This is a genomic window from Falsiroseomonas algicola, from assembly GCF_011040385.1.
GTDB lineage: Bacteria > Pseudomonadota > Alphaproteobacteria > Acetobacterales > Acetobacteraceae > Falsiroseomonas > Falsiroseomonas algicola.
Genome location: NZ_JAAIKB010000011.1, coordinates 1 through 184,832, shown reverse-complemented (window position 1 = coordinate 184,832; position 184,832 = coordinate 1). Strand labels below are relative to the sequence as shown.

Genomic DNA, 184,832 nt, shown 5'->3' with positions numbered 1-184,832 from the left:
GCGGCTGGACCGGCTACTACGGCAAGCCAGGTCCTATCGTCATGCTCGACGGATGGACCCACTTCCAGGCCGGCAAAACCGCTCTCAAAACCCTCCAGACCTATGCAGATGTGTGAATCTACTAGCGCGCTTGCGGGGGAGGGCTGGGGTGGGGGTGATGGGCGCCCGGCATGAGAGCCGGTCTTGCCTGGACCGTCGCCATCGCCGCCCCGGTCGCCGCCGTGCTCGGCGCGCTGTCGGTCGGGCGCTTCCCGATCTCGGCCGCGGAGTTCTGGCTGCTGGTCACGGGCCGCGGGGATGCGGTGGATCCGGCCGCCGCGGCGGTCTTCTGGAACATCCGGGGGCCGCGCGTGCTGGCGGCCATGCTGGTCGGCGCGGCGCTGGCTGGGGCGGGGGCGGCGTTCCAGGCGATGTTCCGCAATCCGCTCGCCTCGCCGGATTTGCTGGGCGTCTCGGCGGGGGCGTCGCTCGGGGCTGTCGCGGGGATCTTTCTCGGCCTGCCCATCGCGGGGGTGCAGGGCGCGGCCTTCGCCGGCGGCATCGCGGCCGTCGCGGGCGTCGGCGCGCTGGCGCGGGCGGTGCGGGATGAGGGCGGCGACCCGCTGCTGGTGCTGGTGCTGGCGGGGGTGGCGCTGGGGGCGCTGGTGGGGGCCGTGATCTCGCTGCTCAAGGTCTTCGCCGATCCCTACAACCAGTTGCCGGCCATCACCTTCTGGCTGCTCGGCACGCTGTCCGGCGTGAACCGGGGCGACCTGCTGGCCGCCGCGCCCCCTGCCCTGCTGGGGCTTCTCGTGCTGGTGCTGCTGCGCTGGCGGATCAACCTGCTCACCCTCGGGGAGGATGAGGCGCGGGCGCTCGGCGTGCCCACCGCGCGGCTGCGGGCTGCCGCCATCGCGGGGGCGACGCTGGCGACCGCCGCCGTGACCGCGCTGGCGGGGGCGGTCGGGTGGATCGGGCTGGTGGTGCCGCATGCCGCGCGGCTGCTGGGCGGGCCGGAGACGGCGCGGCTGATCCCGCTCTCCATGCTGCTCGGCGCGGCCTTCCTGCTGGGCGTCGATACGCTGGCGCGGGGCGCGGGGCGGACGGAGGTGCCGCTCGGCATCCTGACGGCGGCGCTGGGCACGCCGCTGTTCCTGTATCTGCTGGCGCGGCGGCGGGCGGCATGAGCCTGCTGGCCTGCGAGGGGCTGTCCATCGGCCACGGGTCGCGCGTGGTGGCGGCGGGCATCGGCTTCGCGCTGGAAGCCGGCACGGTGACCGTGCTGCTGGGGCCGAATGGCGGGGGCAAGACGACGCTGCTGCGCACGCTGCTCGGCCTGATCCCGCCGCTGGCGGGGCGGGTGCTGGTGGCGGGCGAGGATCTGCGCGGCATGGCGCGGCAGGCGGTGGCGCGGAAGATCGCCTATGTGCCGCAGGCCGCGCCGGGGGGCTTTGCCTATCGCGTGCTGGATGTCGTCGCCATGGGGCGGGCGGCGCATCTGCCCTTGCTGGCGCAGCCCGGGGCCAGGGATGTCGCGGCGGCGCGGGCGGCGCTGGCCCGGCTCGGCATGGAGGGGTTCGCGGAGCGGCGGGTGACCGAGCTGTCGGGGGGCGAGCGGCAGAAGGTGCTGATCGCCCGGGCGCTGGCGCAGGAGGCGGCCGTGGTGGTGATGGACGAGCCGGCGGCGAGCCTCGATTTCGGCAACCAGGCGCTGCTGCTGCGCGAGGCGCGGCGGTTGGCGGCGGAGGGTCATGCCGTGCTGATGACGACGCATCATCCCGACCATGCCTTCCTGGTCGCGGACCGCGTGGCGCTGCTGCATGGCGGCGCGCTGGAGGGCCCGGGGGCGCCGGCCGCCATGGTCACGCCGGAGCGCCTGGCCGCCGTCTATGGCGTGCCCGCCGTCATCGGTGAGTTGGGCGGCCGCATGGTCTGCGCGCCTCTGCTCGGCGGCCCCGATTGACGACGGTCCAGGGGCGGTTCGCCCCTGGTGGATGGGGTGTGGCGAAGGCAACGCCTTCCCCACGGTTGACCGAACCCCCGCACGCGCCGAACCATGCGCCGCATGGACACCCTCGATTTCGACGTCGTCATCATCGGGGCCGGCATGGCCGGCGCCACGGCTGCCGCGCATTGCGCCTGGCGCGGCCTGAAGGTCGCGCTGCTGGAGGCGGAGGAGAGTGCCGGCTATCACAGCACCGGTCGTTCCGCCGCGCTCTGGATCCTCAACTACGGCCCGCCCGATGTGCGGCGGCTGTCGGGCGCGTCACGCGGCTTCTTCGACCATCCGCCGGAGGGTTTCGCGCCCGGTCCGCTGATCAGCACGCGCCCCGTCGTGAACCTGGCCCCGCCCGACCAGGTGGCGCATCTGCGGCAGATGATCGCGGAGGGGGCGGAGATCGAGGAGATCGACGTCGCGGAGGTGGCGGCGATGGTCCCCGCGCTGCGCCCCGGCTATGCCGCCATGGCGAGCATCGAGCGCGATGCCTTCGATATCGATGTCGCTTCCCTGCACAACGGATTTCTCAAGTCTGCCCGCGCCGCAGGCGGCGTGCTGGCGCTGCGGCATCGCGCGGGGCGCATCTGGCATGAGGCGGGCCGCTGGCATGCGCAGGCGAGCGACGGCGCGGTGCATCGGGCGAAGGTTTTGGTGAATGCGGCCGGCGCCTGGGGGGATGAGGTCGCGGTGATCGCGGGCGTGGCGCGCATCGGGCTGCAGCCCAAGCGGCGCACGGCGCTGATCATCGATCCCGGCGACCATGATTGCCGAGGCTGGCCGCTGCTCGGCGATGCCGACCACAGCTGGTATGCGCGGCCGGAGGCGCGGCGGAAGCTCATGGTCTCCCCGGCCGATGAGACGGACATGGACCCGCATGATGTGCAGCCGGATGAGATCGACGTGGCGATCGCGGTGGACCGGATGCAGCAGGCGCTCGACATCCCGGTGAACCGGGTGGAGCATCGCTGGGCCGGCTTGCGCAGCTTCACGCCGGACCGGAGCCTGGCGATCGGGTTCGAGCGTGCGGCGCCGGGCTTCCTGTGGCTGGTCGGCCAGGGCGGCTATGGCATCCAGACGGCGCCGGCCGCGGGGCGGCTGGTGGCGGGCATCATCGCCGGCGACGTGGACGCCGATGTGCTGCCGGTGGCGGCGCTGGCGGATCCGGACCGGTTCAGGAGGAATGCGTCATGAGTGCGAGCCTTCCCACGGCCCAGGATGTGCGCGATGCCGCCGCGCGAATCGCGCCGCATATCGTGCGCACGCCGATGCTGCGGCACCGCCTGCTGGATCAGATGACGGGCGGCACCATCCTGGTGAAGCCGGAAGTCCTGCAGCGCACCGGCAGCTTCAAGCTGCGCGGCGCGACCAACGCCGCGATGCGCCTGCCGGACGCGGCGCGGGGCGCGGGGGTGGTGACGCATTCCTCCGGCAATCACGGGCAGGCGGTGGCCTGTGCCTCCGCCATGCTCGGCATGCCCGCGCTGATCGCCATGCCGATGGATGCGCCAGCGATCAAGGTGGAGAGCACGAAGCGCTGGGGCGCGGAGGTGACCTTCTTCGACCGCAGGACCACGGACCGGGAGACGCTGGCGAGCCGCCTGGCGGCGGAGCGCGGCGGCACGGTGTTGCCGCCCTTCGACCATCCCGACGTCATCGCGGGCCAGGGCACGCTGGCGCTGGAACTCTTCGAGGATGCGAAGGCGGCGGGCCTCACGCTGGATGGCCTCGCGGTCTGCACGGGCGGCGGGGGCCTGGTCGCGGGCTGCGCGCTGGCGGCGGAGGGCGCATCGCCGGGCACCGCCATCTGGGCGGTGGAGCCGGAGGGGTGGGACGACACGAAGCGGAGCCTGGAGGCGGGTGCCCGCATCGCCAATGACGGCCAGGGGGAGACGATCTGCGATGCGCTGCTGTCCATGCGCCCGGGCGAGATCACCTTCGCGGTCAATCAGCCGCGGCTTGCCGGCGCCGTGGTGGTGACGCGGGCGGAGGTGTTCCGCGCCATGCGCTTCGCCTTCGAGCATCTGAAGATCGTGGTCGAGCCCGGCGGCGCCGTCGCCCTGGCCGCCGTGCTGGCGAGCAAGGTCGATGCGCGGGGCAAGGTCGTGGGCGTCGTCATCAGCGGGGGCAATGTCGATCCCGCCGTCTTCGCGGAGGCACTCGCCGCTTGAAGCGGGCTGGCCCGGTGCGTGCATAGTGGCGGTGGAACCGCCGGAGAACCCCATGCATCGCCGTGCCCTGCTCGCCGCGCCCGCGATCCTCGCCTTGCCCTGCCCGCTTCGCGCGCAGGCGCCCTGGCCCGAGAGGCCCGTCCGCATCCTGGTGCCCTTCGCCCCCGGCGGGAATACGGACGGCCTGGCGCGGCTTTCCGCCGAGCTGTTGCAGGAGGCGCTGCCCGGCTCCTCCTTCGTCGTGGAGAACCGCACCGGCGCGGGCGGGCTGCTGGCCGCGGAGGCGCTGGTGCGATCGCCGCCCGATGGGCATGTGCTGATGATGGTGGCGGTGGCCGTGCTGGCCGTGGCGCCCGTCGCGATGGCGCAGCCGCCGCGGTTCGATCCGGTGGCGGATGTGACGCCGATCGTGAACCTCGGCACCAACCCCTTCGTGCTGATGAGCCACCGCAGCGTGGAGGCGACGGACCTCCCCTCCATGATCGCCTGGATGCGGGCGCGCAGCGGGCGCTTCGCCTATGCGTCGGGGGGCGTCGGCAGCTTCCAGCACCTGTCCATGGAATTGCTGCTGCAGCGCATCGGCGTGCAGGCGGAACACGTGCCCTATCGCGGCGGCGCGCCGGCGCTGGCGGATGTCATCGCGGGCAATGCGCCGGTGATGTTCGCGAATTTGTCGGAAGCGGTGCCGCATGCGCAGAGCGGTGCGGTGCGTCTGCACGGCGTCTCCAGCCTGGAAGCCAGCGCGCAGCTGCCTGGCGTGCCGCCCATCGCGAGCCTCGTGCCGGGCTACGAGACCATCACCTGGAACGGGCTGATGGGGCCGAAGGGCATGGCGCCGGCGCTGGCCGCGCGCATCCACGGGCTGATCGCGGGGGCGCTGCAACGGCCGGCGGTGCAGGAGCGGATGCAGCGCATTGGCGCAGACCCGCTGGGGGAAGGGCCGGAGGCCTTCGCGGCGCGGCTGCGCGCGGATGTGGCGCGATGGAACGAGGTGGTGCGGGTGGCGGGGATCAGGTTGCAGTAGGCAGACTCTGGGGAAGGCGCTGCCTTCCCCAGGCCCCATCCGCCAGGCCCGAGACGGGCCTGGACCGTCGTCAGGGGATGGCGGCGGCGGCGCGGACGCCTTCGATCATGCTGGTCTTCAGCAGATGCGCGCGGGCCTTGCCGGGGTCGGCGGCCGTCGCGCGCAGCTCCGCGAGGCGTGCGCCGCGCGCCACCGGGTCCTTCTCCTCCAGGTTCTTCTTGTTGGCGATGGTCATGGCCTGGAGGAAGGCCTCCGCCACATGGCGCCGCTGGCGGGAATAGCGGTCGAGCAGGTCGTCGTCGCCGCCCGCGAGAACCGCGGCGATGCGCTGCGCGGCGAGAATGGCGTCATGCACGCCGAAATTCATGCCCATGCCGCCAAGCGGGTTGTTGACGTGGGCCGCATCGCCGGCCAGCAGCACGCGACCCTTCCGGAAGGTGGCGGCGACACGCTGGTGCACGGCATAGAGGTTGGTGTGCACGACGGGGAAATCGCCGTCCTGTGGGATCAGCGCGCGCACCCGGTCGCGCGCCGCGGCGAAATCCAGCAGCGCCGCTTCCTCGGCCGCCGGATCGGTCGGGAAGACGATGCGCCAGAGGCCCGGCGGCGCCTTGCCCGGCACCTTGAACATGGCGCACCAGGTGACGGGGTCCGAGATGTAGGAGGAGATGGCATAGCCCTTGGCGCCCATGTCCTCCGTCGTGGTGACGACGAGGAAGCGCTCGGGATAGGTGAAGCCCTCGAAGCCGATCGCCTGCGACTTGCGGACGACGCTGCGGCCGCCATCGGCGCCGATCACATAGGCCGCGCGATGCGTGGTGCCGTCCGCCGTGAAGACGCTGACGCCATCTTCATCCTGCGTGACGTTCGTGACCGCCACGCCCCAGACGATCTCCGCATGGCTGTGGCGGGCGAGGTGGGAGAGGAGGATGCGGCAGAGCTTGTGCTGTTCGCATTGCAGGCGGAAGGGGAAGGGCGTGACGTCGGCTAGCAGGCCGAGGTCGAATTCGGCGACAACGCCCTCCGCCCTGCCGCGGAACTGCCAGACCGGCGCGCGGATGCCCTGGGCGAGCAGGTCGGCGGTGACGCCGGATTCCGCATACATCTCCATCGTCGGGGGATGGATGGTGGCGGCGCGGGGATCCTCGAAGGGTTCGGTGTGGCGTTCCAGCACGCGCACGGCGATGCCGGCGCGCGCCAGGAACAGCGCCGCCGTCAGCCCCGCGGGGCCGGCGCCGGCGATGATGACCTGGGGATCGGCCATCGGCGTCAATGTTCCTCCAGCACGCGGCCATGGCCGAAGACGCGGTCCTCGATGCCGACGGCGCGCATGGCGTGCCAGGTCAGCACGGTGTTGATGGCGAGCACGGGCTTGCCGAGCCAGCGCTCCCCCTCCGCCGCCACGGCGCCGCTGGCGAGGTTGGTGCCGACCGCGACGAGGGCCTCGACATCCGGGCCATCGAGTTCGCGCAAGGATTCGCGGATGGTCGCGGGCTGCACATGCGCGATCTCCCGCGGCGAGGGGCATTTCAGGCCCTTGAGGCGCACCACCTCGAACCCCGATTCGACGAACCAGGCGCGCACCATCTCGTCGCCCCGGGGCTGATGCGGCGTCAGGATCGCGATCCGCTTCGCCCCGAAGGCGCGCAGCGCGGCGGCGGTCGCGGTGGAGCCCATGGAGATGCCCACGCCGGCCTTCTCCGCCAGCTCCGCCTCCAGCTTCGTGGACGCCGCGACGCCACCCCAGAAGGCCTCCAGCGCCACGCCCATCACCAGGTGATCGGGCGCGCAGGTCATCACCTGCTCGATCGCCGAACCGAGGCCATCGCGCATCGCCTGGACGTGCTCGAGAAAAGCCTGTTCGGAGGTCAGCGGGCGTTCCTTGATGGAGACGCGGGCGAGGTGGAAGGTGACGCCGCGGGGGCGAAGGTCATCGACCTCCGGCTGCACCGTGGTGTTGGTGGAGGGCACCACGAAGCCGATCCGCTTCCGCCATCCCAGCGCATCCGCCATGCATCATCCCCTGCGATCGTGTCGGCGTCAGGCTAGCACCGCCTTCGCGCGGGCCGGAAGCCGGTGCCTTGCGCGGGCGCGCCCTGGCCCCGACAATCGCATCGACAGGAAGGAGACAACGTCATGGCCATCACGCTCTATGGCTGCGCGCGGTCGCGCGCGTCGCGGAACCTCTGGCTGCTGGAGGAGATGGGCGTGGAATACCGCCATGTCGCGGTGATCCAGGCCTATCGGCTGAAGGACCCGGACGCGGCCGATGCGCCGATGCACACGCGTTCCCCCGCCTTCCTCGCCATCAACCCGAACGGGCATATCCCGTCGCTGCAGGATGACGGGCTGGTGCTGCATGAGAGCCTGGCGATCAACCTCTACCTCGCGAAGAAGCATGGCGGCACGCTGGGCCCGGCCTCGATCGCGGAGGATGGGCTGATGGGGATGTGGGCGCTGTGGGCGGCGACCGAGATCGAGCCGCACAGCATCGAGATCCTCTACAACATGGCGGCGAAGCCGCCGGCGGAACGCGACGCGGCCAAGGCGGAGGCGGCGGTCGCGGCGCTGCGCGCGCCCTTCGCGGTGCTGGACACGGTGCTGGCCGCGACGGGCTTCCTGGTCGGTGGGCGATTCACGGTGGCCGACATCAACCTGGCGGAGGTGGTGCGCTACGCCATGCCCGCGCGAAGCCTGTTCGAGGCATCGCCCCGCGTCGCCGCCTGGCTGGCTTCCTGCCAGGCGCGGCCGGCCTGCCAGCGCATGATGGCGATGCGGGAGCGGGAGCCGGCCTGAGCCCTCAGGCGGCCTTGGCAGTCTCCGCGGCTTCGGGGGCGGGCTTCTCGGCCTCCGCGGCGGGCGGGGCCGGCGCCGCGCCTTCCGGCGCCTCCGCCGGCAGGGGCCGCGGGTCGCGCCGGGAGGCCCGGCCGAACAGGTGATCGCTACGCATCAGGACGCACTCCGAAGGCTCCCGTGATTCCGTGCACGGGTTTCGTCAATTATTCCCTGCCGACCGGAAGGTTTGAAGCCGGTCGGCACGGATTTCCCTCGGCGTGCGACGCGGGTCAGGCCTGCGCCATGCGGCCGCGTTCGCCGCAGGCCCAGCCATGGCCGTGGACCAGGCCATCATCATGGTCGCTGTCCTGCTTCACCGCCATGGCGGCGGCGATGTCGGGCGCGTGGACGCGGCCGAAATGCCGGTCCTGGCGGAGCAGTTCGCCGACCGGGGGCGGCGCCTCCCGCGCCCAGCCATGGGAGTGGACGAGGCCGTCGTCATGAAACTCGTCGTTCATCGTGTCGCTCCTTCGTGCAGGCGTTGGGGTCAGGCGTGGTGGAACTGCGCGGCCTCGGTGGAGGTCGCGAGCGCCGTGGTGCTGGCGGTGCCGCCGCTGGCGGCGGTGGCGACGGCGTCGAAGTAGCCGACGCCGACTTCACGCTGGTGGCGGATGGCGGTGAAGCCCTCGGCCTCCGCCGCGAACTCCGCCTGCTGCAATTCGCTGTAGGCGCCCATGCCGCGCTCCGCATAGCCGCGCGCCAGGTTGAACATGGAGAGGTTCAGGCTGTGGAAGCCGGCGAGCGTCACGAACTGGAAGCGGTAGCCCATGGCCGCGATCTCCCGCTGGAAGCGACCAGCGGCATCGACGCCCATCTTGCGCTGCCAGTTGAAGGAGGGTGAGCAGTTGTAGGCCAGCATCTTGCCGGGGAAGTCGCGGTGGATCGCCTCCGCGAAGTCGCGCGCATCCTGCAGGTCGGGGTCGGAGGTCTCCCACCACAGCAGGTCGGCATAGGGGGCATAGGCCAGGCCGCGGGCGATGGCGTAGGCCTTGCCGACGCCCTTCCTGATGCGGTGGAAGCCCTCCGGCGTGCGCTCCCGCTCGATGAAGGGATGGTCGCGTTCATCGATGTCGCTGGTCAGGAGCTGCGCGCTCTCGGCGTCCGTCCGGCAGAGCAGGACGGTCGGCACGCCTTCCACATCGGCGGCGAGGCGCGCGGCGTTCAGCGTGCGGATGTGCTGGCTGATCGGCACCAGCACCTTGCCGCCGAGATGCCCACACTTCTTCTCCGACGCCAGCTGGTCCTCGAAATGCACGCCCGCGGCGCCGGCCTCGATCATCGCGCGCATCAGTTCATAGGCATTGAGCGCGCCGCCGAAGCCGGCTTCGGCATCGGCGATGATCGGGGCCATGTAGTCCGTCGCATCGCCCTTCCCTTCCTGCACCGCGATCTGGTCGCAGCGGCGCAGCGCGTTGTTGATGCGGCGGATCACGGCGGGGACGCTGTCCACGGGATAGAGCGACTGGTCGGGGTACATCTGCCCCGCGCTGTTGGCATCCGCCGCCACCTGCCAGCCGGAGAGGTAGATGGCCTTCAGCCCCGCCTTCACCTGCTGCACCGCCTGCATGCCCGTCATGGCGCCGAGCGTGTTCACGAAGGGCTCGTCCCGCAGCAGCTGCCAGAGGCGGCGCGCGCCGCGATCGGCCAGCGTGTGCTGCACGCGGAAACTGCCGGCGAGCTTCGCGACATCGGCCAGCGTGTAGTCGCGCCGGATGCCGTCGAAGCGGCCGGGCTGGGGGGCGCCCTGGCCGAAGCCGCCATCGGGGGCGAGGACCGGGGAGGGGGTGGGACGCATGCCGGGTGACCTTCCTGTTGACCCGCCGCTCTCGTCGCGGCGCCTGTCAATAATTCACCTTGCGCGGGCGGATTGCAGGGGGAATCCTGGGGTCTCCGCGGCAAGCACGTGGCCGGCTTCACCGTCCGGGGCCGAAAATCTGTAAAGGATCCACAGAATGGCCCGGCCGATGATCGGCCGCACCATCCGGCGGCTGCGGATGGAAAAGGGGCTGACGCAGCAGGCGCTGGCCGTGCGGCTCGGCATCTCCGCCAGCTACCTGAACCTGATCGAGCACGACCAGCGCGCCGTCACGGCCAGCCTGCTCATCAAGCTCGGCGAGACGCTGGCGGTGGACCTCCCTTCCCTCTCGGGATCGCGCGAACGGCAGATGGAGGCGGGGCTCAGGGAGGTGCTGTCCGATCCGCTGCTGGGCATGGAGGAGCTGCCGGAAGGCGAGATCGCGACACTGGCCGCCAGCGCGCCGAACGCCGCGCGCGCCATGCTGGCGCTGTACCGCGCCTGGCGCGTGGCGCGGGAGGATGCGTCGGGCATCGCGCTGCCGACGGGGCGGCGCATCCTGCTGCCGACGGAGGAGGCGCGGGACTTCTTCCATGACCGCGCCAACCATTTCCATCAGCTGGAGAGCATCGCCGAACAGATCGGTGGCGAGCTGCGCGCCGCGCCCGCCGAGATGAACCACGCCATCGCGGAGCGGCTGCGGCGCACGCATGGGCTGACGGTGCATGTGGGGCCGCTCGGGACCAGCCTGCGGCGCTACGACCCGGCGTCGCGGCGGCTCGACCTCTCGGAGGCGCTGCCGCGGGAGAGCCGCGGCTTCCAGATGGCGTTTCAGCTGATGCTGTTGGAGGCAAGGGATGTCGTCGAATCCGTCGTCGCGCCCGCCGAGCCATCGAGCCAGGAAGCGGCCTCGCTGATCCGGCTCGGCCTGCTGAACTATGCGGCGGCGGCGCTGCTGATGCCCTACCTGCCCTTCCTCGAGGCCGCGCAGGAATTGCGGCATGAGGTGGAGGCGCTGGCGGCGCGGTTCGGCGTGTCCTTCGAACAGGCGGCGCACCGGCTTTCGACGCTGCAGCGGCCGGATGCGCGGGGCGTGCCCTTCTTCTTCCTGCGCGTCGATCCCGCGGGAAACGTGGACAAGCGATTCTCGGCGGCCGGCTTCCCCTTCGCGCGCTTCGGCGGTTCCTGCCCGAAATGGATCGTGCACCAGGCCTTCGCCACGCCGGCGATGACGCGGGTGCAGGTGGCGCAGCTGCCGGATGGCGCCACCTTCCTGACCTTCGCCCGCGCCATCGCCAGCCCGACGACGCATTGGGGGGAGCCCGCGCCGGTGCATGTGGTGGCGATGGGCTGTGACATTGGTCGCGCGCAGGAGGTGGTCTATGCCGATGGCATCGACCTCGGCGCCGCCGCGGTCGGCATCGGGCTGTCCTGCCGGCTCTGCGAACGCGCGGAATGCCGCAGCCGCGCCTTCCCGCCGCTGGAACATCGCCTGGCGCTGGACCCCAACGAGGATGGGGCGAGCCCGTGGCGGTTCGAGCCGAACCGCCGCTTAGTGCGCCCTTAACCGCCATTGCCGTAACGCTGTCCCCGAACGGGAATATCCTGGACGGGCATGGCGAAGGGCAAGGGTGGCGGCACGATCGTCATCAAGCGGATCGAGGAAGGCGGCCACGGGCACCATGGCGGTGCCTGGAAGGTCGCCTATGCCGATTTCGTCACGGCGATGATGGCCTTCTTCCTGCTGATGTGGCTGCTGAACGCGACGACGGAGGAGCAGCGGAGGGGCCTGGCCGACTACTTCTCCCCCACCAACGTCATGGGCGCGCAGCAGACCGGGTCGGGCCAGCCCTTCGGCGGCCGCACGCCGCATGAGAGCATGCCCATGGCGCAGGATGCCGGCGCCGTCACGGCGCAGCGCGGCCGCGTGCCGGTGCTGTCCGACGTGGATGTGGAGGATGAGTCGGAGCAGGTCGCGCGGCCGACGCCGATGCGCGAAGGCCCCGATGGGGATGACGAGGACGCGACGCCGCGCCGCGTGCGCCAGGCCCGCGCCGATGCGGAAGCCGGCGACGCCGATCCGCGCCGCCTCGGCGAGGGCACGGAGAGCGATGCGCGCGCGCTGAGCGATGCGGCGCTGCGCGCGGAAGCGGCGCGGCGTGAGCGGGAAGCCTTCGAACGCGCGGCGGAGGAGATCCGCCAGATGGTGGCGCAGGACCCCGCGCTGGCGGAGCTCGGCCAGCAGCTGATGGTGGAACAGACGCCGCAGGGCCTGCGCATCCAGCTGGTGGATGCGGAACGCACGCCGATGTTCGCGCTGGGCGGTGCCGCCCCCAATGAGCGCGCGCGGGTGCTGCTGGCGCGCGTCGCGCAGGTGGCGAACCGGCTGCCCAACCCGATCGCCATCGCGGGCCATACCGATGCCACGCCCTTCCGCGGCGGCACGGAGCGGTCGAACTGGGACCTCTCCGCGGACCGGGCCAATGTGACGCGGCGGCTGCTGTCGGAGGCGGGGCTGCCCGAGGCGCGGATCCGCAGCGTGACCGGCAATGCGGAGCGCGACCTGCTGCTGCCGGACAATCCCAACGCGGCGGCGAACCGCCGCGTCTCCATCACCCTGCTGCGGCAGAACGAACCGGTGATCGTGACCCAATGACGACGATCGGTGGCCTCGTCTTCCTGCTGGCGATGGTGTTCGGCGGCTACACCATTGCCGGCGGCAAGTTCGGCATCATCCTGAAGTCTCTGCCCTATGAGATGATGATGATCGGCGGCGCCGCGATCGGCGCGCTCGTCATGGGCAACAGCATGCATGGCGTGAAGCACACGCTCGGCGGCTTCGGCAAGATCATCAAGGGCGAACGCTTCCACAAGCATGACTATGTGGACCTGCTGTCCATGCTCTACTGGTTCGTGCGGCTGGCGCAGCAGAAGGGCGCGATGGCGCTGGAGCCGCATATCGAGAAGCCGGCGGAAAGCCCGGCCTTCCAGAAATTCCCGAAGATCATGGCCGACAAGGTCGCCGTGACGATGATCTGCGACTACCTCCGCATGGTGGGCATGAACGCCGACGATCCCCACCAGATCGAGGACATCATGGCGAAGGAGCTGAAGAAGATCCGGGAGGAGGAGCTGCATGTCGCGCATGTCTTCCAGAACACGGCGGATGCGCTGCCGGCGCTCGGCATCGTCGCCGCCGTGCTCGGCGTCATCAAGACCATGGCCTCGATCGACAGCCCACCCGCGGTGCTGGGCGGCATGATCGGCGGCGCGCTGGTCGGCACCTTCCTCGGCATCCTGCTGGCCTATGGCGTGATGGGGCCGATGGCGACGCGGCTGAACGGCGTGATCTCGGAGGACTGCATGTTCTACGAGGTGATCCGTGCGGTGCTGGTGGCCCATCTGCATGGCAATGCGCCGCAGGTGGCGGTGGAGGCCGGGCGCAAGACGGCACCGAGCCATTCCATGCCGAGCTTCCAGGAGCTGGAGGAAGCGCTGCAGAATTTGCAGATCGCGTAGCTATTCAGCCGCGGCGCGGGGTTCCGTGGACGGCAGCGCGCCCTGGCCGCGGGTGCGGACGTGCAGGACCTCGACACCGACGACGTCTCCCTGCGCGTCGAAGTCGATCATCACGCCAGGGGCCACTTCCTCCGTCGCCTCGATCGCGACAGTGTCGGGTGCGAAGCGGGCGTAGAAGGCATCGGCCTCGGGGTCGTAGCTGGTGCGCATCATCGGCTGGCTCCTCGATCGAGATGGGCCGTCACCACCAGGATATCACCACCCCGCACGCGATGGACAACCTTCAGCACGCGCCCGCCCGCCGCGTCGATGGCGCGGAAGGCGTGCAACAGCGTGGGGTCGGACGCGTCAGGCGATGTGCGGTCGGGCTCGGTGATCGTCACCTCGATCCAGGCCAGCGGAATACCCCGCTCGCGCAGGCGTTGCTCGGCATGAATGCTGAGGCGGATCATCCCCCTGGCTCCGCGCCGATCACCCGCCCCGTCGCGGCTTCCACCACCAGGCGGCGTTCGGCGCCGCGGCGGCGAAGCGTGAGGCGGAGCGTGCCGGCATCCGCGCCCTCGCCCCGCTCCACCACGGAATAGACGATCCCGGCGCGGAGGTCGGCCAGGAAGGCGGGCAGCGCCACGCCGAGCAGGGAAGCGGCCTGGTCGGCCGACAGCACGGCATCGCCCGCCGCGTCGATCTCCACCCTGTCCGGTACGGTCATGCGTGCGATCCTCCGACCCGCATCATGGCACGGCTTGACCGCCGCCGCGCGGGGCGGCACGGGGGGCGCATGAACGCACAGACCCCCTCCCCCGCCGCCCTCGACCTCGATGAGAAGGGCGCGCCCTACCACGACCTGCTGGGGCTTCGCCTGGAGCACTGGGCCGATGGCCATGCGCGACTGGTCTGCGAGGCGGGTGACCAGCACCGGAACCGGTCTGGCATCATCCATGGCGGGCTCGTGCTGTCGATGATCGACCAGGCCGCGGGCTATTCGGGGCTGTGGTGCAGCGTGCCGGGCAATGTCCGCAAGGCCGTGACGCTCGACCTCGACTGCAAGTTCACCGGCCAGGTGAAGGGCGGGCGGCTGGTGGCAGAAGCCAAGGTCGCGACGCGCGGGCGGAACATCTTCTTTGTCCGCACGGAGGTCTTCGACGCGGAGGGCAAGCTGGTGGCCTTCGGCTCCTCCACCCATCGCTGGCGGGCGGGCAGCGAGACGCATGAGGGCCAGCCGGCCAACGCGCCGGATCGCGGCTGAAGGGGAAGGCTACTCCTCCAGCAGCGGCAGGGCGGCCTGCGGGCCGGCCAGCATCTCCACCAGGCGCGCCACCTCCACGCGCGTCAGGCCGCCGCGCCGGGCGGCGACGGGCAGAAGACGCGCGACGGTGCTGCCCAGCATGCGGTCGAAGGACGCCTCGGCGCCGAAGCGGCGGCCGGCGAGTTCCAGCCGCCGCAAATCCCGCGCCATGCGTTCCAGCGCCACCACCTCCGCATCCCCGGCGGGCGGGCCGGCGGCCAGGCGTTCGGCTTCCGCCAGCAGGCCGTCGGCAAGGGCCTGGGCGTAGAGGGTGTAGCAGGCGCCGCCGACATCGCGACGAAGCGCGGCGGCCAGGTTGCGCCGGCCTTCCCGCGACGCGACGCTGGCACTGGCTTCCAGCCCGTCCAGCCGCAGCACCAGGCGCTGGGCGGCGCTGGCCATCTCCCCGGGGCTGGTGGCATTGGTGACCAGGCCGCCATCGCGCGTCAGCGCCGCGACCAGTTCCTCCTCCGCCGTCCGCTGCACGGCGGGCATCAGGCTGGCGGCGACGCTGACGGCCACGCCGGGTTGCAGCGAGTCCCTGAGCAGCAGCGCAAGCCCGCCCAGCAGCGCGGCGCGGCCTTCCATGGCGAGCGGCGCGAGGGCGGCGCGGATCTGCGCCTCGCCAGCGCCTTCGCGGGATGGCGGATAGGCGGCGGCCCAGAGGCCCGGCGCGTGGCGCCAGATGGCGGTGCAGAGCGCCAGCATGGGCGCGGCCGATTCGGCGGGCAGCCCCGCTTCCAGCCATCCCTGGGGCAGCGGCGGCAGGGTGGCCCGGCCGGCGGCGGGCCAGAGCCGGTCGCCCAGCGCCTGGACCAGCGCCTCATCCGACAGGGTGCCGCCGGCGGCGAGCACATCCAGCTCCGCCGCCAGGTCGCCCAGCGCCACGGCGACGGCGGCGGCGATGGGGCGGATGGCGTGGCGCGGCACGAGAAGGGGCGACTGCTTCCAGGTCGCCGGGTTCGCCAGCACGCCTTCCAGCGGCAGGCAGAGCAGGCGGGACAGGCGCACGGGCCGCTGCGGGCGCAGGCGGCGCAGCCTGGGGCGGATGCCGTCCAGCAGGATATCGACCTCGCTGCGGTCGCGCAGCGAATCGAGCATGGCGACGACGCGGCCGAGCGCATGGTCCGGCGCTTCCACCAGCGCGGCACGGAGGCCCTTGGCCTGGGCACCGGGCTCGGTCATGCCGTCATCGCCCGGAGGCCTTCGTTGCGGGCGGCCACTTCCACGAGCCGCGTGCCGGCGAGGACGGGGAGCGCGGCCAGCAGGCGGCGGCCGCGCAGCACCGTGTCCCAGTCCAGCGCGCCCCCCGGCCAGCGATCGGCTTCCTGGGCGGGGACGGGGAAGATGGCCGCGACCTCCGCCGCCAGCGCGCTGCGTTCCTGGATGGCGGCGGAGGTCCAGAGGGCGACGATGGGCGGCCAGCCATCCAGCAGCCAGTCCGGCCGCTCCGCCAGTTCGGCCATCAGGCGCAGACCGGCGGGCCCGCGCGCCAGCAGGCCGGCCAGATCCTCCAGCGGAGGCCAGAGGGCGGCCTGGCAGGCGCGGATGGCAGCCAGGGAATAGCGGGCGGCGGCCAGCACCACGAGGGCGGCATTCTGGCCGGAGGGTGGCGGGATGCGGCGGGTCCAGGTGGAAAGGTCGGCGCAGAAGGCCTCCAGCGCCGCCACCTGGCGGATATGGGGGCCGGGGGCGCCGGGGGCGACGCCGGTATCGGCCAGCGCTTCCGCCAGCCCGCCAAGCAGCGCCGCGTGGGCCGCATCGGGCGGGGTGGCGAGGCGGGCCTGCAGGGCGGCCTTCACCCGGGCAGCGGAGGCGCGCTGTTCCTCCAGCGCCGCTTCCGCCGCGGCCTGGGCGGGGCGGCCGGCATGGCCCATCAGCGCCACCTTGCGCACCACGCCGCGCACGCCGGCGGGGGTGGGGTGCTGGAGGAGGGAGAGGCGCGCCCAGAGCTGGCGGTCATGCAGCGTCGGCGAGCAGGCGGCGACGGCGGAGCGCCAGTCCAGCACATAGGTGCCGCGGCCGGAGAGGCTGGGCAGCAGCAATTCGGGCGGCGTGCCGGGGATGCGGCGGATGCGCGCCCCCCACAGCATGGGCGCGGTGAAGGGCACGAAGACGCCACGTTCCGCGCGGGTGGCGGGACGCTCCTGCGAAGCCGAGGCGGAGGAGGTCAGGTCGCGATCGGACATGGGCACCGCACCCTGCGCCATGGCCGGTAAAGAAAGTGTGCGGGGTGCCTGCCCCGCATCCCCTCAGCGGGCGCGGAAGACGGGCTTGCGCTTCTCGAGGAAGGCGCGCGTCGCTTCCTTGAAGTCCTCGGTATAGGCGAAGTCGCCGTTCTTCCGGCGATCCTCCTCCGACACCGGCAGGGGGCCGCGCAGCTTCTGCAGCGCCTGCTTGTGGAAGCGGTTGGAGAGGGGCGCGCCGGCGGCGATGCGGTGCGCCAGCGCCAGCGATTCGGCCTTCACCGCCTCATCCGGCACGAGGCGGGAGAGCAGGCCCTTCTCATAGGCTTCCTGCCCCGTGAGCACGCGGCCCTCGATCAGCAATTCCATGGCCACCGCATAGCCGGTGATCTGCAGCAGCGCGTCGAGGTCCGAATAGGCGTACCAGATGCCGAGGTTGCGGGCGGGAATGCCGATGCGGGTGGCGGGACCGCCCACGCGGAAATCCGCCTTGATGGCGATGCCGGCGCCGCCGCCCATGGTCCAGCCCCGGCACGCCGCGACGACGGGGTGGCGGCAGCGCTGGATGGAGGCCATGGAGCGGTCGAAGCCCTCCCCATACGCCGCCTCCCGCTCCGGCGTGCCGCGTTCCTGCTGGAAGGCGGCGATGTCGGCGCCCGCGCAGAAGGCTTCCTCGCCCTCGCCCTGGATGACGACGCAGCGGAGGTCGTCATCGGCCGAGGCTTCTTCCATCGCCTCCGCCAGCGCCACCCACATGGGCAGGTCCATCGCGTTGCGCTTGGCGGCGCGGTCGATGGTGACGATGGCGACGGCGCCGTCGCGGGCGGTGAGGATGTGGGGATGCGGCATGGCGGAAGCGTAACCCTCCCCTGGCCGCACGGCCAGGGGGGCTACCGCGGCGCGCGGGCGGCCAGGATGCGGTAGTGGACATGGCCCTCGGTCTGGAGGGATTCGAGCAGGAGGCCGCCGATCTCGGCCTCCGCCCGCACGCCGAAGCCGAGCAGGCGGGGGAGGAAGGCCTGGCGTTCCAGCTGGCGCAGCCTTGGCGTGACGGCGGCGAGGCCGCGCACCTGCAGCAGCGGGTTGAGGTCACGCTCCGCCACCAGGTCGAGCCCGGCCCCGCGCAGCGCCTCGATCCAGCCCTGGCGGGTGGGCGCGACGGGGCAGCGCCAGAAGCGGCGGAAGCGGGCCAGGCGGCGCGCGGCCTCTGCCGGCATCGCCTCCTCCGGCATGTCGTCCACCACGACCAGGTGCCCGCCGGGATTCAGGCTGGCGGCAAGGTTGCGGAGGGTCGCGGCAGGGTCGGCGGCATGGATCAGGCTCTCGATGCCGTAGATCAGGTCGAAGCGGCCGGGCGGTGGCGCGTCATAGGAGGCGACCTCGATCCGCACGCGGTCGGCCAGGCCACGTTCCGCCACCACCGCCATGCCGCGCGCGGCCTGGACGGCGGAGAGGGTCAGGCCGACCCAGTCGCCGCCGAGCTGCGGCGCCAGGTGCAGCATGCTGGCACCATAGCCGCAGCCGGCATCCAGCACGCGCGGCGAAGGCGGCAGGGTGAGGCCTTCCAGCATCAGGCGATGGATGACGTCGGTCGAAGGCGGGCCGCCATCGGGGTCCGCCAGCGCGCGATGCACGGGCTGCGCGCCATGACCCGCCTCCGCCCGCTTCTCGTCGAACCAGGAAAGCCGGTCGAGCCAGCGGTAGTAGCGGGCGACGCGGCGCGCCTGGCGCAGGGCCGCGGGCGGAATGCTCGTGACATGGGACATTCCGGCCATGTGGCGGTGGCGCGGGGGCGCGCAACCCGGGCGCCCCTGCATCGTTCCCCCGGCTGGAACCAGCACGGGAGCATGACATGGCTGAGACGCGGACCGACCAGGAAGCGCGCGACAAGGTCTGGGACATGATCAAGGACGTCGCGACCGCGATCATGGTGACGGTGGACGAGCAGGGCCGCCTGCGCGGACGGCCCATGCAGGCCGTGAAGATGAAGGAATTCGAGGGCGTGCTCTGGTTCTTCACGAGCCAGCCCAGCCCGAAGACGGACGAGATCAGCCATGACGGCCGCGTGCTGCTGGCCTATTCCGATCCGTCCTCGCAGGATTACGTCAGCGTCTCCGGCAACGCCGAGGTCGTGCGCGATCCCGCGAAGCAGAAGGAGTTCTGGTCCGAATACCTCCGGACCTGGTTCCCGGACGGGCCGGAAGATCCCCGCGCGGCGCTGCTGAAGGTGGAGGTCGAGGGCGCGGAATACTGGGACGCACCGTCCTCCACGCTGATCCACGCCTATGGCTACGTGAAGGCGCGGCTGACCGGGGAGCCGCCGGAGGCGGGCGCGAACGACAAGGTGGCGTTCAAGCGGGGCGCGTGAGGATCGCGGGGGAGCGCCGCTCCCCCGCACCCGAGCCTGCATCGCAGGGGAACTCCGTTCCCCCGCGCCAACCGGAGTCGCAGGGGAACTCCGTTCCCCCGCACCCCCTGGCCAGGGTCCAGCGGGACCCTGGACCGCGAGGTTTTCAGCCGCGGCGGCGCAGCGCTTCCTCGATCAGGCGTCGGTCGCGCGCCTCGCTGCGGCTGTTGTAGACGACGACGATCGCCCAGATCACCGCCAGCAGCCAGGCGCCCTGCCCGACCACGAAGGGAAGCAGGATGAACAGCAGGCCGCCGATCCAGAGCAGGCCGTTGAACACGGCCTGGAAGGGCTTGCCCTGGAACAGGATGGCGAGCGGCGGGACGAGGATGGCGAGCAGGTAGGACATGCGCCGCAAATGGCCCCGCGCCGGGGCCGGTTCAATCGGCCGGCGCGGGCACTGGCGCGGTCGTTACGCGCGGCTCGGCTTGCCGCGGCTACGCCGCGAGGCGCACCACGCGGCCTTCCATCGCCTCCACCCGCCGCACGCCGATGATCTGGCCGAGATTGCCGGCGACGAGGTGCACCATGCCAAGCGGCATGGCGTGCAGCGCGACCTCCGCCCGCATCCCATCGCCTTCCCGCGTCGCGCGGACGAGGTCGGGGATCAGGTCGCGCTTGGCGAAGGGTTCCAGCACGCGGGACAAGAGGCCGGGGAAGGCGTCGGCGGAGACGGTGAAGCGCGCGGCGACCAGCGCCTCGGCATCAAGGAAATCGGACATCGGGAAACAGGCTCCGGAAGGGCGACGAAGGGACCAGGCACCCGGCAACGCGCGACCACGCCCCCCATCGGGGGCGCGGGTCAGGCGGCCGGGCCGGTAATTCGGCCCTTCAGGGTCCGGAGCGTCGTCACGCGGCCACGCTAGCAGCCGCGTGAGCGCCTGTCACCTACGCCTTTGCCGGCGGGGCGTCGGCCAGGTCCTCCGCCGGATGCTTGTTGTCCCCGCGGTCGATGACGAGCTTCTGGTGGGGATACGGGATCTCGATGCCGAGCTTGTCGAAGCGCTGCTTGATGCGGCGGTTGAACTCGCGGCCGATCGACCAGCGCGCCGTGGGCTCCCCCTTGATGCGGGCGCGGATGAGCACGCCGCTGTCGGCCAGGCGCTCCACGCCAAGGACCTCCATCTCGTCCCGGATGATCGGGGCGAATTTCGGGTCGGTGCGGATCTCGGCCGCCACCTCCTTCATCACACCCACCACGCGGTCCGTATCCTCCCCATAGGCGACGGAGACGTCGAGCACGGCGAAGCTGAAGTCGCGCGTCATGTTCGTCACCGTGGTGACGGCGCTGAAGGGGATGATGTGGATGCTGCCATCCTGCGCGCGCAGCCGGATGGAGCGGATGGAGAGCTGTTCGACCACGCCCGAGAGGCCGCCCACCTGCACCACGTCGCCGACCGCCACCGCATCCTCGAACAGCAGGAAGATGCCGGTGATGACGTCGCGGACCAGCGTCTGCGACCCGAAGCCGATGGCGAGGCCGACGACGCCGGCACCGGCGATCAGGGGGGCCACGTTGACGCCGATCTCGGTCAGCACGTTCAGCGCGATGAAGACCAGGATGGCGACGGAGAGCACGGTGCGCAGCATGGGCAGCAGCGTGCGGACGCGGGCGCTGCGGGCCGCCTTGGCGTCCCGCGACAGCTTCGTCAGGTAGCGCTCGATCGCGGCGTTGGCGAGTTCCCAGACCGTGATGGCCGTGATGATGGTCAGGCCGACCGAGACCAGCGAGGAGAGGAGGCGCGCGCCGAGCTGGCCACGGCGGAACCAGGCGAAGGATTCGATCCCCCAGCTTTCCAGCAGGAAGAGCAGCGCCAGCGCGCCGATGATCAGCGTGACCAGGCCCTTCAGCACGGGCAGGTAGCGGTTCGCCCGTGCCTCCAGCCCCGGGTAGCGGCGGGCCATGTCGGGGCCGATGGCGAAGCCGCGGACGATGGCGCGGCGGACCAGCTCATCGGCCAGCTTGGCCAGAGCCAGGATCAGGATGGTGGTGGCGGAGACGCGGATCAGCCGTTCGAACCCGTCCCGGATCTCCAGCGCCCAGACGCCCCAGAGCGCCATGAGCCAGAGGATGGCCAGCAGGTGCCAGATATCCGCCAGCCGGTCGCGCAGCCCGCGCATCATGCGGCGCATGCGGTCGGGCTTCTCGCCCTCGGCCAGTTCGGGCGCCCGCAGCGCCTGCGCCGCGGCTTCCCGGTTCTGCAGGATGACGATGATCAGCAGCAGGGAGACGATCAGCAGGTCGAGCCGCAGCACCGCGTCATAGGCCGCCCAGGGCATGCCGAAGAGCAGGCCGGATTCCGCGATGGCGTAGCCCACCAGCCCCACCACGACGATGCGGCGGACCCAGATGGTGACATAGGCCGCCGTCTCGTCGCTGGCGGGCACCAGGCGGAGATGCGCGGAGTTGGGGGAGAAGAGGACGCGCGACATCGCCATGACGGCGCGCAGCGCCATGTAGCTGTTGTTCGCGGTCAGCAGCACGAGTTCGGTCGTCGGCAGCGGCCGGACGAAGCCGATCATGCCGTAGGAGATGACGGCGAAGGCCGCGACCGGGACCAGGTCGAGCAGGAAGCGGGCGAGCACCAGCGGCACGCGGCGCACCCAGGTCCAGCGCGCATCGCCGGCGGGCGCCATGGCGTCCAGCCTGTCGGACCAGCGGCGGAGCCCCCGCCGCGTCGCCCATTCCGCCAGCAGGCCGGCACCGAAGAGAAGCGCGAGCTTCCAGGCCGCGTCGATCACGCGGGTCTGCGTGACCGGGTCCCGCGCCAGGCCGCCGAGCCAGGTGAAGAGGGCGGGCAGGTCCGTCGCCGCCTGGGCAGCCGCGACCACGCTGTCCGAGATTCCCTGCAGGCGCTGCTGCGCGCCCATCAGCAGCTGCGCGCCGAGCGTGTTGGGGGCCAGCAGCGCGGGCTCCGCCGCGGCCGGCGTGGCCTCCGCGGCCGGAGCGGCGCCGGGGGTGGCGGCAGGAGCGGCCGCGGGGGCGGCGCCGCTGCGCTGGGCGGCGGCAAGCGCTTCCAGCGTGCGCATCAACTCCGCCCGCCGCGCATCGTCCCGCAGCAGGCCGAGCAGGCGGTCGATCTCCGCCGGGCTGCTGGCCTGGGGGGCGGCGGCCGGCGTGGCGGGGGCCTGGGCGGCCGGGACCTGCGCCAGCGCCGGGAGGGCGATGAGCAGGAGGAGGAGCGGGAAGGCACGAAGGAGGGCGCGCATGGCGCAGGGGTACACCCTGCCGGGGGGGGCGCGGTCAACCCTGGCTTGCGTCACGCCATGTTGCAGTGCAGCGCGACACAGGGGAGGATGGGAGCGTGCCCGTCCCCTCCCCCTCCCTCTGGACCATCATGGTCGCGCTGCTGGCGGCGCATCTGGCGGGGATGGGGGCCTTCCTGACCGTTCCCGTCCTGGCGCCCGCCATGGCCGCCGAAACCGGGGTGCCGGCCAGCCTGGCGGGCTTCCATACCGCGCTGGTTTATCTGGGCGCGCTGTTCTCCGGCCCCTTCACCGGGCCGCTGATCCGCCGCTGGGGCGGGGTGCGGATGCTGCAGGTCTGCATGCTGGCGGTGGGGGTGGGCATCGCCATCGCGGCGCTGGGGCACCCCGTGGCGCTGGTCGCCTCCGCCCTGGTGGCGGGGCTGGGGCATGGGCCGCTGACGCCGGGGGGCAGCCACCTGATCGCCGCCCATACGCCGCCGCGCCGGCGGGCCCTGGTGTTCAGCCTGAAGCAGGCGGGGGTGCCGCTCGGCGCCATGGTGGTGGCGGCGCTGGCGCCGGCCATCGCGCTGCTGGCGGGATGGCGGATCAGCATCCTCTGCATGGCGGCCATCGCCTTCGTGGTGGCCATCGCGATCCAGCCGCTGCGCGCGGGGCTGGACCAGGGGCGGGACCCTGCGGCCGGCGGCGGGACGGGCTTCGGGGGGCTGCTGCGGGAATCCGGCGCCTCCATCGCCATGCTGCGGCGGGACGGGGAGTTGGCGCGGCTGTCGGCCATGGCCTGCGGCTACGGGGTGGCGCAGTTCTGCTTCTCCACCTTCTTCGTGGCCTTCCAGGTGGCCTCGCTCGGCGTGCCGCTCGGCCAGGCGGGGCTGCACCTGGCGCTGGCGCAGGCGGCGGGGGTGGCCGGGCGGATCGGCTGGGCGCTGCTGGCGGATCGCTGGGGGGCGCGGCCGGTGTTGGTGGCCTGCGGCATCGGCGCGGGGGTGGCCGGCACGGTGCTGGCGGCGGCCGGGATCGGCTGGCCGATCCTGGTCGTCACGCTGGCGGGGGTTCTGATGGGGGCGACCGCCATCGGCTGGAACGGCATCATGCTGGCGGAGGCCGCGCGGCTGGCGCCGCCGGGCCAGGTGGGGGCCGCGACCTCCGCCCTGTCCTTCACCTTCTCCGTCACCATGCTGGTGGCGCCGCCGGCCTTCTCCCTGCTCGTGGCCGCGACGGGGGGGTATGAGGCGGGCTTCGCGATGTGCGTGGCGGCGGTGCTGGCCGGGGCCTGGGCCATCAAGGGCGCGCGGCGGTAGCTTGCCCTCCGGCCCAGCCGTGCCATGTTGCGGGCATGGTCACGTTCCTGATGGTTCTCGTCGTCATTTCCATGCTGGCCACCCTCGGCATCATGTTCGCGGGCATGCTGGGGCTGGTGCGCAGCGAGGATGGCGGGGGCGCGCGGTCCAACAAGCTCATGCGCTTGCGGGTCGTCATGCAGGGTGTGACGCTCGTCCTGTTCCTGCTGCTGGTGCTTCTGAAGGCCTGAGCAGGCGCAGCATCGGGCCGGGCCGCCGCGCCTTGCCCGGCCGGGACCACCGCCCTATGGTCCGGCCCGTTTTTGCGGCAGCGATTTGCGCCCGGCACAGACTCTGCGCCGGCGCCGACCAGGGATCCGACAACCGATGAAAATCCTCGTCCCCGTCAAGCGGGTGGTCGACTACAACGTGAAGGTCCGCGTGAAGGCGGATGGCACGGGGGTCGAGACGGCCAACGTGAAGATGTCCATGAACCCCTTCGACGAGATCGCGGTCGAGGAAGCGGTCCGGCTGAAGGAGAAGGGCATGGCGACGGAGATCGTCGCCGTCTCCGTCGGCCCGACGGCCGCGCAGGAGCAGATCCGCACCGCGCTCGCCATGGGCGCCGACCGCGGCATCCTGGTGGAGGCCGAGGGCACGGAGCCGCTGGCGGTCGCCAAGATCCTGAAGGCGCTGGTCGAGAAGGAAGGCCCGCAGATCGTCATCCTGGGCAAGCAGGCGATCGATGACGACATGAACGCCACCGGCCAGATGCTGGCGGCGCTGCTGGGCTGGGGCCAGGGCACCTTCGCCAGCAAGGTCGAGATCGCCGACGGCTCGGCCCGCGTGACGCGCGAGATCGATGGCGGGCTGGAGACGGTGGCGCTGAAGCTGCCGGCCATCGTGACCGCCGACCTCCGCCTGAACGAGCCGCGCTACGCGTCCCTGCCGAACATCATGAAGGCCCGCAAGAAGCCGATCGAGACGGTGAAGCCGGGGGACCTCGGCGTCGATGTCACGCCGCGGCTGACGGTGCTGAAGGTGGAGGAGCCGCCGAAGCGCCAGGCGGGCAAGAAGGTCGGCAGCGTCGCCGAACTCGTGGACAAGCTGCGCAACGAAGCGAAGGTGATCTGAACCATGGCCGTCCTGGTCCTCGCCGATCGCGGCGAAACGGTCTCCCAGCCCACCCGCAGCGCGGTCGCGGCCGCGCAGAAGCTGGGCGGCGAGGTGCATGTGCTGGTGCTGGGCGCGGAAGGCGCGGCCGCCGCGGCGAAGCTGCCGGGCGTGGCGAAGGTGCTGGTCGCCAAGGGCGACAGCATGGCGCTGGCGGAGCCGGTGGCGGCGCTGCTGGTCAGCCTCGCCCCTGGCTATGATGCGCTGCTGGCGCCGGGCTCGGCCGCCGGCAAGAACGTGCTGCCGCGCGTGGCCGCGCTGCTCGACGTGCAGATCATCAGCGACGTCGCGGGCGTGGAGGGTCCGGACACCTTCCGCCGCTTCATCTATGCCGGCAATGCGCTGGCGACGGTGAAGACCAGCGACGCGAAGAAGGTGATGACCATCCGCGCCGCCAGCTTCGACCCGGTGCCCGCCGAGGGCGGCAATGCCGCGATCGAGGATGCGGCGGCGGCGGCCGATCCTGGCGTCTCCACCTTCGTGGGCGCGGAGATCGTGAAGCTGGAGCGGCCGGAACTGACGGCGGCGCGCGTCGTCGTCTCCGGCGGCCGCGCGCTCGGCTCGCTCGAGAACTTCAAGATCCTGGACGGCGTCGCCGACCGGCTCGGCGCGGCCATCGGTGCGTCGCGCGCCGCGGTCGATGCGGGCTATGCGCCGAACGACATGCAGGTGGGCCAGACCGGCAAGATCGTGGCGCCGGAGCTCTACATCGCCTTCGGCATCTCGGGCGCGATCCAGCACCTCGCGGGCATGAAGGACAGCAAGGTCATCGTGGCCGTCAACAAGGATGAGGAAGCGCCGATCTTCCAGGTGGCCGATTACGGCCTGGTGGGCGACGTCTTCAAGATCATCCCGGAACTCGAGACCGAGCTCGACAAGAAGTAGGACGATCCGCTTCGGCGGTGTGACGGACACGCCGGTGGCAGCCCCTTCGCGGGCGGCCCCGGCGTTTTTCATGTAAAGGGGGATTGAGGGATGGCGACGATCCAGAAGCTGGGCGTCATCGGCGCGGGCCAGATGGGCAACGGCATCGCCCATGTCGCGGCGCAGGCGGGCATCGAGGTGGTGATGCTGGACGTGGCGGAGGCCGCGCTTGCCAAGGCCGTGGCCACCATCACGAAGAACATGGACCGCCAGGTGCAGAAGGGCACGCTGGCCGCCGCCGACAAGGACGCCGCGCTGGCGCGGATCGCGACGACGACGGACTACGCCCGCTTCGCCGAGTGCGACCTGGTGATCGAGGCGGCGACGGAGCGGGAGGACCTCAAGCTCAAGATCTTCGCGACGCTGACGCCGCATCTGCGCGCCGATGCGCTGGTCGCCTCCAACACCTCCTCCATCCCCATCACGCGGCTGGCGGCGGCGACGGACCGGCCGGGCCGCTTCGTCGGCATGCATTTCTTCAACCCCGTGCCGATGATGAAGCTGGTCGAGGTGATCCGCGGCCTAGCGACGGAGGAGGCAACCGTGCAGGCCGTGGCGGCGCTGGCGGAGCGGATGGGCAAGACCGTTGCCTATGCCGCCGACTACCCGGCCTTCATCGTCAACCGCATCCTGCTGCCGATGATCAACGAGGCCTGCGTCGCGCTGCAGGAAGGCGTGGGCGACATCGTCTCCATCGACACGGGCATGAAGCTCGGCTGCAACCACCCGATGGGGCCGCTGGAGCTGGCGGATTTCATCGGGCTGGATACGTGCCTCGCGGTCATGGAGGTGCTGCATGCCGGCATGGGCGACAGCAAGTATCGGCCGAGCCCGCTGCTGCGGAAGTATGTCGAGGCCGGCTGGCTCGGCCGGAAATCCGGCAAGGGCTTTTATGATTACAGCGTGACGCCGCCGAAGCCGACTCGCTGATGCGAATCACGGGCCTCCTCGCCGCCGCCGAGCATCTGAAGCCCGCCAGGGCGGCGGATGCCTATGCGGGACGGGAGAGCCTGAGCTTCGTCCGGCTGCGCGTCGACACCGACGCCGGCGTGTTCGGCGAGGGACTGACCGGCCGCTTCCTGTCGGCGCAGGTCGTCGCCCTGCTGAACGGGGAGATGGCGGCGGCCGTCACCGGGCAGGACCCGCTGGCGATCGAGGCGCTGCGGGGGATGCTGGCGAAGCGGTTGAACCCGCGCGGCGCCACCGGGCCCTTCGTCTCGGCGCTCTCCGCGCTCGACCTCGCGCTGTGGGACATCAAGGGCAAGGCGCTGGGGCTGCCCGTGGCGCGGCTGCTGGGCGGCGCGCGGGACTCCGTGCCGGCCTATGCCACGGCCGGCATGCCGGCCTTCACGGTAGCGGAGCTGGTCGCGGCCTGCGAGGCCGCGCTGGCCGATGGGTTCGCGGGGGTGAAGGTGCTGGTCGGCACCGGGCGGCCCCTGGCGGAGGACGCGGCGCGCATCCGTGCGGTGCGGGGCGCGATCGGCGACGCGCCGCTCATGCTCGACGCCAATTGCGGCTTCACCGTCGCGGAGGCGAAGCGGCTGGCGGCGATGGTCGCCGACTGCGACATCGCCTTCTTCGAGGAGCCGGTGCGGGACAACGACATCGCCTCCCTGCTCGACCTGCGGCGCGCGACCTCCATCCCGCTCGCCTCCGGCCAGATGATGCAGTCGATGGCGTGGTTCCGGGACGTGCTGGCGGCGGGCGCGCTCGATATCCTGCAGCCCAACGCCGCCTTCTGCGGGGGGCTGACCGCCATGCTGCGGATCCTGGCGATGGCGGAAGCGCATGGCGTGCCCGTGACCGGCGCCGGCGGGTTCGAGGCGGCGAGCCTGCCCGCCATGGCCGGCCACGCCCATGGCGGCATGCTGGAAGTCCATGGCGCCCATGCCGCGCTGCGCGACCGCTTCGCGCACCATCCCCCCGTCGAGCACGGGCGCATCCGGGTGCCGGAGACCCCCGGCCTCGGCTTCGGGCTGCGGCCCTGACCACCCTGCACCACTTCCAGGGCCTGGGTGGCCGCCCGGGGGCACTGGCGGCCTATGGGCTGCTGGCGCTGGACCTGGCGGCACTCGGCTGGGTGATCCTGGAATCCTTCCTGCCCGCGACCACCACCGTGCTGGCGATCGACATCGCGGTCGGCCTCGTGCTGGTAGGGGAGATGGCGCTGCGGCTCCGCTCCTCCCGCGCCGCAAGGCGGGAATTGCTGCACCCCGCGGGGATCGCGGACGTGCTGGCCGTCATCTCCTTCCTGCTGGCGCCCTTCTTCGCGGGGTGGGGGTTCCTGCGCAGCCTGCGGACGCTCCGGCTGCTGCGCTCCGCGCGCCTGGTGCTGCACCTCCGCCAGGACCTGCCCGTGTTCCGGCGCAACGAGGAAGCAGTCGTGGCGGCGGCGGACCTTCTGGTCTTCATCGTGGTGATGACCGGCGTGGTGCATGCGACCCAGCACCACAACAACCCCAACATCACCAACTGGGCCGACGCGCTCTACTTCACCGTCACGGCACTCACCACGACAGGGTTCGGCGACATCACCCTGCCCGGCACCTCCGGCCGGCTCATCACCGTCGTCATCATGCTGGCCGGCGTCACGCTGTTCCTGCGGCTCGCCCAGGCACTGTTCCGGCCCACCAAGGTGCGCTTCCGCTGCGAGGATTGCGGCCTGATGCGCCACGACCCGGACGCGGTGCACTGCAAGGCCTGCGGGGCGCTGCTGAACATCCCGGACGAGGGCGATTGAAGGCCGGGCCGGTCGCCGCCATGCTCCCCCGGTCCGCCCCGCAGAGGGCGCGCCCCTGGGAGAAACATCCGATGCGCCTGACGCGCCGCCACCTGCTGGCTGCCCCCCTCATCCTGCCCGTCTCCGCCCGCGCCCAGACGGCCTGGCAGCCGACGCGGCCGATGCAACTCATCGTCGGCTTCGCCCCCGGCGGCGGCACGGACATCATCGCCCGCACCATCGTCGAAGCCGTGACGCCGAACTTCCCCGTGCCGCTCGTCGTGGTGAACCGCCCGGGCGCCGGCGGGGCCATCGCCGCGGAACAGGTCGCCCGCACCGCGCCGGACGGCCACACGCTGCTGATGGCGGGAGGCTCCGAAAGCACCTCCCTCCCCGCCCATCGCGACCTGCCCTACGACCCGAAGCGCGGCTTCACCGCCGTCATCCGGCTGACGAAGAACGCCCACTTCATCTGCACGCGCGGGCGCGGCGGCAAATACACGACCCTCGCCCAGGTCATCGAGGCCGCGAAAGCCAACCGCGGCGGGATCACCCACGGCAGCTCCGGCGTCGGCACCCTGTCGCACTCCATCTTCATCATGTTCGAACGCGCCACCGGCACGGAACTGCTGCACGTCCCCTACACCGGCGGCGGGCCGCAGCAGCAGGCCCTTCTCGCCGGGCAGATCGACCTGGCGGTGCAGGCCTCCGACGAACTCGGCGGCCTCGTCGCCTCGGGCGACATGCTCCCCCTCGCCGTCACCACCGCCGAACGACACCCCGCCTACCCGAACGTCCCCACCATGCGCGAACTCGGCAGCGACCTGGTGGCGGAGAACATGAAAGGCTGGGTCGGGCCCGCCGGCATGACGGAAGAGATGACGGGCTACCTCCACGACCGCTTCCGCCAAGGCATGGCCACCCCCACCTGGCGCCGCTTCATGGAACGCGCCGGCGACCCCGACGGCTACGCCAACGGCCCCACCTTCCAACGCGACATGGACACGCTGCTGGACGCGATCCGCGGGGCCCTGCGGCGGGGGTGAGACGCGGGGTAGTGTTGCGCGGGTGGCCCTGGAGAGGGGCTGCTCGCCCCTCTTCAGACCTCTCCCCCGCCAGGGGGCAACGGCCCCCTGGACCGCGAGGTTTTGAAAGGTGATGGGAGGGGCACGAAAGGCGCGCCGGGCACGAACGCCCGCAGTGCCCCTCCCATCACCTTTCAAGTCACATGGGTTCCCAAGGGCCCGCTGGCCCTTGGCAGGGTTGGGGTATCGGGGAAGGGACGGCGTCCCTTCCCCGGGCCATTGGCGCCACGCCACCCCGCGCGCACGCCCCGCTACAGGAACCCCACCGGGTCCACGTCCACCTGCACGCGCACGCTGTTGGGCAGGCGGATGCGGGAGAGCCAGTCGCGCAGGATGGGTTGGATCTGGACGTCCTTGCGGGCCTTGAGGAGCAGGCGGCGGCGGTGGCGGCCGCGCAGCAGGGCCAGGGGGGCGGGGGCGGGGCCGAGGATCTCGACGCCGTCGGCGCGGGGGGCGGCGAGGCCGAGGTCGCGGGCGGCGCGGTCGGCTTCGCGTTCGTCTTCCGCGCTGACGATGAGGGCGGCGAGGCGGCCGTAGGGGGGCCAGTGGCCGGGGCGGCGGCCGGCGGCTTCCTCGGCCATGAAGGCTTCGAGGTCGCCGGAGACCAGGGCGCGCATCACCGGGTGGTCGGGGTTGAAGGTCTGCAGCAGCACGCGGCCGGGGGCTTCGGCGCGGCCGGCGCGGCCTGAGACCTGGTGGAGGAGTTGCAGGGTGCGTTCGGCGGCGCGGAGGTCACCCCCGGCCAGGCCGAGGTCCGCGTCCACCACGCCGACGAGGGTGAGGTGCGGGAAGTGCCAGCCCTTGGCAACGATCTGCGTGCCGATGATGAGATCCACCTGGCGGGTGGCGATGGCGTCCGCGGCGGCGGTGGCCGCGGCGGGGCCGGGGATGGTGTCGCTGGCCATGACGATGCGGCGGGCATCGGGGAAGAGCTCGGTCGCCTCCTCCACCACGCGTTCGACACCGGGGCCGACGGGGGTCAGGGTGCCGGGCGCGTTGCATTCGGGGCAGGTGGGCGGGATGGGTTCCGCGTGGCCGCAATGGTGGCATTGCAGCCGGCGCTGGGCGCGGTGTTCCACCAGCCAGGCGGTGCAGTTCGGGCAGCGCATGCGGTGGCCGCAGGCGCGGCAGAGCGTCAGCGGCGCGTAGCCGCGGCGGTTCAGGAACAGCATGGCCTGTTCGCCGCGGGCCAGCGTATCCCGGATCGCCTCGATCAGCGGGGGGGCGATGAAGCGGCCGCGTTCGGGGGCGTGCTTGCGGAGGTCGATCGCCTCCACGCCGGGCATCCCCGCGGCGCCGTGGCGCTGGGGCAGGTCGAGGTGGTCGTAGCGCCCGGCCTCGACGTTGTTGAGGGTTTCGAGGGAGGGCGTGGCGGAGACGAGGATGCAGCTGGCCTGGGCCAGTCGGGCGCGGACCACGGCCATGTCGCGGGCGTGGTAGACGACGCCGTCCTCCTGCTTGAAGGCGGTCTCGTGTTCCTCGTCCACGATGATGAGGCCGAGGTCCGGGAAGGGAAGGAAGAGAGCGGAGCGCGCGCCGACGAGGACCTGCACGCGGCCTTCCGCCACCGCGCGCCAGGTGCGGGCGCGGGTGCGGCTGCCGAGTTCGGAGTGCCAGAGCGCGGGGGGGACGCCGAAGCGGGCGCGGAAGCGGTCCAGCCACTGGGCGGAAAGCGCGATTTCCGGCAGCAGGACCAGCGCCTGGCGGCCTCGGCGGAGGCATTCGGCGACGGCGTCGAGGTAGACTTCCGTCTTGCCGGAGCCCGTGACGCCGGTCAGCAGCGTGACGCCGAAGCGGCGTTCGGCGACCTTCTCCCGCAGGCGGGCCGCGGCGGCGGCCTGGTCGGGCAGCAGGGTCGGGCCGGGGTGTTCGGGATCGGGCGCCGGGAAGAGGTCGTCTTCCGGCAGCAGGGCCGGCACCAGCAGGCCGGCATCGGCCAGGCCGCGCACCACGGCGGGTGAGACGCCGGCGGCTTCCGCCAGCGCGGTGCCGGACATCACCTCGCCAGGCGGCAGGGCTTCGAGGACGCGGAGCCGCGCGGGGGTCATGCGCGGGTCGGGGGCGTTCCGGCCCTGGGCGGGGGCGCGCTGCCAGCCGGCCTTGGCGGCGGGGGGCGTGAAGGCGCCCGGGCTCGACATGGCCATGCGCAGCACGGCGCCGGGCGGACTCAGCGTATAGGCGGCGACCCACTCCACGAAGCGGCGGAGCGTTTCCCCCATGGGTGGAACATCCAGCACCGCCATGACATCGCGCAGTCGTGACGGAGAAAGGTCCGGATCGGTCTCTCCGTCCCAAACCACCCCCAGGGTTTCGCGTCCATTGAGAGGAACAACCACGAATGATCCGAGGGGGGCCTCGAGCCCGTGAGGCAGGCGGTAATCATAGGCTCCCGCGGCCAGGGGGAGCGGCAGCAGCACGCGCAGGCGTGGCGCGGAAGCCACGCCGGCAGGTTGGTTCGGGGCCGGAGACTTCCGCCCGGAGGGGCGCATGCTATAAGCTCCGCAGTGAACGAAAGCGAAACGATTTTCGCTTTTGCGCCGGTGCATCCTCAGATGGGGATTCGCCAGCCGATTGGCCAAAGGGACCAAGCCTGATGAAGTTCTTCGTTGATACCGCCGATGTGGCCGATATCCGCAGCCTGGCGGAAGCGGGCCTGGTCGATGGCGTGACCACCAACCCCAGCCTGATCGCCAAGTCCGGGCGGAAGATGGCGGAGGTGATCGCCGAGATCTGCGCCATCACGGAAGGTCCCGTCAGCGCCGAGGTCACGGCGACCGACTTCCAGGGCATGCTGGCGGAGGGCCGGTTCCTCCGCAACATCGCGTCCAATGTCTGCGTGAAGGTGCCGTTGACGGAAGCCGGGCTGCGCACCTGCCGGGCTTTGTCGCAGGAAGGCACGCCGGTCAATGTCACGCTCTGCTTCTCCCCGGCGCAGGCGCTGCTGGCGGCGAAGGCGGGGGCGACCTTCATCTCCCCCTTCGTCGGCCGGCTGGACGACATCTCGACCGACGGCATGTCGCTGATCGCCGACATCGTCCAGATCTACCGCAACTACCCGAATTTGAAGACGGAGGTTCTGGTGGCCTCCGTCCGGCACCCGATCCATCTGGTGCAGTCGGCCAAGCTCGGCGCCCATGTGGCGACGCTGCCGCCTTCCGTGATCCGCCAGCTTCTCAAGCATCCCCTCACCGAGGCCGGGCTTTCCGCCTTCCTCGCGGACTGGGCCAAGACCGGGCAGAGCATCCTGTGACATCACGCGCCGCGAACCTCCTCGATCCCCTGGCCGATGGCCAGGGTCCTGTGGCCGCTTGCGGCCCGGCCCTCACGGCTGAGGAGGTCGCGGCGTATCTGCGCGACCATCCGGACTTCCTGACGAAGAATCCGGATCTGTATCGATCCCTGTCCGCGCCGCGGCGCGTGCATGGGGAGAACATGGCGGACCACATGGTGGCCATGGTGGCCGCGGAGCGGGCCCGCACCCGGCAGCTGGAGGCCGAGGTGCAGGCCGCGATCGCCGATGGAAGGGCGGGGGCGGCGCTGGTGCTGCGCGTCAGGCTCGCCGTGCTGGCCCTGATGCGGTCGCGCGACATTCCCGAGACGGTCAGCCAGGAATTGCCGGCGCTGCTGCGGGTGGAAAGCTGCGCGATCTTCGCGGAGCCGGCGGGCGGGCCTTCCTTCCTGCCGGGGCGCCGGGCGCCGGCCGAGACCTCCCTGCCCCGCCATGGCGTGCGGATGCTGCCGCCCGGTTCCGTCGCGCGGCTGGTCGGGCGCGGACGGGATGCGCGGGTGCGGAGCGAGATCACGGATGCCGAACTGCTGCATGCGGAGGCGGCGCCATTGGTGACGCGCGATGCCGTGGCGCGGGTGCCGCTGTGGTGCGGCACGCCCTGCCTGCTGGCTCTCGGCGCGCGGGATGCGGCGTCGCTGCCGGCGCGGCAGGCGGTGACGACGATCGCCTTCCTGGGCCGGGCCGTGGCGGCCGCCCTCTCTCGCTGATGGAGGCCCCGGAAGCGGTCGCTTCCTGGCTTGCCATGCTGGCGCGCGAACGCCGCGCCAGCGCCCATACGGTGGAGGCCTATGGCGCGGACCTCGCGCTGTTCATCGATTTCCTGACGCGGCACCTGGGCGAGGTGCCGGACGGCACGGCGCTGGCCACGCTGCGGCCGGCTGACATCCGTGGCTTCCTGGCGGAGCGGGCGCGGGCGGGCGATGCCAATGCCACGCGGGCGCGGCGGCTGGCGGCGATCAGGGGCTTCCTGCGCGACCTGGCGAGGCGGCAGGGCCATCCCGTCGCGGCGCTGGCGGGGATGCGGGGGCCGCGGGCGGGGGCGCCGGTGCCGCGCGCGCTCTCCGCCGCCGATGCCAAGGACATCGCGGCCAATATCGGCGGCGTGCATGACCCCGACCGGTCGGAGCAGCCGCGGCTGCAGGCGGCGCGGGACGTGGCGCTGTTCACGCTGCTCTATGGCTGCGGGCTCCGCATCGCGGAGGCGCTGGCGCTGGATGTGAAGGACGCGCCACGGGCGGGGTCGGAGGCCGCGCTGCGCGTGACCGGCAAGGGCAACAAGCAGCGCCTGGTGCCGGTGCTGCCGGCGGTGCGGCAGGCGATGGAGGCGTGGCTGGTCGAACACCCCGACCGGCATCCGGAGAGTCCCTTGTTCGTGGGCGCGCGCGGCGCGCGGCTCGATCCCGCGGTGGCGCAGCGGTCCTTGCGACACTGGCGGCGGCTGGCGGGGCTGCCGGAGCATGCGACGCCGCATGCGCTGCGGCATTCCTTCGCGACGCATCTGCTGGGCGGCGGCGCGGACCTCCGCGCCATCCAGGAGCTGCTCGGCCATGCCAGCCTGTCCACCACGCAGCGCTATACCCGCGTCGATGCCGCGGCGCTGCTGGAGACGTGGCAGAAGGCGCATCCTCGGGCGGATTGAGGGGGGCGGCGCGGACCCCCACCCCGACCCTCCCCCGCAAGCGCGGGGGAGGGAGTATCGTGCGCGCCCTCCCCCGCGCTTGCGGGGGAGGGTTGGGGTGGGGGCAGCGCGGTGGCAGTGTTCCGGTCACCAGCGGAGGGAACCACCATGAACGAGACGGCGCGCGCGGCGCATGCGCGGCAATTCGACCTGACGGGGCGCGTCGCGCTCATCACCGGGGCGTCGCGGGGGCTGGGTGCCGCCATGGCGCGGGGCCTGGCGCAGGCCGGCGCGGAGGTGATCCTGAACGGGCGCGACGCGGCGACGCTGGAGGCGCAGGCGGCGGGGCTGCGGGCGGATGGGCTGGCCGCGCGGACCAGCGCCTTCGACGTCACGGACGGCCCGGCGGTGGAGACGGCGGTGAAGGCGCTCGGCCCCATCGACATCCTGGTCCACAACGCCGGCAACCAGCATCGCGCGCCGGTGGAGGAGACGACGGAGGAGGGCTGGTACAGCGTGATGGACACGCATCTGACCGCGCTGTGGCGCCTCTCCCGCCTGGTGGTGCCGGGGATGAAGGAGCGCCGGCGGGGCAAGGTGATCGCGACGGGGTCGCTCGCCTCCGACCTCGGGCGGGCGACCATCACGCCCTATGCCTCCGCCAAGGGCGGGCTGAAGATGTTCATCCGGGCGCTGGCGGTGGAACTCGGGCCGTTCAACATCCAGGCCAATGCGATCGGGCCCGGCTGGTTCGACACGGAGTTGAACCGGCCGCTGCTGACCAACCCGGAATGGCTGGCCATGGTGACGCGGCGCTGCCCCGCGGGGCGCTACGCGAATGCGGAGGAGATCGCGGGCACGGCGGTCTTCCTCGCCTCCCCGGCCAGCGACTTCGTCTCCGGCCAGCTGATCTTCGTGGATGGCGGCGTTACCGCCAGCATGACGTAAATCACGAATCCCCGCCGCGCAGCTTCGTCTTGGCCTTGCGGTAGGATCGCTGCTGCTTCGCGGCGCGGATGCGGTCGGCATCCTGCGCCGCCCGGTCCTTCACCTGCGCGGCGGCAGCGAGTTCGTCGCTCAGCTTCCGGAAGGCTGCCCAGCGATCGGGGTCGAGCGTGCCCGTCTCCAGCGCCTCCCGCACCGCGCAGCCGGGTTCGTTGGTGTGGCCGCAATCCTTGAAGCGGCAATGCGTCGCCAGTTCCTCGATGTCCTCGAAGACCGTGACGACGCCTTCATCGGCGTCGACCAGCCCGACCTCCCGGATCCCTGGCGTGTCCAGGATCATGCCGCCGCCGGGCAGCAGGACGAGTTGGCGGTGGCTGGTGGTGTGGCGGCCCTTGGCATCATCCTCCCGGATCGCCTGGGTGGCCATCCGCGCCTCCCCCAGCAGGGTGTTCACCAGCGTCGACTTGCCGACGCCGGAGGAGCCGATGAGGACGCAGGTCTCGCCTGGCGCGATATGGGCACGGAGGTCGTCCAGCCCCTGCTCCTTGCGGGCGGAGACGATGACGACGGGGCAGCCTGCAGCGAGGGCCGCGACCTCCGCCCGCCGGGCCTCGGGCTGGTCGGCCAGGTCCGACTTGGTCAGCACGACGACGGGGCGTGCGCCGCTCTGCCAGGCCGCGGCGAGGAAGCGTTCCATGCGGCGCGGGTTCAGGTCGGCGTTCAGCGAGGTGACGACGAAGACGACATCGATGTTGGCGGCGATGACCTGGAGCGTGCGGACACTGTCGGCCGCGCGGCGGATGAAGGCGGTGCGGCGGGGCAGCACGGCGTGGATGGTGGCCGTGCCCTCCGCGGGCTTGGCGGCCAGCGCCACCCAGTCGCCGGCGGCGGGATGCCCGGCCTCCCGCGCCTCATGCCGCAGGCGGCCGGAGAGGCGGGCATTGAGGATGCCGGACTCCGTGATGACGAGGTTGTATTCCCGCTGCTGGACCACGATGCGTCCCGGGATGTGGCCGGCATGGGCGTGCGGCGCGAAGGCCGCACGCCATGCATCGGACCAGCCATGTTCCTCGATCGACAGTGCCGTTCTCCCCGGGTTGGCGGGGAGCGTAGCACCTACACAGGCGTCGCGTCGTCCAGCAGGATCAGGCGGTGCAGACGGCGCTTGTGGCGGCCCTCATCCCATTCGGTGGCGCGGTGCAGGCTGCAGCGATTGTCGCTCATCAGCACGTCGCCGGGCTGCCAGTGGTGCTCATGCACGAAGTCGGGCTTCGTCATATGCGCCAGGAGTTCGGCGAAGAGGTCCTTCGCCTCGTCCTCCGGCATCCCCTCGATGATCGAGCCCCATTCGCCGCCCATGTAAAGGCCGCGGCGACCGGATTCCGGATGGGTGCGGACCAGGGGGTGGGAGACGTCGGGGAAGCGCGCGGCCTCGGCCTGCGCCTGTTCCTCCGTCGCGTCGGGGAAGAGTTCGCGGTAGAGCCGCGCGCGGCTGTGCAGGACGCGAAGGCCGCTGATGCGCGAACGCATCGCCTCCGGCAGCGCCTCCCACGCCGCGATGCCGTTGGCGTAGCGGGTCTCGCCGGCCTCGGGCGGGACCTCGATGGCGTGGAGGAAGGTGAAGAGGGCGGGATGGGCCAGGTGGTAGTGGTCCGTGTGCCAGTTCAGCCCGACCTTGGCGGCGCCGGCGGCGCGACCGTTCTCCACGACATTGCCGACCACGAAGATCTCGTGGTGGTCGCGATGGCAGAGGTCGCGGCGGCTGTGCAGGTCGAGTTCATCCCCGAAGCGGCGGGCGAAGCCCACGAAGCCGCCGGGGGTCAGCGCCTGCTGGTTGCGCAGCAGCAGCAGCGTGCGCTCCACGCAGGCGGCGCGGAGGATGGCGGTGATCTCCGCGTCTTCGGGTTGCGTGAGATCGACGCCGGTGATCTCGACCCCGATGGCGGGGCCGAGGTCGCGGATGCCGAGGCCGCGGCGGGCGGCGGCGGCGCGCCAGGCAGCGAGGGTGGAGGCCATGGCGTCATGCCCCCGCCGTGTCCATCACCAGGCGAAGCCGGCGCTTGTCGGCCTCGCTGGTGAGGAAGCGGTCATAGAGGGGACGCGCCGCGGCGACGAAGGGCGCGCGGTCGGGCTGGGTGATGGTGACGCCGTGGCCGACCACCTGCTGGTGCAGCGCGGCCTCGCCCTCCACGACCAGATTGCGTTCCCAGACGGCGGATTCCTCGGCGGCCTGCTGGATGGCCGCCTTGATGTCGGCGGGCAGGGTCGCGAATTTCCGCTCGCTCATGATCACCGGCGCGGTCAAAGCGAGCCATCCGATCGGCGCCCAGTTCTTCGCGACCTCGTAGAACTTCTGGCCGACATAGTTGGTGTAGGCGGCTTCCGCGCCATCGACGACGCCGACCTGCAGCGCGCCGTAGAGTTCGCCATAGGCGAGCGGCGTGGCATTGGCGCCGAAGGCCTGCCAGGCGGCGACATGGGCGGGGTTCTGCTGCACGCGCACCTTGCGGCCGCGCAGCGCCTCCATGCTCGCGACCGGATCGCGCGTCATCAAATGGCGGATGCCGGAGGAGTAGAGGCCGAGCAGGCGGAAGTTGCGGCGCGCGGAAGCCTCCGCCAGTTCGGGCATGACGGGGCCGGTCGCGACGCGGGCGAGATGCGCGTAGTCCTTCACGAGGAAGGGCATGTCGAAGAGCTGGAACTCGCGCACGAAATTCGCCAGCGCGGCGTGGGAGGGCACGGCGAGGTCGATGGTGCCGAGCGCCACGCCCTCGATCATCGGCAGTTCGTTGCCGAGCTGGCCGTTGGGGAAGATCTGCAGCCCGGCGCGGCCGCCGGTGATCTCCCTCAGGCGGCGGTCCATGACCTTCAGGCCCTCATCCTGCACCTCGCCGACCGCATTGGTGTGGGCGGCGCGGAGGATCAGCGGCGCCTGGCCGAGCGGGCTGCGGGGGAGCGCAGGCAGCGCGAGGGCCGCGAGCGGCAGCAGCGCGCGGCGGCGGAGCGTGAAGGCCATGGGCTTCGATTCCTTCGTTGTCACAGCAGGGTCCGGGGAAGCCACAGCACCACGGCGGGGACATAGGTGCTGAGCAGCAGCATGAGGATCAGCGGGATCAGCGGGATCCAGATGACGCGGGAGATCTGCATCACCGACCGCTTGGCGACGGTGGAGGCGACGAAGAGGCAGATGCCGTAGGGCGGCGTGATCAGGCCGATGGAGAGGTTGATGGCGACGACGACGCCGAAATGCAGCGGATCGATCCCCATCGCGATGGCAATGGGCATCAGCACCGGCATCAGGATCAGCAGGGCCGAGATGCTTTCGAGGAACATGCCGACGATCAGCAGCAGAACGTTGACCGAGAGCAGGAAGGCCCAGGGGGAGCCGATATTCGCCTGGAACCAGGCGCTGATCATCCGCGGCACGTCCTGCACGGCGATGAGCCAGGAGAAGATGGAAGCGGTGCCGATGATGATCATGACGGCGGAGGAGATGCCGGCCGTGCGCAGCATCATCTGCGGCAGTTGCGAGAGCTTCAGTTCCTTGTAGGCGAAGAGCCCGACGAGGATGCCGACCACGACAGCCAGCACCGCCGCTTCCGTCGGCGTGACGACGCCGCAGATGATGCCGCCGGCGACGATGATGGGCATGGACAGCGCCGGCAGCGCGCCGAGGAAGGCAGTCCAGAGCCGGGGCGCGCTGAAGGGCTCGGCATCCGCATAGCGTTCGGGCTCGCGCCTGGCGTAGAGCCAGTGGCCGACCAGCATCCCGGCGGCGCCGATCAGCCCGGGGATGATGCCGCCGAGGAACATCGCACCCACCGAGAGGTCGCTGATCATCGCCAGCACCACCATGATGATGGAGGGCGGGATGATGGGGCCGAGCGAACCGGCGGAGGCAACGACGGCCGCGGCGTAGTCGATGTCGTAGCCGCGCTTGCGCATCTCCGGCAGCAGGATGGAGGAGATGGCGGCGGTATCCGCGCTGCCGGAGCCGGAGATGGCGGAAAGCCCCGTGGCGGTGACGGTCGCGACCATGAAGAGGCTGCCGCGCACCCAGCCCACCAGCGCGGTGGCCAGCGCCACCATGGCGCGGGCGATGCCGCCCTGTTCCATGATGAGGCCGGCCAGCACGAAGAAGGGGATGGCCAGCAGCGGGAAGCTGTCGAGCCCGTTGTAGAGGCGCTGCGCCACGACGACGAGCGGCGTCTGCCCCGTGATGGCGAGCGTCAGCGCGCCCGCCACGCCGAGCACGAAAACCATCGGCGCGCCGGCGGCGAGAAGGGCGAGGAAGGAGCCGAAGGTGAGGATCATCTCAATCCACCCTCACGCCGCCGCCGGTGGCGACGGGCTTCAGGCCGAGCAGCACGGCGCCGAAGGCCAGCGCGGCTTCCAGTGCGAAATAGGCGGCGCTGACGGGCAGCGCGATATAGGGGATCTCCATGCTGATCTGCAGCGCGGCGCTGGTCTGGATGGCGCCGATCTCCAGCAGCTGCAGCCCGCCCTCGAAGACCACCCAGAGGAACCAGAGGCAGAGCGCGGCCACGGGCAGCATCAGCAGCCGCGCGACGATGGGCGGCAGCATCTCCACCAGCGTCTCGATCGAGACGTGCAGGCGTTCGCGCATGGCGTAGCCGGCGCCGAGCAGCACCATCCAGATCTGCGCGAAGGTGGCGAGTTCCGTCGCCTCGCCGATCGAGAAGTTGAAGACGTAGCGGCCAAGCACCTGCGCCAGCACGGCCAGGACCATGACGGCCAGCAGCAGGATCAGGACGCCATCGACCAGGCGGCGCAGCAGGCGCAGTGCGGATTGCGCGAGGCGGAGTGGCCAGGCGGTCGCCGCCCTCCCAGCCATGGTCGCGCCCAAGCCATCCATCCCGTGCTCCCCACGAAGCGGCACGGGAGTGGAAGGAGCAAAGGTGAAGCCAGTGCAATGAACGCGCAAACCGGGCGCGGCCGGAGGCACCCATTTCGCATACGCCCGATGGCGGCGCAGTCACGCCCGCAGCTGCGCAGCCCTTGGGCAGAAGGAACTCACGTCGAGGGGCGCGGCGCCACCAGCATCAGGCAGCCCAGCGCCACCACCGCCATCAGGCCGGCAAGTCCGAAGACGGCGAGGGCTGGCAGGCCCTCCACCAGCGGGGTCGCCAGCGTCGGCGCCAGCGCCTGCGACACCAGCACGGGCATCGCCATGCGGCCCATCAGCACGGCGTAGCCCTCCGCGCCAAAGAGCGCGAGCGGCACGGTGCCGCGGCTGATGGTGAGGATGCCGTTGGAGGCGCCATAGGCCAGCGCGAAGGGCAGCGCGGCGACGGGGCCCAAAAGCAGCAGGGCCAGCACGCCGGCCGGCAGCAGCGTGGCGCCGAGTTTCGCGACGGTTAGCGGATGGGTCCCGCCGCCAAGCGTGAATTCCATCAGCCGCCCGCCGACCTGCGCGGCGCCGACCGCGGCGGCGATGCCGACGGCGACCGCGAGCGCCAGCCCCAGCGCTTCCAGCAGCACGATCAGGTGCACGCCGAAGACGGCGGAGATGGTGGAGCGCAGGATGAAGAAGGCGGCCAGCAGCAGGAAGGCCCGCCGAGCCCAGGCCAGCGCCGCGGCATCCGGGCGCGGCTTCGCGCCGGTCGTCGCGGCTGGCACGGCGGGCGGCACCATGAACCAGTAGATCGGCAGTACCACCAGCACATGCACGGCGGCGTAGAGCAGGCAGAGGTTGCGCCAGCCCATGCCGGGCATCAGCGCGGCGCCGATCGGGAAGCCGATGGTGCTGGCGAAGCCCGCGAAGAGGGTGATGGTGGTGATGCCGCGCCTGGCCTGCTGGCCGAAGATCCGCCCCATGGTGGCGAAGGCGGCCTCGTAGAGACCCATCGCCATGCCGATGCCGAGCACCAGCCAGCCCAGCGTCCAGCCCCAGAGCCCCGGCAGCAGCCCGAGCAGCGCCAGGCCGAACGCGATGGTCAGGGCGGAAATGGAAAGGATGCGGCGGCCATGCCCGGCCTCGATCAGGCGGCCGACGCGCGGCGAGCAGAAGCCGGCGACGAGCAGCGCCGCGGAGAAGGCGCCGACGACGAGGGTGCGGGAGACTCCGTGCTCCTCCGCCACCGCGACCGCGATGACGGCGGGCAGGTAGTAGGTGCAGGCCCAGGCAATCGTCTGGGCAATCCCGAGGCCGATGGCGACGCGCAGCATCCAGGAAGGGTGCTACGCGCCGCCGTCCCGGCCAAGCGGGGCCGGGCGGATTATTGCGGCGGGCGCGGCGCCTGCAGGGCCTCGGCCGCGGCCAGGTGGGCGCGCATGGAGGGCAGGTGGCGCTGCGCGAATTCCTTCAGGCGCGGCACCTCGCCGTTGGCGGCATAGGCCTCGAAGATCTCCACCGTTTCCTTGTGGCCATCGACCTGCATCTGGACGTACCAGCGGTTGAGCTCGTCGCCCTCGAAGCTCCGCAGACGGATCAGCTTCTCCTGCGCCCGCTCATCCAGCGCGGCGGGCTGGCGCGTCGCGGCGTCCGGCAGGGCACGCAGTTCGGCGAGGATCGCGGTGTGGTCGGCGATCATGCGGTTGGCGTAGTCGCGGATCTGCGGATGGGTGCTCTTCTCCAGCAGCGTCCTGCTGGAATCGATCTCGAAGTTGCTCGCGATGGTCACGCGCTCCACGAAGGCGTTCGCGCCCGCGCCGGTGCCGGCGAAGAGGTTGAGCAGGCCCGAGGAGGATTGCGCCAGGGCGGGCATGGCCGGCAGGGCGAGCGCGGTGGCGAGGATGAGGCGGCGACGGTTCATGGCGTTGTCTCCGGTTCGGTAGCGTCGAGCCGTAGCAACGAGGAAATCAGGCGGAGGTTTCGCCGCCCGCGTTCAACCCCGGCGCCACAGGCGGCGCAGCCCGTCCCGCCGGCGATCGCCCCAGGCGATCAGGCGGCCCTCCATCTCCTCCACCTTGGCGACGGCATTGGGCCAGCGTTCGCCAGCCCAGCCGAGGCCGCGATGGGCCCAGAGATACTGGTGCCGCAGAACGAAGAGGCCGAGCGCCGTGAACAGCGCCCCCTGCAGCACCGGCAGCACGAAGCCGAGGGCGCCCAGGACAAGAAGGGACCAGCCCGCGATCTTGCGGGAGAGGGAAGGCCGGAACTCCATCATGGGAAGGTAGATGGGGTTCCGGGGGGCCTATCGGTAGAGGTCGGCCCGGGTGGCTGGCAGGCCGGCCGGGCCGCGGGCGCGGCGCGTCGCCAGCGTCTGGAAGATACCCACCGTGCCGCGTTCGAAGGCCAGCGCGCAGCCCGCGAGGTAGAGCAGCCAGAGATCGGTCTTGGCCGCGCCCACCTCCGCGATGGCAGCGTCGCGGTTGGCGTGCAGCCTCTCGGTCCAGGCGCGGCAGGTGCGGCCGTAATGCTCCCGCAGCCCCTCCACGTCATGGATCTCGAAGCCGTTGCGCTCCATGGCGTCATGCGTGCCGCCGAGGTGGTCCAGCTCGCCCCCCGGGAAGATGTATTTTACCAGCGCCTCGAACTCGGGGCGCTTTTTCCTGAACTCCTTCTCGTTCTTCTTCATGGGCCGGGCGATGGCGTGGTGGAGGTAGGCGCCGCGCGGGCGGAGCCGGTCCTTCACGCCCTTGAAGTAGCCCTCGCGATTATCCAGCCCGACGGCCTCGTACATGCCGATCGACGACACCTTGTCGAAGGGGGGCGTGTCCAGCTCCCGGAAATCCTTCAGCAGGATCGTCACGCGGTCCTGGAGGCCGAGGCGCTTCACCTTCTCGACGGCGTAGGCGTATTGCTCCTCCGCCAGGGTCACGCCGGTGGCGTGCACGCCCCAATGCGTGGCCGCATGGATCACCATGCCGCCCCAGCCGCAGCCGATATCGAGCAGGCGTTCCCCGGGCTGGAGGCGGAGCTTGCGGCAGACCAGGTCGAGCTTGGCGAATTGCGCCTCCGCCAGCGTCGTCTCCGGCGTCGGCCAATAGGCGCAGGTATAGACCATCTCCGGATCGAGGAAGAGCGCGTAGAAGGCGTTGGAGAGGTCGTAGTGGAAATGCATCAGGGCCTTGTCGTCGCGCCCCTTGCCGTATTCCGCGGCATCGCCGGGGCCCCGCCAGCCATGGTCCGTGACAGCCGGTCCTGACCCGAACAGGAAGGGCAGCAGGGTGCGGGCGGCCAGGCCCTTGTCCACCTTCTTCAGCAGGCCGCGCCGGCCGCCTTCCGCCCGGGCGGCCAGGTCCAGCAGCGTGCCGCCCTCGATCCCGATGGCGCCGGTGGCGAAACCCTCGATCAGCGTGCCGAGCTTCGGGCGTCGCACCAGCCGCGTCAGCACCGCGGGATCCCGGATGGCGATGGCGAGGTCGTCGCGGGCGTCGGGCCCCAGCTTCACCGTCGATCCGTCCCAGAGCCGCAGCACCAGGTCGGCCTTCAGCATCCCGCCGATATGCCCGGCCAGGCGGCGGATGCCCTCGGCGCGGCGGTCAGTCGGGGTCTCGGGCATGGCAGGGCTCCTCGCCTGGGACGGCATCGGCCCAGGGCTGGTCGGCGGGCAGGTCGAGGTGACGGTCGCTGACGACGTAGAGGCGTTCGGTGGTGGTGTCCGCGCCGGGGGTGCCGACGCGTTCGCCACGACCGTTATGGATGCCAAGCCGGGTGCCGGCATAGCGGCGATGCGGGATCTCCAGCACACGGAGATAGCCCCCGCCGCCAGCATCCGCTCCAGCTCCGCGCGCTGGAGGAAACCCTCCGCGCCGAAGGAGACGACGAGGGTGCGGGCGCGCAGCGCGCCGACCAGGCGGGCGAAGGCGGGGCCGATGTCCCGCCGGTTGTTGAAGGCACTGCGGCGGGTGCGGCAGTCCAGCCGCTTGGCGGCGCGGCCATAGACCGTGGGATTGTCCCAGCGCACCAGCGTCTCCCACAGGTGATAGTTGGAGAGATAGGCGTGCTGGTCATAAGGCGGGTCGAGATAGGCGACGTCGCAGTCGATCTCGGCGGCCAGTTCCACCGCATCCCGCTGCAGCGCCAGGCAGGGGCCGGCGGCGGGGCGGGGCAGCAGCTCCGGCAGGCGGAGTTCCAGCGGCTTCAGCGCGCGCGGCGCCCATTCCCGCATGAAGGCCATCTGGTGGCCCGCGGTGCTGTCCACGCGGTCCGCGGCCTGGAGCAGCGCGGTCAGCAGCACGGCGCGGAGCTCGGGTTCGGGGTCGAGGCGCTGGATGGCGTTGCGTACCGCTTCCAGCCGCGCGGCATTGGCGGGGTGGAGGTAGCGGGCGGTCTCCGCATAGGTCGCGGTGAACCAGCCCGGCGCGGGCGGCAGATGGGCGAATTTCGCCAGGATGCCGCGGGCCTGGAGGGACCAGTGCTCCGCATCGGCCTGCACGGTGCCGACCGCCAGGGCATGGGCAAAGGCGAGGTGGTCATTCGCCACCACGCGCCAGCCCGCGGCCTTCAACGCATGGGCGACGCGGGCGGAGCCGGAGAAGAGGTCGGCGACCACCGCGCCCTCCCCGGCCGCGGCGCCGACGGCGCGCAGCACCTGGCCGAGCAGGGCGCGCTTGGAGCCGAGATACTTGATCAGGTGCGGGTGGCTCGCAGGGGGGCGCCGCCCCCCTGCACCCCCCGCCAGGGTCCAGCCGGACCCTGGACCGGGGGCAATTGACGATGGTCCAGGAGGCTCTGCCTCCTGGCGGATGGGGTCTGGGGAAGGCAGCGCCTTCCCCAGCACGCCCGCATCATCAGCCCCTCAGATATGCAGCGCGCGGCCATCCACGGCCAGCGCCGCTTCCTTCACCGCCTCGCTCAGCGTGGGGTGGGCGTGGCAGGTCCGGGCGACGTCCTCGGAGGAGGCGCCGAACTCCATCGCCACCGCGATCTCCGCGATCAGCGTGCCGGCATCGGGGCCGAGGATATGGGCGCCGAGGACGCGGTCCGTCTCCTTGTCCGCCAGGATCTTCACGAAGCCATCGACGGAGGCCATGGCGCGGGCGCGGCCATTCGCGGTGAAGGGGAATTTGCCGACCTTGTAGGCCACGCCGGCGGCCTTCAGCTCCTCCTCCGTCTTGCCGATATTGGCGACCTCGGGCCAGGTGTAGATGACGCCCGGGATGGCATCGTAGTTGATGTGGGGCTTCTGGCCGGCGAGTTGCTCGGCCAGGGCCACGCCCTCATCCTCCGCCTTGTGGGCCAGCATGGGGCCGACGATCACGTCGCCGATCGCCCAGATGCCGGGGACATTGGTGGCGAAATGGCCATCCGTCTTCACCCGCCCGCGCTCATCCAGCGCGACGCCGGCCTCGGCCAGGCCGAGGCCCTCCACATGCGGGCGGCGGCCGATGGCCAGCAGCACGACATCCGCTGCAAGCGTCTCCGCCGCGCCACCGCCGACGGGCTCCGTCGTCAGGGTCACGCCGGCATCGGTGACGCTCGCGCCGGTCACCTTGGTCTTGAGCTTGAACTTGATGCCCTGCTTCGACAGCGTGCGCTCGAAGGCCTTGCCGATCTCGCTGTCCATGCCGGGGACGATGCGGTCCAGGAACTCCACCACCGTCACCTGCGCGCCGAGGCGGCGCCACACGCTGCCGAGTTCGAGGCCGATGACGCCGCCGCCGATGACGACGAGATGGCCGGGCACGGAGTCCAGTTCCAGCGCGCCGGTGGAGGTGACGATGCGCTTCTCATCCACCGTGACGCCGGGCAGCGGCGTGCTCTCGGAGCCCGTGGCGATGACGATGTGCTTCGTGGCGTAGGTGGTGCCCGCGACCTCCACCTGGCCCGCGGAGACGATGCGGCCCGCGCCCTTCAGCCAGGTGACCTTGTTCTTCTTGAACAGGAATTCCACGCCCTTGACGTTGGCGCCGACCACCTCGCCCTTGCGGGCCTGCATCTTCGCGAGGTCGAGGGAGACCTGGCCGACATTGACGCCATGCTCGGCCAGCTTGTGGGTCGCTTCCTCGAAATGCTCGGAGGATTGCAGCAGGGCCTTGGAGGGGATGCAGCCGACATTGAGGCAGGTGCCGCCGAGCGTCGCCCGCTTCTCGACGCAGGCGACCTTCATGCCGAGCTGCGCCGCGCGGATCGCGCAGACATAGCCGCCGGGGCCGGCGCCGATCACGATGACGTCGAAACTGTCTGCCATGGGAAGTGGTCCTGATGCCTTGCCTTCTGCGGCCGGACCATACGCGCCGGGCGCCAGGGTTCAAGGCCCCAGCGCTTTGGGGACAAGCCATCTTCGCAAGCGCGATCAAGCGGGGCTGGGGCATGATGGGCCCATGCCGAAGACCCTGACCCGACTGGATTACGGACGGCGCATCGCCCGCGCCATGGCGCTGATCGCCGCCGACCCGGCCCGGCCGCCGAGCCTGGAGGCGATGGCGGAGGCCGCCGCCTTCAGCCCCTTCCACTTCCACCGCCTCTACCGGGAGATGACCGGGGAGACCCCGGCCGAGACGCTGGCGCGGGAGCGCCTGTCCCGCGCCGCGGCGATGCTGGTGCGGGAGGGGCTACCGGTGGCGCAGGTCGCGAAGCGCTGCGGCTATGGCAGCGCGGCGGCCTTCACCCGCGCCTTCCGCACCGCCTATGGCGTGCCGCCCGCCGCCTATCGCGACGCCGGCGGCATCGGCACGCCCCTGCTACCACGCACCCCCGAGGAGACCGGCATGTTCGAGGTGACCATCCGCGAGGAGCCGGCGCTGCGCCTGGCCTGCCTGCCGCATCGCGGGAAGTACGAGGCGATCGGCACCGTCTATGACCGGCTGCTCGCCTGGGCCGGCGCGCGGGGGCTGGTGACGCCGGAGGCGCGCTGCATCGCGCTCTATCACGACGATCCGGTTTCGGTGGCGGAAAAGGACCTGCGGTCCGATGCCGGGATCACGGTCCCGCCGGGGACGGTGGGCAGCGAGGACGTGCGGATCGTCGAGCTGCCGCCGACCCGCGCCGCCTCGCTACTCTTCAAGGGTCCCTATGCCGAGCTGGAAGGCGCCTACACCTGGCTCTACCGTGAATGGCTGCCGGGCAGCGGGGAGGAGCCGGCGGACCAGCCGGCGCGGGAGGACTACCTCAATGACCCGCGCAGCCTGCCGCCCAGCGAGTGGCTGACGGCGGTGATGATCCCGCTGAAGGAACGGACGGCATGATCGGGCGCCGCGCGGTGATCGCCGGCGCCGCCACCGCCCCTTTCGAGGCCGCTGCCTTCGAACGCGGGGCGCCCGAGGAAGCCGGTTTTCCCGCGGATCTGGCGGAACGGTTGGAGGCGGGCTTCCGGTCCGGCCTGCTGCGGCCGCTTCATGGCGTCCTGCTGAGGCGAAACGGGCGCGTCCTGCTGGAGCGCTACGCATCCGGCCCCGATCAGGCCTGGGGCCGCCCGCTGGGGGAGGTTTCCTTCGGGCCGGAGACGCTGCACGATTTGCGATCAGTCACGAAGAGCGTGACGTCGCTGCTCTATGGCATCGCCCTGGCGCGCGGGCAGGTGCCGGCGCCGGAGGCCACGCTCTCCGCCGCCTTTCCCGGCTTCCCGGACCTGGCTGCCGATCCGGCGCGGGCAGGCATCACGGTGCGGCACGCCCTGACCATGACGCTCGGCCTGCGATGGGATGAAAGCCTGCCCTACACCGATCCACGCAACAGCGAGATCGCGATGGAGCAGGCCCCGGACCGGCTGCGCTTCATCCTCGAACAGCCGGTGGTCGCGCCGCCCGGCACGCGGTGGACCTATGGCGGCAACGCGACGACGCTGCTGGGCGCGCTGATCACCCGGGGCACGGGTCTGTCCCTGCCGGAATTTGCGCGGGAGGTCCTGTTCACGCCGCTCGGCATCACGCGCTTCGAATGGCATGGGCGGGGGCCTGGCGCGGAATCCGCCGCCTCCGGCCTGCGGCTGACGCTGCCGGACCTCGCGAGGATCGGGGAATTGCTGTGGAACGGTGGCGCCTGGGAAGGGCGGCAGGTGGTGCCGGGGGACTGGCTGGCGGCCAGCGTGGCGCCAGCGATCGGCATCGAGGATGGGCTGCGCTACGGGCTGCACTGGTATCTCGGCGCCCATCGCGCCGGCGGCACGGCCCATCCCTGGATCGGCGCCTTCGGCAATGGGGGTCAGAGGCTCTGGTGCCTGCCTGCCGCCGGGCTGACGCTGGCGATCTTCTCCGGTCACTACGACCAGCCGGATGCCTGGATGACGCCGACGCGGATCTGGCGGGAGATCGTGCTGGCGAATCTGCGGCTGTAGGGCGCGGGGCGGCTCAGACCGCGTAGATCCGGATCAGCACGGAATCGGGTCGGCGTTCGCCGTAGCCCACGAAAAGGCTGCGGGTGAGCCAGAGATGCGGCTCGGCCGCGGCCTCGAAGACCGGCGTGGTGCGGAAATAGACGCGCTCCGGCGGCACGGGCTCGCCGCGCAGCAGGCGGGCCATGTCCTCCGGCGCGGCATGGCGGAGGCCGCGATTGGTGACCTGCACCAGGGCGCCGTCCGCCAGCCGCAGCGTGTAGCGCGCCTCGATCTCGGCGACGCCATCCGGGCGGATCAGCTGGAAATCGGCGCCGCCGGGCAGGACCTCTCCCGTGAGGTCGGGCCCCTCGATGGTGCCGCCGAGGATGGCGATGACGCGGCGTTCGCCATTGGGGCCGCGGCCGAGGCTGACGGGGACGCCGACCGCGGCCTTCACCTCCGCCACGAAGCGCATCGTCGGAGCCGCTTTTTCCATCTTCAAATCCTCCCTCGGGTCAGAGCATTATACATCATAACAATCCCAGGGAGTGACGACCATGAACGCCTCGCGCCGTTCCGTGCTGGCTGCCGCCGGGCTGATCCTGCCTTTTTCCGCCGCACGCGCGGCCCTGCCCGACCGGCCGGTGCGGCTGGTGCTGGGCTTCCCGCCGGGCAGCGGGCCGGACCTGGTGGGCCGCATGCTGGCGGATGGGCTGAAGGAGGCCTGGCCGGCCGGCGTGGTGGTGGACAACAAGCCGGGCGCCGCGGGCGCCATCGCCGCGCAGGAAGTGGCCCGCGCCGCGCCGGATGGCACCACCCTGCTGTTCGGGGAGGTCGGGCAGCTGGCCATGGCGCCCAGCACCTATGCCCGCCTGCCCTATGACCCCGCGCGGGACTTCGCGGCGGTGGCGGAGGTGGCGGCGATCGACTTCGCCTTCGTCGTGCCAGCGAACCTGCCGGTGAATGACCTCGCGGGCTACATCGCCTGGGGCCGGGCGCGGCCGCAGGTCTTCATGGGCACCTTCGGTGCCGGCACGCCGGGCCATTTCGGCGCCGCCATGCTGGCGAACGAGGCCGGGCTGCGGCACGAGGCCGTGCATTTCCGCGCCACCGGCGATGCGATGACGGCGATCCTGGGCGGCGACGTGCAGGGGATGTTCGGCAGCCTGGCGCTGGTGGCGCCCCATGTGCAGGCCGGGCGCCTGAAGGCGCTGGCGGTCAGCGGGCCGGAACGCGCGGCGCTGCTGCCGGGCGTGCCGACCCTGGCGGAATCGGGCTATCCGCGGCTGTCCTTCCATTCCTGGTTCGGCCTGGTGGCGCCGGCGGCGACCCCGGCCGCCACGGTGGCGTCCCTCGAAGCCGGCGTCCTCTCCGCCATGGCGGCCGCGCCGCTCCGGACCCGCATGGCGGAGGCCGGGTTCCGGCCGGCCGGGCGGGGGCGGGAGGCCTTCGCGACCCTGATGCGGGAGGAGACGCGGCGCTGGGCGGAGGTGGTGCGCGCCACCGGGTTCCGCGCCATCGAATAGGCGATCATCATCGCCCGTAAATCAATCACAGGTTTACGATGCGGATGACCGCGGCCTATCGTTGCGCCCTCGGCGCAGCGAGGACTCATGGCCATCATCAGCGGAACACTCTTCGCCGATCGGCTCCGCGGCACGGCGGCGGCAGACACCATCGCGGGCTCGGACGGGGCGGACACGCTGTCGGGCCTGGCCGGCGATGACCTGCTGGAAGGCGGTTCGGGCGACGATCTGCTGAACGGCGATAGCGGCGCCGATACGCTGCGGGGCGGCATCGGCAATGACTACTACAGCCTGGCCGCCGGTGACGTGGTGGAGGAGCGGGATGGGGAGGGCGTGGATACCGTCCGGGTCTCCGGCCTGGCCGCCTATACGCTGACCGCCTTCGTGGAGCGGCTGGTCCTGGCCAGCGCCATCGCCTTCACCGGCACGGGCAATGCCCAGGACAACGCCATCACCGGCCATGCCCTGGCGGACCATCTGCTGGGGCTCGGCGGCGCCGATACGCTGCTGGGGGGCGCCGGCGCCGATACGCTGGATGGCGGCAGCGGCGCGGATTGGCTGAACGGCCAAGGCGGGGCCGATTCCATGGCCGGCGGCGCCGGGAACGACACCTACGCGGTCGATGATGCCGGCGATGCGGTGCTGGAAGCGCCCGGCGAGGGCATCGATACCGTTCGCGTCACCGGCCTCGCCGCCTACACCCTGCCCGCGGGCGTCGAGGTCCTGGTCTTCGACGCCGCCACGGCCTTCGCCGGCACGGGCAATGGCCTGGCCAATGCCCTGCGCGCGGGGGGCGGCGGAGACACCCTGTCGGGGCTGGAGGGTGCCGATACGCTGCGCGGCGAAGGCGGCGCGGATACGCTTTCCGGCGGTGCCGGCGGCGATGCGCTGCATGGCGGCGCGGGCGACGATTCCCTGGATGGCGACGCGGATGCCGATGGGCTGTTCGGCGGCGACGGCGCGGACCTGCTGCGCGGCGGCACGGGGCAGGACACGCTGCAGGGCGGCACGGGCAACGACACGCTGCTGGGCGGGCAGCAGCGCGATTCGCTGTTCGGGGAGGGCGGCGCCGACAGCCTGGATGGCGGGGAGGATGCCGACTGGCTGCGCGGTGGCGACGGCAACGACACCATCGCGGGTGGCGACGGCGATGACGGGCTGCGCGGAGAGGGTGGGAACGACAGCCTGGCCGGCGATGCGGGGCGGGATGTGCTGAAGGGCGGCGCCGGCGCCAATACGATGGCCGGCGGCGCGGGCGACGACAGCTACTATGTCGAGGGCGACGACCTGATCCTGGAAGCGCCCGGTGGCGGCTACGATACCGTCTTCATCAGCGGCACCACAGGCTTCGAACTGCCGGATGAGGTGGAGGCGCTGCGCGCGCTGGGCAGCGGCGCCATCGTCGGCGCGGGCAACGGGCTGGCGAACCGGGTCTTCGGCGGCGCGGGCGGGGACAGCCTGGAAGGCCGCGGCGGCTTCGACCTGCTGGAAGGCGATGCGGGCAACGACACCCTGGATGGCGGGGGCGAGGCGGATCGCCTCTTCGGGCGGGAGGGGAATGACTGGCTGATCGGCGGCGGCGGGAATGACCACCTGGAAGGTGGTGCCGGCGCCGACACGCTGCAGGGTGGCGCCGGGACCGACCTGATGAAGGGCGAGGCCGGCGCGGATACCTTCCTGTTCCTCGCCGTCTCCGACGGCCCCGATTCGATCTTCCGCTATGACGGCGCGGAGGACCGGATCCTGGTCTCAGCATCCGGCTTCGGCGGCGGGCTGACCGATGGCATCGACCTGGTCGCGACCGGCCGCATCCGGACCGCCTGGGGCCATGTCGCGACGACCGCCGACGGCATCGGGCAGTTCATGCTGGATACGCGCAACGCGACGCTGTGGTGGGATGCGGACGGCGTCGGCGCCGGCGCGGCGGTCCGGATCGTCACGCTCAACAGCATGACGGGCTGGGCCGATACCGAGATCGTCGTGGTGGCGTAGGACCGGCTACCGGAACAACGCGCCGACGAGCAGGCCGAGGCCGAAGACGCCGGCGGCCGGCGAGATCATCGGCCAGAGGCGATGGGGCGTGAAGGCACCGGCGAAGGCGAAGGCCGCGCCGGCAGCATAGGCGCCAGCCCCCTGCCCCACGCCGATCCGCGCCATCACCACCAGCGGCCCGATCCCCGCCACCACGCCGCAGATCGTCGCCAGGATGCGCCAGGCGCGGTCGGAGCGCGGATCCATTCGCAGCAGCTGCGCCTCCCGCGCCCGGTATTCGAGGGCGGCGGCAAGCGCGAGGAAACCGAAGGCGAGGATCAGCATGCAAGGCGCTCGGGCAGGGCGCCGCATCATGGCAGAGCGATGACGGGGCGAAAGCAACGCCCGGTTGTTTCTCAGCCGCCGCGCCAGGCGGTTCGCAGCACGACCAGCGTCCAGACCGGCGCAGCCAGCAGCAGCGCCGTCACCAGCGCGCCGCCGGCGCCGGCCAGCGCATCCGCCACCGCGAAGGGCCAGGCGGGCAGGAAGGGCAGCGCGGCCGCGGCGGCCGCGCCGAAGGGCCAGCGCCGCGCCAGCAGCCAGCCCAGTGGCGGCAGCGCCAGGACGAGCGCGGGCAAGGGCAGCAGCACGGCAAAGGGCGTGTGCAGGATGAAGTCGAGATCGCCGGGATCGAGCGATTGCAGGAAGGGGATGGCGAGCCAGGCCGGGTTCAGCAGCAGGCCCAGCAGCGCAGGCACGAAAAAGGGCCGGCGGTTCCGCTGCATGCGGCGCCACCGGCCCCCGTTCAGCCCGCCAGGATCAGAGGTCCAGCATCAGCCGGCGCGGATCCTCGATGCTTTCCTTCACGCGCACCAGGAAGCTGACGGCTTCCTTGCCGTCCACGATCCGGTGGTCGTAGCTGAGTGCGATGTACATCATCGGGCGGATCTCGATCTTGCCGCCGACGACCATCGGGCGGTCCTGGATCTTGTGCATGCCGAGGATGCCGGATTGCGGCGGATTCAGGATCGGCGTCGACATCAGCGACCCGTAGATGCCGCCATTGGTGATGGTGAAGCTGCCGCCCGTCAGTTCATCCAGCTTCAGCGCGCCGTCGCGGGCCTTCTTGCCATAGGCGCCGATCGTCTTCTCGATCTGGGCGAAGGACATCTGGTCCGCGTCCCGCACCACGGGAACGACGAGGCCCGAGGGGCCGCCAACCGCGATGCCCATATGGACGAAGTGCTTGTAGACGATCTCGTCGCCATCGATCTCGGCGTTCACCGCCGGGAATTCCTTCAGCGCGGCGACGCAGGCCTTCACGAAGAAGGACATGAAGCCGAGCTTGACGCCGTGCTTCTTCTCGAAGACGTCCTTGTATTCGGCGCGCAGCGCCATCGCGGCGCCCATGTCCACCTCGTTGAAGGTGGTGAGCATGGCGGCGGTGTTCTGCGCTTCCTTGAGGCGCCGCGCGATGGTCTGGCGCAGGCGCGTCATCTTCACGCGCTCCTCACCCTGCTCCGCGGCGCGCGGCGCCTTGGGGGCGGCGGCGGCCGGGGCCGGGGCGGCGGCGGGCTTGGAGAGGAAGGCGAGGACGTCGCCCTTGGTCACGCGGCCATCCTTGCCGGAGGCTTCCGTGATGGCGCCGGGCGCCACGTTGTTCTCCGCCATCAGCTTGGAGGCGGCGGGGCCGGGCGGCAGCGTGGAGGCGGCGACGGCGGCGGGCGCCGGCGCGGGGGTGGCGACGGGGCCCGGGGCCGGCTTCGGCGCCTCGGCCTGGGGTGCCGGGGCGGCGGCGGGCTTGGCGGCGGCGCCACCGGCGCTGATGGTGCCGAGCACGGCACCGGGGCCGACCTCGGCGCCTTCCTCGGCGGCGATGCTTTCCAGCACGCCGGCGGCGGCGGCATTGACCTCGACCGTGACCTTGTCGGTCTCCAGCTCGACCAGCGGCTCATCCGCCGCCACGGCCTCGCCGACCTTCTTCATCCAGCGCGCGATGGTTGCGCTGGAAACGCTCTCCCCGAGCGGGGGCACCACGATATCGGTCATCTGTCCTTGCCTTCTGCCTGGTGCGCGCTCAGCCGAGGCCGAGCGCGTCGCGCACCAGGGCTTCCTGCTGCTGCTGGTGAACCTTGGCGAGACCCGTCGCGGGGCTCGCGGCCTCGATGCGGCCGGCATAGGCGGGCCGCTTCGCCTTGATCTCGATCTCCCGGAGCACGCCTTCGATCTTGCGGTCGAGGAAGGTCCAGGCGCCCATGTTCTCGGGCTCCTCCTGGCACCAGACCACCTGCGCGTTGACATAGGGCGCGAGGGTCTTGGCCAGGCTGGTGCGCGGGAAGGGGTAGAGCTGTTCGAGGCGGATGATCGCCACGTCCTTCACGCCCTTGTCGCGGCGTTCCTGCAGCAGGTCGTAATAGACCTTGCCGGTGCAGAGCACGACGCGCTTGACCTGCTCCGGGGCCGCGATCGCGTCGATCTCCGGGATCACGTACTGGAAGCCGCTGCCCGGCGCGAAATCGGCCAGGCTGCTGACCGCCAGCTTGTGGCGCAGCAGCGACTTCGGCGTCATCAGAACCAGCGGCTTGCGGTAGTTCGCCTTCAGCTGGCGGCGCAGCGCGTGGAAGTAGTTGGCCGGCGTGGTCAGGTTGCCGACGCGCATGTTCCGCTCCGCGCAGAGCTGCAGGTAGCGCTCCAGGCGGGCGGAGGAGTGTTCCGGCCCCTGCCCTTCATAGCCATGCGGCAGCAGCATCACGAGGCCCGACATGCGGAGCCACTTGGTCTCCGCGCTGGCGATGAACTGGTCGATGATGACCTGCGCGCCATTGGCGAAGTCGCCGAACTGCGCTTCCCAGAGCACCAGCGTGCGCGGGTCCGCCAGGCTGTAGCCGTATTCGAAGCCGAGCACGCCGAATTCGGAGAGCAGGCTGTTGAAGGCCTCGAACTTCGGCTGGCCGGCGCGGATGTTGTTCAGCGGGACGTATTCGGCCTGAGTCTTCTGGTCGATCAGGTAGGCATGGCGGTGGCTGAAGGTGCCGCGCTGCACATCCTCACCGGACAGGCGCACGCGATGGCCTTCCAGCAGCAGCGTGCCGAAGGCCAGCGCCTCGCCGGTCGCCCAGTCGATGCCCTCGCCCGTCTCGATCGCCTGCTTCTTGGCCTCCAGCTGGCGCATGATCTTGGGGTTGGCGCCGAAATCGGACGGCACGCGGGCGAGCGCGGCGCCCACCTCCCGCAGCGTGTCGAGGCCGACCGCCGTCTCGTGCAGGCGCTCCACCTCCTCGCCCACCGTGACGGCCTTGAGGCCGGACCAGTGGCCTTCGAGCCAATCGGCCTTGTTGGGCTTGAAGCTCTGCGCGGCCTGGAAGGCATCCTCCAGCGTCGCGTTGAAGGCATCCAGCATCGCCTTGGACTGGTCGGCGGGGATGCTGCCTTCCTTGGCGAGCTTTTCCGCGTAGAGCGTCCGCGTCGTGCGCATTTCCTTGATGCGGCTGTACATCAGGGGCTGCGTGAAGGCCGGCTCATCCGTCTCGTTGTGGCCGTGGCGGCGGTAGCAGACGATGTCGAGCACGAAGTCGGCGCCGAACTGCATGCGGAACTCCGCCGCCATGCGGGCGCAGAAGACCACCGCTTCCGGATCGTCGCCGTTCACATGCAGGATCGGCACCTGGATGCTCTTCGCCACGTCGGTGCAGTAGAGGCCGGAATAGGCATGCGCCGCGACGGTGGTGAAGCCGATCTGGTTGTTGGTCACGACATGGATCGTGCCGCCGGTGCGGTAGCCGATGAGCTGGCTCATCGCCAGCGTCTCATAGACCACGCCCTGGCCGGCGAAGGCGGCATCGCCATGCAGGGTGATGCCCATGACGCTGCGGCGCGCCTTGGTGTCGCCCGCCATGTCCTGCCGCGCGCGCACCTTGCCGATGACGACGGGATCGACGGCTTCGAGGTGGGAGGGGTTGGGCTGGAGCGAGAGGTGCACCATCCGGCCGCCGATCTCGACATCGGTCGAGGTGCCGAGGTGGTACTTCACGTCGCCGGAGCCCTGCACATCCTCGGGATGCGCGGAGACGCCCTTGAACTCCGAGAAGACGGCCGAGTAGGGCTTCTTCACGACGTTGACGAGGACGTTGAGGCGGCCGCGATGGGCCATGCCGATCGCGATCTCGTTCACGCCGCCGGCGGCCGCGGTCTCGATGATCGCCTGGATGGCGGGGATGGTGCTCTCGCCGCCCTCAAGCCCGAAGCGCTTGGTGGTGGCGTATTTCTTCGCGCAGAAGGCCTCGAAGCCCTCGGCCTCGATCAGGTCCTGCAGGATCTCCTTCTTCGCGTTGGCGTCGAAGGCCTTGAGCCAGGGGGCGCCTTCGATCCGGCGCTGGATCCAGGACTTCTGCTCGGGGTCCTGGATGTGCATGAACTCGACGCCGATCGAGCCGCAGTAGCTGGCGCGGCAGATCGCGAGGATTTCCCGGAGAGTCGCGTATTCCTTGCCCAGCACCATGTCGAGGAAGATCGGCCGGTCCATGTCGGCTTCGGTGAAGCCGTAGGTCGCGGGCGTCAGTTCCGGATGGGGCTTCGGCACCTGCAGGCCGAGCGGGTCGAGCTTGGCTTCCAGATGGCCGCGGACGCGGTAGCTGCGGATCAGCATCAGCGCGCGGATGCTGTCGAGCACCGCGCGCTGGGCGGCGGCCTTGTCCATCTGGGGCGCGGCGGGCGCGGCGGCCGGGGCGGGCTTCTCGCCCTTCTTCGGCGCGGGCGGCGGCTCCGGATCCGGGCCGAAGGCGCCGCGGAGGCGGGGCGCCCAGGAGGCGCCGGTCGCGTCCGTCAGCACCGCGCGGGCCTCGTCGTTCAGCGCCGCGAAAAGCTCTGCGAAGGAGGCATCCACGCTGTCGGGTTTCTCCGCCCAGCGGGCGTAGAGGTCGGCGAGGTAGGCGGCATTCGCGCCCGACATCGCACTCGCGAGGATATCCACTCCGGCCATCTTCTTCTCCGTCGCGCCCGGTGCCCATCCTGGGGTCCGGGCGTCGCAGTTTCCTCAGCCGGGCGGAACTCCGCCCGGTGGGCTTTCCTCAACCCGGGCGGAAATCCGCCCGGCAGGCGTCACGCTATCATAGGCCCACCGCCCCCATGGCGGCAGACCCCCATGCATATGGTGATCTGCACCCGGAACGGTGACTGGGGTGTTACTTCTTCAGCGCCTTCACCATGGTGGAGCCCAGCGCCGAGGGGCTGTCCGCCACATGGATGCCGGCCGCCTTCATGGCCGCCATCTTGGCTTCCGCCGTGTCCTTGCCGCCGGAGATCACGGCGCCGGCATGGCCCATGCGGCGGCCCGGGGGGGCCGTGGCGCCGGCGATGAAGCCGACCACCGGCTTGTTGGGCTTGCCGGGTCCGAAATTGTGTTCCTTGAGGTATTCGGCGCCGATGACCTCGGACTGGCCGCCGATCTCGCCGATCATGATGATCGACTGGGTCTCGTCGTCCTTCAGGAACATCTCCAGCACGTCGATGAAGTCCATGCCCTTCACCGGGTCGCCGCCGATGCCGACGCAGGTGGACTGGCCGAGGCCGGCCGCCGTGGTCTGGGCCACCGCCTCATAGGTCAGGGTGCCGGAGCGGGAGACGATGCCGACGGAGCCGCGGCGGTGGATGTGGCCCGGCATGATGCCGATCTTGCAGGCATCCGGCGTGATCACGCCCGGGCAGTTCGGGCCGACCAGCTTCGACTTGGAGCCATCGAGCGCGCGCTTCACCTTCACCATGTCGAGCACCGGAATGCCCTCCGTGATGCAGATGATGAGCGGCACCTCGGCGTCGATCGCCTCCAGGATCGCGTCCGCCGCGAAGGGGGCGGGGACGTAGATCACGCTGGCATTGGCGCCCGTCGCGGCCACGCATTCCTTGACCGTGTTGAACACGGGCAGGTTCAGCTCGGGGTGCATCGTGCCGCCCTTGCCGGGGGTCGTGCCGCCGACATAGGTGCTGCCATAGGCGATGCCCTGGCTGGCATGGAAGGTGCCCTGGGCGCCGGTGAAGCCCTGGGTCATGACGCGGGTGCTGGCGTCGATCAGAACGGCCATGGATCAGGCCCCCTTCTTGACCGCCGCCACGACCTTCTGGGCCGCGTCGGCAAGGTTGTCGGCCGCGATGATGGCGAGCCCGCTTTCGGCCAGGATCTTCTTGCCGAGGTCCACATTCGTGCCCTCGAGCCGCACGACCAGCGGCACGGAGAGCTTGAGGTTCTTCGAGGCCTCGACGATGCCGGTCGCGATCATGTCGCACTTGGCGATGCCGCCGAAGATGTTGACCAGGATCGCCTTGACGTTGGCGTCGGAGGTGATGATCCGGAACGCCTCCGTCACCCGCGCCGCATTGGCCGTGCCGCCGACATCGAGGAAGTTGGCGGGGCTGCTGCCGTAGAGCTTGATGATGTCCATGGTGGCCATCGCCAGGCCGGCGCCGTTCACCATGCAGCCGATCTCGCCATCGAGCGCGACGTAGTTCAGGTCGTTCTTGACCGCGTCGAGTTCCTTCGGGTCCATCTCCGTGTCGTCACGGAGCGCCTCGAGGTCCTTGTGGCGGAACAGCGCGCTGTCGTCGAAGGAGACCTTGGCGTCGAGCGCCACGATCTCGCCCTTGCCGGTCACGACCAGCGGGTTGATCTCGACGATCGCGCAGTCGAGTTCGAGGAAGGCGCCGTAGAGGCTGGTCACGAACTTGGTGAAGCTCGCGACCTGCTTGCCCTCGAGGCCCAGCGCGAAGGCGAGCTTCCGGGCATGGAAGCCGGAAATGCCGGAGGCCGGGTCCACCGCGACCTTCAGGATCTTCTCGGGGTGGTTCGCGGCCACCTCCTCGATCTCCATGCCGCCTTCGGTGGAGGCCATGATCGTCACGCGGGAGGTCTCGCGGTCCACCAGCAGGCCCAGATAGAGCTCCCGCTTGATGTCGCAGCCATCTTCCACATAGACGCGGGAGACGAGCTTGCCGGCCTCACCGGTCTGCTTGGTGACGAGCACCTTGCCGATCATCGCATCGGCCGCCGCCTTCACGTCGTCCAGCGACTTGACGACGCGGACGCCGCCCTTGCCGTTCGGGTCATTGGCGAAGCGGCCGGCGCCGCGGCCGCCGGCATGGATCTGCGACTTCACGACATAGACGGGGCCGGGCAGCTTCTTCGCCCCTTCCACCGCCTCATCCGCCGTCCAGGCGACATGGCCATCGAGCACGGCGACGCCGTAGCGGCGCAGCAGCTCCTTGGCCTGGTACTCGTGGATATTCATCCGGTCAGCTCCCGGCAGGGGTTTCGGCAGGCAGAAGCCGGGGGTTACGCGCCCCCGGCCGGCATTCTGGCGTGATCAGACGCCGAGCTTCTTGAAGTCCTCGATCAGCTTCTTCACGGCGTCGCAGGACTTGTCGAAGGCGGCCTTCTCCTCCGCGGTGAACTGCACCTCGAGGATCCGCTCCACGCCCTTCTCGCCGATCACGACGGGGACGCCGACATAGAAGTCCTTCTGGCCGTATTCGCCGTTCAGCAGCACGGCGCAGGGCAGCACGCGCTTCTTGTCCAGCAGGTAGCTCTCCGCCATCGCGATGGCGGAGGCCGCCGGGGCGTAGAAGGCGGAGCCCTTCTCCAGCAGCTTCACGATCTCGCCGCCGCCATTGGCGGTGCGGTTCACGATCGCGTCGATCTTCTCCTGCGTCGTCCAGCCCATCTTCACGAGGTCGGGCACCGGCACGCCGGCGACGGTGGAGTAGCGGGTCAGCGGCACCATCGTGTCGCCATGGCCGCCGAGCACGAAGGCGGTCACGTCCTCGACGCTGACGTTGAATTCCTGGGCGAGGAAGAGGCGGAAGCGGGCGCTGTCCAGCACGCCGGCCATGCCGACGACCTTCTCCGGCGGCAGGCCGGACTTCTGCTGCAGCACCCACACCATGACGTCGAGCGGGTTGGTGATGCAGATGACGAAGGCGTTCGGCGCGTAGGTCTTGATGCCCTCGGCCACCTGGCCGATGACGCCGGCGTTCTTGGTCAGCAGGTCGTCGCGCGTCATGCCCGGCATGCGCGGGAAGCCGGCGGTGACGATGACGACATCGGCGCCCGCGATGGCGCTGTAGTCGCCCGTGCCGGACATGGCGCTGTCGAAGCCATCGACGGGGCCGGACTGCATGATGTCCAGCGCCTTGCCGGCGGCGACGCCCGGGAAGACGTCGAACATCACGACGTCGCCGAGTTCCTTCAGGCCGATCAGGTGGGCGAGCGTGCCACCGATGTTGCCGGCGCCGATGAGCGCAATCTTCTTGCGGGCCATGAAGCGGTCCTCGACCTTGCCCCAAGGGGGGCCTTGATGTGTTTCCAGGGACCGGCGTTGCGGATTCCCGGGGGGCACATCAGCCGCAGGCAGGCCCACGCAAAAGCAGGCTCGCCGGCCGCTTGACGCGCCCGCGCCGTTACCTACTCCCGCAGTGCAGCGCGGGCAAGGCGGCGTCTGGCCGCCAAACCGGGGTCCGCAAGCCCGAAACGGGGGGCCTGGAACGCAAAACGGCCCGCCTTTCGGGCGGGCCGCTTCGGCAGGCTGTCAGGATGCCCTTCAGATGGGCATGCAGCGCACGACGTTCTCATGCCCGCGCGCCAGCGTCGCGAAGGTGCCGGCGGGGCAGTCGGTCTGCGCATAGTCCACCGCGGGCAGGCCCGCCTGCCAGCCGGCGACGCCGCTGCGGGACGGGCCGCAGACGGTGCGGCCGTTGCGGCGCGTGCAGCTGGCGGCGGCTTCGCGGGAGACGGTGGCGGCGGAGGCGCCGCGCACCACGATGCCGGTGCGCTGGGTGCGGACATCGCCGGCGCGGGCGGTCTGCTGCGGGCGGGCAGCCGGGCGCGCCGCCGGGCGGGCGGCCTGGCGCGTAGCGGGGCGGGCGGTGGTTGCGCTGCTGCGCGGTGCCGCGGCGGCGGCAGGGCGGGTGGTGGGCGCCTTGGGGCCGGCCTGCGGCCTGCTCGCCTGGGTCCTGGGTTCTTCCCGCCTGGCGGCGTCGGCCGCCTGCGGTGCCACGAGGACGAGCGAGAACAGGGCGAGCAGGACCAACCGCATGCGTATACTATCCCCCGATTGCGTCATCGGATGCAGGGCTTCGCGCCCCGTCACCCAACGCGGATCCCCCTTGGATCCGAAGCCACTTCCCGCGCCCAATAGACGGACGCCGGCGTGGCCTGTCAACGCATTATGTCCGTATGTTTCACGGGACTTCGGCTACTGCAGGTGGGCAAGCCCCAGCCAATCCTGGCTCTGCATCTCGTTCAGGCGCGACGCGGTGCGCGCGAACATCGCGGCGTTGTCGCCCTGTTCGTAGAGCCGGTCAGGCACCGCTTCCGCGCTGGCGACGAGCTTCACGCGATGTTCGTAGAGCGCGTCCACCAGCGTGATGAAGCGCCGCGCACGGTCGAAATTCTCCGGCCCCAGGCGCGGAATGCCGTCCAGCAGCACGGTGTGGTAATGCGTCGCGACCGCGAGGTAGTCCGCGGGACCGAGCGGCTTGCCGCAGAGCGACTCGAAATCGAATCGCGCCACGCCCCGCGCGGCCTGCGGGACTTCCAGGCTGCGGCCGAGCAGCGTGAGGCGTTCGGGTGCGCCATGCGGCTCCCCTGTCAGCTCCGCGAAGGCGGCATCGAGCGCGCGTTCGGCACGGTGGTCCACCGGGGTGTGCCAGGTCGGCATGGCGCGGATGCGGTCGCGCCGGTAGTCGCGCGCGGCTTCCAGCGTCAGCACCTCCAGCCGTCGCGAGATCAGCGCGATGAAGGGCAGGAAGGCGTCGCGGCCGGGGCGGCCCTTGAACAGGTCGGCGGGCGCGGTGTTGGAGGTGGCGACGACGACGGTGCCGCGCGCGAAGAGCGCCTGGAACAGCCGGCCGAGGATCATCGCATCGGCGATGTCATGCACCTGGAATTCGTCGAAGCAGAGCAGTGCGGCTTCCGCCGTGATGCTGTCGGCCAGCGGCGGGATCGGGTCCGTCGTGTCGCCATGCTGCTTCTTCCAGGCATGGATGCGCTGGTGGGCATCCTGCATGAACTGGTGGAAGTGGATGCGGCGCTTGCGGGGGACCTCCGCGCAGTCGAAGAACAGGTCCATCAGCATGGACTTGCCGCGCCCGACCTCCCCCACGAGGTAGAGGCCCATCGGCGTGCCGGCCGGCGCTTCCTCCGCCGCCACGGGCTTGCGTCGCATGAAGCGGGCGAAGAAGCCGCCCTGTTCCGGCTCCTCCGGGTGGGGGTCATAGCCGCGGGTGCGGCGCCAGAGGTCCTGCAGCACCTCCGCCGCGCGGGCCTGGGCGGGGTCCGCGGCCAGGGTGCCCGCCGCGATGCGGGCGCGGTAGGCGGGCAGCGGGCCTTCCCCACTCCCGGGGGTGATCTTCGCATCCATGGCCCCGGGACTAACCCGCGCCTTCCCATCGGGCAACGGGGCGGTACCGGCGAAGCCGGTCGTTCCGGCCGGTTGACGGGGGGGCATGCCGCCCGCAGCCTGCGGCGCCATGTCCCCGCCGCGCGCCACGATCCTCTATGCCAAGGATGGCTACGACACCTCCCGCCCCCGGCTGATGGGGCGGCATGCGGCGGGGGAGGGCTTCCTGCGCGGCATGGTGCGGCATTCCGGCTTCGACCGGCTGGTGGCGCTGGTGCCCCGCCCCGCGGATGCGGCGGCCTTCCAGGCGCAGGCCCGCGACCTCAGCGCCACCATGGCGCTGGAGGCTGTGCCGGAGGCGGAGCTGCACCGGGTGGCGGAGACGGGCTGCCTGATGCTGCCGGGGCCGGAGATGGTGCCCTTCGCCTGGCGGCGGCAGCGGACCGGCGCGGCGGGCTACTCGCTGGTCGGCATCACCCATACCACCGCCTCCCACGGCGCGATGGACAGCATCGCGGATCTGCTCACGGGCCCGTTGCAGCCCTGGGACGCGCTGATCTGCACCTCGGCCGCCGTCCGCGCTTCCGTGAGGCGGCTGCTGGAAGGCGAGGCCGCGTGGCTGAAGCAGCGGCTGGGCGCCACGCGCTTCGTGCCCCCTGCCCTGCCGGTCATCCCGCTGGGTGTGGACGTGCCCGCCCTGGCGCGGGACGAGGCGGCGCGGGCGCTCTGGCGGGGGCGGCTGGGCGTCGGGCCGCGGGACGTGGTGGTGCTGCATCACGGGCGGCTGTCCTTCCACGCCAAGGCGCATCCGCTGCCCATGTTTCTCGGGCTCGGGCGCGCTGCCGCCGCGGCGCCGGCGGGCGCGCGGGTACACCTGCTGCTCTCCGGCTGGTTCGCGGATGAGGTGCAGCGCGGCGCCTTCCAGGCGATGGCGCAGGCGCTGTGCCCGCAACTCGCGATCCATCACGTGGATGGCCGGAAGCCGGAGGTGCGCCAGGCCATCTGGTCGGCGGCCGATGCCTTCACCCTGCTGTCCGACAACGTCCAGGAGACCTTCGGCCTGGCGCCGGTGGAGGCGATGGCGGCGGGGCTGCCGGTGGTGGCGACGGATTGGGACGGGCTGCGCGACACGGTGGAGCACGGCGTCACCGGCTTCCGCGTACCGACCCTGATGGGCGGGCCGATGGGCGACCTGGCGGCGCGGCACGAAGCCACGCTCGACAGCTATGACAGCTACATCGCCGGCGCGGCGCAGTTCACCGCCGTCGATGTCGGCGCGACGGAGGAGGCCTTCCGCGCGCTGGTCGCCGATGCCGGGCTGCGGGCGCGGATGGGGGAGGCCGGGCGGCAGCGGGCGGCGGCGCTGTTCGACTGGTCCGTGGTCATCGGGCAGTACCGCGCGCTCTGGGCGGAACTGGGCGCGATCCGCGGCAAGGCGAAGCCGGGCACCGGCGACTCGCCGCGGCGGGCGGACCCGGCGGTGCTCTTCGCGGATTATCCGACGCGGCGGCTCGGCGGGCAGACGCGGCTCCGCCTGGCACCCGGCATCCCCGATGCGGCGGCGGCGGTGGCGCGGCTCACCGCGCTGGCGGCCATCCCCGGGGTGGCACCGCGACGCGAATTGCTGCCGGCGGAGGCGGGTTTCCAGGCTGCGCTGGCCGTGCTGGAAGGCGGGCCGGCGACGGTGGCCGCGATGGCGGCGGCCGTGCCGCCCGCGCGCGCGGCGCGGCTGGCGCGCGCGCTGGCCTGGCTGGTGAAGGTGGATGTTCTGCGCATGGCGGAGGATGGGTCGTGAGGGCTGCGCGGGGCGTCATCTTCGATTGCGACGGCACGCTGGTGGACAGCGAGCCGCTGTCGGCCCTGGTCTTCGCCGAGGCGCTGGTGGCGGAGGGCCTGTCCATCACGCCGGAGGCGGCGCTGGCGGCCTTCCGCGGGCGGCGCTTCGCGCTCTGCGTGCAGATGGCGGAGCAGATGCTGGGCCGCGCCCTGCCCGCGGATTTCGAGCCGGTGCTGCGGGAGCGCACGGCGCAGGCCTTCCGGGAGAGGCTGCAGGTGATCGAGGGCGCGGCGACGCTGCTGGAAGGGCTGCACCTGCCGTTCTGCGTCGCCTCCAATGCGCCGCGCGCGAAGACGGAACTCAGCCTGACCCTGACGGGGCTTCGCCACCACTTCGGGGAGCGCATCTTCAGCGCCTATGACGTGGGGTCCTGGAAGCCCGATCCCGGGCTGTTCCTGCATGCCGCCGGGGCGATGGGTCTCGACCCCGCCGATTGCCTGGTCGTGGAGGATAGCGAGGCGGGGGTGATGGCGGGCGTCGCCGCGGGGATGCGGGTGGTGGCGGTGCTACCGGAGGGACGGCCGGACTGGCTGCCGGCGGGGGTGCCCGCGCTGGACGGGCTGGCGGCGGTACGGGCGCATCTGTAGCCGCCGGACGGCACAACCACGCGTTGCATTCACCATGGTAGGGTTCGCGGCACCACCGAGAGGACGCCGCCATGATCCCCTGGGACTCCGCCTTTCCCGGCCTCATCATCGATCCGCGCACAGTGGACCGGGAGACGCTGGAACCCCGCCCCGTCAAGTTCGGCATCCGGGCAGACTTCCTCTGGGCCACCCGGTTGGCACTGACGCGCATCGCCTCGAAGCCGGTGGGGCACGATCTGCTGGGGCTGATCAGCAAGCGCTGCCGCGGCATCGGGGCGACGGGCCCGATGACCTGCCGCGTCATGCTGGGTGAAGACACCGTGCTGGAGAAGAACGGCGTCCCGGACATGACGCGCTACGCCCAAGGGGCGATCGAGAACAGCTATGCCTCGCTCAGCCTCGACATCAACGAGCCCTACGAGGTGCTGGAAGCGCAGACGCGGCGGAAATTCCAGCGCAGCCGGATGGTCGCCGGGGTGCCGATGCGGATGTCGGGGGGCGGCTTCTCCGCCTTCGCCTGCTGGAACCCCTTCATCAACTACGACCTCCACAGCGTCGTGACGCTGGGCGTGCCGACACCGGGCTTCGTGGCGCTGGCGCATGAACCGGTGCATGCGCTGCACATCCTGAGCGGGGACCATCCCCGCCATGACGACCCGATGCGGGAAGTCCTGCTGGAGGAGGCCCGGACGATCGGATGCGGGCGATTCGCGGGCGCGCGAGTCTGCGAGAACGCCATCCGGCGGGAGCACGGCATCCCCCTGCGCGGCTTCTACGCCACGCCGGGGGACTGCGCCGCGTCGGTGCTGGCCTGACGACCGGCGCCACGGCAAGGCGATCAGAATACGTATGCACAATCCATGCGTGTCATCGACCGTAACGACTCACGCAATTAGCGATCACCCCCCTTACGGCGGGTCTTGTTGTTCGTATATTGGATACTATGAGTGACGGCACGCGATCGGGAAGTGCTGGGGGGATCGAAGGCCAGGGGGCATTGCCGCCGCGCCCCCGCTACCCCGCGTGGGGCCTTTCCCGCGCCTCCCGGCTTTCGCTGCGCAGCCGCATGGCGGCGCTGGTCCTGGCAGGGACGCTGCCGCTGATCGGCTTCAACCTCGCTGGCATCTACAACGACTTCAGGCATGAGCAGGATCGCGCGGGGCGCCAGGCGCTCGACCTCGCGCGCGGTCTGGCGCTGGCGGTGGAAGGGGAGTTGCGGACGCGCGTCGCGTCGCTGGAGGTGCTGGCGCTGTCGCGCGCGGCACGGCGCGGCGACCTGCCTGACCTGCGCGCCATGGCGGAGGCGGTGGTCGCGCAGCATTCGCCCGATGCCGCGATCCTGATGCTGGCGGAGGATGGGCAGCAGCTGCTGAACACGGCGCTGCCACCGGAGGCCGAGCTGCCGATGCGCGGCACGCTCGACAACCAGCGGCGCGTCTTCGCGACAGGCCGCGCTGCCGTCTCCGACCTCTATGAGGGCTTCGTGCCCGGGCGGCTGGTCGTGGCGATCGACGTGCCGGTGCGCGACGCGGCGGGCCGGCTGCGCGCGGTGCTGGCCATGAACCCGTCGCTCGCCACCTTCGACGAGGTGCTGCGCCGGCAGCATCCCTCGAATGGCTGGATCATCACGCTGCTCGACCGCGCCGGCCGCCGGATCGCGCGGTCGCCGGAGCGGGAGGAGATGCGCGGGGCGCCGATGCCGCGGGATTTCATGCCGGCCTGGGCGATGGGCGGCGACGGGATCGTCACCGCCACCACGCCGGATGGCGCGGCGCTGCTGGCGGCGCATGCGCGGCTGCCGGCATCGGGCTGGGGCGTCGTGGTCGCGGTGCCGATGGCGGAGCTGACGCGGCCGGCATTGCTCTCCGCGCTGACCTCCACGGCCATTGGCGGCGCGCTGCTGCTGCTGGGCCTGGTGCTCGCGCATCGCGTCTCGCTCAGCGTGACCCGCCCGATCGGCGCGCTGCGCCGGCTGGCGGCGGCGCCGGATGGCGATCTCGGGCGGCTTCCCCCGTCGACGGGGCTGGCCGAGACGGATGAGGTGGCGGGCGCTCTGCGGGCCGAGGCGCGGCGGCGGAGTGAGGCGATCGCGGGGCTGAAGGACAGCGAGCGTCGGCTGCGGCTGGTGGTGGCGGAGCTGAACCACCGCGCCAAGAACGCGCTGGCGACGGTGCAGGCGCTGGCGCTGCAGACCGCGCGGGGGGAGGCCGGGTCCGACCCCGCCCGCTTCGCCAGCGAATTCGGCGCGCGGCTGCAGACGCTGTCCCGTGCGCATGACCTGCTGACGGCGATGTCCTGGGAACCGGCGGCGCTGCATGCGGTGGTGCGGGCGGGGCTGGCGCCCTGGCTGGAGCCGGCGGATCCCCGCGTCTCCTTCCGCTGCGGCTGTTCGCCGATGCCGCCCCCGGCCTCCCCGGGCCAGGCGCAGGCCATCGTGCTGGCGCTGCATGAGCTGGCGACGAATGCGGTGAAGCATGGCGCGCTGTCCCGTCCGGAAGGCCGGGTGGAGGTGACCTGCTGGGCGGAGGAGGAGGGCGGCGTCGGCCTGATCACCTGGCAGGAGATCGGCGGGCCGCCCGTGCCGGGACCGCCCGCGCGGCGGGGCTTCGGGACGCGGCTGCTGGAACGGGCTTTGGCCAAGGACCTCGGCCCCGGATCGGCAGTGACCCTGGCCTTCGAGCCGGAGGGGGTGCGCGCCACGATGCGGTTCCTGCCGCGGCGCAACGCGGCGGCGGCGGAGGCGATGGCGGCGGCGGTCTGATCGCCACGATCAGCCCCTACGTCGGAAACGCTCCACCGCGCTGACCAGCGCCGTCCGCACGCCGGGCTCCAGCGCGGAGTGTCCGGCATCGGGGATGATGGTCAGCCGCGCCCGCGGCCAGGCGGCGGCGAGGTCGAAGGCGGTGTCGCAGGGGCAGACCATGTCGTAGCGGCCCTGCACGATCTCCGCTGGGATATGCGCGATGCGGTCCATGCCGCCCAACAGCCCGCCGGGCGGCAGGAAGAGGTCATGCTTGAAGTAATGCGCCTCGATCCGTGCGAGGCCGAGCGCGGTGCGATCCTGCGCGAAGCTCGCCACCGTCTCCGGGCTCGGCAGCAGGGTGGAGCAGGAGCCTTCGTAGAGGCTCCAGGCCCGGGCGGCGGGCTGGTGGACCATGGGGTCGGGATCGCAGAGCCGCCGGAGATAGGCGTTCAGCAGGTCACCCCGCTCCGCCGGCGTGACGTGCTCGGCGAAGGCGTTCCAGGCATCGGGGAAGATGCGGCGGAGGCCGTAGAGGAACCACTCCACCTCCGACTGCCGGCCGAGGAAGACGCCGCGCAGCACGCAGCCCGTCACGCGGTCCGGATGCGCCTGGGCATAGGCGAGCGCGAGGGTGCTGCCCCAGCTGCCGCCGAAGAGCAGCCAGCGTTCGATGCCGAGGAAGCGGCGAAGCGATTCGATGTCCGCGACCAGGTGCGGCGTCGTGTTCTCCCGCAAATCGCCGAGCGGGCGGGACCGGCCGGCGCCGCGCTGGTCGAAGATCACGACGCGGAAATGGGCGGGATCGAAGAAGCGGCGATGGATGGCCCCCGCCCCGGCGCCTGGGCCCCCATGCAGGAAGAGCACGGGCTGGCCGCGGGGATTGCCCACCTGTTCCCAATACATGACGTGGCCCGCGGAGAGCGGCAGCAGGCCGGTCTCATAGGGAGCGATGTCGGGAAACAGGTCGCCGCGCGGCATGGAAGCCCTTTAAGGGCGCGCGGGGCGCCGAGTCCATGGGTCCGTTGCGCGCGCGACAGCGGATTTGTGGCTTTTCGCCCTTCGCCCCGGCGCCGTTCGTGCCTAGTTTGGGAAGATGGCCGAGACACCCTCCGCCGGGTCCAGGCCCGCCCCCGCCGGCGCGCTGCGCTGCGGGGTCTGCGGCACGGAAAGCCGGCATGCGCCCTTTCGCCCCGCGCCACCCGAACAGGCGCCGGACCTCGATCTGCGTCCCGGGGAGCCGGTGCGCTCCTCCATGGCGCGATGGCTGCAGCAATGCCCGGCCTGCGGCTATGCGGCGCCCGACATCACCCGCGCCCATCCGGCGGCGGCGGAAGCGGTGCGCGCGGCGCCCTTCCGGGCCCTGCTGCAGGACAGCACCACCCCGCCGCTGGCCCGCCGCTTCCTGGCCTGGGCGCTGGTGCTGGAGGAGACGGGCGCGCTGCATGCGGCCGCGGAGTCGACGCTGCACGCCGCCTGGGTGGCGGATGACCTCGGCCGGCCGGACCTGGCGCGGGCCTGGCGGCTGGATGCGGTGGCGCTGTGGCGCGGCGGCCCGCCGCTGGATGCGGAGCAGACCGTCCGCGTGATCGACGCGCTGCGCCGGGCGGAAGCCTGGGACGATGCGGCAAGCACGGCGGAGAGCCTCGGGCTGAGCGATCCGGCGGAGGCGGTGGCGCAGGTCGTCGCGCTGGAACGCCGGTTGATCGAGGCGCAGGATGCCGGGCGCCATACCGTGGCGAGCGCCCTGCCCCCACCCTCCCGCCGCCCGCATGTCAGCCACCAGCGCATCGCGGCCCGGGGCGACGGGATCTGGGCACGCATCAAGCGGCTGTTCGGCGGCGGCTGAGCACGGAGCGCGCACCTTGCGCGCCGTGTTGCGACGGGCTAGCGTTATAATATAACGTTACTCTGGAGACTTCCCCATGCGACGGCGTTCCCTCCTTGCCCTGCCCGGGGCCTTGCCGGCGCTGCTGCTGCCCGGCCTCGCGCGGGCGCAGGAAGCGCCGCTGGTCGTTGCCTCCTTCTCCATCCTCGGTGACCTGGTGCGGGAAGTGGCGGGCGGCGCGGTGCGGCTGCGGACGATCGCGGGGCCCAATGTGGATGCGCACAGCTTCCAGCCCCGACCAAGCGATGCGGAGGCACTGCGCGGCGCGGCGCTGGTGGTGCGCAACGGGCTCGGCTTCGATGGATGGATGGACCGGATGGTCCGCGCGGCCGGCTATCGCGGCCCGGTGGCGACGGCGACCGATGGCATCACGCCCCGCATGATGGCGGGGCATGCCCACAACCACAGCCATGGCGGCGGCGCGGAGCGGCGACACAGCCACTCGGTGGGCCCCCGCCAGGTGCCGGACCCCCATGCCTGGCAGGATCTGCGGCACGGCATCCACTACGTGCGCGGCATCGCCACGGCGCTGGCCGCCGCCGTGCCGGCGCAGGCGGGGGCGATCCAGGATGCCGCCGGCCGCTACGCCGCGCGGCTGGAAGCGCTGGATGGCTGGGTGCGCGCACAGATCGCCGCCGTCCCGGAAGCCCGCCGCAAGGTGATCACCAGCCACGACGCCTTCGGCTATTTCGGCGCGGCCTATGGCATCAACTTCCTCGCGCCCCAGGGTGTCTCCACCGAGGCCGAGCCCAGCGCCGGCGATGTGGCGCGGCTGATCCGCCAGATCCGGGCGGAGAGCATCACGGCGGTCTTCATGGAGAACATGGGCAACCCCGCCACGCTGCAACGTCTGGCGCGGGAGGCCGGGGTCGCGGTGCAGGGACGGCTCTACGCCGATGCGCTGAGCGAGGCCGGCGGGCCGGCGGCGAGCTACGAAGCGATGTTCAGGCACAATGTCGGGCTGCTGGTGCCCGCGATGCGGGGCCAGGCGGCATGAGGCGCTTCCTGCTGGCGGCGGCGGCCGCGATCATCCCGGGCATGGCTTTGGCCCAGGGACACACGGCGCCTGGCTTCACGCCACATGTCTCGACCGAGATCGACCTCGGCCTCTACGGCGTCGGCACCACCAGCGCGACGGATCGCGCGCGGGGCGGCACCAGCCTGTTCCTCTATGGCGAGGTCGCGGCGGGGCTGCACCTGACGCCGAACTTCTCCCTGCAAGGCGTCCTGGCCTTCGAGCCGATCGGCGAAGGCGATGCGCTGGGCGGCTTCCCCGATGGCGGCACCACCGGCTTCCGCCGGCAATCCGCCTTCATCGAGGCGCTCTACGCGGAATGGAAGCCGGATGCCGACACGACGCTGCAGGCCGGCCGCTTCGTCGCGCCCTTCGCGCGCGGGCACCACGACTTCCCCGGCATCCTCACGAAGATCCGGGCGCATGAGGTCTCCGCCATCACCGACAGCCTGGGTGTCGCGGCGACGCATACCGCCTTCGTCGATCCGTGGTGGGGCGAGCACGACATTTCCGCCGCCGTCTTCACGCTGGACCGGACGTTCCTCTCCTCCACGCTGATGACGCGGCGATCCTGCTGCGACGAACGATATGAGCGCTTCAACCGCAACACGCGCCAGCAGGGCGGCCCCGCGAATACGGGGCAGTTCGACAACGCCACCATCGCGCTGGATGGCGACCGCTTCGGCCTGCTGCCGGGCTTCTCCTACCACCTGGCGGTGCTGACCCGCGGCGCGGGGGATGACGGGACGGCGCGGGAATGGGGCTATGCCGCCGCCGCCCGCTACCAGGTGGATTGGAGCGCCGAGCAGTCCACCCTGTTCTTCGCGGAGGGCGTGCAGTTCCGCAACGCCGCGGCGCGGCCGCGCACCGAGATCACGCTGCTCGGCATCGATCCCGATACGGGCGACGAGATCGAGACGGCGCTGGAGACGAGCATCCGCGAGCGGCGGACCTTCACGACACTCGGCCTGCGCCACCGCATCGGCGAATGGCACGGCACGGTGGCCTGGCAGCGCGACCAGCGGAAGCGGAGCGTCGAGGCGCTGCCGACCGAGAACTACGTGGAGGCCTCCGTCGGGCGGGACATCCTGCCCAACGTCTCGCTGGATGTGGGCTACCAGTATGCCCGCTACGCGCGGGAGGAGACGGGCGGGCTCGGCACCGCGCATGCCGTGCTGTTCCGGCTGGGCTGGCGCGGGTTCTGAACCCGCCGGGCGGAAACGATCCGTTCGCCCGGCCCTGCGATCCTGACGCCTTGTGACGTGTTCGGCTATCCTGCGCGTCACGAGGCGGAAAGGTGGACGGGATGCGGTGGATCATGAATGGGGCGGCGGCGGCGATGCTGGCCGCCGGCAGCGCCCCGGCCGGCGCGCAGGAGGTGCGCCCCCAGGCCGGCTTCGTGCCGCATGTCAGCGGGGAGCTGGCGATCGACCTCTACGGCGTCTCCACCTATCGCGCGCCGTCGCGGACCGACCGGTTCCGCGACCTCTATACCAAGACGGAGCTGACCGCCGGGCTGCACCTGGCGGAGAGCGTCACCATCCAGGGCGTGCTGAAGTTCGAGCCCGTGGCGGGCGGCCCGACCGACGGCCAGGACCGCGCCTTCCAGGACCAGGGCGCCTGGGTGGAGTCGCTCTACGCGGAATGGCGGGCCGATCCGCGACTGACGCTCACGGCCGGCAAGTTCACCGCGCCCTTCGGGCGGGGCTGGGACAACCTGCCGGGCATCCGGCTGACCGACCAGGTCTCGATCTACGAAGTCTCGGAAAGCCTGGGTTTCGGGGCACGGGCAACGGTGCTGGATGACGCGGATGGGTGGGGGGAGCATCGGCTGTCCGCCGCCGTCTTCACCTTCGACACCACCTCCCTCTCCTCCACCGCGATCACGCGCAAGCGCTTCGGGCGGGACGAGGCCGATCGCTACCGCCGCAACAGCCGCGGGCTGGGCGGTGCGGGCAATACCGGGGAGCTCGACAACGTCGCGGTGGCGCTGGAGGGGGAGCGGATGGGCGCCCTGCCCGGCTTCACCTACCAGGTCGCGGTGCTGTCGCGCGGTGCCGGCACGGATGGGCGGGCGCGGGAATGGGGCACCGCCCTCGGCGCGAGCTGGGAGATCCCCTGGACGGAGGAGGTGTCCACGACGCTGTTCGCGGAGGCGGTGCGCTTCCGCAACGCCGGCGGGCGGCCGGTGGAGGAGGTGGACGGCACGCCGCTGCCGATCAGCGAACGCCGCACCATCACGACGCTGGCGGCGCAGACCACCTATGGCCCCTGGCGCGCCTCGCTGGGCTGGCAGGTGGAGAACCGCGACCGCAGCGCCAATGGCGTGGCGCGCGCCACCTATCTGGAAGCGAGCCTGGGGCGGGAGCTGGGGCTCGGCTTCACCGCCGATATCGGCTGGTCCCGCACCCGGGCGGGCACGGAGGAAGGCGGGCGCGGCAGCACCGATGCGGGGCTGGTGCTGGTGGGGTGGCGCCAGGGTTTCTGAGGATGGCTGGCGCGCGCATGGGGAAGGAATAGGCTGGCGGCGACGTCCCGGAAGGAATCGCTGGCATGCCGCGCCGGATCATCGACCTGTCCCTCGCGCTCGAGAACGATGTCGCGGCGGACCCGCCGGGCCTCGGCCCGCATATCGAGTATCGCGCGCACAAGGAGACGGTGGGCCAGCTGCTGGGCTTCTTCCCCGGCATCCGCCCCGACCAGCTGCCGGATGGGGAGGGCTGGGCGATCGAGATGATCCAGCTCACCACCCATAACGGCACGCATCTCGACGCGCCCTGGCACTATGCCAGCACCATGGATGGCGGCGCGCCGGCGCTGACGATCGACCAGGTGCCGCTGGACTGGTGCATCGGGCCGGGCGTGAAGCTGGATTTCCGGGACATGGCCGATGGCCATGTGGTGAGTGCCGCGGAGGTGCAGGCGGCGCTGGCCGCGATCGGCCATGTGCTGCGCCCCGGCGACATCGTGCTGGCCAATACCGCCGCCGGCGCCTGCTATGGCCGGCCCGACTACGTCGCGCGCGGCTGCGGCTTCGGGCGGGAGGCGACGCTGTGGCTGACGGGCCAGGGCGTGCGCGTGGTGGGCACCGATGGCTGGTCCTGGGACGCGCCCTTCATCCACACCAAGGCGCGGGTGGCGGAGACCGGCGATGCCAGCCTGATCTGGGAAGGCCACAAGGCCGGGCGGGAAGCGGGCTACTGCCAGATCGAGAAGCTGACCAACCTCGACCAGCTTCCCCCCACCGGCTTCACCGTTTCCTGCCTGCCGGTGAAGATCAAGGCGGCGTCGGGCGGCTGGTGCCGGGCCGTCGCGATCCTCGATGATTAGGGCGTGATCAGCCCGAGCCGCCGCGCCGCGACCACGCGGTAGAGGCGATCGCCGCGGAACTCCTCCTCGCAGCGGCAGGAATAGGCGAGCGAAACATCGTGCTCGTCGTCGCTGGCGCAGGCCGCGGCGGCGATCTCCGACCAGTCGGGGGCCGGCAGCGCGCGCATGGCTTCCGCTTCCTCCGCGGTCAAAGGCCGGGGGAAGCCCATCTTCGGATAGACGGAGGCGATGGCCTGCCAGAAGAAGCGGATGGCGCGCTTCTGGTCCTCCGCCTTCAGCAGCGGCAGCACCAGGCGCAGCCAATGCGTGCCGGTGACGGCGTGGATGGCGCAGAATTCCATGGTGTGCGCCAGCACCAGGAGCGAATCGCGGGCGATGCGGTCCAGCGTGTCGTCGCGCACCTCCAGCCAGTCATGCACCGGAGAGAAGGCGGGCATCCGCGCGACCTTGCGCATGGCGTGCCAGAGCAGGCCGTCATCGAAGGTGAGTGCGGCCAGCGTCGGTTCCGCCGCCACGCGCGCCAGCACGGCCAGCGGTTCGGCGGTGACGGGCTTCGCGCCCACGCCTTCGCCGAGCGGCAGGTAGGTGGCGGCCCAGTAGCCGAGGCTTTCCGCGACCTCGTTCGCATCGCCGGCGTCCCGCGCATAGGCCAGGCGCATCAGCGCGTGCAGCGCGCTGGCGGCGAGGCCGGGCAGCAACCGGGGCAGGTAGCGGCTGGCGAGCGCCTCCGCGGTGCCAAGGCGGGCGAGTTCGGCGCGGAAGAAGCTGCGGTAGGCCGCCTGGGCGGGGCGTTCGCCGAGGCGGAGCGTCCAGTTGAGCTGGGTGATGGTGACGTCGGAGGGCGGCGTGGGGGCGAGGTGGTTGTCGCGGAGGTAGGCGTCGAGGAAGCGCCGCGCATCGGCTTCCGTGCCGCCCAGGCGCTTCTGGGCGTGCAGGACCATGGGGGTGTGGTTGGCGAAGGCCTCCCCGTATTCCGCGCTGAGGGATCGGGCCTCGGTCAGCGCGTCGGTCATGGGTGGGCCTGAACGATCGTCATGAAGCGATCATAGACTACCGGCGCGTGTGATGGGAGGCGGGTGCCACTGATGACGGTCCAGGGGCGTCTCGCCCCTGGCGGGTGGGGTGTGGGGAGGGCGGAGCCCTCACCACGGGCGTTCAATGAGGACCAGCGCTTCGCGCCGGGACTCCCATGCCTCCGGCGGATTTTCCGCTCGCGGGGCAGTGCCCCGCGCCGCTACGCGGCCGCAAAAAGAGAAAGGACCGGCGCTGCGCGCCGGGATTCTCATGCCTCCGGCGGATTTTCCGCTCGCGGGGCAGTGCCCCGCGCCGCTACGCGGCCGCGGAAAATGGGCCCGGCAGGACTCGAACCTGCAACCAAGCCGTTATGAGCGGCCCGCTCTGACCATTGAGCTACGGGCCCGTGCCAGCGGGCCTCCCCTGCATCGCAAGGGCCGCGCGCTCATGCAAGCCCGGCGAGCACCTTGGCCGTGGCGCCGCTGATGTCGCCGAGCTTCTCGCCCGCCGCGCAGCGCGCCTGGACGCCGAGGCCGCGTTCCTGGCGGGCAATGGCCTGGCGCGCCTCGGCCTCGGCTTCCCCGGGCGGCAGGATCAGGACGCCGGATTCATCGGCCAGCACCGCGTCGCCGGGCATGACGACGACGCCGCCGATCGCGACGGGGACGTTCATCCGCCCGCCGAGGTCGTAGATGCGGGTCGTGATCGGGGCCAGGCCGCGACACCACAGCGGGAAGTCGCTGGCCTCCACCTCCTCGATATCGGTGCAGGCGCCGTCCACGATGCCGGCCTTGGCGCCGGCGGCCTTGGCGGCGACGGTGACGCCGCCGCCCCAGCAGGCGTGGCGGTCATCACCGAGGCGATCCACCACCAGCACGTCGCCCGGCCGCAGCAGGCCGAGGGCGTGGTGCAGCAGCGTCGAGTCGGGGCCGGGAATCTGCACCGTGACGGCCGTGCCGGCGACGCGGCGGCGCAGCAGGCCCTGGATCTTCCGGTCGCAGAAGCCCCAGTGGCGCCAATGGCCGACGGTCGCGGTCTCCGTCTTCTCCAGCAATTCGATGACTTCCGCGCTGATCTGCCCCGGCATGGGCTCGACGACGTAGCGGGCCATGGATTCAGTTCCTTCCAACGGCGCGGGTGAAGCCGACCAGGCGCTCCACCAGCAGGACAACGGCAAGGGCGACGATGATCAGCGTCATCGCCAGCGCGGCGACGAGGGGATCGGTGCGGTTCTCGGCATAGCGGAACATCTCGACCGGCAGGGTGGAGAGGCGGGGGCCGACGAGGAACAGGCTGATGACGGTCTCGTCGAAGGAGACGAGGAAGCAGAGTGCGCCGGCCGCGATGGCACCGGGCGCCGCGATGGGCAGAGTGACGCGGAGCGCCGCCTGCAGGGGTGTCGCGCCCAGCGTCCAGGCCGCTTCCTCCAGGTCCTTCGGCACGGCTCCGAAGGCGGTGGTCATGATGCGGACGGCGAAGGGGATGGCGACCATGGCGTGCGCCAGCACCAGGCCCGGCCAGGTGGCGGCGAGCTTCACGGGCTGCAGCGCCAGCAGCAAAGCGAGGCCCAGCACCAGAGTCGGCAGCAGCAGCGGTGCGGCCAGGAAACCGGCCAGGAAGCCACGCCCGGGAAAGTCCAGCCGCGCGATGGCATAGGCCGCGGGCCCGCCCGCCAGCAGCGCGATCACCGCGACGACGGCCGCCAGCACCGCGGAATTGCGCAGCGCCGCCATCAGCTCCGCATTGGAGACCAGCGCCGCATACCAGCGGAGCGAGAGCCCTGGCGGCGGAAAGGTCAGGAAGTCGCCGGCCGAGAAGGAGATGGCGCAGACCAGCAGGGCCGGCGCCAGCAGCAGCGCATAGCCGCAGATCGCGGCCAGGCGCAGCACCCAGCCCGGCCTCATCGCGCCACCTTCGCGACCAGGCCGCGCAGCGCCATGGCCAAGCCGAGCGACCCCAGCAGCAGCATCGCCATGGCGGCGGCGGCGGGCCAGTCCACCGTCTCCAGCGCCAGGTCGAAGATCTCGGTCGCCACGACGAAGACGCGCCCGCCGCCCATCAGCCGCGGCGTGACGAAGGCGGAGACGCCGAGCACGAAGACCAGCAGGAAGGCGGCGGCCAGTGCTGGTGCCGCCAGCGGCAGGGTGACGCGCAGGAAGGTCTTCGTGCGCGTCGCGCCAAGCGTGGCGGCCGCTTCCTCCAGCCGCGAGTCGAGGCGCCCGAGCCCCGCGATCAGCACGAGGCAGGCATAGGGCATCAGGCTCTCCGTCAGCCCGATGCGCACGCCGGTCCAGTTGTTGATGAGCCTGACGGGATCATCGACAACGCCGATCCAGGCCAGCACCGCATTGATCATGCCGCGGTCGCCGAGGATCGCCATCCAGCCGACGATACGGGCGGTGGAGGAGACGAGCAGGGGTGCCACGGCCATGAGGGAGAGCAGGCCGCGCCATTGCGGCGGCGCGCTCCGGATCAGCAGCGCGACGGGCAGCGCGAGCGCCACGGCGATGGCGCCGCAGGTGGCGGACAGCGTCGCGGTGTTCCAGGCGAGTTCCCAGGTGAAGTCATCCTCCACCAGCTTCGCCATGGTCTCGAGGCTGAAGGCCTCCTCCATCGCGCCCATGTCGGTGGTGCGGTTCAGGCTGATCCGCGCCAGCAGCGCCACCGGCCAGACGAAGCCCAGGCCGAGGATCAGCGCGGCGGGCAGGCAGAGGAGCAGGCCGATCACGCCGGGAAGACCCGGAGGTCGGCGGCGCGGAAGCCGAGGCGAAGCGTGTCGCCCACCCGAAGATCGGCGCCCGGCGATCCGCCGGGGAGGTCCGCGATCAGGCGGCCCGCGGGGGTCGCGCAGTCGAGCGTCACCAGGTCGCCGGTATAGGTGCGGCGGGAGAGCGTCGCGGGCAGGGTGTTCTCCGCGCCCTCATCATCCCGCAGCGGGCGGACATGGTGGGGGCGGATGAAGATCTCCGCGGCGCCGCTGGCGGGCGTTTCCGTCGCGCGAAGCTCGGCATCGCCCACGCGCAGCAGGCCGGGCTGCGTGACGGTCGCAGCCAGGCGCGCGGCGCGGCCGACGAAGGTGGCGACGAAGCGGGTGGCGGGCCGTTCGAAGATCTCCTCCGGCGTCGCCAGTTGCTCGATCCGGCCTTCGTTCATCACGGCGACGAGGTCCGCCATGGCCAGCGCCTCCGTCTGGTCATGCGTCACGAAGACGGCGGTGGTGCCGAGGCGCTGCTGGAGCGCGCGGATCTCGTCCCGCACCTCCTCCCGCAGCTTGGCGTCGAGCGCGCTGAGCGGTTCGTCCAGCAGCAGCAGGTCCGGTTGCGGCGCCAGCGCGCGGGCGAGTGCCACGCGCTGCTGCTGGCCGCCGGAGAGCTGGCGCGGCTTGCGCGCGGCGAGGGCGCCGAGGCCGACGAGGTTCAGCGCCTCCTGCACCCGCGGCGCACGATCGGCGCGGGGGTGGCCCCGCATCTCCAGCCCGAAGGCCACGTTCTGCGCCGCCGTCATGTGCGGGAACAGCGCGTAGGATTGGAACACCACGCCCATGTTGCGCTTGTGCGGCGGCAGGGCGGTGACGTCCCTGCCCTGCACCAGGATACGGCCGCTGTCCGGCACCTCCAGCCCCGCGATCATGCGGAGCGTCGTGGTCTTGCCGCAGCCGGAGGGGCCCAGCAGCGCCAGCAGCGCGCCCTGCCCCAGTTCCAGCGAGACGCCATCCACGGCGGGATGCGGCGCGCCGGGGAAGCGCCTGGTCAGCGCCTCCAGCCTCAAGTGGCTCATCAGCGCCCCGAGGCCGAGATCACCTCGCGCCGCCAGCGCTGGTTCCAGCCATCGCGCAGACGCACCATCTCGGTCCAGTCGAGCGGGATGACGCGGCTGCGGAATTCGGGCGCCAGCGCCGTGCGGGCCATCGCCTCCGGCGAGACCTGCGCGCGCGCATTGGTCGGGCCGTAGAACATGCGCTCCGTGAAGGCCTTCTGCGCATCGGCGGACAGGGCATGGGCGGCGAGCGCGAGCGCCTGCGCCCGGTTCTTGCTGTTGGCGACGATGTTGATGGTGTTGATCTGGAACACCGTCCCTTCCTCCGGCAGCACGACGCCGATGCGGCCCTGGGACTGATCGCGATAGAGTTGCGCGCGGGCGTTCCAGCCGGTGGCGAAGCGGACCTGGTCGTTCAGGATCAGCGTGTAGCCATCGGGATTGGGATCGAAGGTCTGCACCGCCGGCGCGATCTCCCGCAGCCGCGGCATGGCGGCGTTCAGGTTCTGCCAGGACCCGCCATTGGCATGCGCCAGGATCGCCGTCATCGCCAGGCCCTGGATGTTGGGCGGCGCGGAGAGCGCGATGCGGCCGCGATGCGCGGGGTCCCACATCGCCGCCCAGCGCGTCGGCGCCGGCGTGACCGCGCGGGTGTCATAGACCATGACCAGGTGGTCATAGGTGACGGCCGGACCGCAGGCGCCACCCGATGCCCGCGCCTGGTCGTCGAGTTCCGCGATCACCGGCAGGGTCGCGGCGTCGATGCGCTCCACCAGCCCCTCGGCGCAGGCGATGGCGGCGGTGGTGACGTCCATGATGACGACGTCGATCTGCGGATCGGCGCGCTGGGCGCGCAGCGTGCCGAGCATCTGCGCGCTGGTGCCGCCCTCATGGTACTGCACCGCCGTGCCGCTGCGCGCCGTGAAGGGCGCCAGCACGGTCTGGGTGTAGTTGTCCTTGAAGATGCCGGCATAGGCCTGGAGCGTGACGCGCCCGCCCGTCTGGGCCAGGGCAGGACCGGCGGCGAAAAGCGCGGCGGCGGCATAGGCGAGGATGCGCATGTGAAGACTCCCGGCAGGTGAGTGCCCGGAGCATCGCCCCGGAATGCGGGGCCTGCCAAGGGATAAGGCGGAATGCCCGCCCCCCGGAACTTCCGCCATCCCGAAGCCCCGACCCTTCCGCCTGGCGGAAGAATCGGGGCGGTCCGGCCGGCTGCCGGAAAATCAGTGGCCGAGGAACGCCCTGATGCGATCGCCAAGCGGCGCCATGCCGACGACGCCGTTGAGGTGGCCGAGCGGGCCCGTCACCTCCGCGAAATCGACCGGGCGGCCGAGGCGCCGGAGCAGCGCCACCATCTCCATGTTGTAGTCCAGCATGAAGACGCGGTCGGTCGGGCTGGCCACCACGAACCAGCGCGCCTGGCTGCGGGACAGCGCGGCCTCGGTGCTGGCGTATTCGTGCAGGAAGAGCTGGTTGGCGCGCACGAGGTAGAGGAAGTGGTTGGCATCCGAGATCCGGGCGCGGGCCATCGCGGCCTCATCCAGGAAGCGCTCCACCTCGAACCGGTCGCCGATGCGGCGCAGAGGGTCCTGCCCCTCCGCCACGCGGCGGCCGAAGCGGGCCAGGCCGGGGCGGTCCTGCGCCTGCACCGTCACGATCTTCAGCGCCTCCGCCAGGCCGCGCGTCGGGGGTTCGCGGCCTTGCGCGTAGTAGTCGCCATTGTTGAAGTTGGGGTCGAGCCGGATCGGGCTTTCCCAGATGTCGAGCCAGGCGATGGTCCAGGGATCGAATTCGGCGGCGCCGATCACGGGCATCACGCGGTCGATCATCTCCGGATAGGCGGCCGCCCATTCGATGGCCTGCAGCGCGCCCATGGAGGCGCCCGTCACCAGCGCCAGGCGCCGGACGCCGAGGCTGTCCAGCAGGCGCTTCTGCACCTCGATGAAGTCGCGCATGGCGATGACGGGGAATTCCAGCGCCCAGGGGCGGCCGGTGGCGGGGTTCATGGAGACCGGGCCGGTGGTGACCGTGCGGCCATCCCGGACGTTGAGGTTCACCAGCGTGTCGGAGGAGATGACGAAGTAGCGGTTGGTGTCGATCGCCTTGCCCGGGCCGATGATGGCGTCCCAGTAGCCGGCGGGCTGGCCTTCGGCGTAGCGGCCGAAGGCGTGGCTGTTGCCGGAGAAGAAATGCGTGACGATGACGGCATTGTCGCCGGCGGCGTTCAGCGTGCCCGCGGTCTGGTAGCCGATGCGGATGGCGGGGATGGTGGCGCCGCCGCGCGTCACGTAGTTCGTGGTCTCGAAGACCTTCTTCTCCACGATCTCCGTGCCCCCAGGGGCAGGCGCAGGGGCAGGCGCCTGGGCCATGGCCGGGGCCTGCGACAGGGCGGCCAGGGCCAGGGTGGCGGCAATCAGAAGGCGGCGTTTCATCGGACGGATCCCTCCCCAAGGGTTGCGGGCATGGTGATCCCGCCCCGCTGCGTCGCGCAAGGGTCGGCTGCCGCGCGCCAGGGGTTAAGGGTGCGCTACCGCGCGCCGGGGCCATGCGCTACAAGGCCGCCACCAACAGCTCCCCGAAGGTCCAAGCCCCATGAACCTGGCCAAGATCCCGACCGGCAAGGCCCCGCCGCACGACGTCAATGTGGTGGTGGAGATCCCCCAGGGCAGCCAGGTGAAGTACGAGCTGGACAAGGACAGCGGCGCGGTGGTGGTGGACCGCTTCCTGTTCACGCCGATGGCCTACCCCGCCGCCTATGGCTTCATCCCCGGCACCCTGGCCGATGACGGCGACCCCGCCGACGCCCTGGTGCTGACCCCCGCCCCCGTCGTGCCGGGCTGCGTCATCCGCGCCCGCCCGATCGGCGTGCTGCACATGGAGGATGAGGCGGGCTCTGACGAGAAGCTGGTCTGCGTGCCGCATGACAAGGTGCACCCGATGTATTCGGGCATCACCAGCGCCGAGGAACTGCCCCAGATCACGCGGGCGACGATCGAGCACTTCTTCGCCACCTACAAGGACCTCGAATCCGACAAGTGGGTGAAGGTCCGCGGCTGGGGCCCGGCCAGCGAGGCGGCAGAGATCATCCTGAAGTCCATGGCCGCCTACAAGGACGATTCGAAGGAATAGTCCCTGCCCGCCCCCGCCGGGGCGGCCTTTCCCGATAACCATGACGCCGTGACCGGGTCGCGCGACTTTTTCCGTCGCGCGGCAACCATGCGGCGTTGCCAGGGCCCTGCGCCCCCGGCAAGCTTTCCCCAGCCCGGCTACCGGGCCACGGCAAGGGCCCCGCGCCCGCGCCCCGGCCCCCGGCCCGGCATGACAGCAAACCCAGGAAACCTGGGAGCAGAGGGGGAGAGGCTGCCTTGATGACGTTATCGTTGTTGCTGATCATCGCGCTGGGCGGGCTTGCCATCGCCTACAGCGTGGTGACGGCAAAGGATATCCTGGGCCGGGATGCCGGCAATGCGCGGATGCAGGAGATCGCGGCGGCGATCAGCGAAGGCGCATCCGCCTACCTCAAGCGGCAATACACCACCATCGGCATCGTCGGCGTGGTGCTGTTCTTCGTCATCCTGGTGGCCTTCGGCTTCGGCGGGCATGCCTTCGCGGTCGCGATCGGCTTCCTGATCGGCGCCGTGCTGTCCGGCGCGGCGGGCTTCATCGGCATGAACGTCTCCGTCCGTGCCAATGTCCGCACGGCGCAGGCGGCGACGCAGTCCCTCGCCTCCGGCCTCGATGTCGCGTTCAAGTCGGGCGCCATCACGGGCATGCTGGTGGCGGGCCTCGCCCTGCTGGGTGTCGCGGTCTACTTCATGATCCTGGTGCCGATCGGCGGCCTGGCCGCCAATTCCCGCGTCGTCATCGACGCGCTGGTGGCACTCGGCTTCGGTGCCTCCCTCATCTCCATCTTCGCCCGCCTCGGCGGCGGCATCTTCACCAAGGGCGCCGATGTGGGTGGCGACATGGTCGGCAAGGTGGAAGCCGGCATTCCCGAGGATGACCCCCGCAACCCCGCCACCATCGCGGACAATGTCGGCGACAATGTCGGCGACTGCGCCGGCATGGCGGCCGATTTGTTCGAGACCTATGCGGTGACGATGGTCGCGACCATGGTGCTGGCCGCGATCTCCTTCGGCGCGGATGGGCGCATCGCGGGCATGGTCTTCCCGCTGGCCATCGGCGCGGTCTGCGTCGTGACCTCCATCATCGGCACCTATTTCGTGAAGCTGCCGGCCAGCAACAACATCATGGGCGCGATGTACCGGGGCTTCATCGTCACCGGCGTCCTGTCGCTGATCGTGCTGCTGCCGCTCTGCTACATCGCCTTCGGCACCGGCACCGTGACGGCAGGCGGCGCCACCTTCGGCGCCTTCAGCCTGTTCCTGTGTGGCGCCGTCGGCCTGGCGGTGACGGCGGCGATCGTGGTGGTGACGGAATACTACACCGGCACGGATTTCCGCCCCGTGCGGTCCATCGCGGAAGCCAGCCAGACCGGCCACGGCACCAACGTGATCCGCGGCCTCGCGGTCTCGATGGAAAGCACGGCGCTGCCGGCGCTGATCATCATCGCGGGCGTGCTCTCGGCCTATGGGCTGGCAGGCCTCTATGGCATCGCCATCGCGACGACGACGATGCTGGCGCTGGCGGGCATGGTCGTGGCCCTCGATGCCTTCGGCCCGGTCACGGACAATGCCGGCGGCATCGCGGAGATGGCGGGCCTGCCGAAGGAGGTCCGCGTCTCCACCGATGCGCTGGACGCGGTCGGCAACACCACCAAGGCGGTGACCAAGGGCTATGCGATCGGCTCCGCGGGCCTCGGCGCGCTGGTGCTCTTCGCGGCCTATACGCAGGACCTGAACTACTTCATCGCCAACCCCGCGACCTATCCCTACTTCGCGGGCATCGGGGCGATGACCTTCAGCCTGTCCGACCCCTATGTCGTGGTCGGGCTGCTCTTCGGCGGCCTGCTGCCGTACCTGTTCGGCGGCATGTCCATGACCGCCGTCGGCCGCGCCGCAACCGCGGTGGTGGAGGAAGTGCGCCGGCAGTTCCGCGAGCACCCCGGCATCATGACGGGGGCGGAGAAGCCGGATTACGGCCGCGCCGTCGACATGCTCACCAAGGCCGCGATCAAGGAGATGATCATCCCCTCCCTGCTGCCGGTGCTGAGCCCGATCTTCGTCTTCGTGGTGATCCTGCTGATCGGCGGCAAGGCGGCGGCGTTCAGCGCGCTCGGCGCCATGCTGCTCGGCGTCATCGTCACGGGCTTCTTCGTGGCCGTCAGCATGACGACCGGCGGCGGCGCCTGGGACAACGCCAAGAAGTACATCGAGGAAGGCCATTTCGGCGGCAAGGGCTCGGACGCCCACAAGGCCGCCGTGACGGGCGACACGGTCGGCGACCCGTACAAGGATACGTCGGGCCCGGCGGTGAACCCGATGATCAAGATCACCAACATCGTGGCGCTGCTGTTGCTGGCGATCCTGGCGCATAGCTGAGGCGCCACAACGAGAAAGGCCGGCGGAGCGATCCGCCGGCCTTTTTCATGCCCCGGTCAGACCTTCAGCCGCTCCGGGATCGCAAGCCCCAGGCGCAGCGGCACGGGCCATACCTCCCGCACCGTGCGCATCACGCGGAAGCCGGCGGCCTTGTAGTTGGGCAGCGCTCGTGGATGGTCGGCGGTGCAGGTATTCACCGTCAGCCCCCGCGGGTGTTCGCCCCAGGCCTCGTCCACGGCGTGGCGGAGCAGGGCGCGGCCGGCGCCGAAGCCGATAGCGTGCGGCATCAGGCCGAAATAGGCCAGGTTGGTGCCGTGGTCGCCGCGGCGCTCCAGCTCGTAGAAGCCCGCCGGTTCGCCCCCGTGGTAGAGGACGTGGATGGTGATCTCCGGCCGCGCCAGCAGGGCCGCGATCTCGCTGTCCGGCACCGTGCGGCGCAGCCACCAGACATAGTCGCGCCCGACCGTGTCGTAGAGGTAGCGGTAGAAGGGCACGGAGCATTGCGCCACGCGCTGCACGACGCTGCCGCGCGGCAGCGCCGCGGGCGCGTCATCGGGCGGCGCGTCCATGCGCAGGAAAGTGACATCCACCGCGATCCGCTGCACCGGCTCCCGGGCCACGGCGATGGTCGCCACCTCAATTGTCCAGGAAGCTGCGCAGCTTGCGGCTGCGGCTGGGGTGCTTGAGCTTGCGCAGCGCCTTGGCCTCGATCTGGCGGATGCGCTCGCGCGTCACGTTGAACTGCTGGCCCACTTCCTCCAGCGTGTGGTCGGTGTTCATGCCGATGCCGAAGCGCATGCGCAGCACGCGTTCCTCGCGCGGCGTGAGCGAGGACAGCACGCGGGTCGTGGCTTCGCGGAGGTTGGACTGGATCGCGGCATCCAGCGGGATGATGGCGTTCTTGTCCTCGATGAAGTCGCCGAGGTGGCTGTCCTCCTCGTCGCCGATCGGCGTCTCGAGGCTGATCGGCTCCTTCGCGATCTTCAGGACCTTGCGGACCTTCTCCAGCGGCATGCCGAGCTTCTCGGCCAGTTCCTCGGGCGTCGGCTCGCGGCCGATCTCGTGGAGCATCTGGCGGCTGGTGCGGACCAGCTTGTTGATCGTCTCGATCATGTGGACCGGGATGCGGATGGTCCGCGCCTGGTCGGCGATGGAACGCGTGATGGCCTGGCGGATCCACCAGGTCGCGTAGGTCGAGAATTTGTAGCCGCGGCGGTATTCGAACTTATCGACCGCCTTCATCAGGCCGATATTGCCTTCCTGGATCAGGTCCAGGAACTGCAGGCCGCGGTTGGTGTATTTCTTGGCGATGGAGATGACGAGGCGGAGGTTGGCCTCGATCATCTCCTTCTTCGCCTGGGTCATGTCGCGTTCGCCGCGCGACACGGTGGCGTAGACGCGCTTGAAGTCCGGCACCGGCAGGCCGGTATCGGCGGCGACCTTGGCTATCTCCGCCCGGATCGCTTCCGCATCGTCCTTCGATCGCGCGACGAAGGCCTTCCAGCCCTTGCCCGGCAGCTTGGAGATCCGGTCAAACCAGGCGGGATCGAGTTCGCTGCCGCGCCACTGTTCGATGAACTCGTCGCGCTTGACCTTTTGCGCCTCCGCCAGGCGAAGGACCTGGCCTTCCAGCATGGTCTGGCGGCGGTTCAGGCCCTTGAGCTGGTCGACCAGCTCCTCGATGCGGTTGTTGTGGAGGTGGACCTTCTCCACCAGCGCCACCAGCTCCTGGCGCTGCTTCTCATAGGTCTTCTCGCTGCGCGCGGACTGCTCGCCGCCGGACGTATAGGCGTCCATGCGCTTGGAGGTGAGCTTGTTCAGCTTGCTGTAGGCGGCCTCGATCTCCTCGAAGGCCTTCAGCGCTTCCGGCTTCAGCTTTTCCTCGAGCGCGGAGAGGGAGAGGCCCACGCCTTCAGCGGCCTCGTCGCCTTCCTCGTATTCCTCCTCCGGCGGCGGCGTGCCTTCGGGGGTGTTGGCGCCGGCGGTGGCTTCCAGGTCGATGACGTCGCGCAGCAGCATGCGGCCATTGTTGACGGCGTCATGCCAGGCGACGATGGCCTTGAAGGTCAGTGGGCTTTCGCAGAGCCCGCCGATCATCATGTCGCGGCCGGCCTCGATCCGCTTGGCGATGGCGATCTCGCCCTCGCGCGACAGCAGCTCGACCGAGCCCATCTCCCGGAGGTACATGCGGACCGGGTCGTCGGTGCGGCCGAGATTGGCCTCATCGACATTGCCGCCGCCTTCCTCGTCATCCTTCTCGTCGTCATCGGCCTTGGCGACGGGCTTGTCGGCGGCGGCCTCGCCGTCCTCGCTTTCCTCGCTCTCCACCACGTTGATGCCGATCTCGCTCAGCATCGCCATGGTGTCCTCGATCATCTCGGAGGAGACCTGTTCGGAGGGCAGCGCGGCGTTCAGCTCGTCATAGGTGACGTAGCCTCGTTCCTTGCCGCGGGCGACCAGCTTCTTGACCGCGGCGGTCAGGGTATCGAGCAGCACGCCCTCAACCGCCTCGTCACGGCCTTCTGCCGTTTCGGCGCCACCTGCGACCTTGCTCGCCATGCCTGTATCCGCTCCGTCAACGGCGCGACGACGGGCCGCGGGGTTTTGCCCGTGGCACGCGGAAGCGCGTTAAGACCTTCACTTCAATGCCCACTGCCGATGGCCGCGTCGCCCGCGGCCCCGGCCCCATCCGTTTCCGTCCACTCGCCGCGGCGCAGCGCGGCCAGGGTCAAGGTCAGGCGGATCAGGCGCTGTTGCGCCCGGGTCTGCGCTGCCGGATCGCGCGCCGCGTCCCAGTCGCGCTTCGCCGCCATCCGGTCTTCCTCCAGCTCCGCCTCGCCCCGCAGCAATCCGAAGAAGTGCCACCAGCCATCCAGCGCGTCCTTCGGCTGGGCCTCGGCGCTGGCTTCCGCCGGCAGGCCCGGATCCCGCAGCAAGGCTGATACCAGTTCCCCCCACCCGTCCCGGGCGAGTTGGTCCATCAGGCCGGAGGAGTCAAGTTCATGGCCATCCGCCAGCCAGCGGAGGGCTGAGGCGCGGCAATCCGCCAGCTGCGGGTCGCCCAGGTCGAGCCCGGCGAAGACCTCCTCCACCTCCGGCAGCAACCAGGGATGGCGGAGCGTGATCGCCATCAGGGCGCGGGCCTGGGCCACGCGCACACGGCCCGGCGTGATGGCGGGGCGCTGGCGTGGGACAACGACCTTGCGCGCCCCGGGCCGCCCGGGCGCGCCGCCGAAGGCGGGTTTCTGCGGGCGGGTGCTCTCGAAGAACCGGTCGAGCAGGGCGCGACGGTATTCGGCGGCCAGCGACTTGTCGGCGATCAGGCCGGTCGCCTCCACCAGCCGGTTGCGCAGGCTGGCCTTCTGTTCCGGCGTCGCGGCGGGGCGGCCTTCCGTCAGCAGGCCGTAGAGCGCCTCCGACAGCGGCCGCGCGCCATCCAGCACGGCCTGGAAGCCGGCGGTGCCGCGACGGGAGACGAGCGTATCCGGGTCCTCCCCCGCCGGCAGCGTGGCCATGCGCAGGCTGCGTTCGGTGGTCAGCAGCGGCAGCGCCGCCTCCGCCGCCCGCGCCGCCGCCCGCGCGCCCGCGCCATCGCCATCGAAGCAGAGCACGGGTTCGGGGCTCAGGCGCCACAGCTCCTCCATCTGTTCGGGCGTGAGCGCGGTGCCGAGCGGGGCCACGGCGCCGCCGAAGCCGGCCTGGTGGAGCGCGATGACATCCATGTAGCCCTCCACCGCCACCACCGCCGCGCCCCGGAAGGCGGCTTCCCGCGCCATGTCCACGCCGTAGAGGTTGCGGCGCTTCGAGAAGACGGCGGTTTCCGGCCCGTTCACGTATTTCGGCTGGCCATCCCCCAGGATGCGCCCGCCGAATGAGACGACGCGGCCGCGCCGGTCCCGGATGGGGAAGATCACACGGTTGAAGTAAAGGTCCGAATAACCCTCGCCGCTTTCGCGTTCCCGGATCAGCCCGGCTTCCGCCAGTTGTTCGGGGGTGATGCCATCGGTCTTCAGGTCGGCGGCGATGGCGCCGCGGCCGCCGCCGGACCAGCCGAGGCCGAAGCGCGCGATCGTCTCCTCGCTCAGGCCCCGGCGGCGGAGATAGGCCAGCCCCTCCGCGCCTTCCGGCAGGCGGAGCCGGCGCTGGAAGGCCTGGGCCGCGGCTTCGAGCACGCCATAGAGGTCCCGCGCCGCGCGTTCCCGCGCCGCGGCTTCCGGCGTGGGCTTCGGAACCTCGAGCCCCGCTTCCTGCGCCAGGCGCTCCACCGCTTCCGGGAAGCCCTGGCCCTCCGCCTTCATGACGAAGGTGATGGCATCCCCATGCGCGCCGCAGCCGAAGCAGTGGAAGTGGTCGTCATAGACATAGAAGGAGGGAGTCTTCTCCCCATGGAAGGGGCAGCAGCCCTTCCAGTTCCGGCCTGACTTGGTCAGCCGGGTCTTGCGCTGGATGAGGGGCGCGAGCGGCGTGCGGGCGCGCAACTCGTCCAGGAATTGCGGGGGAAGGGCCATCCTGCCCGTGCTTTAGCACGCCCGCGCGCACGCCAAGGCCCGGGGTCATGAATTCTTCAGGCCTTCCGGCCCAAGCATGGCGGGTGCAGCGCCGAGTCCCCGCCCCTGCCCGTGCCGCCAGTTGGCGGGATGCGCTGGCCATCGACTACCACCCCGTGCCGCCCGCCGCGCTGGCGGAGGCGTTGGCCCTGCATGCCCGCCACATACGGGGCGAGCGCGGCGGCAAGCGGGCCAGCTTCAAATTCGCCGATCTCGCCCATGTCGAGCTGCGCGGCGCGCTGCTGGCCGGCGCGGACCTGACCGGCGCGCGGCTGGAAGGCGCCGACCTGTCGGAGGCCGACCTCAGCGATGCCTGCCTGTTCGGCGCCAATCTCCGCCGCGCGGAGCTGACGCGGGCGCGGCTGCAGAAGGCGGATCTGCGCGGGGCCTCCCTGCTGGGCGCGAAGCTGATGCGCGCCAACCTGACGGGCGCTGACCTGCGCGACGGGCATCTGGTGCGCAGCAAGGGGGGAGAGCTGGTGCCGGCCACCGCGGCGGAGGGCCGCGGCGAATTGTCGGAAGCCTCCGCCGCCAATGCCAACCTGACGCGGGCCAAGCTCTCCAACGCCTTCATCGTGCAGACCGACCTGCGCGATTCCAACCTGCGGGAGGCCGTCTTCGTCCGCGCCGACCTCAGCAAGGCCGATCTCAGCGGCTGCAACCTGGAAGGGGCCGACCTGTCGGAGGCCAATCTGGAAGGCGCGGTGCTGGAGGGGGCGATCCTGAGCCGCGCCACCTTCCGGTCCACCAACCTCGCCGGCGCCAATCTGCTGGGCGCCCTGCTGGACGAGGTGGACCTGGGCTCCGCCATCCTGGACGGGGCGGAGATGACACGGCGGCTGGAGAACCTGGCGGATGCGGTGAGCGAGGCCATCGCGCTGCACCAGGCCTGGATCCGCAGCAATGGGCGGGACGGCCAGCGGGCGGATTTCACGGCCTGCGACCTGGCGGGGGTGGATCTGTCCGGCGTCAACCTGGCGGCGGCGGTGCTGAAGCATGCGGTGATGCGCGGCTGCGACCTGACCGGCACGGTGCTGGCCATGGCGGACCTCGCCACCGCCGACCTCCGCGGGGCGAAGATGGCGCGGGCGAACCTCCGGGGGGCGAGCCTGGTCCGCGCCTCATTGAACGAGGCCGAGCTGACTCGGGCGGAGGCCGGGCCGATGACGCTGAAGCATGGCCAGAGCTGGCCCACCAACCTGACCAGCGCGCGGCTGGTGCGGGCGAAGCTGGTGGGGGCGGATCTGAGCGAGGCCCGGCTGCCCGATGCCGACCTGACCCAGGCCGATCTGCGGGAGGCCCTGCTGGCCGGCGCCGACCTGACGGATGCGACGATGACCATGGCCGACCTCCGCCGCGCCGACCTTCGCGGCGCGGTGCTGGTCGGCGCGGAGGGGCTGGTCCTGCCCGGCCGCGAGGGCTCCTAGCCCCCGAGCTTCGCCTTCACCAGCGGCCCGGCCTTGGCCATGTCCAGCACCGCGCCGTGCTTGGCCTTCAGCACGGCCATGACCTTGCCCATCTCCTTGATGGAGGTGGCGCCGGATTCCGCGACCGCCTCGGCGACGGCGGCCTCCATGGCGGCGCCGTCCATCTGCTGGGGCAGGAAGCTCTCGATCGTCGCGATCTCGAACTCCTCCTTCTCCGCCAGTTCCGGGCGGCCGCCCTGGCGATACATGGCGGCGCTCTCGGCGCGGGACTTCACCATGCCGCGCAGCATGGCGACGATCTGGTCATCCGGCACCTTGTCCACGCCCGAGGGGCGGGCGGCGATGTCCACATCCTTGAGCTTGGCCGTGATCATGCGGATGGCGGAGGTCTTCGGCGCATCCTTGGCGATCATGGCGGCCTTGAGGGCCTCGGTGAAACGGGCGCGGAGATCGTCGGCCATGGGAAATCCTCCTGGGATGGGCGCGCTGTAGCACGGGCGGCGGAATGGGAAAAATCTTCCCGGAGCGCGACTCTGGTTGCGGCCGGAAGTTTTTTCCCACATATGAGCCGGCATGCGCACGGTCGATGACATCATCACCCTGCTGGGCGGCGCGGAAGCGGCAGCCCAGCGCCTCGGCATCGGGACGGAGGCCGTGCGCAAGTGGCGCCAGGCCCGCGCCATCCCGGCCAAGCACTGGCCCGCCATCCTTGGTGTCACGGGCCTGACCCTGGCCGACCTCCCTCAACCCGCCGATACCGCCCCCCGCAAGCCCCGCATGGAGACCGCCCCGGTGACCGAGACGACCCCGACCGCCCCCGAAGGTGCCACCGCGGCGCTGGTGCTGGCCGATGGGTCCGTCTTCTGGGGCCGCGGCTTCGGCGCGCACAACACGACGGTCGCCGAGATCTGCTTCAACACCTCCATGACCGGGTACCAGGAGGTGCTGACCGATCCCTCCTATGCCGGGCAGACCATCTGTTTCACCTTCCCCCATATCGGCAATGTCGGCGCCAACCCCGAGGATATCGAGGCGGTGACACCCGCCGCGCGGGGGCTGATCGTCAAGCAGGACGTCACCGATCCCTCCAACTACCGCGCGACCCGGCACCTCGATGACTGGCTGAAGTCGCATGGCGTGCCGGGCATCGCGGGCATCGACACGCGGGCGCTGACGGCCCGCATCCGCGACGGCGGCGCGCCGAATGGCGTGCTGGCCCACCCGGCGGATGGCGTCTTCGACATCCCGGCGCTGATCGCGCAGGCGAAGGAATGGCCGGGGCTGGAGGGGATGGACCTGGCGAAGCAGGTCTCCACCCGCCAGACCTATGGCTGGGACGAGTCCGAATGGGCCTGGGGCCAGGGCTATGCCACTCAGACGGCGCCCAAGGTGAAGGTCGTGGCCGTGGATTACGGCGCCAAGCGCAACATCCTGCGCTGCCTGGCCGCCGCCGGCTGCGCGGTCACGGTGGTGCCCGCGACGGCGACGGCGGAGGACATCCTGAGCCACGGCCCGGATGGCGTCTTTCTCTCGAACGGCCCCGGCGACCCCGCGGCGACGGGCGCATACGCCGTGCCGGCGATCCAGGGCGTGCTGGAGAAGGGCGTGCCGGTGTTCGGGATCTGCCTCGGCCACCAGCTGCTGGCGCTGTCGCTGGGGGCGAAGACCTTCAAGCTGGACCGCGGCCATCGCGGCGCGAACCAGCCGGTGAAGGACCTGGTGACGGGCAAGGTCGAGATCACCTCCCAGAACCACGGCTTCGCGGTGGATGAGAAGACGCTGCCCGAGGGCGTGACGGTGACGCATCGCAGCCTCTTCGACGGCACCAATGAGGGCATCGCGAGCAGCAAGTACCCGGCCTTCTCCGTGCAGTACCACCCGGAGGCGTCGCCGGGGCCGACCGACAGCCACCATCTGTTCAAGCGCTTCGTGGGCATGATCGAGACGCGCAAGGCGGGCTGAGCATGGTGGAGCCCGGCGCCCTGCTGGCCTTCGCGGCGATCGCACTCGGCATGGTGCTGACGCCCGGGCCGAACATGATCTACCTGGTCAGCCGCACCATCCTGCAGGGGCGTGCGGCCGGCTTCGTCTCCCTGGCCGGGGTCGCGCTGGGCTTCGTCTTCTACCTGCTCTGCGCGGCGCTCGGCATCACCGCCATCGTGATGGCCGTGCCCTTCGCCTATGACGCGCTGCGCATCGCGGGCGCGGCTTACCTGCTGTGGCTGGCTTGGCAGGCCGTGCGCGCGCCCGGCACGCCCTTCGCGCCGCGCGCGCTGGCCCATGACAGCCCCGCGCGGCTCTTCGCCATGGGCTTTCTCACCAATCTGCTGAATCCGAAGATCGCGGTGCTCTACCTGTCCCTGCTGCCGCAATTCATCGACCCGGCGGCGGGCCATGTCTTCCTGCAATCCTTGATGCTGGGCGCAACGCAGATCGCGGTCAGCGTCGCGGTGAATGCGGGGATCGTGATGGCGGCGGGATCGGTGGCCGTGTTCCTCGGCACGCGGCCGAGCTGGCAGCGCGTGCAGCGCTGGCTGATGGCGACGGTCCTGGCGGGGCTGGCGGTGCGGCTGGCCTTCGACGGACGGCGCTGACATGCCCTCCGCCGACACGCTGCTCGTCTTCGCGCTGCTGTCGCTCGGCCTGGCGGTCACGCCGGGGCCGAACATGCTCTACCTCGTCTCGCGTTCGCTGGCGCAGGGAACGGGCGCGGGGATGGTGTCGCTGGCGGGGTGCCAGTTCGGCTCCTTGACCATCATGGTCTGCGCGGCGGCGGGCATCACGGCGGCGCTGCTGGCCATTCCCTATGCCTGGGACGTGCTGCGGCTGGGTGGCGCGGCCTATCTGCTGTTCCTCGCCTGGCAATGCGTGCGGCCGGGCGGGCAGCCGATCTTCGCCCCTAGAGCCATGCCGCGGGAGCCGGCGCCGCGGCTCTTCATCGTGGGCTTCGCCACGGCGGCGCTGAACCCGAAGGTGGCGCTGTTCTACATGGCGGTGCTGCCGCCCTTCCTCGACCCCGATCGCGGCAGCCTGTTCCTGCAGGCGGCCATCCTCGGCTTCGTGCAGATCGCGGTCTGCACGCTGTGGGACGCGGTGCTGGTCTGGGGTGCCGCAGGCACGGCGCGGTTCCTGTCCACCAAGCCGCTCTGGATGGCGGTGCAGCGCTGGGTACTGGGCGGCGCGCTGGCGCTGCTGGCCGTGAAGCTCGCCGCGGAGAGTCGCGCATGATGGACATCGCCCTCGGGCTTTTCGCGCTGGCCTATTCGGGCCTGGTGCTCTTCACCGTCGCCTCCTCGCTCCGGCGCCTCTATCCGCCCGTGCGGTCCGCCGTGATGGCCTTCGTGCTGTCCGTGGTCGTGCATGGCGCCACCACGCTGATGGCCGGCGAACTCGCGAAAATCGCCTTCTTCTTCTGGGCCGTGCCGCACGCCCTGATCCTGCCGCTGCTGCTCTACAGCGCGCGGCGCCAAGCCAGATCGACCGGAGCCTGACATGCCGAAGCGCACCGACATCAAGTCCATCCTCATCATCGGCGCGGGCCCGATCGTCATCGGCCAGGCCTGCGAGTTCGACTATTCCGGCGCGCAGGCCTGCAAGGCGCTGCGGGCGGAGGGCTATCGCGTCATCCTGGTCAACTCCAACCCGGCCACGATCATGACCGATCCGGGCCTGGCGGATGCGACCTATATCGAGCCGATCACGCCCGAGATCGTCGAGAAGATCATCGCCAAGGAACGCCCTGACGCGCTGCTGCCGACCATGGGCGGGCAGACCGCGCTGAACACGGCGCTGAAGCTCGATGCGGCTGGCGTGCTGAAGCAGTATGGCTGCGAGCTGATCGGCGCCAAGGCCGACGTCATCGACAAGGCGGAGGACCGCCTCAAGTTCCGTGATGCCATGAGCAAGATCGGCATCGAGAGCCCGCGCAGCGCCATCGCCCATTCGATGGAAGAGGCCCGCGCAGGCCTCGACATCGTCGGCCTGCCCTGCGTCATCCGTCCCTCCTTCACGCTCGGCGGCACGGGCGGCGGCATCGCCTACAACCGGGAGGAGTTCGAGCAGATCGTCTCCGCCGGCCTCGCGGCCTCCATGACCACGGAAGTGCTGGTCGAGGAGAGCGTGCTGGGCTGGAAGGAGTATGAGATGGAGGTGGTCCGCGACAGCGCGGACAACTGCATCATCGTCTGCTCCATCGAGAACCTGGATCCGATGGGCGTCCATACCGGGGACAGCGTGACCATCGCGCCGGCGCTGACGCTGACGGACAAGGAATACCAGCGCATGCGCGATGCCAGCATCGCCTGCCTCAGGGAGATCGGCGTCGATACCGGCGGCTCCAACGTCCAGTTCGGCATCAACCCCGTCGATGGCCGGATGGTGGTCATCGAGATGAATCCGCGCGTGTCGCGCTCCTCCGCGCTGGCGTCGAAGGCAACGGGCTTCCCCATCGCCAAGGTCGCCGCCAAGCTCGCCGTCGGCTACACGCTGGACGAGCTCGCCAACGACATCACCAAGGTCACCCCGGCGTCCTTCGAGCCCACCATCGACTATGTCGTGGTGAAGATCCCCCGCTTCACGTTCGAGAAGTTCCCGGGCACGCCGGCGACGCTGACGACCTCCATGAAGTCGGTCGGCGAGACGATGGCGATCGGCCGCAGCTTCGCGGAGGCGCTGCAGAAGGGCCTGCGCGGGCTGGAGACGGGGCTCAGCGGGCTCGATGAGATCGAGCTGCCGGGCGATGGCAGCCACGCCGCCATCCGCACCTCGCTGGCCACGCCGAAGCCCGACCGCGCGCTGGTCGTGGCGCAGGCGCTGCGCGCGGGGATGAGCGTGGAGGAGATCCACCAGGCCTGCCGCTTCGACCCCTGGTTCATCCGCGAAATCGCGCGGATCGTGGACGCCGAGAACGTCGTGAAGGCGGAGGGGCTGCCGAAGTCGGCGCAGGCCTTCCGCGCGCTGAAGGCGCTCGGCTTCAGCGACAAGCGCCTGGCCAAGCTGGCGGGCACGACGGAAGCGGCGGTGTTCGGCGCGCGCGACGCGCTCGGCGTGCATGCCGTGTTCAAGCGCATCGACACCTGCGCGGCGGAATTCGCCTCCGACACCCCCTACATGTATTCGACCTATGAGGGCGGCTTCGGCACGCCGGATTGCGAAAGCCGGCCGACGACGCGCCAGAAGGTGATCATCCTGGGCGGTGGCCCGAACCGGATCGGCCAGGGCATCGAGTTCGACTATTGCTGCGTCCATGCCTGCTACGCGCTGCGCGACGCGGGCTATGAGACCATCATGGTCAACTGCAACCCGGAGACGGTCAGCACGGACTACGACACGAGCGACCGCCTGTATTTCGAGCCGCTGACCGGCGAGGACGTCATCGCCATCATCCGCAAGGAGCAGGAGCAGGGCGAGCTGCTGGGGTGCATCGTGCAGTATGGCGGGCAGACGCCGCTCAAGCTGTCCCAGGCGCTGCACAAGGCGGGGATTCCGATCCTGGGAACTTCCGCGGAGGCGATCGACATCGCGGAAGATCGCGAGCGCTTCCAGCAGCTTCTCAAGCAGTTGGGCCTGAAGCAGCCGCAGAACGGCATCGCGCGCGACCTGGATGAGGCGATCGTGGAGGCCGAGCGCATCGGCTACCCCGTCGTGGTGCGCCCGTCCTATGTGCTTGGCGGCCGCGCGATGGAGATCGCCTACAACAAGGAACAGCTGCGCCGCTTCGGCGCGGAGGCCGTGAAGGTCTCCGGCGAGAACCCGATCCTGATCGACCAGTACCTGGTCGATGCGATCGAGGTCGATGTGGACTGCATCTGCGACGAGGTGGGCGAGGTCTATGTCGCCGGCGTCATGGAGCACATCGAGGAAGCCGGCATCCATTCCGGCGACAGCGCCTGCTCCCTGCCCCCCTATTCCCTGCCGCCCGCCATCGTGACGGAGCTGAAGGCGGAGACCGAGGCGATGGCCAAGGCCCTCAAGGTCAAGGGCCTGATGAACGTCCAGTACGCCGTGAAGGATGGCGAGATCTTCGTGCTGGAGGTCAATCCCCGCGCCAGCCGCACCGTGCCCTTCGTGGCCAAGGCGACGGGCGTCGCGGTGGCCAAGATCGGCGCGCTGGTCATGGCGGGCGCGCGGCTCAAGGCCTTCGGGCTGGATGACACCGCCGTGTCGCGCCATGTCGCGGTGAAGGAAGCGGTCTTCCCCTTCAACCGCTTCCCGAATGTGGACGTGATCCTGGGCCCGGAGATGAAGTCCACGGGCGAAGTGATGGGCCTCGACCTCAGCTTCGAACGCGCCTTCCTGAAGTCCCAGCTCGGCGCCGGCGTGAAGCTGCCGGAAGCGGGCACGGCCTTCCTCTCCGTCAAGGACAGCGACAAGGCGGGTGCCGTGACGCTGGCGCGGCGGCTGACGGAGATGGGCTTCAAGGTGATGGCGACGCGGGGCACGGCGGCCCGGCTGCGGGATGTCGGAATCGAGTGCTCCGTGGTCAACAAGGTGGCGGAAGGCCGCCCCCATTGCGTGGATGCGATGAAGTCGGACGCCATCCAGCTGGTGATCAACACCGCGAGCGGCGGTCAGTCGGTCGCCGACAGCTTCGACATCCGCCGCAGCGCGCTGACGCATGGGATTCCGCACTACACCACCCTCGCCGGCGCCCGGGCGGCGGTGCACGCCATCGCGGCGCTGAAGGGCGGAACCCTTGATGTGGCGCCCCTCCAGTCCTACTTTGCGGGCTCATTCTGAGCGGGCGGGGTGGGGGCGGAAGCTTCCGCCCCGCTTGCCTGTTCCAGCCCCGGCCAGAACATGCTTGCATGCTGCCAGCCCGCTCCGCCGGGCCTGGCACCGCTGGCGGATCGGTGCAGGGCCAGGCAGGGCCCGCTGGTCTGTCACCGCTGTCAGTTGCCTGGAGGATAGACGCGACGTGCAGAAGTTCCCCATGACCGCCGAAGGTCTCGCCCGGCTGGAGGAGGAACTCCGTCAGCTCAAGGCCGAGGAACGCCCCGCCGTCATCCGCGCCATCGCGGAGGCCCGGGCCCATGGCGACCTGTCCGAGAATGCGGAGTACCACGCGGCGCGGGAGAAGCAGTCCTTCATCGAAGGCCGCATCGCCGAGCTCGAATCCGTCATCCCCTCCGCGGAGGTCATCGACACCTCCAAGCTCTCCGGCAACCAGGTCCGCTTCGGCGCGCATGTGACCGTGGTGGATGAGGAGACGGAGGACGAGAAGACCTACCGCATTGTCGGCCAGCACGAGGCCGACATGAAGAAGGGCTCCATCTCCATCTCCTCGCCGCTCGCCAAGGCGCTGATCGGCAAGAAGGTCGGCGACAGCGTGGAAGTCCCGGCGCCCGGCGGCGCCCGGGTCTATGAGATCGCGGGCGTGCGCTTCGTCTGATACCGGCGGGCCGGTCAGCTGACCGGCCCGAGCGCCCGGCTGGGCGCGGCCGAGCGTGAGTCGCGCCGCCGGCACGAACTCTGAGGGGCCTTGAGCGGTCACGCGACAAGGCCGTTGGGATAAGGTTACGACCATGTCGCCCGTCCGCGCGATCGCTCCGGTGATGGAGCATCCGGCTCCCGCCTCCCTCACGCTGGCGGATGTGCGCGCGGCGGCGGCGCGGATTGCGGGCGCCGTCATCCGCACGCCGACCATCCGCTGCGACGCGCTGTCGCGCGCGACGGGTGCGACCATCCATCTGAAGCTCGACAACCTGCAGGCCACCGGCGCCTTCAAGGAACGGGGTGCCGCCAACCGCATCGCGCTGCTGACGGCGCGGGAGAAGGCGGCCGGCGTCATCGCCATGTCGGCCGGCAACCATGCCCAGGCGGTGGCGCGCCACGCCTCGCTCGCCGGGATCAGCGCCACCATCGTCATGCCGCGCTTCACCCCCGCCACCAAGGTGACGCGGACGGAAGGCTGGGGCGCCAAGGTGGTGCTGCATGGGGAGACGCTGGCGGAGGCCGCGGCCCATGCGCATGAGCTGGCGCTGCGCGATGGCCTGACCTTCGTCCACCCGTATGACGATCCCGGTGTCATTGCCGGCCAGGGCACCGCGGCGCTGGAGATGCTGGAGGACTTTCCTCAGCTTGACGCGCTGGCGATCCCGGTGGGCGGCGGCGGGCTGCTGGCGGGCTGTGCCACGGCGGCGCTGGAACTTCGCCCCGGCATCCAGGTCTTCGGCGTGGAGGTCGAGGGATATCCTGCCATGGCGCAGCGCCTGGCCGGTGAACCCGTGGCCGTGGGCGGTCCGACCGTCGCCGAGGGCATCGCGGTACGCGACGTCGGCGAGGTTCCCTACGCCATGCTGAAGCGCCTGGGCACGGAGGTCCTCGTCGTGCCGGAACGCGCGGTGGAACAGGCGATCGCCATGCTGGCCGAGGGCGCCAAGCTGGTGGCGGAAGGCGCCGGCGCCGCGGGGCTCGCGGCCGTGCTGGCCTATCCCGAGCGCTTCGCGGGCAAGGCCGTCGGCATCCCCGTCTGTGGCGGCAACATCGATGCGCGGGCACTGTCCAACGTGCTGCTGCGCCAGCTGCTGCGGGATGGCCGCATCCTGCGCCTGCATTTCGACATCCCCGACCGCCCCGGCATGCTGGCCGACATCGCGGCGCGCATCTCCGCCCTTGGCGGCAACGTCATCGAGGTGAACCACCAGCAGCTCTTCGGTGCGCCGACGGTGCAGTCCACGGAGCTCTACCTGATGGTGGAGGTGCGCGACGGCGCGCAGGGCAACGCCATCATCGCGGCCTTGCAGGCGGCGTCCTACGTGGTGCGGCGGGGCTGATGGCCATGCGGGGGCACTGCACCTGTCGCCGCATCCGCTACGAGGTCACGTCGAAGCCCCTCTTCGTCCATGGCTGCCACTGCCGCTGGTGCCAGCGGGAGACGGGATCGGCCTTCGCCATCAACGCGATGATCGAGACCGACCGCATCGTCCTGACCGCCGATGCGCCGGAGATGGTCGATACGCCATCGAACAGCGGCCGCGGCCAGAAGATCATGCGTTGCCCGAGTTGCCGCGTGGCGCTGTGGAGCCACTATCCCGGCGCCGGCCCCCGCTTCGCCTTCCTCCGCGTGGGCACGCTGGAGGATCCGGATTCCTGCCCGCCCGACATCCACATCTTCACCAGTTCGAAGCAGCCCTGGGTGGTGCTGCCGCCGGGCGTTCCGGCGATGGCGGAATACTACGACCGGGAAGAATACTGGCCGGCGGAAAGCCTGGCGCGGCGGCAGGCGGTGCTCAGCGGGGATTGACCCGCGACTCCCAACTCGGCGGCGTGTAGCCGGACAGTACGCGGCATTCGCCGGCATAGCGCGCGCGCAGCGCCTCGCAGCGGCCGCGCACCTCGCCCGGCGTGGGGCGACGGCGCGTCTCCGCCCAGTCGGCCAGGGCGGCCAGCGCGGCGGGGTAGAGCGCGGCGGAGAGCTTGTTGTGCTCCCCGTCATCGACGAAGACCTGCGCCAGCAGATGCGCGGTGCCGGCGGCCTCCAGCGTGGCGCGGTAGGCGGCCTCATGCTCCACGAAGACGGTGCTGTCGGCGATGCCGTGGAGCGTCAGCACCGGGATGGCGATGGCGCCGGTCGGGTCGCCATCGGCGGCGAGTTTCGCCCGCGCATCGGGATCGGCCGTGATGCGCGGTACGCGGGCGTTGAAGGCGGCGTCGTCGCTGGTGCCGCTGTAGCGCACCCCCGCATTCCCGAAGGCGCTGCGCCCCTCCAACATCCGCCAGGCGATGTCGGCGAAGACGGTCGTCGCCCACATCAGATGGCCGGGGATTGCCCATTCGGTGATGCGGCTGGCGGCCGAGAGGTCCGAAAGCGCCTGGCGCTGCGCCGGCGTCCGCGCCTCCGGCGCCAGATCGGCGCCGGTGCAGGCGAGGTAGCGGTCCATCAGCGCCTCCCGCGTCATCGCCTGGCCCTGCGGCAGGCCGAGCGTCACGGGGTATTGCGGCTCCTCCGGCCTTGGATGGGTGCCGCAGACCGCCTGGAAGGCGGCGCGGAGGTCGACGCGCATGTCATAGGCGCGGGTCGGGCCGGCCAGCACGGCGGAGGTCAGCAGCGCCGCCTGCCAGGGGCGGCGCCCCTCCCCGTCCGGCTCGTTCAGCGTCTCGATCGCCTTGGCGGCGACGGCGCCGCCCCAGGACTGGCCGTGCAGGACGCTCAGACGCGGGCGACCGAAGGCGGCCTCCGCGGCGCGGGTCGCGGCCAGCGTATCCTCGCCGGCGCGGCGCAGGCCGAAGCCTTCGCGCCGGCGGCTGGAGGAGGCCCAGGCCCAGCCCTCCGCCAGGAATTCCTGGTAGCGGATCAGGTCCTCGTCGGTCGTCTCGCGCCCAGGCGGCGCCATGCGGGGGCCGCCGAAGATGTGGGTGACGAGGCCGCCATGCCAGTTGGCGGGGCGCGCCAGCAGCAGCCAGGCGCCGTTCGCATCCTGGCCGCGGAGGCAGGTGGTGCCGGCTGGCAGGCCGGGGGGGCAATCGGCCGGCGCGACCTCCGCCCCCGCCGCCGCGGGCAGCAGCAGCGCGAGCGCCAGCAAGGCACGGCGCAGCCAGGTCACCCCGCGGCGCCTTCCCGGTCGATCGGCACGCCGGTCTGGTCCTTGGCGGTATGGATGGTCTGCAAGGTCTGGACGCGCAGCACGTTGGGCGCGCCGGTCAGCCGGGCGGTCAGCTGGTTCTCATGCGCGGTGTCGCGGGCGACGAGTCGCAGCATGAAGTCGCCGCCGCCGCGGATCATGTGGCATTCGCGCACCTCCGGCCATTCGCAGACCATGGCTTCGAAGGCGGCCAGCACGGCCTGCTTCTGCGTCTCCAGCCCCACCAGGGCGAAGAAGGTGATCTCCCAGCCCAGCACATGGGGGTCGAGGTCCGCATGGTAGCCGCGGATCACCCCCTGCTCCTCCAGCCGCCGCACGCGGCGCAGGCAGGGCGGCGCGGAAAGGCCGACGCGGCGCGCCAGTTCCACATTGGTCATCCGGCCATCGCCCTGCAGCTCCGCCAGGATGTGGCGGTCGACCTGGTCGATGTCCTGGGCAGCGGCGTCCGTCATGGCGCGGTGAAATGTCCCGGTCAGCGTTATGCGCGCAATATCCTTGCGTTGAACCGTGTCCGCAAGATGGCCAAACGGGGGGAGGTTGAGCATTCGCGCCCGGGCGCCGATATCCTTGCCCCAAGACCCCGACCGCAACGGATTCCCCGCCCGTGTCCCAGACCATTGCCACCCGCCTGCTGATCCTCGGCGCCGGCCCCGCCGGCTACACCGCCGCGATCTACGCCGCCCGCGCGGGGCTGGAGCCGCTGGTGGTGGCCGGCATGCAGCCGGGCGGACAGCTCACCATCACGACGGATGTCGAGAATTTTCCCGGCTTTGCCGGCCCGATCCAGGGGCCCTGGCTGATGGAGCAGATGCAGGCGCAGGCGCTGCATGTGGGCGCGCGGATTGAGCAGGACGTGATCACCTCCGTCGATCTCTCCCGCCGGCCCTTCCGCTGCCTGGGCGACAGCGGCGTGACCTATGTGGCGGAAGCGCTGGTCATCGCGACCGGCGCGCAGGCGCGGTGGCTCGGCATTCCCGGGGAGAAGGAGTTGTCGGGCTTCGGCGTCTCCGCCTGCGCGACCTGCGACGGCTTCTTCTATCGCGGCAAGGACGTGGCCGTGGTCGGCGGCGGAAACTCCGCGACGGAGGAGGCGCTCTACCTCTCGAACCTGGCGCGGCACGTCACGCTGATTCACCGGCGCGACTCGTTGCGGAGCGAGAAGATCCTGCAGCAGCGCCTCTTCGCCAAGGCGAACATCACCTGCCTCTGGGACACGGCGGTGGAGAGCGTGCTGGCCGATCCCTCCGGCCGCGTGCCTGTGGCGCGCGGCGTGGCGCTCCGGAACCTGAAGACCGGGGAGCGGTCGGAGCTGGCGGTGCATGGGCTCTTCGTGGCCATCGGGCATGACCCGGCGACGGCGCTGTTCAAGGGCCAGGTCTGCATGGACGGGGACGGCTACATCGTGACGAAGCCCGGCACGACCCAGACCAGCATCGCCGGCGTCTTCGCCGCCGGGGATGTGCAGGACCGGATCTACCGCCAGGCGGTGACGGCGGCCGGCACGGGCTGCATGGCGGCGCTGGAGGCGGAGAAGTTCCTGGCCCATGTGCCAGCCGATGCGCCGGCCCTGGCCGCCTGGGATTGATCGTTTAGCCCCCGCCTGACGGGGGTATGGAAAAAACCTGTCGCCGATGTCAGGCTAAGCCTACTCAAGCGCCATCATTGCATGGCAGCCTGCGCGCCGAATCGAGAGCTGGGAGAGCGCGCGGGCATGCCGCTGGACTGGGACAAGCTGCGGGTCTTCCACGCCGTCGCCGAGGCCGGGTCCTTCACCCATGCCGGGGAGACGCTCAACCTCTCCCAATCCGCCGTCTCGCGCCAGATCCAGGCGCTGGAGGAGGCGCTGCAGGTTCCGCTGTTCCATCGCCATGCGCGGGGCCTCATCCTCACCGAGCAGGGGGAGACGCTGAACCGCGCGGTCAGGGAGGTCTTCGCCAAGCTGGCGATGACCGAGGCCCTGCTGACGGAAAGCCGGGAAAGACCGACCGGGCGGCTCAAGGTCACCACCACCACCGGCTTCGGCAGCGTCTGGCTGGCGCCACGCCTTCGCCGCTTCATGGCGATGCACCCCGATGTCACGCTGACGGTGCTGCTGGACGATGCTGACCTGGATCTCGCGATGCGGGAGGCCGATGTGGCCATCCGCATGCACCCGCCGCGGCAGCCCGACCTCATCCAGCGCAACCTCGGCACCTTCGGCTGGCGGGTCTGCGGCGCGCCGGACTACCTGAAGACGGCGGGCATGCCGCAGCGGGCCGAGGACCTCGATGCCCATCGCATGATCGTCTATGGCGACTATCGCCCGCCGGTGGAGAGCGTGAACTGGCTGAGCGAGGCCGGGCGCCGCCCTGGCTCCTCCCGCCGCGCGGTGCTGGAGATGAACTCCCTGCCCGGCATCCTGGCCGCGGTGCGCAGCGGGCTCGGGCTGGCCGCCCTGCCGGACTACATGGGCGAGGAGCTGGACGGGCTGGTGCAGGTGCTGCCGGAGCTGAAGGCGCCGCGGATCGAGGCCTATTTCGTCTATCCGGAGGAGCTGCGCCATTCGAAGCGCGTGGCGGTGTTCCGGGACTTCCTGGTGGCGGAGCTGGCGGCGCCGCTGCGGGCCAGCGCGGCGAGCTGAGGGCTCGCCGACGCCTCATGGCGTGGGATGTCGGCGTTTTCCAGCATCAAAATACCACATCCCGAGAAAACTCACTGGTATTTTTCCAAACACGCAGGCCTCCCGCTTACCCATGCGTTGCATGCATGTCGGATACCGCCAATTCACCAATCCTCCATGCCGCAGCGCAGCACTATGTTGGGGGTGTGACGGCGGCGACGCTGTCTCAGGGTCACTCGGGACACTCTCCCGAACCCCTTCGTCTCCCAGACGTGAAGCCTCCCTGTTTGACTAGGCCGCCGCCCCCACGGGCAGGCGGCCTTCTTTTTTTCCGGGCTCCTGCCTCGTCCCGGCCTCCCATCACCCCCGCGAGAGCCGCCGCCGCCGACAGCCAGGATTCACAAAGGGTCAATGTCGCTGCCGTCCTCATGACGTGAACATCGGATGGGGACACCAGTGCTGCGCATCTACAACTGCGTAGTCGATCAGCATGACATTGCACTCGTCGCGGCTGCGGCGACGATCTGTGTCCTCGGCTGCTACGCGACCTTCGTGCTGCTGCAACAGGCGTCGGGCCGTAGTGGCAGGGAAAGGCGAAGGTGGCTGGCCGGCACCGCGGTCGCCGCCGGCATCTCGGCCTGGGCGACGCATTTCCTGGCCATGCTGGCCTTCGAGCCCGGCGTGCCGGCCGGCTATGAGCCACTGCGGACCGTCGCCTCCTTCGTCCTGGTCATCGCCATCGCCTACCCCGCCTTCGCCCTGGCAGCCGGGAGCCGCGGGCTGCGGGCGGCCGTCGCGGGCGGGTTGGCAGGGCTCGGCATCGCGGCGATGCACTATCTCGGCATGTCCGCCTATCGCCTGGCCGGCGACATGGTGTGGGACTGGCCGGCCGTCGTCGCCTCCGTCGTGCTGGGCGCGGCGCTGCCCATGGCGGCGCTCTGGGCCGCCGCCCTGCATCCCGGCCGGGCCGGCCGGCTGGCCGGAACGGGTCTGCTCACGGCCGGCATCTGCGCGCTCCACTTCACCGGCATGTCGGCCGTGCTGGTGCTGCCCGACGCGGCCGCCGCGCTGCCCGATGGCGCGCTCAGCGCGGGGTGGCTGGCACCGTTCGTCGGCCTTGGCGCCCTCGCCATCCTGCTGATCGGGCTCGCCGCCGCCGGACTCGCCGTGCGCGAGGGGCAGCGCGAGCTGGCGGAGGCAGCGCGCACGCGCAGCCTGGTGGATGCGGCGGTGGAAGGGCTGCTGCTCTGCGACGGCGATGCCGTGGTGACGGCCAATCGCAGCGTGCAGCTGCTGACGGGCCACGACATGCCCTGGTTCACCGGACGCCCCCTGCGGGAGATCATTCGTCCGGAAGCGGCGATCGCGGCCTTGCTGCGGGGCGATGGTGGCACCGAGGAGCTCGAGCTGCTGGCCAATGGTGGCGAAGCCATCCCGGTCGAGGTCGTCTCCCGCCCCTTCCAGCATGCCGGGTCCACGCGCCGCGTCATCGCGATCCGCGACCTGCGCGACCGGCGCCGCGCCGAGGAGCGGATCCGCTTCCTCGCGCATCATGACCCGCTCACCCGCCTGCCGAACCGCGCGGGCCTCGCCACGGAACTGACCCGCGCCCTGGACCTGCGGGGACGGCATGGTGGCCCCTTCGCCATGCTCGCGCTCGACCTCGACCGCTTCAAGGCGGTCAACGACACCCTCGGCCATGCGGTGGGCGACGTCCTTCTCAGCAAGACGGCCGCAAGGCTGCGCAACGCGCTGCGGGCCGGCGACCTGGTCAGCCGGCAGGGCGGCGACGAGTTCATGGTGGTGCAGTTCGAGCCGACGCAGCCTGAAGCCGCCACGCGCCTCGCCGAGCGCCTGGTGGAGCTGCTGGCCCGGCCCTTCGTGGTGGACGGCCATGTCCTGAACATCGGCACGAGCATCGGCATCGCGCTCTTCCCGCAGGATGGCGCCGACCCGGCCACGCTCATGCGCAACGCCGACCTCGCACTCTACCGCGCCAAGTCGGATGGCCGCGGCGCCTATCGCTTCTTCGAGGAGGAGATGGATACGCGCATGCAGCGCCGGCGCCTGCTGGAGGTCGAGCTGCGGACGGCGATGACGATGCGACAGTTCCACCTGCTGTATCAGCCGCAGCTCTCGCTCGACAGCGAGACCATCAATGGCTTCGAGGCGCTGATCCGCTGGCGGCATCCGCAGGGCGGCATCGTCTCCCCGGCGGACTTCATCCCGCTCGCGGAGGAAACCGGGCTGATCGTGCCCATCGGGGAATGGGTGCTGCGGGAAGCCTGCCGGGAAGCGGCGGGCTGGGCGACGCCGGCCACGATCTCGGTCAATCTCTCGCCGGTGCAGGTCCGCAGCCCGGGGCTCGTCGAGGTCGTCCGCTCCGCCTGCATGAGCGCGGGCCTCGATCCGAAGCGGCTCGAGCTCGAGATCACGGAGAGCGTGCTGCTCACGGGCAGCGATGCCACGCTGGAGACGCTGCGGCAGCTGAAGGCGCTCGGCGCGCGCATCTCCATGGATGATTTCGGCACCGGCTACTCGTCGCTGAGCTACCTCCGCAGCTTCCCCTTCGACAAGATCAAGATCGACCGCTCCTTCGTCGGCGACATCACCAGCAACGGCGATTCCGCGGCGATCATCCGCGCCATCATCGGCCTCGGCCGCAGCCTGCGCATGGAGACGACCGTGGAGGGGGTGGAGACGGCGGAGCAGCTTGCGCATATCCGCGCGGAAGGGTGCGACCAGGCACAGGGCTACCTGATCGGCCGCCCGCTGCCGGCCGAGGCCGCGCAGGCCATGCTCGCCCAACCCCGCGCCGCATGAGCCAGGAGGCCCCCATGACGCAGATCGCCCTGTTCCGCCTGATCTACCGCAGCACGGTCGCCATCCCGGGCACGCCCGACCAGGTCGACCAGGAACTCGCCCGCATCGTCGAGAGGTCGCGCCGGCGCAATGCCGAGGCGACCCTGACCGGCGCGCTGGTGCGAAGCGGCGGAACCTTCATCCAGGTGCTCGAGGGACCGCTCGCGGGGCTCGAGGAGACCTACGACCGGATCAGCGGCGACCTCAGACACTCGGAGTTCGAGCTGATCGAATTCGTGCCGGTGGCGGAGCGTTGCTTCGGATCCTGGGAACTGGCCTATCTGGCGGAAGATCCCATCGAGCGGTCGCGGCATCCCGCGGCGCCGGACCCGGCGCTGGAGAGCATCGCGGCGCAGATCCGGCGCCTGATCGCCAACGGCCCACGGGGACCGCGCAGGGCGGAGCATGAGGCGGCCGACGCGCTGGCTGTGTGATCGGGGCGGCGCCGCAGCCGTCGTGTTTTCCGCGCTGGCGCGCTTGGACCCATGGCGGCCCGGCGCTAGCCTCCTGGCAACGACCCAGGAGGAAGCGCCATGACCCCGCCCGATCGCCTGCGTGCCCTGCTGGCCAAGCCCGGCCTCGTCACCATGCCGGCGGTGTGGGACGGGCTTTCGGCGCGCCTCGCCGCGCAAGCCGGGTTCGAGACGGCCTTCCTCTCGGGCTCCTGTGTCGCCGCCAGCCGGCTCGGCGGGCCGGACCTCGACCTGATCTCCTTCGGGGAGATGTTCGACAGCTTCACCATGGTGCGCAACGCCGCGCCAAACACGCTCATCCTCGCCGATGGCGACCATGGCTATGGCAACGCCATGAACGTGCAGCGCACCGTCGCCGCCTATGGCCGCGCCGGCGCCGCCGCCGTGCTGATCGAGGACAAGGTGACGCCCCGTGCCCTGACCGCCGCCGGCAAGCCCTGCATCCCGCGGGAGGAGGCGCGGATGAAGATCCGCGCCGCCGTGCAGGCCGCGAAGGAAAGCGGCATCCTGGTGCTGGCCCGCACGGATTGCCGCCCGACACGCGGCATCGACGAGGCCGTGGCGCGGATCGAGATGTATGTGGAGGAAGGCGCCGACATCCTCTTCCTCGACAGCCCGGCGGACGAGGCCGAGTTCCGCCGCGCCGTCGAGGCCTCCAGGGGCCGGCCGCATTTCGCCGTGCTCTCGCCCGGTGGCAACCGCCTGATCCCCGACCGGACGCTGGCGGAGCAGATCGGCATCAGGATCGGCACCTATCCGACGGCCATGCTCTCCCCGGTCATCGCCGGCATCCAGTCCGGGCTGGCCGCGCTGCAGGCCGGCAAGGCGGCAAGCGAGCTCGCGCTGCCGCCGGCGGTCCACCAGGCGACGCTGGGCTACGGCGCCTATGACGAGGCGGCGAAGCCCTTCATCGTCAGCGCGTAGGGTCAAGCAGCGGCAGCGCCGGCGGCGGCTTGTCCCGCCTCCGGGGTGCCGCGCGGCGGGCGGCGGCGGCGCGCAGCCGCAGCAATTCGTCCAGCAGCCGGTCCATGGTGCGCCACAGCGGCTCGTCGCCGCGGCGCTCCGCCATCACCAGGCGATGCGCATCCAGCGTGACGTTGAGCGTGCCGCGCGTGGTCTCCGGCCGCGGCGACCGCATCTGCACCAGCGCCTTCTCCACCTCCTCCACCGCCACGCCGAAGCGGGCGGCGATGGCCTCGGCCTCCATCCCCTGGCGACGGAGCGACCGGGCGCGGGTGGCGGCGGCGGGATCGAGCGCGATGGCGGGGCGCAGCGCCGCGGTGCGGCGCGACATCTCCCCTGATCCGGACCCCGGCGGCTTCCCCCTGAACGGCATGATGGCGCCTCACGCGGTGTTGTGAGGCAAGACGCAAGGCGAAGCGCCGGGTTCCCCTCAGCCCCCGCGAATCGCCACCCTGCCATCGGGATTGCGCACGCGACGCCAGAGGCCCCGCAGCGCGACGCCGAGGCGCCCGGCACGCGCGACATTGTCGGGGGCGCGGGAGAAGAGCGCGGCGATGAGGCGCCGCCGCGTGGCGGCATCGACGCGCCAGGCGACGCCGACCACGCCGGGCGCGCCCTGGCGCACCACCTCCCCCCTCACCGCCCCCGCCTCCGGCAGCACCAGGTCGATCATCGTCCCCGTGGCGGGCGCGGCGGCGGGATCGTCGAAGCGGAGCTTGGCGCCGGTGACGGAGCAATCCTCCACGAGGAGGCCCGGCAGGCGCCACTTCACCTCGAACCGCTCCTCCCCCCGCGGCCGCGGCAATTCGCAGCAGACGAGCAGGCAGACCAGCGCCAGCACGATGGCGATGGAGGCCCAGACGATGTTCATCACATCCTCCGCCGCAACCTCCACCGGATTGTCGGGGCCGATCAGCGACCAGGCGATGCCGGCGAGATTGGCGGCGAGGATGGCGCCGAAGCCCAGCGCGAAGCCGCGGTTGAAGGTCATGGCGGTGCGCGACCGCCCCTTGGCCGTCACCTTGAAGGGCCGGCCGAAGGGACGGATGGCGGCGGCGATGAGGGACATCGTCACCGGCAGCGCGGCGACGGCGTGCGACACCTCTGTGAAGAGCGGCAGCGACCTTCCGCCCGAGATCCAGGCGCTGTGGATCCAGAAGCAGGCCAGCGCGGGGACGCCGTAGGTCACGAAATCCACATGGTCCGCCTGGAAGGCGGGCACGCCGAAGACCCAGTAGATGGCGGGGCCGAGCAGCAGCAGCAGCAGGAAGGGCTTGGACAGCCAGTGCAGCATGCCGTGCAGGTAGTGCAGGCGCTGGCCGATGCTGTAGCCGCGCCCGACGAAGGGGCCATCGCGCAGCAGCGCCACCTGGATGGTGCCAAGGCACCAGCGCGCGCGCTGGGTGCAGTATTCCGCCATGTCCTCCGCCGAGAGGCCGATGGAGAGGCGTTCGTTCAGCCAGCGCGTCTCGTAGCCACGGCGGAGCAGCGAGTAGGTGAGGTAGATGTCCTCGCTGACCGCGCCTTCGGGAAAGCCGCCCATGCGGTCCAGCAGGTCGCGGCGCACGATGAAGCCGGTGCCGACGCAGAAGGCGCAGCCCCAGGCATCCTTGGCGGGCTGGAACAGGTCGAAGAAGACGCGCTGGTCATCCACCCAGGACCCGGTGATGCCGAGGTTGTGCTGGATGGGATCGGGGTTGAAGTAGAATTGCGGCGTCTGCACCACGCCGACCTTGGGATCCAGGAACAGCCCCACCATGCGCTTCAGCATCTGCCGCTGCGGCGCGAAATCCGCATCCAGCACCAGGATCAGCGGCGCGCCCGTGATCGAAGCGGTCTGGCGGTAGCCGCTGTTGAGGTTGCCCGCCTTGGCGCCCTTGTTGTCGGGGCGCGTGAGGTAGCGGGCGCCGACCTCCTCGCAATAGTCCCGCAGCCAGGCGCGGCGCGTGTCGTCCAGCACCCAGACGGTGAAGCGATCCTTCGGGTAGTCGAGCGCCAGGGCGGAGACGATGGATTTCTCCAGCACCTCCAGCTTCTCGTTGTAGGTGCAGATGAAGATGTCGACGGAAGGCCAGTCGCCGCTCCGGGCCAGCAGCGCCTCCGCCGCATCGGCCTGCGCCCGCACCCGCGCCGCCGAACAGCGCGTCATGATCAGCGCGGCGCCGAGCGTATAGGCGATGGAGATGCTCTCGAAGACCAGGAAGAAGCGCGCCCAGAGCGGTTCGAAGGCGATGTCGAAGGCGGGCAGCGTCTGGGTGATGCGCCAGTGCAGGTAGACCAGGATGGGCAGCATGGCGCAGCCCGTGAACAGCACGCGGTCGAAGGGCCGGGCGCGGTCCAGCAGCAGCGCCAGCAGCACCGCGGCGAGCGCGAAGCCCGCCCCCCAGGACAGCGCCGCCTGCAGGTCCCAGGGCGCGCCGGTGATCAACGGGAGGCGGTTTCCCGCGCGGTGGAGGCTTCCGCCCGACCGAACAGGGTCGCCATCAGCCCGCGCGTCCAGCGCCAGGCGGTGGTGGTGACGTCGCCGAAGAAGCTGCCATCCACCTCCACGCTGACCCAGCGGCCGATGTCGCAGGGGACGGAGGGGGCGAGCCGGCTTTCATAGCCGCGCGACCAGCGCCGCGGCGACCGGTCGTCGAATTCGACCAGGACGTACATTTCCCGCCGCTCCATCGGCGGGAAGGGCACGGCGTAGCCGGTATCCACGCGGTCCGTGGTGCGCGGCAGCACCTGCACCACCACGCCCTGGCGCGTGTCCGGCCAGCCATCCGCCTCGATCCGCACCGGCGTGCCGAGGCCCAGCCGATGCGCCTGGCGGACGGAGAAGATGGCAACGACGAAGGCGCGGCCGCATTCGACCGTGCCCGCGATGGTGTCGCCGGCCGCGAGCCGCTGGCCGGGACTCGCGAAGGCACGCAGCACATGGCCGCCATTGGTGGAGACGGCCTGGGCGGCGCGCTGCTGGTTGAAGCGCTCCTCCTCCACCCGCGTCTGCGCCTCCAGGCTGGCCAGGCTGGTCATGAGCTGCTGGCGTTCGACGCGCATGCGGTTGATCTCGAGGATCGTGTCCCGGCGCCGTTCCACCAGCGCGCCCAGCGCGCCCTGGCCATCACCGACATAGCTGCCGGTCTCGACGGCGATTCGCTCCGCGATGCGCCGCGCCAGCGTCGCCTCGGCGGCGATCAGTTCCTCCCGCGCGCCACGCTCCCGCATCTGGGCGATGCGGTGGACGGTCTCCGTGACCACGCCGCGTTCGAGGAGGATGCGCTGGCGGTTGGCGAGCGCCGCCTGCTCCGCGACCGCCGATGCCGCGGCGGCGGCCTTGGCGCGGGCCTCGCGCTCGCCTTCCTCCGCCATGCGCATGGCATGCGCGCGGTGGGTGGAAAGCGCGGCCTCCAGCGTCACGACCCAGGATTCGGCGATGGCGAGGCGCTGTTCGAGCCCGGTGAGCGCGACGCGGGTGCCGGCCGTCTGGTTCTGCAGCCCGATCAGCGTGGACCGGTCGAGTCGTTCGTTGCGCAGATGCGCCAGCACCTGGCCGGGGCCCACCGCCTCCCCGGGCTGGGCCAGCAGGCGGTCGAGTTCGCCATCGATCGGCGCCGTGACCAGCGCGATCGGAGCATTCACCACGGCCCGGGTGGAGGTGTCGGACAGAAGGGGCGGCAGCGTCGCCAGCAGCAGGCTGCCCGCCAGCAGGATGGCGCCGGAATAGGTGACGGCGCGGAGCGTCCAGGCCGGCCAATGGGCGCGCAGCTCCGCGAGGCTCGGCGGGTCAAGCCGGTGGATGAGCCGTTCCGCCGCATCCCGCCAGGGGCGGGCGTGCGGGGCGGGCGCTTGCGGAACCGGGGGTTCAGGCGGCGCCGCGGCGGCGGGCGGCGGCACATCGGTAAAGGCGGGGGCGGCTGCGTCTTGCACCGCGACCAGCGCGGGTGCGGCAGGGCGGGCGCGGGGCGCCACCGGCTCCGCCCGGCGCGTCACCGCGCCGGCCGGCTGCCAGGGGAATCGCGAGGCGCGCGCGGGACCGACGCCCGGCGCGGCGTCATCCGCCGCCGAGCCCGGTTCCGCTTGCGGCGTCCGCACGCTGCCGTGCGGCTTGCCCCACAACCTCATCCGGGGTGGCACCCCTCATGCCTCGGGTGGCGCTACGGCGTCCCGCCCCGCCGGCGCAACCTCAAAATTGAGATAGGACCAAGCGATTTGGCCCGACCTTCAATCTAAATTCACAAAATCGTGCATGCAAGCAATTGCCGGTTGCAGGCTTCCGGGATCAATCCCCGCGAAGCGCGGCCCCGGCGGCGAGGGGCGCCAGCGGCGCGGCCAGGGCCAGCAACGCGCCCAGCAGCAGCAGGTAGGGCCGCGCCTCCATGCCGCCGGCCGCGGCCTCGATGGCGGCGGCGCCGAAGATGACGGCGGGGATGGACAGCGGCAGGACCAGGAGGGGCAGCAGCACGCCGCCGCGCCGGGCGCCCAGCGTCAGCGCCGCGCCCGCCGTGCCGAACAGCGACAGGATGGCGGTGGCAAGGCCGAGTGCCGCCATGGCCGCGCCCCAGGCCTCGACCGGCAGGTTCAGCATCGCGGCGGCGACCGGCGTCGCCGCCAGCAGCGGCAGCCCCGTCACCACCCAGTGGCCGGCCGCCTTGGCGGTGGCCAGCAGGGCCGGCGGCAGGCCGGAGAGCAGGAGTTGGTCGAGCGACCCGTCCTCCGCTTCCGCCCCGAAGAGCCGGTCGAGCGGCAGCAGCGCGGCCAGCAGGGCGGCGGCCAGCAGCGCGCCCGGCGCAATGCGCGCCAGGGTCTGCGGTTCCGGCCCGATGCCGAAGGGGAAGAGCGCGCAGACCAGGATGAAGAACAGCACCGCCGCCAGCGCATCGCCGGGGTGGCGGAGCGCCAGCCGCACCTCCCGCCCCAGCACGGCCGTGAAGCCCTTCACAGGCGCAGCTCCTGCGCGCCCGGCAGGGGAAGCGGCAGGTGTGTCGCCGCCATCACCGCGCCGCCCGCCGCGCGATGCTTGGCCAGGAGAACCCCCAGCCGGTCCACCGAGGCCGCGTCCAGCCCGACCGTCGGCTCATCCAGCAGCCAGAGCGGCGCCGGCGCCAGCGCCAGCCTGGCCAGCGCGAGCCGGCGCTTCTGGCCGGAAGACAGCACCCGCGCCGGCAGCTCCGCGAGGTCCGACAGCCCGACGGAATCCAGCGCCGCCTCCGTATCCCCGCCCCAGAGCCGGGCGAAGAAGGAGAGGTTCTCCCGCGCACTCAGGGACGGCTTCAGCGCATCCTGGTGGCTGAGGTAGCGAAGCCTGGCGGCATGGGCCACGCGGTCCGCCAGCGCATCCTGCCCCTGCCAGAGCAGCTCGCCCTCCGCGAGAGGCACGAGACCCGCGAGCAACCGGAGGAGGGATGACTTGCCCGCACCATTCGCGCCCACGAGAAGCAGCGCGCCGCCCGGCGGCAGCGTGAAGGACAGGCCGGCGAAGACCGCGCGTTCCCCCCGCCAGCAGGCGAGGTCCCGACCTTCCAGCATCAGCGCCCCTTCAACCCCGCCGCACCGGATGGACCGGCCCCCTTCCCTGTGGTTTAAGCCCAATGCTGCGGTCGCGAAAGCGCCGCGGGCGAAACCGCGCCTGGGTCGGCGGAAGGCGCCCCGTTTCCGGGGTCGCACCGGTCCCGGTGCCACGACGGGGATAACCGGACCATGCGGATGATCGGGCAGGACAGCCTGAAGACCCGCCGTACCCTCACGGTGGACGGCAAGGACTACAACTACTTCAGCCTGCCCGAGGCGGCGGCCAAGATCGGCGACATCTCTCGCCTGCCCTACAGCCTGAAGGTGCTGCTGGAGAACGTGCTGCGCTTCGAGGACGGGCGCAGCTACACGGTGGACGACGCCAAGGCGATCGCCGGCTGGCTCGAGAAGGGCAGCTCCACCAAGGAAGTCCCCTTCCGCCCCGCCCGCATCCTGCTGCAGGACTTCACCGGCGTGCCGGCCGTGGTGGACCTGGCCGCGATGCGCGATGCGCTGGACAAGCTCGGCGGCGATCCGCGCAAGGTGAACCCGCTGGTTCCCGTGGACCTGGTCATCGACCACTCCGTCATGGTCGACGTCTCCGGCAGCAAGGACGCGCTGCAGAAGAACGTGGACATCGAGTTCGAGCGCAACGGCGAACGCTATGAGTTCCTGCGCTGGGGCCAGTCCGCCTTCGCGAATTTCCGCGTCGTGCCGCCGGGCACGGGCATCTGCCACCAGGTGAACCTGGAATACCTGGCGCAGGTGGTCTGGACGTCGCAGGACGGCCCCGACACCTACGCCTTCCCGGACAGCTGCTACGGCACCGACAGCCACACGACGATGGTCAACGGCCTCGGCGTGCTGGGCTGGGGCGTGGGTGGCATCGAGGCCGAGGCCGCGATGCTCGGCCAGCCCATCGCCATGCTCATCCCCGACGTCATCGGCTTCAAGCTGACGGGCAAGCTGCGTGAGGGCATCACCGCCACCGACCTGGTGCTGACGGTGACGCAGATGCTCCGCAAGAAGGGCGTCGTCGGGAAGTTCGTGGAGTTCTACGGCGCCGGCCTCGATGAACTGCCGCTGGCCGACCGCGCCACGATCGGCAACATGGCCCCGGAATACGGCGCCACCTGCGGCTTCTTCCCGGTGGACAAGACCACCATCGACTACCTGCGCATCTCCGGCCGCGACGAGCACCGCATTGCGCTGACGGAAGCCTTCGCGAAGGCGCAGGGCATGTGGCGCGATGCCACGACGCCCGACCCCGTCTTCACGGACACGATGGAGCTCGACCTCTCGACGGTCGAGCCCTCCATGGCCGGGCCGAAGCGGCCGCAGGACCGCGTGGCGCTGTCCAACGTCGCCACCTCCTTCGCCAAGGATCTGGCGGCGGGGACGATGGGCGTGCCGGGCGACAAGGCCGATCTCCGCGTCGGCGTCGATGGCGCCAACTACGACCTCGGCCACGGCGATGTCGTGATCGCGGCGATCACGAGCTGCACCAACACCTCCAACCCCTATGTCCTCGTGGCCGCCGGCCTCGTCGCCCGCAAGGCGCGGGCCAAGGGGCTGAAGCCGAAGCCCTGGGTGAAGACCTCGCTGGCGCCCGGCTCCCAGGTGGTGACCGAGTATCTCGACAAGGCCGGCCTCTCCGCCGACCTCGATGCGCTCGGCTTCCAGACGGTCGGCTATGGCTGCACGACCTGCATCGGCAATTCCGGCCCGCTGCCGGATGCGATCGTGGATGCGGTGGAGAACAACAAGCTGGTCGTCGCCAGCGTGCTGTCCGGCAACCGCAACTTCGAAGGCCGCGTGCACGCCAATGTCCGCGCCAACTACCTGGCCTCGCCGCCGCTGGTCGTCGCCTACGCGCTGGCCGGCACGGTGAAGCTGAACCTGTCCACCGATCCGATCGGCACGGGCAGCGACGGCCAGCCGGTGTACCTGAAGGACATCTGGCCGACGACGCAGGAGGTGAACGACACCGTCCACGCCGTCGTCACCCGCAAGATGTTCATGGAACGCTACGGCGACGTCTTCAAGGGACCGGCGCAGTGGCAGGCCATCCGCGTCGATGCGGACAGCGACACCTATCGTTGGAATTCCGGCTCCACCTACGTCCAGAACCCGCCCTACTTCACGGGCATGACGATGGATGTGGCCGCGATCCAGAACGTCACCGGCGCGCGCATCCTGGCGAGCCTCGGCGACAGCATCACGACCGACCACATCTCCCCGGCCGGCTCCATCAAGAAGACCTCCCCCGCGGGCGACTACCTGCTGGAACACCAGGTCCGTCAGGCCGACTTCAACAGCTACGGCGCCCGCCGCGGCAACCATGAAGTCATGATGCGCGGCACCTTCGCCAACATCCGCATCAAGAACGAGCTGGCGCCGGGCACCGAGGGTGGTGTCACCAAGCACCACCCCTCGGGCGAGGTGATGCCGATCTACGACGCCGCGATGAAGTACAAGAACGAGGGCGTGCCCCTCGTGATCTTCGGCGGCAAGGAATACGGCACCGGCTCGTCGCGCGACTGGGCGGCCAAGGGCACCTTCCTGCTGGGCGCCAAGGCCGTGATCGCGGAGAGCTTCGAGCGCATCCACCGCTCCAACCTGGTCGGCATGGGCGTGCTGCCGCTGGTCTTCAAGAATGGCGAGGACCGCAAGAGCCTCGGCATCACCGGCGCGGAGACGATCGACCTGCTGGGCGTGGAGAACCTGTCGCCGCGCATGGACGTGACGATGGTGATCCATCGCCCGGACGGCACGACGCACACGACGACGCTGATGTGCCGCGTCGATACGGCGGATGAGGTCGAGTACTACAAGAACGGCGGCATCCTGCACTACGTGCTGCGGGGCATGGCCAAGGCGGCCTGATTCCCCATGCCGACGCCTCCGGCGTCGCCATGGGGGCCCCGGATGGGCACCGATCCTGTGGGGTCGGCACCGCCTGCCGCGGCGAAGCCGCGGCAGGGCATCGGGGGGCAGCCAGGGGGTGGGGCACGGACGGGTTTCGTCGGTGCCGCGAGTTGGAAGGGGCGCGGTCCGCAGGGGCCGCGCCCCTTTCGCATGCGGGGGCGGCGCGCCATCTGCGTTGACACCGCCCGCCCGGCTTCGGGACACTGGCGGCGGAGGAGGGCGCGATGCCGAGCCTGACCGTGGAACTCACCGAACCCCTGGCCCGCTTCGTCGAGGAAGCGGTGGCGCGGGGCGACTACCCCGACGCCAGCGCCGCACTGCGCGACGCGCTTTTCGTCCTGCGCCAGGAAAACCAGGTGCATGGCGAGAAGCTGGCAACCCTCCGCCGCGAGGTCCGCCGCGGCGCGATCGAGGCCGATGCAGGGCAGTTCTCGGACTTCAGCGTCCTGGACATCGCCCGCCAGGTGCGCGCCGAGGCCGAACGCATCGCGTGACGACCGCTGGATACCGGCTTGCCGCGCCGGCGGCGGAGGACCTCGGCGCCATCCTGCGCCACACGTTGCGCCAGTTCGGCACCATCCAGCACGACAGCTACGCCGCCCTGATCCACCGCGCCGCCCTGCAGATCGCGCGAGAGCCCGAGCGCATCGGCACCATCGACCGCCGCGACATCGCCGAGGGCTTCCGGGCCTTCCCGGTCTGGATCGCCGCCCGCAGGCGGGGCGCCTCCCCCCACATCCTCTTCTACGTCAGGGAAGGCGACGGCATCGCCATCCTCCGCATCCTCCACGCCGCCATGGACCCCACGCAGCACCTCACCCCCTGAGGCGATCGAACCCGACGCACCCGCGGCCGTTACGGCCGCCATGCGCATCGCCGTCGTCATCAACTCCGCCTCCGGCACCGCCCTCGGCCGCGACCAGATCGCGGAGGAAGTGGCACGGCACCTCGCCGCCGCGGGGCTCGAGGCCGAGCTCATCCCGGACATGCCGGAAGGCCTGCTCGCGCGGCTCGACGCCGCCGTCGCCCATGGCGCCGATGCGGTGGTCGTGGGCGGCGGCGACGGCACCATCGCCGCCGCCGCGGCGCGGCTCATGGGCGGCCCCACCGCGCTCGGCATCCTGCCGCTCGGCACCATGAACATGCTGGCCAAGGATCTCGGCATCCCGCTGGAGCTCGACCAGGCGGCGGAGGCGCTGGCCCATGGCGCCATCCGCGAGATCGACGTGGCGGAGGTGAATGGCCACTACTTCCTCTGCTCCTCCGTCATCGGCTCCCCCTCCTGGCTCGGCCGGCATCGGGAGAAGCACCGCGGCCGTGCCTCGCTGCGCACCCGCATCGCCTTCGCGCTTGCCGCGCTGCGGTCGGAATGGAAGCACCGGCCGATGCGGCTCAGCGTCTCGCTCGATGGCGGGCGGGCCGTGCGGCTCTGGACCCGCGCGCTCTCAGTCGCGAACAACCGCTATGCGGAGGGCTTCGGCCAGGTCATGGCGAAGCCGCGGCTGGATGCCGGGGAACTCGGGCTCTATGTCGCGCGGCGCTACGGCGCATGGTGGTGGGTGCGGCTCATGGTCGGCATGTTCCTCGGCACCTGGCGCGGCGCGCGGCTGGTGCATGAACGCGCCGCCGGCACCGTGACCATCCATGCGCCGCGCACGGCGCTGCGGGTGATGAATGACGGGGAGGCGGTGCTGCTGCCCCCTCCCCTCGTCTATCGCAGCCATCCCGGCGCGCTGCGGGTCATCGCGCCGCGCGCGGCACCGGTGACGGTGGATGCGCCGGTGGAAGAGGCCCTGCCGCCCGGCGCCGCCATCGCCTGAGCATGGCCCGCTGCATCGCCCATCTCTCCGACCTGCATTTCGGGGCGGAGGATCCCTCCGTCGTCGCCGCGCTGGCGGCCGACCTGGCGCTGAACCCGCCGGACCTGCTGGCGGTCTCCGGCGACCTGACGCAGCAGGCGCGGCACCGGGAGTTCATCGCCGCCATGACCTTCCTGCGCACCATCCCCGTCCCGATGCTGGCGGTGCCGGGCAACCACGACATGACGCCCTATGACGTGATCGAGCGCTTCACCGATCCCTATGGCCGCTGGCGCCGGCATGTGGGGCCGGAGACGGAGCCCGTCTTCATCGATGAGGAGATCGCGGTGGTGGGCCTCAACACCGCCCGGCGGGGCGGGCTCTATCTCAACTGGGCGCGGGGCCGCGTCTCCCGCTCCCGCCTCGCCAGGGCGGAGGCGAAGCTGACGGCGCTGCCGGAAGGCCGTTTCCGCATCGTCGTTGCCCACCACCCCTTCGTGGCACCGGCACTCGCCCCCGCGGCGCGGCTGGTCGGCAATGCGGCGCCGGCGCTGGAAGCCTTCGCGCGGCATGGCGTGGGGCTGGTGCTGACGGGGCACCTCCACCTCGGCGACATCCGCCCGGTGGGGGAGCGTGGGATGCTGCTGGTGCAGGCCGCGACCGCGACCTCGGTCCGGCTGCGCGGCACGCCGAACGCCTATAACCGCATCACCGTGCAGGATGGCCAGGCACGCGTCACGACGCGGGTCTGGGACGGCACCGCCTGGCAGGACGCACCCGCCCCCGTCACGGCGTCCTGAGGCTGCGCCCCAGCGCCAGCGCGGCCGGCACCGCGGCCAGGCACAGCGCCGCCATCCCCCAGAAGCCTGCCCCACCCAGCGCCGCATAGGCCGGGCCGCAGGCCAGCGTCACCAGCATCATCCAGAGCCCGACGCCGAGTGCCGCGTGCAGGGTCTGCGCCGTCGCGGCCTCCGATGGCGGGACGATGCGGGCCAGCACGGCCATGGCGGCCAGGTGCTGCATGCCGAAGGTGGCGGCGTGCAGCACCTGCGCCGGGAAGAGCCACAGCGGATCGACCGTGACGGCCGTGATGCCCCAGCGCAGCACGCCCGCCGCCGCGGCCGCCACCGAAAGCCCCGTGGGGCCGAGCCGCGCGACGATGCCGCGGCCCCAGAGGAACAGCGCGACCTCCGCCACCACCCCCGTGGCCCAGAGGGCGCCGATCAGTCCCGCCCCCAGCCCCGCCGCCTGCCAGTGCAGCGTGCCGAAGGCGTAGTAGAGCGCATGGCTCGCCTGGATGAGCGCGGAGACCGCCAGCAGGCGCCGGAAGGCGGGGGTGCGCAGCGGCGCGAGGAAGCCCGCCCAGCCCGGCGCCGCGCGGGCGGCCACGGGCGCGCGCGGCAGCAGCAGGGCGGCACCGGCCGTCCCGGCCAGGCACAGCACCAGCAGCACCACCGCGCCCTGGGTGCCCGCCATGGCCACCGCCTGGCCGCCCGCCAGCGCCGCGGCGATGAAGGCAATGCTCCCGGCCGCTCGCACCCGCGCATAGTCGAAGCCCGGGCGGCCACGGGCCGCCGTCACGGCGACGGCATCCGTCAACGGCACGATCGGCGCGATGGCGGCGCTGTGCACGGCCTGCACCACCAGCAACCCGAGAAAACCTGCCGGCAGCAGAAAGCCGCAGGCCGCCAGCGCCGCGATGGCCGCCGAGGCCGAGAGCACCGCCGGCGCATGGCCCAGCGCATCGGCGATCCGCCCACCCAGCGGTCCGGCCACCAGGCGGACGGCCGATCCCACCGCCAGCACCACCGCCACCTCCTCGGCGGAGAGCCCGTGCCCGGCGAGCACGGCCGGCAGGAAGGGCAGGATGACGCCGACCGCGGCGAATTGCGTCGCGAAGATCAGGGCATGGCGGGCAGCGAGGGTCACGGGCCGCAACCTGACGGCTGCGGGCCGGGGGCGGAAGGGGCTCAGGCCGCCTTTCGGAGCGCTTCGATCCGGGCGCGCGGCAGGGGGTCGGTCCGCGCGGGAGAGATCGCGAGCCCCCCGCGGCTGTCCGGCGGCGCCTCCAGGCTGCGGTCCAGGGCCAGGGCGGCGATGCCGGCCAGGATGGCCAGTGCGGCGACGCCGCAGGCCAGCATCGTCAAGGCAAGGCGTTCGGCCTGTTCCACGCCGGCCGTCGCCTCGTCCACCACCTCGCCGGGCACGGCGCCAACCGCCAGCACCAGCAGCATCACGCCAAGCATGGCCAGCGCCAGCCCGGCCAGCAGGGTAGCCCGCCCGGGCGGCGTGGCCCGGCCTCGCGGATCGGTCATGCAGGGCCTCCTGCCCCGGGTGGCGCGGCGGGGGGACCGGCCAGGAGCCCAGGCTGGCGCAGGAAGATTGACGCTTCGTTGCCGGGGCGCCGATCGCGCCAGGGGGAGGCGGCGATGCCTCCTTACCGGGCCAAAGGTTGCCAAGCCCGCGGCGGCGTGCCACCCGTCTTCTCCCCCACGGACCATGCCGACCAACACGATGTCCGATACGATAAGGTCACACGGCCAGATGTTCGCACCCCGGGTCCGCGCTGTGCTCGGCCCCACCAATACCGGCAAGACCCACCTCGCCATCACGCGGCTGCTGGCGCATGCCTCCGGCATCATCGGCTTCCCGCTGCGCCTGCTGGCGCGCGAGAACTACGATCGCATGGTGGCCGCCAAGGGCGAGAAGTACGTCGCCCTCATCACCGGGGAGGAGAAGATCGTCCCCCCGGAGGCGCGCTGGTTCGCCTGCACGGTGGAGGCCATGCCGCTCGACCGCCGCGCGGAATTCGTGGCGGTGGACGAGATCCAGCTCTGCGCCGATGCGGATCGCGGCCACATCTTCACCGACCGCCTGCTGCATGCCCGCGGCCTGGTCGAGACGATGTTCCTGGGCGCCGAGACCATCCGGCCGCTGCTGCAGCGCCTGGTCCCCCAGGCCGAGATCGAGACGCGCCCGCGCCTCTCCCAGTTGACCCATGCCGGCCAGGCCAAGCTGACCAAGCTGCCGCCGCGCTCCGCCATCGTCGCCTTCAGCGCGACCGAGGTCTATGCGATCGCGGAGGCCGTGCGCCGGCGTCGTGGGGGCTGCGCCGTGGTGATGGGTCGCCTCAGCCCCCGGACGCGCAACGCGCAGGTGGCGCTGTACCAGAACCGGGAAGTGGACTTCCTGGTGGCGACGGACGCCATCGGCATGGGCCTGAACATGGATGTCGACCATGTCGCCTTCGCCGATTTGAGAAAATTCGATGGCCACAACCTGCGCGCGCTGAATGCGCAGGAGGCCGCGCAGATCGCCGGCCGCGCCGGCCGCGGCATGCGCGATGGCAGCTTCGGCACCACGGCCGATTGCCCGCCTCTGCCCGATGAACTGGCGCATCAGATCGAGGGCCATCACTTCGAGGCGCTGTCGCAGATCGCCTGGCGGAACAGCGACCTCGACTTCGCCAGCATCGACGGGCTGCTGGACAGCCTGGCCGCGCCGCCGCCCCAGCCGGGCCTGGCCAAGGGCAACGACGCGGTGGACCACATCACGCTCAACGCCCTGTCGCGGGAGGCCGATATCCGGGGCCTCGCCCAGGGCCGTGCCCGCGTGCGGCTGCTGTGGGAAGCCTGCCAGGTGCCCGACTTCCGCAAGATGTCGGATGACAGCCACACCAGGCTCTGCGGCAAGATCTTCGGCCACCTGGCGCAGGAAGGCCGGCTGCCGACCGACTGGGTCGCGGGCAACATCGCGGCACTCGGCAATGTGGAGGGCGACCTCGACACGCTGATGGCGCGCCTCGCGCATATCCGCATCTGGTCCTACATCGCCGCCCGCGCCGACTGGATCGCCGATGCGGAGACGCAGCAGGCGGAGGCCCGTCGGGCCGAGGAGGCCGTGAGCGACGCGCTGCATGAGCGGCTGATCGCCCGCTTCGTCGATCGCCGCGCCGCGCATTTGATCCGCAGCCTGGACGACACGGAGAAGGAGCTGCTCTCCGCCGTCACCCGCCAGGGCGACGTGCTGGTCGAGGGCCATACCGTCGGCAAGGTGCAGGGCTTCCACTTCCATCCCGACCCGGATGCGACGAAGGAGGAGGAGAAGCGCCTCGTGCTCCGCGCCGCCCGCCGCGCGCTGCGGGAGGAGATGCCGCGCCGCCTGGCCGCGCTGGAAATGGCGAAGGACGAGGCCTTCACCCTGACGCCGCAGCACCGGATCATGTGGGATGGCGCGGAGGTGGCGCGGCTGCGCCCGGGGCCGGAGCCGCTGAAGCCGCATGTGGACGTGCTGGCGACCGAATTCCTGGACAACACGCAGCGGGAACGGGTGCGCGCCAAGCTGGCGCTCTGGCTCGAAGGGCTGGTGAAGAAGGAGCTCGGCGGGCTGGAGGCCATGGAGGCCAAGGCCGCCGAGGACAACACGCTGCGCGGCCCCGCCTTCCGGCTGCGGGAGAATATGGGCCTCGCCCCCGGGGCGACCGACCGGGAAGTGCCGGCGGAGCTGCGGACGCGGCTCAAGGCCATCGGCATCCGGGCGGGGCGCTACGCGCTGTATCTGCCGGATGTGCTCAAGCCGCGGGCCATGCAGCTGCGCGCCCAGCTCTGGGCGCTGCGCCGCAACATCCCGACGCCGCTGCTGCCCAATCCCGGCCTGGTGGCGGTGACGCTGCCGGAAGTGCCGCTGCCGGCGCCGGCCGACCCGAACACCCCGCGCGGGCCGGAAGGCTGGCCGCCGGGCTTCGCGATCATGGCGGGCTGGCTGCCGGCGGGGCGCGTGCTGCTGCGCCTCGACGTGGCGGAGCGCATCGCGGGGGAACTCGGCTACCTCACGCGCCGCGCCCCGGCGCCGGTGCCGGAGGGCCTGGCGTCCCGCCTCGGCGTGAAGGGCGACACGCTGCCCATGGCGCTGGAGGCGATGGGCTTCCGCCTGATTCCGGGCGGCGAGCTGGAGGAGGGGCAGTTCGGCCCGCCGGCACCGCCCCGCATCAGCGTCCATCGGCCGGAACGCCAGGGCCCGCGCGGCCCGCGCCGGCCCGACCAGGCGCGGCCGGAGGGCCGCCCCGACCAGGCGCGCGGCCCCCGCCGCGACGACCGCCCGCGCGGGCCACGGCCCGAGGGCGCGCCGGACGGCGCCCCGCGTCCCGTCTATTTCGGCCCGCCCATCCCGCCGGAGCTGCGCCAGCCTCGCCCGGACCGCGGCCCCCGCCGCGATGGTCCGCCGCGTGACGGCCAGCGCCGGGATGGTCCGCCTCGGGATGGCCAGCGCCGCGACTTCGGCCCGCGCCGGGACGGCGGCAACCGTCCGCCACGCGACGGCGCGCCGGCTGCCGATCAGGCCCCCCAGGCGGACCGGCCCGCAGCGGACCGGCCGCAAGGAGATCGTCCGCGGGGTGACCGTCCCCAGGGCGATCGCCCGCGCGGCGACCGGCCGCGCTTCGATGGCCCGCGGCCCGACCGCCGTCCGGATGGCCCGCGGCCACAGGGCGATCGCCCACGCTTCGACGGGCCGCGCCCGGATCGGGGCGGCGACCGGGGTGGCGACCGGGGCCGTTTCAGTCGCGACGAGCGGCCGCGGGAGGTGATCGCGGCGCCGAAGCCCGATTCGCCCTTCGCGGTCCTCGCCCAGCTGAAGCTGAAGAAGGACTGAGGCGCGCATGGAGGCAGGGGAAGGGCGCGAATTCCAGCGTCTCGACCTCTGGCTCTGGTGTGCCCGGCTGGCCAAGACGCGGGCCGAATGCGCCCGCCAGGTCTCGGGCGGCAGCGTCCGCATCAACCGCCTGCCGACGGACAAGCCGCATGCGAAGCTGCGCGTCGGCGATGTGCTGACGCTGGCACTCGGTGGGCGTGTCCGCGTCTGGCGCGTGCTGGCGCTGGCGGACCGCCGCGGCCCGGCCAGCGAGGCGCGCGGCCTCTATGAGGATCTCTCCGATCCCGCGTGACGCGAGGCCGCTTGCCTTGCGTCGCGCGCCGGGCCATGTCGTCATCTCCGCGCCGCTGGCATGGCGCGGACGAAAGCCGCCGCAGGGGCCGCGGCACGCATCTCCGCCGGAGGCGCAGTTGACCTACGTCGTCACCGAGAACTGCATCAAGTGCAAGTACATGGACTGCGTGGAAGTCTGTCCGGTGGACTGCTTCTACGTCGGCGAGAACATGCTCGTCATCCATCCCGATGAATGCATCGATTGCGGCGTCTGCGAACCGGAATGCCCCGCGGAGGCGATCCTGCCCGACAGCGACGACAAGGCGACGCCCTGGGTCGAGCTGAACCGCACCTATTCGACGCAATGGCCCAACATCACCCGCAAGGGCCAGGCGCCCGACGATGCGGATGAGTGGAAGGACAAGCCGGGCAAGAAGGACCTCTTCGACCCCGCCCCCGGCAAGCCCTAGACGAATCAAAGGGCCTGCCCGACGCGCCATCCCGCCCCTGTCCGGGCGGGGGTGGAAAGCCGCGCCTGTTTGTGTTATGTTATCAATGGGATCGGGAAAACGACACGGATCGCCGCGCGTTTCCTTCTCATCGGGTTCATGACAAGCCCGCGACCGGGCCCTGCCCGCGGTGCCGCCCAGGGGCGGTGACTGCCGTGTGGCGGGCCGACCGTGGCGCGGCATGGGAAACGGGTGGCGTGATGAAGCAAACCGCCCCATCGGCGGCCCGCTCGAAGGCCCCGTCGAAGGCAGGGGCCAAGGCCGCGGCGAAACCCGCCGCCAAGGCGCCGCCGGCCGCCGCACGCCCCAGCGCCAAGCCGGCGGCCCAGGCCAAGCCGCCCATGAAGGCCGCGCCTGCCCCGAAGCCCGCCGCCAGGCCCGCGCCGCCGGCGAAGAATCCCCCCGCCGCAACGGCCAGCAGCAAGGCCAGCGGTGCCAAGCCCCCTGAAAGCAAGGCCATCCCCATCAAGACCCCTGCCCCCAAGACTGCCGAGGCGCCGAAGGCTGCCGAGGCGAAGCCGCAGGCGACCAAGTCGCCGGCCCCGAAGCCCGCGATGACCAAGCCCGCCGCGGCCAAGCCAGCCGCCGAGCCGCCGCCCGCGCCACCGCCCACCTCGCGCCCGGCGCCCCCCATGCAGAACCGCAACGCCCCGCCCCGCCCCGCCGCCGCGGCCGCCGCTTCCGCGCGCCCGCCGGTCTTCCCGCCCCGGCCCGCCCAGCGCCCGCCGGTGGATGAGGATGACGATGCCGCGCCGCCCCCGCCGCCCAAGCCCAAGGGCCCGCCGGTGGAGTTCAAGGCCGGCGACCACGTCGTCTACCCCACCCATGGCGTCGGCCAGGTGCAGGGAATCGAGGAGATGCCGGTGGCCGGCATGTCCCTCAAGGTCATCATCGTGACCTTCGAGGAGAACCGGATGACGCTGCGCGTCCCGGTCAACAAGGCCGCCTCCTCCGGCCTGCGCAAGCTCGCCAGCCAGGAGATGATGAACGAAGCGCTGGAAGTGCTGCGCGGCCGCGCCCGCATCAAGCGCACCATGTGGTCCCGCCGCGCCCAGGAATACGAGGCGAAGATCAACTCCGGCGACCCGCTGGCCATCGCGGAAGTTGTCCGCGACCTGCACCGCAATGCCGGCCAGCCCGACCAGTCCTTCTCCGAACGCCAGATCTATGAACAGGCGCTGGACCGGCTGGCGGCGGAACTGGCCGCCATCGACCGGACGGACAAGGCCGCCGCGGCCGACAAGCTGCAGACCTTCCTGAAGACCGTCACCTGACGGTGACAACCCGGGGGTGCCACCCGCGCCCCCGGGCTTTTCCAGCGCGCCCGGCCATGCGATGGGGCCCGGATGCCCCGGAGCCTCGCCTGATGACGCAACGACCGAGCCGGCTCTCCCCCCATCTGCGACGCCTGGAAGCCGAGGGCATCGCCATCATCCGGGAGACGGCGGCGAGCTTCCGCAATCCCGTCCTGCTCTACTCCATCGGCAAGGACAGCAGCGTGGTGCTGCACATGGCGATGAAGGCCTTCGCCCCCGGCAAGCCGCCCTTCCCGCTGCTGCACATCGCGACAGGCTGGGATTTCCGCGCCATGCTGGAGTTCCGCGACCGGCGCGTGGCCGAACTCGGGCTGGACTGCATCGTCCACACCAACCCGGATGGCTTGGCGCGCGGCATCGGGCCCCTCACCCACGGCTCCCAGCTGCACATGAACGTCATGGGGACGGAGGCGCTGAAGCAGGCGCTGGACCAGCACGGCTTCGACGCCGCACTCGGCGGCGCGCGGCGGGACGAGGAGAAGGCGCGGGCCAAGGAACGCGTCTTCAGCCACCGCACCGCGGGCCATGTCTGGGAACCGCGCAACCAGCGGCCGGAGCTCTGGGGCCTCTACAACACGCGGCTCAATGCCGGGGAAGGCATGCGCGTCTTCCCCCTCTCCAACTGGACCGAGTTCGACGTCTGGGACTACATCGCCGCCGAATCCATCCCCGTCGTGCCGCTCTATTTCGCGGCCGAGCGCCCCATGGTCCGCCGATCCGGCGCCCTCATCATGCGCGACGACGACCGCATGCCGCTCGAGCCCGGCGAGAGCGTCGAGATGATGTGGGTCCGCTTCCGCACCATGGGCGACTGGCCGCTGACCGGTGCGCATGAAAGCCGGGCGGAGACGATCGAGCAGGTGCTCGAGGAAATCCGCGACAGCCGGAAGAGCGAACGCGAGGGCCGCCTGATCGACAGCGACCAGGAAGCGTCGATGGAGCGAAAGAAGCGGGAAGGCTACTTCTGACGCTGAGGCCCCCACCCCCGCCCGCTTTCAGCCCCTTACGCCAGTTCGTACTCCACCTCCGGCACGTAATGCGCGGCCTCCTTGCCCAGGAAGGAGGAGAAGAGCGTGAAATGCTCCACCATCACCGGGGGCGTGCGGAACAGGCTGTGGGCCTGCACGAAGCCGATCAGCTTGTGGGTCTCCGCCCGGTCCGTCCGCGCCAGCGTCACATGGGGGGCGAAGCGCTTGCGCTCCGGCTCCAGCCCGATCCGTTGCATCGCGGTTTCCACCTTGGCCTGGAGCCGGGTCAGGGCGTCGGACCGCTCCGCCGTCACATGCAGGGACTGGATGCGACCGGCTTTCTCGAAGGTGCCGACGCCGGCCAGTGCCAGCTCGAAGCGGGGACAGCGGATGGCGGCCAGCGCCGCGTCCACCTCCTCCGCCTGCCAGCCCTGGACCTCGCCGATGAAGCGCAGCGTGAGGTGGTAGTTCTCCGGCGGCACCCAGCGGGCGCCGGGAATACCCCCGGACAGGGCCGAGATCTGGGCCTTGACCAGGGAGGGGAGGGAGAGGGCGACGAAGAGACGCGGCATCGGCAGGCGCTCCGAATCCGGGGCGACGAAGTGACCGCCCAAGAACACCGCCGGGTCGGCTTCGCTGGGCTTTTCCGCCCCTGGTTCGTCAGCGGACTTGCCGATGCAACCAGCATCGGCGGCGCCCGCTTCCTGCCAGGGACAAAAAATCCCTCGCGAATCCTCAGCCGCCGGCGTTCTCGGGCGGTCACCTACCCTGCGGGTAAAGGCCGCACCCGGTCCAGTAGCGTTTCGATGGCAGGAAGGATGCGCTCCGCCAGCAATTGGGCGCCGCGGGGGTTGGGGTGGATGCGGTCGGGCTGGTTGAGCGCGGGCTCGCCGGCGATGCCATCCAGCAGGAAGGGGTAGAACACGATGTCGGGACGATCCCGCGCCAGGTCGCTGAACACGGCGGCGAATTCGCGCCCGTAATCGGCGCCGAGGTTGGGCGGCGCCAGCATGCCCGCCAGCAGCACGGGCAGGTTCCGCCGCGCCAGGGTATCGAGGATCGCGACCAGGTTTCCCCGCATCTGTGTGGGCGTCAGCCCGCGCAGCCCGTCATTGCCACCCAGCGCCACGATCACGGCATGCGGCCGGTCCGCCAGCGCCCATTCCAGCCGCGCCCTGCCGCCCGCCGTGGTGTCGCCGGAGACGCCGGCATCCAGCACGCGGACGTTGCGGCCCTTCGCCCGCAGCAGGGCCTCGATCCGCGCCGGCGGGCCCTCCCCCCGCGCCAGGCCGTAGCCGGCGGTGATGCTGTCCCCCAGCATCAGCAGGCGGATTTCCTGGCCCTGTGCTAGCGCAGGCGCACCGGACAGCAACACTCCGCAACCCAGAATGGCCTTTTGCAGCGCAGCGCGGCGCCCATATCCGGCCAAACCTTGCGAGGACTTCATGTCAGACCCCCAGAAGCTGGTCGCCGCCACCGGACTCGTCTTCACCGCGGCCGCCGCTTCCGGCCCCGTGCCCGTGCTGCGCGGCGTCGACCTCAGCGTCGGCGCGGGAGAGGCGGTGGGCATCGTCGGTCCCTCGGGGTCAGGCAAGACATCGCTCCTCATGCTGCTGGCGGGGCTGGAGCGCCCCACCGCGGGGTCCCTCTCGGTCGCCGGGCACGACCTGAAGGGCATGGACGAGGACTCCCTCGCCCGCTTCCGTCGCGACGAGGTGGGGATCGTCTTCCAGGCCTTCCACCTCATCCCCACCATGTCGGCGCTGGAGAATGTGGCGGTGCCGCTGGAATTTGCCGGCAGGCGGGATGCCTTCGACCGCGCGGCGGCCGCGCTGAAGGATGTGGGGCTCGGCCATCGGCTGGACCACTACCCCGGCCAGATGTCGGGCGGCGAGCAGCAGCGCGTGGCGCTGGCCCGCGCCGTGGTGGCGGAGCCGCGCCTGATCCTGGCCGATGAGCCGACCGGGAACCTCGACCGCGCCACCGGCTCCGTCGTGATGGATCTCCTCTTCGGGCTGCGGGAGCGGCTCGGCACCACCCTCATCCTCATCACCCATGACCCGGCGCTGGCGGAGCGCTGCGGCCGGCAGGTGCGGATGGAGGATGGCCGCATCACCGATGACAGCGGCAATGGCCTGCGCATGGCGGCGGAGTAGCGCGCCGTGCTGACCCATCTCCGCCAGGGTTTCCGCCTGGCGCGCCGTGAGTTGCGGGGCGGCTTCTCCTCCCTGCGCATCGTCCTCGCCTGCCTTGCGTTGGGTGTCGCTGCGATCACCGCCGTCGGCACGCTGCAATCCGCCACGAAGGCCGGCCTCGCCGCTGATGGCGCCCGGCTGCTGGGCGGCGATGTCGAGGTGCGCGTCGCCTATCGCCCGCTCTCGCCCGAAGCCCTGGCCTGGGCCACCGGCCGCGGCGCCCGCGTGTCGGAAGTGGTGGAGATGCGCGCCATGGCCGTCGCGCCCAACGGGGAGCGCAGCCTGGTCGAGCTCAAGGCCGTGGATGCCGCCTGGCCGCTGATCGGGGAATTCTCCACCGTCACCGGCGCGACGCTCGCCGCGCGTGATGGCCGCCCGGCGGTGGCGCTGGAGGCCTCGGTCGTCGATCGCCTCGGCATCCAGCCCGGCGAGGCCGTGCGGATCGGCGAGGCCAGCTTCACCTTCGTGGGCACCATCGCGCAGGAACCGGACCGCGTGGCGAGCCCCGCCGTGCTCGGCCCGCGCGCGCTGATCCTGGCGGATTCCCTGCCCGCCACCGCCCTGGTACAGCCGGGGTCGCTGGTGAACTACGACACCCGCGCTTTGCTGCCGCCCGGCACCGATGCCCGCGCCTTCGGCCGCGCCTGGCAGGCGGCGGTGGGGGATGGCGGCTGGCGCGTCCGCTATTCGGACCAGGCTGAGCCCGGGGTGAACCGCTTCCTCGACCGCGCCGCGGCCTTCCTGACGCTGGCGGGCCTGACCGCCCTGCTGGTGGGCGGCATCGGCGTCGCGACCGGCGTGCGCGCCTGGCTGGAGGCGCGCGGCCGCACCATCGCGACGCTCCGCTGCCTCGGTGCGCCGTCGGGCACCATCCTCGCGACCTACCTGATCCAGGTGCTGGTTCTGGCGGCGATCGGCATCGCGATCGGGCTGGCGGCCGGCACGGCCGTGACCTGGCTGGCGGCGCAGGCCCTCGCCGGCGCGCTGCCGGTGCCGCCGCGACTCGGCTTCTACCCGGGCGCGCTCGGCCTCGCCGCGCTCTACGGCCTGCTGACGGCGCTGGCCTTCGCGCTCTGGCCGCTCGGGCGCGCGCAGCGCATCCCGGGCGCCGCGCTTTTCCGGGATCTCGTCACCGCCAATCCCGGCTGGCCGTCGCGCCCCATCCTGCTGGCCAATCTGCTGGCCGCCATCGCGCTGGTGGCGCTGGTGGTGGGCACGGCGGAGCAGCCGAAATTCGCGCTCGGCTTCTGCGGCGGCGCCGCCGTGACGCTGCTGCTCTTCCGTCTCGGCGCCACCGGCCTCATGCGCTTCGCGCGCTCGCTGCGGCACATCCGCCGCCCGGCCTGGCGACTCGGCCTCGCCAACCTCCACCGCCCCGGTGCGCCGACGCCGACCATGCTGGTGGCGCTCGGCATCGGGCTCACGACTCTCGCCGCCATCGCGACGATCGAGGGCAATCTCCGCGCCCAGCTGGCCGAGCAGCTGCCGCGCTCCGCGCCGAGCTTCTTCTTCATCGACATCCAGAACGACCAGGCGGAGGAATTCGACCGCCTGGCCCGCGCCCAGCAGGGCGTGGACGATGTCCAGCGCGTGCCCTCGCTGCGGGCAAGGGTCGTTGCCGTGAACGGTACGCCGGCCGAGCAGGTGAACGCCACGGAGGAGACGCGCTGGGCGCTGCGGGGCGATCGCGGCCTGACCTATGCCGCGACGCCGCCGGAGGGCACGCGCCTGGTGGAAGGCCAGTGGTGGCCCGCCGACTACAGCGGCCCGCCCCTGGTCAGCTTCGACGCCAATATCGCCCGCGGCTGGGGCATCGGCATCGGCGCCACCCTGACCGTGAACGTGCTGGGCCGCGACATCGACCTGCGCATCGCGAGCCTCAGGGAGATCCAGTGGCGCGGGCTTGGCATCAACTACGTCATGGTCACCTCCCCCGGCCTGCTCTCCGCCGCGCCGCACACGCATATCGCAACGGTACGGGCGGCGGAGGCGCAGGAGGTCGCGGTGCTGCGCGCCATCACCGATGCGCTGCCCAACGTCTCCGGCATCCGCGTGCGGGATGCGCTGGAGGCCGTGACGGCGCTGCTGTCCCGCGTCGGGGTCGCGCTGCAGGCCACCTCCTCCGTCACGCTGCTGGCGGGGATGCTGGTGCTGGCGGGGGCGGTCGCGGCCGGGCAGCGGGCGCGGGTGCGCGATGCGGTGATCCTGAAGACCATCGGCGCGACCCGGCGGCAGATCCGCGGCGCCTGGCTGGTGGAATTCGGGCTGCTCGGCCTGGTGGCGGGTCTGCTGGCGGCGGCGGCGGGCTCCGCCGCGTCCTGGGCCGTCATGCGCTTCGTGATGAACGCGCCCTGGACCTTCCTGCCGGGCACGCTGGCGGTGACCGTCGCGGGCTGCATCCTGCTGACGCTGGCGCTGGGCTATATCGGCACGGCGCTGGCGCTGCGGGCGCGGCCGGCGCCGCTGTTGCGGAACGAGTAGCGCTCGGGCTTCATCGGGGAATGGACACGCCACTCTCCGACACCGACGCCGCCCGCCTCCGTCACGCCTTCGCCCTCGCCGGAAAGGCGCGGGCGCGGGGCGACCGCCCCTTCTCCGCCGTGGTGGTCGCCGCCGACGGCACCATCCTGGCGGAAGGGCTCTCCACCCAGGGCACGGGGGGCGGCGGCACCCTGGCCCACAGCGAGATGAACGCCTGCCAGGCCGTCATCGCCGCCGGCATCCCGCGCGCGACGCTCCGGGCGGCCACCATCTATTCCTCGGGCGAGCCCTGCTCCATGTGCGCCTCCGCCATCTTCTACACCGGCATCGGGCGCGTGGTGTACGGCCTCTCCGCCGCCGCCATCCTGCATTTGAGAAATGCCCAGCCGCATACGGCGGGCCTCAACCTCTCCTGCCGGGCGGTGCTGGCGACGGCGGCGGAATCGGTCGAGGTGGTGGGCCCGGCGCTGGAGGCGGAGGGTGCGGTGCCGCACCAGGGCTACTGGGTCCAGGGCGCCGCGTGACGGGCGCTTGAACCCACCGTAAGCGGGCTGTAAGCCGGCTCCGTTACCAGATTTTACAGCGGAAGGGCGCCGAGGCTGCGGCAGGCGGCGTCTCCCCGGTTGATCTGGATTACGAAAACTCCATATGATGGCGCATGCCGGGGCGGCTCTCACCCTCGTCCCGCAGGAGATATGGCAACCATGGCTTTCGGTCCCGACAACCGCTTCCAGACGGGCGCGTCGGCCTGGACCCAGCCCTTCGGGCGGTCCGCGGCCGTCGACCAGGCGCAGCTCGATGAAGGGCTGCGGAGCTACATGCTGCGCGTCTACAACTGGATGGCCTCCGGCCTCCTGGTGACGGGCATCGTGGCCTACCTGATCGCCTCGAACCCCGATGTGGCCGCGCTGTTCTACCAGGTCGTCCGCACGCCGCGTGGCATCGCCACCGTGCCGACGATGCTGGGCTGGATCGCGATGTTCGCGCCCCTCGCCTTCATCCTGGTGCTGAGCTTCGGCATCAACCGGATGAGTAAGACGACGGCGCAGGCGCTGTTCTGGGTCTTCTGCGCCGTGATGGGCGCGTCGATGTCCAACATCTTCGCGATCTACACGGGCGCCTCCATCGCCTCGACCTTCTTCATCACGGCGGCGATGTTCGGCGCGGTCAGCCTCTACGGCTACACGACCAAGGCGGACCTGACCCGCATGGGCAGCTTCATGATGATGGGCCTGATCGGCATCATCATCGCGGGCCTCGTGAACATGTTCCTGCAGAGCTCCGCCCTGCACTTCGCGATCAGCGTGATCGGCGTGGTGGTCTTCGTCGGCCTCACCGCCTACGACACGCAGCGGATCAAGGCGGACTACCTGGAATACGCCTATGCCGAAGGCACGGAAGAAGCCGGCAAGCGCAGCGTCTTCGACGCGCTCGGCCTCTACCTGAACTTCGTCAACATCTTCCAGCTGCTGCTGCAGTTCGTCGGCGTCCGCCGCGAATAGCCCGGCAGCCCTGGAAGGGGCCTGAGAGGGCGGCGCGCATCCCCCGGGGGTGCGCGCCGCTTCCGTTTTGGGGGCCCGCGATGTATGGGACCAGCGTGCGCCTGCGCCCCGCCCTGATCCGCCTGCTGACCATCCTGCTGCTGCTGCAGTGGGGCACGGCGTTCGGCCATTGCCTGCGCATGGCCTCGCCCGAGGCGCTGCTGCACCTCGAGATCTGCACGCCGGACGGCATCCAACGGATCGCGATGCCGGCGGCCGAGGAGGGCGCGGATCCGGCCCAGCCGAGCCCCGCGCATCCGCCCGCCGTCATCTGCCCGGCCTGCGCCGGCCCGGCCGCGGTGGCCCTGCCGCCGCCGCCGGTCAGCCTGGTGGCGCCGATGCTGCTGGTGCAGGCCAGCCCGCCCGCACCGCCTTCCACGCCCAGCCCGGCGCCCCCGCCGCGCTGCCAGCCGCCGCCACGGGCACCGCCGACCTCCTGAACCCGTCATCGCGCGCCGCTCCCCCTGGGGACGGCCTGTCACCACGGCTCCAGGAAACACCCATCATGTCCCGTTCGATCATCGCGGCCGCCGCGCTCGGCCTGCTCGCGACCCTGCCCGCCCCGGCCAAGGCCCATGTCACGCTGGAAGTCCAGCAGGCCGCGCCGAACTCCACCTATCGCGGCGTCTTCCGCGTGCCGCATGGCTGCGAAGGCGCCCCCACCATCCGCGTCACCGTCCGCCTGCCCGAAGGCGTGACGGAAGCGCGCCCCATGCCCAAGGCGGGCTGGACGCTGCGCACCGTGCCCCGCGCCGGCGCCGCTGCGCCCTCCGCCCATGGCGCCGCGGTCCCGATCGCCGAAGTGATCTGGGAGGGTGGCAGGCTCGAGGATGCCCATTACGATGAGTTCATCGTGCGCATGCGCCTGCCGGACCGCGCGGGCGAACTGCTCTACATTCCCGTCGTGCAGGATTGCCCCGATGGCAAGCAGGCGGCCTGGACCGAGATTCCCGAACCCGGCCGCCGCGTGACCGACTACCGCATGCCCGCCCCGGCCGTCCGCCTGACGCCGCGCTGAAGGGATCGATGACCATGGACCAGACCCGCCGCCTGCTGCCGCTGGCCGCCCTTGCCGCCGGTGCCGCCAGCCTCGTCGCCCGCCCCGCTTCCGCCTGCGATGCGGAAGCGATGGAAGCCCACCTGACCGCCGTCTGCGACGGCGCGCTGGAGCCCGCCCGCCAGGCGCTGGAAGCCGCGATGGTGCACGCCACGCCGGAGGAACGCATGGCCATGCAGCGCGCGCTGACCATCGCCAATTCCACCTGCACCACCGGCGACCCCGTCGCGGGTGCGCGCATCGCCGCCAACCTGGCGCGACTCGCGGGCCGTATCGAGGGAAGGGCCGGCGTGAACTCCCTCACGCTCGACCTGCTGGGCTGAGGAGCACGCCATGAGCATCCTGACCCGCCGCGCCGTGATCGGCGCGGTGACCCTGCTCGTCCCCGGCATGGCCGCGGCGCAGCAGCAGTCCGGCGTGACGGTGAACGCCCCCTGGACCCGCGCCGCGGGCCAGGGCGGCACCGGCGCCGGCTTCATGACGCTGCGCAACGCCGGCGCCACCGCCGACCGGCTGGTGGCGGCGCGGGCCGGCATCGCCCGCACGGTGGAGCTGCACACCCACATCAACGACAACGGCGTGATGCGCATGCGCCCCGTGCCGGGCATCGAGGTGCCGGCCGGCGGCGAGGTGCAACTGCGCCCGGGCGGCTTCCACCTCATGCTGATCGGCCTGACCGCGCCGCTGCGGCAGGGGGAACGCGTTCCCGTGACGCTGGTCTTCGAAAGGGCGGGCGAGGTGCAGGTGCAGCTGGCCGTCGAATCCGCCGGCGCCCGCGGCCCGGCAGGCGGCGGCCACCACCACTGACAAAAACGCTCCGGGCCATGCTGTGATGCTCCCCCAATCAGGAGGAGCCCTCGGCATGGCCCGGCGCATCGACCCCGCCACCCTTCCCGCGGTGGCGGGCACCTTCTACCCCCCGCCCTACCACACCCCCTGCCTGGCGCGGTCGCGCACGAAGCTGGGCGACGCCGCGGGGCTGACGCAGTTCGGCGTCAACCTGCTCCGCCTGCCGCCCGGCGCCTGGTCCAGCCAGCGCCACTGGCAGACGCTGTCCGACGAATTCGTCTTCGTCCTGTCCGGCGAGGTCACGCTGGCGACCGATGCGGGGGAGGAGGTGCTGCGCGCCGGGGAAGCCGCCGGCTTCAAGGCCGGCGACCCGGATGGCCACCACCTCCGCAACCACACGGACCAGGATGTTCTGGTGCTGGAGATCGGCACGCGGATCGAGGGCGATGGCGCCGTCTATCCCGACATCGACATGCTCTCCCCCGCGCATGGGCAGCCCGCCATGTACACGCGCAAGGATGGCACGCCCTATCCCGGGCTGCGCCGCCGCGGGCCCGGGGAGGAATAGCCGCCCCGGTTGTCGCGACGCGCGAAGCGGAGCAAACCCTTCCCCAACCCCACGGGGAGAGGAGAGCGATCATGCTGAAGATCCATGGCATCGCGCGCAGCCGCGCCTTCCGCTGCATCTGGGCCGCCGAGGAAGCCGGCCTGCCCTATGAGGTCATCCCGGTCGGCTTCGGCCCCGGGCTGAAGGACGCCATCTCGGCGGTGAACCCGAACGGCAAGATTCCCGCGCTCACCGATGGCGACCTCACGCTGTTCGAGAGCCTGGCCATCAACCTGCACATCGCCGCCAAGGCCGGCGCGCCGCTGATGCCGGCCGGCGACGATGCCGCCCGCGTCCTGCAATGGAGCTTCTGGGCGGCGACGGAGGTCGAGCCCTCGGCCGGGCAATGGGCCTACAACACCTATCTGAAGCCGGCCGACCAGCGCGACCCGGCCGCCGCCAAGGCCGGCGCCGAGGGCGTGGCCGCGCGACTCGCGGTGCTGGAGGGGCATCTTGCCAAGGGCGGCCCCTGGCTGCTGGGCGGCACCTACACCATCGCCGACTGCAACCTGGCGGCGGTCCTCTACGGCGCCTGGTCGAACGGCTTCGATTTCGGCCCCTTCCCGAGGGTCAAGGCCTGGCTCGATGCCTGCGTCAGCCGCCCGGCGGCGCTGGCGGCGCGGAAGCAGCGGGAGGGTTGAACCCCTCCGCCGCCGCGCCCCGCCTCAGCGCGGGCCGCGGCGGCGGTTCTGCGCCAGCTGGTCGGGCGTCAGCTGGAAGCTGATGCGCACCACATAGTTGGCGGCGGAGACGCCGTCGCCGATCGGCAGGCGCAGCCGCGCCGCCTGGCCGGTCGTGTTCACGCGGGTCTGGTTGGACGCCGGGGTCGCGCGCGCGACATAGACGTTGCGCTCCAACACATCGGTGTCGGCGGCATCGGACAGGGCGATGAACCACGGCATCTCGAGGCTGCCGCCCCGGGCTGCCGGGCCGCGTTCGACCTGGAAGCGCGGGGTGACCCGCACATCCAGCTCACGCCGGTTGCGTGACGCATAGTCGCAGACCGCATCAAAGCCGCTGATGCGTGCATCCAGCACCATGGTCGTCAGGTCCGGCACCGAGCCCGGCAGGTACTGGGTCAGGTCCGCGCCATCGGCCAGGATCGTGATCCGCGGGCAGGGTGCCTGGCTGGTGGTCAGCACGTCACCGGCCGTTGCGCCGCTGCCGCCGCTGCAGGCCGCCAGCGCCACCGGCAGCGCCAGCGCCGCCGCACACACCGCCCCCCTGTGGGCCACCCTGGACCGGAACCCTGGCTTCGACATGCCGGAGCACTCCCCCTTTGAACCCGTCCCCGCGGCCGGTAAGGTGGCGCCGCGCCACCCGCTGCGTCTATCGCATCGCGGGCGGCGCCAGACCACCCCCGCGGGCCCATCCCGCCACACCGCCAGCAGCCGAGACGCCGAAGCCCCGATGCCCGATGAGACGAAGCCCCGGCTGAACGTATTGCTGGCCGGCCCGCGCGGCTTCTGCGCCGGCGTGGACCGCGCCATCAAGATCGTCGAGGAGGCGCTGCGCCGCCATGGCGCGCCCGTCTATGTCCGGCATGAGATCGTCCACAACCGCTTCGTGGTGGAAAGCCTGGAACGCCAGGGCGCGGTCTTCGTGGAGGAGCTGGACGAGATCCCCGATGACGGCCGCCCCGTCGTCTTCTCCGCCCATGGCGTGCCGAAGGCGGTGCCGGAAGCGGCGGCGAAGCGGAACCTCTTCGCCCTCGACGCCACCTGCCCGCTCGTCTCCAAGGTGCACCGGGAGGCCGAACGACATTTCGCCCGCGGCCGCCACATCCTGCTGATCGGCCATGCCGGTCATCCGGAGGTGATCGGCACCATGGGCCAGCTCCCCCCCGGCGCGGTGACGCTGGTGGAGGATGCCGCGCATGCGGAGACGGTGCAGCCGCCGGGCGACCTGCCGCTGGCCTACACCACGCAGACCACGCTCTCCGTCGATGACACGGCGGGGATCGTCGCCATCCTCCAGCGCCGCTTCCCCGATATCGCGGGCCCGGCGAAGGAGGACATCTGCTACGCCACCACCAACCGCCAGGCGGCCGTGAAGGCGATCGCGGCCAAGGGGGCGGAGCTGGTGATCGTCGTCGGCGCGCCGAACAGCAGCAATTCCGTCCGCCTCGCGGAAGTCGCCAAGCGGGCCGGCGCGGCGCGGTCCGTGCTGGTGCAGCGCGGTGCGGCACTCGACCCCGCCATCGCCGATGGCTGCACCACCATCGGCCTCACGGCCGGCGCCAGCGCGCCGGAGGTTCTGGTGGAGGAAGTGCTGGCCAAGCTCGCCACCCGCTTCACGCTGGCGGTGGAGGAGGTGGTGGTGGCGGAGGAGAAGGTGGTGTTCCGCCTGCCCGCCGGGCTGGCGGCGGAATAGTCCCCTTCGATGGCTGTCTATACCGAGGTCTCGGACGAGGCGCTGCGCGCCTTCCTGGCGGATTATGACATCGGCGGATTGGTCGCCTTCCGTGGCATCGCCGAGGGGGTGGAGAACTCCAACTACGCGTTGCGCACCGAGCGCGGCGACTATGTGCTGACGCTCTACGAGAAGCGCGTCGACCCGACGGAACTGCCCTATTTCCTCGGCCTGATGGACCATCTGGCGGCGCGCGGCCTCGCCTGCCCCGTGCCGGTGCGTGGGCGGGACGGCGAATCGCTGCGGGAACTGGCGGGGCGCCCCGCCGCCATCTGCACCTTCCTGGAAGGCGTCTGGCCGCGCCGCGTGCGGCCGGACCATCTGGCGCCGCTCGGCCAGGCGCTGGCGCAGCTGCATGATGCCAGCGGGGATTTCCCGCAGGTCCGGCCGAATGCGCTCGGGCCCAAGGGCTGGGCGCCGCTGCTGGAAGGCTGCCGCGACCGCGGCGACGAGGTCTCGCCGGGGCTGGTGGCGGAACTGGACGGCCACCTCGCCGGCATCCTGGCCGCCTGGCCGGCGCCGGGCGCGCTGCCGGTCGGCCAAATCCATGCGGACCTGTTCCCCGACAACGTCTTCTTCCTCGACGATGCCGCGGGGCGGCCGCGCGTCTCCGGCCTGATCGACTTCTACTTCGCCTGCACGGACCTGCTGGCCTATGACGTCGCCGTCTGCCTGAACGCCTGGTGCTTCGAGGCCGATGGCATGTTCAACGTCACCAAGGCCCGCGCCCTGCTGACGGCCTATGAAGGCGTGCGGCCGCTATCCGCCGCCGAACGCGGCGCGCTGCCGGTGCTCTGCCGGGGTGCTGCCATCCGCTTCCTGCTGACCCGCCTCTATGACTGGACGCATACGCCGGCCGATGCGCTGGTGACCCGGAAGGATCCCTTGGAATACCTCAAGAAACTGCGCTTCTTCGCGCAGGCCGAGACCGCCGGTGCCCTCGGACTCTGACGACCGGCCGCTGGTCGAGATCTGGACCGATGGCGGCTGCAAGCCGAATCCGGGCCCGGGCGGCTGGGCCGCCATCCTGAAATTCGGGGAGACGGAGAAGGAGCTGACCGGCCACGATCCCGCCACCACCAACAACCGGATGGAGCTGACCGCCGCCTGCGCGGCGCTGGAGGCGCTGAAGCGTCCCTGCCGCGTGGTGCTGCACACCGACAGCGAATATGTCCGCAACGGCATGGAGCGCTGGATCAAGGGCTGGATCCGCAACAACTGGAAGAATGCGGCGAAGGAGCCGGTGGCGAACTACCCGCTCTGGCAGCGCCTGCTGGCCGCGGCCAAGCCGCATGACATCGAGTGGAAATGGGTCCGCGGCCACGCCGGCGACGTGATGAACGAACGCGCCGATGTGCTGGCGACCCGGGCGCGGGTGGAGGCGGGTTAGGCCCTCGCCGCCGCCGCCACGGCCCCGCGCGCCGCGCGGGTGATGCCGGCCAGGGTGGCGGAGGCCATGCCCGTCCAGTCGCCATAGCCCAGCAGCCAGAGCCGGGGTTCCCCGGGCGCCTGGCCCTCCGCGCCGACCGCGATCCGGCCCTCCGCATCCGCCAGCCCGAGCGGTGCCAGGTGGTCCAGCGCCGGGCGGAAGCCGGTGCACCAGATGATCGCGTCGGCCGCCACGCGCCGGCCATCCGCCCAGACCGCGCCACCGGCCTCGAGCCGCGCGAAGGGTGGCAGGCTTCGCAGCACGCCGCGTGCGCGGGCCTCCCTGACCGGCGGCACCATCACGATGCTGCCAAGCCCGCCCCGTTGCGCCGGCGGCGGCAGGCCGGCGCGCTCTGCCTCCCACCGCGCGGTGGCGCGTTCGAACAGCACGCGGCCATCGACGTCGTCGGGCAGGAAGCTCGGTTCGCGCTCCGTCACCCAGGTCGCGCGGGCGGCGTGGCGGGAGACCTCCGCCAGGATCTGCGCGCCGGAATTGCCGCCGCCGACGACCAGCACGGAAAGCCCCGCGAATGCTTCCGGCCGCCGGTACTGCGCGGAATGGATCTGCGTGCCGGCAAAGGCATCCCACCCCGGGATGGCGGGGATGACGGCGTGGCTCCATGTGCCCGTCGCGCTGATCACCGCGCGGGCGGGGAGGCTCTCGCCCTCGTCCGTCTCGGCCACCAGGCAATCCGCGCCGCGCCGCAGCGCGGTGATGCGGACGGGGCGGCGCACGGGCAGCGCGTAGCGGGCCTCATAGGCGGAGAGGTAGTCGATGACCGCATCGCGGGCGGGATAGCCCCCGCCCGGCGGCACCGGCATGGGCCAGCCCGGCAGGGAGGAATGCTGCGCGGGGGAGAAGAGCGTCAGCGAGTCCCAGCCATGCCGCCAGGCGCCGCCCGGCGCCGCCCCCGCATCGAGGATGACGAAGGCCAAGCCGGTGCGGCGCAGGAAGTAGCCGGCGGCGAGCCCGGCCTGGCCGCCGCCGATGACCAGGACGTCGATCATGCCGGCAGGCTGCCGGGAAACCACCGCCGCCCGAGTCGCAGCGCCACGCCGACCAGCAGGATCAGCACCGGCACCTCCACCAGCGGCCCGATCACGGTCGCGAAGGCAACCGGCGAGGCCAGGCCGAAGGCGGCGATCGCCACCGCGATGGCCAGTTCGAAATTGTTCGACGCGGCGGTGAAGGCGATGGCGGTGGTGCGCGGGTAGTCGGTCTCGATCAGCTTCCCCATCCAGAAGGAGACGAGGAACATCACGAGAAAGTAGATCGCCAGCGGCACCGCGATGCGCAGCGCATCCAGCGGCAGGCGCAGCACCTCGCCCCCCTTCAGCACGAACATCGCGACGATGGTGAAGAGCAGCGCCGCCAGCGTGACGGGCGCGATGCGCGGCAGGAACCGCTCGCGATACCAATCCTCGCCATGCCGGGCGACGAGGCTGCGCCGCGTGAGGAACCCCGCCGCGAAGGGCAGGCCGAGATAGAGCAGCACGGCGCCGGCGATGGTGGCGAAGGGCACCTGCACGACGCGCCCTTCCAGCCCCAGCCAGGGGGGCAGGACCGACAGGAAGAACCAGGCATAGGCGCCGAAGAAGACCAGCTGGAAGATGCTGTTGAAGGCGACGAGACCCGCGACATACTGGCTGTCGCCCCGCGCCAGCTGGTTCCAGACCAGCACCATGGCGATGCAGCGGGCGAGCCCGATCAGGATCAGCCCCGTCATGTATTCCGGCTGGTCGCGCAGGAAGATGACGGCCAGGGCGAACATCAGCACCGGCCCGATCACCCAGTTCTGCACCAGCGACAGCAGCAGCACGCGGCGATCGGCGAAGACCCGCGGCAGCGCCTCGTAGCGCACGCGCGCCAGCGGCGGGAACATCATCAGCACCAGCCCGATCGCGATCGGGATGTTGGTGCCGCCGACGGAGAGCGACTCCAGCGCCGCCGGCAGGCCCGGCACGACGGTCCCCAGGACCACGCCGAGCGCCATCGCCGCGAAGATCCAGAAGGTGAGCCAGCGATCAAGGAAGGACAGGCGGCGCGGCGAGGCAGGTGCGACGGTCATTCAGTTGGTCCTGTGGTTGCGGCTCCGGCCATGCGCGGCCCCTCCACGACCCGCCGGTGCAGAAGCCCGAGCGGCAGCAGCGCCGCCAGGCCCACCAGCAGCGCCGCGACCAGTGCCGTGGTGGCGCCGAAGGCCTCGAGCCCGGCGGCGAACAGGAACGGGGCGCCGGCTCCGAGCATGGTGCGGATGGCAGCGAGCTGCCCGAGCCGCGCGCCATAGCCCGCCGCGCCGAAGAGGGCGAGCGGCACGCTGCCGCGCACGATGCTCGACAGGCCCGCCCCGAGCCCGAACAGGACCGCGAAGGCGGCGCCGGCGGCGACAGGGTCGACCGGCAGGACCAGCACCAGGATGGCGGCCGGCAAAGCGGCAGCGGAGACCAGCGCGACCGTCAGCGGATGCAGGCCGCGCCAGAACAGCGCATCCACCAGCCTGATCAGCACCTGCGCCGGCCCCATCAGCATGGCGACCAGATAGGCGGCGGCACCGAGTTCGAGCGCCTGCAGAACCGGCACGAGATGGACCGTCAGCGCGGCGGTAAGGACGCCCGTCAAGGCGAAGCTCGCCGCCACCGACCAGAACGCCTCGCGGGCGGCCCTGCCCGTCAGCGGCGCCCCGGCCTGCAGGCGCGTCGCTTCCGCCGGGCCGTCGGCGCCGGGATGGCGCGGGCGCGTCGCGATCCAGCCATGCAGCGGCAGCGCGACCAGCAGGTGCAGCGCGGCGAAGATGCCGTAGGTGGCGCGCCAGCCCACCGCCTCCACCGCCCAGCCGGTGAGCGGCCAGAACAGCGTGGAGGCGAAGCCCGCGATCAGCGTCAGATGGGTGATGGCGCGACGCGCCCCTGCCCGGCCGAGGAAGGCGAGTGTCGCGAAGGCAGCGTCGTAGAGCACGGCGACGCCGACCACCTCGATGGCGATGACGAGGGCGGCGAAGACGGGAAGGCTGGGCGCGGCGGCCAGCCCGGCGACGAGCATGGCCGTCACCAGGCTGCCTGCCGCCATGATCCGCGGCGCACCGTGGCGGTCCATCCAGGCGCCGAGTTGCGGCGCGGCCAGCCCGCCGGCCAGGAGGCCGACCGAGAAGACGGCGTAGAGCGTCGTGGTCGAGGCCGCGAACTCCCTTGCCACCGCGGGGACGAGGATCGCGAAGGCGTAGTAGAGCGTCCCGTAGCCGATCACCTGCGTCGCGCCGAGCGCCAGGATGACGGGCAGCAGCCGCGGCTCGACCTGCCGCGCCGCCGATACGGCGTATTGGTCGGACGGCAAGGGATGACCTCAGCGGCCGCAGGCGCCGCGCGAAGCTGGCACCGCCGGCCCGCAGCAGGGCGCCGTCGCGGCCAGCGCCGGCTTCGCATCGCAGCAGACGCCCTGCGGCGTCTCCGGCGTGCAGCAGGCGGCGGCCGCGGGCGCGCGATCCGTGGAACACACGCCGGTCTCGGGCAGGACGAGTTCGACGCGGCGCGCTCCCTCCGCATCGCCGGCGAGGTGCGCGGCGATGGAGCGCACCTGCTCATGCCCCGTCGCCAGCAGGAAGGTCGGCGCGCGGCCATAGCTCTTCATGCCTGCGATCCAGAAGCCGGCTTCGGGGTGGCGCAACTCCGCCTCCCCATGCGGGCGCACGGTGCCGCAGCTATGCAGGTTGGGGTCGATCAGCGGCGCCAGCGCGGGCGTCGCCTCCACGGCCGGGTCGAGGCCGAGGCGGATCTCCCGCAGGAAGGACAGGTCCGGCCGGAAGCCGGTGGCGACGATCATCCGGTCCGCGCGGATGGTGGTGGCGCGGCCATCCTGCCGCCCGGTGACGGCCAGCGCGCCGTCGCTTTCCGCGATGCGGTCGATCAGGAAAGGGGCGAGCGCCGTCACCGCGCCGGATTCGACCAGCGCCTGCGCCCGCGCGCCCAGCGCGCCGCGTTGCGACAGCCCATCCCGCGCGCCGCCGCCGAAGCTGACGGCGCCGAGCGGTCGGCGGAAGGCCCAGAGGATGCGCGTGCCCGGCGCCTCGCGCGCCAGCGCCACCAAATCCAGCACCGCATTCATCGCGGAATGGCCGGCGCCCACGACCAGCGTGGTCGCGCCGGCATGCGCCGCCCGCGCCGCGCCCAAGGCATCGGGGATCCCGTAGGCGATGCGCCCGGCCTGCGCGACCTCCCCCGGCGCGGCCATGCCGTGGCTGCCGGCGGGGTTCGGGGCGTGCCAGGTGCCGGAGCAGTCGATGACGGCCGCGGCCTCGACCGGCTCGATGCCTTCCGCGGTCTCCACATGCAGCACGAAGGGCACGGCATCCCGCCCGGCGCCGTCATGCAGCTTCCCGAGGTCGCGCCTGGCGATGCCGACGACCCGCGCGCCGGTCCGGATGTGGCCGCGCAGCGCGGCGGTGGCGGCCAGCGGTTCGAGGTAGCGGGCGACCAGCTCCGCCCCGGTCGGGAAGGTCTCCGGATCCGGCGCGGACCAGCCCTCGGCTTCGAGCAGGGCGCGGGCGGTGGGGTCCGTGTTGAAGCGCCAGGGCGAGAACATCCGCACATGGCCCCAGGCGCGGACGGCATGGCCCACATCCGGGCCCGCTTCCAGCACCAGCGGCGTGAGCCCACGGGCCAGCAGTTGCGCGGCGGCCGCCAGGCCGACCGGGCCGGCCCCGATGATCGCGGCGGGAAGGGTCATGGCAGGGCACCCCTGATGCATAGAGGGTTGATGTATGAGGCCAAGGAAAAGGACGTCATTCGCAGCACCCGTCCCGGGCGGCCCGGGCGCGATCCGCGGCGGCGAAGGCGCGGCCCGTATCCTGCAGCGCGGCCGTCGCTTCCATCCAGGCATCCAGCGCCACGCGGAAGGCGCCGCGGCCGGCATCCGTCAGGGCATAGACGCGGCGCTGCCGGCCACCCACCACCTCCTCCACCGCGGTGACGAAGCCACCGGCCTCGAACTCCCGCAGCACCGGGTAGATCGTGCCCTCGGTGGGGGAGCAGCAACCGCCCGTGGTCCGTTCCACGGCCCGGGCGACGTCGTAGCCATGCATCGGCCCGTCATGCAGGACGCGCAGGATGAAGAACTTGGACAGACCCATCTTGATGGTGCCGGCCCAGTAGTCGCGGGCGGCATAGTCCACGCGGGGCGTCGGCAAGGGGCGGGCGGTATTCATGCCCCATTCTTATACCTTACCCCTCGATGCATCAAGCCCCCAGAACGGGGATGCGTTGCCGCATCCCCTCCCCGGCTTCTCAGCGCAGCGGCAGCGCGTACATCAGCCCGCCGCGGGTCCAGAGGTCATTGAGCCCGCGCGGCAGGCCGATCGGGCTGCCGGAGCCGAGGTGCCTCTCGAAGCTCTCCCCGTAATTGCCGACCGCCTTGATGGCGTTGAACAGCCAGCGCTCCTCCAGCCCCAGCGCCCGGCCGAAGCCCGCGGTCACGCCCAGCATGCGCTGCACGCCCGGGTTCGGGTCGCGCAGCCGTGCCTCCACATTCGCCTGGGTGATGTCCTGCTCCTCCGCCTCGATCAGCCCGGCCAGCACCCACTTCACCACGTCGAACCACTGGTCGTCGCCATGCCGGACCATCGGGCCGAGCGGTTCCTTGCTGATGCGCTCCGGCAGCAGGACATGGTCCTGCGGGTTCTGCAGCGCGGTGGCGCGGTAGGAGGCGAGCTGGCTCGCATCCTGCGTCATGGCGTCGCAGCGCCCCGCGGCATAGGCGGCGACGAATTCGTCCGGCCGCTCGATCAGCACGGGCGTGAAGCGGATGTTGTTGGCGCGGAAATAGTCCGCGATGTTCAGCTCGCTCGTCGTGCCGGGCTGGATGCAGACCGTTGCGCCATCCAGCTGCCGCGCGGCGGTGACGCCGGAGGAGCGCCGCACCAGGAAGCCCTGGCCGTCATAGAAATTCACCCCCGCCATATTGAGGCCGAGCGAGGTGTCGCGCACCAGCGTCTGCGTGGCGTTGCGCGCCAGCACGTCGATCTCGCCCGATTGCAGCATGGTGAAGCGGTTCTGGGAGGAGGTGGCGACGAAGCGTACCTTGGTGGGATCACCGAAGATCGCCGCCGCCAGCGCGCGGCAGAAATCGGCGTCGAGGCCGCGATACTCGCCCCGGCTGTCGGGAGCGGAGAAGCCGGCGACGCCCTGGTTCACGCCGCAGACCACGCTGCCGCGCGCCTTCACCGCATCGAAGCTCGGGCCCGCGGCAGCCGCGCCGATTCCCGTCAGGGCCAGGCAGGCGCCCAGCAGCAAGTTGCGCAGCATCGGGTCATTCCTCTCGAGATTGGTGCCGCACCATGCAGCGGCAGGCGCCACGCCGCCATACCCGGCCGCGGAAGCGTCTGGACGGCTGCCCCGCCCCCGCGCGATGCTCCGCCCGAGTGAACCGATGGGGGCTTGGCATGGCTGGCATTTCCTTCACCCGACGCGCGGGCCTGGCGGCGGGCTCCGCCATCGCGACGGCGGCGCTGATCGGCGCGAGGGGCAGCGCGGCGCAGGGCGCGCCGGTGAAGGTCGGGGAACTCAACTCCTACGCCCGCATGGCCGCCTTCTCCGTCCCCTACCGCAACGCCATCCAGCTGGCGGTGGACGGCATCAATCGCGCCGGCGGCGTCATGGGCGGACGCCCCCTCGAATTCGTCTTCCGCGATGATGGATCGACGCCCGGCGACGCGGTGCGCGTGGCGGAGGATCTGCTGACGCGGGAGGGCTGCGCCTTCCTGGCCGGCACCTTCCTCTCCAATGTCGGGCTGGCCGTCTCGGACCTCGCGAACCAGCGGAAGAAGCTGTTCCTGGCGACGGAGCCGCTGACGGACGCGCTGACCATGGCGCAGGGCAACCGCTACACCTGGCGGCTCCGGCCCAGCACCTACATGCAGACGCGCATGCTGACGGAAGCCGCGCGCGGCCGCACCACGCGCCGCTGGGCGATCGTCGCGCCGAACTACGAATACGGGCAATCCGCCGCCGCCAACTTCAAGCGCCTGATCACCGCCAGCATCCCGGGCGCGGAGATCGTGGCGGAGCAGTATCCGGCCCTCGGCCGCGTGGATGCAGGTGCCACGGTCGGCGCGCTGGCGCAGGCGCGGCCCGATGGCATCTTCAACGTGCTGTTCGGACCGGACCTGACCGCCTTCGTGCGAGAGGGCAACACGCGTGGCCTGTTCGAGCGCCGCTTCGTTCTCAGCATGCTGACCGGGGAGCCCGAATACCTGATCCCGCTGGGCGACGAGACGCCGGAGGGATGGATCGTCACCGGCTATCCCTGGGAACAGATCACCGATGGCCCCCACAAGGCCTATATCGACGCCTATCGCGCCCGCTTCAACGACACGCCGCGCAAGGGATCGCTGCTGGGCTACGTCACCGCCCAGGTGGTGGCGAATTTGCTGAACAAGGCCAATTCGCTCGACAGCGAAGTGCTCGTGGAAGCCTTCAAAGATCTCCGCACGGACACCGTCGTGGGCAACGTCACCATGCGCGCGCTCGACCAGCAGGGCACCATGGGCACCTGGGTGGGGGAGACGGTGCTGCGCGGCCGCCAGGGCGCGATGCGCAATGCGCGATACGCCGATGGCGCGGACTACCTGTTCCCGGAAGCCGAGGTTCGCGCCGCAAGGCGCGGCTGACGGCGCATGGATGTCGGCTTCATCGTGGTCCAGTCCCTGTCGGGACTGGCCAGCGCCTCCGCGCTGTTCATCATCGCCTCGGGGCTGACCCTCGTCTTCGGCGTCACGCGCATCGTCAACTTCGCGCATGGCAGCTTCTACATGCTGGGCGCCTATATCGCCGTCACGGTCGTTCCCTGGCTGCTGGAGATCGACCGATCGCCCACGCTGTTCTTCACCGGCGTCCTGATATCCGCCATCGCGGTCGGCGTGCTCGGCGTGCTCATGGAATTGCTGCTGCTGCGCCGGCTCTACAAGGTGCCGGAACTGTTCCAGCTGCTGGCCACCTTCGGCGTCGTGCTGATGGTGCAGGATGCCGTGCTGAAGATCTGGGGGCCGGTCGACATCCCCGGGCCGCGCGCGCCGGGGCTGCGGCATGGCGTGGAGATATTGGGCCAGCGCTTCCCGGCCTATGAGCTGTTCCTGATCGTCATCGGTCCCGCAGTGCTCGGCCTGCTCTGGCTGCTGATGCACCGCACGCGCTTCGGCATCCTGATCCGCGCCGCGACACGGGACCGGGAGATGGTGGGCGCGCTCGGCGTCAACCAGGCGATGCTCTTCACCGGCACGCTCTTCCTCGGCGCCGCGCTGGCCGGGCTTGGCGGCGCGCTGCAGATTCCCCGCGTCTCCGCTTCATCCCAGATGGACCTCTCCATCATCACAGAGGCCTTCGTGGTGACGGTGATCGGCGGCATGGGCAGCGTGCCGGGCGCCTTCCTCGCCGCCGTGCTGATCGGGCAGTTGCAGGCCTTCGGCGTGCTGGTCTTCCCGAAGATCACGCTGGTGCTGGTCTTCCTGCTGATGGCGGCGGTGCTGGTGGTGAAGCCCTGGGGGCTGCTTGGCCGCCCGGAAGCCGCCGCCGGCCGCGCCGCGCTGCCGGAAGGCATCCTTGCGGTTCGCGGCTTCGGGCGCGTGGAGAAACTGATCGCGGGCCTCGCCATCGCCGCCATGCTTGCCGTACCGGTCTTCGGCGACGCCTATACCGTGAAGGTGGCGACGGAGGTGCTGATCTTCGCCCTCGCCGCCTTCTCGCTCAACTTCCTCGTCGGCAATGGCGGCATCGTCAGCTTCGGCCATGCCGCCTATTTCGGGTTGGGCGCCTATGCGGCGGGGCTGCTGGTGACGAAGGGCGGGCTGCCCATGGAGCCGGCGCTGCTGGCAGCGCCCATCGCGGGCGGCCTCTTCGCCGCACTCTTCGGCTTCTTCGTCGTGCGCCTGTCCGGCATCTACCTGGCGATGCTGACGCTGGCCTTCGCGCAGATCGCCTATGCCGTCTGCTTCCAATGGGTGGAGGTGACGGGCGGCGACAATGGCGTGGTCGGCGTCTGGCCCAGCGCCTGGGCGGCATCGCGGCAGGTCTACCACTACGTCGTCGCGGCCTGCGCCATCCTCGCCATCATCGCGCTGCGGCGCGTCGTCTATGCCCCCTTCGGCGCGACGCTGCGGGCGGCGCGGGATTCGGAACAGCGCGCGGATGCGATCGGCATCGATGTCCGCACCCATCGCTGGCTGGCCTTCACGCTCGCCGGCGGCGCGGCCGGTCTCGCGGGCGGGCTCTACGCCTTCTCCAAGGGCTCCATCGACCCGACGCTGCTGGCCATCCCGCTCTCCGTCGATTTCCTGGCGATGATCCTGCTGGGCGGCATCCAGACGGTGATGGGGGCGGTCGCGGGGGCCGCGGCCTTCCACACCATCAAGGACATCTTCATGCCGCTGACGGATTTCTGGCGGTTCCTTCTGGGCGCTTCCATCATCGCGCTGGTGCTGGTCTTCCCACGCGGCCTGGCCGGCGCCTTCGCGGGCTGGCGCGCATGACGCTGCTGGCGGTGGAAGGGCTGAACAAGGCCTTCGGCGGGGTCGTCGCCGCGCGCGACGTGACCTTCGCGCTCTCGGCCGGGGAGATGCTGGCCATCATCGGCCCCAACGGCGCCGGCAAATCCACCACCTTCAACATGGTGGGCGGCCAGTTGCGACCCGATACCGGGCGCGTCGTCCTCGCGGGCCAGGACATCACCGGCCAGCCGCCGCGCCAGGTCTGCCGCATGGGCGTGGGGCGCACCTTCCAGGTCGCGCAGACCTTCCTCTCCATGTCCGTCGTCGGTAATGTCCAGATGGCGCTGATCGCGCATCACGGCCGCACGCGGGACATGGTGGCGGACGCCGCGCGACTCTATCGGGACGACGCCCTCGCGCTGCTGGCGCGCGTCGGCATGGAAGGCGAGGCGGATCGCCCGATCGGCGAACTCGCCTATGGCGACGTGAAGCGCGTGGAGCTTGCCATCGCGCTCGCCGCAGCGCCGCGGCTGCTGCTGATGGATGAGCCGACCGCCGGGATGGCGCCCCGCGAAAGGGCGGCGCTCATGCAACTGACAGCCGACATCGCCCGCGGTGGCGGCATCGGCGTGCTGTTCACGGAACACGACATGGACGCCGTCTTCGCCCATGCCGACCGCATCCTGGTGCTGGTGCGGGGCGAGGTGATTGCGGAAGGCACGCCGGAGGAGGTGCGCGCCAATCCGGAAGTGCAGCGCGTCTATCTCGGCACCAGCGGCCACAAGGCTGCGCTCCGCGCCAGGCGGGCCGCCCATGGCTGAGGCGGTGCTGGAGGTTTCGGGCCTCAAGGCGGGCTATGGGCCTGCCGAGGTGCTGTTCGGCGTCGATCTCACGCTGATGCGCGGCGAGGTCGCGGCGCTGATGGGGCGCAACGGTGCGGGCAAGTCCACGACGATGAAGGCCATCATGGGCCTGTTGCCAGCCCGCGCCGGGCGCCTTCGCTTCGCGGGGCAGGACATCACGGGATGGGCGCCCTACCAGGTCGCGCGGCTCGGCCTCGGCTATGTGCCGGAGGATCGGCGCATCTTCACGGACCTGACCGTGGCGGAGAACCTGGAAGTGGGGCGCCGCCCCGCGCGCGGCGGCCGTGCGCCCTGGACGCCGGAACGCCTGTGGTCCTTCTTCCCGAACCTCGCGGAGATGCGCGGCCGCCGTGCCAGCGCCATGTCGGGCGGCGAACAGCAGATGCTGACCATCGCCCGCACGCTGATGGGCAACCCCGATGCCGTGCTGCTCGACGAACCCAGCGAGGGCCTGGCGCCCGTCATCGTCGAGCAGATGGCCGAAGCCGTGCTGCGCATGAAGGATGAGGGCATCGCGGTGCTGCTCTCCGAACAGAGCCTCGACTTCGCCGCCGCCGTCGCCGACCGCGCGCTGGTGATCGAGCGCGGCGAGATCCGCTGGACCGGCACGATGGACGCGTTGGAGAATGACGAGCAGGTGCGGGCGACATGGCTGACGGTGTAGTCGCGGGCATCGATGTGGGCGGCACCTTCACCGACCTGCTGCTGCGCGGCGCCGATGGCCGCATCCATCTCGCCAAGGTGCCGACCACCATCGCCAACCAGGCCGATGGCGTGCTCGCCGCGATCGAGGCCGGCGGCGCCACCCCTGCCATGCTCGACCTCATCATCCACGGCACCACGGCCACGACGAATGCCGTGCTGGAACGGAAACTCGCCAAGGTCGGGCTGGTGACGACGCAGGGCTTCCGGGACGTGCTGGAACTGGGCCGCCGCACGCGGCCGAACCCCTATGGGTTGAAGGGGACCTTCGAACCCCTTGTGCCGCGGGAGCTGCGGCGGGAGGTGGCGGAGCGCATGGATGCGCGCGGCGCCGTCGTCACGCCGCTGGATGAAGCGGCGGTCGAACGGGAGGTGCGCGCGCTGCTCGCGGCGGGCTGTGAATCCCTGGTGATCCACTTCCTCCACGCCTACGCCAACCCCGCGCATGAACGCCGCGCGGGGGAGATTGCGCGCGCGATCTGGCCCAACGGGCATGTCACGCTGGGACATGAGCTGCTCTCGGAGTTCCGCGAATATGAGCGCGGCACCACGGCCTCCGTGAATGCCGCGGTGCAGCCGGTGCTGGACCGCTACGTCACGCGGCTGCAGGAACAGCTGGCGGCCCGCGGCCACCGGCGCGACCTGCTAGTCATGAACGGCAATGGCGGCACCGTCTCCGCCCGCCTGGTGTCGCGCGACGCGGCCAAGACCGTGATGTCCGGCCCCGCTTCCGGCGTGATGGCGGCCGCGGCGACGCTGGCGCAGACGGGGCTGCGCAACGCCATCACCTACGACATGGGCGGCACCTCCACCGATGTGGCGCTGATCGCGGGCGGCGTGCCGGAGGTTTCGGCCGAGCTCTCCATCGCCTATGGCCTGCCGATCCACCTGCCGATGGTGGATGTGCGCACGGTCGGCGCCGGTGGTGGCTCCATCGCGAGCCTCGATCGCGCGGGCATGCTGCGCGTCGGGCCGGAAAGCGCGGGCAGCACGCCGGGGCCGATCTGCTACGGCCGGGGCGGCACGCGCCCCACCATTACGGATGCCAACATCATCCTGGGGAGGCTCGATCCCGCGCGGCTGCTGGCGGTGAAGGATGCGGTGTCCCTCGACAGCATCAGGGAAATCTTCGACCGCGACCTGGCGCGGCCGCTCGGCATGAGTGTGGAGCAGGCGGCGGAGGCGGTGATCCGGCTCGGCAATGTCCATATGACGGGCGCGATCCGCCTGGTCTCGCTCTCCAAGGGGCATGATCCCCGCGATTTCTGCCTCTTCGCCTTCGGTGGCGCAGGGCCGTTGCATGCGGTGGCGCTGGCGCGGGAGATCGGCATCCCGGAGGTGCTGGTCCCGGCCCGCCCCGGCCTGACCAATGCGCTGGGCTGCCTGGTCGCCGATCTCCGCCAGGATTTCGTCAACACCATCAATCGCGGGCTGTTCGAGGTTCCCGAAGCCGAGATCGCCGCGACGCTGGCCGCGCAGCGCGATCGCGGCGTCGCGATGGTCCAGGCCGATGCGCCGGCGCTCGAGGACATCATCGTGCTGCACAGCGCGGAGATGCAGTTCCGCGGGCAGACCCACCTGATCCGCGTCGCGCTGCCGCGCGCCGACATGGCACTGACGGACATCCAGAAGGCCTTCGAGGCCGCCTACTTCGCCCGCTTCCGCGTGGAGCTGCCGGAGATCCGCGCCGTGCTGGTCAACCTGCTGACGACGGTCATCGGAAGGCGGCCGTCCTTCCCGCTTTCCGCGCTGCTCGATCCCGGGGCGCGGAACGGTGGCGTCGAGGCGGCGCGTGTGGGTGAGCGCGATCTCTACGCCGAGGGCGCCTGGCATCGCGCCACGGTCTGGCAGCGGGAACGCCTGCCGGAGGGCGCGGTGCTGCACGGCCCCGCCATCATCCAGCAGGCCGATGCGACCACGGTGCTGGAACCGGGATCGCGCGCCATCGTCGATGCCATCGGCAATCTCCGGGTGACGCCATGATGGATGCCCTCACCCTCGCCGTCATCCAGGCAGGCCTGCAGCAGGTCTGCAACGAGATGGACATCGCCTTCTCGCGCGCGGCCTTCTCCCCGGTCATCGCGGAGGCCGATGACCGGTCGGACGGCATCTACGCGGCCGAGGATGGCGCGCTGATCGCGCAGGGCGAACTGGGCCTGCCCGTCTTCGTCGGCACCATGGCGCATTCCGCGGCGCACCTCGTGCGGCTGATCCGGGAAGGCGCCGTCGCGCCACCCGAGCCTGGCGACATCTACATCGTCAACGATCCCTATCTCGGCGGCACGCATCTCATGGATGTGCGCTTCGCCCTGCCCTTCTTCGTCGACGGCGAGCTGTTCTGCTGGCTGCAGAACACCGGCCATTGGCCGGACATCGGCGGCATGGTGCCCGGTGGCTTCTCCGCCCATGCGACGGAGGTTGAGCAGGAAGGCCTGCGCCTGCCCCCCGTGAAACTCTTCAAGCGCGGCGTGCTGGACCGGGAGATCCTCTCCATCATCCAGTCCAACATCCGCGTCGCCGAACAGCGCATCGGCGACATCAAGGCGCAGGCGGCCGCGCTGCTGGTCGGCGAGCAGCGGCTGCGGGAGATGATGGCGCGCTACGGCCTCGCCACGCTGCGCGACGCCATCGCCGGCATCCGCGACCGCGCGGCGGATCGCATGCGCGCCGAGATCCGGCGCATCCCGGAGGGCACCTACAGCGCCGAGGCCTTCGTCGATTCCGACGGCGTGGTAAACGAGCCGCTGCGCATCGCGCTGACCGTGACGCGCACGGGCGACGAGTTGCACTTCGACCTCTCGGAGAGCTCGCCACCCTGCCAGGGCCCGATGAATTCCGTCTGGGCCACGACCTGTTCCGCCGTCTATCTCGCGATGAAGCACATCTTCCCCGATGTGCCGATCAATGCCGGCACCTTCGAGCCCATCCGCGTGCAGCGGCCGGAGGGCACCTTCCTCGATGCGCGCTATCCACGCCCCGTCTCCGGCTGCGCGGCGGAGGTCTCGCAGCGCGTGGCGGAAGCGGTGTTCCTGGCGCTCGCCCCCGCGCTCGACATCTGGGCCGCGCCCGCCGGGACCTCCGGCAACTTCGCGCTCGGCGGCTTCGATCCCGCGCGCAACGCCGGCTATGTCATGTACCAGATCACCGGCGGCGGCTATGGCGGCACGGCGGAGGCGGATGGCCTGACCAATGGCTGCTCCACCATCGGCATCAGCAAGACCGCGCCGGTCGAGGTGATGGAACAGTACTACCCCATCCTCTTCCGCCGCTTCGCGATCCACGAAGGCTCGGGCGGCGCCGGCGCGCATCGTGGCGGCTTCGGCGTGCATTACGAGGTGGAATTGCTGCGTGGCGAAGCCCGCGCGAGCTTCGTGATGGACCATGGCCGCTTCGGCCCGCCCGGCGTGCGCGGCGGCCAGGCTGGCGCGCCGAATGTCGTGCGCCTGCATCGCGACGGCACCACCACCATCCCGCCGCATCTCTCGAAGGACCAGGGATTGCTGCTGCGCGAAGGCGACCGCGTGGAGGTGATGACACCAGGCGGCGGCGGCCATGGCGATCCCTTCACGCGCGACCCCGCGCTGGTCGCGCGCGACGTGTTGCGCGGCACCTACAGCGCGGCGCAGGCCGAGGCGCTGTGGGGCGTCGTGCTGCGCGACGGCGCCGTGGACGAGGCCGCCACCGAGGCAAGGCGCACGGCGCGATGATCCGCTACCACCGCCCGACCACGCTGACCGAGGCGCTGTCCATCCGCGCTGGCGAGGATGTCGCGATCCTGGCCGGTGCCACGGACATCTATCCCGCCGCCGCCAACCGCCGCGCCTGGGGCGACCCGACGCACAAGGATGTGCTCGACATCACCGCCATCCCCGGCCTGCGCGGCGTCACCGAATCCGCGCATGGCTGGCGCCTCGGCTGCCTCGTCACCTGGTCCGACATCGCCCGCGCCGACCTGCCCAGGCAGTTCGACGGGCTGCGCCAGGCGGCGCGGCAGGTCGGCGGCCAGCAGGTGCAGAACCGCGGCACCCTCCTCGGCAACCTCGTCACCGCCTCCCCCGCCGGCGACGGCATCCCCAACCTTCTCGCGCTCAACGCGCATGTCGAGGTTGCGGGGCGGGACGGCACGCGCATGCTGCCCGTGGCGGACTTCCTCACGGGCTATCGCGCCACGGCGCTGGCACCGGACGAGATCGCGGTCGCGCTGCACATCCCGAAGCTGCCCCGCGCCGTCAGCGGCTTCCGCAAGCTCGGCGCGCGGCACTACCTCGTCATCTCCATCGCCATGGTCGCCGCCGTCATCGACATCGACGAGAATGGCCGCATCCTGATGGCGCGGCTCGCCATCGGCGCCTGTTCCGCCACCGCACAGCGCCTGCCGGGGCTGGAGGCGGAGCTGCGTGGCACCTCGCTCTATCACGCGGACAAGGTGCCGGAAGCGCGGCATCTCGATCACCTCTCGCCCATCGACGACATCCGCGCCTCCGGCGCCTATCGCCGCGAGGCCGCGCTGCGGCTGCTGCGCGACCTGCTCTGGGATCTCGGCGAATGATCGCCTTCACGCTGAACGGCGCGCCCGCCAGCACCGATGCGGCGCCTTTCGCGCCGCTCTCGGATACGCTGCGTGAATCCCTCGGCCTGACCGGCACCAAGGTCGGCTGCGAGGCCGGGGATTGCGGCGCCTGCACCGTGCTGATCGACGGCGCCCAGGCCTGCGCCTGCCTGGTGCCGACCGCGCAGGCGGAAGGGGCGGCGATCACGACGATCGAGGCTGACCACCCTGTGCTGGCACGCCTGCGCGCCGCCTTCCTCGCCCATGCTGCCGCGCAATGCGGCATCTGCACCCCCGGCATGATCATGGCCGCGGCCGATCTGCTGCTGCGCGACGCCGTGCCCGATGCGCAGGCGGTGCGGGACGCCATCGGCGGCGTCCTCTGCCGCTGCACGGGCTACCAGAAGATCGTGGAGGCCGTCCTGGCCGCCGCGCAGGGCTTCACGCCGGTCGAGCAGGAAGCGCCGGCGGGCGAGGCCGTGGGAGCCTCCCTCGCGCGGCTGGATGGCTGGCCCAAGGTGCTCGGCACGGAACGCTACGGCGCCGATGCCACGCCGGCTGACGCGCTGTGGCTGCGCGTCGTGCGGTCGCCCCATGCCAGCGCGCGATTCACGCTGGGCGACATCGACGCCGCCCGTGCGCGCCACGGCCTGCACGCGATCCTCACCGCCGCCGATGTCCCCGGCCTCAACGGCTTCGGCATCATGCCCGCGCTGAAGGACCAGCCCGTGCTGGCCGACGGTTTCGTGCGCTATCGCGGCGAGGCCGTGCTGGCCCTGGTCGGCGAACGCAGCGCGGTGGAGGCGGTGCGCGATGCCGACCTGCCGATCACCTGGCAGCCGCTTCCCGCGCTGATTGGCGTCGAGGCCGCGCGGGCCGAGGGTGCGCCCCTGCTGCACGACCATGCCCCCGGCAACATCCTGGTGCAGGGCCGCCTCGCCCGCGGCAATCCGGATGCCGTGCATGCAACGGCCGCCGCCACCGCCGAGGGCGCCTTCACCACCAGCTTCGTCGAGCACGCCTATATCGAACCCGAGGCCGGCCACGCCATCCCGCGCGAGGACGGCATGGACATCATCGCCTGCACCCAGGCGCCCTATATGGACCGGGAGGAGGTGGCGCGCGTGCTCGGCATCGCCGAGGACGCCGTGCGCATCATCCCCTCCGCCTGCGGTGGCGGCTTCGGCGGCAAGCTCGATGTCTCCGTGCAGCCCTTGCTCGCGGTGGCGGCGCGACGCGTGAACCGGCCTGTGCGCGTGACCTACAGCCGCACGGAGAGCATGGCGAGTTCGACGAAGCGCCACCCCGCGCAAATGCACGCGACGATGTCCGCCGATGCCGACGGCAACTTCCTTGCCTATACGCTGGAGGGCGATTTCAACACCGGCGCCTATGCCAGCTGGGGCCCGACCGTCGCCAACCGCGTGCCCGTCCATGCCGCGGGCCCCTATCGCGTGCCGCATGTCCGCGCGCAGGCGCGGGCGGTGCACACCAACGAACCGCCCTCCGGCGCCTTCCGCGGCTTCGGCGTGCCGCAGGCCGCCATCGCGACGGAGGCGCTGGTCGATGACCTGGCCCTGCAACTGGGCCACGACCGCTGGGCGATCCGGCGGCGCAACGCGCTCGGCCGCGGGGACGTCACGCATTCCGGCCAGGTGCTGCAGGCCTCGGCCGGCCTGCCCGACTGCCTGGATGCGCTGAAGCCCGAATGGGATGCGATGCTGGCAAAGGTCGAGGCGCACAACGCCGACAATCCGCGCCACCGCCTCGGCGCCGGCATCGCCTGCATGTGGTATGGCTGCGGCAATACCTCCATGTCCAACCCGTCCCGCATGCGGGCCGTGCTGGCGCGCGACGGGCGCCTCACGCTGTTCAACGGCGCGGTCGATATCGGCCAGGGCAGCACCACCGTCATCGCGCAGATCTTTGCCGATGCGCTGGGCCTGCCCGTTCACAGCATCGACTTCGTGCTGGGCGACACGGCGCTGACGCATGACGCCGGCAAGACCAGCGCATCCCGCCAGACCTTCGTCAGTGGTCGCGCCGCGATGGAAACCGGCCGCGCGCTGCGCGCCCGCATCCTGGCGCTGGCCAATGCCGGGGAGGATGCGCGCCTGTCGCTGACCGGCACCACGCTCACCGTCACCGATGGCGTCGGCGCCGCGCGGACCATCGACCTCGCCGCCCTGCCCGCCGACCTGGACGCGGAGGGCCGCTACGACCCGCCGACGACGGCGCTCGACGCCGATGGCCAGGGCATCCCCTACGCCACCTATGGCTTCGCCGCGCAGATCGCGCTGGTGCGCGTCGACACGCAGCTCGGCACCGTCAAGGTTGAGGAGATCGTCGCCGCGCAGGATGTCGGCCGCGCGATCAATCCGGACCTCGTGCTCGGCCAGATCCATGGCGGCATCGCGCAGGGCCTCGGCCTGGCGCTGATGGAGGAATACATCCCCGGCCGCACGGAGAACCTGCACGACTACCTGATCCCGACCGCGGGCGACGTGCCGCCCATCCGCGTGCACCTGATCGAGGATCCGGAACCCGAGGGCCCCTATGGCGCCAAGGGCGTCGGCGAGCCGGCCCTGGTGCCGACCGCGCCCGCCATCCTCGGCGCCATCCGCCATGCGACGGGCGTGCGGATCGACCGCGTGCCCGTCCTGCCCCACCGCCTGTGGGAGGCGATGCGATGAGCGACGACCACATCTCCGCCGAGGCGCGCTCCCGCAAGTTCGGGGCGGCGGAAGACGGCGGCATCATCCGCTGCGATGCCTGCCCCGTTCTCTGCCGCATCCGCCCCGGCCGCAGCGGCGCCTGTTCGCGCTACGCCAACCAGGATGGCATGCTGGTCCGCACCGATCCCGCGCTCGCCCTGGCGCAGGTCGTGGATGCCGGCGGCCCCGTCGTCGCCTTCGCGGAGGCCGAATGGGACGGCAAGCTGCTCGATCCCGCGCGCGCCTTCATCACCGGCGTCGGCAGCGGCACCACCTATCCCGACTACAAGCCCGCCCCCTTCATCGTGGGCGCGACCCATGCGGGCGTCGATACCGTCACCGTCGTGACGGAGGGCATGTTCAGCTATTGCGGCGTGAAGGTGAAGATCGACACGGACCGGCATCTCGGCCCCGAGGCCGCGGCCGTGCGCGTGAAGGGCGAGCAGGTCGGCCACGTCACCACCGCCGAATACGGCTCCCAGATGCTTTCGCTCGGCGGCGTCCGGCACCTGACCGGCGGCAGCAAGAAGGAAGGCGTCGTCACCTGCGAGACGCTGCTGACACTCTGCGAGGCGGAGGCGGTCGAACTCACCATCGATGGCGGCCACAGCGTCATCGTGCAGGCCGGCCAGGCGCCGATCGTGGACGGCGTGGCAGAGCGCCGCATGCGCGTGGGATGCGGGAGCGCCGCGGTCGGCATCTTCGCGCAGCAATGGCTCGGGCATGTGGATGAGGTGATCGTGGTCGATGACCACATCACCGGCGTGCTGACCGAACACCAGGCGGGCAAGGTGCTCGGCATGCGCGCCGCCGGCATCCGCGTGCGCGGCCGCCGTTCCACCCCCGGGCGCTACTTCCAGGTGGCGCAGCCCGGCATGGGCTGGGGCGGCACCGACATCACCGATCCGCTCGCCATCATCGAGAGCATCGACCCGAAGATCGCCTGGCCCGGCCTGCGCCTGCTGATGACCTCCACCACCGGCGAGGATGCTATCTGGTGCGTGCTCGACGACGAGTTGAATCCGCAACCGGCGGAGATGCCGCCGGCGGTGCGCCAGGTGGTGGAGCGCATCGGGGAGAATTGCGAGCCCTCGCTCTGCTCCGTCATCTTCATGGCGGGCGCCGGTGGATCCTTGCGCGCCGGCGTCACGGCGAATCCCGTGCTGCTGACGCGCGCCGTGGCCGCCGGCGAGGTGCGCGTCACCATGGGCGGCGCGCCCGTCTATCTCTGGCCGGGCGGCGGCATCACCATCATGGCGGATGTGCTGCGCATGCCGCGCGGCAGCTTCGGCCATGTGCCCACACCTGCTCTGGTCGCGCCGATCGAGTTCACCCTGAAGCGCGACCTCTATGCGCGGCTCGGCGGGCATATGGGCGATGTCGTGCCGGTGGAGACGCTGCTGCGCGGGCTCGGCGATGGGCTGCGCGTGCAGGGCTGGGACGCGGCCAATCCCTGGCCCTTCCCGCGCTGAGCATGCAGGCCGCGCGGCTTGCCGATGGGCGGCTGCACCTGAACCACGGGCCGATCGATGTCGTCCTGCGCGCCTGGGGCAGCGGTGCCGCGGCGGCGGAGCAGGCGGCGTTGGCGCGCTTTCCCTCGATCCTGCCGGCGCTGGTCGGCGAACTCCCGCTTCTGCGCCAGCCCGTCGGTGCCGTGCCGGCGGGCCCCGTCGCGCGCCGCATGCACGCGGCCTGCGCGCCCTATGGCGCGCGCGGCCTCTTCATCACCCCCATGGCGGCGGTGGCGGGGTCGGTCGCGGATGAACTCCTCGCCGCCATGCGCGCGGCGGCACCAGGCCTGGCGCGCGCCTTCGTCAACAATGGCGGCGACATCGCGGTCTTCGCGGCGGCAGGCGAGAGCCTGGCCATCGGCCTCGCCCTCGATCCGCGCCTTGCCAGTTTCGACGGCGCGCTGCGGCTGCACGGTGGCGATGGCGTGGGCGGCATCGCCACCTCCGGCCGACACGGCCGCTCCTTCTCGCTCGGCATCGCGGATGCCGTCACGGTGCTGGCGCGGGATGCCGCGGCGGCGGATGCGGCGGCGACGCTCATCGCCAATGCGGTGGATTGCGACAGCCCCGCCGTCACGCGCGCGCCGGCCGATTCCCTCGACCCCGACAGCGATCTCGGCACCCACCTCGTCACCACCGATGTCGGCTCGCTGGCGGAGGAGGAGGTCGCGCGCGCCCTCGATTCCGGCGCCGCCACGGCCGCCGCCTTCCTGCGCGACGGCCTCATCATCGCCGCCGCGTTGCGCCTCGCGGGCCGCAGCCGCATCCTGGGCCGGCCTTTCGCGCTGGAGACGCCCGCATGAGCAGCCAGGACCTCGTCATCCGCAAGACCGTGCTCTGCGTGGAGGAGGTGCGCCATGATGGCGGGCCGGTGCTGGAGATGCCGATCCTCAAGGGCTGGTGCGCCGTCGTGCTGCGCAACCCCTTCGCCGGCCGCTTCGAGCCCGAGTTGATGTGGATGATGGAGGCGATGAAGCCGATCGGCCTCATGGTGGCGGAGAAGCTGCTGGCCGGGCTCGGCGGCGATCCCTCACGAGTGGAGGCCTATGGCAAGGGCGGCATCGTCGGCAGCGCGGGAGAACTCGAACACGGCGCGCTGTGGCATGTCGCCGGCGGCTATGCGATGCGCGGGCTGCTCGGCCAGGCGCTGTCCATCGTGCCGTCCATGACCAAGGTGGGGCCGATGGGCGCCATGCTCGACCTGCCCATCCACCACCGCAACGCCGCCTATGTGCGCAGCCATTTCGACGGCATCACCTGCCTGGTGCCGGACGCGCCTCGGGCGGATGAGATCCTCTTCGCGCTGGCCATGACGACGGGCGGGCGGCCGCATGCGCGGGTCGGCGGCCTCAGGCAGGAGGAGATTGCGAAGTGGGACGGGCAGCGCTGAAAGGGGTGGCGCCGGGATCTGCGTTTCCGCTATGTTCTGCAGATCACCGGTTGCTCCGCGCCCGGACCACGGCGAAATCGGTGCTAAACGCGCATAAGCGGCATAATCGGCTAAAACGGGTTAGTTGCTAAAAAGCAACACATATCCGCAGCAGCGGCGCCAGCCGCGCCGCCCAGGCCTCGGCGCCGGCCTCGTCGGCCAGCAGATCCTGCCGCACCTCCAGCAGCACGGCGGGGATGCCGTTGGCGTCGCCATGGATGGGGACGGTGAAATCCTCCTCTGGCTCGATGCGATAGGGCTCATTGTCGCCGACCACCAGCGCGGGGTCGGCGCGCAGCCCGGCCACCAGCCGCGCCCCCAGCGCCGTCGCATCGGCGTAGAGCACGCCCGCATGCCAGGGCCGCGCCACGCCGCGGAAGACCGGCGTGAAGCTGTGCACGCCGACCAGCAGGGACGGCCGCCGCGCGGCGATCGCACCGGCCACCAGCGCGCGGAAGGGTTCGACGTATTCGCGCTGGCGGAAGGCGATCTCCGCCGCCGTCAGCCCGGCATTGCCGGGGATCTCGGTATCCTCGCTCCGCCGCGGGATGGAGGAGGGCGCGCCAAGTGGCCGGTTGCAGTCGATGACCAGGCGCGACACGCCCGACAGCACCAGCCGCGCATCCAGGCGCCGCGCCAGGCCGCGCGCCAGCGAAGCGGCGCCGATATCCCAGGCGATGTGGCGCTGGCGGTCGGCCGCCGACACGCCGAGGTCACCATGGCGTGGCGGGATCCAGTTGCTGGCATGCTCGCAGACCAGCAGCACCGCGCCGGCGCCGGCCGCGTTCTCCATCCAGGCGACGGGGTTCACGTCACCTCATCGGTGAAGACGCGGAAGCCCGTCAGCGTGCAGGGCCCGAAGCTCGTCACCATCGCGACATCCGTCGCATCCCGGCCGCGCGCCATCAGGATGCGGCCGATGCGCGGCGTGTTGTTGCGGGCGTCGAAGGTGTGCCAGCTGTCGTCCAGATAGACCTCGAACCAGGCGGCGAAATCCATCGGGCCATAGGGCGGCGGCGTGCCCATGTCGCCGAGGAAGCCCGTGCAGTAGCGCGCCGGGATGTTCACCGCCCGGCACAGCGCGACGGCGAGATGCGCATAGTCCCGGCAGACGCCGCGGCCCGCCGCATGCGCCTCGCTCGCGGATCGGGTCGCATCGGCATGCTCGTAGCCGAAGGCGATGTGGCGGTGGACGTAGTCGCAGATCGCCTGCACCCGCCCCCAGCCCGTCGGCCCCTGGCCGAACAGCGTCCAGGCCAGGGCGGAGAGCCTGTCCGTGTCGCAATAGCGGCTGCCCAGCAGCCAGAGCAGCATCTCATCCGGCAGCTGTTCCGGCGGCCATTGGCGCGCCGCCGGCAGGGTCGGCTCGACCAGGCCGCTATCCTGGATCAGCAGGCTGGTGCTAATGGTGATGCGCCCGGCCGGCGCCACGATGCGCGTGCAGAAATTGCCGAAGCTGTCGTGATAGGTGCGGGACGGCACCGGCGGGTCGAAGCGCATCTCCTGCGGCCCGATCAAATCCTGCACGCGGGAGGGATGGGCATGCAGCATCAGCGCCATCGGCGTCGGCTGCGGGCAGTCATAGGCGATCTCGCAGCCGGCGCTGATGCGCAAGGCGGGCACTCCTCGATGGGCCGATGGCACGGAAGGCACGGGTGATCGGCCGGCGGGGTGCCGGGGCTGCGCCGTGGCGCAGAAAGCCAGTCGTCAGCCGGGGTTCTTGAGCGCCCGCATATTGGCGGCGACCCGGCGCTGGGCCGGGCGCAGCGCGGCGGCGGCGACCAGATCGGGCCGCGCGCCCTGCATCATGGCGGCGCCGGCGGCGATGGCGCCGTCGGCGAAGGCCTTCTGCTTCTCCGCCACCATGGCGGTCAGGGTGGAGGCCGCCTGCACGGGGTCCGTCGCCAGCTGCAGGCTGCGGAGGGTGAAGACCCACCCCGCCTGCCAGGCGAACAACGCATAGGCGGCCGGCGGCATCAGAGGACCGCCAGGATGGCTTCCGCCTTGGAAACCTCGAAGGCGCCGGCGGCTTCGACGCCGATATGCGTCACCTTGCCGTCCTTCGCGACCAGCGCGAAGCGCTGGCTGCGCACGCCGAGGCCCCGCGCCGTCAGGTCCAGCTCCAGCCCCATCGCCTTGGTCAGCGCGGCCGAGCCATCGGCCAGCAGCGTCACCTCGTCCACGATCCCCTGGTCCTTCCCCCAGGCGCGCATCACGAAGGCGTCGTTGACGGACATGCAGGCGATCATGTCGACGCCCTTGGCCTTCAGCGCCGCCGCCTGGGTCACGAAGCCCGGCAGGTGCTTGGCGGAGCAGGTGGGGGTGAAGGCGCCGGGGACGCCGAACAGCACCACCGTCTTGCCGGCGAACAGCTCCTCGGTGGAGACCTCCTTCGGTCCCTCCGCAGTCGCCTGCATGATCTTCACGGCGGGAATGCTGTCGCCAACCTGGATCGTCATGTCGAACTCTCCCTCTGTCGGTTGAGACATAGGGCGGATGGGGGGGCGGCGTCCATGGACGGCGCATGAACCAGGTGGCGCTTGCGGGCCGGGCTGGCCGGCGCCATGTTTTCCGCATCATGGCACGCCGCGCACCCACCCGCCCGACCATCGCCCTCGGCCCGATCGAGGAGGAAGGCTACCTGGCCGGCCAGCTGCTGATCGCGATGCCGTCGATGGAGGATCCGCGCTTCGCCCGCACGGTGATCTGCCTCTGCGCCCATTCGGCGGAGGGCGCGATGGGCATCGTGCTGAACAAGCCGCTGGAGGGCCTGTCCTTCGACGATCTCCTGGGGCAGCTGGGTCTCGACCCGATCCCGCCGCAGCGCAGGATCCGCCTGGTCTCGGGCGGGCCGGTGGAGGGTGGTCGCGGCTTCGTGCTGCACAGCGCCGATTGGGAGACGGAGGGCAGCCTTCGCGTCAGCGACGACGTGGCGCTGACCGCCAGCGTCGACATCCTGAAGGCGATCGCTGGCGGCGGCGGGCCGAAGCAGGGGTTTCTCGCGCTGGGCTATGCCGGCTGGGGGCCGGGGCAGCTGGAATCCGAGATCCAGCAGAATGCCTGGCTGAACGTCCCGGCCGACCAGGCGCTGCTGTTCGGCGAACAGCCCGACCAGCTCTGGCGCCAGGCGCTGGGCAAGCTGCATGTGGACCCGGCGGCCCTTTCCGGCTTTGCCGGAAGGGCTTGATTTTTTCTGCCCTCAGACGGCGGGCGCCGGCTCCGCCGGCTTGCCTTCGCGCCCTGCACGGCTTCGCCAAGCCGCGCTGATGGTCTGGGCGCGGCGCGCCTTCGCGCGCTCGGCCCGCTAGAGGGCGCGGGCCGCCCGTAGCGGTTGGCCTTGCCCGCAATGACGGCCCGGCGCATCTCTCTGCCATGGCCCTCGCGCCCCGGATTCGCCTGCTGCCGGAGACCACCGCCAACCGCATCGCCGCCGGCGAGGTGGTGGAGCGGCCGGCTGCGGCGGTGAAGGAGCTGGTGGAGAATGCGCTGGATGCCGGCGCCACCCGCATCGCCGTCAGCCTGGAGGAAGGCGGCATCGGCCGCATCCTGGTGGAGGATGACGGCGGCGGCATGGGGCCGGATGACCTGGAGCTCGCGGTCGAGCGCCACGCCACCTCCAAGCTGCCGGAGGAAGCGACGCTCTTCCGCATCGCGACGCTGGGCTTCCGCGGCGAGGCCCTTCCCTCCATCGGCGCGGTGGCGCGGCTCACGCTCACCTCGCGCAGCGGCAGCGGCGCCGCCCATGCCATCACGGTGGAGGGCGGTCGCAAATCCGCCGTGGCGCCGGCCGCCGGCCCGCCCGGCACGCGGGTGGAGGTGCGGGACCTGTTCTACGCCACCCCCGCCCGGCGCGCCTTCCTGAAATCGCCCCGCAGCGAGGCCGAGGCCGCCGTCTCCGCCGTGGAGCGCCTGGCCATGGCCTGGCCGCAGGTCGGCTTCCGCGTGACCGTGGATGGCCGCACGGCGCTGAACCTCGCGCCGTCGGACCGCGCGGGCCGCATCGCCGCCCTGCTCGGCGCCGATTTCGCCGCCGCCGCCGTGGGGGTGGAGGCGGAACGGGACGGCATCACGCTTTCCGGCCTCGCCAGCCTGCCGACGCATCACCGCGCGACCGGGGAGGCGCAGCACCTCGTCGTCAACAACCGCCCGGTGCGCGACCCCCAGCTCAAGACCGCGCTGCGCGTCGCCTACCGCGACCTGGTGCCGGCGCGGCGCTTCCCGGTGGCGGCGCTGTTCCTCGACGTGCCGCCGGAGGCGGTGGATGTGAACGTCCACCCCATGAAGACGGAACTCCGCTTCCGCGATTCGGACGGGGTGCGCGGGCTGATGATCTCGGCGCTGCGCCGCGCGCTGGCGGTCGGTGCGCAGGGCGCGGCGCCGGACGGGCTCGCCGATGCCTCGCGGGTGGAGCCGGTCGCCGTGCCCTCCTACGACCCGACGCCGGTCTACGCCCCGGCCGCCGGCTTCGCGGAGGCGCCCGTCCCCGTCTTCCCGGGCTGGCGCCCGCCGCCCGGTCCGGTGGCAAGGCCGCCCCGTCCGCCCTCCCTCCCCATCGCCTTCGCGCCGCCGCCGCCGCCCGCGCCTCTCCCGGACTTCCCGGAGGACGGGCCGCTCGGCCGGCCGGTGGCGCAGATCCTCGACACCTACATCCTGGCGGAGGCGCCGGACGGGTCGCTGGTGCTGGTGGACCAGCACGCCGCGCATGAACGCCTGACGCATGAGGCACTGCGCGCCCAGCTGGTGGAAGGCGGCGTCCGCGCCCAGCCGCTGCTGCTGCCGGCCGTGGTCGAACTGCCGGCGCGGGATGTGGCGCGGCTGCTGGACCGCGCGGCGGAGCTCGGGCGGCTCGGGCTGGAGATCGAGGGCTTCGGCCCCGGCGCCATCCTGGTCCGCGCCCTGCCCGCCTTGCTTGGCAATCCCGAACCCGCGCCCCTGTTGCGCGACATCGCGGCCGAACTGGCGGAGATGGATGAGGCGCTGGCGCTGGAAGCGAGGCTCGATGCCGCGGTCGCACGGCTCGCCTGCCACGGCTCCATCCGCGCGGGGCGGCGCATGAAGGGGGCGGAGATGGCGGCGCTGCTCCGGCAGATGGAGGCGACGCCGCGGGCCGCCACCTGCAGCCATGGCCGCCCCACCGTGTTGCGGCTGGGCAAGGCGGAGCTGGAGAAGCTGTTCGGGCGCCGCTGATTGCGATGTCGGCGTTCGGGAACGGCTGGCCGCCCGCGCCGCTTCATGGTGACAATGGTGACGAATGTCCGGACCACTTGGCCATGCGCCTGATGCAGCTGATCTACGCCTCCCGCCCCTTCGGTTTCAGCGGCGACACGCTGGACGACATCCTGATGTCGGCGCGGCGCCGCAACCGGCAGGATGGCGTCACCGGCGCGCTGATCTGCCGCAACGACCTTTTCATGCAGATGCTGGAAGGCCCGCGCACCAAGGTGACCGCCACCTTCGGCCGCATCCTGCGCGATGACCGCCACATCGACGTGACGCTGCTCTGGTGCGGCGATGCGCCGTTCCGCAGCTTCCCCGACTGGGACATGCTGGAGGACCCCGCCCGGTCCTGGATGTGGAACCGGGACGAGGTGCGCGCCGGCGCGCCGGGCGCGGCCTCCGCCGAGGAAGCGCGGCGCGTCTTCGCCCGCATCGCCAGCGAACCCCGCGACCCCGTGCATCACGGTTGACGGCGTGCGCCGGGCACGGCACGCCTGACTTCATGCCCAAGCTGCAAGCCGCCCAGATCCAGGTCACCCCCTTCCAGCAGAACTGCGCCCTGATCTGGGATGCGGAGAGCGCGACCGGCACGGTGATCGACCCCGGCGGCGATGTCCCCCGCATCCTGGCCGCGATCGATCGTGCGGGCTGCGCCATCGACCGCATCCTGATCACCCATGGCCATCTCGACCACGCCGGCGGCGCGGCCGCGCTCAAGACAGCGCTGGAGGCGAAGCAGGGCAGCCCGGTGCCGGTGGAAGGCCCGCACCGCGACGATGCGCCGCTGCTGGCCAATATCCCCGCCCAGGGCGCGCAATACGGCATCCCGGACCTCGATACCGTGACGCCCGATCGCTGGCTGACGGAAGGGGAGACCGTCTCCATCGCCGGCCAGCCCTTCGATGTCTGGCACTGCCCGGGCCATGCGCCGGGGCATGTGGTCTTCACCTCGACCGCGCTGGGCTTTGCGGTGGTGGGCGACGTGCTGTTCCGCGGCTCCATCGGCCGGACCGACTTCGCCTATGGCGACCATGAGGCGCTGATCCGCTCCATCGTCACCAAGCTGCTGCCGCTGGGCGACGAGATGCGCTTCCTCTGCGGCCATGGGCCGGGATCGAGTTTCGGCGAGGAACGGCGGACCAACCCCTTCCTGCCGCGCTGATTTGTCATCGGGCGGCGCTTGCGGCCGGCGGGCCGGCGGGTGTCCGATGCGCCCATGCAGCGCATCCTCCGCCTCGCCTTGATGGCCCTCTCCCTCGCCGGCCCCGCCGCCGCGCAGGAACGCGGCATCCCCGACAGGCTCGCGGCGCTCAGCCGCGGCGCCGCCTGGCAGCCGGCGGGGGTCATCCCGCTGGCCTTCCCGACCCACCACCCCCAGGGCATGGCGCGGATCGGCGACCGCTTCTACCTCTCCTCGGTCGAGATCATCACGCGGACGGAGCGCTTCCCGGAACCGCGCGACGGGCTGGACCGCACGCCTGGCGAGGGACGCGGCCACCTCTTCGAGGTGGATGCGGAGGGCAGGCTGCTGCGCTCGGTCACGCTCGGCGAGGGCAGCATCTACCACCCCGGCGGCATCGATTTCGACGGCACCCATCTCTGGGTACCGGTCGCGGAGTACCGGCCGAACAGCCGGTCCATCATCTACCGCGTCGATCCCGCGACGATGCAGGCGGAGGCCGTCTTCCGCTTCGGCGACCATGTGGGCGGGCTGGTCATGGACCGTGCCTCCGCCACGCTGCACGGCGTCTCCTGGGGGTCGCGCCGCTTCTATGCCTGGCCGCTGGATGGCGCCGGCCGACCGACCAACCTGGCCACGGCGCCGGAGGCGCTGCGGCGGGCGAACCCCAGCCACTACATCGACTACCAGGATTGCCACTCGGTCGGGCCGGGCCTCGCGCTCTGCAGCGGCCTCAACGCCTATCGCCCGCGCGGGCCGCAAGGCCCGGTCTTCGCGCTGGGAGGCGTTGAGCTGGTGGATCTGGCGCGCGGCGCCCCGGTCTTCCAGCTGCCGGTGGAGCACTGGACCGAGAGCGGCCTGCCGATGACGCAGAACCCCTTCGCGGTCGCCGCGCAGGGCGCGAACGGGCTGCGCTTCTGGTTCGCGCCGGAGGATGACCGCACCCGCATCTTCGTCTTCGACGTGATGCCGCGATAGGGCTACCCCCGCGCCGCCCGCTCGCTCATCACGCAGGCCAGCACCACCAGCCCCGCGCCGGCCAGCGTGACCAGCGCCGGCGCATGGCCCCAGAACAGCGCATCGAAGGCGATGGACCAGATCATGCCGGTGTAGCTGATGGGGGCGAGCCGCGCGGCCGGGGCGTGGCGGAAGGCTTCCGCCACCATCACCGTCGCCGCCGCCACCGCCACCCCCGCGCCCAGCATCTGCGCCAGCGCCAGCGCGGTGGGCGGCTGCCATTCGGCGATGCCGAAGGGCGTCATGACCAGGAAGCCGAGCAGGGCCGGCCAGAACAGCACGCGGCCGATGCCGGCCTCGTTCCGCAGCTGCCGGTTGAGGATGAAGACGGCCGAATAGCAGGCGGTGCCGAGCAGGGCATAGACATACCCCATCACCGGTCCCCGCCCCACGCCACCGGAAAAACCCGGCGCCAGCGCCAGCGCCACGCCGCCGAAGCCGACCGCGCACCAGGCCCAGGCGAGCGCCGACACCCTCTCCCGCAGCAGGATGGCGGAGGCCAGCAGCACGATCAGCGGCGCGGTGAAGAAGACGAGGTAGCCCTCCACCAGCGGCAGGTCGCGGAAGGCCAGGAAGAAGAAGCAGGCACTGCCCAGCATCACAACGGCCCGCGCCGCGTTCAGCCGGGGGTGGCGGGTGGCAAGGCTGCCCATGAGCCCCGGCGCCAGGCGCCGCAGCAGCAGCACGATCAGCAGCAGCACGGCGAAGCGCACCGTCAGCACCTGCGCCAGCGGATGCGCGCCGGAGAGCAGCTTGCTGTTCGCGTCGAGCACGCCGAACAGCAGGATCGCGCCGAACATCAGCGCGGGACCGCGCACGTCTTCCCCCCCCAGGGCTCCGGAAGCCGCCCTTCTGGCCGCCCGGCGCGGCGCTGTCCATGACGCGGGGCGCAGCGCAGCCCCGCGCGCGCTTGCCGCTTCCCAATCCGGGCAGGACGGGGCACAAGCCGCCGCAATGACCCCCCGCATCGCCTCCACGCTGATGCCGCTGATGCGCGGCATCGATCCTGAACGCGCGCATGACCTGGCGCTGCGCGCGCTCCGCTTCGGCCTCGCCGGCGCCGACCGCTCGCCCGACGATCCGATCCTGGCGACGGAGGCGCTCGGCCTGCGCTTCCGCAACCCGATCGGCCTGGCCGCCGGCTTCGACAAGTCGGCTGTCGCCATCGCGCCGCTCATGCGCCTCGGCTTCGGCTTCGTGGAGGCGGGGTCCGTCACGCCCAAGCCGCAATTCGGCAACCCGAAGCCGCGGCTGTTCCGCCTGGTGGAGGACCGGGCGGTGATCAACCGCATGGGCATGAACAATGCGGGCATCGCGCCCTTCCTGGCGCGGCTCGCCCACCTGCCGAACCCACGCCCGGCCGTGCTCGGCTGCAACATCGCCATCAACAAGGAAGGCGCGGCGCCGCTCCGCGACTATCCCGCGCTCTACACCGCCGTCGCCCCCCATGCCGGCTATGTCGCGATCAACGTCTCCTCCCCCAACACGCCAGGGCTGCGCGACCTGCAGGGGGAGCAGCAGTTGCGGGAGATCCTGGCCGCGGTCGCGGCGGCCCGCGCCGCGGCGCCCGGCCCCCGCCCGCCTATCCTGGTGAAGATCGCGCCCGACCTCTCCGCCGGCGCGGTGGAGCCGATCGTGGAGGCCGCGCTGGCGCATGGGATCGACGGGCTCATCGTCTCCAACACCACCATCGCCCGCCCGGCGCCGCTGCGATCCGCGCTGAAGTCTCAGGCGGGGGGGCTTTCCGGCCCGCCGCTGCGCGAGGCCGCGACCGCGCTGCTGAAGCGCGTGGCGAAGGTCACGCAGGGGCGCCTCACGCTGATCGGCTGCGGCGGAGTCGGCTCCGGCGCCGATGCGCTGGAGAAGATCAAGGCCGGCGCCAGCCTGGTCCAGCTCTACGCCGCCTTCGCCTATGACGGGCCGGCGCTGATCCCCCGCATCAAGCGCGAACTGGCTGCCGCCCTGCGGCGCGAAGGATTTTCCTCGGTCGCCGAGGCCGTGGGCGTGGACGCACGATGAACATCCTCGATGGCGTGCGGAGCCTCGCTTCGCGCTATGACGGCTTCATCCTCGATATCTGGGGCGTGGTGCATGATGGCCGCCGCCCCTATCCCGGCGTGGCCGATGCGCTGGCGCGGCTGACGGCCGAGGGCAAGCGGATCGTCTTCCTCTCCAACGCACCGCGGCGGTCCTTCGTGGTGCATGACCTGCTCACCGGCATGGGTCTCGATCCCGCCAGCTGGACCGCCATCGTCACCTCCGGCGAGATCGCCTGGCGGCATCTGGCACGGCGCGACACGCCCGCCTTCGCCGCGCTCGGCACGCGAGCCATCCATATTGGGCCGGAGCGCGACCTCTCCGTGGTGCGGGACAGCGGCGTCACCATCGTGGATGACCTGGCGCAGGCCGATTTCGTGCTGAACACCGGCCCCGACCCGGATCGCGGGGCGGAGGATGCGCAGGCCTATGCCGCGCAGCTCGCCCCCTGCGCCGCGCGCGGCCTGCCGATGGTCTGCGTGAACCCGGACCGCCATGTGATGGTGGGCGACCGCCACATCATCTGCGCCGGCGCGCTGGCCGACCTCTATGTCACGCTGGGCGGGCCCAAGGCGATCGAGATCGGCAAGCCAGACCCCGCCGTCTACGACCCCGTGATCGAGGCGCTGGGCATCGCCGACCGCGCCCGCCTGGTCGCCATCGGCGACAGCCCGCATACCGACCTCGCCGGCGCGCAGGCCGCGGGGATCGATGCGGTCTGGGCGCTGACGGGCCTCGCGGCCCATGCGCATGGCGATACGCCGGAGGCCGACCGCCTGGCCGCCGTGGCCGCGGCGGAGGGTGTCACGCCGGTCGCGGCGCTGACGGGGTTGCGCTGGTAGCGCACGGACCGGGTTGCGCTGGTAGCGCACGGACCGGGTTGCGCTGGTAGCGCACGGGCCGGGTTGCGCTGGTAGCGCACGGGCCGGGTTGCGCTGGTAGCGCACGGGCCGGGTTGCGCTGGTAGCGGGCTCACGATTCCGCGCCTCCCGCCTCGCGCGGGGGCGACCTGCAAGGAATGGCCCTGTGCAGGGTGGCGGGCACGCCTAGTCTTGGGCGTGTGAACCAGCACGCCCCCTCCCCGCCGCCGGTCGCGGCGCCCGGCCTGATACCAACCGCCGCTTGCAGCGCCTCGTTGGTATTCTTTTTCATGCCTCAATCGCCGGCGCCCGCTCCGCGGGCTTGGCTTCGCGGCACTGGCCGCGGTCCGCATCCCGGGACCCCCTGCACGTTGCGCAGCAACGCGCATGGGCACCCGTCGCGGCCTCGTCCGGCTTCGCCGGCCGCAGGTCACTCCGTCGTGCCGCTGGTATGACCACGGCCGCGAAGAAGCCCCGTCCGCCGATCTGGCTGCTGGTCGCCATGATCGCGATCGGCCCCTTCACCATGCAGATCCTGGTGCCCTCGCTGCCCTCCATGGGGCGGGATTTCGGCGCCTCCACCTCCGCGGTGCAGCTGACCGTCACGCTCTACCTGCTCTCGGTCGGCGTCGGGCAGCTGATCTACGGGCCGCTGTCGGACCGCTTCGGGCGGCGACCGCTGCTGATGGGGGGGCTCGCGCTCTATGCCGTCGCCTCGCTGGGCGCGGCCATGGCGGGGGGCATCGGGTCGCTGGTGGTGGCGCGCGCCTTCCAGGCGATGGGCGCCTGCGCCGGCGTCGTGCTGGCCCGCGCCGTCATCCGCGACGTCTGGACGCGGGACGAGGCCGCCTCCGTCCTCGGCTACGTCACCATGGGCATGACCATCGCCCCCATGCTGGCGCCGCTCCTCGGCAGCTTCCTCGACCAGACGGTGGGCTGGCGCGCCAGCATGTGGGCCTGCCTGGCCTTCGGCCTGCCGCTGGCGCTGATCAGCTGGAAGCGCCTGCCGGAGACCCTGCCGGCGCCGCAGCCGCTGCCGGGGCTCTTCGCCATCCTCGCGGCCTATCGCAGCCTGTGGTCCATTCCCGTCTTCCGCGCCTATGCCGCGCTGACGGCCTGCGCGACGGGCGTCTTCTTCGCCTTCCTCGGCGGCGCGCCCTATGTGGTGGTCCAGGGCATGGGCTACACGCCGGTGCAGTTCGCCATCGGCTTCGCCGCCATTTCCGTCTTCTTCGCCACCGGCAACTGGCTGGCGGGGGTGCTGTCCAAGCGGCTCGGCATCCTCCGCATGCTCAGCGTCGGCACGCTGATCACCGTCGCGGGGTCCGTCGGCGCGGTGGTGGGGCAGCTGGCCTTCCCGCCGCATATCCTGGTCTTCTTCGTGCCCATGGCGATCGTCGGAGTCGGCAACGGCATGACGCAGCCCAACGCCATCGCCGGCGCGCTGAGCGCCCGGCCGCAGCTGGCGGGCACCGCCTCCTCCCTGGTCGGCGCGCTGCAGATGGGCTTCGGCGCGCTGATGACCTTCATCGTCGGGCTGGTCGAATACGGCGCGGGCATCGGAACGGCGCTGACCATGGCGGCGACGGGCAGCGCCTGCTGGCTGGCGCTGCGGGGAGCGCGTCGGGGCTGAGAGACCATTTGAGAACACCGGACGGGTCGGCTCCGCGGGTCTTTTCCGCCGCTGCGGCGTCAGCGAACTTGCCGATGCAACCAGCATCGGCTGCGTCCGCTTCCTGGCAGCGACGAAAAATCCCCTGCGGATCCTCAGCCGCCGGCATTCTCAAACGGTCTCTGACGCCTCACGCAACCGTTCCCGCCATGCGGTGAATTTTCTGCCTTGCAGCCAGCGCCATAGCTGCGAACCTTCCCGGCAACGAAACGGGAGGGACTTCGGATGGTCAGGACCGCATGGCGCGGCGTCATCGGGCTGCTGCTGGCCGCCGGCACCGCCGCCGCCCAGCCCGCCTATCCCACGCGTCCCATCTCCATGGTGGTGGGCTTCGCGCCGGGCGGTCCCGCGGATGTGGTGGCGCGGCTGATCGCCCCCTCCCTCGGCGCCGATCTCGGCCAGACCATCGTGGTGGAGAATGCCTCCGGCGCCGGCGGCTCCATCGGCCAGGCCCGCGTGGCGCAGGCGCGGCCCGATGGCCACACCATCCTCTTCGGCAGCCTCGCCCAGGCCACCATCCCGACGCTCTACAAGCAGCTCAGCTTCGACCCGCTGGCGCTGGAAGCCATCGGCCTGGTGAACGAGGTTCCGATGGCCATCATCGCCCGCCCCAACTTCCCCGCCGCCAACCTGGCGGAGATGGTGGCGGCGGTGCGGCGGGAGGGACGGCGCCTCAACCTCGGCAATGCCGGCGTCGGTTCCACCAGCCATCTCTGCAGCCTGCTGCTCATGGCCTCCATCGGCACCCCCGTCACGCTGGTGCCCTATCGCGGCAATGCGCTGGTGATGAACGACCTGGTCGGCGGCACGCTCGACATGGGCTGCGACCAGACCACCAACAATGCGGAGCAGATCCGCGCCGGCTCCATCCGCGCCTTCGCCATCAGCACGCCGGAGCGTGCGGCGGCCCTGCCCGGCGTGCCCACCACGGCAGAGGCCGGGCTGCCCGCCATGCGCATGTCCGGCTGGAACATGCTCTTCGCCACCGCCGGCACGCCGCGCCCGGTGATCGAGCGGCTGAACCGCGCGCTGCATGCGGCGCTGCGGGACGAGACGGTGATCCGCCGCATGGGCGACCTCGGCAGCGGGCCCGCGAGCGGGGAGCGCACGACGCCGGAGGGGGCGCAGGCCTTCTGGCGGGCGGAGATCGCGCGCTGGAAGCCGCTGATCGAGGCAGCGGACGGGATGGCGAACTGACCTTCGCCATCGGGATGGCGAAGTGAAGGACATCTACAGCTTCAGCCTGCAATACCCCCACCCCGCCCAGCCTTTGGCGTTGCGGCAGCGCCACAACCCCCCGCAAGCGCGGGGGAGGGAGCGCCCATTACTCCCTCCCCCGCGCTTGCGGGGGAGGGCTGGGGTGGGGGAACCCGCTACCCCTCGAACCGCGCCAGCCTCACCGCGGTATGCCCCCGCATCACGCGCGGGCTCGGCATTACCAGCAGGCAGTCGTCATGCGGCGTGCGGATCTCCGCCTCCCCGTCCAGCGCGATCAACGTGTTGCGGCGGGGGATCACCTCGCCGCCGCGATACTCCCGCAGGAAGGCGAAGCTGCCGGTCGCCGCGGTCACGGTCCGGGTCACCCGCGCCACGCGGCCCGGCGCGGGCCAGTCCTCCGGCGCGATCGGCGCGCCCTCCTCCACCATGCCGAGCAGCCGCAGCAGCCGCGCCGCCGCGACCTCCATCTGCGCCAGGGTCTCCGGCTGCCAATGCGGGCCTGCTTCCAGCAGCAGGCCGCGGGCGCCCTCCTGCGCGAAGCGGGGGTGGTCGATCATGCGCAGCCCGGCCGCATGCCCGTCATCACCCACCACCAGCGGCGGCGTGCCGATCAGCCGGCCGAGCGCCCGTGCCTCCAGCCCGGTGCCCGCCAGGAACAGCGGGTCCGACGGCCAGAGCATGGAATGCAGGTCCAGCAGCACATCCGCCTGGCACACTACCGGCAGCAGTGCCCGCACGCGCTCCAGCTCCACGGACCGGCGCCCGGCCGCCAGCGCGCTCGGCGACCAGAGGCGGTTCATGTCCTCATCCACGAAGCGGCTGGCCGTGGGGTCGGCGGGATCGAACAGGTCGAAGGCCGCGAGGTTGGCGAAAAGGAAGGTCAGCCGCCCGCGCCGCGGCCGCACCCCCTCCCGCAGCCAGCGGCTGGCCAGCAGCGCGCCCGAGATCTCATTGCCATGCACCAGCGCGCTGACCAGCAGATGCGGGCCCGGCTCCGCGGAGGCCAGCGTCCAGACCCCGGGGATGCCGGCATTGCCGTCCCGCCAGGGCGCGATGTCCGGCACCGGCAGGCGGACGGCCAGGTTCGGCAGGTCGAAGCGGGGCAGCCCCTGGCCGATGTCGCCGGTCATCATGCTCATGATGCCAGCCGATCGCCGAGCCGGTCGATGAAGGCGCAGCAGGCGGCCATCTCCGCCTCTGCGATCCATTCATCGGGCTGGTGCGCCTGCGCCACCTGGCCGGGACCGCAGACGATGGAATCGATCCCCGCGCGCTGGAAGACGCCGGCCTCCGTGCCATAGGGCACGCGCACGGCGCCGCCCCGCGCGCCGCAATCCTGCGCCAGGCCGAGCAGCGCCGACCCCGCCGGCAATTCGAAGGGCGGCGCGTAGCAGCGCGTGGCGAAGGTGAAGCCGGCATCCGGCGCGGCGGCGCGCAGCCCCGGCAGCACCTCGGCCTCCAGCCAGGCCTCCAGCGCGCCGCGCACCAGGCGGCCATCCTCGCCCGGGATGCTGCGCACCTCGAAGACGAATTCCGCAAGGTCCGGGACGATGTTGAGGATGGTGCCGGCGTGGAAGGTGCCGGTGTGGATGGTGCTCCAGGGCGGCTCGAAGCCCTCCCCCCGCCTGCCCTCCGCCGCGATGCGGCGCGCCTCCCGCTTCAGCCAGGCCACCGCCTCCGCCGCCGCTTCCAGCGCGTTGGCGGTGCGATGCGTCAGGCTGGAATGCCCCGTGCGGCCGGTGACGCGCACATCCCAGGAGGCATAGCCCTTATGCGCCACCACCGGCGTCATCCCCGTGGGCTCCCCCACCACGCAGAAGGCGGGCGGCGGCGCGGCATGGCCGAGGCTGTCCACCAGCAGCGGCGCGCCGGCGAAGGTCGTCTCCTCATCGAAGGAGAGGCACAGATGCACCGGCCGCTTCAGCCCCTTGGCCAGCAGCCCCGGCACGCTGGCCATGGCGCAGGCCCAGAAGCCCTTCATGTCCACCGATCCGCGCGCCACCAGCCGGCCATCCCGGCGCCGCAGCGCGAAGGGGTCGCCCGTCCAGGCCTGGCCGCCGACCGGCACGCAGTCGCTATGGGCGGAAAGTGCCACGCCCCCCGGCACGGCGGGGCCGAGGATGGCATGCAGCGCCGCCTTGTCCTGCACCGGGTCGAAGACGAGGCGGCTCTCCACGCCCTGCGCGGCGAGTTCGGCCTGCACCCACTGCACCAGCTCCAGGTTGCTGCGCGCGCTGGTGGTATCGAAGGCCACCAGCCGCGCCAGAACCTCGACCGCCTGCGGTCCCGCCCCCATCGGAATCCCCCTTGGGAGGGCAGTCTATACGGCGCCCCGGGCCGGGCAATCCGGCCCGCGGGCGCTTAACGAAAGTCCATGTTCTACTGTTGATTGATGGTCAGCGGGCGGCACGCGCCTCGGCCACCAGCCGCTCCAGCGCCGGCAGCTCGATCGCGCCGGGCACCAGCGTCGTGCCGATCACCAGCGCGGGCGTGCCCTCAATCCCCAGCCGCTGGGCCAGGCCGAGATTGCGCTCGATCCGCGCGGCGATGGCGGGATCGTCCATGTCCCGTCGCAGCCGGGCCCAGTCGAGCCCCGCGCGCTCCGCCTGCTGGCGCAGCACCGCCTCGGTCGGCTCGCCCCGCAGCGACAGCAGCGCGTCATAGAGCGGCACGTAGCGCCCCTGCCGCTGCGCCGCGAGCAGGGCGCGGGAGGCGAGGACGCTGTTCGGCCCCAGGATCGGCAGGTCCTTCAGCACCACGCGGATGTTGGGGTCGCGCCGCAGCAACGCATCCATGGCCGGCTGCATCTGCTTGCAGTAGCCGCAGCGGGCATCGAAGAACTCGACGATGGTGACATCGCCGCGGGCATTGCCCTTGCTGGGGTCGGCGGCGTCGCGGAACAGGGCCTCCGCATTCTCCGCGATGGCGGCGCGCTGCGCCTCGCTGCGGTCGCGGCGGTCCGCCTCCTCCAGCCCGGCCAGGGCCTCCCGCATCAGGGTCGGATCCTCCCGCAGCGCTTGGCGCAGGATGGAGAGGATCTCCGCGCGCTGGGCCGCGGTGAAGCCGGGCGGCGCCTCCTGCGCCGGTGCTCCGCCGGCAAGAAGGACAAGGCCGGCGGTGAGGAGGGCACGCAGGGTGGATCGGGTCATGCCTGTCCTTATCGCAGCCGGCCTGCCCGTGTCACCGACGCCCCCACCGGCGCCCGGCCTATCGCCGCCGCGGCGGCAGGTTCTCCGGCTGCGCGGCGTTGCGCAGGTCGGACGCCCGCAGCCGCATGGGTCCCGGCGGCAGAGCCGCTTCCGCCCTGGCGGCCAGCGTCCGCGCCGCCAGCGCATCTCCCAGCAGCATCGCCTCCTCCGCAAGCGCCAGGTCGGCCATCGGCATCTCCCCCAGTCGGCCATGCGCCACCGCCATCTGGCGCCAGAGAAAGGCGCTCTCGCGCTCCGTCCGCATCGCCGCATCCAGTTCGGACAGGGCCTGGCGCAGCTGGGCGGGCTGGCCGAGCTCCATCAGCACACGCGCATGGCTGAGCCGGATCAGGCCTTCTTCCGGCGCCAGCCGGGCGGCGGTGGCATAGGGCGCCAGCGAATCGGCCAGGCGATGGCCCTCGAACAGGATCTGGCCCTTCAGTTCATGCAGCCAGGGGTTATGGGGCTGCTCGGCGATCAACGCATCCACCATCGCCACCGCCGGGGCGATGCGCCCGGATCGGAACTGGGCGATGGCGCGGGCGTAGCGGGCGGGGGCGCCCGTATCGCTCTCGGGATAGCGGCGCAGGGTCATCAGCGGCGAATCGATGAAGCCGTCCAGCTTGGCCCGGACCATGGCGAAGGCGGCTTCGAGGTCGGCCGGAAAGGGCGCCTCCGCGAAGCGGGACCGCGCCAGATGCTCGCGGATGAAATCCAGCCGGTCGCGCGACAGCGGGTGGGTGCGGAAATAGGGGTCCTGCCGGCCGACCGCGAGGAGTTCCTGGTCCAGCAGCCGCTCCAGCAGCCTCTCCAGCCCGCGGGAAGACCAGCCCAGGCGATCAAGGTAGTTGACCCCCGCCTGGTCCGCCGCCTGTTCCTGGCTGCGGGTGAAGGCGTAGAATTCACCCATGGCGCTCGCCTGGCCGCCCAGCATGCCGGCCGCCAGCGCCCCTGACTGCCCGCTGGCCGCGGCCGCCGCGCCGCCCAGCAGCATGGCGCCGATGCTCCGCAGCATGGCGTTGCGCATTTCCTCCGGCAGCCTGGCCAGGTGCCCGCCGGCGATGTGCCCGGTCTCATGCGCCAGCACACCCACCAGTTCCAGCGCGCCGGTGGATTGCTGGATCAGGCCGGTATGGATGAACAGCCGGTTGCCGGTGCTGACGAAGGCGTTTATGGCGCGGTTCTGGATCAGCGTGGTCCGAACCAGGCCGGGATCCACCCCCGCGGTGCGAAGCAGGGGCTGGACCAGGCGCCGGACGAGGTGTTCCGTCTCGGCGTCGCGGATGGTGACGATGCGCGACGCCGCCGACTGCGCCGAGGCGGATCCAGGCCAGGCCACCAAGGCGAGAAGGGCGAGGAAGACCAGCATGACGACCAGCTTCGGGACGGCACCCATGGCGGCGAAGACCATGGCGGAAGCCGGTGTCTCGGAAGCCGGGGGCCTGGCGAGGAAGGAAGGTCGCGGCATGCGCCGGACCCTAGCGCGCCCTGCTGCCGCTTCCCACCCCGCGCTGGCCCTGCTGGCTGGGCTGGCGCTCTCGGGCTGCAGTGCCCTGGAGCCGGACCCCAACGCCCCACAGCCCGGCCAGGCCGGCTTCGTCCGTGGCTTCCTCGGCGGCGCCGTGGCGGATGACCCGCGCGCCGCGCTGGTCGCGCGCAACACCCTCTCCGCCGGCGGGTCCGCCGCCGATGCGGCGGTGGCGGGCGGCCTCATGCTCGCCGTCACCCAGCCCTCCCGCGCCGCGCTCGGCGGCGGCGGCGCCTGCCTGCTCTTCGCCCCCCGCCGGGCGGAGGCCGAGGCCATCCTCTTCCTGCCCGGCGCGCGGGAGGCGACGCCGCCCGGCGCCGACCGTCCCGCCGCCGTGCCCATGCTGGCCCGCGGCCTCTTCGCGCTGCATGCCCGGGGCGGCGTCCGGCCCTTCGAGGAATTGATCGCCCCCGCCGAGCAGGCCGCGCGATTCGGCGTGGAGGTCAGCCGCGGCCTGGCGGCGGACCTCGCCGCCGTGGCCGGCCCGCTGCTGGCGGACCCCGGCGCCGCTGCCGTCTTCTCGGCCGGCGGCCAGCCGCTGACGGCCGGCGCCACACTGACCCAGCCGGACCTCGGCACCACGCTGGGCGCGCTGCGCACGGCGGGGGTGGGCGATCTGCACCAGGGCGCGCTGGCGCGGCGCGTGGCCGATGCCTCCATGGCAGCGGGCGGCGGGCTGACGGTGGCGGAGATGCGCGCCTCCGTCCCCCGCGTCGCCGCGCCCATGATCCTGCGATCGGGCAATGACAGCGTCGCCTTCCTGCCGCCGCCCGCCGATGGCGGGCTGGCCGCCGCGGCGGCCTTCACGGCGCTGAATGCCGGCGCCGCGCCGGATGCGGCGGCGCTGCGCGGCGTGGCCGTGGCCCGCGCCTGGCGGGAACGGGGCGGCGACCCGATGGCGCTGGTGACGGCGGAACTGCCGGCCGACCAGGGCTGGCCGGTGCTGCCCGCCTCCTCCAGCCTGATCGTGGTGGATCGGGACGGCATGGCGGTCAGCTGCGCCTTCACCATGAACAACCTCTTCGGCACGGGCCGCGTGGCGCCGGGCACGGGGATCCTGCTGGCCGCGGCGCCGGGCATCGGCCAGGTGCAGCCGCCGCTGCTCTCCGCGGCGCTGGCCTTCAACGCGCCGCTGCGCACCTTCCGCGCGGCCAGCGCCGGCAGCGGGCAGCATGCCGCGCCGATCGCCGCCGCCGCGCCTCTGGCGGCCGCGCTGCGGAACGCCCCCGCCGAGGCGATCTTCGCCGGCGTGCCCAATCCGGGCCGGGGCAACCTCATGTCCTGCCCCCGCTACCTCCCGGGCGATGCCAATGCCTGCTTCTCCCTGACCGATCCGCGCGGCACCGGCCTCGCGATCGGCGCCGTGGACCGCTGATGGCGCTGAAGACCGGGCGGGGCGCGGAAGCGCCCCCCTTCATGGTGATGGACGTGATCGCGGCGGCGAATGCCCGCGCCGCGACGCTGCCGCCTGGGGCGCCCGGGATTCTCCGCATGGAGGTCGGCCAGCCCGGCAGCGGTGCGCCGCGCGGGGCGGCGGAGGCCGCGATCCGCGCGCTCCAGGCCGGCAACCCGATGGGCTACACGGAGGCCTTCGGCCTGGCGTCGCTGCGCGCCCGCATCGCCGGCCACTACCGCGACAAATACGGGGTGGAGGTCGCGCCCGCGCGCATCGCCGTCACGGTCGGCGCCTCCGGCGCCTTCCCCCTCGCCTTCCTGGCGGCCTTCGACGTAGGCGACCGCGTCGCCATGGCCGCGCCCTTCTACCCGCCCTATGCCAATATCCTGACCGCGCTCGGCATGGTGCCGCAGCTGCTGCCCTGCGATGCCTCCACCCGCTTCCAGCCGACGCTCGCGATGCTGGAGAAGCTGGACCCGCTGCCGGCCGGGCTGATCGTCGCCAGCCCCTGCAACCCCGCCGGCACCATGCTGCCGCCGGAAGAATTGTCGGCGATTGCCCGCTGGTGCCACGCGCATGGCGTACGGCTCGTCTCCGACGAGATCTATCACGGCCTGTCCTACGGCACGGTGGCGGAGAGCACCGCCGCCGCCTTCAGCGACAGCGCCGTGGTCGTGAACAGCTTCTCCAAGTATTTCTCCATGACGGGCTGGCGGATCGGCTGGCTGGTGCTGCCGGAGGATCTGGTCCGCCCGGTGGAGTGCCTGGCGCAGAACCTGTTCATCAGCGCCCCCCATGTCGCGCAGGTCGCCGCCGAGGCCGCCTTCGACTGCACGGAGGAGCTGGAAGCCAACAAGGCCGGCTATGCCCGCGCCCGGAGCGCGCTGCTGGAGGGGCTGCCGGCGGCGGGCTTCGACCGCATCGCGCAGGCCGATGGCGCCTTCTACCTCTGGTGCGATGTCGGGCACCTCACGAATGACAGCCTCGATTTCTGCGCCCGGATGCTGGAGGGCGCGGGCATCGCGGCCTCCTCCGGCGTCGATTTCGACCGCGACCGCGGCAGCCGCTTTCTCCGCTTCAGCTATTGCGGGCCGGAAGCGGCGATGGTGCAGGCGCCGGCGCGGCTCAAGGGCTGGCTGGGGCGGTAGCGCCGCCCCAGCGCCACCAGGACGCGGGCAGGGCCGCCGCGGCGGCCTCGGCCGCCGCCGGCGTCCCGAAGAGGCCGAAGCAGGTCGCGCCGCTGCCGCTCATCCGCGCCAGAAGGCAGCCGGGCTGCGCTGCGATGGCCGCCAGCACATCGGCGATCGGCGGGCAGAGCGCGATGGCGGCGTCCTGCAGATCATTGCCCAGCGGCCGCAGCCACTCCGCCAGCGCCGCGGCATCAGCCCAGCGATCGGGATAATCCGCTTCCGCCGAGAAGCCCGGCGCGCGCGCCTTGAAGACGGCGGGCGTGGCCAGCGCCAGCCGGGGATTGGCCAGCAGCAGGCCGAAGGGCGGCAGCGGCGGCACCGCATCCAGCACCTCCCCCACGCCCCGCATGCGCATCGGCCGGCTCTCCACGCAGACCGGCACATCGGCGCCCAGCCCAGCCGCGATCGCCCGCAGCCGCGCCGGGCCGAGCCCCGTGCCCCACAGCCCATCCAGCACCCGCAGCGCCGCCGCCGCATCGGCCGAACCGCCGCCGATGCCGGAAGCCACCGGCAGATGCTTTTCGAGGCTGATCGCCGCCCGCGCCGGCACGCCGGCCGCTGCCGCCAGGGCACGGGCCGCGCGCAGCACCAGGTTGTCGGGCTCCGCTGCCAGGGCGCCCGCGCCGGGCCCGGCCAGGGACAGGGTCAGCCCCTCCGCCGGCTCCGCGCGGACCACGTCGCCCACCCCTGCGAAGACGGCGAGGCTGTCCAACAGATGATAGCCATCGGCGCGGCTGCCGGTGACGCGCAGCGTCAAATTGACCTTGGCCGGGGCGAAGCCGCTCATGCGAAAGCGGTAACCCGCCTCAGTCCGCGCGCTGCGCCGTCGGGGCCGCCGCGGCGGGCAGCCCGTCCCGCAGCTTGGCCTCGATCTTCACGAGGTCACCGGGCTCCGGCTCCAGCCCCAGCGCGCGGCGCCACTGGAACCGCGCCTCCCGCTCCCGCCCCGCCGCCCAATAGGCATCGCCGAGGTGGTCGTTGATGACGCTGTTGCGCGGCTCCAGCTCCACCGCGCGTTCCAGCCAGCGGATGGCGCCCGGCAGGTCGCCCATCTTGAACAGCGCCCAGCCGAGGCTGTCGACGATGTTGCCGTCATTCGGGCGGAGTTCGACCGCGCGTTCCAGCATCCGCCGGGCCTCGGGCAGGTCCTTGCCCTGCTCCACCCAGGTATAGGCCAGGTAGTTCATGACGTAGGGCTGTTCGGGCGAAAGCTCGAGCGCCCGCTTGAAATCGGCCTCCGCGCTCGGCCAGGCGCCTGCGCGTTCATGGGCGATGCCGCGGGCATAGAGCAGCGGCCATTCGGCCGCGGTCGGCGTGCCGACCCGTTCCAGCGCCCCGTCATAGGCGGCGATCGCCTCGCCGAAGCGGTTGCGCGCGCGCAGCAGGTCGCCAAGTCGTGCCAGCGGCTGCGGCGCGTTGGGCACCTCCGCCGCGATCGCGCGCAGCGCCGCCTCCGCCTCCGGCACGCGGTCCATCCGGTCCAGCGCCGAGGCGCGGCGCAAGGCAGCCACGCGCGCCAGCGGATCGTTCGCCGGGACCTGTTCCAGCACGGCAAAGGCGGTGTCGGGGTGCCGCTCCTCGCCATAGGATTCCGCGATCAGCAGCAGGGCGGCGGCGAAGTTCGGGCGCAGCCGCAACGACAGACGCGCCAGGATCAGCGCACCATCCCCCGCCCCCTGCTGGCGCAGCGCGGCGGCGAGGGCGAGATGCGCTTCCGAGATGCCCTCGACGGCCGAGGCGACGCCCCGCTGCGCGATGACGGCGCGGCGCGCCTGCTCCGTCCCGGCGGCAATGGCGAAGTCACCGAGCCCCCGGCCCAGCGCCTCCATCAGCCGCATCGCCTCCGCCTCCCGCCCGCTGCGCGCGAGGATACCGGCGGCGAGTTGCAGCAGGCGGAGGGAGGGTTCGGGCGTTTCGGCGAGCGCGGTGCGGATGGCGCGCTCGGCCTCCCGCGGCCGGCCGGCGACATCGGCGATGAGCGCGAGGTGAAGGGCGTGGATGCCGCGCAGCCGCCCGCCTTCGGCCAGCGGCCGCAGCGTGGCGATGGCGGCATCCGTCTGCCCCTTGCCCTGCTGGACCCAGGCGAGCAGCAGGGGCTGCAGGATCTGCGCCGGCCCCTGGCGCGGCAGGTTGCGCACCCGCTGCTCGGCGCGGTCCCAGCGACCGGCCACGGCCTCGGACCCCACCAGCAGCAGGGCGGCGGCCTGGTTCTCGGGCAGGCGGCGCGCCAGGCGCAGCGCATCGGGCCTTCCATCCAGCAGCGCGGCGGCGAAGGCGCGGTTGACGAGTTCCGCCTGGTCCGGCTCCCGCCGCAGCGCATCCAGCAGATTGTCGGCTGCGGTGCGGGTATCGGTCTCGGATTGCGCGAAGCGGCCGGCCAGATAGGTGCCGAAGACGCCACCGGGCTCGGTGGGCTGGGCATGGGCGGGCGCGGTGGCGGGGACGGGCGTGCCCGCCGCCGCGCAGGCCGAAAGCAGGGCTGCCGCGAGGAGGACGGCACGGCGGGGGGGCACGAGCCTGATCATTGGCCGAAGCCTAGCCGGGGAAGGCCGGGGCACGCCACCATGGCGTGGCCATGTTGCAACATGTGGCGGATCGGCGATGCCGATTTGCCACAATCGCGACCGCGACGCTGCCGACAGCCGAGGAGGTTCAATACTGTTCGGAACGCCGGCGCGTGACGATGTGGCTGCCCGGCGGGAGCGCGTGCAGGATGCCCTCGGCCCAGTCGGTGATCCGCCGCATCGGATGGGGCGGCGTGCTCACCGGATCGACATCCGCGCCCGGCGCGGCCGAATTCGTAGCCGAAGGATCGGCAAAGCCGACCAGCCGGCTCGCGGATTCCGCGAGTTCGGCAAGGGGTGCCGGCAGGCCCGTGGCGGCAGCGCCGTCATCCGCCATCACGGCCCGCAGGGCGGCGCGCGTCGCCGTCACCTCAGCCCGCATCTCGTGGATGGCGGCGGAAAGTCGACGGGCAGCGGGCGACTCGGTCGTGTCCTGCGACATGCGTGACCCCAGGCGCGTACATCCGCGCGCCACGGTATCGAACGCAAATCTGATCTCAAGGACAATCCATTGCAACTTTAAAGTGCATCACGCCTCCGCGAGGAGGGGTGATCCTGACTGTTGCCAGAACCGTTCCGATACCTTTCGATACGTCCAGCTTTCCGGGAGATCGCCACATGCGTCGCCACCTGATCGCCCTGCTCGCCCTCCTCGCCGGCCTGGTTGGCGCGGGGGCGGCGCAGGCGCAGAACCGCTTCTGGCTCGTCAATGATACGGGCCGGGTGATTGAGCGGGCCTATGTCTCCTCCTCCCGCGTCTCCGACTGGGGGCCGGACATCCTCGGCACCTCCGTGCTGCCGCCCGGCCAGCGGGTCTGGGTCACGCCGAATTTCGGCGACTGCATCCTCGACCTGCGCGTCACCTATCAGGGCGGCGGCGAGGAGAGCCGCATGCAGGTGAATGCCTGCAGCCTGAGCCAGATCGTCTTCGGGCGATCCGGCGCGGGCGCCGGGGCCAGCATCGGCGGCGGCGGGGCGGGCGCCTCGATCGCCGGCAATCCCAGCTTCTACTTCGTCAACGGCACGGGCCTGACGATCCGGGAGGTCTATGTGTCGCTGTCCACCGACAGCAACTGGGGCGGCGACCGGCTCGGCCAGAACGTGCTCCAGCCCGGCCAGCGCCTGCAGGTCAGCCTGCCCGCCGGCCGCGTCTGCACGGTGGATATGCGCGTGGTCTATGCCGATGGCCGGTCCTTCGAGCGGCGGCGCGTCGAGACCTGCAGCGTCAACGACTTCGTCTGGCGCTGATCTGTGACCGCTTGAGAATGCCGGCGGCTGAGGATCCGCAGGGGATTTTTCGTCGTTGCAAGGCGCCGGGCGCCGCCGATGCTGGTTGCATCGGCAAGTCCGGCAACACGGCAGGGGCGGAAAAGACCCGCGGAGCCGACCCGCCCGGTGTTCTCAAACTGATGCGGTGGACGGCCCCTGAGCGGCATCGATGTGCCAGGCTCGCGGCTGTTGAGGTCAGCGAGCAA

At 71.5% G+C, this 184,832-nt stretch carries 176 protein-coding genes, 1 tRNA gene and 1 pseudogene; 99 read left to right on the top strand and 79 right to left on the bottom strand.

Annotated features, from left to right (window positions below):
• The first annotated feature begins 170 nt into the window (after positions 1-170).
• The 5 genes from G3576_RS23155 (at position 171) to G3576_RS23135 (ending at position 5,170) form a co-directional block, all read left to right on the top strand.
• Complete coding sequence (locus tag G3576_RS23155; protein WP_164696839.1) at positions 171-1,166, top strand: FecCD family ABC transporter permease; 996 nt, start codon at positions 171-173, stop codon at positions 1,164-1,166.
• Positions 1,163-1,942, top strand: a complete 780-nt coding sequence (locus G3576_RS23150; protein WP_164696838.1) for an ABC transporter ATP-binding protein — start codon at positions 1,163-1,165, stop codon at positions 1,940-1,942. The genes G3576_RS23155 and G3576_RS23150 overlap by 4 nt, the downstream gene beginning before the upstream one ends.
• 102 nt (positions 1,943-2,044) lie before the next feature.
• The gene (locus tag G3576_RS23145; protein WP_235952366.1) at positions 2,045-3,169 is read left to right on the top strand and encodes an NAD(P)/FAD-dependent oxidoreductase; all 1,125 of its coding nucleotides are present in this window, start codon (positions 2,045-2,047) and stop codon (positions 3,167-3,169) included.
• A complete protein-coding gene (locus G3576_RS23140; protein ID WP_164696836.1) occupies positions 3,166-4,146 on the top strand; it encodes a threonine ammonia-lyase in 981 nt (326 codons plus the stop codon). Before G3576_RS23145 ends, G3576_RS23140 begins: the two co-directional genes overlap by 4 nt.
• A 52-nt stretch (positions 4,147-4,198) precedes the next feature.
• Positions 4,199-5,170 carry a Bug family tripartite tricarboxylate transporter substrate binding protein gene (locus G3576_RS23135; RefSeq protein ID WP_164696835.1) on the top strand — a complete coding sequence of 324 codons (972 nt, stop codon included), beginning with the start codon at positions 4,199-4,201 and terminating at the stop codon, positions 5,168-5,170.
• Between the two features lie 70 nt (positions 5,171-5,240).
• On the opposite strand, the gene G3576_RS23130 is transcribed toward G3576_RS23135, so the two are convergent.
• Both G3576_RS23130 and G3576_RS23125 read right to left on the bottom strand, forming a co-directional pair.
• Positions 5,241-6,434, bottom strand: a complete 1,194-nt coding sequence (locus G3576_RS23130; RefSeq protein WP_164696834.1) for an FAD-dependent oxidoreductase — start codon at positions 6,432-6,434, stop codon at positions 5,241-5,243.
• A gap of 5 nt (positions 6,435-6,439) precedes the next feature.
• Complete coding sequence (locus G3576_RS23125; protein WP_164696833.1) at positions 6,440-7,183, bottom strand: maleate cis-trans isomerase family protein; 744 nt, start codon at positions 7,181-7,183, stop codon at positions 6,440-6,442.
• Between the two features lie 123 nt (positions 7,184-7,306).
• On the opposite strand from G3576_RS23125, the gene G3576_RS23120 reads away from it, so the two are divergent.
• Positions 7,307-7,966 (top strand): glutathione S-transferase family protein, encoded by a 660-nt coding sequence (locus G3576_RS23120; protein ID WP_164696832.1) that lies wholly within the window; start codon positions 7,307-7,309, stop codon positions 7,964-7,966.
• Positions 7,967-7,970: 4 nt separating this feature from the next.
• On the opposite strand, the gene G3576_RS23115 is transcribed toward G3576_RS23120, so the two are convergent.
• From G3576_RS23115 to aceA, 3 genes are all read right to left on the bottom strand, one after another.
• Positions 7,971-8,120, bottom strand: a complete 150-nt coding sequence (locus G3576_RS23115) for a hypothetical protein (protein WP_164696831.1) — start codon at positions 8,118-8,120, stop codon at positions 7,971-7,973.
• A 115-nt stretch (positions 8,121-8,235) separates the two neighbouring features.
• Positions 8,236-8,463, bottom strand: a complete 228-nt coding sequence (locus G3576_RS23110) for a hypothetical protein (protein WP_164696830.1) — start codon at positions 8,461-8,463, stop codon at positions 8,236-8,238.
• A gap of 29 nt (positions 8,464-8,492) precedes the next feature.
• Positions 8,493-9,800, bottom strand: a complete 1,308-nt coding sequence (gene aceA / locus G3576_RS23105; protein WP_164696829.1) for an isocitrate lyase — start codon at positions 9,798-9,800, stop codon at positions 8,493-8,495.
• A 157-nt stretch (positions 9,801-9,957) separates the two neighbouring features.
• Here aceA and G3576_RS23100 point away from each other — a divergent pair, with 157 nt between their 5' ends.
• From G3576_RS23100 to motA, 3 genes are read left to right on the top strand one after another with little or no spacing between them, the layout of a single operon-like run.
• The gene (locus tag G3576_RS23100; RefSeq protein ID WP_164696828.1) at positions 9,958-11,367 is read left to right on the top strand and encodes a helix-turn-helix domain-containing protein; all 1,410 of its coding nucleotides are present in this window, start codon (positions 9,958-9,960) and stop codon (positions 11,365-11,367) included.
• A gap of 48 nt (positions 11,368-11,415) precedes the next feature.
• Positions 11,416-12,456, top strand: a complete 1,041-nt coding sequence (locus G3576_RS23095) for a flagellar motor protein MotB (RefSeq protein ID WP_164696827.1) — start codon at positions 11,416-11,418, stop codon at positions 12,454-12,456.
• Positions 12,453-13,319 (top strand): flagellar motor stator protein MotA, encoded by an 867-nt coding sequence (gene motA / locus G3576_RS23090; RefSeq protein ID WP_164696826.1) that lies wholly within the window; start codon positions 12,453-12,455, stop codon positions 13,317-13,319. The genes G3576_RS23095 and motA overlap by 4 nt, the downstream gene beginning before the upstream one ends.
• On the opposite strand, the gene G3576_RS23085 is transcribed toward motA, so the two are convergent.
• The 3 genes from G3576_RS23085 to G3576_RS23075 are packed head-to-tail and all read right to left on the bottom strand — an operon-like array spanning position 13,320 to position 14,028.
• Positions 13,320-13,532, bottom strand: coding sequence for a DUF2283 domain-containing protein (locus G3576_RS23085; RefSeq protein WP_164696825.1), 213 nt, complete (start codon positions 13,530-13,532; stop codon positions 13,320-13,322). It lies immediately after the preceding gene.
• The gene (locus tag G3576_RS23080; RefSeq protein WP_164696824.1) at positions 13,529-13,771 is read right to left on the bottom strand and encodes a DUF4258 domain-containing protein; all 243 of its coding nucleotides are present in this window, start codon (positions 13,769-13,771) and stop codon (positions 13,529-13,531) included. Before G3576_RS23080 ends, G3576_RS23085 begins: the two co-directional genes overlap by 4 nt.
• Positions 13,768-14,028 (bottom strand): DUF6522 family protein, encoded by a 261-nt coding sequence (locus tag G3576_RS23075; protein ID WP_164696823.1) that lies wholly within the window; start codon positions 14,026-14,028, stop codon positions 13,768-13,770. The genes G3576_RS23080 and G3576_RS23075 overlap by 4 nt, the downstream gene beginning before the upstream one ends.
• 69 nt (positions 14,029-14,097) lie before the next feature.
• Here G3576_RS23075 and G3576_RS23070 point away from each other — a divergent pair, with 69 nt between their 5' ends.
• Positions 14,098-14,565 carry a PaaI family thioesterase gene (locus G3576_RS23070; RefSeq protein ID WP_164696822.1) on the top strand — a complete coding sequence of 156 codons (468 nt, stop codon included), beginning with the start codon at positions 14,098-14,100 and terminating at the stop codon, positions 14,563-14,565.
• A gap of 9 nt (positions 14,566-14,574) precedes the next feature.
• Here G3576_RS23070 and G3576_RS23065 read toward each other — a convergent pair whose 3' ends face one another.
• From G3576_RS23065 to G3576_RS23050, 4 genes are all read right to left on the bottom strand, one after another.
• Positions 14,575-15,789, bottom strand: coding sequence for a hypothetical protein (locus G3576_RS23065; protein ID WP_164696821.1), 1,215 nt, complete (start codon positions 15,787-15,789; stop codon positions 14,575-14,577).
• Positions 15,786-16,793, bottom strand: coding sequence for a hypothetical protein (locus tag G3576_RS23060; RefSeq protein WP_164696820.1), 1,008 nt, complete (start codon positions 16,791-16,793; stop codon positions 15,786-15,788). Before G3576_RS23060 ends, G3576_RS23065 begins: the two co-directional genes overlap by 4 nt.
• Before the next feature lie 63 nt (positions 16,794-16,856).
• Positions 16,857-17,639 carry an enoyl-CoA hydratase/isomerase family protein gene (locus tag G3576_RS23055; protein WP_164696819.1) on the bottom strand — a complete coding sequence of 261 codons (783 nt, stop codon included), beginning with the start codon at positions 17,637-17,639 and terminating at the stop codon, positions 16,857-16,859.
• Positions 17,640-17,680: 41 nt separating this feature from the next.
• The gene (locus G3576_RS23050) at positions 17,681-18,556 is read right to left on the bottom strand and encodes an SAM-dependent methyltransferase (protein ID WP_164696818.1); all 876 of its coding nucleotides are present in this window, start codon (positions 18,554-18,556) and stop codon (positions 17,681-17,683) included.
• Between the two features lie 86 nt (positions 18,557-18,642).
• Between G3576_RS23050 and G3576_RS23045 the strand changes: the two genes are divergently transcribed.
• Positions 18,643-19,158 (top strand): pyridoxamine 5'-phosphate oxidase family protein, encoded by a 516-nt coding sequence (locus tag G3576_RS23045; protein WP_164696817.1) that lies wholly within the window; start codon positions 18,643-18,645, stop codon positions 19,156-19,158.
• Positions 19,159-19,303: 145 nt separating this feature from the next.
• On the opposite strand, the gene G3576_RS23040 is transcribed toward G3576_RS23045, so the two are convergent.
• The 3 genes from G3576_RS23040 to G3576_RS23030 form a co-directional block, all read right to left on the bottom strand.
• Positions 19,304-19,546 carry a YqaE/Pmp3 family membrane protein gene (locus G3576_RS23040; protein ID WP_164696816.1) on the bottom strand — a complete coding sequence of 81 codons (243 nt, stop codon included), beginning with the start codon at positions 19,544-19,546 and terminating at the stop codon, positions 19,304-19,306.
• Between the two features lie 88 nt (positions 19,547-19,634).
• Positions 19,635-19,919, bottom strand: a complete 285-nt coding sequence (locus tag G3576_RS23035; protein ID WP_164696815.1) for a hypothetical protein — start codon at positions 19,917-19,919, stop codon at positions 19,635-19,637.
• A gap of 166 nt (positions 19,920-20,085) precedes the next feature.
• A complete protein-coding gene (locus tag G3576_RS23030) occupies positions 20,086-22,407 on the bottom strand; it encodes a mechanosensitive ion channel family protein (RefSeq protein ID WP_164696814.1) in 2,322 nt (773 codons plus the stop codon).
• Between the two features lie 95 nt (positions 22,408-22,502).
• On the opposite strand from G3576_RS23030, the gene G3576_RS23025 reads away from it, so the two are divergent.
• The 8 genes from G3576_RS23025 (at position 22,503) to G3576_RS22990 (ending at position 29,546) form a co-directional block, all read left to right on the top strand.
• Positions 22,503-23,705 (top strand): MFS transporter, encoded by a 1,203-nt coding sequence (locus tag G3576_RS23025; protein WP_164696813.1) that lies wholly within the window; start codon positions 22,503-22,505, stop codon positions 23,703-23,705.
• A gap of 35 nt (positions 23,706-23,740) precedes the next feature.
• On the top strand, positions 23,741-23,935 hold the full coding sequence (locus G3576_RS23020; RefSeq protein ID WP_164696812.1) for a twin transmembrane helix small protein: 195 nt from the start codon (positions 23,741-23,743) through the stop codon (positions 23,933-23,935).
• Between the two features lie 136 nt (positions 23,936-24,071).
• The gene (locus G3576_RS23015) at positions 24,072-24,818 is read left to right on the top strand and encodes an electron transfer flavoprotein subunit beta/FixA family protein (RefSeq protein WP_164696811.1); all 747 of its coding nucleotides are present in this window, start codon (positions 24,072-24,074) and stop codon (positions 24,816-24,818) included.
• A gap of 3 nt (positions 24,819-24,821) precedes the next feature.
• The gene (locus G3576_RS23010; RefSeq protein WP_164696810.1) at positions 24,822-25,742 is read left to right on the top strand and encodes an electron transfer flavoprotein subunit alpha/FixB family protein; all 921 of its coding nucleotides are present in this window, start codon (positions 24,822-24,824) and stop codon (positions 25,740-25,742) included.
• A gap of 90 nt (positions 25,743-25,832) precedes the next feature.
• Positions 25,833-26,711, top strand: coding sequence for a 3-hydroxybutyryl-CoA dehydrogenase (locus tag G3576_RS23005; protein ID WP_164696809.1), 879 nt, complete (start codon positions 25,833-25,835; stop codon positions 26,709-26,711).
• Positions 26,711-27,769, top strand: a complete 1,059-nt coding sequence (locus tag G3576_RS23000; protein WP_164696808.1) for a mandelate racemase/muconate lactonizing enzyme family protein — start codon at positions 26,711-26,713, stop codon at positions 27,767-27,769. The genes G3576_RS23005 and G3576_RS23000 overlap by 1 nt, the downstream gene beginning before the upstream one ends.
• Positions 27,770-27,861: 92 nt before the next feature.
• Complete coding sequence (locus tag G3576_RS22995) at positions 27,862-28,521, top strand: potassium channel family protein (RefSeq protein ID WP_207622996.1); 660 nt, start codon at positions 27,862-27,864, stop codon at positions 28,519-28,521.
• A gap of 71 nt (positions 28,522-28,592) precedes the next feature.
• Entirely contained in the window at positions 28,593-29,546 is a 954-nt protein-coding gene (locus tag G3576_RS22990; RefSeq protein WP_164696807.1) for a Bug family tripartite tricarboxylate transporter substrate binding protein, read from the top strand.
• Positions 29,547-29,836: 290 nt separating this feature from the next.
• On the opposite strand, the gene G3576_RS22985 is transcribed toward G3576_RS22990, so the two are convergent.
• Positions 29,837-32,074, bottom strand: coding sequence for a primosomal protein N' (locus G3576_RS22985; protein WP_164696806.1), 2,238 nt, complete (start codon positions 32,072-32,074; stop codon positions 29,837-29,839).
• A gap of 104 nt (positions 32,075-32,178) precedes the next feature.
• Between G3576_RS22985 and fsa the strand changes: the two genes are divergently transcribed.
• From fsa to G3576_RS22965, 4 genes are all read left to right on the top strand, one after another.
• Positions 32,179-32,835, top strand: coding sequence for a fructose-6-phosphate aldolase (gene fsa / locus G3576_RS22980; protein ID WP_164696805.1), 657 nt, complete (start codon positions 32,179-32,181; stop codon positions 32,833-32,835).
• The gene (locus G3576_RS22975) at positions 32,832-33,581 is read left to right on the top strand and encodes a DUF484 family protein (protein ID WP_164696804.1); all 750 of its coding nucleotides are present in this window, start codon (positions 32,832-32,834) and stop codon (positions 33,579-33,581) included. The genes fsa and G3576_RS22975 overlap by 4 nt, the downstream gene beginning before the upstream one ends.
• Positions 33,581-34,513 (top strand): tyrosine recombinase XerC, encoded by a 933-nt coding sequence (locus G3576_RS22970; RefSeq protein WP_164696803.1) that lies wholly within the window; start codon positions 33,581-33,583, stop codon positions 34,511-34,513. The genes G3576_RS22975 and G3576_RS22970 overlap by 1 nt, the downstream gene beginning before the upstream one ends.
• 147 nt (positions 34,514-34,660) lie before the next feature.
• Positions 34,661-35,440 carry an SDR family oxidoreductase gene (locus tag G3576_RS22965; RefSeq protein WP_164696802.1) on the top strand — a complete coding sequence of 260 codons (780 nt, stop codon included), beginning with the start codon at positions 34,661-34,663 and terminating at the stop codon, positions 35,438-35,440.
• A 1-nt stretch (position 35,441) separates the two neighbouring features.
• Here G3576_RS22965 and rsgA read toward each other — a convergent pair whose 3' ends face one another.
• From rsgA to lpdA, 10 genes are all read right to left on the bottom strand, one after another.
• A complete protein-coding gene (gene rsgA / locus G3576_RS22960) occupies positions 35,442-36,431 on the bottom strand; it encodes a ribosome small subunit-dependent GTPase A (protein WP_207622995.1) in 990 nt (329 codons plus the stop codon).
• Positions 36,432-36,553: 122 nt separating this feature from the next.
• The gene (locus G3576_RS22955) at positions 36,554-37,453 is read right to left on the bottom strand and encodes a TauD/TfdA dioxygenase family protein (protein ID WP_164696801.1); all 900 of its coding nucleotides are present in this window, start codon (positions 37,451-37,453) and stop codon (positions 36,554-36,556) included.
• A gap of 4 nt (positions 37,454-37,457) precedes the next feature.
• Entirely contained in the window at positions 37,458-38,453 is a 996-nt protein-coding gene (locus tag G3576_RS22950) for a TRAP transporter substrate-binding protein (RefSeq protein WP_164696800.1), read from the bottom strand.
• A 20-nt stretch (positions 38,454-38,473) separates the two neighbouring features.
• Complete coding sequence (locus tag G3576_RS22945) at positions 38,474-39,751, bottom strand: TRAP transporter large permease (protein WP_164696799.1); 1,278 nt, start codon at positions 39,749-39,751, stop codon at positions 38,474-38,476.
• Position 39,752: 1 nt separating this feature from the next.
• Entirely contained in the window at positions 39,753-40,292 is a 540-nt protein-coding gene (locus G3576_RS22940) for a TRAP transporter small permease (RefSeq protein WP_164696798.1), read from the bottom strand.
• Between the two features lie 179 nt (positions 40,293-40,471).
• Positions 40,472-41,626, bottom strand: a complete 1,155-nt coding sequence (locus tag G3576_RS22935; RefSeq protein WP_164696797.1) for an MFS transporter — start codon at positions 41,624-41,626, stop codon at positions 40,472-40,474.
• A 50-nt stretch (positions 41,627-41,676) separates the two neighbouring features.
• On the bottom strand, positions 41,677-42,213 hold the full coding sequence (locus tag G3576_RS22930) for a DUF4142 domain-containing protein (protein WP_164696796.1): 537 nt from the start codon (positions 42,211-42,213) through the stop codon (positions 41,677-41,679).
• 72 nt (positions 42,214-42,285) lie between these two features.
• Positions 42,286-42,567, bottom strand: coding sequence for a PGPGW domain-containing protein (locus tag G3576_RS22925; RefSeq protein ID WP_164696795.1), 282 nt, complete (start codon positions 42,565-42,567; stop codon positions 42,286-42,288).
• Between the two features lie 27 nt (positions 42,568-42,594).
• Positions 42,595-45,126 carry a class I SAM-dependent methyltransferase gene (locus G3576_RS31325; protein WP_328729634.1) on the bottom strand — a complete coding sequence of 844 codons (2,532 nt, stop codon included), beginning with the start codon at positions 45,124-45,126 and terminating at the stop codon, positions 42,595-42,597.
• Positions 45,127-45,144: 18 nt separating this feature from the next.
• A complete protein-coding gene (lpdA, locus tag G3576_RS22910) occupies positions 45,145-46,536 on the bottom strand; it encodes a dihydrolipoyl dehydrogenase (protein ID WP_164696793.1) in 1,392 nt (463 codons plus the stop codon).
• 133 nt (positions 46,537-46,669) lie between these two features.
• On the opposite strand from lpdA, the gene G3576_RS22905 reads away from it, so the two are divergent.
• The gene (locus tag G3576_RS22905) at positions 46,670-47,533 is read left to right on the top strand and encodes an AraC family transcriptional regulator (protein ID WP_164696792.1); all 864 of its coding nucleotides are present in this window, start codon (positions 46,670-46,672) and stop codon (positions 47,531-47,533) included.
• The gene (locus tag G3576_RS22900) at positions 47,530-48,621 is read left to right on the top strand and encodes a serine hydrolase domain-containing protein (RefSeq protein ID WP_164696791.1); all 1,092 of its coding nucleotides are present in this window, start codon (positions 47,530-47,532) and stop codon (positions 48,619-48,621) included. The genes G3576_RS22905 and G3576_RS22900 overlap by 4 nt, the downstream gene beginning before the upstream one ends.
• Positions 48,622-48,634: 13 nt before the next feature.
• On the opposite strand, the gene G3576_RS22895 is transcribed toward G3576_RS22900, so the two are convergent.
• Positions 48,635-49,096, bottom strand: a complete 462-nt coding sequence (locus G3576_RS22895) for a DUF3237 domain-containing protein (protein ID WP_235952364.1) — start codon at positions 49,094-49,096, stop codon at positions 48,635-48,637.
• A gap of 61 nt (positions 49,097-49,157) precedes the next feature.
• On the opposite strand from G3576_RS22895, the gene G3576_RS22890 reads away from it, so the two are divergent.
• Both G3576_RS22890 and G3576_RS32390 read left to right on the top strand, forming a co-directional pair.
• Positions 49,158-50,126, top strand: a complete 969-nt coding sequence (locus G3576_RS22890; RefSeq protein WP_164696790.1) for a Bug family tripartite tricarboxylate transporter substrate binding protein — start codon at positions 49,158-49,160, stop codon at positions 50,124-50,126.
• Positions 50,127-50,213: 87 nt separating this feature from the next.
• Complete coding sequence (locus G3576_RS32390; RefSeq protein ID WP_164696789.1) at positions 50,214-52,118, top strand: calcium-binding protein; 1,905 nt, start codon at positions 50,214-50,216, stop codon at positions 52,116-52,118.
• 6 nt (positions 52,119-52,124) lie between these two features.
• Here G3576_RS32390 and G3576_RS22880 read toward each other — a convergent pair whose 3' ends face one another.
• The 9 genes from G3576_RS22880 to zapE form a co-directional block, all read right to left on the bottom strand.
• Complete coding sequence (locus G3576_RS22880; protein ID WP_164696788.1) at positions 52,125-52,442, bottom strand: hypothetical protein; 318 nt, start codon at positions 52,440-52,442, stop codon at positions 52,125-52,127.
• Positions 52,443-52,513: 71 nt separating this feature from the next.
• Positions 52,514-52,882 carry a hypothetical protein gene (locus G3576_RS22875; protein ID WP_164696787.1) on the bottom strand — a complete coding sequence of 123 codons (369 nt, stop codon included), beginning with the start codon at positions 52,880-52,882 and terminating at the stop codon, positions 52,514-52,516.
• A 34-nt stretch (positions 52,883-52,916) separates the two neighbouring features.
• Entirely contained in the window at positions 52,917-54,146 is a 1,230-nt protein-coding gene (gene odhB / locus G3576_RS22870) for a 2-oxoglutarate dehydrogenase complex dihydrolipoyllysine-residue succinyltransferase (protein ID WP_164696786.1), read from the bottom strand.
• Positions 54,147-54,174: 28 nt separating this feature from the next.
• Positions 54,175-57,075, bottom strand: a complete 2,901-nt coding sequence (locus G3576_RS22865) for a 2-oxoglutarate dehydrogenase E1 component (protein WP_164696785.1) — start codon at positions 57,073-57,075, stop codon at positions 54,175-54,177.
• Between the two features lie 202 nt (positions 57,076-57,277).
• Positions 57,278-58,174 carry a succinate--CoA ligase subunit alpha gene (gene sucD, locus G3576_RS22860; protein ID WP_164696784.1) on the bottom strand — a complete coding sequence of 299 codons (897 nt, stop codon included), beginning with the start codon at positions 58,172-58,174 and terminating at the stop codon, positions 57,278-57,280.
• A 3-nt stretch (positions 58,175-58,177) separates the two neighbouring features.
• Positions 58,178-59,374: an ADP-forming succinate--CoA ligase subunit beta gene (gene sucC / locus G3576_RS22855; protein WP_164696783.1), complete on the bottom strand. Its 1,197-nt coding sequence runs from the start codon at positions 59,372-59,374 to the stop codon at positions 58,178-58,180.
• Positions 59,375-59,449: 75 nt separating this feature from the next.
• Positions 59,450-60,403, bottom strand: a complete 954-nt coding sequence (mdh, locus tag G3576_RS22850; RefSeq protein ID WP_164696782.1) for a malate dehydrogenase — start codon at positions 60,401-60,403, stop codon at positions 59,450-59,452.
• A gap of 279 nt (positions 60,404-60,682) precedes the next feature.
• Positions 60,683-61,177, bottom strand: coding sequence for a hypothetical protein (locus G3576_RS22845; RefSeq protein WP_164696781.1), 495 nt, complete (start codon positions 61,175-61,177; stop codon positions 60,683-60,685).
• Between the two features lie 159 nt (positions 61,178-61,336).
• Entirely contained in the window at positions 61,337-62,503 is a 1,167-nt protein-coding gene (zapE, locus tag G3576_RS22840) for a cell division protein ZapE (protein WP_164696780.1), read from the bottom strand.
• A gap of 109 nt (positions 62,504-62,612) precedes the next feature.
• On the opposite strand from zapE, the gene G3576_RS22835 reads away from it, so the two are divergent.
• The 4 genes from G3576_RS22835 (at position 62,613) to G3576_RS22820 (ending at position 67,667) form a co-directional block, all read left to right on the top strand.
• On the top strand, positions 62,613-64,277 hold the full coding sequence (locus tag G3576_RS22835; protein WP_164696779.1) for a glycosyltransferase family 4 protein: 1,665 nt from the start codon (positions 62,613-62,615) through the stop codon (positions 64,275-64,277).
• A complete protein-coding gene (locus G3576_RS22830; protein ID WP_164696778.1) occupies positions 64,274-64,906 on the top strand; it encodes an HAD family hydrolase in 633 nt (210 codons plus the stop codon). The genes G3576_RS22835 and G3576_RS22830 overlap by 4 nt, the downstream gene beginning before the upstream one ends.
• Positions 64,907-64,977: 71 nt before the next feature.
• Positions 64,978-65,721, top strand: coding sequence for a type III secretion system effector protein (locus tag G3576_RS22825; RefSeq protein WP_164696777.1), 744 nt, complete (start codon positions 64,978-64,980; stop codon positions 65,719-65,721).
• Between the two features lie 182 nt (positions 65,722-65,903).
• On the top strand, positions 65,904-67,667 hold the full coding sequence (locus G3576_RS22820) for a sensor histidine kinase (protein WP_164696776.1): 1,764 nt from the start codon (positions 65,904-65,906) through the stop codon (positions 67,665-67,667).
• A 9-nt stretch (positions 67,668-67,676) separates the two neighbouring features.
• Here the strand turns inward: G3576_RS22820 and pip are convergent, their stop codons facing one another.
• Positions 67,677-68,627, bottom strand: coding sequence for a prolyl aminopeptidase (pip, locus tag G3576_RS22815; protein ID WP_164696775.1), 951 nt, complete (start codon positions 68,625-68,627; stop codon positions 67,677-67,679).
• Positions 68,628-68,742: 115 nt separating this feature from the next.
• Between pip and G3576_RS32385 the strand changes: the two genes are divergently transcribed.
• The 5 genes from G3576_RS32385 to G3576_RS22790 all read left to right on the top strand — a co-directional run bounded on the left by G3576_RS32385 (position 68,743) and on the right by G3576_RS22790 (position 73,879).
• A complete protein-coding gene (locus tag G3576_RS32385; protein ID WP_164696774.1) occupies positions 68,743-69,495 on the top strand; it encodes a hypothetical protein in 753 nt (250 codons plus the stop codon).
• A gap of 76 nt (positions 69,496-69,571) precedes the next feature.
• Positions 69,572-70,531, top strand: coding sequence for a metal ABC transporter solute-binding protein, Zn/Mn family (locus G3576_RS22805; RefSeq protein WP_164696773.1), 960 nt, complete (start codon positions 69,572-69,574; stop codon positions 70,529-70,531).
• Complete coding sequence (locus G3576_RS22800; protein ID WP_164696772.1) at positions 70,528-71,754, top strand: hypothetical protein; 1,227 nt, start codon at positions 70,528-70,530, stop codon at positions 71,752-71,754. Before G3576_RS22805 ends, G3576_RS22800 begins: the two co-directional genes overlap by 4 nt.
• A 101-nt stretch (positions 71,755-71,855) precedes the next feature.
• Positions 71,856-73,037, top strand: a complete 1,182-nt coding sequence (locus G3576_RS22795) for a hypothetical protein (protein WP_164696771.1) — start codon at positions 71,856-71,858, stop codon at positions 73,035-73,037.
• 65 nt (positions 73,038-73,102) lie between these two features.
• Positions 73,103-73,879 (top strand): cyclase family protein, encoded by a 777-nt coding sequence (locus G3576_RS22790; RefSeq protein ID WP_164696770.1) that lies wholly within the window; start codon positions 73,103-73,105, stop codon positions 73,877-73,879.
• Here G3576_RS22790 and G3576_RS22785 read toward each other — a convergent pair.
• The 8 genes from G3576_RS22785 to G3576_RS22750 all read right to left on the bottom strand — a co-directional run bounded on the left by G3576_RS22785 (position 73,876) and on the right by G3576_RS22750 (position 81,081).
• Positions 73,876-74,892 (bottom strand): questin oxidase family protein, encoded by a 1,017-nt coding sequence (locus tag G3576_RS22785; protein ID WP_164696769.1) that lies wholly within the window; start codon positions 74,890-74,892, stop codon positions 73,876-73,878. The genes G3576_RS22790 and G3576_RS22785 overlap by 4 nt on opposite strands.
• Before the next feature lie 334 nt (positions 74,893-75,226).
• Positions 75,227-75,299: transfer RNA gene (locus G3576_RS22780), tRNA-Ile, on the bottom strand.
• A gap of 39 nt (positions 75,300-75,338) precedes the next feature.
• Positions 75,339-76,004 (bottom strand): RraA family protein, encoded by a 666-nt coding sequence (locus G3576_RS22775; RefSeq protein WP_164696768.1) that lies wholly within the window; start codon positions 76,002-76,004, stop codon positions 75,339-75,341.
• Positions 76,005-76,008: 4 nt separating this feature from the next.
• Positions 76,009-76,797, bottom strand: coding sequence for an ABC transporter permease (locus tag G3576_RS22770; RefSeq protein ID WP_164696767.1), 789 nt, complete (start codon positions 76,795-76,797; stop codon positions 76,009-76,011).
• Complete coding sequence (locus tag G3576_RS22765; protein ID WP_164696766.1) at positions 76,794-77,621, bottom strand: ABC transporter permease; 828 nt, start codon at positions 77,619-77,621, stop codon at positions 76,794-76,796. The genes G3576_RS22770 and G3576_RS22765 overlap by 4 nt, the downstream gene beginning before the upstream one ends.
• Complete coding sequence (locus G3576_RS22760) at positions 77,618-78,670, bottom strand: ABC transporter ATP-binding protein (RefSeq protein ID WP_164696765.1); 1,053 nt, start codon at positions 78,668-78,670, stop codon at positions 77,618-77,620. The genes G3576_RS22765 and G3576_RS22760 overlap by 4 nt, the downstream gene beginning before the upstream one ends.
• A complete protein-coding gene (locus G3576_RS22755) occupies positions 78,670-79,710 on the bottom strand; it encodes an extracellular solute-binding protein (protein ID WP_164696764.1) in 1,041 nt (346 codons plus the stop codon). Before G3576_RS22755 ends, G3576_RS22760 begins: the two co-directional genes overlap by 1 nt.
• 162 nt (positions 79,711-79,872) lie before the next feature.
• Positions 79,873-81,081 carry an E22 family MetX-like putative esterase gene (locus G3576_RS22750; RefSeq protein ID WP_164696763.1) on the bottom strand — a complete coding sequence of 403 codons (1,209 nt, stop codon included), beginning with the start codon at positions 81,079-81,081 and terminating at the stop codon, positions 79,873-79,875.
• Positions 81,082-81,241: 160 nt separating this feature from the next.
• On the opposite strand from G3576_RS22750, the gene ppa reads away from it, so the two are divergent.
• Positions 81,242-81,778, top strand: coding sequence for an inorganic diphosphatase (gene ppa, locus G3576_RS22745; RefSeq protein ID WP_092956289.1), 537 nt, complete (start codon positions 81,242-81,244; stop codon positions 81,776-81,778).
• A gap of 239 nt (positions 81,779-82,017) precedes the next feature.
• Positions 82,018-84,150, top strand: coding sequence for a sodium-translocating pyrophosphatase (locus G3576_RS22740; protein ID WP_164696762.1), 2,133 nt, complete (start codon positions 82,018-82,020; stop codon positions 84,148-84,150).
• 56 nt (positions 84,151-84,206) lie between these two features.
• On the opposite strand, the gene G3576_RS22735 is transcribed toward G3576_RS22740, so the two are convergent.
• The 3 genes from G3576_RS22735 to dnaG all read right to left on the bottom strand — a co-directional run bounded on the left by G3576_RS22735 (position 84,207) and on the right by dnaG (position 88,658).
• Entirely contained in the window at positions 84,207-84,785 is a 579-nt protein-coding gene (locus G3576_RS22735; RefSeq protein ID WP_407926132.1) for a GNAT family N-acetyltransferase, read from the bottom strand.
• A gap of 1 nt (position 84,786) precedes the next feature.
• Entirely contained in the window at positions 84,787-86,709 is a 1,923-nt protein-coding gene (gene rpoD, locus G3576_RS22730) for an RNA polymerase sigma factor RpoD (protein WP_164696761.1), read from the bottom strand.
• Between the two features lie 83 nt (positions 86,710-86,792).
• On the bottom strand, positions 86,793-88,658 hold the full coding sequence (dnaG, locus tag G3576_RS22725) for a DNA primase (protein WP_164696760.1): 1,866 nt from the start codon (positions 88,656-88,658) through the stop codon (positions 86,793-86,795).
• A gap of 83 nt (positions 88,659-88,741) precedes the next feature.
• On the opposite strand from dnaG, the gene G3576_RS22720 reads away from it, so the two are divergent.
• Positions 88,742-90,124 carry a pentapeptide repeat-containing protein gene (locus tag G3576_RS22720; protein WP_164696759.1) on the top strand — a complete coding sequence of 461 codons (1,383 nt, stop codon included), beginning with the start codon at positions 88,742-88,744 and terminating at the stop codon, positions 90,122-90,124.
• Here G3576_RS22720 and G3576_RS22715 read toward each other — a convergent pair.
• Positions 90,121-90,585, bottom strand: coding sequence for a GatB/YqeY domain-containing protein (locus tag G3576_RS22715; protein ID WP_164696758.1), 465 nt, complete (start codon positions 90,583-90,585; stop codon positions 90,121-90,123). The genes G3576_RS22720 and G3576_RS22715 overlap by 4 nt on opposite strands.
• 112 nt (positions 90,586-90,697) lie before the next feature.
• Here G3576_RS22715 and carA point away from each other — a divergent pair, with 112 nt between their 5' ends.
• The 8 genes from carA (at position 90,698) to G3576_RS22675 (ending at position 99,368) form a co-directional block, all read left to right on the top strand.
• A complete protein-coding gene (gene carA / locus G3576_RS22710) occupies positions 90,698-92,086 on the top strand; it encodes a glutamine-hydrolyzing carbamoyl-phosphate synthase small subunit (protein WP_164696757.1) in 1,389 nt (462 codons plus the stop codon).
• Positions 92,087-92,088: 2 nt separating this feature from the next.
• Entirely contained in the window at positions 92,089-92,718 is a 630-nt protein-coding gene (locus tag G3576_RS22705) for a LysE family translocator (RefSeq protein WP_164696756.1), read from the top strand.
• Between the two features lies 1 nt (position 92,719).
• Positions 92,720-93,352, top strand: coding sequence for a LysE family translocator (locus G3576_RS22700; RefSeq protein ID WP_164696755.1), 633 nt, complete (start codon positions 92,720-92,722; stop codon positions 93,350-93,352).
• The gene (locus tag G3576_RS22695) at positions 93,349-93,615 is read left to right on the top strand and encodes a hypothetical protein (RefSeq protein WP_164696754.1); all 267 of its coding nucleotides are present in this window, start codon (positions 93,349-93,351) and stop codon (positions 93,613-93,615) included. The genes G3576_RS22700 and G3576_RS22695 overlap by 4 nt, the downstream gene beginning before the upstream one ends.
• A gap of 1 nt (position 93,616) precedes the next feature.
• On the top strand, positions 93,617-96,862 hold the full coding sequence (gene carB / locus G3576_RS22690) for a carbamoyl-phosphate synthase large subunit (RefSeq protein WP_164696753.1): 3,246 nt from the start codon (positions 93,617-93,619) through the stop codon (positions 96,860-96,862).
• Positions 96,863-97,040: 178 nt separating this feature from the next.
• On the top strand, positions 97,041-97,514 hold the full coding sequence (greA, locus tag G3576_RS22685) for a transcription elongation factor GreA (RefSeq protein ID WP_164696752.1): 474 nt from the start codon (positions 97,041-97,043) through the stop codon (positions 97,512-97,514).
• A gap of 133 nt (positions 97,515-97,647) precedes the next feature.
• Entirely contained in the window at positions 97,648-98,898 is a 1,251-nt protein-coding gene (locus tag G3576_RS22680; protein WP_235952362.1) for a threonine ammonia-lyase, read from the top strand.
• Positions 98,898-99,368, top strand: coding sequence for a GFA family protein (locus G3576_RS22675; protein ID WP_207622992.1), 471 nt, complete (start codon positions 98,898-98,900; stop codon positions 99,366-99,368). Before G3576_RS22680 ends, G3576_RS22675 begins: the two co-directional genes overlap by 1 nt.
• Here G3576_RS22675 and G3576_RS22670 read toward each other — a convergent pair.
• Positions 99,355-100,668: a hypothetical protein gene (locus tag G3576_RS22670; protein ID WP_164696751.1), complete on the bottom strand. Its 1,314-nt coding sequence runs from the start codon at positions 100,666-100,668 to the stop codon at positions 99,355-99,357. The two genes, G3576_RS22675 and G3576_RS22670, sit on opposite strands and share 14 nt — an antisense overlap.
• Positions 100,665-101,159 (bottom strand): Lrp/AsnC family transcriptional regulator, encoded by a 495-nt coding sequence (locus G3576_RS22665; protein ID WP_164696750.1) that lies wholly within the window; start codon positions 101,157-101,159, stop codon positions 100,665-100,667. The genes G3576_RS22670 and G3576_RS22665 overlap by 4 nt, the downstream gene beginning before the upstream one ends.
• Before the next feature lie 152 nt (positions 101,160-101,311).
• On the opposite strand from G3576_RS22665, the gene trxB reads away from it, so the two are divergent.
• The 5 genes from trxB to G3576_RS22640 all read left to right on the top strand — a co-directional run bounded on the left by trxB (position 101,312) and on the right by G3576_RS22640 (position 107,565).
• Positions 101,312-102,292: a thioredoxin-disulfide reductase gene (trxB, locus tag G3576_RS22660; RefSeq protein WP_164696749.1), complete on the top strand. Its 981-nt coding sequence runs from the start codon at positions 101,312-101,314 to the stop codon at positions 102,290-102,292.
• Positions 102,293-102,418: 126 nt separating this feature from the next.
• Positions 102,419-103,327 carry a LysR family transcriptional regulator gene (locus G3576_RS22655; protein WP_207622991.1) on the top strand — a complete coding sequence of 303 codons (909 nt, stop codon included), beginning with the start codon at positions 102,419-102,421 and terminating at the stop codon, positions 103,325-103,327.
• 435 nt (positions 103,328-103,762) lie between these two features.
• Positions 103,763-106,129: a bifunctional diguanylate cyclase/phosphodiesterase gene (locus G3576_RS22650; protein WP_164696748.1), complete on the top strand. Its 2,367-nt coding sequence runs from the start codon at positions 103,763-103,765 to the stop codon at positions 106,127-106,129.
• Between the two features lie 14 nt (positions 106,130-106,143).
• Positions 106,144-106,602: a BLUF domain-containing protein gene (locus G3576_RS22645; RefSeq protein WP_164696747.1), complete on the top strand. Its 459-nt coding sequence runs from the start codon at positions 106,144-106,146 to the stop codon at positions 106,600-106,602.
• A 99-nt stretch (positions 106,603-106,701) separates the two neighbouring features.
• A complete protein-coding gene (locus tag G3576_RS22640; RefSeq protein ID WP_164696746.1) occupies positions 106,702-107,565 on the top strand; it encodes an isocitrate lyase/PEP mutase family protein in 864 nt (287 codons plus the stop codon).
• On the opposite strand, the gene G3576_RS22635 is transcribed toward G3576_RS22640, so the two are convergent.
• From G3576_RS22635 to ccmA, 5 genes are all read right to left on the bottom strand, one after another.
• Positions 107,555-107,935, bottom strand: a complete 381-nt coding sequence (locus G3576_RS22635) for a hypothetical protein (RefSeq protein WP_164696745.1) — start codon at positions 107,933-107,935, stop codon at positions 107,555-107,557. The two genes, G3576_RS22640 and G3576_RS22635, sit on opposite strands and share 11 nt — an antisense overlap.
• Before the next feature lie 99 nt (positions 107,936-108,034).
• Entirely contained in the window at positions 108,035-110,032 is a 1,998-nt protein-coding gene (locus G3576_RS22630; RefSeq protein WP_164696744.1) for a glycosyltransferase, read from the bottom strand.
• A complete protein-coding gene (locus tag G3576_RS22625; RefSeq protein WP_164696743.1) occupies positions 110,029-111,684 on the bottom strand; it encodes an HlyD family secretion protein in 1,656 nt (551 codons plus the stop codon). Before G3576_RS22625 ends, G3576_RS22630 begins: the two co-directional genes overlap by 4 nt.
• Positions 111,685-111,871: 187 nt before the next feature.
• Positions 111,872-112,531 carry a heme exporter protein CcmB gene (ccmB, locus tag G3576_RS22620; protein ID WP_164696742.1) on the bottom strand — a complete coding sequence of 220 codons (660 nt, stop codon included), beginning with the start codon at positions 112,529-112,531 and terminating at the stop codon, positions 111,872-111,874.
• Positions 112,528-113,118, bottom strand: coding sequence for a heme ABC exporter ATP-binding protein CcmA (gene ccmA / locus G3576_RS22615; RefSeq protein ID WP_164696741.1), 591 nt, complete (start codon positions 113,116-113,118; stop codon positions 112,528-112,530). The genes ccmB and ccmA overlap by 4 nt, the downstream gene beginning before the upstream one ends.
• A 171-nt stretch (positions 113,119-113,289) precedes the next feature.
• Here ccmA and acnA point away from each other — a divergent pair, with 171 nt between their 5' ends.
• The 5 genes from acnA to G3576_RS22590 all read left to right on the top strand — a co-directional run bounded on the left by acnA (position 113,290) and on the right by G3576_RS22590 (position 118,627).
• Positions 113,290-115,986, top strand: coding sequence for an aconitate hydratase AcnA (gene acnA / locus G3576_RS22610; protein WP_164696740.1), 2,697 nt, complete (start codon positions 113,290-113,292; stop codon positions 115,984-115,986).
• Positions 115,987-116,252: 266 nt separating this feature from the next.
• The gene (locus G3576_RS22605) at positions 116,253-116,522 is read left to right on the top strand and encodes a ribbon-helix-helix domain-containing protein (RefSeq protein WP_164696739.1); all 270 of its coding nucleotides are present in this window, start codon (positions 116,253-116,255) and stop codon (positions 116,520-116,522) included.
• A complete protein-coding gene (locus tag G3576_RS22600; RefSeq protein ID WP_164696738.1) occupies positions 116,519-116,854 on the top strand; it encodes a type II toxin-antitoxin system RelE/ParE family toxin in 336 nt (111 codons plus the stop codon). The genes G3576_RS22605 and G3576_RS22600 overlap by 4 nt, the downstream gene beginning before the upstream one ends.
• A 40-nt stretch (positions 116,855-116,894) precedes the next feature.
• Positions 116,895-117,848, top strand: a complete 954-nt coding sequence (locus G3576_RS22595; protein WP_164696737.1) for a diacylglycerol/lipid kinase family protein — start codon at positions 116,895-116,897, stop codon at positions 117,846-117,848.
• Positions 117,849-117,850: 2 nt separating this feature from the next.
• Complete coding sequence (locus G3576_RS22590) at positions 117,851-118,627, top strand: metallophosphoesterase family protein (RefSeq protein ID WP_164696736.1); 777 nt, start codon at positions 117,851-117,853, stop codon at positions 118,625-118,627.
• Here G3576_RS22590 and G3576_RS22585 read toward each other — a convergent pair.
• Positions 118,614-119,756 (bottom strand): MFS transporter, encoded by a 1,143-nt coding sequence (locus G3576_RS22585; protein WP_164696735.1) that lies wholly within the window; start codon positions 119,754-119,756, stop codon positions 118,614-118,616. The genes G3576_RS22590 and G3576_RS22585 overlap by 14 nt on opposite strands.
• A 41-nt stretch (positions 119,757-119,797) precedes the next feature.
• Positions 119,798-120,142 carry a hypothetical protein gene (locus G3576_RS22580; protein ID WP_164696734.1) on the bottom strand — a complete coding sequence of 115 codons (345 nt, stop codon included), beginning with the start codon at positions 120,140-120,142 and terminating at the stop codon, positions 119,798-119,800.
• A 229-nt stretch (positions 120,143-120,371) separates the two neighbouring features.
• Between G3576_RS22580 and G3576_RS32790 the strand changes: the two are divergent.
• From G3576_RS32790 to cysD, 5 genes and pseudogenes are all read left to right on the top strand, one after another.
• Positions 120,372-122,261: pseudogene (locus G3576_RS32790) on the top strand (helicase-related protein); the annotation flags it as partial.
• A gap of 1,222 nt (positions 122,262-123,483) precedes the next feature.
• Complete coding sequence (locus G3576_RS22570) at positions 123,484-123,768, top strand: RNA-binding S4 domain-containing protein (RefSeq protein ID WP_164696732.1); 285 nt, start codon at positions 123,484-123,486, stop codon at positions 123,766-123,768.
• A 118-nt stretch (positions 123,769-123,886) separates the two neighbouring features.
• Positions 123,887-124,219, top strand: coding sequence for a ferredoxin FdxA (gene fdxA, locus G3576_RS22565; protein WP_164696731.1), 333 nt, complete (start codon positions 123,887-123,889; stop codon positions 124,217-124,219).
• 239 nt (positions 124,220-124,458) lie between these two features.
• Positions 124,459-125,532, top strand: a complete 1,074-nt coding sequence (locus G3576_RS31925; protein WP_235952358.1) for a CarD family transcriptional regulator — start codon at positions 124,459-124,461, stop codon at positions 125,530-125,532.
• 92 nt (positions 125,533-125,624) lie between these two features.
• Positions 125,625-126,542, top strand: coding sequence for a sulfate adenylyltransferase subunit CysD (gene cysD, locus G3576_RS22555; protein WP_207622990.1), 918 nt, complete (start codon positions 125,625-125,627; stop codon positions 126,540-126,542).
• Between the two features lie 35 nt (positions 126,543-126,577).
• Here the strand turns inward: cysD and thpR are convergent, their stop codons facing one another.
• Positions 126,578-127,114 (bottom strand): RNA 2',3'-cyclic phosphodiesterase, encoded by a 537-nt coding sequence (gene thpR, locus G3576_RS22550; protein WP_164696729.1) that lies wholly within the window; start codon positions 127,112-127,114, stop codon positions 126,578-126,580.
• A 191-nt stretch (positions 127,115-127,305) separates the two neighbouring features.
• Complete coding sequence (locus G3576_RS22545; RefSeq protein ID WP_235952356.1) at positions 127,306-127,863, bottom strand: arylesterase; 558 nt, start codon at positions 127,861-127,863, stop codon at positions 127,306-127,308.
• Positions 127,864-127,987: 124 nt separating this feature from the next.
• Between G3576_RS22545 and G3576_RS22540 the strand changes: the two genes are divergently transcribed.
• The 10 genes from G3576_RS22540 (at position 127,988) to G3576_RS22495 (ending at position 135,853) form a co-directional block, all read left to right on the top strand.
• Positions 127,988-128,698 (top strand): ABC transporter ATP-binding protein, encoded by a 711-nt coding sequence (locus G3576_RS22540; protein ID WP_164696727.1) that lies wholly within the window; start codon positions 127,988-127,990, stop codon positions 128,696-128,698.
• A gap of 6 nt (positions 128,699-128,704) precedes the next feature.
• Positions 128,705-131,218 carry an ABC transporter permease gene (locus tag G3576_RS22535; protein ID WP_164696726.1) on the top strand — a complete coding sequence of 838 codons (2,514 nt, stop codon included), beginning with the start codon at positions 128,705-128,707 and terminating at the stop codon, positions 131,216-131,218.
• Between the two features lie 20 nt (positions 131,219-131,238).
• A complete protein-coding gene (locus G3576_RS22530; RefSeq protein WP_164696725.1) occupies positions 131,239-131,742 on the top strand; it encodes a nucleoside deaminase in 504 nt (167 codons plus the stop codon).
• Positions 131,743-131,922: 180 nt separating this feature from the next.
• Positions 131,923-132,720 carry a Bax inhibitor-1/YccA family protein gene (locus G3576_RS22525; protein ID WP_164696724.1) on the top strand — a complete coding sequence of 266 codons (798 nt, stop codon included), beginning with the start codon at positions 131,923-131,925 and terminating at the stop codon, positions 132,718-132,720.
• 80 nt (positions 132,721-132,800) lie between these two features.
• Entirely contained in the window at positions 132,801-133,199 is a 399-nt protein-coding gene (locus G3576_RS22520) for a DUF2946 family protein (protein WP_164696723.1), read from the top strand.
• Between the two features lie 65 nt (positions 133,200-133,264).
• Complete coding sequence (locus G3576_RS22515; protein ID WP_164696722.1) at positions 133,265-133,777, top strand: YcnI family copper-binding membrane protein; 513 nt, start codon at positions 133,265-133,267, stop codon at positions 133,775-133,777.
• Positions 133,778-133,791: 14 nt separating this feature from the next.
• Positions 133,792-134,139 (top strand): hypothetical protein, encoded by a 348-nt coding sequence (locus G3576_RS22510; protein ID WP_164696721.1) that lies wholly within the window; start codon positions 133,792-133,794, stop codon positions 134,137-134,139.
• Between the two features lie 10 nt (positions 134,140-134,149).
• Positions 134,150-134,623, top strand: coding sequence for a copper chaperone PCu(A)C (locus G3576_RS22505; protein ID WP_164696720.1), 474 nt, complete (start codon positions 134,150-134,152; stop codon positions 134,621-134,623).
• 55 nt (positions 134,624-134,678) lie between these two features.
• Positions 134,679-135,173 carry a cupin domain-containing protein gene (locus tag G3576_RS22500; RefSeq protein WP_164696719.1) on the top strand — a complete coding sequence of 165 codons (495 nt, stop codon included), beginning with the start codon at positions 134,679-134,681 and terminating at the stop codon, positions 135,171-135,173.
• A gap of 71 nt (positions 135,174-135,244) precedes the next feature.
• Complete coding sequence (locus G3576_RS22495; protein WP_164696718.1) at positions 135,245-135,853, top strand: glutathione S-transferase family protein; 609 nt, start codon at positions 135,245-135,247, stop codon at positions 135,851-135,853.
• 24 nt (positions 135,854-135,877) lie between these two features.
• On the opposite strand, the gene G3576_RS22490 is transcribed toward G3576_RS22495, so the two are convergent.
• Complete coding sequence (locus G3576_RS22490) at positions 135,878-136,474, bottom strand: hypothetical protein (RefSeq protein WP_164696717.1); 597 nt, start codon at positions 136,472-136,474, stop codon at positions 135,878-135,880.
• Between the two features lie 148 nt (positions 136,475-136,622).
• Between G3576_RS22490 and ispH the strand changes: the two genes are divergently transcribed.
• The 3 genes from ispH to rnhA are packed head-to-tail and all read left to right on the top strand — an operon-like array spanning position 136,623 to position 139,014.
• Positions 136,623-137,585 (top strand): 4-hydroxy-3-methylbut-2-enyl diphosphate reductase, encoded by a 963-nt coding sequence (gene ispH / locus G3576_RS22485; RefSeq protein ID WP_164696716.1) that lies wholly within the window; start codon positions 136,623-136,625, stop codon positions 137,583-137,585.
• Positions 137,586-137,594: 9 nt separating this feature from the next.
• Positions 137,595-138,575 (top strand): homoserine kinase, encoded by a 981-nt coding sequence (locus tag G3576_RS22480; protein ID WP_164696715.1) that lies wholly within the window; start codon positions 137,595-137,597, stop codon positions 138,573-138,575.
• The gene (rnhA, locus tag G3576_RS22475; protein ID WP_164696714.1) at positions 138,559-139,014 is read left to right on the top strand and encodes a ribonuclease HI; all 456 of its coding nucleotides are present in this window, start codon (positions 138,559-138,561) and stop codon (positions 139,012-139,014) included. The genes G3576_RS22480 and rnhA overlap by 17 nt, the downstream gene beginning before the upstream one ends.
• On the opposite strand, the gene G3576_RS22470 is transcribed toward rnhA, so the two are convergent.
• The 6 genes from G3576_RS22470 to G3576_RS22445 form a co-directional block, all read right to left on the bottom strand.
• Positions 139,011-140,060, bottom strand: a complete 1,050-nt coding sequence (locus G3576_RS22470; protein ID WP_164696713.1) for an ArsO family NAD(P)H-dependent flavin-containing monooxygenase — start codon at positions 140,058-140,060, stop codon at positions 139,011-139,013. The two genes, rnhA and G3576_RS22470, sit on opposite strands and share 4 nt — an antisense overlap.
• Positions 140,057-141,121, bottom strand: a complete 1,065-nt coding sequence (arsB, locus tag G3576_RS22465; protein ID WP_164696712.1) for an ACR3 family arsenite efflux transporter — start codon at positions 141,119-141,121, stop codon at positions 140,057-140,059. Before arsB ends, G3576_RS22470 begins: the two co-directional genes overlap by 4 nt.
• Positions 141,118-142,383, bottom strand: a complete 1,266-nt coding sequence (locus G3576_RS22460) for an MFS transporter (protein ID WP_164696711.1) — start codon at positions 142,381-142,383, stop codon at positions 141,118-141,120. Before G3576_RS22460 ends, arsB begins: the two co-directional genes overlap by 4 nt.
• Positions 142,384-142,392: 9 nt before the next feature.
• On the bottom strand, positions 142,393-143,772 hold the full coding sequence (locus G3576_RS22455; RefSeq protein ID WP_164696710.1) for an NAD(P)-binding domain-containing protein: 1,380 nt from the start codon (positions 143,770-143,772) through the stop codon (positions 142,393-142,395).
• Between the two features lie 55 nt (positions 143,773-143,827).
• A complete protein-coding gene (locus tag G3576_RS22450) occupies positions 143,828-144,250 on the bottom strand; it encodes a PadR family transcriptional regulator (protein ID WP_164696709.1) in 423 nt (140 codons plus the stop codon).
• Positions 144,251-144,329: 79 nt separating this feature from the next.
• Positions 144,330-145,346 (bottom strand): amino acid ABC transporter substrate-binding protein, encoded by a 1,017-nt coding sequence (locus tag G3576_RS22445; RefSeq protein WP_164696708.1) that lies wholly within the window; start codon positions 145,344-145,346, stop codon positions 144,330-144,332.
• 137 nt (positions 145,347-145,483) lie between these two features.
• Between G3576_RS22445 and G3576_RS22440 the strand changes: the two genes are divergently transcribed.
• From G3576_RS22440 to G3576_RS22390, 11 genes are read left to right on the top strand one after another with little or no spacing between them, the layout of a single operon-like run.
• Positions 145,484-146,710: an ABC transporter substrate-binding protein gene (locus G3576_RS22440; protein WP_164696707.1), complete on the top strand. Its 1,227-nt coding sequence runs from the start codon at positions 145,484-145,486 to the stop codon at positions 146,708-146,710.
• 6 nt (positions 146,711-146,716) lie between these two features.
• Positions 146,717-148,564: an ABC transporter permease gene (locus G3576_RS22435; protein WP_164696706.1), complete on the top strand. Its 1,848-nt coding sequence runs from the start codon at positions 146,717-146,719 to the stop codon at positions 148,562-148,564.
• Positions 148,561-149,343, top strand: coding sequence for an ABC transporter ATP-binding protein (locus G3576_RS22430; RefSeq protein WP_164696705.1), 783 nt, complete (start codon positions 148,561-148,563; stop codon positions 149,341-149,343). Before G3576_RS22435 ends, G3576_RS22430 begins: the two co-directional genes overlap by 4 nt.
• Complete coding sequence (locus G3576_RS22425; RefSeq protein ID WP_164696704.1) at positions 149,336-150,049, top strand: ABC transporter ATP-binding protein; 714 nt, start codon at positions 149,336-149,338, stop codon at positions 150,047-150,049. Before G3576_RS22430 ends, G3576_RS22425 begins: the two co-directional genes overlap by 8 nt.
• Positions 150,034-152,070: a hydantoinase/oxoprolinase family protein gene (locus tag G3576_RS22420; RefSeq protein WP_164696703.1), complete on the top strand. Its 2,037-nt coding sequence runs from the start codon at positions 150,034-150,036 to the stop codon at positions 152,068-152,070. The genes G3576_RS22425 and G3576_RS22420 overlap by 16 nt, the downstream gene beginning before the upstream one ends.
• Positions 152,067-153,794, top strand: coding sequence for a hydantoinase B/oxoprolinase family protein (locus G3576_RS22415; protein WP_164696702.1), 1,728 nt, complete (start codon positions 152,067-152,069; stop codon positions 153,792-153,794). Before G3576_RS22420 ends, G3576_RS22415 begins: the two co-directional genes overlap by 4 nt.
• Positions 153,791-154,636: an FAD binding domain-containing protein gene (locus tag G3576_RS22410; RefSeq protein WP_207622989.1), complete on the top strand. Its 846-nt coding sequence runs from the start codon at positions 153,791-153,793 to the stop codon at positions 154,634-154,636. The genes G3576_RS22415 and G3576_RS22410 overlap by 4 nt, the downstream gene beginning before the upstream one ends.
• Positions 154,633-157,329 carry a molybdopterin-dependent oxidoreductase gene (locus G3576_RS22405; RefSeq protein WP_164696701.1) on the top strand — a complete coding sequence of 899 codons (2,697 nt, stop codon included), beginning with the start codon at positions 154,633-154,635 and terminating at the stop codon, positions 157,327-157,329. Before G3576_RS22410 ends, G3576_RS22405 begins: the two co-directional genes overlap by 4 nt.
• On the top strand, positions 157,326-158,822 hold the full coding sequence (locus G3576_RS22400; RefSeq protein ID WP_164696700.1) for a 6-hydroxynicotinate reductase: 1,497 nt from the start codon (positions 157,326-157,328) through the stop codon (positions 158,820-158,822). Before G3576_RS22405 ends, G3576_RS22400 begins: the two co-directional genes overlap by 4 nt.
• 2 nt (positions 158,823-158,824) lie before the next feature.
• Positions 158,825-159,664 carry a UPF0280 family protein gene (locus G3576_RS22395; protein WP_164696699.1) on the top strand — a complete coding sequence of 280 codons (840 nt, stop codon included), beginning with the start codon at positions 158,825-158,827 and terminating at the stop codon, positions 159,662-159,664.
• Entirely contained in the window at positions 159,661-160,251 is a 591-nt protein-coding gene (locus tag G3576_RS22390; RefSeq protein ID WP_164696698.1) for an amino acid synthesis family protein, read from the top strand. The genes G3576_RS22395 and G3576_RS22390 overlap by 4 nt, the downstream gene beginning before the upstream one ends.
• A 127-nt stretch (positions 160,252-160,378) precedes the next feature.
• Here G3576_RS22390 and G3576_RS22385 read toward each other — a convergent pair whose 3' ends face one another.
• From G3576_RS22385 to G3576_RS22370, 4 genes are all read right to left on the bottom strand, one after another.
• Complete coding sequence (locus G3576_RS22385; RefSeq protein ID WP_164696697.1) at positions 160,379-161,101, bottom strand: N-formylglutamate amidohydrolase; 723 nt, start codon at positions 161,099-161,101, stop codon at positions 160,379-160,381.
• On the bottom strand, positions 161,098-161,904 hold the full coding sequence (locus G3576_RS22380) for a transglutaminase-like domain-containing protein (RefSeq protein WP_164696696.1): 807 nt from the start codon (positions 161,902-161,904) through the stop codon (positions 161,098-161,100). Before G3576_RS22380 ends, G3576_RS22385 begins: the two co-directional genes overlap by 4 nt.
• Positions 161,905-161,997: 93 nt before the next feature.
• On the bottom strand, positions 161,998-162,267 hold the full coding sequence (locus G3576_RS22375) for an antifreeze protein (protein WP_164696695.1): 270 nt from the start codon (positions 162,265-162,267) through the stop codon (positions 161,998-162,000).
• Positions 162,267-162,749, bottom strand: a complete 483-nt coding sequence (locus G3576_RS22370; RefSeq protein WP_164696694.1) for a peroxiredoxin — start codon at positions 162,747-162,749, stop codon at positions 162,267-162,269. Before G3576_RS22370 ends, G3576_RS22375 begins: the two co-directional genes overlap by 1 nt.
• 119 nt (positions 162,750-162,868) lie before the next feature.
• Here G3576_RS22370 and G3576_RS22365 point away from each other — a divergent pair, with 119 nt between their 5' ends.
• The 5 genes from G3576_RS22365 (at position 162,869) to G3576_RS22345 (ending at position 167,665) form a co-directional block, all read left to right on the top strand.
• The gene (locus tag G3576_RS22365) at positions 162,869-163,477 is read left to right on the top strand and encodes a YqgE/AlgH family protein (protein ID WP_164696693.1); all 609 of its coding nucleotides are present in this window, start codon (positions 162,869-162,871) and stop codon (positions 163,475-163,477) included.
• Between the two features lie 185 nt (positions 163,478-163,662).
• On the top strand, positions 163,663-165,477 hold the full coding sequence (gene mutL, locus G3576_RS22360; RefSeq protein ID WP_164696692.1) for a DNA mismatch repair endonuclease MutL: 1,815 nt from the start codon (positions 163,663-163,665) through the stop codon (positions 165,475-165,477).
• Between the two features lie 83 nt (positions 165,478-165,560).
• Positions 165,561-165,977 carry a BLUF domain-containing protein gene (locus G3576_RS22355; RefSeq protein ID WP_164696691.1) on the top strand — a complete coding sequence of 139 codons (417 nt, stop codon included), beginning with the start codon at positions 165,561-165,563 and terminating at the stop codon, positions 165,975-165,977.
• 32 nt (positions 165,978-166,009) lie between these two features.
• The gene (locus G3576_RS22350; protein WP_164696690.1) at positions 166,010-166,669 is read left to right on the top strand and encodes an MBL fold metallo-hydrolase; all 660 of its coding nucleotides are present in this window, start codon (positions 166,010-166,012) and stop codon (positions 166,667-166,669) included.
• A gap of 54 nt (positions 166,670-166,723) precedes the next feature.
• A complete protein-coding gene (locus G3576_RS22345) occupies positions 166,724-167,665 on the top strand; it encodes a DUF6454 family protein (RefSeq protein ID WP_164696689.1) in 942 nt (313 codons plus the stop codon).
• 2 nt (positions 167,666-167,667) lie between these two features.
• Here the strand turns inward: G3576_RS22345 and G3576_RS22340 are convergent, their stop codons facing one another.
• Entirely contained in the window at positions 167,668-168,522 is an 855-nt protein-coding gene (locus G3576_RS22340; RefSeq protein WP_328729601.1) for a DMT family transporter, read from the bottom strand.
• Positions 168,523-168,658: 136 nt separating this feature from the next.
• Between G3576_RS22340 and G3576_RS22335 the strand changes: the two genes are divergently transcribed.
• The 4 genes from G3576_RS22335 (at position 168,659) to G3576_RS22320 (ending at position 173,470) form a co-directional block, all read left to right on the top strand.
• Positions 168,659-169,723 carry a quinone-dependent dihydroorotate dehydrogenase gene (locus G3576_RS22335; RefSeq protein WP_164696688.1) on the top strand — a complete coding sequence of 355 codons (1,065 nt, stop codon included), beginning with the start codon at positions 168,659-168,661 and terminating at the stop codon, positions 169,721-169,723.
• Positions 169,720-170,583 (top strand): TIGR01459 family HAD-type hydrolase, encoded by an 864-nt coding sequence (locus G3576_RS22330; protein ID WP_164696687.1) that lies wholly within the window; start codon positions 169,720-169,722, stop codon positions 170,581-170,583. The genes G3576_RS22335 and G3576_RS22330 overlap by 4 nt, the downstream gene beginning before the upstream one ends.
• Before the next feature lie 469 nt (positions 170,584-171,052).
• Positions 171,053-172,234: a multidrug effflux MFS transporter gene (locus tag G3576_RS22325; protein ID WP_164696686.1), complete on the top strand. Its 1,182-nt coding sequence runs from the start codon at positions 171,053-171,055 to the stop codon at positions 172,232-172,234.
• A gap of 264 nt (positions 172,235-172,498) precedes the next feature.
• Complete coding sequence (locus tag G3576_RS22320) at positions 172,499-173,470, top strand: tripartite tricarboxylate transporter substrate-binding protein (protein WP_164696685.1); 972 nt, start codon at positions 172,499-172,501, stop codon at positions 173,468-173,470.
• 176 nt (positions 173,471-173,646) lie between these two features.
• Here the strand turns inward: G3576_RS22320 and G3576_RS22315 are convergent, their stop codons facing one another.
• The 4 genes from G3576_RS22315 to G3576_RS32380 all read right to left on the bottom strand — a co-directional run bounded on the left by G3576_RS22315 (position 173,647) and on the right by G3576_RS32380 (position 178,147).
• Positions 173,647-174,630: a M14 family metallopeptidase gene (locus G3576_RS22315; RefSeq protein WP_328729599.1), complete on the bottom strand. Its 984-nt coding sequence runs from the start codon at positions 174,628-174,630 to the stop codon at positions 173,647-173,649.
• Positions 174,627-175,787 (bottom strand): acetylornithine deacetylase, encoded by a 1,161-nt coding sequence (gene argE / locus G3576_RS22310; RefSeq protein WP_164696684.1) that lies wholly within the window; start codon positions 175,785-175,787, stop codon positions 174,627-174,629. The genes G3576_RS22315 and argE overlap by 4 nt, the downstream gene beginning before the upstream one ends.
• A 100-nt stretch (positions 175,788-175,887) precedes the next feature.
• Entirely contained in the window at positions 175,888-176,640 is a 753-nt protein-coding gene (locus G3576_RS22305) for a DsbA family protein (protein WP_164696683.1), read from the bottom strand.
• 58 nt (positions 176,641-176,698) lie between these two features.
• The gene (locus G3576_RS32380) at positions 176,699-178,147 is read right to left on the bottom strand and encodes a M48 family metalloprotease (protein WP_164696682.1); all 1,449 of its coding nucleotides are present in this window, start codon (positions 178,145-178,147) and stop codon (positions 176,699-176,701) included.
• Here G3576_RS32380 and G3576_RS22295 point away from each other — a divergent pair.
• Together G3576_RS22295 and G3576_RS22290 are read left to right on the top strand one after the other, a co-directional pair.
• The gene (locus G3576_RS22295) at positions 178,146-179,582 is read left to right on the top strand and encodes a gamma-glutamyltransferase (RefSeq protein ID WP_164696681.1); all 1,437 of its coding nucleotides are present in this window, start codon (positions 178,146-178,148) and stop codon (positions 179,580-179,582) included. The two genes, G3576_RS32380 and G3576_RS22295, sit on opposite strands and share 2 nt — an antisense overlap.
• Positions 179,582-180,751, top strand: a complete 1,170-nt coding sequence (locus G3576_RS22290; RefSeq protein ID WP_164696680.1) for a pyridoxal phosphate-dependent aminotransferase — start codon at positions 179,582-179,584, stop codon at positions 180,749-180,751. Before G3576_RS22295 ends, G3576_RS22290 begins: the two co-directional genes overlap by 1 nt.
• Here the strand turns inward: G3576_RS22290 and G3576_RS22285 are convergent.
• The 3 genes from G3576_RS22285 to G3576_RS22275 form a co-directional block, all read right to left on the bottom strand.
• Positions 180,729-181,580 (bottom strand): 4-(cytidine 5'-diphospho)-2-C-methyl-D-erythritol kinase, encoded by an 852-nt coding sequence (locus tag G3576_RS22285; RefSeq protein WP_164696679.1) that lies wholly within the window; start codon positions 181,578-181,580, stop codon positions 180,729-180,731. The two genes, G3576_RS22290 and G3576_RS22285, sit on opposite strands and share 23 nt — an antisense overlap.
• Positions 181,581-181,599: 19 nt before the next feature.
• Positions 181,600-183,306 (bottom strand): tetratricopeptide repeat protein, encoded by a 1,707-nt coding sequence (locus tag G3576_RS22280; protein WP_328729594.1) that lies wholly within the window; start codon positions 183,304-183,306, stop codon positions 181,600-181,602.
• 139 nt (positions 183,307-183,445) lie between these two features.
• The gene (locus tag G3576_RS22275; RefSeq protein ID WP_164696677.1) at positions 183,446-183,799 is read right to left on the bottom strand and encodes a hypothetical protein; all 354 of its coding nucleotides are present in this window, start codon (positions 183,797-183,799) and stop codon (positions 183,446-183,448) included.
• 176 nt (positions 183,800-183,975) lie between these two features.
• On the opposite strand from G3576_RS22275, the gene G3576_RS22270 reads away from it, so the two are divergent.
• Complete coding sequence (locus tag G3576_RS22270; protein WP_164696676.1) at positions 183,976-184,605, top strand: Tat pathway signal protein; 630 nt, start codon at positions 183,976-183,978, stop codon at positions 184,603-184,605.
• A 17-nt stretch (positions 184,606-184,622) separates the two neighbouring features.
• The coding region (locus G3576_RS31320; RefSeq protein ID WP_207622988.1) for a hypothetical protein at positions 184,623-184,832 on the top strand (210 nt) is incomplete at its 3' end.

What these genes read in the sequence shown, in the direction of transcription:
- G3576_RS23155 (WP_164696839.1), top strand. Translation starts at nt 171, where the DNA reads ATGAGAGCCGGTCTTGCCTGGACCGTCGCCATCGCCGCCCCGGTCGCC.
- G3576_RS23150 (WP_164696838.1), top strand. Translation starts at nt 1,163, where the DNA reads ATGAGCCTGCTGGCCTGCGAGGGGCTGTCCATCGGCCACGGGTCGCGC.
- G3576_RS23145 (WP_235952366.1), top strand. Translation starts at nt 2,045, where the DNA reads ATGGACACCCTCGATTTCGACGTCGTCATCATCGGGGCCGGCATGGCC.
- G3576_RS23140 (WP_164696836.1), top strand. Translation starts at nt 3,166, where the DNA reads ATGAGTGCGAGCCTTCCCACGGCCCAGGATGTGCGCGATGCCGCCGCG.
- G3576_RS23135 (WP_164696835.1), top strand. Translation starts at nt 4,199, where the DNA reads ATGCATCGCCGTGCCCTGCTCGCCGCGCCCGCGATCCTCGCCTTGCCC.
- G3576_RS23130 (WP_164696834.1), bottom strand. Translation starts at nt 6,434, where the DNA reads ATGGCCGATCCCCAGGTCATCATCGCCGGCGCCGGCCCCGCGGGGCTG.
- G3576_RS23125 (WP_164696833.1), bottom strand. Translation starts at nt 7,183, where the DNA reads ATGGCGGATGCGCTGGGATGGCGGAAGCGGATCGGCTTCGTGGTGCCC.
- G3576_RS23120 (WP_164696832.1), top strand. Translation starts at nt 7,307, where the DNA reads ATGGCCATCACGCTCTATGGCTGCGCGCGGTCGCGCGCGTCGCGGAAC.
- G3576_RS23115 (WP_164696831.1), bottom strand. Translation starts at nt 8,120, where the DNA reads ATGCGTAGCGATCACCTGTTCGGCCGGGCCTCCCGGCGCGACCCGCGG.
- G3576_RS23110 (WP_164696830.1), bottom strand. Translation starts at nt 8,463, where the DNA reads ATGAACGACGAGTTTCATGACGACGGCCTCGTCCACTCCCATGGCTGG.
- aceA (WP_164696829.1), bottom strand. Translation starts at nt 9,800, where the DNA reads ATGCGTCCCACCCCCTCCCCGGTCCTCGCCCCCGATGGCGGCTTCGGC.
- G3576_RS23100 (WP_164696828.1), top strand. Translation starts at nt 9,958, where the DNA reads ATGGCCCGGCCGATGATCGGCCGCACCATCCGGCGGCTGCGGATGGAA.
- G3576_RS23095 (WP_164696827.1), top strand. Translation starts at nt 11,416, where the DNA reads ATGGCGAAGGGCAAGGGTGGCGGCACGATCGTCATCAAGCGGATCGAG.
- motA (WP_164696826.1), top strand. Translation starts at nt 12,453, where the DNA reads ATGACGACGATCGGTGGCCTCGTCTTCCTGCTGGCGATGGTGTTCGGC.
- G3576_RS23085 (WP_164696825.1), bottom strand. Translation starts at nt 13,532, where the DNA reads ATGATGCGCACCAGCTACGACCCCGAGGCCGATGCCTTCTACGCCCGC.
- G3576_RS23080 (WP_164696824.1), bottom strand. Translation starts at nt 13,771, where the DNA reads ATGATCCGCCTCAGCATTCATGCCGAGCAACGCCTGCGCGAGCGGGGT.
- G3576_RS23075 (WP_164696823.1), bottom strand. Translation starts at nt 14,028, where the DNA reads ATGACCGTACCGGACAGGGTGGAGATCGACGCGGCGGGCGATGCCGTG.
- G3576_RS23070 (WP_164696822.1), top strand. Translation starts at nt 14,098, where the DNA reads ATGAACGCACAGACCCCCTCCCCCGCCGCCCTCGACCTCGATGAGAAG.
- G3576_RS23065 (WP_164696821.1), bottom strand. Translation starts at nt 15,789, where the DNA reads ATGACCGAGCCCGGTGCCCAGGCCAAGGGCCTCCGTGCCGCGCTGGTG.
- G3576_RS23060 (WP_164696820.1), bottom strand. Translation starts at nt 16,793, where the DNA reads ATGTCCGATCGCGACCTGACCTCCTCCGCCTCGGCTTCGCAGGAGCGT.
- G3576_RS23055 (WP_164696819.1), bottom strand. Translation starts at nt 17,639, where the DNA reads ATGCCGCATCCCCACATCCTCACCGCCCGCGACGGCGCCGTCGCCATC.
- G3576_RS23050 (WP_164696818.1), bottom strand. Translation starts at nt 18,556, where the DNA reads ATGTCCCATGTCACGAGCATTCCGCCCGCGGCCCTGCGCCAGGCGCGC.
- G3576_RS23045 (WP_164696817.1), top strand. Translation starts at nt 18,643, where the DNA reads ATGGCTGAGACGCGGACCGACCAGGAAGCGCGCGACAAGGTCTGGGAC.
- G3576_RS23040 (WP_164696816.1), bottom strand. Translation starts at nt 19,546, where the DNA reads ATGTCCTACCTGCTCGCCATCCTCGTCCCGCCGCTCGCCATCCTGTTC.
- G3576_RS23035 (WP_164696815.1), bottom strand. Translation starts at nt 19,919, where the DNA reads ATGTCCGATTTCCTTGATGCCGAGGCGCTGGTCGCCGCGCGCTTCACC.
- G3576_RS23030 (WP_164696814.1), bottom strand. Translation starts at nt 22,407, where the DNA reads ATGCGCGCCCTCCTTCGTGCCTTCCCGCTCCTCCTCCTGCTCATCGCC.
- G3576_RS23020 (WP_164696812.1), top strand. Translation starts at nt 23,741, where the DNA reads ATGGTCACGTTCCTGATGGTTCTCGTCGTCATTTCCATGCTGGCCACC.
- G3576_RS23015 (WP_164696811.1), top strand. Translation starts at nt 24,072, where the DNA reads ATGAAAATCCTCGTCCCCGTCAAGCGGGTGGTCGACTACAACGTGAAG.
- G3576_RS23010 (WP_164696810.1), top strand. Translation starts at nt 24,822, where the DNA reads ATGGCCGTCCTGGTCCTCGCCGATCGCGGCGAAACGGTCTCCCAGCCC.
- G3576_RS23005 (WP_164696809.1), top strand. Translation starts at nt 25,833, where the DNA reads ATGGCGACGATCCAGAAGCTGGGCGTCATCGGCGCGGGCCAGATGGGC.
- G3576_RS23000 (WP_164696808.1), top strand. Translation starts at nt 26,711, where the DNA reads ATGCGAATCACGGGCCTCCTCGCCGCCGCCGAGCATCTGAAGCCCGCC.
- G3576_RS22990 (WP_164696807.1), top strand. Translation starts at nt 28,593, where the DNA reads ATGCGCCTGACGCGCCGCCACCTGCTGGCTGCCCCCCTCATCCTGCCC.
- G3576_RS22985 (WP_164696806.1), bottom strand. Translation starts at nt 32,074, where the DNA reads ATGCGCCCCTCCGGGCGGAAGTCTCCGGCCCCGAACCAACCTGCCGGC.
- fsa (WP_164696805.1), top strand. Translation starts at nt 32,179, where the DNA reads ATGAAGTTCTTCGTTGATACCGCCGATGTGGCCGATATCCGCAGCCTG.
- G3576_RS22970 (WP_164696803.1), top strand. Translation starts at nt 33,581, where the DNA reads ATGGAGGCCCCGGAAGCGGTCGCTTCCTGGCTTGCCATGCTGGCGCGC.
- G3576_RS22965 (WP_164696802.1), top strand. Translation starts at nt 34,661, where the DNA reads ATGAACGAGACGGCGCGCGCGGCGCATGCGCGGCAATTCGACCTGACG.
- G3576_RS22955 (WP_164696801.1), bottom strand. Translation starts at nt 37,453, where the DNA reads ATGGCCTCCACCCTCGCTGCCTGGCGCGCCGCCGCCGCCCGCCGCGGC.
- G3576_RS22950 (WP_164696800.1), bottom strand. Translation starts at nt 38,453, where the DNA reads ATGGCCTTCACGCTCCGCCGCCGCGCGCTGCTGCCGCTCGCGGCCCTC.
- G3576_RS22945 (WP_164696799.1), bottom strand. Translation starts at nt 39,751, where the DNA reads ATGATCCTCACCTTCGGCTCCTTCCTCGCCCTTCTCGCCGCCGGCGCG.
- G3576_RS22940 (WP_164696798.1), bottom strand. Translation starts at nt 40,292, where the DNA reads ATGGCTGGGAGGGCGGCGACCGCCTGGCCACTCCGCCTCGCGCAATCC.
- G3576_RS22935 (WP_164696797.1), bottom strand. Translation starts at nt 41,626, where the DNA reads ATGCTGCGCGTCGCCATCGGCCTCGGGATTGCCCAGACGATTGCCTGG.
- G3576_RS22930 (WP_164696796.1), bottom strand. Translation starts at nt 42,213, where the DNA reads ATGAACCGTCGCCGCCTCATCCTCGCCACCGCGCTCGCCCTGCCGGCC.
- G3576_RS22925 (WP_164696795.1), bottom strand. Translation starts at nt 42,567, where the DNA reads ATGATGGAGTTCCGGCCTTCCCTCTCCCGCAAGATCGCGGGCTGGTCC.
- lpdA (WP_164696793.1), bottom strand. Translation starts at nt 46,536, where the DNA reads ATGGCAGACAGTTTCGACGTCATCGTGATCGGCGCCGGCCCCGGCGGC.
- G3576_RS22905 (WP_164696792.1), top strand. Translation starts at nt 46,670, where the DNA reads ATGCCGAAGACCCTGACCCGACTGGATTACGGACGGCGCATCGCCCGC.
- G3576_RS22900 (WP_164696791.1), top strand. Translation starts at nt 47,530, where the DNA reads ATGATCGGGCGCCGCGCGGTGATCGCCGGCGCCGCCACCGCCCCTTTC.
- G3576_RS22895 (WP_235952364.1), bottom strand. Translation starts at nt 49,096, where the DNA reads ATGGAAAAAGCGGCTCCGACGATGCGCTTCGTGGCGGAGGTGAAGGCC.
- G3576_RS22890 (WP_164696790.1), top strand. Translation starts at nt 49,158, where the DNA reads ATGAACGCCTCGCGCCGTTCCGTGCTGGCTGCCGCCGGGCTGATCCTG.
- G3576_RS32390 (WP_164696789.1), top strand. Translation starts at nt 50,214, where the DNA reads ATGGCCATCATCAGCGGAACACTCTTCGCCGATCGGCTCCGCGGCACG.
- G3576_RS22880 (WP_164696788.1), bottom strand. Translation starts at nt 52,442, where the DNA reads ATGCTGATCCTCGCCTTCGGTTTCCTCGCGCTTGCCGCCGCCCTCGAA.
- G3576_RS22875 (WP_164696787.1), bottom strand. Translation starts at nt 52,882, where the DNA reads ATGCAGCGGAACCGCCGGCCCTTTTTCGTGCCTGCGCTGCTGGGCCTG.
- odhB (WP_164696786.1), bottom strand. Translation starts at nt 54,146, where the DNA reads ATGACCGATATCGTGGTGCCCCCGCTCGGGGAGAGCGTTTCCAGCGCA.
- G3576_RS22865 (WP_164696785.1), bottom strand. Translation starts at nt 57,075, where the DNA reads ATGGCCGGAGTGGATATCCTCGCGAGTGCGATGTCGGGCGCGAATGCC.
- sucD (WP_164696784.1), bottom strand. Translation starts at nt 58,174, where the DNA reads ATGGCCGTTCTGATCGACGCCAGCACCCGCGTCATGACCCAGGGCTTC.
- sucC (WP_164696783.1), bottom strand. Translation starts at nt 59,374, where the DNA reads ATGAATATCCACGAGTACCAGGCCAAGGAGCTGCTGCGCCGCTACGGC.
- mdh (WP_164696782.1), bottom strand. Translation starts at nt 60,403, where the DNA reads ATGGCCCGCAAGAAGATTGCGCTCATCGGCGCCGGCAACATCGGTGGC.
- G3576_RS22845 (WP_164696781.1), bottom strand. Translation starts at nt 61,177, where the DNA reads ATGCGGTTGGTCCTGCTCGCCCTGTTCTCGCTCGTCCTCGTGGCACCG.
- zapE (WP_164696780.1), bottom strand. Translation starts at nt 62,503, where the DNA reads ATGGATGCGAAGATCACCCCCGGGAGTGGGGAAGGCCCGCTGCCCGCC.
- G3576_RS22835 (WP_164696779.1), top strand. Translation starts at nt 62,613, where the DNA reads ATGTCCCCGCCGCGCGCCACGATCCTCTATGCCAAGGATGGCTACGAC.
- G3576_RS22825 (WP_164696777.1), top strand. Translation starts at nt 64,978, where the DNA reads ATGATCCCCTGGGACTCCGCCTTTCCCGGCCTCATCATCGATCCGCGC.
- pip (WP_164696775.1), bottom strand. Translation starts at nt 68,627, where the DNA reads ATGCCGCGCGGCGACCTGTTTCCCGACATCGCTCCCTATGAGACCGGC.
- G3576_RS32385 (WP_164696774.1), top strand. Translation starts at nt 68,743, where the DNA reads ATGGCCGAGACACCCTCCGCCGGGTCCAGGCCCGCCCCCGCCGGCGCG.
- G3576_RS22805 (WP_164696773.1), top strand. Translation starts at nt 69,572, where the DNA reads ATGCGACGGCGTTCCCTCCTTGCCCTGCCCGGGGCCTTGCCGGCGCTG.
- G3576_RS22800 (WP_164696772.1), top strand. Translation starts at nt 70,528, where the DNA reads ATGAGGCGCTTCCTGCTGGCGGCGGCGGCCGCGATCATCCCGGGCATG.
- G3576_RS22795 (WP_164696771.1), top strand. Translation starts at nt 71,856, where the DNA reads ATGCGGTGGATCATGAATGGGGCGGCGGCGGCGATGCTGGCCGCCGGC.
- G3576_RS22790 (WP_164696770.1), top strand. Translation starts at nt 73,103, where the DNA reads ATGCCGCGCCGGATCATCGACCTGTCCCTCGCGCTCGAGAACGATGTC.
- G3576_RS22785 (WP_164696769.1), bottom strand. Translation starts at nt 74,892, where the DNA reads ATGACCGACGCGCTGACCGAGGCCCGATCCCTCAGCGCGGAATACGGG.
- G3576_RS22775 (WP_164696768.1), bottom strand. Translation starts at nt 76,004, where the DNA reads ATGGCCCGCTACGTCGTCGAGCCCATGCCGGGGCAGATCAGCGCGGAA.
- G3576_RS22770 (WP_164696767.1), bottom strand. Translation starts at nt 76,797, where the DNA reads ATGAGGCCGGGCTGGGTGCTGCGCCTGGCCGCGATCTGCGGCTATGCG.
- G3576_RS22760 (WP_164696765.1), bottom strand. Translation starts at nt 78,670, where the DNA reads ATGAGCCACTTGAGGCTGGAGGCGCTGACCAGGCGCTTCCCCGGCGCG.
- G3576_RS22755 (WP_164696764.1), bottom strand. Translation starts at nt 79,710, where the DNA reads ATGCGCATCCTCGCCTATGCCGCCGCCGCGCTTTTCGCCGCCGGTCCT.
- G3576_RS22750 (WP_164696763.1), bottom strand. Translation starts at nt 81,081, where the DNA reads ATGAAACGCCGCCTTCTGATTGCCGCCACCCTGGCCCTGGCCGCCCTG.
- ppa (WP_092956289.1), top strand. Translation starts at nt 81,242, where the DNA reads ATGAACCTGGCCAAGATCCCGACCGGCAAGGCCCCGCCGCACGACGTC.
- G3576_RS22740 (WP_164696762.1), top strand. Translation starts at nt 82,018, where the DNA reads ATGACGTTATCGTTGTTGCTGATCATCGCGCTGGGCGGGCTTGCCATC.
- rpoD (WP_164696761.1), bottom strand. Translation starts at nt 86,709, where the DNA reads ATGGCGAGCAAGGTCGCAGGTGGCGCCGAAACGGCAGAAGGCCGTGAC.
- dnaG (WP_164696760.1), bottom strand. Translation starts at nt 88,658, where the DNA reads ATGGCCCTTCCCCCGCAATTCCTGGACGAGTTGCGCGCCCGCACGCCG.
- G3576_RS22715 (WP_164696758.1), bottom strand. Translation starts at nt 90,585, where the DNA reads ATGGCCGACGATCTCCGCGCCCGTTTCACCGAGGCCCTCAAGGCCGCC.
- carA (WP_164696757.1), top strand. Translation starts at nt 90,698, where the DNA reads ATGCGCACGGTCGATGACATCATCACCCTGCTGGGCGGCGCGGAAGCG.
- G3576_RS22705 (WP_164696756.1), top strand. Translation starts at nt 92,089, where the DNA reads ATGGTGGAGCCCGGCGCCCTGCTGGCCTTCGCGGCGATCGCACTCGGC.
- G3576_RS22700 (WP_164696755.1), top strand. Translation starts at nt 92,720, where the DNA reads ATGCCCTCCGCCGACACGCTGCTCGTCTTCGCGCTGCTGTCGCTCGGC.
- G3576_RS22695 (WP_164696754.1), top strand. Translation starts at nt 93,349, where the DNA reads ATGATGGACATCGCCCTCGGGCTTTTCGCGCTGGCCTATTCGGGCCTG.
- carB (WP_164696753.1), top strand. Translation starts at nt 93,617, where the DNA reads ATGCCGAAGCGCACCGACATCAAGTCCATCCTCATCATCGGCGCGGGC.
- G3576_RS22680 (WP_235952362.1), top strand. Translation starts at nt 97,648, where the DNA reads ATGTCGCCCGTCCGCGCGATCGCTCCGGTGATGGAGCATCCGGCTCCC.
- G3576_RS22675 (WP_207622992.1), top strand. Translation starts at nt 98,898, where the DNA reads ATGGCCATGCGGGGGCACTGCACCTGTCGCCGCATCCGCTACGAGGTC.
- G3576_RS22665 (WP_164696750.1), bottom strand. Translation starts at nt 101,159, where the DNA reads ATGACGGACGCCGCTGCCCAGGACATCGACCAGGTCGACCGCCACATC.
- G3576_RS22655 (WP_207622991.1), top strand. Translation starts at nt 102,419, where the DNA reads ATGCCGCTGGACTGGGACAAGCTGCGGGTCTTCCACGCCGTCGCCGAG.
- G3576_RS22645 (WP_164696747.1), top strand. Translation starts at nt 106,144, where the DNA reads ATGACGCAGATCGCCCTGTTCCGCCTGATCTACCGCAGCACGGTCGCC.
- G3576_RS22640 (WP_164696746.1), top strand. Translation starts at nt 106,702, where the DNA reads ATGACCCCGCCCGATCGCCTGCGTGCCCTGCTGGCCAAGCCCGGCCTC.
- G3576_RS22635 (WP_164696745.1), bottom strand. Translation starts at nt 107,935, where the DNA reads ATGTCGCGCCGCACCGCGGCGCTGCGCCCCGCCATCGCGCTCGATCCC.
- ccmA (WP_164696741.1), bottom strand. Translation starts at nt 113,118, where the DNA reads ATGCTGGAAGGTCGGGACCTCGCCTGCTGGCGGGGGGAACGCGCGGTC.
- acnA (WP_164696740.1), top strand. Translation starts at nt 113,290, where the DNA reads ATGCGGATGATCGGGCAGGACAGCCTGAAGACCCGCCGTACCCTCACG.
- G3576_RS22605 (WP_164696739.1), top strand. Translation starts at nt 116,253, where the DNA reads ATGCCGAGCCTGACCGTGGAACTCACCGAACCCCTGGCCCGCTTCGTC.
- G3576_RS22595 (WP_164696737.1), top strand. Translation starts at nt 116,895, where the DNA reads ATGCGCATCGCCGTCGTCATCAACTCCGCCTCCGGCACCGCCCTCGGC.
- G3576_RS22590 (WP_164696736.1), top strand. Translation starts at nt 117,851, where the DNA reads ATGGCCCGCTGCATCGCCCATCTCTCCGACCTGCATTTCGGGGCGGAG.
- G3576_RS22580 (WP_164696734.1), bottom strand. Translation starts at nt 120,142, where the DNA reads ATGACCGATCCGCGAGGCCGGGCCACGCCGCCCGGGCGGGCTACCCTG.
- G3576_RS22570 (WP_164696732.1), top strand. Translation starts at nt 123,484, where the DNA reads ATGGAGGCAGGGGAAGGGCGCGAATTCCAGCGTCTCGACCTCTGGCTC.
- G3576_RS31925 (WP_235952358.1), top strand. Translation starts at nt 124,459, where the DNA reads ATGAAGCAAACCGCCCCATCGGCGGCCCGCTCGAAGGCCCCGTCGAAG.
- cysD (WP_207622990.1), top strand. Translation starts at nt 125,625, where the DNA reads ATGACGCAACGACCGAGCCGGCTCTCCCCCCATCTGCGACGCCTGGAA.
- thpR (WP_164696729.1), bottom strand. Translation starts at nt 127,114, where the DNA reads ATGCCGCGTCTCTTCGTCGCCCTCTCCCTCCCCTCCCTGGTCAAGGCC.
- G3576_RS22545 (WP_235952356.1), bottom strand. Translation starts at nt 127,863, where the DNA reads ATGCTGGGGGACAGCATCACCGCCGGCTACGGCCTGGCGCGGGGGGAG.
- G3576_RS22540 (WP_164696727.1), top strand. Translation starts at nt 127,988, where the DNA reads ATGTCAGACCCCCAGAAGCTGGTCGCCGCCACCGGACTCGTCTTCACC.
- G3576_RS22530 (WP_164696725.1), top strand. Translation starts at nt 131,239, where the DNA reads ATGGACACGCCACTCTCCGACACCGACGCCGCCCGCCTCCGTCACGCC.
- G3576_RS22525 (WP_164696724.1), top strand. Translation starts at nt 131,923, where the DNA reads ATGGCTTTCGGTCCCGACAACCGCTTCCAGACGGGCGCGTCGGCCTGG.
- G3576_RS22520 (WP_164696723.1), top strand. Translation starts at nt 132,801, where the DNA reads ATGTATGGGACCAGCGTGCGCCTGCGCCCCGCCCTGATCCGCCTGCTG.
- G3576_RS22515 (WP_164696722.1), top strand. Translation starts at nt 133,265, where the DNA reads ATGTCCCGTTCGATCATCGCGGCCGCCGCGCTCGGCCTGCTCGCGACC.
- G3576_RS22510 (WP_164696721.1), top strand. Translation starts at nt 133,792, where the DNA reads ATGGACCAGACCCGCCGCCTGCTGCCGCTGGCCGCCCTTGCCGCCGGT.
- G3576_RS22505 (WP_164696720.1), top strand. Translation starts at nt 134,150, where the DNA reads ATGAGCATCCTGACCCGCCGCGCCGTGATCGGCGCGGTGACCCTGCTC.
- G3576_RS22500 (WP_164696719.1), top strand. Translation starts at nt 134,679, where the DNA reads ATGGCCCGGCGCATCGACCCCGCCACCCTTCCCGCGGTGGCGGGCACC.
- G3576_RS22495 (WP_164696718.1), top strand. Translation starts at nt 135,245, where the DNA reads ATGCTGAAGATCCATGGCATCGCGCGCAGCCGCGCCTTCCGCTGCATC.
- G3576_RS22490 (WP_164696717.1), bottom strand. Translation starts at nt 136,474, where the DNA reads ATGTCGAAGCCAGGGTTCCGGTCCAGGGTGGCCCACAGGGGGGCGGTG.
- ispH (WP_164696716.1), top strand. Translation starts at nt 136,623, where the DNA reads ATGCCCGATGAGACGAAGCCCCGGCTGAACGTATTGCTGGCCGGCCCG.
- G3576_RS22480 (WP_164696715.1), top strand. Translation starts at nt 137,595, where the DNA reads ATGGCTGTCTATACCGAGGTCTCGGACGAGGCGCTGCGCGCCTTCCTG.
- G3576_RS22470 (WP_164696713.1), bottom strand. Translation starts at nt 140,060, where the DNA reads ATGATCGACGTCCTGGTCATCGGCGGCGGCCAGGCCGGGCTCGCCGCC.
- arsB (WP_164696712.1), bottom strand. Translation starts at nt 141,121, where the DNA reads ATGACCGTCGCACCTGCCTCGCCGCGCCGCCTGTCCTTCCTTGATCGC.
- G3576_RS22455 (WP_164696710.1), bottom strand. Translation starts at nt 143,772, where the DNA reads ATGACCCTTCCCGCCGCGATCATCGGGGCCGGCCCGGTCGGCCTGGCG.
- G3576_RS22450 (WP_164696709.1), bottom strand. Translation starts at nt 144,250, where the DNA reads ATGAATACCGCCCGCCCCTTGCCGACGCCCCGCGTGGACTATGCCGCC.
- G3576_RS22445 (WP_164696708.1), bottom strand. Translation starts at nt 145,346, where the DNA reads ATGCTGCGCAACTTGCTGCTGGGCGCCTGCCTGGCCCTGACGGGAATC.
- G3576_RS22440 (WP_164696707.1), top strand. Translation starts at nt 145,484, where the DNA reads ATGGCTGGCATTTCCTTCACCCGACGCGCGGGCCTGGCGGCGGGCTCC.
- G3576_RS22435 (WP_164696706.1), top strand. Translation starts at nt 146,717, where the DNA reads ATGGATGTCGGCTTCATCGTGGTCCAGTCCCTGTCGGGACTGGCCAGC.
- G3576_RS22430 (WP_164696705.1), top strand. Translation starts at nt 148,561, where the DNA reads ATGACGCTGCTGGCGGTGGAAGGGCTGAACAAGGCCTTCGGCGGGGTC.
- G3576_RS22425 (WP_164696704.1), top strand. Translation starts at nt 149,336, where the DNA reads ATGGCTGAGGCGGTGCTGGAGGTTTCGGGCCTCAAGGCGGGCTATGGG.
- G3576_RS22420 (WP_164696703.1), top strand. Translation starts at nt 150,034, where the DNA reads ATGGCTGACGGTGTAGTCGCGGGCATCGATGTGGGCGGCACCTTCACC.
- G3576_RS22415 (WP_164696702.1), top strand. Translation starts at nt 152,067, where the DNA reads ATGATGGATGCCCTCACCCTCGCCGTCATCCAGGCAGGCCTGCAGCAG.
- G3576_RS22410 (WP_207622989.1), top strand. Translation starts at nt 153,791, where the DNA reads ATGATCCGCTACCACCGCCCGACCACGCTGACCGAGGCGCTGTCCATC.
- G3576_RS22405 (WP_164696701.1), top strand. Translation starts at nt 154,633, where the DNA reads ATGATCGCCTTCACGCTGAACGGCGCGCCCGCCAGCACCGATGCGGCG.
- G3576_RS22400 (WP_164696700.1), top strand. Translation starts at nt 157,326, where the DNA reads ATGAGCGACGACCACATCTCCGCCGAGGCGCGCTCCCGCAAGTTCGGG.
- G3576_RS22395 (WP_164696699.1), top strand. Translation starts at nt 158,825, where the DNA reads ATGCAGGCCGCGCGGCTTGCCGATGGGCGGCTGCACCTGAACCACGGG.
- G3576_RS22390 (WP_164696698.1), top strand. Translation starts at nt 159,661, where the DNA reads ATGAGCAGCCAGGACCTCGTCATCCGCAAGACCGTGCTCTGCGTGGAG.
- G3576_RS22375 (WP_164696695.1), bottom strand. Translation starts at nt 162,267, where the DNA reads ATGCCGCCGGCCGCCTATGCGTTGTTCGCCTGGCAGGCGGGGTGGGTC.
- G3576_RS22370 (WP_164696694.1), bottom strand. Translation starts at nt 162,749, where the DNA reads ATGACGATCCAGGTTGGCGACAGCATTCCCGCCGTGAAGATCATGCAG.
- G3576_RS22365 (WP_164696693.1), top strand. Translation starts at nt 162,869, where the DNA reads ATGGCACGCCGCGCACCCACCCGCCCGACCATCGCCCTCGGCCCGATC.
- mutL (WP_164696692.1), top strand. Translation starts at nt 163,663, where the DNA reads ATGGCCCTCGCGCCCCGGATTCGCCTGCTGCCGGAGACCACCGCCAAC.
- G3576_RS22355 (WP_164696691.1), top strand. Translation starts at nt 165,561, where the DNA reads ATGCGCCTGATGCAGCTGATCTACGCCTCCCGCCCCTTCGGTTTCAGC.
- G3576_RS22350 (WP_164696690.1), top strand. Translation starts at nt 166,010, where the DNA reads ATGCCCAAGCTGCAAGCCGCCCAGATCCAGGTCACCCCCTTCCAGCAG.
- G3576_RS22345 (WP_164696689.1), top strand. Translation starts at nt 166,724, where the DNA reads ATGCAGCGCATCCTCCGCCTCGCCTTGATGGCCCTCTCCCTCGCCGGC.
- G3576_RS22335 (WP_164696688.1), top strand. Translation starts at nt 168,659, where the DNA reads ATGACCCCCCGCATCGCCTCCACGCTGATGCCGCTGATGCGCGGCATC.
- G3576_RS22330 (WP_164696687.1), top strand. Translation starts at nt 169,720, where the DNA reads ATGAACATCCTCGATGGCGTGCGGAGCCTCGCTTCGCGCTATGACGGC.
- G3576_RS22325 (WP_164696686.1), top strand. Translation starts at nt 171,053, where the DNA reads ATGACCACGGCCGCGAAGAAGCCCCGTCCGCCGATCTGGCTGCTGGTC.
- G3576_RS22320 (WP_164696685.1), top strand. Translation starts at nt 172,499, where the DNA reads ATGGTCAGGACCGCATGGCGCGGCGTCATCGGGCTGCTGCTGGCCGCC.
- G3576_RS22315 (WP_328729599.1), bottom strand. Translation starts at nt 174,630, where the DNA reads ATGAGCATGATGACCGGCGACATCGGCCAGGGGCTGCCCCGCTTCGAC.
- argE (WP_164696684.1), bottom strand. Translation starts at nt 175,787, where the DNA reads ATGGGGGCGGGACCGCAGGCGGTCGAGGTTCTGGCGCGGCTGGTGGCC.
- G3576_RS22305 (WP_164696683.1), bottom strand. Translation starts at nt 176,640, where the DNA reads ATGACCCGATCCACCCTGCGTGCCCTCCTCACCGCCGGCCTTGTCCTT.
- G3576_RS22295 (WP_164696681.1), top strand. Translation starts at nt 178,146, where the DNA reads ATGCGCCGGACCCTAGCGCGCCCTGCTGCCGCTTCCCACCCCGCGCTG.
- G3576_RS32380 (WP_164696682.1), bottom strand. Translation starts at nt 178,147, where the DNA reads ATGCCGCGACCTTCCTTCCTCGCCAGGCCCCCGGCTTCCGAGACACCG.
- G3576_RS22290 (WP_164696680.1), top strand. Translation starts at nt 179,582, where the DNA reads ATGGCGCTGAAGACCGGGCGGGGCGCGGAAGCGCCCCCCTTCATGGTG.
- G3576_RS22285 (WP_164696679.1), bottom strand. Translation starts at nt 181,580, where the DNA reads ATGAGCGGCTTCGCCCCGGCCAAGGTCAATTTGACGCTGCGCGTCACC.
- G3576_RS22275 (WP_164696677.1), bottom strand. Translation starts at nt 183,799, where the DNA reads ATGTCGCAGGACACGACCGAGTCGCCCGCTGCCCGTCGACTTTCCGCC.
- G3576_RS22270 (WP_164696676.1), top strand. Translation starts at nt 183,976, where the DNA reads ATGCGTCGCCACCTGATCGCCCTGCTCGCCCTCCTCGCCGGCCTGGTT.